This is a genomic window from Paenibacillus faecalis (assembly GCF_900289175.1).
Lineage (GTDB): Bacteria > Bacillota > Bacilli > Paenibacillales > Paenibacillaceae > Paenibacillus_AQ > Paenibacillus_AQ faecalis.
The window spans coordinates 2,190,140-2,420,825 of sequence record NZ_LT985747.1 but is presented as its reverse complement, the minus strand read 5'-3'; the positions used below and the strand labels follow the sequence as shown (position 1 = coordinate 2,420,825).

General features: G+C 43.3%; 220 protein-coding genes and 5 pseudogenes (1 of these 225 only partly in view). 134 read left to right on the top strand and 91 right to left on the bottom strand.

Annotation, left to right across the window (positions count from 1 at the left end; genetic code table 11):
• From mutS to glnA, 13 genes are all read left to right on the top strand, one after another.
• Positions 1–1,040, top strand: the end of a protein-coding gene (gene mutS / locus C8268_RS11570; RefSeq protein ID WP_106767798.1) for a DNA mismatch repair protein MutS. It extends 1,702 nt beyond the left edge of the window; only the last 1,040 of its 2,742 coding nucleotides appear in the window; the start codon falls outside the window, past its left edge; the stop codon is at positions 1,038–1,040.
• A gap of 68 nt (positions 1,041–1,108) precedes the next feature.
• Positions 1,109–3,133, top strand: coding sequence for a DNA mismatch repair endonuclease MutL (gene mutL / locus C8268_RS11565; protein ID WP_106767797.1), 2,025 nt, complete (start codon positions 1,109–1,111; stop codon positions 3,131–3,133).
• An 18-nt stretch (positions 3,134–3,151) separates the two neighbouring features.
• Complete coding sequence (locus C8268_RS11560) at positions 3,152–3,937, top strand: class I SAM-dependent methyltransferase (protein WP_106767796.1); 786 nt, start codon at positions 3,152–3,154, stop codon at positions 3,935–3,937.
• The gene (gene miaA / locus C8268_RS11555; protein ID WP_106767795.1) at positions 3,921–4,901 is read left to right on the top strand and encodes a tRNA (adenosine(37)-N6)-dimethylallyltransferase MiaA; all 981 of its coding nucleotides are present in this window, start codon (positions 3,921–3,923) and stop codon (positions 4,899–4,901) included. The genes C8268_RS11560 and miaA overlap by 17 nt, the downstream gene beginning before the upstream one ends.
• Before the next feature lie 19 nt (positions 4,902–4,920).
• Entirely contained in the window at positions 4,921–5,163 is a 243-nt protein-coding gene (hfq, locus tag C8268_RS11550) for an RNA chaperone Hfq (protein ID WP_106767794.1), read from the top strand.
• A gap of 145 nt (positions 5,164–5,308) precedes the next feature.
• A complete protein-coding gene (locus C8268_RS11545; RefSeq protein ID WP_106767793.1) occupies positions 5,309–7,945 on the top strand; it encodes a transglycosylase domain-containing protein in 2,637 nt (878 codons plus the stop codon).
• A 120-nt stretch (positions 7,946–8,065) separates the two neighbouring features.
• The gene (locus C8268_RS11540) at positions 8,066–8,623 is read left to right on the top strand and encodes a ribonuclease FAU-1 family protein (protein WP_106767792.1); all 558 of its coding nucleotides are present in this window, start codon (positions 8,066–8,068) and stop codon (positions 8,621–8,623) included.
• The gene (locus tag C8268_RS11535; RefSeq protein WP_106767791.1) at positions 8,623–9,279 is read left to right on the top strand and encodes a YdcF family protein; all 657 of its coding nucleotides are present in this window, start codon (positions 8,623–8,625) and stop codon (positions 9,277–9,279) included. The genes C8268_RS11540 and C8268_RS11535 overlap by 1 nt, the downstream gene beginning before the upstream one ends.
• A 79-nt stretch (positions 9,280–9,358) precedes the next feature.
• Complete coding sequence (locus tag C8268_RS11530; protein WP_106767790.1) at positions 9,359–10,339, top strand: AAA family ATPase; 981 nt, start codon at positions 9,359–9,361, stop codon at positions 10,337–10,339.
• 82 nt (positions 10,340–10,421) lie between these two features.
• Positions 10,422–11,708 carry a GTPase HflX gene (hflX, locus tag C8268_RS11525; protein ID WP_106767789.1) on the top strand — a complete coding sequence of 429 codons (1,287 nt, stop codon included), beginning with the start codon at positions 10,422–10,424 and terminating at the stop codon, positions 11,706–11,708.
• 40 nt (positions 11,709–11,748) lie between these two features.
• Positions 11,749–13,002 (top strand): methionine gamma-lyase family protein, encoded by a 1,254-nt coding sequence (locus tag C8268_RS11520; RefSeq protein WP_106767788.1) that lies wholly within the window; start codon positions 11,749–11,751, stop codon positions 13,000–13,002.
• Between the two features lie 81 nt (positions 13,003–13,083).
• Positions 13,084–13,494 (top strand): MerR family transcriptional regulator, encoded by a 411-nt coding sequence (locus tag C8268_RS11515; RefSeq protein ID WP_106767787.1) that lies wholly within the window; start codon positions 13,084–13,086, stop codon positions 13,492–13,494.
• A gap of 126 nt (positions 13,495–13,620) precedes the next feature.
• On the top strand, positions 13,621–14,949 hold the full coding sequence (gene glnA, locus C8268_RS11510; RefSeq protein WP_106767786.1) for a type I glutamate--ammonia ligase: 1,329 nt from the start codon (positions 13,621–13,623) through the stop codon (positions 14,947–14,949).
• A gap of 279 nt (positions 14,950–15,228) precedes the next feature.
• Here the strand turns inward: glnA and C8268_RS11505 are convergent, their stop codons facing one another.
• On the bottom strand, positions 15,229–16,047 hold the full coding sequence (locus C8268_RS11505; protein ID WP_106767785.1) for a bacterial surface protein: 819 nt from the start codon (positions 16,045–16,047) through the stop codon (positions 15,229–15,231).
• Positions 16,048–16,760: 713 nt separating this feature from the next.
• Positions 16,761–17,099 carry a hypothetical protein gene (locus C8268_RS11495; RefSeq protein ID WP_106767784.1) on the bottom strand — a complete coding sequence of 113 codons (339 nt, stop codon included), beginning with the start codon at positions 17,097–17,099 and terminating at the stop codon, positions 16,761–16,763.
• Positions 17,100–17,337: 238 nt separating this feature from the next.
• On the opposite strand from C8268_RS11495, the gene C8268_RS11490 reads away from it, so the two are divergent.
• The 3 genes from C8268_RS11490 (at position 17,338) to C8268_RS11480 (ending at position 19,275) form a co-directional block, all read left to right on the top strand.
• On the top strand, positions 17,338–17,973 hold the full coding sequence (locus C8268_RS11490) for a hypothetical protein (RefSeq protein WP_106767783.1): 636 nt from the start codon (positions 17,338–17,340) through the stop codon (positions 17,971–17,973).
• Positions 17,974–18,489: 516 nt separating this feature from the next.
• On the top strand, positions 18,490–18,693 hold the full coding sequence (locus tag C8268_RS11485) for a hypothetical protein (protein WP_199794841.1): 204 nt from the start codon (positions 18,490–18,492) through the stop codon (positions 18,691–18,693).
• Between the two features lie 294 nt (positions 18,694–18,987).
• Positions 18,988–19,275, top strand: coding sequence for a hypothetical protein (locus tag C8268_RS11480; RefSeq protein WP_337441792.1), 288 nt, complete (start codon positions 18,988–18,990; stop codon positions 19,273–19,275).
• A 275-nt stretch (positions 19,276–19,550) separates the two neighbouring features.
• Here the strand turns inward: C8268_RS11480 and C8268_RS11475 are convergent, their stop codons facing one another.
• Entirely contained in the window at positions 19,551–20,258 is a 708-nt protein-coding gene (locus C8268_RS11475) for a class I SAM-dependent methyltransferase (RefSeq protein WP_106767782.1), read from the bottom strand.
• Positions 20,259–20,405: 147 nt separating this feature from the next.
• Here C8268_RS11475 and C8268_RS22710 point away from each other — a divergent pair, with 147 nt between their 5' ends.
• Positions 20,406–20,582: a hypothetical protein gene (locus tag C8268_RS22710; protein ID WP_158702724.1), complete on the top strand. Its 177-nt coding sequence runs from the start codon at positions 20,406–20,408 to the stop codon at positions 20,580–20,582.
• Positions 20,583–20,948: 366 nt separating this feature from the next.
• On the opposite strand, the gene C8268_RS11465 is transcribed toward C8268_RS22710, so the two are convergent.
• Positions 20,949–21,131, bottom strand: a complete 183-nt coding sequence (locus C8268_RS11465) for a hypothetical protein (RefSeq protein ID WP_106767780.1) — start codon at positions 21,129–21,131, stop codon at positions 20,949–20,951.
• Positions 21,132–21,407: 276 nt separating this feature from the next.
• Positions 21,408–22,034 (bottom strand): transcriptional repressor LexA, encoded by a 627-nt coding sequence (lexA, locus tag C8268_RS11460; RefSeq protein WP_106767779.1) that lies wholly within the window; start codon positions 22,032–22,034, stop codon positions 21,408–21,410.
• A 169-nt stretch (positions 22,035–22,203) separates the two neighbouring features.
• On the opposite strand from lexA, the gene C8268_RS11455 reads away from it, so the two are divergent.
• The 27 genes from C8268_RS11455 (at position 22,204) to C8268_RS11330 (ending at position 48,367) form a co-directional block, all read left to right on the top strand.
• A complete protein-coding gene (locus C8268_RS11455) occupies positions 22,204–22,575 on the top strand; it encodes a LysM peptidoglycan-binding domain-containing protein (RefSeq protein ID WP_234032762.1) in 372 nt (123 codons plus the stop codon).
• A gap of 254 nt (positions 22,576–22,829) precedes the next feature.
• Positions 22,830–23,030: a DUF896 domain-containing protein gene (locus tag C8268_RS11450; protein ID WP_106767777.1), complete on the top strand. Its 201-nt coding sequence runs from the start codon at positions 22,830–22,832 to the stop codon at positions 23,028–23,030.
• 77 nt (positions 23,031–23,107) lie between these two features.
• Positions 23,108–23,632, top strand: coding sequence for a hypothetical protein (locus C8268_RS11445; protein WP_106767776.1), 525 nt, complete (start codon positions 23,108–23,110; stop codon positions 23,630–23,632).
• 48 nt (positions 23,633–23,680) lie between these two features.
• Positions 23,681–24,475 carry an HAD family hydrolase gene (locus C8268_RS11440; RefSeq protein ID WP_106767775.1) on the top strand — a complete coding sequence of 265 codons (795 nt, stop codon included), beginning with the start codon at positions 23,681–23,683 and terminating at the stop codon, positions 24,473–24,475.
• A gap of 229 nt (positions 24,476–24,704) precedes the next feature.
• Positions 24,705–25,115, top strand: a complete 411-nt coding sequence (locus tag C8268_RS11435; RefSeq protein ID WP_420094244.1) for a FixH family protein — start codon at positions 24,705–24,707, stop codon at positions 25,113–25,115.
• A 561-nt stretch (positions 25,116–25,676) separates the two neighbouring features.
• The gene (gene metH / locus C8268_RS11430) at positions 25,677–29,117 is read left to right on the top strand and encodes a methionine synthase (RefSeq protein ID WP_106767773.1); all 3,441 of its coding nucleotides are present in this window, start codon (positions 25,677–25,679) and stop codon (positions 29,115–29,117) included.
• A gap of 93 nt (positions 29,118–29,210) precedes the next feature.
• On the top strand, positions 29,211–30,134 hold the full coding sequence (gene rnz, locus C8268_RS11425; RefSeq protein WP_106767772.1) for a ribonuclease Z: 924 nt from the start codon (positions 29,211–29,213) through the stop codon (positions 30,132–30,134).
• 43 nt (positions 30,135–30,177) lie between these two features.
• Positions 30,178–30,330, top strand: coding sequence for a hypothetical protein (locus C8268_RS22705; RefSeq protein WP_158702723.1), 153 nt, complete (start codon positions 30,178–30,180; stop codon positions 30,328–30,330).
• A 152-nt stretch (positions 30,331–30,482) separates the two neighbouring features.
• A complete protein-coding gene (locus C8268_RS11420; RefSeq protein WP_106767771.1) occupies positions 30,483–31,277 on the top strand; it encodes a TIGR01457 family HAD-type hydrolase in 795 nt (264 codons plus the stop codon).
• A 45-nt stretch (positions 31,278–31,322) separates the two neighbouring features.
• Positions 31,323–32,141, top strand: coding sequence for a DNA-formamidopyrimidine glycosylase (gene mutM / locus C8268_RS11415; RefSeq protein ID WP_106767770.1), 819 nt, complete (start codon positions 31,323–31,325; stop codon positions 32,139–32,141).
• Entirely contained in the window at positions 32,131–32,979 is an 849-nt protein-coding gene (locus C8268_RS11410; RefSeq protein ID WP_106767769.1) for a deoxyribonuclease IV, read from the top strand. Before mutM ends, C8268_RS11410 begins: the two co-directional genes overlap by 11 nt.
• Before the next feature lie 18 nt (positions 32,980–32,997).
• Positions 32,998–33,336: a cyclic-phosphate processing receiver domain-containing protein gene (locus C8268_RS11405; RefSeq protein WP_106767768.1), complete on the top strand. Its 339-nt coding sequence runs from the start codon at positions 32,998–33,000 to the stop codon at positions 33,334–33,336.
• The gene (locus C8268_RS11400) at positions 33,333–33,677 is read left to right on the top strand and encodes a thioredoxin family protein (protein WP_106767767.1); all 345 of its coding nucleotides are present in this window, start codon (positions 33,333–33,335) and stop codon (positions 33,675–33,677) included. Before C8268_RS11405 ends, C8268_RS11400 begins: the two co-directional genes overlap by 4 nt.
• Entirely contained in the window at positions 33,677–34,450 is a 774-nt protein-coding gene (locus C8268_RS11395) for an ABC transporter ATP-binding protein (RefSeq protein ID WP_106769924.1), read from the top strand. Before C8268_RS11400 ends, C8268_RS11395 begins: the two co-directional genes overlap by 1 nt.
• Positions 34,451–34,455: 5 nt before the next feature.
• Positions 34,456–35,517 carry a 23S rRNA (cytidine(2498)-2'-O)-methyltransferase RlmM gene (locus C8268_RS11390; RefSeq protein WP_106767766.1) on the top strand — a complete coding sequence of 354 codons (1,062 nt, stop codon included), beginning with the start codon at positions 34,456–34,458 and terminating at the stop codon, positions 35,515–35,517.
• Positions 35,518–35,693: 176 nt separating this feature from the next.
• Positions 35,694–37,157, top strand: a complete 1,464-nt coding sequence (locus C8268_RS11385) for a serine/threonine protein kinase (RefSeq protein ID WP_106767765.1) — start codon at positions 35,694–35,696, stop codon at positions 37,155–37,157.
• A gap of 29 nt (positions 37,158–37,186) precedes the next feature.
• Positions 37,187–38,266 carry an SAF domain-containing protein gene (locus tag C8268_RS11380; RefSeq protein WP_106767764.1) on the top strand — a complete coding sequence of 360 codons (1,080 nt, stop codon included), beginning with the start codon at positions 37,187–37,189 and terminating at the stop codon, positions 38,264–38,266.
• Between the two features lie 23 nt (positions 38,267–38,289).
• Positions 38,290–38,997 carry a hypothetical protein gene (locus C8268_RS11375; protein WP_106767763.1) on the top strand — a complete coding sequence of 236 codons (708 nt, stop codon included), beginning with the start codon at positions 38,290–38,292 and terminating at the stop codon, positions 38,995–38,997.
• Positions 38,994–39,830, top strand: coding sequence for a CpaE/TadZ family protein (locus C8268_RS11370; protein ID WP_106767762.1), 837 nt, complete (start codon positions 38,994–38,996; stop codon positions 39,828–39,830). The genes C8268_RS11375 and C8268_RS11370 overlap by 4 nt, the downstream gene beginning before the upstream one ends.
• On the top strand, positions 39,831–41,657 hold the full coding sequence (locus C8268_RS11365; protein WP_106767761.1) for an ATPase, T2SS/T4P/T4SS family: 1,827 nt from the start codon (positions 39,831–39,833) through the stop codon (positions 41,655–41,657). It abuts the gene before it with no gap.
• The gene (locus tag C8268_RS11360) at positions 41,654–43,723 is read left to right on the top strand and encodes a hypothetical protein (protein WP_106767760.1); all 2,070 of its coding nucleotides are present in this window, start codon (positions 41,654–41,656) and stop codon (positions 43,721–43,723) included. Before C8268_RS11365 ends, C8268_RS11360 begins: the two co-directional genes overlap by 4 nt.
• Before the next feature lie 40 nt (positions 43,724–43,763).
• Complete coding sequence (locus tag C8268_RS11355; RefSeq protein ID WP_106767759.1) at positions 43,764–44,222, top strand: ABC transporter permease; 459 nt, start codon at positions 43,764–43,766, stop codon at positions 44,220–44,222.
• A gap of 27 nt (positions 44,223–44,249) precedes the next feature.
• On the top strand, positions 44,250–44,645 hold the full coding sequence (locus C8268_RS11350; RefSeq protein WP_106767758.1) for a hypothetical protein: 396 nt from the start codon (positions 44,250–44,252) through the stop codon (positions 44,643–44,645).
• A 3-nt stretch (positions 44,646–44,648) separates the two neighbouring features.
• On the top strand, positions 44,649–45,203 hold the full coding sequence (locus tag C8268_RS11345; RefSeq protein ID WP_106767757.1) for a hypothetical protein: 555 nt from the start codon (positions 44,649–44,651) through the stop codon (positions 45,201–45,203).
• Complete coding sequence (locus C8268_RS11340) at positions 45,190–46,185, top strand: hypothetical protein (RefSeq protein WP_106767756.1); 996 nt, start codon at positions 45,190–45,192, stop codon at positions 46,183–46,185. Before C8268_RS11345 ends, C8268_RS11340 begins: the two co-directional genes overlap by 14 nt.
• 273 nt (positions 46,186–46,458) lie before the next feature.
• Positions 46,459–47,496, top strand: a complete 1,038-nt coding sequence (locus tag C8268_RS11335; protein WP_106767755.1) for a ThiF family adenylyltransferase — start codon at positions 46,459–46,461, stop codon at positions 47,494–47,496.
• Positions 47,497–47,638: 142 nt separating this feature from the next.
• On the top strand, positions 47,639–48,367 hold the full coding sequence (locus C8268_RS11330; RefSeq protein WP_106767754.1) for a response regulator transcription factor: 729 nt from the start codon (positions 47,639–47,641) through the stop codon (positions 48,365–48,367).
• A 77-nt stretch (positions 48,368–48,444) separates the two neighbouring features.
• Here the strand turns inward: C8268_RS11330 and C8268_RS11325 are convergent, their stop codons facing one another.
• Together C8268_RS11325 and C8268_RS11320 are read right to left on the bottom strand one after the other, a co-directional pair.
• Entirely contained in the window at positions 48,445–48,957 is a 513-nt protein-coding gene (locus C8268_RS11325) for a C40 family peptidase (protein ID WP_106767753.1), read from the bottom strand.
• Positions 48,958–49,148: 191 nt separating this feature from the next.
• The gene (locus tag C8268_RS11320) at positions 49,149–49,793 is read right to left on the bottom strand and encodes a thiamine diphosphokinase (RefSeq protein WP_106767752.1); all 645 of its coding nucleotides are present in this window, start codon (positions 49,791–49,793) and stop codon (positions 49,149–49,151) included.
• A gap of 141 nt (positions 49,794–49,934) precedes the next feature.
• On the opposite strand from C8268_RS11320, the gene C8268_RS11315 reads away from it, so the two are divergent.
• Both C8268_RS11315 and C8268_RS11310 read left to right on the top strand, forming a co-directional pair.
• Positions 49,935–50,594 carry a trimeric intracellular cation channel family protein gene (locus tag C8268_RS11315; protein WP_106769923.1) on the top strand — a complete coding sequence of 220 codons (660 nt, stop codon included), beginning with the start codon at positions 49,935–49,937 and terminating at the stop codon, positions 50,592–50,594.
• 39 nt (positions 50,595–50,633) lie between these two features.
• Positions 50,634–51,098 (top strand): low molecular weight protein-tyrosine-phosphatase, encoded by a 465-nt coding sequence (locus tag C8268_RS11310; protein WP_106767751.1) that lies wholly within the window; start codon positions 50,634–50,636, stop codon positions 51,096–51,098.
• Positions 51,099–51,247: 149 nt separating this feature from the next.
• On the opposite strand, the gene C8268_RS11305 is transcribed toward C8268_RS11310, so the two are convergent.
• Positions 51,248–51,979, bottom strand: a complete 732-nt coding sequence (locus tag C8268_RS11305; RefSeq protein WP_106767750.1) for an alpha/beta hydrolase — start codon at positions 51,977–51,979, stop codon at positions 51,248–51,250.
• 257 nt (positions 51,980–52,236) lie between these two features.
• Here C8268_RS11305 and pdhA point away from each other — a divergent pair, with 257 nt between their 5' ends.
• From pdhA to C8268_RS11265, 8 genes are all read left to right on the top strand, one after another.
• Positions 52,237–53,304 carry a pyruvate dehydrogenase (acetyl-transferring) E1 component subunit alpha gene (pdhA, locus tag C8268_RS11300; protein WP_106767749.1) on the top strand — a complete coding sequence of 356 codons (1,068 nt, stop codon included), beginning with the start codon at positions 52,237–52,239 and terminating at the stop codon, positions 53,302–53,304.
• Between the two features lie 136 nt (positions 53,305–53,440).
• Positions 53,441–54,418: an alpha-ketoacid dehydrogenase subunit beta gene (locus tag C8268_RS11295; protein WP_106767748.1), complete on the top strand. Its 978-nt coding sequence runs from the start codon at positions 53,441–53,443 to the stop codon at positions 54,416–54,418.
• Between the two features lie 30 nt (positions 54,419–54,448).
• Entirely contained in the window at positions 54,449–55,762 is a 1,314-nt protein-coding gene (locus tag C8268_RS11290) for a dihydrolipoamide acetyltransferase family protein (RefSeq protein ID WP_106767747.1), read from the top strand.
• Positions 55,763–55,765: 3 nt separating this feature from the next.
• On the top strand, positions 55,766–57,187 hold the full coding sequence (gene lpdA / locus C8268_RS11285; RefSeq protein ID WP_106767746.1) for a dihydrolipoyl dehydrogenase: 1,422 nt from the start codon (positions 55,766–55,768) through the stop codon (positions 57,185–57,187).
• 188 nt (positions 57,188–57,375) lie between these two features.
• Positions 57,376–58,170 carry a thymidylate synthase gene (thyA, locus tag C8268_RS11280; protein WP_106767745.1) on the top strand — a complete coding sequence of 265 codons (795 nt, stop codon included), beginning with the start codon at positions 57,376–57,378 and terminating at the stop codon, positions 58,168–58,170.
• A 77-nt stretch (positions 58,171–58,247) separates the two neighbouring features.
• Positions 58,248–58,739 (top strand): dihydrofolate reductase, encoded by a 492-nt coding sequence (locus C8268_RS11275; protein WP_106767744.1) that lies wholly within the window; start codon positions 58,248–58,250, stop codon positions 58,737–58,739.
• Positions 58,740–59,039: 300 nt separating this feature from the next.
• On the top strand, positions 59,040–60,527 hold the full coding sequence (locus tag C8268_RS11270) for a glutamate synthase subunit beta (protein WP_106767743.1): 1,488 nt from the start codon (positions 59,040–59,042) through the stop codon (positions 60,525–60,527).
• 136 nt (positions 60,528–60,663) lie between these two features.
• Entirely contained in the window at positions 60,664–62,976 is a 2,313-nt protein-coding gene (locus C8268_RS11265) for a type IA DNA topoisomerase (protein WP_106767742.1), read from the top strand.
• A gap of 133 nt (positions 62,977–63,109) precedes the next feature.
• Here C8268_RS11265 and C8268_RS11260 read toward each other — a convergent pair whose 3' ends face one another.
• Both C8268_RS11260 and C8268_RS11255 read right to left on the bottom strand, forming a co-directional pair.
• Positions 63,110–63,856 carry an HAD family hydrolase gene (locus C8268_RS11260; RefSeq protein ID WP_106767741.1) on the bottom strand — a complete coding sequence of 249 codons (747 nt, stop codon included), beginning with the start codon at positions 63,854–63,856 and terminating at the stop codon, positions 63,110–63,112.
• A gap of 88 nt (positions 63,857–63,944) precedes the next feature.
• Positions 63,945–64,865 carry an ArsR/SmtB family transcription factor gene (locus C8268_RS11255; RefSeq protein WP_106767740.1) on the bottom strand — a complete coding sequence of 307 codons (921 nt, stop codon included), beginning with the start codon at positions 64,863–64,865 and terminating at the stop codon, positions 63,945–63,947.
• Between the two features lie 112 nt (positions 64,866–64,977).
• Between C8268_RS11255 and C8268_RS11250 the strand changes: the two genes are divergently transcribed.
• The 6 genes from C8268_RS11250 to C8268_RS11225 all read left to right on the top strand — a co-directional run bounded on the left by C8268_RS11250 (position 64,978) and on the right by C8268_RS11225 (position 71,068).
• Positions 64,978–66,153, top strand: coding sequence for an MFS transporter (locus tag C8268_RS11250; protein ID WP_106767739.1), 1,176 nt, complete (start codon positions 64,978–64,980; stop codon positions 66,151–66,153).
• A gap of 101 nt (positions 66,154–66,254) precedes the next feature.
• Positions 66,255–66,974, top strand: a complete 720-nt coding sequence (locus C8268_RS11245) for a phosphonate ABC transporter ATP-binding protein (protein WP_106767738.1) — start codon at positions 66,255–66,257, stop codon at positions 66,972–66,974.
• Positions 66,975–67,036: 62 nt separating this feature from the next.
• Positions 67,037–68,344, top strand: coding sequence for a hypothetical protein (locus C8268_RS11240; RefSeq protein WP_234032759.1), 1,308 nt, complete (start codon positions 67,037–67,039; stop codon positions 68,342–68,344).
• 2 nt (positions 68,345–68,346) lie between these two features.
• Positions 68,347–69,045, top strand: coding sequence for a response regulator transcription factor (locus C8268_RS11235; RefSeq protein WP_106767737.1), 699 nt, complete (start codon positions 68,347–68,349; stop codon positions 69,043–69,045).
• Positions 69,042–70,511 (top strand): sensor histidine kinase, encoded by a 1,470-nt coding sequence (locus C8268_RS11230; protein WP_106767736.1) that lies wholly within the window; start codon positions 69,042–69,044, stop codon positions 70,509–70,511. The genes C8268_RS11235 and C8268_RS11230 overlap by 4 nt, the downstream gene beginning before the upstream one ends.
• Before the next feature lie 26 nt (positions 70,512–70,537).
• Positions 70,538–71,068, top strand: coding sequence for a GNAT family N-acetyltransferase (locus C8268_RS11225; protein ID WP_106767735.1), 531 nt, complete (start codon positions 70,538–70,540; stop codon positions 71,066–71,068).
• A gap of 215 nt (positions 71,069–71,283) precedes the next feature.
• Here C8268_RS11225 and C8268_RS11220 read toward each other — a convergent pair whose 3' ends face one another.
• Positions 71,284–72,498, bottom strand: coding sequence for a glucose-1-phosphate adenylyltransferase (locus tag C8268_RS11220; RefSeq protein ID WP_106767734.1), 1,215 nt, complete (start codon positions 72,496–72,498; stop codon positions 71,284–71,286).
• A gap of 185 nt (positions 72,499–72,683) precedes the next feature.
• Between C8268_RS11220 and glgB the strand changes: the two genes are divergently transcribed.
• Together glgB and glgA are read left to right on the top strand one after the other, a co-directional pair.
• Positions 72,684–74,618 carry a 1,4-alpha-glucan branching protein GlgB gene (glgB, locus tag C8268_RS11215; RefSeq protein ID WP_106767733.1) on the top strand — a complete coding sequence of 645 codons (1,935 nt, stop codon included), beginning with the start codon at positions 72,684–72,686 and terminating at the stop codon, positions 74,616–74,618.
• The gene (glgA, locus tag C8268_RS11210) at positions 74,618–76,048 is read left to right on the top strand and encodes a glycogen synthase GlgA (protein WP_106767732.1); all 1,431 of its coding nucleotides are present in this window, start codon (positions 74,618–74,620) and stop codon (positions 76,046–76,048) included. Before glgB ends, glgA begins: the two co-directional genes overlap by 1 nt.
• A 193-nt stretch (positions 76,049–76,241) precedes the next feature.
• On the opposite strand, the gene C8268_RS11205 is transcribed toward glgA, so the two are convergent.
• A complete protein-coding gene (locus C8268_RS11205) occupies positions 76,242–77,987 on the bottom strand; it encodes an alpha-glycosidase (protein WP_106767731.1) in 1,746 nt (581 codons plus the stop codon).
• A 215-nt stretch (positions 77,988–78,202) separates the two neighbouring features.
• Between C8268_RS11205 and C8268_RS11200 the strand changes: the two genes are divergently transcribed.
• The 3 genes from C8268_RS11200 to C8268_RS11190 all read left to right on the top strand — a co-directional run bounded on the left by C8268_RS11200 (position 78,203) and on the right by C8268_RS11190 (position 81,209).
• Positions 78,203–79,645, top strand: a complete 1,443-nt coding sequence (locus tag C8268_RS11200; protein ID WP_106767730.1) for an ABC transporter substrate-binding protein/permease — start codon at positions 78,203–78,205, stop codon at positions 79,643–79,645.
• Positions 79,632–80,354 carry an amino acid ABC transporter ATP-binding protein gene (locus tag C8268_RS11195; RefSeq protein ID WP_106767729.1) on the top strand — a complete coding sequence of 241 codons (723 nt, stop codon included), beginning with the start codon at positions 79,632–79,634 and terminating at the stop codon, positions 80,352–80,354. The genes C8268_RS11200 and C8268_RS11195 overlap by 14 nt, the downstream gene beginning before the upstream one ends.
• 156 nt (positions 80,355–80,510) lie before the next feature.
• Positions 80,511–81,209 carry a 3D domain-containing protein gene (locus C8268_RS11190; protein WP_106767728.1) on the top strand — a complete coding sequence of 233 codons (699 nt, stop codon included), beginning with the start codon at positions 80,511–80,513 and terminating at the stop codon, positions 81,207–81,209.
• 78 nt (positions 81,210–81,287) lie between these two features.
• Here C8268_RS11190 and C8268_RS11185 read toward each other — a convergent pair whose 3' ends face one another.
• A complete protein-coding gene (locus tag C8268_RS11185; protein ID WP_106767727.1) occupies positions 81,288–82,139 on the bottom strand; it encodes a polysaccharide deacetylase family protein in 852 nt (283 codons plus the stop codon).
• Between the two features lie 156 nt (positions 82,140–82,295).
• Here C8268_RS11185 and C8268_RS11180 point away from each other — a divergent pair, with 156 nt between their 5' ends.
• From C8268_RS11180 to C8268_RS11120, 13 genes are all read left to right on the top strand, one after another.
• On the top strand, positions 82,296–83,321 hold the full coding sequence (locus C8268_RS11180) for an NADH:flavin oxidoreductase/NADH oxidase (protein WP_106767726.1): 1,026 nt from the start codon (positions 82,296–82,298) through the stop codon (positions 83,319–83,321).
• Positions 83,322–83,519: 198 nt separating this feature from the next.
• Entirely contained in the window at positions 83,520–84,215 is a 696-nt protein-coding gene (locus C8268_RS11175; RefSeq protein WP_106767725.1) for a dihydroorotate dehydrogenase electron transfer subunit, read from the top strand.
• The gene (locus C8268_RS11170; RefSeq protein WP_106767724.1) at positions 84,208–85,140 is read left to right on the top strand and encodes a dihydroorotate dehydrogenase; all 933 of its coding nucleotides are present in this window, start codon (positions 84,208–84,210) and stop codon (positions 85,138–85,140) included. The genes C8268_RS11175 and C8268_RS11170 overlap by 8 nt, the downstream gene beginning before the upstream one ends.
• A gap of 213 nt (positions 85,141–85,353) precedes the next feature.
• Positions 85,354–86,055: a GntR family transcriptional regulator gene (locus C8268_RS11165; protein WP_106767723.1), complete on the top strand. Its 702-nt coding sequence runs from the start codon at positions 85,354–85,356 to the stop codon at positions 86,053–86,055.
• 96 nt (positions 86,056–86,151) lie between these two features.
• Positions 86,152–87,141: an ADP-ribosylglycohydrolase family protein gene (locus tag C8268_RS11160; RefSeq protein ID WP_106767722.1), complete on the top strand. Its 990-nt coding sequence runs from the start codon at positions 86,152–86,154 to the stop codon at positions 87,139–87,141.
• A gap of 34 nt (positions 87,142–87,175) precedes the next feature.
• Positions 87,176–88,555: a purine-cytosine permease family protein gene (locus tag C8268_RS11155; protein WP_106767721.1), complete on the top strand. Its 1,380-nt coding sequence runs from the start codon at positions 87,176–87,178 to the stop codon at positions 88,553–88,555.
• Entirely contained in the window at positions 88,552–89,460 is a 909-nt protein-coding gene (locus C8268_RS11150) for a PfkB family carbohydrate kinase (RefSeq protein WP_106767720.1), read from the top strand. The genes C8268_RS11155 and C8268_RS11150 overlap by 4 nt, the downstream gene beginning before the upstream one ends.
• A gap of 271 nt (positions 89,461–89,731) precedes the next feature.
• The gene (lpdD, locus tag C8268_RS11145; RefSeq protein WP_106767719.1) at positions 89,732–90,088 is read left to right on the top strand and encodes a prenylated flavin chaperone LpdD; all 357 of its coding nucleotides are present in this window, start codon (positions 89,732–89,734) and stop codon (positions 90,086–90,088) included.
• 105 nt (positions 90,089–90,193) lie between these two features.
• The gene (locus C8268_RS11140; RefSeq protein WP_106767718.1) at positions 90,194–90,868 is read left to right on the top strand and encodes a PspA/IM30 family protein; all 675 of its coding nucleotides are present in this window, start codon (positions 90,194–90,196) and stop codon (positions 90,866–90,868) included.
• 121 nt (positions 90,869–90,989) lie between these two features.
• Positions 90,990–91,394 (top strand): DUF350 domain-containing protein, encoded by a 405-nt coding sequence (locus C8268_RS11135; RefSeq protein WP_106767717.1) that lies wholly within the window; start codon positions 90,990–90,992, stop codon positions 91,392–91,394.
• A gap of 31 nt (positions 91,395–91,425) precedes the next feature.
• Positions 91,426–91,932 carry a DUF4178 domain-containing protein gene (locus C8268_RS11130; protein ID WP_106767716.1) on the top strand — a complete coding sequence of 169 codons (507 nt, stop codon included), beginning with the start codon at positions 91,426–91,428 and terminating at the stop codon, positions 91,930–91,932.
• A 10-nt stretch (positions 91,933–91,942) separates the two neighbouring features.
• The gene (locus C8268_RS11125) at positions 91,943–92,689 is read left to right on the top strand and encodes a DUF4247 domain-containing protein (RefSeq protein WP_106767715.1); all 747 of its coding nucleotides are present in this window, start codon (positions 91,943–91,945) and stop codon (positions 92,687–92,689) included.
• A gap of 139 nt (positions 92,690–92,828) precedes the next feature.
• Complete coding sequence (locus tag C8268_RS11120; RefSeq protein WP_106767714.1) at positions 92,829–94,118, top strand: molybdopterin molybdotransferase MoeA; 1,290 nt, start codon at positions 92,829–92,831, stop codon at positions 94,116–94,118.
• Positions 94,119–94,239: 121 nt separating this feature from the next.
• Here the strand turns inward: C8268_RS11120 and xerS are convergent, their stop codons facing one another.
• Positions 94,240–95,322 carry a tyrosine recombinase XerS gene (gene xerS, locus C8268_RS11115; RefSeq protein ID WP_106767713.1) on the bottom strand — a complete coding sequence of 361 codons (1,083 nt, stop codon included), beginning with the start codon at positions 95,320–95,322 and terminating at the stop codon, positions 94,240–94,242.
• Between the two features lie 200 nt (positions 95,323–95,522).
• On the opposite strand from xerS, the gene C8268_RS11110 reads away from it, so the two are divergent.
• From C8268_RS11110 to C8268_RS11085, 6 genes are all read left to right on the top strand, one after another.
• Complete coding sequence (locus tag C8268_RS11110) at positions 95,523–96,041, top strand: GNAT family N-acetyltransferase (RefSeq protein ID WP_106767712.1); 519 nt, start codon at positions 95,523–95,525, stop codon at positions 96,039–96,041.
• Positions 96,042–96,688: 647 nt separating this feature from the next.
• Positions 96,689–98,005 carry an ABC transporter substrate-binding protein gene (locus C8268_RS11105; RefSeq protein ID WP_106767711.1) on the top strand — a complete coding sequence of 439 codons (1,317 nt, stop codon included), beginning with the start codon at positions 96,689–96,691 and terminating at the stop codon, positions 98,003–98,005.
• Positions 98,006–98,120: 115 nt separating this feature from the next.
• Positions 98,121–98,978 carry a carbohydrate ABC transporter permease gene (locus C8268_RS11100; protein WP_106767710.1) on the top strand — a complete coding sequence of 286 codons (858 nt, stop codon included), beginning with the start codon at positions 98,121–98,123 and terminating at the stop codon, positions 98,976–98,978.
• Positions 98,979–99,001: 23 nt separating this feature from the next.
• The gene (locus C8268_RS11095) at positions 99,002–99,877 is read left to right on the top strand and encodes a carbohydrate ABC transporter permease (RefSeq protein WP_106767709.1); all 876 of its coding nucleotides are present in this window, start codon (positions 99,002–99,004) and stop codon (positions 99,875–99,877) included.
• 942 nt (positions 99,878–100,819) lie between these two features.
• On the top strand, positions 100,820–101,998 hold the full coding sequence (locus tag C8268_RS11090; protein ID WP_106767708.1) for a GNAT family N-acetyltransferase: 1,179 nt from the start codon (positions 100,820–100,822) through the stop codon (positions 101,996–101,998).
• A 162-nt stretch (positions 101,999–102,160) separates the two neighbouring features.
• The gene (locus C8268_RS11085) at positions 102,161–102,400 is read left to right on the top strand and encodes a hypothetical protein (protein WP_106767707.1); all 240 of its coding nucleotides are present in this window, start codon (positions 102,161–102,163) and stop codon (positions 102,398–102,400) included.
• Between the two features lie 204 nt (positions 102,401–102,604).
• On the opposite strand, the gene C8268_RS11080 is transcribed toward C8268_RS11085, so the two are convergent.
• Positions 102,605–103,366 (bottom strand): HAD-IIB family hydrolase, encoded by a 762-nt coding sequence (locus C8268_RS11080; protein WP_106767706.1) that lies wholly within the window; start codon positions 103,364–103,366, stop codon positions 102,605–102,607.
• A 91-nt stretch (positions 103,367–103,457) separates the two neighbouring features.
• Between C8268_RS11080 and C8268_RS11075 the strand changes: the two genes are divergently transcribed.
• From C8268_RS11075 to C8268_RS11065, 3 genes are all read left to right on the top strand, one after another.
• Positions 103,458–104,150 carry a Crp/Fnr family transcriptional regulator gene (locus tag C8268_RS11075; RefSeq protein ID WP_106767705.1) on the top strand — a complete coding sequence of 231 codons (693 nt, stop codon included), beginning with the start codon at positions 103,458–103,460 and terminating at the stop codon, positions 104,148–104,150.
• A 287-nt stretch (positions 104,151–104,437) separates the two neighbouring features.
• Positions 104,438–105,355, top strand: a complete 918-nt coding sequence (locus tag C8268_RS11070) for a tyrosine-type recombinase/integrase (RefSeq protein ID WP_106767704.1) — start codon at positions 104,438–104,440, stop codon at positions 105,353–105,355.
• A gap of 148 nt (positions 105,356–105,503) precedes the next feature.
• A complete protein-coding gene (locus C8268_RS11065) occupies positions 105,504–106,610 on the top strand; it encodes a DUF3900 domain-containing protein (RefSeq protein ID WP_106767703.1) in 1,107 nt (368 codons plus the stop codon).
• 119 nt (positions 106,611–106,729) lie between these two features.
• On the opposite strand, the gene C8268_RS11060 is transcribed toward C8268_RS11065, so the two are convergent.
• Together C8268_RS11060 and tlp are read right to left on the bottom strand one after the other, a co-directional pair.
• Positions 106,730–107,659 (bottom strand): L-lactate dehydrogenase, encoded by a 930-nt coding sequence (locus C8268_RS11060; protein ID WP_106767702.1) that lies wholly within the window; start codon positions 107,657–107,659, stop codon positions 106,730–106,732.
• A gap of 271 nt (positions 107,660–107,930) precedes the next feature.
• Entirely contained in the window at positions 107,931–108,158 is a 228-nt protein-coding gene (gene tlp, locus C8268_RS11055) for a small acid-soluble spore protein Tlp (protein ID WP_106767701.1), read from the bottom strand.
• 180 nt (positions 108,159–108,338) lie between these two features.
• On the opposite strand from tlp, the gene C8268_RS11050 reads away from it, so the two are divergent.
• The 3 genes from C8268_RS11050 (at position 108,339) to C8268_RS11040 (ending at position 110,653) form a co-directional block, all read left to right on the top strand.
• On the top strand, positions 108,339–109,628 hold the full coding sequence (locus C8268_RS11050; RefSeq protein ID WP_106767700.1) for a WD40/YVTN/BNR-like repeat-containing protein: 1,290 nt from the start codon (positions 108,339–108,341) through the stop codon (positions 109,626–109,628).
• A 198-nt stretch (positions 109,629–109,826) separates the two neighbouring features.
• Positions 109,827–110,015 carry a hypothetical protein gene (locus C8268_RS11045; protein WP_199794840.1) on the top strand — a complete coding sequence of 63 codons (189 nt, stop codon included), beginning with the start codon at positions 109,827–109,829 and terminating at the stop codon, positions 110,013–110,015.
• Between the two features lie 227 nt (positions 110,016–110,242).
• Positions 110,243–110,653: a DUF2500 domain-containing protein gene (locus tag C8268_RS11040; RefSeq protein WP_106767699.1), complete on the top strand. Its 411-nt coding sequence runs from the start codon at positions 110,243–110,245 to the stop codon at positions 110,651–110,653.
• 142 nt (positions 110,654–110,795) lie between these two features.
• On the opposite strand, the gene C8268_RS11035 is transcribed toward C8268_RS11040, so the two are convergent.
• The 3 genes from C8268_RS11035 to C8268_RS11025 form a co-directional block, all read right to left on the bottom strand.
• Positions 110,796–112,160, bottom strand: a complete 1,365-nt coding sequence (locus C8268_RS11035) for an ABC transporter substrate-binding protein (protein WP_106767698.1) — start codon at positions 112,158–112,160, stop codon at positions 110,796–110,798.
• Positions 112,161–112,262: 102 nt separating this feature from the next.
• Positions 112,263–113,087, bottom strand: coding sequence for a carbohydrate ABC transporter permease (locus tag C8268_RS11030; RefSeq protein WP_106767697.1), 825 nt, complete (start codon positions 113,085–113,087; stop codon positions 112,263–112,265).
• On the bottom strand, positions 113,084–114,004 hold the full coding sequence (locus C8268_RS11025) for a carbohydrate ABC transporter permease (protein ID WP_234032972.1): 921 nt from the start codon (positions 114,002–114,004) through the stop codon (positions 113,084–113,086). The genes C8268_RS11030 and C8268_RS11025 overlap by 4 nt, the downstream gene beginning before the upstream one ends.
• A 243-nt stretch (positions 114,005–114,247) precedes the next feature.
• Here C8268_RS11025 and C8268_RS11020 point away from each other — a divergent pair, with 243 nt between their 5' ends.
• Both C8268_RS11020 and gerQ read left to right on the top strand, forming a co-directional pair.
• Positions 114,248–114,670, top strand: a complete 423-nt coding sequence (locus C8268_RS11020) for a cell wall hydrolase (RefSeq protein WP_106767695.1) — start codon at positions 114,248–114,250, stop codon at positions 114,668–114,670.
• Between the two features lie 30 nt (positions 114,671–114,700).
• Entirely contained in the window at positions 114,701–115,156 is a 456-nt protein-coding gene (gene gerQ, locus C8268_RS11015; RefSeq protein ID WP_106767694.1) for a spore coat protein GerQ, read from the top strand.
• Positions 115,157–115,238: 82 nt separating this feature from the next.
• Here the strand turns inward: gerQ and C8268_RS11010 are convergent, their stop codons facing one another.
• The gene (locus C8268_RS11010; protein WP_199794838.1) at positions 115,239–117,095 is read right to left on the bottom strand and encodes an alkaline phosphatase; all 1,857 of its coding nucleotides are present in this window, start codon (positions 117,093–117,095) and stop codon (positions 115,239–115,241) included.
• A 340-nt stretch (positions 117,096–117,435) separates the two neighbouring features.
• Between C8268_RS11010 and C8268_RS11005 the strand changes: the two genes are divergently transcribed.
• The gene (locus C8268_RS11005; protein WP_106767693.1) at positions 117,436–118,752 is read left to right on the top strand and encodes a hemolysin family protein; all 1,317 of its coding nucleotides are present in this window, start codon (positions 117,436–117,438) and stop codon (positions 118,750–118,752) included.
• Positions 118,753–118,934: 182 nt separating this feature from the next.
• Positions 118,935–119,417, top strand: a complete 483-nt coding sequence (locus C8268_RS11000; protein WP_106767692.1) for a hypothetical protein — start codon at positions 118,935–118,937, stop codon at positions 119,415–119,417.
• 49 nt (positions 119,418–119,466) lie between these two features.
• On the opposite strand, the gene C8268_RS10995 is transcribed toward C8268_RS11000, so the two are convergent.
• The 3 genes from C8268_RS10995 to C8268_RS10980 form a co-directional block, all read right to left on the bottom strand.
• Positions 119,467–120,285: a DUF4367 domain-containing protein gene (locus C8268_RS10995; protein ID WP_106767691.1), complete on the bottom strand. Its 819-nt coding sequence runs from the start codon at positions 120,283–120,285 to the stop codon at positions 119,467–119,469.
• The gene (locus C8268_RS10990; RefSeq protein WP_106767690.1) at positions 120,266–120,853 is read right to left on the bottom strand and encodes an RNA polymerase sigma factor; all 588 of its coding nucleotides are present in this window, start codon (positions 120,851–120,853) and stop codon (positions 120,266–120,268) included. Before C8268_RS10990 ends, C8268_RS10995 begins: the two co-directional genes overlap by 20 nt.
• Positions 120,854–121,248: 395 nt before the next feature.
• A complete protein-coding gene (locus C8268_RS10980; protein WP_106767689.1) occupies positions 121,249–122,481 on the bottom strand; it encodes an aminopeptidase in 1,233 nt (410 codons plus the stop codon).
• A gap of 153 nt (positions 122,482–122,634) precedes the next feature.
• Here C8268_RS10980 and C8268_RS10975 point away from each other — a divergent pair, with 153 nt between their 5' ends.
• On the top strand, positions 122,635–122,907 hold the full coding sequence (locus C8268_RS10975) for a hypothetical protein (protein WP_106767688.1): 273 nt from the start codon (positions 122,635–122,637) through the stop codon (positions 122,905–122,907).
• Positions 122,908–123,026: 119 nt separating this feature from the next.
• Here C8268_RS10975 and C8268_RS10970 read toward each other — a convergent pair whose 3' ends face one another.
• A complete protein-coding gene (locus C8268_RS10970; RefSeq protein WP_106767687.1) occupies positions 123,027–124,391 on the bottom strand; it encodes a TrkH family potassium uptake protein in 1,365 nt (454 codons plus the stop codon).
• A gap of 70 nt (positions 124,392–124,461) precedes the next feature.
• Between C8268_RS10970 and C8268_RS10965 the strand changes: the two genes are divergently transcribed.
• A complete protein-coding gene (locus C8268_RS10965) occupies positions 124,462–125,391 on the top strand; it encodes a DMT family transporter (RefSeq protein WP_106767686.1) in 930 nt (309 codons plus the stop codon).
• A gap of 136 nt (positions 125,392–125,527) precedes the next feature.
• Here C8268_RS10965 and C8268_RS10960 read toward each other — a convergent pair whose 3' ends face one another.
• Positions 125,528–126,451, bottom strand: coding sequence for an NAD-dependent epimerase/dehydratase family protein (locus tag C8268_RS10960; RefSeq protein WP_106767685.1), 924 nt, complete (start codon positions 126,449–126,451; stop codon positions 125,528–125,530).
• Between the two features lie 198 nt (positions 126,452–126,649).
• Between C8268_RS10960 and C8268_RS10955 the strand changes: the two genes are divergently transcribed.
• The 9 genes from C8268_RS10955 to C8268_RS10915 all read left to right on the top strand — a co-directional run bounded on the left by C8268_RS10955 (position 126,650) and on the right by C8268_RS10915 (position 135,829).
• The gene (locus C8268_RS10955) at positions 126,650–128,575 is read left to right on the top strand and encodes an LTA synthase family protein (protein WP_106767684.1); all 1,926 of its coding nucleotides are present in this window, start codon (positions 126,650–126,652) and stop codon (positions 128,573–128,575) included.
• 173 nt (positions 128,576–128,748) lie between these two features.
• On the top strand, positions 128,749–129,744 hold the full coding sequence (gene bioB, locus C8268_RS10950) for a biotin synthase BioB (RefSeq protein ID WP_106767683.1): 996 nt from the start codon (positions 128,749–128,751) through the stop codon (positions 129,742–129,744).
• Positions 129,745–129,975: 231 nt separating this feature from the next.
• Positions 129,976–130,347 carry a rhodanese-like domain-containing protein gene (locus C8268_RS10945; RefSeq protein ID WP_234032757.1) on the top strand — a complete coding sequence of 124 codons (372 nt, stop codon included), beginning with the start codon at positions 129,976–129,978 and terminating at the stop codon, positions 130,345–130,347.
• Between the two features lie 155 nt (positions 130,348–130,502).
• Positions 130,503–131,747: a DHH family phosphoesterase gene (locus C8268_RS10940; RefSeq protein WP_106767682.1), complete on the top strand. Its 1,245-nt coding sequence runs from the start codon at positions 130,503–130,505 to the stop codon at positions 131,745–131,747.
• Positions 131,748–131,878: 131 nt separating this feature from the next.
• Positions 131,879–133,090 carry a cell wall-binding repeat-containing protein gene (locus C8268_RS10935; protein WP_106767681.1) on the top strand — a complete coding sequence of 404 codons (1,212 nt, stop codon included), beginning with the start codon at positions 131,879–131,881 and terminating at the stop codon, positions 133,088–133,090.
• Between the two features lie 79 nt (positions 133,091–133,169).
• Positions 133,170–133,415: a hypothetical protein gene (locus tag C8268_RS10930; RefSeq protein WP_106767680.1), complete on the top strand. Its 246-nt coding sequence runs from the start codon at positions 133,170–133,172 to the stop codon at positions 133,413–133,415.
• Positions 133,416–133,514: 99 nt separating this feature from the next.
• A complete protein-coding gene (locus tag C8268_RS10925; protein WP_106767679.1) occupies positions 133,515–134,225 on the top strand; it encodes a response regulator transcription factor in 711 nt (236 codons plus the stop codon).
• Entirely contained in the window at positions 134,215–135,642 is a 1,428-nt protein-coding gene (locus C8268_RS10920) for a sensor histidine kinase (protein WP_106767678.1), read from the top strand. The genes C8268_RS10925 and C8268_RS10920 overlap by 11 nt, the downstream gene beginning before the upstream one ends.
• A complete protein-coding gene (locus tag C8268_RS10915; protein ID WP_106767677.1) occupies positions 135,626–135,829 on the top strand; it encodes a hypothetical protein in 204 nt (67 codons plus the stop codon). Before C8268_RS10920 ends, C8268_RS10915 begins: the two co-directional genes overlap by 17 nt.
• 55 nt (positions 135,830–135,884) lie before the next feature.
• On the opposite strand, the gene qoxD is transcribed toward C8268_RS10915, so the two are convergent.
• The 4 genes from qoxD to qoxA form a co-directional block, all read right to left on the bottom strand.
• Positions 135,885–136,172 (bottom strand): cytochrome aa3 quinol oxidase subunit IV, encoded by a 288-nt coding sequence (gene qoxD, locus C8268_RS10910; RefSeq protein WP_106767676.1) that lies wholly within the window; start codon positions 136,170–136,172, stop codon positions 135,885–135,887.
• A 1-nt stretch (position 136,173) separates the two neighbouring features.
• A complete protein-coding gene (gene qoxC / locus C8268_RS10905) occupies positions 136,174–136,770 on the bottom strand; it encodes a cytochrome aa3 quinol oxidase subunit III (RefSeq protein WP_106767675.1) in 597 nt (198 codons plus the stop codon).
• A complete protein-coding gene (gene qoxB / locus C8268_RS10900; protein WP_106767674.1) occupies positions 136,767–138,710 on the bottom strand; it encodes a cytochrome aa3 quinol oxidase subunit I in 1,944 nt (647 codons plus the stop codon). Before qoxB ends, qoxC begins: the two co-directional genes overlap by 4 nt.
• A gap of 70 nt (positions 138,711–138,780) precedes the next feature.
• Entirely contained in the window at positions 138,781–139,767 is a 987-nt protein-coding gene (gene qoxA / locus C8268_RS10895) for a cytochrome aa3 quinol oxidase subunit II (RefSeq protein ID WP_106767673.1), read from the bottom strand.
• Between the two features lie 524 nt (positions 139,768–140,291).
• Here qoxA and C8268_RS10890 point away from each other — a divergent pair.
• From C8268_RS10890 to cls, 3 genes are all read left to right on the top strand, one after another.
• Complete coding sequence (locus C8268_RS10890) at positions 140,292–140,864, top strand: GNAT family N-acetyltransferase (RefSeq protein WP_106767672.1); 573 nt, start codon at positions 140,292–140,294, stop codon at positions 140,862–140,864.
• A gap of 113 nt (positions 140,865–140,977) precedes the next feature.
• A complete protein-coding gene (locus tag C8268_RS10885) occupies positions 140,978–142,567 on the top strand; it encodes an alkaline phosphatase family protein (protein WP_106769917.1) in 1,590 nt (529 codons plus the stop codon).
• 351 nt (positions 142,568–142,918) lie between these two features.
• The gene (gene cls / locus C8268_RS10880) at positions 142,919–144,367 is read left to right on the top strand and encodes a cardiolipin synthase (RefSeq protein ID WP_106767671.1); all 1,449 of its coding nucleotides are present in this window, start codon (positions 142,919–142,921) and stop codon (positions 144,365–144,367) included.
• 85 nt (positions 144,368–144,452) lie between these two features.
• Here cls and C8268_RS10875 read toward each other — a convergent pair whose 3' ends face one another.
• Complete coding sequence (locus tag C8268_RS10875; protein WP_106767670.1) at positions 144,453–145,220, bottom strand: AraC family transcriptional regulator; 768 nt, start codon at positions 145,218–145,220, stop codon at positions 144,453–144,455.
• 248 nt (positions 145,221–145,468) lie between these two features.
• Between C8268_RS10875 and C8268_RS10870 the strand changes: the two genes are divergently transcribed.
• Positions 145,469–146,677 (top strand): NupC/NupG family nucleoside CNT transporter, encoded by a 1,209-nt coding sequence (locus tag C8268_RS10870; protein ID WP_106769916.1) that lies wholly within the window; start codon positions 145,469–145,471, stop codon positions 146,675–146,677.
• Positions 146,678–146,714: 37 nt separating this feature from the next.
• Positions 146,715–147,620, top strand: a complete 906-nt coding sequence (locus C8268_RS10865; RefSeq protein ID WP_106767669.1) for a nucleoside hydrolase — start codon at positions 146,715–146,717, stop codon at positions 147,618–147,620.
• A gap of 49 nt (positions 147,621–147,669) precedes the next feature.
• Here the strand turns inward: C8268_RS10865 and C8268_RS10860 are convergent, their stop codons facing one another.
• The 3 genes from C8268_RS10860 to C8268_RS10850 are packed head-to-tail and all read right to left on the bottom strand — an operon-like array spanning position 147,670 to position 151,455.
• Positions 147,670–148,827: a Ger(x)C family spore germination protein gene (locus C8268_RS10860; protein WP_106767668.1), complete on the bottom strand. Its 1,158-nt coding sequence runs from the start codon at positions 148,825–148,827 to the stop codon at positions 147,670–147,672.
• A 1-nt stretch (position 148,828) separates the two neighbouring features.
• Positions 148,829–150,364, bottom strand: coding sequence for a spore germination protein (locus C8268_RS10855; RefSeq protein ID WP_234032755.1), 1,536 nt, complete (start codon positions 150,362–150,364; stop codon positions 148,829–148,831).
• Between the two features lie 5 nt (positions 150,365–150,369).
• A complete protein-coding gene (locus C8268_RS10850; RefSeq protein ID WP_106767667.1) occupies positions 150,370–151,455 on the bottom strand; it encodes a GerAB/ArcD/ProY family transporter in 1,086 nt (361 codons plus the stop codon).
• A 450-nt stretch (positions 151,456–151,905) separates the two neighbouring features.
• Here C8268_RS10850 and C8268_RS10845 point away from each other — a divergent pair, with 450 nt between their 5' ends.
• The 8 genes from C8268_RS10845 to C8268_RS10805 all read left to right on the top strand — a co-directional run bounded on the left by C8268_RS10845 (position 151,906) and on the right by C8268_RS10805 (position 160,816).
• A complete protein-coding gene (locus tag C8268_RS10845; RefSeq protein WP_420094243.1) occupies positions 151,906–152,514 on the top strand; it encodes a short chain dehydrogenase in 609 nt (202 codons plus the stop codon).
• Between the two features lie 371 nt (positions 152,515–152,885).
• Positions 152,886–154,166, top strand: coding sequence for a radical SAM/SPASM domain-containing protein (locus C8268_RS10840; RefSeq protein WP_106767666.1), 1,281 nt, complete (start codon positions 152,886–152,888; stop codon positions 154,164–154,166).
• A 120-nt stretch (positions 154,167–154,286) separates the two neighbouring features.
• Positions 154,287–155,120: a S8/S53 family peptidase gene (locus tag C8268_RS10835; protein WP_106767665.1), complete on the top strand. Its 834-nt coding sequence runs from the start codon at positions 154,287–154,289 to the stop codon at positions 155,118–155,120.
• A 17-nt stretch (positions 155,121–155,137) separates the two neighbouring features.
• Positions 155,138–156,871: an ABC transporter ATP-binding protein gene (locus C8268_RS10830; RefSeq protein WP_106767664.1), complete on the top strand. Its 1,734-nt coding sequence runs from the start codon at positions 155,138–155,140 to the stop codon at positions 156,869–156,871.
• Between the two features lie 333 nt (positions 156,872–157,204).
• On the top strand, positions 157,205–158,110 hold the full coding sequence (locus C8268_RS10820) for an ATP-binding cassette domain-containing protein (protein WP_158702722.1): 906 nt from the start codon (positions 157,205–157,207) through the stop codon (positions 158,108–158,110).
• Complete coding sequence (locus C8268_RS10815; protein ID WP_106767661.1) at positions 158,064–159,170, top strand: hypothetical protein; 1,107 nt, start codon at positions 158,064–158,066, stop codon at positions 159,168–159,170. Before C8268_RS10820 ends, C8268_RS10815 begins: the two co-directional genes overlap by 47 nt.
• Positions 159,160–159,795, top strand: coding sequence for a hypothetical protein (locus C8268_RS10810; protein WP_106767660.1), 636 nt, complete (start codon positions 159,160–159,162; stop codon positions 159,793–159,795). Before C8268_RS10815 ends, C8268_RS10810 begins: the two co-directional genes overlap by 11 nt.
• A 16-nt stretch (positions 159,796–159,811) precedes the next feature.
• On the top strand, positions 159,812–160,816 hold the full coding sequence (locus C8268_RS10805; protein WP_158702721.1) for a radical SAM/SPASM domain-containing protein: 1,005 nt from the start codon (positions 159,812–159,814) through the stop codon (positions 160,814–160,816).
• Between the two features lie 124 nt (positions 160,817–160,940).
• Here the strand turns inward: C8268_RS10805 and C8268_RS10800 are convergent.
• From C8268_RS10800 to C8268_RS10780, 4 genes and pseudogenes are all read right to left on the bottom strand, one after another.
• Positions 160,941–161,177, bottom strand: a pseudogene (locus C8268_RS10800) (polysaccharide biosynthesis protein); the annotation flags it as partial.
• Positions 161,178–161,443: 266 nt separating this feature from the next.
• A pseudogene (locus tag C8268_RS10790) lies at positions 161,444–161,656 on the bottom strand (GNAT family N-acetyltransferase); the annotation flags it as partial.
• Positions 161,657–161,700: 44 nt separating this feature from the next.
• Positions 161,701–163,131, bottom strand: a complete 1,431-nt coding sequence (locus tag C8268_RS10785) for a sensor histidine kinase (protein ID WP_106767656.1) — start codon at positions 163,129–163,131, stop codon at positions 161,701–161,703.
• Complete coding sequence (locus tag C8268_RS10780; protein WP_106767655.1) at positions 163,121–163,849, bottom strand: response regulator transcription factor; 729 nt, start codon at positions 163,847–163,849, stop codon at positions 163,121–163,123. The genes C8268_RS10785 and C8268_RS10780 overlap by 11 nt, the downstream gene beginning before the upstream one ends.
• A 157-nt stretch (positions 163,850–164,006) precedes the next feature.
• Between C8268_RS10780 and C8268_RS10775 the strand changes: the two genes are divergently transcribed.
• Both C8268_RS10775 and C8268_RS10770 read left to right on the top strand, forming a co-directional pair.
• Complete coding sequence (locus tag C8268_RS10775) at positions 164,007–166,310, top strand: alpha/beta hydrolase family protein (protein WP_106767654.1); 2,304 nt, start codon at positions 164,007–164,009, stop codon at positions 166,308–166,310.
• Between the two features lie 39 nt (positions 166,311–166,349).
• Entirely contained in the window at positions 166,350–168,398 is a 2,049-nt protein-coding gene (locus tag C8268_RS10770) for a serine hydrolase domain-containing protein (RefSeq protein WP_106767653.1), read from the top strand.
• Positions 168,399–168,720: 322 nt separating this feature from the next.
• Here the strand turns inward: C8268_RS10770 and C8268_RS22700 are convergent, their stop codons facing one another.
• The 7 genes and pseudogenes from C8268_RS22700 to C8268_RS10740 all read right to left on the bottom strand — a co-directional run bounded on the left by C8268_RS22700 (position 168,721) and on the right by C8268_RS10740 (position 172,735).
• A complete protein-coding gene (locus C8268_RS22700; protein ID WP_158702720.1) occupies positions 168,721–168,873 on the bottom strand; it encodes a hypothetical protein in 153 nt (50 codons plus the stop codon).
• A gap of 70 nt (positions 168,874–168,943) precedes the next feature.
• Positions 168,944–169,054 carry a LuxR C-terminal-related transcriptional regulator gene (locus C8268_RS23535; RefSeq protein ID WP_420094277.1) on the bottom strand — a complete coding sequence of 37 codons (111 nt, stop codon included), beginning with the start codon at positions 169,052–169,054 and terminating at the stop codon, positions 168,944–168,946.
• Between the two features lie 115 nt (positions 169,055–169,169).
• Entirely contained in the window at positions 169,170–169,490 is a 321-nt protein-coding gene (locus C8268_RS10760) for a response regulator transcription factor (RefSeq protein ID WP_106767651.1), read from the bottom strand.
• A gap of 194 nt (positions 169,491–169,684) precedes the next feature.
• Positions 169,685–170,005 (bottom strand): annotated as a pseudogene (locus tag C8268_RS10755) (Tn3 family transposase); the annotation flags it as partial.
• Between the two features lie 261 nt (positions 170,006–170,266).
• Positions 170,267–170,407, bottom strand: coding sequence for a hypothetical protein (locus tag C8268_RS22695; RefSeq protein ID WP_158702719.1), 141 nt, complete (start codon positions 170,405–170,407; stop codon positions 170,267–170,269).
• A gap of 103 nt (positions 170,408–170,510) precedes the next feature.
• The gene (locus C8268_RS10745; RefSeq protein ID WP_106769913.1) at positions 170,511–171,746 is read right to left on the bottom strand and encodes an acyl-CoA thioesterase/bile acid-CoA:amino acid N-acyltransferase family protein; all 1,236 of its coding nucleotides are present in this window, start codon (positions 171,744–171,746) and stop codon (positions 170,511–170,513) included.
• Positions 171,728–172,735 (bottom strand): MerR family transcriptional regulator, encoded by a 1,008-nt coding sequence (locus C8268_RS10740; protein ID WP_234032753.1) that lies wholly within the window; start codon positions 172,733–172,735, stop codon positions 171,728–171,730. Before C8268_RS10740 ends, C8268_RS10745 begins: the two co-directional genes overlap by 19 nt.
• Before the next feature lie 379 nt (positions 172,736–173,114).
• On the opposite strand from C8268_RS10740, the pseudogene C8268_RS23435 reads away from it, so the two are divergent.
• Positions 173,115–173,237, top strand: a pseudogene (locus tag C8268_RS23435) (group II intron maturase-specific domain-containing protein); the annotation flags it as partial.
• Between the two features lie 1,098 nt (positions 173,238–174,335).
• Here the strand turns inward: C8268_RS23435 and C8268_RS22690 are convergent.
• From C8268_RS22690 to C8268_RS10705, 5 genes are all read right to left on the bottom strand, one after another.
• Positions 174,336–174,659, bottom strand: a complete 324-nt coding sequence (locus C8268_RS22690; protein ID WP_337441813.1) for a DUF6843 domain-containing protein — start codon at positions 174,657–174,659, stop codon at positions 174,336–174,338.
• Positions 174,660–175,355: 696 nt separating this feature from the next.
• Complete coding sequence (locus tag C8268_RS10720) at positions 175,356–175,559, bottom strand: DUF6366 family protein (RefSeq protein WP_106767648.1); 204 nt, start codon at positions 175,557–175,559, stop codon at positions 175,356–175,358.
• 183 nt (positions 175,560–175,742) lie between these two features.
• Entirely contained in the window at positions 175,743–176,738 is a 996-nt protein-coding gene (locus C8268_RS10715) for a hypothetical protein (RefSeq protein WP_234032752.1), read from the bottom strand.
• Between the two features lie 67 nt (positions 176,739–176,805).
• Positions 176,806–177,156 (bottom strand): sigma factor-like helix-turn-helix DNA-binding protein, encoded by a 351-nt coding sequence (locus tag C8268_RS10710; protein ID WP_234032750.1) that lies wholly within the window; start codon positions 177,154–177,156, stop codon positions 176,806–176,808.
• A 319-nt stretch (positions 177,157–177,475) separates the two neighbouring features.
• Positions 177,476–177,856 (bottom strand): aminoglycoside phosphotransferase/kinase family protein, encoded by a 381-nt coding sequence (locus C8268_RS10705; RefSeq protein ID WP_106767647.1) that lies wholly within the window; start codon positions 177,854–177,856, stop codon positions 177,476–177,478.
• A gap of 369 nt (positions 177,857–178,225) precedes the next feature.
• Here C8268_RS10705 and C8268_RS10700 point away from each other — a divergent pair, with 369 nt between their 5' ends.
• Genes C8268_RS10700 through C8268_RS10680 form a run of 5 tightly spaced genes read left to right on the top strand, consistent with a single transcriptional unit; the run spans position 178,226 to position 180,540 of the window.
• The gene (locus tag C8268_RS10700; RefSeq protein ID WP_106767646.1) at positions 178,226–178,468 is read left to right on the top strand and encodes a spore gernimation protein GerQ; all 243 of its coding nucleotides are present in this window, start codon (positions 178,226–178,228) and stop codon (positions 178,466–178,468) included.
• A 12-nt stretch (positions 178,469–178,480) separates the two neighbouring features.
• A complete protein-coding gene (locus C8268_RS10695; protein ID WP_106767645.1) occupies positions 178,481–178,867 on the top strand; it encodes a spore coat protein in 387 nt (128 codons plus the stop codon).
• Entirely contained in the window at positions 178,864–180,000 is a 1,137-nt protein-coding gene (locus C8268_RS10690; protein ID WP_106767644.1) for a zinc-dependent alcohol dehydrogenase, read from the top strand. Before C8268_RS10695 ends, C8268_RS10690 begins: the two co-directional genes overlap by 4 nt.
• A gap of 32 nt (positions 180,001–180,032) precedes the next feature.
• Positions 180,033–180,233: a hypothetical protein gene (locus C8268_RS10685; protein ID WP_106767643.1), complete on the top strand. Its 201-nt coding sequence runs from the start codon at positions 180,033–180,035 to the stop codon at positions 180,231–180,233.
• A gap of 10 nt (positions 180,234–180,243) precedes the next feature.
• Positions 180,244–180,540 carry a spore coat protein gene (locus C8268_RS10680; protein WP_106767642.1) on the top strand — a complete coding sequence of 99 codons (297 nt, stop codon included), beginning with the start codon at positions 180,244–180,246 and terminating at the stop codon, positions 180,538–180,540.
• A gap of 146 nt (positions 180,541–180,686) precedes the next feature.
• Here the strand turns inward: C8268_RS10680 and C8268_RS10675 are convergent, their stop codons facing one another.
• The 13 genes from C8268_RS10675 to C8268_RS10610 form a co-directional block, all read right to left on the bottom strand.
• The gene (locus tag C8268_RS10675) at positions 180,687–183,503 is read right to left on the bottom strand and encodes an S-layer homology domain-containing protein (protein ID WP_158702717.1); all 2,817 of its coding nucleotides are present in this window, start codon (positions 183,501–183,503) and stop codon (positions 180,687–180,689) included.
• 224 nt (positions 183,504–183,727) lie between these two features.
• Positions 183,728–183,814, bottom strand: coding sequence for a stalk domain-containing protein (locus C8268_RS10670; protein ID WP_234032971.1), 87 nt, complete (start codon positions 183,812–183,814; stop codon positions 183,728–183,730).
• A 640-nt stretch (positions 183,815–184,454) separates the two neighbouring features.
• Complete coding sequence (locus C8268_RS10665) at positions 184,455–184,652, bottom strand: hypothetical protein (RefSeq protein WP_199794837.1); 198 nt, start codon at positions 184,650–184,652, stop codon at positions 184,455–184,457.
• 217 nt (positions 184,653–184,869) lie between these two features.
• Positions 184,870–186,615, bottom strand: a complete 1,746-nt coding sequence (locus C8268_RS10660) for a DUF885 domain-containing protein (protein WP_106767640.1) — start codon at positions 186,613–186,615, stop codon at positions 184,870–184,872.
• A gap of 76 nt (positions 186,616–186,691) precedes the next feature.
• A complete protein-coding gene (locus tag C8268_RS23330; RefSeq protein WP_272939328.1) occupies positions 186,692–186,817 on the bottom strand; it encodes a hypothetical protein in 126 nt (41 codons plus the stop codon).
• A gap of 469 nt (positions 186,818–187,286) precedes the next feature.
• On the bottom strand, positions 187,287–187,991 hold the full coding sequence (locus C8268_RS10655; RefSeq protein ID WP_106767639.1) for a ferredoxin reductase domain-containing protein: 705 nt from the start codon (positions 187,989–187,991) through the stop codon (positions 187,287–187,289).
• Positions 187,992–188,441: 450 nt separating this feature from the next.
• A complete protein-coding gene (locus tag C8268_RS10650) occupies positions 188,442–188,666 on the bottom strand; it encodes a hypothetical protein (RefSeq protein WP_106767638.1) in 225 nt (74 codons plus the stop codon).
• Positions 188,667–189,959: 1,293 nt separating this feature from the next.
• Positions 189,960–190,499: an SMI1/KNR4 family protein gene (locus C8268_RS10640; RefSeq protein ID WP_106767637.1), complete on the bottom strand. Its 540-nt coding sequence runs from the start codon at positions 190,497–190,499 to the stop codon at positions 189,960–189,962.
• Positions 190,500–190,754: 255 nt separating this feature from the next.
• A complete protein-coding gene (locus C8268_RS10635) occupies positions 190,755–191,063 on the bottom strand; it encodes a hypothetical protein (protein WP_106767636.1) in 309 nt (102 codons plus the stop codon).
• Positions 191,064–191,315: 252 nt separating this feature from the next.
• Entirely contained in the window at positions 191,316–192,194 is an 879-nt protein-coding gene (locus tag C8268_RS10630; RefSeq protein ID WP_106767635.1) for an ADP-ribosylglycohydrolase family protein, read from the bottom strand.
• Positions 192,194–192,724: a hypothetical protein gene (locus C8268_RS10625; RefSeq protein WP_106767634.1), complete on the bottom strand. Its 531-nt coding sequence runs from the start codon at positions 192,722–192,724 to the stop codon at positions 192,194–192,196. Before C8268_RS10625 ends, C8268_RS10630 begins: the two co-directional genes overlap by 1 nt.
• Positions 192,725–192,809: 85 nt before the next feature.
• Positions 192,810–193,694 (bottom strand): YwqG family protein, encoded by an 885-nt coding sequence (locus tag C8268_RS10620; RefSeq protein WP_234032748.1) that lies wholly within the window; start codon positions 193,692–193,694, stop codon positions 192,810–192,812.
• A 430-nt stretch (positions 193,695–194,124) separates the two neighbouring features.
• Positions 194,125–194,415 carry a hypothetical protein gene (locus C8268_RS10610; RefSeq protein ID WP_106767633.1) on the bottom strand — a complete coding sequence of 97 codons (291 nt, stop codon included), beginning with the start codon at positions 194,413–194,415 and terminating at the stop codon, positions 194,125–194,127.
• A 125-nt stretch (positions 194,416–194,540) separates the two neighbouring features.
• Here C8268_RS10610 and C8268_RS10605 point away from each other — a divergent pair, with 125 nt between their 5' ends.
• Positions 194,541–195,125, top strand: coding sequence for a YjgB family protein (locus tag C8268_RS10605; RefSeq protein ID WP_106767632.1), 585 nt, complete (start codon positions 194,541–194,543; stop codon positions 195,123–195,125).
• A 950-nt stretch (positions 195,126–196,075) separates the two neighbouring features.
• Here the strand turns inward: C8268_RS10605 and C8268_RS10590 are convergent.
• Complete coding sequence (locus C8268_RS10590; protein ID WP_106767631.1) at positions 196,076–196,954, bottom strand: LysR family transcriptional regulator; 879 nt, start codon at positions 196,952–196,954, stop codon at positions 196,076–196,078.
• A gap of 123 nt (positions 196,955–197,077) precedes the next feature.
• On the opposite strand from C8268_RS10590, the gene C8268_RS10585 reads away from it, so the two are divergent.
• Positions 197,078–198,364 carry an NCS2 family permease gene (locus tag C8268_RS10585; RefSeq protein WP_106767630.1) on the top strand — a complete coding sequence of 429 codons (1,287 nt, stop codon included), beginning with the start codon at positions 197,078–197,080 and terminating at the stop codon, positions 198,362–198,364.
• A 39-nt stretch (positions 198,365–198,403) separates the two neighbouring features.
• Positions 198,404–198,928, top strand: a complete 525-nt coding sequence (gene hpt / locus C8268_RS10580) for a hypoxanthine phosphoribosyltransferase (protein ID WP_106767629.1) — start codon at positions 198,404–198,406, stop codon at positions 198,926–198,928.
• A 332-nt stretch (positions 198,929–199,260) separates the two neighbouring features.
• Here the strand turns inward: hpt and C8268_RS10575 are convergent, their stop codons facing one another.
• The 10 genes and pseudogenes from C8268_RS10575 to C8268_RS10530 form a co-directional block, all read right to left on the bottom strand.
• Positions 199,261–199,596 (bottom strand): DUF1048 domain-containing protein, encoded by a 336-nt coding sequence (locus C8268_RS10575; RefSeq protein WP_106767628.1) that lies wholly within the window; start codon positions 199,594–199,596, stop codon positions 199,261–199,263.
• 10 nt (positions 199,597–199,606) lie between these two features.
• Positions 199,607–199,954: a DUF1048 domain-containing protein gene (locus tag C8268_RS10570; protein ID WP_106767627.1), complete on the bottom strand. Its 348-nt coding sequence runs from the start codon at positions 199,952–199,954 to the stop codon at positions 199,607–199,609.
• Positions 199,951–200,259 carry a PadR family transcriptional regulator gene (locus tag C8268_RS10565; RefSeq protein ID WP_272939346.1) on the bottom strand — a complete coding sequence of 103 codons (309 nt, stop codon included), beginning with the start codon at positions 200,257–200,259 and terminating at the stop codon, positions 199,951–199,953. Before C8268_RS10565 ends, C8268_RS10570 begins: the two co-directional genes overlap by 4 nt.
• A 383-nt stretch (positions 200,260–200,642) precedes the next feature.
• Positions 200,643–201,401, bottom strand: coding sequence for an ABC transporter permease subunit (locus C8268_RS10560; protein WP_106767625.1), 759 nt, complete (start codon positions 201,399–201,401; stop codon positions 200,643–200,645).
• On the bottom strand, positions 201,398–202,147 hold the full coding sequence (locus C8268_RS10555) for an ABC transporter permease (protein WP_106767624.1): 750 nt from the start codon (positions 202,145–202,147) through the stop codon (positions 201,398–201,400). The genes C8268_RS10560 and C8268_RS10555 overlap by 4 nt, the downstream gene beginning before the upstream one ends.
• Positions 202,144–202,857: an ABC transporter ATP-binding protein gene (locus C8268_RS10550; RefSeq protein WP_106767623.1), complete on the bottom strand. Its 714-nt coding sequence runs from the start codon at positions 202,855–202,857 to the stop codon at positions 202,144–202,146. Before C8268_RS10550 ends, C8268_RS10555 begins: the two co-directional genes overlap by 4 nt.
• 92 nt (positions 202,858–202,949) lie before the next feature.
• A complete protein-coding gene (locus C8268_RS10545; protein ID WP_106767622.1) occupies positions 202,950–203,957 on the bottom strand; it encodes a sensor histidine kinase in 1,008 nt (335 codons plus the stop codon).
• Positions 203,954–204,634, bottom strand: coding sequence for a response regulator transcription factor (locus C8268_RS10540; RefSeq protein ID WP_106767621.1), 681 nt, complete (start codon positions 204,632–204,634; stop codon positions 203,954–203,956). The genes C8268_RS10545 and C8268_RS10540 overlap by 4 nt, the downstream gene beginning before the upstream one ends.
• 180 nt (positions 204,635–204,814) lie before the next feature.
• Positions 204,815–205,756 (bottom strand): BadF/BadG/BcrA/BcrD ATPase family protein, encoded by a 942-nt coding sequence (locus tag C8268_RS10535; protein ID WP_106767620.1) that lies wholly within the window; start codon positions 205,754–205,756, stop codon positions 204,815–204,817.
• Between the two features lie 100 nt (positions 205,757–205,856).
• Positions 205,857–206,591 (bottom strand): annotated as a pseudogene (locus tag C8268_RS10530) (nucleoside hydrolase); the annotation flags it as partial.
• Positions 206,592–207,123: 532 nt separating this feature from the next.
• Here C8268_RS10530 and C8268_RS10525 point away from each other — a divergent pair.
• On the top strand, positions 207,124–207,906 hold the full coding sequence (locus C8268_RS10525; protein ID WP_234032970.1) for a polysaccharide deacetylase family protein: 783 nt from the start codon (positions 207,124–207,126) through the stop codon (positions 207,904–207,906).
• Positions 207,907–208,461: 555 nt separating this feature from the next.
• Entirely contained in the window at positions 208,462–208,671 is a 210-nt protein-coding gene (locus C8268_RS10520) for a hypothetical protein (RefSeq protein ID WP_106767617.1), read from the top strand.
• 123 nt (positions 208,672–208,794) lie between these two features.
• Here the strand turns inward: C8268_RS10520 and C8268_RS10515 are convergent, their stop codons facing one another.
• The 4 genes from C8268_RS10515 to C8268_RS10495 all read right to left on the bottom strand — a co-directional run bounded on the left by C8268_RS10515 (position 208,795) and on the right by C8268_RS10495 (position 213,837).
• Positions 208,795–209,724: a DMT family transporter gene (locus tag C8268_RS10515; protein WP_106767616.1), complete on the bottom strand. Its 930-nt coding sequence runs from the start codon at positions 209,722–209,724 to the stop codon at positions 208,795–208,797.
• Positions 209,725–209,758: 34 nt separating this feature from the next.
• Positions 209,759–211,171, bottom strand: coding sequence for an NAD(P)-binding domain-containing protein (locus tag C8268_RS10510; RefSeq protein WP_106767615.1), 1,413 nt, complete (start codon positions 211,169–211,171; stop codon positions 209,759–209,761).
• A 430-nt stretch (positions 211,172–211,601) separates the two neighbouring features.
• A complete protein-coding gene (locus C8268_RS10505; protein ID WP_106767614.1) occupies positions 211,602–212,762 on the bottom strand; it encodes an outer membrane protein assembly factor BamB family protein in 1,161 nt (386 codons plus the stop codon).
• 535 nt (positions 212,763–213,297) lie between these two features.
• Complete coding sequence (locus tag C8268_RS10495; protein ID WP_106767612.1) at positions 213,298–213,837, bottom strand: histidine phosphatase family protein; 540 nt, start codon at positions 213,835–213,837, stop codon at positions 213,298–213,300.
• Between the two features lie 798 nt (positions 213,838–214,635).
• Here C8268_RS10495 and C8268_RS10485 point away from each other — a divergent pair.
• A complete protein-coding gene (locus tag C8268_RS10485) occupies positions 214,636–215,226 on the top strand; it encodes a YjgB family protein (RefSeq protein WP_106767610.1) in 591 nt (196 codons plus the stop codon).
• A 270-nt stretch (positions 215,227–215,496) separates the two neighbouring features.
• Here the strand turns inward: C8268_RS10485 and C8268_RS23530 are convergent, their stop codons facing one another.
• Complete coding sequence (locus C8268_RS23530) at positions 215,497–215,778, bottom strand: GNAT family N-acetyltransferase (RefSeq protein WP_420094276.1); 282 nt, start codon at positions 215,776–215,778, stop codon at positions 215,497–215,499.
• 244 nt (positions 215,779–216,022) lie between these two features.
• On the opposite strand from C8268_RS23530, the gene C8268_RS10475 reads away from it, so the two are divergent.
• Positions 216,023–216,202 carry a hypothetical protein gene (locus tag C8268_RS10475; protein WP_106767608.1) on the top strand — a complete coding sequence of 60 codons (180 nt, stop codon included), beginning with the start codon at positions 216,023–216,025 and terminating at the stop codon, positions 216,200–216,202.
• Positions 216,203–216,510: 308 nt separating this feature from the next.
• Positions 216,511–216,759 (top strand): hypothetical protein, encoded by a 249-nt coding sequence (locus C8268_RS10470; protein ID WP_106767607.1) that lies wholly within the window; start codon positions 216,511–216,513, stop codon positions 216,757–216,759.
• A gap of 62 nt (positions 216,760–216,821) precedes the next feature.
• Here the strand turns inward: C8268_RS10470 and C8268_RS10465 are convergent, their stop codons facing one another.
• The 12 genes from C8268_RS10465 to C8268_RS10410 all read right to left on the bottom strand — a co-directional run bounded on the left by C8268_RS10465 (position 216,822) and on the right by C8268_RS10410 (position 230,522).
• A complete protein-coding gene (locus tag C8268_RS10465; protein ID WP_106767606.1) occupies positions 216,822–217,409 on the bottom strand; it encodes an AAA family ATPase in 588 nt (195 codons plus the stop codon).
• Positions 217,410–217,891: 482 nt separating this feature from the next.
• Positions 217,892–218,569: a bifunctional 2-keto-4-hydroxyglutarate aldolase/2-keto-3-deoxy-6-phosphogluconate aldolase gene (locus C8268_RS10460; RefSeq protein WP_106767605.1), complete on the bottom strand. Its 678-nt coding sequence runs from the start codon at positions 218,567–218,569 to the stop codon at positions 217,892–217,894.
• Positions 218,570–218,607: 38 nt separating this feature from the next.
• The gene (ptsP, locus tag C8268_RS10455; protein ID WP_106767604.1) at positions 218,608–220,350 is read right to left on the bottom strand and encodes a phosphoenolpyruvate--protein phosphotransferase; all 1,743 of its coding nucleotides are present in this window, start codon (positions 220,348–220,350) and stop codon (positions 218,608–218,610) included.
• Entirely contained in the window at positions 220,350–220,619 is a 270-nt protein-coding gene (locus C8268_RS10450; protein WP_106767603.1) for an HPr family phosphocarrier protein, read from the bottom strand. Before C8268_RS10450 ends, ptsP begins: the two co-directional genes overlap by 1 nt.
• 61 nt (positions 220,620–220,680) lie before the next feature.
• Positions 220,681–221,415, bottom strand: coding sequence for an SIS domain-containing protein (locus C8268_RS10445; RefSeq protein ID WP_106767602.1), 735 nt, complete (start codon positions 221,413–221,415; stop codon positions 220,681–220,683).
• 7 nt (positions 221,416–221,422) lie between these two features.
• On the bottom strand, positions 221,423–222,169 hold the full coding sequence (locus C8268_RS10440) for a creatininase family protein (RefSeq protein ID WP_106767601.1): 747 nt from the start codon (positions 222,167–222,169) through the stop codon (positions 221,423–221,425).
• 13 nt (positions 222,170–222,182) lie between these two features.
• A complete protein-coding gene (locus C8268_RS10435) occupies positions 222,183–223,175 on the bottom strand; it encodes a phosphotriesterase family protein (RefSeq protein ID WP_106767600.1) in 993 nt (330 codons plus the stop codon).
• Positions 223,176–223,248: 73 nt separating this feature from the next.
• Positions 223,249–224,544 (bottom strand): PTS ascorbate transporter subunit IIC, encoded by a 1,296-nt coding sequence (locus tag C8268_RS10430; protein ID WP_106767599.1) that lies wholly within the window; start codon positions 224,542–224,544, stop codon positions 223,249–223,251.
• A 26-nt stretch (positions 224,545–224,570) separates the two neighbouring features.
• A complete protein-coding gene (locus C8268_RS10425; RefSeq protein ID WP_106767598.1) occupies positions 224,571–224,834 on the bottom strand; it encodes a PTS sugar transporter subunit IIB in 264 nt (87 codons plus the stop codon).
• Positions 224,835–224,874: 40 nt separating this feature from the next.
• Positions 224,875–225,315, bottom strand: a complete 441-nt coding sequence (locus tag C8268_RS10420; protein WP_106767597.1) for a PTS sugar transporter subunit IIA — start codon at positions 225,313–225,315, stop codon at positions 224,875–224,877.
• 34 nt (positions 225,316–225,349) lie between these two features.
• Complete coding sequence (locus C8268_RS10415) at positions 225,350–227,443, bottom strand: BglG family transcription antiterminator (protein WP_106767596.1); 2,094 nt, start codon at positions 227,441–227,443, stop codon at positions 225,350–225,352.
• A 559-nt stretch (positions 227,444–228,002) separates the two neighbouring features.
• Positions 228,003–230,522 carry a DUF4097 family beta strand repeat-containing protein gene (locus C8268_RS10410; RefSeq protein ID WP_106767595.1) on the bottom strand — a complete coding sequence of 840 codons (2,520 nt, stop codon included), beginning with the start codon at positions 230,520–230,522 and terminating at the stop codon, positions 228,003–228,005.
• Between the last annotated feature and the right edge of the window lie 164 nt (positions 230,523–230,686).

Genomic DNA, 230,686 nt, shown 5'->3' with positions numbered 1-230,686 from the left:
GTGAAGAATATGATTTGATCATTGAGAACGGGCGTCACCCGGTAGTTGAAGCGGTGATGAAGGATACCTCTTTTATAGCTAATGGAACAGAGCTCAGAAAGGACGGCTCCTCAATCCTGCTGATTACAGGGCCGAATATGGCTGGTAAAAGCACATACATGCGCCAAGTTGCACTCGTGTCCATTATGGCGCAGATCGGTTGTTTTGTGCCGGCGGATAAAGCGGTTCTTCCGCTGGTGGATCGTGTTTTCACCCGTATCGGTGCTGCTGACGATTTGATCGGCGGGCAGAGTACCTTTATGGTGGAAATGGCGGATATCCAGGTGATGACCGAGAAGGCTACACCGCGAAGCCTGATTATTATAGACGAGCTGGGTCGCGGGACCTCGACAAGTGAAGGGATGGCGATCGCGCAAGCAGTTATCGAATATGTTCATGATCATATTGGATGTAAAGCGCTCGTCTCTACGCATTTTCACGAGCTTGCCCATCTTCAGGACAGCCTCTCAGGCCTTCGGAACTTTTCGATGGCGGTTCAGGAGAGCGGAGATCAAGTTCATTTCCTGCGAAAACTCATTCCTGGTGCAGCGGACAGCAGCTATGGCATTTACTGTGCCCGTTTGGCGGGACTGCCCGGCAGCATTATCGATAGGGCATACGGTCTTCTGCAAGGATTGGAGCAGGCTTCTACGGCTGCGGTAACAGGGGAGGGCAGTATGACATCTGATGCGCTTACTGCCTGCGCTTCTGAGGATAGCGTTTCTGAACAACATGGGGGAGAATATGAAACGGATCGTACATTAGACATAGTAAGTGACGATGATACCGTTGTACAGCTATCTATTTTTGGTGATGAAGAGCCGGAAAGGGTTCAAACCAAAAAATCGCCGCCCCCACATGTGGCAGATGCCTCTACGATGGCGGACCCTGATATCATGCGAATTATCGAGGCTGTCAAAACGGCGGATGTGATGAACATGACGCCGCTTGAGGCGATCCAGCTGTTGAATGAGCTGAAGATGAAGGCAACTCTTTTGTGAAATCTTTTAAGGATGCTGGGAAATAGATGATCAATATAGCTGATCAATGATGTTAGGAGGTAGGAACGATGGCCAAAATACACATATTGGACGAGCATATCGCCAACCAAATCGCTGCTGGTGAAGTGGTGGAGCGGCCTGCCTCCGTCGTGAAAGAGCTGGTCGAAAATGCGATTGATGCCGGCAGCACCAAAATCGACGTGGCTGTGGAGGAAGGCGGTTTGCAGAGCATTCGGGTCACCGATAATGGGAGCGGCATCGACCCGGAAGATTGTGAGACGGCTTTTTACCGGCATGCGACCAGCAAAATCTCCCAAGGTCGTGATCTGTTCCAAATTACGAGCCTGGGGTTTAGAGGAGAGGCGCTTCCTTCGATTGCAGCCGTATCCAAAGTTCGGCTTGTGACCTCTAATACTCAAGATGGCCGGGGATATTTGATGGAAATTGAGGGCGGTCACTTGAAAGCCAAGGAGGAGACGGCAGCGCCTCAAGGAACTGATTTTGTAGTTAAAGAATTGTTTTATAATACACCGGCAAGGCTGAAATATATGAAAACAATCCAGACAGAGCTAGGCCATATTTCCGATTATATGTACCGCCTTGCACTGTCCCGGCCCGATATCGCCTTTACAGTGCGTCATAATGGAAATACGCTGCTTCAGACACTTGGCAACGGAGATCTTCTTCAAGTGATTGCAGCTGTATACGGTACCCAGGCTGCCAAAGCGATGATGCCGATCAACGCTGAAAATATGGATTACACGATTTCAGGGTTTGTTAGCCGACCCGACTGGACGAGAGCGAACCGGAATGCGATGTCGCTGATCGTCAACGGACGATATATTCGGAATTACGGGCTGAGTCAATCCGTCCTGCGAGGGTATCATACATTGCTGCCGATCAATCGGTTTCCATTGACGATGTTGAAGATTGAGATGCATCCGTCACTGGTGGATGTGAACGTTCACCCGTCGAAGCTGGAGGTTCGCTTCAGTAAGGAACCGGAGCTGTTTGCTTTTGTTGAAGAAGAAATTCGCAAGGTTTTAAGCCAGGAGGTGCTTATTCCTCGCCCGGTTAAACAGAGTCTTGGTAAGGATGGACATTCATTCATACAGGAGCAGTTTCATTTTACGAAGAACTCTTCGGAGGGAGGTCAGCGAGACTTAATCTCTTCCTCTAAGGATCGACCTGACAGCAGCAAGGGCCAATCATCTGCATTTGAGAGAAGGTCTGACACCGAAAGAAAGGCTGCTGATTTTGATAACAGCAATGATGGTGGACTCAAAGGCAAGGATGCTGCAGAGTGGGCTGCGCATTCTGGAAACAGAGGGGCATACGGGCAGTCTAATTCGGCAGGCGGGGCACCGACTTCTCACGCTTCGCAAACGAGAGAAACCGCTGCAGGGACTTATCGGCCTAATCTTCGTGGAGAGGGAAGACCGATGCAGAACAGCATGGAGAAAGTCGGGGACTGGCTGAAGGCTGCTGGAGGAGATGCTCCGGAAATCCCGCCGTTTCCAGAGCTGTCTTTAATCGGGCAGCATCATGGCACATATTTGATTGCCCAGAATGATACCGGACTGTATCTGATCGATCAGCATGCGGCTCATGAACGTGTCAACTATGAATACTACTATGAAAAATTCGGTAAACCGGCGGATGCATCACAAGAGTTGCTAATTCCTATTACATTGGAGTTCACACCGTCTGAAGCGGAAAAAGTGAAGGAACGCCTGCATTGGTTCGAACAGGTGGGGGTGTATCTGGAGCATTTTGGCGGACAGACGTTTCTCGTCCGTTCTCATCCATTCTGGTTTCCAAAAGGTACGGAGAAGGAATTGCTTGAAGAAATGGCGGAATGGGTATTAAGTGAACGAAATATCGACTTGGCGAAACTGAGGGAGACGTCTTCCATACTATGTTCCTGCAAAGCTTCCATTAAAGCGAATCAGAAGCTGACAGAGCAAGAGGCCGAAACCTTGCTTCAGCGGTTGGCCGCCTGTCGCCAGCCTTATACGTGCCCGCACGGACGGCCCATTGTGGTTTCTTTCTCGACCTATGATCTTGAAAAGATGTTCAAACGCGTGATGTAACCGAAAAAGGAGGAATTTATGATCATTACGACAGGAGAGGCGGAAGCTCCGACTCTCGTAGAGCGAGCGAGATCGTTAGCTCAAGAGACAGGCTGCCGTTATGTGGCACGCGAAGGCCGATCGCTTAAACGGCTTGCTCAAATGACCGGGGCTGAACATGTTCTGGTCGTATTGGAAGGGCGTGTTCGTTTGGGAGGGCCCGGGCGCTCTGTTATGGAATTCCACCCCAGCATGGGGTTTATCCGGTTAAAGCGTGTTCTTAACGGGAACTCTGATCCTATGCTTGAAGCGGCGCGGATGGAGGAGGGAGACTCCGTTCTTGATTGTACGGCAGGTCTGGGCGCGGATTCCTTGGTCTTTTCCGTTAAAGGAGGAAAGAGCGGGAGTATAACAGCGCTTGAGAGCTCTTTTCCCCTTTATGTGTTTCTGAAAGAGGGCCTTCGGACTTATGAAAGCAATATGCAAGTTTGTAATGATGCCATGCGAAGAATCGATGTAAAACACGCTCATCATCGGGATTATTTAAAAACATTGCCGGACAAAAGCGTAGATATTGTATATTTTGACCCGATGTTTCGGGAACCTATGAATGAATCAGCTTCAATCAACCCGCTCAGGTCGTATGCCAACAATGAAGCGCTGGATGAACAGAGCGTGCGTGAGGCGGTCCGGGTCGCTCGCAAAACCGTTGTGCTGAAAGAAAAGCGAGGAAGCAGAGAGTTTTCGCGCCTTGGTTTTACTGTGCCCGAGCGGAGTCAGTCGAAAATTGCGTACGGAGTGATATCCATTGACAGAAAAGCCTAAACCTAATCTTCTAGTACTGGTCGGTCCAACCGCTGTAGGCAAGACGAAGATGAGCATCAAGCTTGCCAAAGCGTTTGGTTGCGAGATTATCTCGGGTGACTCCATGCAGGTATACCGGGGAATGGATATCGGGACAGCGAAAATTTCTACAGATGAGATGGAGGGGGTTCCACATCATCTGATCGATATTCACGATCCTGATTATCCTTATTCTGTTGCCGAATTCCAGGAGCAAAGCGAGCGTTTGATCCGGGAGATTACCGAGCGTGGAAATCTTCCGTTTATTGTGGGAGGAACAGGACTCTATATCGAATCCGTTTGTTACGGTTTTCAATTCAGTAAAGCAAGCGTAGATGAGGAGTTTAGACAATCTCATTTTAAGTTTGCAGAAGAACATGGAGCCCAGGCGGTTCATCAAAAGTTGGCTGAAGTTGATCCGAAAAGTGCTGAACGTCTCCATCCCAACGATCTTCGCCGTGTGATCCGCGCATTGGAAGTGTTTCACTTGACCGGAGTCCGTCTGTCCGACCAGTTAGCGCTGCAAAAAAAGGAATCTCCCTACCATCTTTGCCTGGTCGGTTTGACAATGGACAGGCAAATGCTATATAAACGTATTGAAGAGCGCATCGATATAATGCTCGGCCAAGGGCTGGTTAAAGAAGTTTCCGGGCTACTGGCCAAAGGATACGCCCCCGAGCTTGTATCCATGCAGGGACTGGGGTATAAAGAGATCGTATCCTATCTTCAAGGTGAATACAGCTATGAGGAAGCCGTGCAGCTGTTAAAGCGCGATACCCGAAGATTCGCCAAACGACAGTTATCCTGGTTTCGCCGAATGAAGGACATCGAGTGGGTGGATGTCACCGATTCTGAAAATTTTCCTGCGAATTACGAAAAGATCCATGGTATAATAGCAGGAAAGTTTCTATCGAATCTTGAATATACTTCAAAACAATCTAATTGAACCATTGGGGGTACGGCTAATGAACAAGTCCATAAACATCCAAGATACGTTCTTGAACCAATTGCGCAAAGAGAACATTCCTGCCACAGTATATCTTACAAACGGCTTTCAGATACGTGGAACGATAAAAGCTTTTGATAACTTTACTATTGTCATTGATAGTGAAGGACGCCAACAAATGGTGTATAAGCATGCGATTTCCACGTTCATGCCGCAGCGCAATGTTTCCTTGATGCAGGACAACAACAACGATACACTATAGTGGAAATTATTAACGGAATTGATTATTGTGAAACTTTTTTGTTTATCATTCGTTTAATTGTATAGGAGTGCAAGAGAGCAACCTGAGAAGGTTGTTCTTTTCATTCGGGAAGAGATCGATTAAAAAGGGAGTCAGGAGGGGAACTATGGCTGGAAAAGATCAAAATCAAATGTCCAGGGTGAAGAAAAACAAAGAGGCCCCTAAAACAACAAAGAAGTCTTCGAAAAAGAAAAAAGGCAACCGAGGGAAGAAAATCGGATGGGCATTGTTTTTCACTACGGTTATCGCCATCTTTTGTGCCTTGGCCGGCTATTTGTTCATCATGATCAGCGGTGAAAAAATACTGGAAGAGAATAAAGACAAGCTTACAGCCTATGGAACGTCCAAAGTCTATGACCGCAACGGAGTGCTTATGGGGGAGCTTTCTATTCAGAAAAGCGAACCTGTTAAAATCGAGGATATACCCGAACAATTGAAAAATGCTTTTATTGCAACAGAGGATAAACGATTTTATGAACACAGCGGAATTGACATCTGGGCGATCGGGCGTGCTGCCGTAAAAGATATTATGGCTCGCTCCCTAGTGGAAGGCGGAAGTACCATTACGCAGCAGCTTGCCAAAAATATATTCCTGACTCGGGACAAGACGTTTTTCCGTAAAGCGACGGAAATGTCGATTGCATTGGCCCTGGAACGGAACTATACCAAAGATGAGATTTTGGAAATGTATTTAAACCGGATTAACTTCGGAGGACCTTATTACGGAATCAAGGCGGCCTCTGAACGATATTTCGGAAAAAGTGATCTGAACGATTTGGAACTGTGGGAGATGGCAACCCTGGCGGCGATGCCAAAGGGACCAACGAAATATAATCCGCTGAGAAATCCTGATCTGAGCAAGGAGCGTCGCGGAGTTGTGCTCACGCTGATGGAGGAACAGGGATATATTACAGCGGAAGAAGCGGAAGAAGCGAAGAAGGTAGACTATAACTACAAGCCTCCTGTCAAGGAGGAGAAATATACTGCTTTTATCGACTATGTCATGCAGGAAGCTGAAGAGAAATGGGGACTTACTGCGGATGATTTGAATGTCGGTGGTTACCATATTTATACAACGATGGATGCAAATGCTCAGCAAGCGCTGGAAGCTGAGTTCAACAATCCTGAAAACTTTGAAAAAGGTAAGGATGGTCAGCTGGCTCAGGGATCGATGGTCATTATGAATCAGCATACCGGGGCCATTGTAGCTTTAACGGGTGGACGCGATTATCAGCGCGGTGGCTATAACCGTTCGATCGACAGCCGCCGTTCTCCGGGGTCGGTTTTAAAACCGATTGCTGTATATGCTCCAGCACTGGAAACTGGGGAATACTCAAAGAACTCTCAGCTTAGCAATAAGAAACAATGTTTCGGCAACGGTACGTACTGTCCTACCAACCTTAACGGCAGATACTCAAATACGATAAGCATGTCTGATGCCATTCAGTATTCAACGAATATTCCGGCCGTTTGGACGCTCGATCAGATCGGGGTTAAAGCCGGGTATGAATTTACGGAAAAACTGGGCATCAAGATGAATGAAAAGGATATGAACCTGTCTCTGGGGCTGGGGGGCATGACAGATGGAACGAATACATTTGAAATCGCCCGGGCTTTCACTGCATTTGCCAATGGCGGAGAACTGGTTGAACCATATGCCATTAAGCAAATTAAAAACAGCGATGGCAAGGTTGTTCACGAGAATAAAGGCGGGAACAAAAAACGTGTCATGAAATCAGAGACAGCTTCACAGATGACCGATATGATGCTGCGTGTTACTGAGGGCGGTACAGGGCGTAATGCTCAGATCAGCCGTTCGGTAGCTGGTAAAACCGGTACGACCCAGAGCGGTATTGCAGGTGTAAGCGGCGTGCGTGATGCTTGGTTTGCTGGTTACACGCCAGAGCTTACCGCAGCGATATGGCTCGGCTTTGACGATCCGGGGAAAAGCGGCATGATGAAGCAAGGAAGTGCGAAGGCAGCGTCTATATGGGCCAATGTTATGGAAAAAGCGGTTCAGGGATATGAGCCGAAACAGTTCCCTACAACGAAAGCTCCCGAACCCGTCGAGAAAGAGCCGCCGAAGGTAGAGCTTGAGGCGGTACGAAATCTGACAGGTTCCTACGATGCACAGAATCAGACGGTAAATCTGAACTGGAGTCCGGTTGACGGAAATGGCATTGAGTATCGGGTGTATAGAAAGGAATCATCTGAAGCAGAGTACAGACGTATCATGGATGCGCTAGGTACAACCTCGGCCGATGATATGAGTGCCATGGAAGGCTTGACGTACAGTTACTATGTGACAGCGTATGACCCGGCGCAAGGGATAGAATCCGAGCCTTCGAACATATTGCAAGTCGTTACTGCCGGAGTAGCTCCGCCGGAAGAACCGGAGGAGCTGCCAGATGAAACGAACGAACCTGTTCCTCCGGAAGAAGGAACGGATACTGAAACGAATCCGGAGCAAGAGCCTGATCACAATCAAGGAACGGATCAGGGGCACGGCCAGGGAGATCCAGGCCAGGGCCAAGGAAACGGCAATGGTCAAGGCAATGGTCAAGGCAATGGTAACCAAGGTCAAGGTGGCGACAATACCGGTTCCGGAGAAGGAACAACTCCTCCGACTACGGGTGGAGAATCAGATGTTTCTGGCGATGGGTCATCCACACAGGAAACGACTACACCTGAAGCCGGAGAGAGCACTCCTCCTGCCTCTAATGACATACAGGGGAATGAATAACCGATTCGCAATTGCTTTTGGAACACACCGGAGCCTCCGCATAAAAGCGGAGGCTCCATTTTTTGAGTGTGAAACTTAAATGTGGTAAGCTGAGGTTACGATATGGGGAGGAAAGGTTCCATGAAACGTAAATTCGGAGACCGGGCGAATTGGCGCCGCATCACCCGCAGGCATTTCACTTCCCGTTATGTGGAATGTGATCAGTTCACGGGATATCTTACTTTATATACGATATACGGCTTGAAAGAACCGCTGTGGAAAACCTACGGAGAACATACATATCGCATTGCAGATAAAGGGTATTCGTGGTTGCAATATTTTCCTAAAGACAGCCATTTTATTGTTACAGCCATGTTCGATGACAAGCGTCAAATCGTACAATGGTATATTGATATCTGCAAGAAGCAGGGGGTCACCGACCAGGGCGTTCCATGGTTTGATGATTTATATTTGGATGTTGTGGTAAATAAGAACGGTGAAGTTTTTTTGCTGGATGAGGATGAATTGGAAGATGCGCTTTCGCGAAATGATATTACCCGTGATGATTATCGGCAGGCCAAGGTGACAGCTCGCAAAATATTGCGCGCCATTGACGCACATGAATTTCCTTACTTTATGATGTCGCTTGAGCATCGTGACCGTTTATTTCATAACGGAGAATTTAGGAGGAACAAATAATGCGCGAGCCTATGTTCACCAAAATAAAGAGCTCAAGCCGTTCCCAAGGCCGATCTTGGCGAAAACGGATACTATATGGATTGCTTGCTCTGTTTTTGCTGGGGCTCGTTTGGGTTGCTTATGTGTATTTTCAAATTAATAGAGCCGAAAGCACGGTGACAGTGAAAGCAGATGTCGGCATCATACTAGGCGCCTCTATGTGGGGGGACCAGCCTAGTCCCGGACTTAGGGAAAGATTGGAGCATGGACTGACCCTATATGAAGAAGGATTTTATGATTCCATCATCGTCACAGGGGGGCTGGATGCACCGGGGCTAAAATATACGGAAGCTGAAGGAATGCGAAATTATCTTGTTGAAGCAGGCGTTCAGGAAGATGATATTTTTCTTGAAAATGAAGCGACAAGCACATATGAAAATCTGTTGTTCAGTCAACGCATCATGAAAGAGCACGGGTGGTCTTCCGCGATTATTGTCACTCATGATTATCATGGCACGAGATCGCTGGAAGTCGCGGAAACGCTGAATTATGATAATCCGGAAATGGCATTGACGACTTCTACTGTCCTGCCTATGGCCAAGCATAAAGGTCGTGAGATTCTGGCTTACACCAAGTGGACATTTGACCGAATTCTCATTCAATTCGGATGGAAGTGATGAAACTTCTAATAACCTGCTTTTAAATAGAATACATTGGAATAGATATTGAGCCCTTTGGATAAAGAGGTGAGGAGCTATGAACGGACGTGTAACGGCCAGTGAAAGCCGTTCTGAAAGGCGGCCATCCAGACAGATCAATGTCGTGCTCCGCAGCGCCAGTCCTCCACTGGTCAGCACTGCGGTTCCCGAGCGCGACCCGGTCCCATCGCCGAGTCCATTGCCGCAGCACGGTCTATTCCAGGAAATTCAAAAAGAGCTTGATCAACTGGTGGGGCTTGACCAGATTAAAGAGCTGGTTTACGAAATTTACGCTTTGCTTCAAGTGGCCCAGATGCGTTCTGAGATCGGCTTATTAAGCGGCGGTCATGTGTTTCATATGATTTTTAAAGGAAACCCAGGTACAGGAAAAACGACGGTTGCACGAATTATCGCCAAGCTGTTTCAAAAAATGGGCGTTCTGAACAAAGGTCATCTGATTGAAGTTGAGCGTGCGGATCTTGTGGGCGAATATATTGGACACACAGCACAGAAAACAAGAGATTTGGTGAAGAAGGCCATCGGCGGTATTTTATTCATCGATGAAGCATACAGCCTGGCCCGGGGCGGGGAAAAAGATTTCGGCAAGGAAGCGATCGATACGCTTGTTAAGGCGATGGAGGACCACAAGAACCAGTTCATTCTGATTTTGGCGGGTTATTCGGATGAAATTGATTTTTTTATGTGCAGTAACCCTGGACTTCATTCGCGATTCCCGATCCAGATGGATTTCCCGGATTATAATATGGACCAGTTAATTCAAATTTCCGAACTGATGGCCAAGGAAAGGGATTATATTCTTATGCCGCAGTCTATGATGAAACTGAGGGAGCATCTTCAGGTGGAGAAAGAGAGTCAACTTCATGCTTTTAGCAATGCCCGATATGTTCGAAATCTGATTGAAAAATCGATCCGGAATCAGGCAGTGCGCTTGCTCAATCAATATGTTGCCGGAAATCCGAGCAAGCTTGAGTTGATGACGCTTCGTCCGGAGGATTTTAAACTGGTAGGTAAACAATAGCTTTTTAGAGCTGGGAATAATATGCCTAATAGTGATGGCTAGATGTAACCAATAAGAAACCGGAATTAAAGGAGCAATGATTATGGCAAATAACATACACGAGACGAGGACCGAGGTGCCGGACAAAGCTGTATTGGTCAGTCTTGTCACCGATCAGGTGAAGCGGTCTGACATGACCCCCGAGCACTCACTTCAGGAGCTTGTTCAGCTCGCGGAAACCGCCGGTGTGCAGGTGCTTGAGGTAGTGACTCAAAACCGTGAAACACCGGATTCCAAATGGTTTATTGGGAGAGGAAAAGTGGAAGAACTCCGGATGTTAATTGATGGTCTTGAAGCCAATACGGCCATTTTTGACCAGGAGCTGTCTGGAGCACAGGTGCGCAATCTTGAAGAGGCTTTAGATGTGAAAATTATTGACAGGACACAATTGATTTTAGATATATTCGCTCAGCGTGCCAAGACGCGTGAAGGTATTATCCAGGTGGAGCTTGCACAGCACAGTTATTTGCTGCCGCGTTTGTCCGGTCACGGTAAAAATCTGTCACGGCTTGGAGGTGGTATAGGGACGAGAGGTCCCGGCGAAAGCAAGCTAGAGACCGACCGCCGGCATATCAGAGGCCGGATCAGTGACTTGAAGCGTCAGCTAGAGGAAATTACGAAGCATCGTGCTCTTTATCGCGAACGTCGCAAAAAGACCGGAACGGTTCAAGTTGCTCTGGTTGGTTATACGAATGCAGGAAAATCTACCCTTTTGAACAAACTGACAGCAGCCGATGTTTACATTGAAAATCAATTGTTTGCAACGCTTGATCCGACATCCCGCGTGCTAGAGCTGCCAAGTGGCAAAGGGGTGGTGTTAACCGACACGGTTGGATTTATTCAAAATCTACCGCACGACCTCGTTGCTGCGTTTCGGGCAACATTGGAAGAAGTGAATGAAGCTGATCTGATTTTGCATGTTGTTGACGCTTCGTCAGCGATGCGTGAGGAACAGATAGCGGTCGTTCAATCCATTTTGGAAGAGCTGGGAGCGGCGGATAAGCCGCAGCTCGTTCTGTTTAACAAAAAAGACCTCTGTAGCCCGGAGCAGCTTGAGATGCTTCCTTCCGGGGAAGGCTTTCTGAAAATAAGCGCTTATGATGAGGCCGATATGGATGCTGTTCGGCACGCCATTCAGGATCATCTATCCGGAGGGGAACTGAAATTTCGCATTCCGGCGGATCGTGGGGATGTCAGCTCTGTTGTATTCCGGATTGGGGATGTGATTGAACAGACGATTAAAGAGGATGACATTATATATAAAGTCCGGATCAACAAAGCTGATTATGAAAAGATGGGCTATATGCTCACGAGCTATATCGAACACTAGATACAATTATGAAAGATGACAGAGGAGAGACCAGGACGTTATGGCAACTTTTTCGCAAGACATCTTAGAGTTAAGTGTAAAGGCAGAAAAGAAGGTAGAAGAAAAAATACGAGAGATCGACCGCATTGTTGATTACAATCAATGGAAGGTCATTGAAGCGTTTCAGCGCAGTAAAGTCAGTGATTTTCATTTTGCAGGTTCAACAGGTTATGGCTACAATGACCGCGGCCGGGAAGTACTGGATGAAGTATATGCAGACGTATTCGGGGCCGAATCGGCCCTGGTGCGTCCTCATTTTGCGTCCGGGACGCATACGATATCGACCGCTTTGTTTGGGGTTTTGCGGCCGGGAGATGAGCTGTTATACATAACGGGTCGTCCATATGACACGCTCCATCAAGTTATTGGAGAAGAGGGCGATGGAGCGGGCTCACTGAAGGATTTTGGCATTCGCTATGGAGAAGTGGATCTGCTTGAGGATGGAAAAGTGGACTGGGAAGGTGTTGCTAAAGCGATCACCCCGGCAACAAAGGTGATTGGCATCCAGCGCTCACGCGGTTATGATTGGCGTTCCTCCTTCACGGTAGAAGAAATCGGATTGATGGTGGAGAAGGTTAAAGCGATTAAGCCGGATGTCATCGTGTTTGTAGATAACTGTTACGGAGAGTTCTCAGAAGAGCATGAGCCGACAGAGTTTGGTGTCGATCTGATGGCAGGCTCACTAATTAAAAATCCGGGAGGTGGAATAGCGGAAACCGGAGGTTATATTTGCGGTAAAGAGATATATGTAGATCAAGCTGCAAACAGGCTGACAGCTCCCGGCATCGGCCGCGAAGTAGGTGCAATGCTTGGAACGACACGCGGGATGTATCAGGGATTGTTTCTTGCGCCGAATACCGTTGGACAAGCGTTAAAAGGGAGTGTTTTTGCATCTGCTATTTTTGAAGAGGTAGGTTTCGTGACCAAGCCGGCCTGGAATGAGAAGCGAACCGACTTGATTCAGGCGATTTCTTTCTCTGGTCCGGAACATTTAATCGCTTTTGTTCAGGGGATTCAGCGGGCATCTGCAGTCGACAGTCATGTAGTGCCTGAGCCTTGGGAGATGCCTGGTTATGAGCACCCCGTTATTATGGCGGCCGGAACGTTCATTCAAGGTGGCAGTCTGGAACTGTCAGCCGATGCGCCGATTCGTGAGCCTTATATTGGTTATATGCAAGGCGGTTTAACTTATTCCCATGTCAAGTATGGAGTGCTTATGGCATTGCAATCCATGAAAGAACGGAACTTGTTGTAAGATATTCTGACATGGGATTGACACGGTAAAGCAGGAAATATACAATGTAACAGAAAAGATCACTTGGAAGGTTGATGAGTCATGGGTGATGAAATCCGGAGGAATATGGCTTTATTCCCCATTGGAATAGTCATGAAGCTCACCGATTTGTCCGCCAGGCAAATACGTTATTACGAGCAGCATAGTTTGATCGTACCTGCCCGAACGTCAGGCAACCAGCGCCTATTTTCTTTTAATGATGTGGAACGACTGCTTGAGATTAAAGCATTGATTGAGAAGGGCGTTAATATTGCAGGGATTAAGCAGGTGATGAACCCGGTAACGAAGGAATCGGAAGAGGCAACCGTCATTACACCGGATACTGAGAGCAGACGTAAAGAAATGTCGGAATCGCAGCTCCGGCGTTTATTAAAACAAGAGTTGCTTGTGGGGAACAGACCGGGACAAGTGTCGTTGATTCAAGGAGAACTATCCCGATTTTTTAAACAATAAGATCGTGTTTATTTCAGTGCATACTTGACTCCATATTTCTCGAAGAAACGCTGACGTCATAAACGCGAAGGCGTTTCTTCTTGATAAAATATAAATATATACAGGCTAGTGAGGGAGAGGATTAAATTGAGTTATTCTAAAGAAGATATTCTGCGCATTGCCAAAGAGGAAAACGTTAGGTTTATCCGACTGCAGTTTACCGACTTGCTGGGAACGATAAAGAACGTAGAGATTCCCGTAAGTCAGCTGCCGAAAGCTTTGGATAACAAAATGATGTTTGACGGTTCTTCTATTGAAGGCTATGTACGGATCGAAGAGTCCGATATGTATCTTTATCCGGATCTCGAAACCTGGGTTATTTTCCCTTGGGTTTCTCAAGATCGTGTAGCGCGTCTCATCTGTGACATTTACACGACGGACGGTCATCCGTTCGCAGGCGATCCACGCGGGATATTGAAGAGAAGTTTGAAAGAAGCGGCAGAAATGGGTTTTACAGCGATGAATGTAGGACCGGAGCCGGAGTTTTTCCTGTTCAAGACAGATGAAAAAGGCAATCCGACCATGGAGCTGAATGACCAGGGCGGTTATTTTGATCTTGCTCCTACGGACCTTGGTGAGAACTGCCGCCGCGATATCGTGCTTACTTTGGAAGAGATGGGATTTGAAATTGAAGCGTCCCACCATGAAGTAGCTCCAGGACAGCACGAGATCGATTTCAAATATGCGAATGCTGTGAAAGCAGCGGACCAAATCCAAACCTTCAAGCTTGTTGTTAAAACCATTGCACGTCAGCACGGTTTGATCGCTACATTTATGCCTAAACCGCTGTTTGGCGTAAACGGTTCAGGGATGCACTGTAATATGTCGCTCTTTAATGGCAAGGAAAATATGTTTGTTGATGAAAATGATGAGCTGGGCCTTAGCGAAAATGCGCGTCATTTCATGGCTGGGCAGCTGAAGCATGCACGGGCTTTTGCAGCGATTACGAATCCTACCGTAAACTCGTATAAGCGTCTTGTTCCGGGCTATGAAGCTCCATGTTATGTCGCTTGGTCTGCAAGCAACCGAAGTCCGATGATTCGTATCCCGGCTTCTCGCGGTCTAAGCACTCGTGTTGAAGTTCGTAACCCGGACCCGGCTGCGAACCCTTATCTGGCCTTGGCTGTCATGCTTAAAGCAGGACTGGACGGAATTAAGCGTAAACTGCCACTGCCAGCTCCGATCGATCGCAACATCTATGTGATGTCGGATGAAGAGCGAATTGAAGAAGGGATTCCGAGTTTGCCTGCCAATCTGAAGGAAGCCGTGAATGAACTGCTTCGCGATGAAGTCATCTGTGATGCACTGGGCGATCATGCACTGGCCCACTTTTTCGAGCTGAAAGAGATCGAATGGGATATGTACCGCACACAAGTTCATCAATGGGAACGTGACCAATACCTCACGATGTATTAATACCTGAAACCCTTGGCGCTCTAGGCGCTGGGGGTTTTTGTTTTTTTGGGTGAAATGAAGCGGGGGTGTCGGGAGAGTGTGGCACTCACAAAACACCCACATTTTATTCGAAAATTTTTTTGAAATGATTCTCGAATTCATCCATATTGTTCAAGTGTTACTAACTAGGTCCACGGAGAAATGATATGATGAATAAGTTTGGTGTTGATGCACTTGTTTCATCCATTGCAACGCTAGCGAAGGTATATGTGCTGGTAGGTCTGTTTGCTGTTTTATTTTTCACAGTGAGTACTCGTTCACTTCAAAAGTAAGGATATTATTAAAGATTACATAATCAGTTCGTCTCTTGAATGGTCCTTTATTATTGTTGTGCTTATTGATTGCGAATTTTGATGGACCTATTCCTACATCCTTATTATCATACCAATCTATAAAACTATTTACCTCATCCATGGAAAGGTCATATTCTTTTTCTAGACCTGTGATATATGTAATCACAAGTATTGCTCGATCACCGGAAGGTTGCGGCACTGGATCAACAGGTGGCTGTTCAGGTTTTTCTATTGGAGCTGTTGGCACTTCAGTTTCGTAATCAACTAATTTTCCATCAACGTCTATTGCATCTAATCGATAGTCATAGACTACAACATTTGGGGATGGTTCTTCTGTCCAAATTACTATTTCATGTAAGCCAACATCAAGTCCTGTTTTTTCATAGCTAAGAATATTATGTTTCCACCCAGTTTCATTACGAGCAGAGAAATATTCTGTCACTCCATCAATACTAACTCCGACTTTACTCGTATAAGAGTTTGAAGAATTAATTATTAATCGAATTTTTGTTCCTTCAAACTTAAATTTAATTTCACTTTTTTTCTTATGTTTTGCACCAAGAACAGTTCTGTTGTAATCAGTCCCTGAATTATCTATTGGTACCCATTGATCAAGTGAATAAACCAGTTCAGGTGCTGTGTCATCAAATCTTATCCAACCTTCCTCGGGAAGTGGGAGGCTTTTTCCTATAGAAGTAGCAAAGACACTCTGGTTAAAACTAAAAAATAATAAAAAAGCTAGTAAAGTAGGTATTACTTTTTTCATATTTAGTACATCCTTTCTGTCTAAGAGATAGTTGATAATTCCGTATGTATCCATTTTCTTATTATTTATTGCAGTTTATAGCTCTTTAGATATAATCCCATCCCCTTTTTTCATATAAGTTGATACCTATATTACAATATATCGGATGAATTACTGTATATATGAGCTCCTGAACCTTGCTATTACAGTACAAACAAAAGCTCTTGCCTTCAGAGGGAGGTATGATGATTAAGCTTTCAAGAAAAATTTGTTTTATAGTGGTTGCAGTGCTACCAGATCGTGAACGTAAGCTGCTGCGGATACTCGTCAACTACCCTAAACACCGGCGGAAGATTCCATCATTTATCTAATTGAGCAAATGACAGGTCGGTCACGAGCTGAGATTATTCAAGGATTGAAGAGTTTGGAGATAGAGGGGTACAATCCTCTGGCAAAATGAGTCCGATGTGCAAAGCATTGTCGTCATGAAAAACGGTGAGGATGTACCAAAACCAAAGGAGCAACAGGATGGATTTTTAGATTATTGGATTTTATATTGGAAAATAAACCCGCCAATTCTAAGGCGGTTAATCGATAATCGCAAAAGCATCAATGGAGCACTTATTTATTCAATCTGTGTAAGTCTCAGGAATACCTCTTAGTATTTCACCGTTATTATACTTGATTGTAATCTGCTTGTTTTCTGTATAGTTTTATTTCTTTTATTTAATATTTTAATCTTGTACTTTCTTCATTGTATAACCTTTCAGGCTGCTCAAATCGGACTTGGTATTACCGATTGAACCACCTGTAATGGTAGGTTCTGATCTATGTAGTAGCTCTTTAAGCCTGGCGCTGTTTTCTTGAACAATTTCAAGTATAGAACCGATTGTAAAAAATATTGATCCCGAAATGATACCGCCGATCCACCAAGTCAGAGCAATCATCCATCGAAAGCCTTCTTCGATTTTGAGTAACTTAGCTACTTCGCTTTCTTGTAGACCGAAAACAATACCTAGAATTATACCCCCACCAAATATAATGCCCCCAACTAATTTCATAAACTGCGACAAAACTATCCCCCCCATATCTAAAGTATTACAGACAGTTTATCAAAAATGGGAATATTTAACTATACGTAATAACGGTCAATGTGTATTCCCCTTGATATAAGAAAAGAAACTCGACTCAGAATGGGCGTGTTGATTGTTACCACAAATGTATTTAATTGATGGAATTAAAATATCCATAGACCGTATATTCCTAGTAATGGTACGATAATAGTAATTATTTTCCGTTAGGGGGATTCGAGTGTTTTATTTTATAATGACTCTTTGGTTATTTTCCCTTGCAGGGGCAATTATCATGTTTGTTTTATGGGCAATTGCTAAAGTTTCTAAAAAAGGTTCAAGTCATAAAGCTAAGATTGCATCTTTTTTGTTTTTATTATCAATAGTGTTTTTGATAGCTGGGATAGCAATAGATGCCAACGAAACTAAGGCAATAACGAATACAGTTACCATGAATGAAGAGAAAGATGACAGCATGATAATAGATGCGAATAAATTTAGCAAGATATCACCCGATGAACTTGTTTCCATAATGGGTGAACCAGAATTAATTGAAGATGCCAACTTTAAATTATCAGAAACAAGGTCCTATAAAACAAAATACTATTCGTATGAGAATAACACTTATGAATTCATGATAATCGATAATGAGGTTGTTCGTTTTACTTATTATGGTGGGAAGTTTGAAGAAGGCAATGAAGAGGAAGTATTCAAAAAGTTCAATATTAGTACAGGTCCAAATTTAAAGAAAGTCGCTGAAACACCTGCCGCACTAAGGTTTCAAATGGTTAATGATAAGATTGCTGATTTTTGGATAACGTACACAGACGACATCAGCATATATAAAATAACTTATAATATGAACTACTTTTCATAACACTGGTAGATCACTATTAGTGGACATTGAACAAACAAGGGAAGGGTTATTTCGAAGATTCTGCTCCCCATATGCCCACAATTACTGTTGCATCTAATACAGATTTAAAAATGTATATAAGCTTATAACAAAGAGAGTTGACCATACTCTCAAAGCAGGAGATAAGGTGATAGTATGGACTACTGGACAATACGAGGAAGTAATCCAATTCAAGGAGAAGCTACGAAAATTGAAGTTATAGAGTAATTATTATGTGTGAGCATCTTGGCCAAGTAGCTAAGGTGCTTTTTGTATAACAGGATACCGCCATGTATAGTCAAGATTGAGTTGTCTATCATCTTCCTCTGATGTTTCTGTCTGGAATGCCTTGTAATATCTCGTTATACAGTAAGCGAATCATAACAGGGCCTTTTGAGCGTACCGTCGTTAGTTCCCCGTTCTTTTTACTATTGATAAAAGAACGAGTGTTCGCATATAATACAAACGAACGTTCCTATATTTATGGAGGTGAACATAATGCATAAATACATCGGGAAAATCATCGAAATCATTTACGAAGATCGTAAAGGAAAAATAACACAAAGAAAAATCGAAGTACTTGGAGTAAAAAATGGGCGAGTAAAGGCAAAGTGTCTAAAATCGAACGCACTACGAATATTTAATGAAGAGAATATTTTGTCCTGGAGATTGTCTAAGGGAAGTGGTGTGGATGCTTCCTGATCATGAGCGAAGTGATTATGCGTTTTGGTCAACTATCTTATGCATACGCAAAATGCCGGAGATGTGGTTGATAGAGCTGTGAAGCGTGTGCTCAAAATCTCAGATTACCGAGGGATTGAAGAGTTTGGCGATGAAGGGTTTTATCTTTTGTTGAGCAAGATAGCCCTTTAGATTATGGGATGTTATATTAAGGTAAATGATTAAAAAGCTCGTAGATTGCTCCACCAACGAACAAAGTTGAAGAAGAATTTAGAAATTAAAGTCTGACCCTAAATTTTATAAGGAGAAATCAAAATGAAATACCATTTATTAGAGTCACACTGTATTTTCCCAACACCGGATATTATAAAAATCGCTAATTTTTACAAACACAAAATGGGATTTAAAGCTGTTCAATATATGGACGCGAATGAACCTCATATTTGTTTGTATCGAGATAAAACAGAAATTATTTTAACGAAAACCAACGGACAAAAAGTAATTCCGAATAGGGAATTATATGGCTATGGATATGATGCTTACTTATCACAAAAAACCAAGAAGAACTTCAAGAAGAGTTCCTCAACTCTAATGTTAAAATAGTCCGTTCATTAGATAATACGGATTACAATAATAAAGAATTTGTAGTTGAAGACATAGATGGAAGATGGCTAGCCTTTGGTATAAAAATAGTTAATTCATATGCTTAAAGTAATGGTGGCGATTGTTGAATAAAAGGGAGAGATAATATGCTTTCTCAAGACCAAAATTGAAAGAGATAAATTAAAGAATATAACATATTAGTCATATAATTTGTCCTTTCACTTCAACAACGACACTGTTAGTTCTGTGAAAATGGCGACACAAAATTGCGTTACCTACATGATTTTATCAATATTAATCTTGATAGCTTTTGTCGCAATAAAACATTTTATATATTTATCTAACGGTCTACTGCCACCAAAATCATCTTCATATAGGCCATTGACTATAAATCCTGCGTCAAACTGTCCTTGAATTTGGTCCTCTAATGTATGTCCAAATTCAATTGTTTTATTTGATTTCATAAATTCTTCAATCTCTTTTTCTGTCAGGTTATCCATGGATGATGACGGAATAGAGTTTTTAACCACTAAGTTTCCCTTCATATCTTCTTCATCATCAAAAATAAATAGGAGTGGGTTTGTAAAGCCAGAAATAAGAACTCCTTTATCTTTTAACACTCGTGATATTTCTTTCCATACAGGACGAACATCTTTTACAAAAAGATTTGAAACAGGATTTATAACCATATCAAATTCTCCATCTGCAAAATTAGAGAGATCAGACATATCACCTTGAACCGTTGTTAAATTCAATTCATCTCGTTTTGCGACAAATGCATCCTGTTCCAATTGTTTTTTGGAAATGTCGGTAACAGTAACATCAGCTCCTGCCGCTGCTAATATTGGACCTTGTTGACCTCCGCCAGAAGCTAAGCATAAGATTTTTATACCTACCAATGACTCTGGAAACCAACTTCTCGGTACAGGTTTTCCTGACGTTACGGTAATCTCCCAATCGCCTGATTTACTTTTTTCAATAATTTCCGTAGAAACAGCCTTTTACAGGCTCCTTGGCCAAAGAGGTGTAGGTGCTTTTTTCCGCCCCTCCTTAGAGCATACGAGACTTTGATGCCTGTCACGTTCCTGTGGTACTCAAAATATATTTAAAGTTAAAATAAGGAGATCGTCATGTATTTAATTTCGTTTATTATATTGGTCATTTCAGGCTTCGTGTCATTAATTCATATTTTGTTTGGCATCAAAGATCAGGGTGAAGGTATCAAATTATTTGTAAATATAGCAGAAATGTTATTCTGGGCTTCACTGCTTTTTCTTATCGTAAAAGGAGTCAAGAAAAAAGATTAGTCTGAACGCTGAATCACTTCCTTTAAATCAGGCCCTACATTTCCACTTGTTCTGATGCTTCTGTACAACCAACTTACCCAGCCGATCCCGAGGGACCATTGATTTCCTGCACTTCATACTCGCTGACCACACTTTTTTGCCACCCTTCCTTAGCGCAGACGAAACTTCGATGCCTGTCACGTTCCTGTGGTTCTTAAAATATGGCTCTGTTAAAATTTGATGTTGATAATTTGCGAAAAATAAAAGGAAACCCATTATAATAAGGTTTCCTCTATTCCTGTCCTACTAACGCACTTGATTGTGGAGGTTTACAAAAACTTCCGACACACACTCCTCTATGCATTAGTTTGCTATATACCATAATTTTTAGAATTGGATATTTTGAAAAAGTGAAATGGTGATTATTAGTGTCGATAAGGAACCAGCAGACATTAAAGTGATTATTTTCCGTCCGTCCTTCTCTTTTGAAGATTTTACAAGCTCTCTGGTCGCCGCAATCCAAATAACAATGGAAACTATAGCTACGAAGGTAATAACATCTGTAGGCATATTTGACACCTCCTTTATTTATATTTTATATAAAATTTTAACATGTATTCATTCGTTATAACATCAGTTATACTAATTTCTATATCCTTATATATACGAATTAAAAAAATTAAAGTTTCATAATTTCTCCTTTAGTTCCATGCAATGTAATAAAGTATCGACTTTTGTTTTTCCTTCTCCCTAAGAGTACTTTCCTGCAAACTACCAGATAAAAAAAGGTTACCTCTTGTTCAATAAATACAAGACGATAACCTTTATTCTGAGACGAGACAATTCTTAATGAATATCTCTAAATACACCAATGACTTTCCCCAGTATGGTGACATGGTTTAAACGAAGAGGTTCATACATCGGGTTCTCTGGCTGGAGGCGGATGTGATCTTTCTCTTTATAAAAAGTTTTAACAGTGGCTTCATCTTCTTCTGTCATAGCTACGACGATGTCACCGTTGTCTGCGGTTTGCTGCTGACGCACAATTACGTAGTCCCCATTATAAATTCCTGCTTCAACCATACTGTCCCCTATAACAGTTAGCATAAAGACTTTGCTGTCCCCTACAAAATGCTGCGGGAGCGGGAAATAGTCTTCGATATTCTCAGTAGCTGTGATCGGAACACCGGCAGTAACTTTTCCAACGACAGGAACTCTCGAAATGGTATGTGTAAATAAATTGCTGTTCTCCGATTCTTCTTGTCCGAGAAGCTCGATCGCTCTCGGCTTCGTAGGGTCACGACGAATGAGGCCTTTCTTTTCCAAACGATCCAGATGACCATGTACTGTTGAGCTGGAAGCCAGTCCGACAGCTTCACCGATTTCTCGCACAGAAGGCGGGTAGCCCTTGCTTCGAACTTCATTGCGGATAAATTCCAAAATCGCCTGCTGGCGGCTGGATATCTTCGACATTCCGTATCAACCCCATTTAATAACTTTTGGAAAAATTATAACATAGAACCTCCGTTCGCACAAACATAAGTTCTAAACATCACGAACAACCGTTCGCAAAAACTATTGAAACAAACAAATGTTCGTGTTATATTATTTTCGTAACAGAACACTTGTTTGGGAGATGGTGATGATGTTGAGATATACTACATACCGCAGTATTTACGAAGAACCGCTTCAAGAAGAGACACACAACCAAGTTTCTTTATGGCATCGTATAATAGATGGAATTCAGACACGAGCAGGTAAATCTCTGCTTATTTTGATGATTGTTGTTTTGGGATGCACAGGTGCTTTTTCAGTTTTTGCAGGTGAAGTGGAAGAACCTAGGGCAGAGAAGAACGTTATTATTCAGCCTGGTGATTCGCTTTGGAGCATTGCAGTTGCCCACAAGCCAGAGAAGATGGACACTAGGGTATATATCAGTTCGATCAGGGAAGCTAATGAGCTGAAGGGATTGGACATTCAGGCCGGAGATGTACTGTCACTCCCTCTTTGGTAAGAACAGTAAGCACTTCTTTCGGGAATTTATTATCTTTTAAATTAATGATATAATATGAAGAATCGTATGAACGAGCTTAGTTTAGGAGAGAACTTTTTGACAAGTTCCTTTGAAAATATAAGGAAGTATAAATTTCATATTGTATACTTGGCTTATATTCTCGAGAAACGCCGCGCCTTTTTTTAAATCGGTGCCGATGGCGTTTCTTCTTGCGTGACTAAGTTAGTAGTGAATTTTTTATTGGAGGCGAAGTAATGGATATTGATGCTTTGGTAGAACGCATAAACGTTCTGGCTAGAAAGAACAAAAATGAAGGGTTAACGAAGGAGGAACTGAAAGAGCGCTCCGAGCTTCGTAAAGCCTATCTTAATAATTTCCGTAAAAATTTCCGGCAGCAATTGGATTCAATTGAATGGGTTGATGATGACCAGAACGGTACAGGTTTGAAACATTAGGCATTGCCCATTTACACATTTGCTTACCGGATAAGTGATCTTATAAAAATTGAAGTTCAGCGAAGAGGGGGAGACTCATGTCTCGTTCATGGGAAAGAAAAGTCAGCAAGAATATGTCCCAGCTTAACAAACAGCGTAAGAAGCAGGGACAGCCGGTGCTTGGAACAGGCACTACACCAACCAGTGATGGAGATGTGTTCAAGGGCCGTAAATACGTACTGCCATTTGTCCTGATTGCACTAGGCGCGCTTTATGCAATGCTTGGGGTCTTGACTCCAGGAGTGACCGAGGGCAGTCAGACCATAACCTGGTTTGGAGTTGGCTTATATATTTTGCTAGCTTTAATGATCTTTTTGCGCAAGCCTTATTTGAAAGTGGGACGCAGCACGGTATCGACGATGAAATATAATCGTGAACGAAATCTGATGGCATCGGAAATTTCGAAAATTAGAATTTTGAAAGGTTCTGTAGTGATCGAAAATAAAGGGCGTGGCGGAAACTGGGTGTTTTCACGACTGATTAACCGTTATGATACCGATGCTATGGGGGAAAGACTTGAGCAATTTGCAAAGGTCAATCAAATTCCTGTAGAGCGCGAATAATAGATATGCCGGCTTTTTTATCCGGCTTACAGAGAGGGAGATGGAGAGATGTCTGTATCTGCGGTGTTGTTTGACCTTGATGATACTTTATTATGGGACGAAAGAAGTGTAGAGGAAGCATTCGAAGTGACCTGTCAGGCTGCAGCTGAAATCGCCGGCATTGATGCCGTTGCCTTGCAATCAGCTGTAAGACGTGAAGCGCGAGCACTGTATGAGTCCTACGACACATTTGCATTTACACAAATGATCGGGATCAACCCTTTCGAAGGCCTGTGGGCGAATTTTACAGCAGGCGATCAGCCGGAGTTTCGACGTCTTCAGGAGCTTGCGCCCGTTTATCGTAAAGAATCGTGGCGCAAAGGGCTGAACTCTCTTGAAGTGGAGAATGATGAACTGGCAGAAGAACTGGCAGAACGCTTTGCTGCTGAACGAAGAACGCGTCCGTATGTGTATGATGAAACATTCGATGTGTTGAAAGAGCTAAAAGGTCGTGTAAAGCTGCTGCTACTGACGAATGGTTCTCCTGATCTGCAGCAGGAAAAATTGGACGGAGTTCCGGAGCTGATTCCTTTTTTTGATCATATCGTTATATCGGGCAGCTTTGGAAAGGGTAAGCCGGATGCCTCTATTTTTACCCATGCTCTTGGCTTGCTTGATATTCAGCCCCAACATGCTGTAATGGTGGGAGATAAGTTAACTACAGACATTAAGGGAGGCAATGCGGCGGGGCTGACAACCGTGTGGATCAACCGGACGGACCGTCCTAAAGATTCTACCATTGTGCCGGATTACGAAATTCAAAACTTGACACAGCTTCATGATATCTTGTCTTCATTATCATGAAGGTTAGATTATGGTGTATCATTTATAAATAATTTATTATTGAAGAAATGTTCCTCATCTTTCACAAGAGATGCTGGGACGTTTCTTTTTTTTGTGTGAGAAATGTCACAGAATTGTAAGCGGATGCATATTTCACTCCGCAGTAAAAGATGTATAATATTGGTTGGTTACAGAAATAGGAAAAAAATCATAAAAGCTGTTTTATCTGATTTTTAAAAGTAGGTGGATAATGTTGAAAAAGAAAAGTTATGCGTTGATTTCTGTAATGGTCATGATGGCCATCGCCCTGGCGGCATGCGGCGACAGTAAAGATGATTCGAAACATCAAAACTCGATGGAAGGTCCACTTACTGTCGAACTGTCGCTAAATGCTGAAACGGCTGCGATAGGTGAGAAGGTTATCATTCAGGCGAAGGTTACCCATTCCGGTGAACCTGTCGAAGACGCGGACAGTGTTGAGTTTGAAATCATAAGCGAAGATGGAGGTATGAAGGAAAAGGTGCCGGTACAGCATAGTGAAGATGGAAATTACGAGCTGGAGAAGACGTTTACCGAGCCAGGAATGTATCGGATTATTTCCCATGTCACTGCCCGTGAACAGCACTCCATGCCATCCAAAGAACTTAAAATTACCAAATAGGATTTTAGGTATATCCGCGGGCAGGTAGTGTATATTGAATGAAAAACAGCAGCGTTAGTCATCCATTGATGGCTCAAGCTGCTGTTTTTATATGCAGGCTTGTTCAACACAGCTTCTTAATCTCATAAAAAATGAACCCTGGTCTATTGGATGACTTAAGGCTTTGAGCTAGCGCGTTAGTTGGAAGAGTTGTCTGAACGTATTTTTGACTCCCGGCATTGTATCTATAATAGAGATCTTATTCGAAGTATGCGGCATGGAGCCTGTGCTTAGCAAAATCATTTATCAATTTAGGCAGTCCTCATCTCTGTATACTCAAGACCGAACATTATCCGTTTTAAAAATTCTTTCGTTCGTATTATGAATAATGCTGTCTGACAGCCATTAATCCGTTTTTTCCAACGTGATTAATTGGTATAATAGGCTAGTTAATCCGGTTTGTACTGAGAAAAAGCTTGAAAAAAGCTCAAAACGACGCATATTTTCCCGGATTTCATTCTTTTCCTTTGAAAAATATTCTGGTACACTAAGATTTAACGTTTTGCGGGGGAGGGGTATAGATTGAGTAAACCTAGTTTACAGGAAGCAATGAAAGAACGAATATTAATCCTTGATGGTGCTATGGGTACTATGATACAGCAGCAGAACCTCTCGCCGCAGGATTTCGGTGGAGAAGAATTGGATGGCTGTAACGAAATGCTGGTCTTGAAGCGTCCAGATGTCATTCAATTTATACACGAACAATATTTGGAGGCAGGGGCAGATCTGATTGAAACCAATACGTTTGGTGCGGCATCCGTCGTGTTGGCTGAATACGATATACCTCAGCTCGCCAGGGAGATTAATTTGGAGGCAGCTCGTCTGGCTGTTGCCGCTGCTGTTAAATATTCAACTCCAGAAAAGCCGCGCTATGCTATAGGAGCCATGGGGCCTACGACTAAAACGCTTTCGGTTACCGGTGGAGTTACGTTCCAGGAACTGATTGAAAGCTATGAGGAACAGGCGATCGCTTTAATCGAAGGCGGAGTGGATGCACTGCTTCTTGAAACGTCCCAGGATACACTCAATGTAAAGGCCGGGACAATTGGTATACGTCAAGCTTTTGATCAAACCGGTATCAAACTGCCCATTATGATTTCAGGTACGATTGAGCCGATGGGTACGACGTTGGCAGGGCAGAATATAGAAGCTTTTTACATATCTTTGGAGCATATTGAACCGATATCGATCGGTTTGAACTGTGCTACTGGTCCGGAATTTATGAGGGATCATATCCGTTCCTTGTCAGATATGTCTAAAGCGGCAGTAAGCTGCTACCCGAATGCAGGTCTGCCTGACGAGAATGGACATTATCATGAATCGCCGGGTTCGCTTGCCCAAAAGATGGGTGCTTTTGCTGAAAAAGGATGGCTGAACATTGCCGGAGGCTGCTGCGGAACTACTCCGGACCATATTCGTGCTTTAGCTGATGTGATGAGTCAATATCCGCCGCGTAAGCTGGGTGGCTCTCATCTTCCGGCGTTATCGGGTATTGAGCCTGTCTATATTGAGCAGGAGAACCGTCCTTATATGGTTGGAGAACGAACCAACGTCCTAGGTTCCCGTAAATTCAAACGCCTTATTGTGGAAGGCAAATACGAAGAAGCATCCGAAATTGCACGTGCTCAAGTAAAAAACGGAGCGCATGTCATCGATATTTGCGTTCAGGACCCGGATCGCGACGAAAAGGAAGATATGATCCGATTTTTGGAGCTTGTCGTTAAAAAGGTGAAGGTGCCGTTAATGATTGACACTACCGATTCTGAAGTCATTGATTTGGCACTTCGATATTCACAAGGAAAAGCGATCATCAATTCTATTAATCTTGAAGATGGTGAGGAGAAATTTGAAAAAGTAGCTCCGCTGATTCATAAATATGGGGCCGCTGTCGTTGTTGGCACGATTGATGAGAGCGGTCAGGCGATTCATCGAAAGGACAAACTTCAGGTTGCGCGCCGTTCGTATGAGCTGCTCGTTAATAAATATGGTATCAAGTCGGAGGATATTATTTTTGATACATTGGTATTTCCGGTCGGTACCGGTGATGAGCAGTATATCGGATCAGCGCAGGAAACGATTGAAGGCATACGTTTGATCAAAGAAGCTATGCCGGAGTGTCATACGATACTTGGAGTCAGCAACGTTTCATTCGGGCTTCCTGAAGCGGGCAGAGAAGTGCTGAATTCGGTATTTTTGTATGAATGCACAAAAGCAGGTCTTGATTATGCTATTGTAAACACAGAGAAACTGGAGCGTTACGCATCGATCCCGGAGGAAGAGCGCCGCCTGGCTGAAGATTTGATCTACCGAACAAGTGAATCGACCCTTGCTGCTTTCGTAGCAGCGTTTCGAAACAAGAAGGTCGAGAAAAAGGAAGTAAAATCAAATTTAAGTTTGGAAGAACGACTCGCTTCCTATGTTGTGGAAGGTTCCAAGGAAGGTCTCATTCCGGACCTGGATGAGGCATTGAAAAAATACAGTGCACTTGAGATCATTAACGGGCCGCTGATGGATGGAATGTCAGAGGTGGGCCGGCTGTTCAATAACAATGAGTTGATTGTGGCAGAGGTTCTTCAGAGTGCGGAAGTGATGAAGGCTTCGGTTGCCCATCTTGAGCAATTCATGGAGAAGAATGAAACTTCGGTTAAAGGAAAAATTATTCTTGCGACCGTAAAAGGCGATGTTCATGATATCGGCAAAAACCTTGTTGAAATCATCCTGGCGAACAATGGTTATGACATCGTCAATTTGGGTATAAAAGTACCACCGGAGCAAATCATCGAGGCATATCGGCGCGAAAAGCCGGATGCCATCGGTTTATCCGGTCTTCTGGTGAAATCCGCTCAACAGATGGTTTCTACAGCGCAGGATCTGAAAACAGCCGGCATCAATGTGCCGATCATGGTTGGCGGTGCGGCATTGACCCGAAAATTTACGAGAACGCGCATCCGGCCAGAATATGATGGCATGGTATTGTATGCCAAAGATGCCATGGACGGTTTGGAGCTTGCCAACAAGCTCAGTGATCCGGTTCAGCGAAAGGAAATTGAGGATCAAATTAGAGGGGAACAAGAAGCAGAATTTTCGGCGGCTAAGGTTGAAAGACGCTTGCCGGAGCAGACAAGGGTGAAACGATCTAAAGTTTCTTCCGAAACACCTGTTTATGACCCGCCGGATTTCGAGCGTCACATCATTCGAAATTATCCGATCGCTCATATTCTTCCATACATTAATATGCAGATGCTGCTTGGACACCATCTGGGATTGCGAGGTTCTGTTGAGCAGCTTTTGCAAAACCAGGACCCCAAAGCTGTTTCCCTAAAAGAAACGGTAGATGGTATACTACAAGAAGCTGTGGATAATGGTATTATACAAGCACATGCTATGTATCGTTTCTTTCCTGCGCAAGCGGAAGGAAATGATATTCTAATTTATGATCCGGGGGACAAGACAACGGTTCTTCATCGTTTCAGCTTCCCGAGACAGCAGGTTGAGCCTTATCTCTGCTTGTCTGACTTCTTAAGGTCGGTTGAAAGTGGAGCCATGGATTATGTCGGCTTCCTCGTCGTGACGGCTGGACATGGTGTGAGCAAGCTTTCCACAGAATGGAAAGAAAATGGGGACTACCTTCGTTCCCACGCACTGCAAGCTGTAGCGCTTGAGACGGCTGAGGCGCTTGCCGAGCGTGTTCATCAAATAATGCGGGATTCGTGGGGATTTCCGGACCCTGCTGACATGACAATGAAGAAAAGGTTCGGGGCAAGATACCAGGGAATTCGCGTATCTTTCGGTTATCCGGCTTGCCCGGATCTGGAGGATCAGGCGCCTTTGTTCAAGTTGATGAAACCGGAAGACATGGGGGTTCATCTAACTGAGGGCTTTATGATGGAGCCTGAAGCTTCTGTTTCAGCCATGGTATTCAGCCACCCGGAAGCAAAGTATTTTAACGTGGACAAAGCATAATCCACAATTTGGATACGGGTGTAGACTTACTGGAAATCCTCCGATATTTTCGGGGGATTTCTCGGTTTACACGCCTGGAAGGGGAGAAGAGGCATGGAACTCTATTTTTTAGGAACAAACGCAGGGGTTCCGACACAGCAACGGAATGTAACTTCTATTGCTTTAAGATTGCTGGAGGAAAGGCGCAGCATGTGGTTGTTTGATTGTGGAGAAGGCACGCAGCACCAGATACTCCGATCCCCGCTAAAAATGACCAGGCTTGAGAAAATATTTATTACCCATCTTCATGGTGATCATATTTTCGGATTGCCAGGTTTGTTGTCCAGTCGCGGTGCTCAGGGAGCTACCTCACCCATTACCATTTATGGGCCGAAGGGGATCAAAACGTATATTGAGACATCGCTGGACATCAGTCAATCACGGGTGAATTATCAAATAGAAGTAATAGAACATAATGGAGGGTTGGTGTTTGAGGATGATGGGTTCCGCGTGGAAGCAGCGCTGCTTGAGCACCGGGCCGAAAGCTACGGGTACCGCGTTGTAGAGAAGGATCGGCCAGGGAATTTAAACCTGGAGCGACTCACGGCATATGGTTTAAAACCGGGGCCGCTTTACGGACGGCTTAAACGAGGAGAAAGCGTGCAGGCACCGGATGGTCAACTCGTCCACGCGGCTGATGTCATTCTCGCACCCAAAAAAGGAAGGGTTGTAACGATTCTTGGGGATACCCGCTCATGTGCGAACATTGTTCCCCTTGCGAAAGATTCGGATATTTTGGTGCATGAGGCGACCTTCATGGATGATCTTCGGGATACCGCGCATGAGTACTATCACAGCACAGCTTTACAAGCTGCAGCAGCGGCAGCCGAGGCTGGGGTCAAGGAATTGATACTGACGCATTTTAGCTCGCGCTACAAGGATATCGAGCATTTGCAGCCCCTGCTTGAAGAGGCGCAGCGTGTATTTCCAAATACCAGATTAGCTGAGGATTTCGGGCTTTATCCTGTTTTGAGATAAGGAAATAAACTGAATTATTTTCCGGGAAAGCGCAGGAAATGACATGCCTTCTTCACAAAATAAACTCCAAGGACAATGTTCGATTCGATTCGACCAGCAGCGGGACATCTTGGTCCGGCTGTATGGTCATGTAATGGCGCTATGCGTCGCTTATGTGGTTGCAGGGCTGGAGTTCATCTTTTACAATGAGATTTAAGATGAAGAAGTCATTGGGATGAACACCGATAAATGGGCAATATTTATAAAGAGTTGCTTAAGACTTATTTTTTACATATCATTCCAATGCACTTGGTTAATCACGTTAATCGTAAACATTATAAACAATGACTAACAAGGAAGTGTGTTATCGTGGAACAAGTGAAAGGATTGCTAATAGATCTTGATGGAACGTTGTATCATGGAAAGAATATGATTGATGGTGCGGATGCTTTGATTCGGCAGCTTCGTGAGCAAAAGATTCCTTACCTGTTTGTAACCAACAATTCGTCCCGTACACCGGAGCAGGTAGCCGAGCATCTCATTGGGATGGGAATCCCGGCATCACCGGAGGATGTATGTACTTCATCCTTGGCTGCTGCAAGTTATATTGCGCATGAATCACCCGGTGCAAAAGTGGCGATTCTGGGAGAGGAAGGACTCAGACAAGCGCTGATTGAATCGGGCCTTACAATAACGGATAGTGAGCAGCCTCAGTACGTAGTTCAAGGAATAGATCGTTCGTTTTGCTATGCATCTTTGGCCAATGCCCTTCGATGGATTCAGGGAGGAGCCGCTTTCGTGCTTACCAATCCGGATCTTTTGCTGCCATCCGATACGGGATTGACACCGGGGGCAGGTTCCTTGGGTGCTGCGATTGAAGCCGCTTCTGGAGTGAAGCCTGTTGTTATCGGAAAGCCTTCGTCCATTCTGATGAAATATGCGACTGATCGACTGGGACTGTCCCCGTCGGAAACCGCTGTGGTCGGTGATAATATGAGAACCGATATAGCTGCTGGTGTCAATGCCGGCTGCAGAACCGTACTTGTTCTGACCGGGATCACGACGAAAGACAATATGGAAGCACAAATGGAAGCTGCCGGTTGCCGTCCAAGTTATATATGTCAGGACTTGTATGAAGCAGCGAAGCTGCTGTGCAACGAATGAAATAAACATGCAATTATGATGTGTGCATAAAGGAGTAGATCAATCATGCCGGAACTTCCGGAGATGGAAAACTATCGGAAAATGCTCACCGCAAACATTCTGAATATTCCGATCAGCAATGTCATTATAAACCGGGAAAAATCAATCAATATGCCGCCAGCGGATTTTACAGCCGGTATTCTCGACTCTAAAGTGATCTTTATAGAGAGAAGAGGAAAGTATCTCATTTTTCATTTAAATAATGGACGCCGCTTACTTTTACATCTTATGCTGGGCGGGCTTATTCATTTAACCCGAGGGGATGAAGAACGTCCATCGCGAACAACTCAGATTGAAATTTCCTTTGGTGATCAGGTTTTGTATTTTATCGGGCTCCGGTTAGGGTATCTTCACCAGCTGTCAGCCAAAGAAACGGAAGAGGCTTTAAGTCAGCTAGGACCAGAGCTGCTTGACCGTAGAATGACGAAGGAACGTTTTGTTGACCTTATGAAAAAACGGCGGGGATCTTTAAAGAGTTTGCTTGTTAACCAGCATGCAGTGGCGGGGATCGGCAATTGTTATGCAGACGAAATCGCTTTTCATGCAAGGATTCATCCGGCCGCGAAGGTTCAAAGCTTGAGTGAAGAGCAGTTGGGACAGCTTTATGAGAGTGTTCATCATGTTCTAAAAGAAGCTACCGAAGGCGGCGGGTATATGGAGATGCCTTTTACGAAAGACGATACTTTAACAGGCCAATACAATGATCAGTGCAAAGTATATGATCGTGAAGAAGAGGCTTGTGTTCGCTGTGGTACAGCGATTGTCAGAACGGAAATAGCGGGACGGAAGGCGTTTTTCTGTCCAAATTGCCAGCATGAAGAATAACCCGAGGATCGGCAGTCATGTCAGCACACGCGACGGTTTTTCAGGGGCTGCCCGTCATACGGTCAAGCTCGGTGGCAGGGCTTTTCAATATTTTCCGAAAAACCCCCGCAGTTTGCACATAAAAACTCCGGATTTCAAAGATGCGTTGTCCTGTGCAGAATATTGTCGTGAACATGGTATCGTTTCTGTAGCCCATACCCCTTATCCGACGAATATGGCTGTTGGACTAAGCAGAGGAGAGGAGCATTACCGGCTTACGGTTGAGTCTTTAATCAACGATTTAATCATTGCGGAAGCTTGCGGATCTGTTGGCATTGTCGTTCATTTTGGGCATCTGAAAGGTGACAATGCCCTGCAAGGCTACCAGCATATCATTCGCTGCATGAATGATGTGCTTTCTGCGTGGTCGGGGAAAGCCAAGCTACTCATTGAAAACCTGGCTGGGGATCATGGAGATATGGGCATGACATTGGAGGAATCCGTCAAGGTTAGAGAGCTGGCGAATGAACCTGAAAAAATCGGTTTTTGCATGGATACTTGTCACTTGTTCGCAGCTGGACAGTGGAACATCAACGATACAGAGCGTCTTCTGCGCAGAGGGACCGAGCTCGGATACTGGGATGAACTTTTGGCCGTACATCTCAATGATTCCAAATACGGAGCAGGCTCGAGGAAAGATCGGCATGCCCGCGTCGGACATGGCATGATCGGCAAAGAAGCGCTTCAGCAGCTGGTGCGCTCATCTGAGCTGGCCGGCAAAGCGTTTATTTTGGAAAGTGAAAAGGGAGAGGACGGAACACATCGCGACGATATTGCGGAAGTGCTGTCCTGGATTTGAACAAGGAGAGGGTAGAACATGATTCATCTGTATCTGGATGATTGGCGTGCCTGCCCCAAGGGCTTTGCTCTGGCGCGCAACGGAGAAGAGTGCCTCATGATGCTGCGGGAATGTGAAGTGGATATTTTGTCGCTTGATTTTGAACTCGGACCAGATCAGATGACAGGTGGAGACGTCGTCGCTGCAATGGTTGCCGAAAAACTCTATCCGCGTCAAATTTATTTGCACACTTCAAGTTCTTGGGGAAGAAGAAAAATGTTCGAAATGTTATACACCAATATGCCAGCGGATGTTGTTGTCCATAACGGGCCTATGCCTGAAGAAGTTTTGCAGAAAGTAGCCAAATCGTCCACATGATTTCTGTTACGGAACGTGAACTGATGGAGCGTCTTGCATGGCAGAAACGTTTGGTTCAGCGGGATACGCAAACTTCTCCGGTCATCGTATTTTTTCACACACCGTTATGCGGCACTTGTGCAGCAGCCCGTAAGATGCTGGATGTTGCGGAGAAGCTTCTGCCCGAAGGGATGATTTTGGAAGCTGACGTTAATTTTATGCCCGAAATTGTGCAGCAGTACCAAATACGAAGTGTTCCTGCTTTGCTTGCGGTTGCAGGGACACCTGATGATTCTCCTCAAGTGCTTTACCGGATGGGGTCTGTACAAGATATCTTGAGCTTTGCAAGGGGCGTGATATGATGATTTCGCTGCAAAATGTATCTCTCCGAAGAGGAGACAATGACATTCTGAGAAACGTTTCCCTTGAAATGAAGTCAGGGGAGAATTGGGTTATTCTTGGACGAAACGGCTCTGGCAAAACAACGTTGCTGGAGATGATGATGGGATATTTGTTTCCGAGCAGCGGCCGAGTGCAGGTGCTTGGTAACGTTTATGGACGTTGCGATGTCCGGGAAGTGCGGAAGGAAATCGGCTATATTAGCCAATCTTTAATGGAAAAGCTGGCACTGGGTGATTCGGTGTGGGAGGTCGTAGCTACAGGGGCATTCGCTTTTTTACGATTTTATCAGAGGGTTCCGGAGGACGTTAAGGAAAAAGCGCATGCGATCCTTGATGATATGAATTTTAGTCATTTGGCGGAGCACCCGCTCGGGACTTTATCCCAAGGAGAACGTAAAAAGGTGATGCTGGCACGCTCTCTGATGGCTGATCCGAAATTACTTATTTTAGATGAGCCTTGCGCAGGATTGGATTTATATGAACGGGAAAAAATGCTGTTGGAAATCGATCGGTTAAGGCAGCGGGACGTAGCGGTTGTTTATGTCACCCATCATATTGAGGAAATCATGCCTCTTTTTACTCATGTGGCGCTGATTAAAGATGGTCAATTGGCTGGAGCCGGACGCAAAGAAGAAGTATTGAATAAAGAACTTATTAAACGGACTTATGATATTCATGTCGATCTGGAATGGGATAGAGAACGTCCCTGGATCAAAGTTATTTCTGGAGGGTAACCCACTTGGATGAGCAGCACGTAATGAATGAGCAATTGGAAAAACAGAACTCAGCAAAGTTCATATGTACAGCAAACCATGGCTTTGCGCCTTATGCGCAGGAAGAACTTCGCCGTCTGTTCGGAAGTGTAAAGAGCACGATGCTTCTTCCGGGGGAAGTTTTTGTTGTAACGCTGGCGACAACGGTACAAGAGACTGTGGAATGCATTAATGAAAAGGCCCCTATTTTCTTAAGGCATATCTTTCCGGTTCTGATGGAAATTCCGGGGGATGATGCGGGACAGGCCATCCGTCAAGCTGTAACTTATTTGCTGAAGAGAGAAGAGCTTGAAGGAAGCCGGGTGTCGGTTCAGGTTAGAAAAGTTGAGGGCAGCAGCTGGACGGAAAGTCTCGGTCTGTTGCGTGATCAGCTGCAAGAGAAACTGACACCATTAGAGGCGGATTTCACGGTACAGAATCCGGAGTGGATTATTTCTTTATTTGCGGCAAAAAAGACCTGGTACTTGGGCATATCGCGGCCTGAGCAAAACTTATCGGACTGGAATGGCGGCGCTGTACGGTTTCAGCGCGAAGAAGGCCAGATTTCACGCGCTAAATTCAAACTGCTGGAAGCGGAGAAACAATTCGATATCCCTTTCGATACGTTTCGCAATGCGCTTGATATTGGTGCCGCACCCGGGGGCTGGAGCAGTTTTTTGCTGGAAAGAGGACTTCAGGTTACTGCCGTAGATCCGGCGAAGATGCACGATTCTTTACGTAACCATCCTAATCTCCGAATTGTGCAAAAGAATGCCTCTGAGGTGAAATTTAAGGACGCTCAGTTCGATTTACTCGTCTGCGATATGAGCTGGAGCCCAAAGCAAATGGCTAAACTTGTAACGAATTTGCTTTACAGTCTTGCTCCGGGAGGAACAGCGGTGATCACGGTGAAACTTCTGACGAAAAAGCCGATGGCTCTCGTTCATGAGATTATCGATATTTTTGAACAAAGCCGTATGCAGATTCAGGGCGCAAAACAGCTGTTTCATAACCGGGATGAAATCACTTTATATATGATCAAGTATTAAAAAATAATAAATCTCTTTACAAATGGTTCATTTATGTTCTATAATGGTTCCAAAATTAACCAACGTAAAAGCAGGGAAAGCATCCCGCTCGATCAGCACGGTTTACCGTGACGGTCAGGCGGGATGCTTTCTTTTTTATTTTATTAAAGCGTGCGAAAAGAGGGGGGAAGTAGACAGTGAATCAACCTTCAAGAATGGAGTGCGGAATGGTACTTGAAGGGCGTTACCGGATTAAGCAAAAGCTTGGGGAGGGCGGCATGAGCTGCGTTTATTTAGCTGAAGACTTGAAGCTTCCCGGAAAGGAATGGGCGGTTAAAGAATCGATCACCCAGCCAGGTATGGTTGAAACGGTACAGGCGGAGGCCAAGCTTCTAACGAAATTAAGCCATGCTCGCCTGCCGCGGATCGTCGATTTTTTTGAGCCGGATGATGCCGGTTATACCTACATGGTGATGGACTATATTCACGGCGTCACTCTTGAGAAATATTTTCGAGATAACCGGGGGCATTTCTCTTCGGAATTCATCCATCAGCTTGCATTTCAGCTGCTTGAAGTGCTTGGTTATCTTCATAACCACCAGCCTCCCGTTGTGTTCCGGGACCTAAAACCATCCAACATTATGCTGACGGAGGAGATGGAGGTCAGGCTTATTGATTTCGGGATTGCCCGCAGCTATAAGCAGGAACGGGATGAAGACACCGTAAAACTGGGAACGATCGGGTTTGCGGCACCGGAGCAATACGGCGGGGGTCAAAGCGATGCAAGATCGGATCTTTATGGATTGGGGGCGCTTCTGCTTTATTTAACGACAGGAGGGAAATACAGTGAATGGTTTCCTGGTGTTGAACAGCGTATTGAAAAAAGTGTTCCAAGAGGGCTGGTAACCGTTATGCGCAAGCTTCTTCAGTATGAACCAGGCTTGCGATATCAGTCGGCTGAAGAGGTGGTTCGGGCGCTTGAGACAAGTTCTGCGGAAACCCGGAAGGGAACAACCTCAAAGGTTAAAGGAGGGGGAACGCTTGTCACCGCTGTTTTGGGTGCAACACCGGGGGTAGGGGTCACGCATACCTGTATTGCTATCGGCCATTTTCTGGCCCGAAGGTATGGTAAAGTCGCCCTTGTTGAAATGGGGGCGGGAAGGTCAGCCTTTACACGTATCCAAGAGATAGCCGAAGGCTCACCGCCGGGCTCCGTCCGGAGGTTCGAAGTTAACGGTATAGATTTTTGGCGTCATACATCCCGAGAAGAAGTTATTTCTGTGCTGACGGGTGGTTATGATGCGGTGGTGCTGGATCTGGGAGCATTTCGTGATCATGAGCGGTTGGAAGAATTTTTTCGGGCGGATCTTCCCATCATTATCGGTTCAGGTGCGGAGTGGCGCCTTCATGACGTCATCCATTTAGCACGAATGCTGGGACGACATGAACAGCCCAAACGGGTTTATGCTTTGCCGCTTGCTTCCCCAAGCGCTGTTCAGCAGCTTCGCAAATCATTGGGAGGAAACAAAGTAACAGCCTTACCGTTTCACAGCGATCCGTTTGAAAGGTCTTTGGCAACAGAAGAGGCGCTAGGAATTATTTATGAACAATTCTTGCCGCAAAAACAGCGCAGGAGAAGATTCCGTTTTGCATGGGGCTAGTTCCCGTACTTTGAAAGGAGAATGAGCTGATGCCAATCATTACTCGGCGCAGTAAAAAGATGCTGTATGCCGGACTTGTCGGAGCAGGGTGCATGGGAATTGTTCTGGCAGGCGGGTTTTATTATATCCAAAGTGACAATGCGAACCGTCATGCGGATGAAACGAAGCGATATCAACAAAGAATTAACGAGCTTGAAACAGCGCAGATCGGAGATATGAAATCGATGAAATCTGCCTGGGTACCGCTTAGGGATATACCGGCTGGGCATTTTATTGACAGCCAAGATCTACAAGAAGTTCGTTTGCCACTGGAGGCTTCCCCTGATAACCTTCCGGCTCGAAAGGAAGATGTTATGGGGAAGGGAGCAAAAATTGAACTGCGGAAGGGGACGCCGATTACACTTGGGATGCTGTTTGAGGAAGAGGCCACACCACGGGATTTAAGAAATCGGGAAATGAAATCGGTATGGCTGCCCAGCAACCTGAAGCAAGATGATGTGGTGGATATACGGATACAATTTCCGACCGGGCAGGACTATATCGTTTTATCCAAAAAACGGATTGATAAGCTGGCGTCCCCCGCTTTTTGGACAACGCTGAATGAACAGGAAATTTTACTGTATTCCAGTGCTATGGTCGATGCCTACATCCATCAAGCTTCAATCTATGCGCTCACCTATGTTGAGCCAGAGCTGCAGGAAAAGGCGATTCCAAATTATCCGCCAAATGAGGAAGTTATCCGATTAATCAAAAATGATCCGAATATTGTGCGGAGGGCGGAACAACAGCTTGAATCATCTATTCGCAAGGCACTGGACCGGGATCTGGGCAAAGTGAAAGCCGGTGGGCAGCAGTTCGCCGGACAATACGGAAGCTCAAATGGACAAGGCGCGCAAGACTTCAATACATGGACTACGGGAAATCCCGCTGAGGATCACGCCGATGACTCCTCAGCATCATCGCCTAACACAGCGAGCGTAGAAACCTATGACGGTGAACGAAACAATCGTTTAGAGGAAGCGCAGAGCATATTGGAAGGACATGGTCAAGCTGATGGAAATCCCCAACGTAATGAGGAAGAGATGGAAGCTGTATTTACCGAGCCGTAATTTGAAATATGGGAGTGTGAACATTGAGAATATGGGTTTTTGCGGGCATTTGTGATAAGAGCGACCTGCTAATGTATCTTTGCAAAATATTAGCGCACAGCGGTAATCGGGTGCTTCTACTGGATGCGGCGCAGGAAGGAAAATACGCCCATTGCATCGGGAGATTGGACCCGAGTATGTCGGTGACGGAGTTTTCAGGATTTGATGTCGCATGCGGATTTGAGAACTTTTCAGCGCTGGAGAGATATCTAAACGATTCGGGAGAACCGGAATACGATTATTTGGTCATTGATGTAGAAAAAGAATCGTTTTTGACTCAGGACGTTTGGGAGCTTGCGAATGCGAAAGTGTGGGTGAGCAGTTTTGAGATAGCCGGTTTGATGAAAGGGGCCAAATGGCTTGAGGAGCTTTCCATGAAGTATAAAGAGCAAGGCGCTCCTGAATTCCAGCGCGTGTATCTGAACGTTGTTGAGGATCTGACAGACGATGCGTATATCGAAAGCTACCTTAGTAAAGCACAGATTCAATGGATGGATGAACCGATCAGAATTCCTTGGGATGAATTTGCTTTTGCGTTAAAGGTAGAAAATGAGCATACCGGCCGGCTTCGGATCAAGCCTTTGTCAAGGAGATATAAGCGTGCATTGATGGAGTTGATGCATCGTCTTACCGAGCTGGAGCAGCGTCAAATTCGCCGGGCATTTCGTCTGGCAGAAAGGAGACAGGCATGAAAACAATCGCTTTATGGAGCCCGCTGCCAAGCGGAAGCGGGGCAACTGCATTAGCGGCAAGCTTGCCGCTTGTACTGGCTACAGAATTTAAAGCAAAGACGTTATTGCTGCACGGTGGAGCGGCATGGGAACGGGTCGAGCAGGCTTTTTCATTGCCGAAAGAACCGCTGGACCATTCCATAACCACCTTCCAGGATCATGGAATGAGTGCAGTGGAGCGTTTGGCGGCAAGCGGCAGGCTGATGCCGGAAAACATACGTGATTACACAACCTCTTTGCTGTCTGAACGATTGGACCTTCTTGTTGCTGGACGGGAACATAAGCTGGCGTCAGATGACACATATGGGCATCTTATGAGCCAGGTATTGGAAACCGCCGCTCGGGGGTATGACGTAATTGTCGCGGATGCGGGAAATGGGCTACCGGGTGTGGTGGACAGACAAATTTTGAAGGCCGCAGATCTTATATTCATCGGCTTAAATCAAAATGTAAGATCGTTGGAGATGTTTTTTGAGAACGAACGGATGCAGGAGGTGTGCCGGGGAAAAGCTGTCGGTTTTGTGATCGGAAGATATGACAGGCATAGTCATTGTACGATTCAAAATATGAAACGACGATTTGGAGTGAAGGGCATTTTTGAAGGTATCCCTTACTGCTCCCAGTTCACAGATGCCTGGAATATGCGGTCGGTTCAGGCTTACATTCAAAGAGGAAGAGGCGGGGTCGGGCGCAAGAGGGAAAGCCCCTTTTACAAAGCTCTTCGCAGAACAGCGTTTGCTGCGGCAGAGCAACTGGGACTGCCGTCTTCGGGTTACGCAGAAAGGGGGGCTTAGATGCTCTTGGGATCGCTCGTGAATTTGATTCTGATCGGTTTGATCTTTCTTTTGGTTTCGCTGTTTCTGTATACTCGCTGGATGAGTAAGGCGAAGATCAAAGTTCAGCCGCAGCCCGGTCCAGAGCAATTTTCATTGCAGGCGATGACGGAGTTTGTGAAGGAAACGCTTCATCAGATGACGCATAGTCAGCTTTTGGATCTGGGGCTTCATGAAGAGGAGTACCGAAGACGTCTAAGCAAGAGAAGCGAGCTGAGACGAGCGCTGAAGGGCTGTGTATCGGGCAGTGTACTGGATAAACAGTATGTTAAGGAGTTCATGAAAGAACTGCTAATCAAAAGTTTAAAGCTTAATGAAACCAATATAAATATCGCCATACCGTTTGAGAAGCATGATGACTTAACGCCTCAGGATCAATTCGAAATCATATTGTATTTGTACAAACAGGAATATCAGGATAAAGCGTTATCCAAGCTGATCATGAATTATGATTTAGCCAGGCCGAGGGTTCTCCCGGGCTATGGTGAAGATGCTGTTTATGCTGTAACGGCTGAAGATATTGCATATATCTATGCCAATGAAATACGATCATTGATGCTTCCCGAGAAGCTGGACATCGTTGTACAGCGAATTTATCAGCAATATAAAGGCTTTTCCGTAATTGATGAGATCAGGGACCAGCGTATTGACGGTGTCAGTGGAGGGGTCAGCGGGGTGCTGGGCGATTCGCTTTCGATGAAATTTCATTCAGGGATGCAGCCGTCAGGCTGGGTTGATGGTGTGAATCCGGCCTCCGAATGCGAGAGCGTATGGTTGTTCTTTCGGGGGATTTCCATTCACTTGGGATTTTTGTCCTTTGGCAGTGTACGAGAGTTAAAGCGGGTATGTCAAAACATTTATAAATACAACCATCCCGGCCAGCTGTCAGAGGCCAGCGGTTTTAAAGTGAACGAGATGAAAGATGGTTCCCGTGTCGTTGTCGTGCGTCCTCCGTTTTCCGAATCATGGGCCTTTTTTGTGCGCAAATTTGATGTGGACAGCGTTACGCTGGAGCAGCTTGTTAAAGGCAAAGGTGCCGAAATTCCGATTGGTCTGCTTCAATTTCTTATGAAAGGCAGTCGGATTACCGCAATTACCGGTGCTCAGGGCTCGGGAAAAACAACGCTGCTGATGGCTATGGTCAGACATATTTACGCTTCTTATACACTGCGTGTACAAGAGATGGCTTTTGAGCTTCATCTTCGAAAAATATACAGCAGGCGCAATATATTAAGTTTTCGAGAAACAGAGCATATCAGCGGTCAAGAAGGCCTTGATCTTCAAAAGAAAACAGATGGCACGGTGAACATCCTCGGGGAGGTTGCAACCGATGAAGTAGCCTCATGGATGATTCAGATGTCACAGGTTGCAAGCTTGTTTACCGTCTTTACACATCATGCCAAAACTTTTAAAGACTTGGTTTACTCCCTTCGGAATTCTCTGCTTAAAAGCGGCATGTTTCGTCAGGAGGACATTGCGGAGCAGCAGGTGGTCAGTGTTATTAACTTTGATGTCCATCTGAAGCGCGACGCATTCGGCAATCGTTTTATTGAGCGTATAACAGAGTGTATTCCTTGCGATGAAGAGCCGTTTCCGAGTTGGGAGGATCAGGGGAAGCTGCATACATTTTATGTTTCGAAAAATGTGGTTGAATACCGTGACGGAGAGTATGTAGCTGCAGCACCTTTATCCGAGCGCAGCGTGAGAGAGATGGAGGAGCAGATGCAGCCTCAAGATGTCGAAGCCTTTAGGAGCTTTATCCAGTCCGTCTGGGGAGGGAAGCCGTGACCACAATAGACATTCTTGTTTATGTGCTAGTCATTTCTTTGCTGTTGTTTGTCATTTTATATGGCACCGTTATTTTCATTCAAAAAAGAAACAGTGAATTGGAAGGCTTGACTGCCAATCATGGCGCCGGCATGTTTCGGCAACTGCGGGATATGCAACGTCAATGGTTTCAGACCGCTTATATTTATGCACTTAAGCTGCCTTTATTAGCTCGATATGTGAAGCGGATGAGAAAAAGAATATCCATTATCCATCCTTACGATGAAATTTCTCTTCGCTATGAATGTATGAAAATAACGTTTGCGGTCTTGTTATCAGCAGGCTTGACCTGTGTCCTTCTGATTTGGATGAATCCCGGTATCGGTTTTATATTGATTTCTGTGCTGGCGGCGATTGTAATACATGATTTGATTATTGATGTGTTTATGAACAAGCTTGAGCGGAAAATTTTGATTCAATCGGTCGAGCTGTTTTCTAATGTCAGGCATCATTACCAACAGCATGGCATGGTAGAGGAATCGATTTACGAAGCGGCCGATACGGCAGGTCATGAGATTTCAATCCATGCTGCTCGGATATACAATGCGCTGATTTCTCAGGATGCCGATGAACAATTGGAACGTTATTATGAGATGGCGCCGAATCGGTATTTGAAAGCTTTTGCGGGCATATCGCATCTCGTTATGGAATTTGGTGATCATGCCAAAAAGAAAAGTTCGATTTTTCTTCAAGGCTTAAGCGGGTTAACGAAAGAGATTCAGCTCGAAATTCTGCGCAGAGATAAGCTTGATTATTTATTGAAAGGGCTGAATATCATTGCGCTGATTCCAGTGTTTTTCACCAAGCCGATTGAAAACTGGGCACGATCCAGCTTTCCGGCCATGGACGAATTTTATATGAGTAAGCTGGGCCTCATTACGAAGTTGTCTATTTATGTGATCATTATTGTTGCTTATTCTCTTTTGCAAAAGCTTCACCAAAACAATGAGACGGATTATCGTGCAGGGTTTGAAAAAGCTTCCTGGGAGGAAAAGCTCTGCAAGCTCAAGCCATTTAGGATGTGGATCAATGTGCTTGTACCCATTCCGGGAACTCCGAAACATGAATGGAGAGTTCGACTGTTGAAGGAGAGCAATACGCGTCTTCGCTTGCAATGGTTTTATGCTCGTAGATTTGTTTTAAGTATGGCGGCGTTTTGTATTGTTCTTACGACCTCCGTATATCTTCACTACAATACCAAGCAGCAGCTTCTTCATGCTCCGGTGTCACAGATTTCTTTGTTTGGAAAGATGAACCCTGAACAGGAGAAGGAAGCTTACCAGATGGCTGCATCAGATCGGGCGATCATGGATTATTTGAACCGATCTGATGAAGTTTCATTGGATCAGACGAAGGAAGCAGTGAAAGAAACGGGCGGCAAAGATTTGACACCAGAGCAGATCTCTGTCATCGCAGAGCGTGTGTTCAGCAAATTGGAGCGTTATAACTATGAATATTTAAAATGGTGGGAAGTATTGCTCGCTTTTGGCGCTGCCGTGATTGCTTATTATTTTCCGCTTTGGACTCTCATGTTCCACCGAAAGATGAGGGGACTTGAAATGAAGCATGAAGTATACCAATTTCAAACGGTTATTTCTATTCTGAGGGGAATGGATCGGATTTCAGTTGAAGGGATTTTGGAATGGCTGAATCGGTTTGCGGTTTTGTTTAAGGTTCCTATTCAGAAAAGTTTGCTCCATTACGAGCATGGTGCGGAGCTTGCGCTTCAAGAATTAAGGAATGATATATGGTTTCCGGATTTTCAACGTCTCGTGGACAAGCTGATGCTAGCTGTTGATAAAGTGCCGATCCAAGATGTTTTTGATGATCTGGAAGGTGAAATGGCGTTTGTGTTCGAGCAGAGGAAACAGGAATATGAACGAATGATCGATACGAAGGCGGCTTGGGGGCGAATGATCGGGTTTGCGCCGATGTACGGACTTATTTTTATGTATCTTGTCATTCCGCTTATCGGGATGAGTTTTACGCAGATGAATGTTTATTATGAACAAATTCAAAAATTGTAAAATAAAACATCTCGTATGAGAGATAGGGAGGAAATCTATTATGAACAACGCTTCAACGGCATTGAAGGTAGCCGCAGGGATATTTTTAACCATCGCTTTGATTACAATTGTAGTTATTTTATTTATTTCGGCCCAGGAAGCAACCAAAACAGCTCAAAACAATTTTTCGGACATTCAGACTGAACTGTCTCAAGCAGCTTTTACCGTATATGATGGTACGACGATCAGCGGATCACAGGTGACGAATGCGCTTAGAAAATACAATGATAAAGACCAGTTTGGCATATTGGTCAAGACGGGTAAAAATCCGAGTGGACAATGGTATGGCAATGCATTGAACGAAGATGGTTCTGTAAAACACACGGACTCTCGGCAAGGTTCAATCGCACAAACATTAAATGAAAAAAGCCCGGAGTACGTGAACCCAAGTGGGAAGTTTAAGGCAACGGTCGTAAAAGACGACTCCAATGTCATTAGAGGAATCATTTTTGTTCAATAAAGTTTCGATGTCAAGGGAGCTGATTGTTTGAGAGAACAGACCGTAACGATGATTGAATTGGCTGCGGCTTTAGCTTTGTTTATGGGAGCAGGCTGGTTTTCTTTTCAAATGCAATCGGAGATTGATAGCGCTCTTGAATCAGCGAATGTCATGACGCAGGAACAGAGTCCAGCTATGACAACGATAAATATGCGCAGCAGTAGTGATGAACTTACATTCTCAGGCAGTGAGGTGTTATTTATGCTAAGGGAGGTGCAGCAGGGTATGTACGAGATGTCTGTGGACGGTGTTCTGCTTCCTCGGGGAACGCTTGTCGATAATGTTAATCTATCGATGATTGAGGCAGGAGCCAGGTATAAGGCTCGATATACCTACAGCACTTCCGGGGCTTTGGCCAGCATTCAGTATTACAAGGTGAGGTAAACAATGTCAAACTCGGTCTCCAAATGGTTTGCAGCTTTTTTAGCTGTCTTGTTATTGTATATGGTTCCGGCTGCAGAAAGTGCCAGAAGACAGGATGATCTGTCAAGGATCGTCGTTTATCAATCCGTTACTAAATTTGTGGACAGTGTGCGTACGAAAGGATACGTATCGCCTCAGATGTACCAGGATTTTACCCGTGAGCTGGATGCAACAGGTAATTTGTACGAAATTACGATGGAGCATCAGCATAAGAAATATCATCCCGAGTATATGGATCCGGCTGACCCGCAGACATTTCAAAATCAGTTTTCTGTTGTCTACGATGCTTACTATGAGGATGAGATTTTAAAGCAATTGTTCCCCGATACGGGGCTGCCTCTGGATCATGACGATCGAAAATATAAGCTAACGGCCGGGGACTTTTTTCAGGTGGGGGTAAGAAGCTTGAACCGTACGCCATCTTTGGTGCTGTTCGATGCTTTGACAGGATCAAATTCAGGGGATAGATCGGCCATTTCTTTTCCGTATGGAGGGATGGTATTGAATGAGGATTACTGATTGGGCTATTTTGTTTACAGCTCTCTTCTTTCCATTCTTTATACTGCTTGCAATACACGCAGGCAATATTACGGATGCTGCATTTGTGGAAACAAAGTATACAGCGGGATTGCGTACGGCGCTACAGGATGGTGCGGAGATGCTGAATATAAATGAGAGTCAGGCATACGAGGCAGGGTATGGATCAATGAAGAGGTTTCGTGCGGATAAAGAAAGGGCATTGGAAGCTTTCTCCAGAACCATCTATATGAATATGGGCATCTCGGAGGATATTCAAGCTCAAGCGGCGCTTTGGTGGTATATACCGGCTTTGGCTGTTGTGGATTATGACGGGTATTATATTTATGCCATGCAATCCTATATAAATGCGGACGGAGAGGAGGTTATCCGTCATACCTGGAGTCCGAAAATTCCGTACGCCTATAATGATGATGAAGGGAACAGTATTCATTTTACATTAGACAATGAGGTCGAAGCGTACAACAGATCCACTGGTCTTTGGTATTCCGGATTGCAGACTGAACTTGAAGGCAAGACGGGAATCGAGCTGCTGGACAAGCCTGGAACCTTTGAAGAAGTAAGACGAATATCGATCGTTCATGCAATACAGGATGATTTGGCTTATTACATAGGGCGTCACAATGAGTTGGCTTTAAGAAACGGTATATCGTATACTTTCTCTCTGCCTGTTATCGAGCAAGAAGAATGGGTGAATACCGTCAATGATATCGGCATGATGGCTTTTGTCCAAGGCATCCCTATTGGTGATCGATATTATAACAATTATGCCTTCGGTGGAGGGAGGCTTGTCAAGAATCCCGTATACTTTGGCGGTGTAGATTCAAACACAGGTTTAAAATACTATTACAGAGATACATGTTCATTCCCGTATGATAAACAAGAAGCTTTTAGCACTCGTAAAGAAGCCGCTGCTGCAGGTTACAGGGAGAAAAGCTGTATGAATTCAGGAATGATAGACTAGTACAGATTGTATTCAAAAATGTTGATATGGCTAAAGACATGGCGCATGTTTAGACTATATTGAATTGTAAGTGATAAAAAGTGGCGGTACAGACGAATCATTGTTTCTGTATCGCTATTTTCTGTTTTGGTTTAGCTTAGTGTGACCCCAAGAAAGTATCAATTTTATATTGTATACTGGGTTTATATTTTCGAAGGACGCTTTTTCCTTGTATACAGGACGCAGATGTTGTTTATTGAAATGCTGGCAGGTTGAGAAAAAAGAGGTGTAAGTGTGAAAGAACATAACCGGAAAAGCCGTTATTCCAGGCAAGAACGTTTTTCTCCTTTTGGAACGGATGGGCAACGCAAGCTTGGGGGCAGTCATGTGATTGTTGTGGGAGCTGGGGCACTTGGTAGTGCTATTGCTGAAACATTGGTACGCGCTGGTGTCGGCTGGGTTACAATTGCCGATCGGGATTATGTGGAATGGAGCAATTTACAACGGCAGCAGCTTTATACGGAAGAGGATGCGATGAAGCATCTTCCTAAAGCGGAAGCAGCAAGGTCAAGGTTAGCAGCTGTGAATTCCGAGGTGAAAATCGATGCCTATGTGATGGATGTACGTGCGCAAGAGCTGGAAGAGCTGGCTCGTGATTGCGATCTGATGATGGATGCTGCCGATAACTTTGATACCCGGCTTATTATGAACGATATTTCCCAGAAGTTGAAGGTGCCATGGATATACGGCGGGTGCGTGGGAAGCTCGGGCATGACCTATACTTTTATCCCGGGGCATACGCCTTGCCTGCATTGTCTGCTGGGAACAGTACCCTTAGGCGTAGATACGTGTGATACATCAGGCATTCTCCCGCCAGCGGTGCAAATGGTCGCCGCCCATCAAAGCATGGAGGCCATGAAGCTTCTGGCCGGTCAAAGAGATAACCTTCGCTCGACGCTGCTCTCCTTTGATCTGTGGCGGAATGAATGCTACGAAATGAAGCTGGATCACGCCAAGAAGGATGATTGTCCTTCCTGCGGCGTACAAGCGGTTTATCCTTTTTTATGGTCTGCTAATCGTACAAAAAGTGAAGTGTTGTGTGGACGCGATACTGTGCAGATCAGACCGGCACGAAAAATGAACCTTGATCTTAAGCAGCTGGCTCATCGTTTGAATGGATTATCGGAGGGACAAATATCGGTGAATCCATTTATAGTTATACTTCAACTGAAACTGCACCGCATAGTATTTTTTGCTGACGGAAGAGTTCTTGTTCATGGTACATCCGATACGATGGAGGCGAGGAGCCTGTATTATCAATACATGGGTTAAACATCAATACTTTGTACTAAAGGTCATCCATTTCCTTTACTTCAGGAATGGATGTTTTATTTTTGTGGAAGCTTAAAGGACAGATGTGTTAGAGCTTATATAAAAATTGCTTACCTTAGCAATAAAAAGAGGGGGACCCCCTTTGAACGGACAGATTTTGCTGGCGATGAATGGTGCAGAGACAGCGCGCAGGATGATGGGCAGGCTTCAATCTGCGGGATATTCTGTTTATTTGGCAGACCATCTTTCCGAGGCGCTGCTTCTTTTGGAACAGGTGGAATTTGATTTGCTGATGGTGGATAGTCATTTATCAGGCATGCAAGAGTTTGATTTTGTACACAGAATGCAAAAAGGAAGGCATCGGATGCCGATCATTGTCATTGGACATAGTGGCTCCAATGAAGCCGCTGCAGCTTTGGAAGCCGGGGCGAATGATTATATTTCAGGTCATGTAGACGATCGGGAATTGCTTGCCAGAGTCAGCAATCTACTAAACTTGTTTCATATCAGCACTCAAAAAAGAAACGAGAAGATCAAGATTGGAGATTTACAGATTGATCCTCTTTCCAGGCAGGTAAGCCGGGGAGGGACAGAAATCGATCTTACTCAGCGAGAATATGATTTGCTTATCTATTTGACTGAAAGAGTGAACGAGGTCTGTACAAGGGAAGAGATATTAAGTCATGTCTGGGATTGTGATTTCAATACAGGTACCAATGTAGTGGATGTGTACATTCTTCATTTGCGTGAAAAGTTAGACAAAGGACGAAAGTGGAAGCTGATTCGAACGATCAGGGGAGCGGGCTATATGCTGGCAGCACCAGATAACGAACATGATAGCGAATTGTCTTCATTGGAAGATGCTCCATAAACAAGCATGAAATAGGCCATCCAGGGGCTTGGTCATTCCCGAGGGTGGCCTATACGTCTATCTTGTATTATAAATGATCACAGTACGCGGCGTGCTTTAAGGTATGTCTCTTTCCAAGTACCGGAATTAAGGTTGGAAATCGTTACACCCGGTTTGCCATAAGTGTGTAGAATTTTGCCATCACCGGCGTAGACAGCAACGTGAGTTACATTTTTACCGTTGGCACGGCTGCCGCTTGAAAAAAACACAAGATCGCCGGGTTTCAGGTTCGCTTTGGAAACTGCAACCCCTTGCGTTGCTTGTTCAGCCGCTGTTCGAGGCAGATTCACTCCGAATTGCTTGAAAATGTGCTTTGTAAAAGAGGAGCAGTCAAATACTTCCGTAGTATTGGTAGACGCTCCAAATTGATAGGGTGTACCCATATATTTTTTACCATAGTTCACGACTTGTTGGCCTTTTGTTTGGGAGTAGGAACTGGAAGCTGCAGCTTCTGCTTGAGATGCCGGAGAAACGGCCAAAAGCGTTCCCATTCCCATGGTTGCACTGATGCTGACGATGACTGCTTTTTTGATCCAGGCTTGTCTATTCATGATGTTATACCCCCAAAAAATTGTTATTGGTTTATCTCTGGACTGAGTATAACAAATTTAAAGCCTTCCAAAATTTCGGATAAACGCGCGAAAGCTTTGGGGGACAAGGGGGCTATTCAGATTATTAAAATAATATTAAAAGTTACAAAAAATTAATAACTTAGGATAGATTGATGACAAAAAAGTTAGACTTAATCATCTTTACTCTGTATGATTAGGAGCAGTCCGCCTTCTATTTTAACGGTTCCTGTGCTGCCTGCAAGGCGATTGCTTATTCCGAGGGATTGTCCGATTTTTAAGGTCGCATTGTGCAGCGGATATTGGAAGCCCTCCAGGTTAATTCCTGTTACCTCGGGAGTAAGAGGTAGAAGGGATACATAAGTAAAACCGCGATCTTCCACATTGCAGGTTGAGCCTGTCAGTGTAACGTGATTATGTTCATCCAGCATGGAGCACTGAACATGATGCTGGACTCCGCGAAGCAGCATGTGAATATTGGCGAGGGTATGATCGATCCGCGTGCCAGTACCTCCCAACAGCATAATTTCTGCTGGAGCAAGCTCCAGAGCCACATCAAATGCCAATTCGGTGTCCGTTAAATTTTTATCAATCGGGTCGCACTGAATCACTTTCCCACTCATGGATGTGACGGTATGAAGCTGATCACTTGAAATGGAGTCGAAGTCACCTACGGAAATATGTGGTTTTATACCATTCTCTATAAGAAAAAGAGCACCCCGGTCTGCTCCGATAATATAATCATCATTCTGGATCACTTCTAGTAACTGTGTAGAAAGATTACCGCCGGTAAAGATCAAAACTCGTTTTGATCCCATAACATCCCCATCCTTTAGCATGAATTGTCATTTTATATCAGTATAGAACAGTTTTTGTGCTTGCACAATTTCATGGCCCGTGGCTAAAATGGGAAAGGTGTATTAGCATCATGTTGAAAAGCGGGGTATAGACACTTGGACATGCATATGATTGATTTTTTTAGCATTATAGGTACGGTAGCTTTTGCGATGTCCGGGGCTTTTGTCGCTATGGAAGAGGAGTATGACATTCTTGGAATTGTGGTGCTTGGTTTAGCCACCGCATTTGGGGGAGGCATTATCCGCAACGTCCTGATCGGAGTACCGGTTACAACCCTTTGGGAACAAGGTGACTTGATCCTTCTCGCGATTGTCTCTGTATTCATCGCTTTTGTTCTGCCGATGGCGTGGATAAAACATTGGAAACGGACCGAAGCGCTGTTTGATGCGATAGGCTTGTCGGCATTTGCGGTGCAGGGCGGAATTTATGCTGCCCAATTGAATCATCCTCTAATTGCCGTTATAGTGGCAGCTGTGCTAACAGGCATAGGTGGCGGAATTATCCGTGATCTGCTTGCAGGGCGCAAGCCGCTTGTGCTTCGTGATGAAATATATGCGGTATGGGCGATGGCAGCAGGCGCTGCGATTGGACTAGGTATAACTGAACTGACATGGCAACTGCTGACGTTGTTCGTTCTGGTTGTTCTGTTTAGAATGTTGTCGGTGCACTATAAATGGCGTCTTCCAAGACGTCCTTTAAAATCATCTTCAACGGTTCCGTCAGATCAGAAAGTCATTAAAGTTCAAAAGATGAAATTATAACGACTATGAATGATATCAAGAAGGGATGACGACACACCAATGATTTCGGTCTTATTCGTTTGCTTGGGAAATATTTGCCGCTCTCCAATGGCAGAAGCTGTTTTAAGACATAAAATTGCACAAAAAGGATTGAATGAAAAAATAACGGTGGATTCAGCCGGGACGGGTGACTGGCATATTGGAAAGGCTCCGCATGAAGGAACTCGAAAGCTTCTGGATGACTGGGGCATCAGCTATGAAGGAATGCTAGCAAGACAGGTAGAAAACCGTGACTTTACAGACTTTGATTATATAGTAGCTATGGATAATTCCAATGTGGCCAATCTTCGCAAGCTGCCCGGTGGTCAAGATGCAAATATTTTGAAATTTATGGATCTTCTGCCGAGCGAAAAGTTGCGTGAAGTACCAGATCCTTATTTTACGGGAAATTTCGAAGAGGTATACCGATTAATCGATGCAGGTTGTGAGGTATTGCTGGACAGAATCATTGAAGAAAAGCTATAATTGAATTGATGGGCGGAGACTGCTTTCCGCTCTTCGTTTCAACAGTATGTGAAAGCGCGTACAAGGCTCGCTGGTAATTTAAAAAGATGAACAAAGCACATTCTATAAAAAATGCGCGATTGTTCATCTTTTTTTGCAAATGTATCATGTTATGGGTTTAAGAAATACATAAGGGCCGCAGGAAGCTCTTTTTGCCAGAAGCCCCACAGATGGCGTCCGTCTTTTTCTTCGTAATGGACGGTTGCGTCTCGCTCTTCAAGAAGTTTCTTGGTTGAGCGATTAAGCTCTACAAAATTATATACGCCTGTGTCGGTTGTATAATTGTCCTCCTGCAATCCGACAATCATAAAGATATTCATCCAGGACAAATCCGTTTCCAGTGCAATGATATGTTGGGATTCTTCGTAGAAGGCACCGGACAAGCTGATGATTCGAGTGAACAGCTCGGGATAACGCAGAGCCAGATGGACTGAGACCGTGCCGCCGAGTGAATCTCCGGCCAGAATACGCTGGGACGAATCTTGCCGGACAGGATACTTGTTCTCAATATAGGGAACTATTTCTTCGGCAAAGCAGGCAATGTACGCTTCAAAACGGCTGCCAAACGGAGCATATTCTTCTGTACGGACTTTTGTATTCACTTCGACGCCAACGATGATAAATGGCTCGACGCCTTCTTCCAATATTAAATGGTTAGCCGTAGTGGCAATTCGTCCGAAGTTGAAAAATTCTTCACCATCCTGACAGTAAACAACAGGGTAGCTTAGAATTTCGTTATATCCGGGAGGGAGGTAGATGCGCAAAGTGCGATTTTCTTGTAAATGCTGACTTCGTATTTCTTTCTTAACGATCGTTCTTTTTAACAAACGGTTATCTGTCATCATTCGTCACCCTTTTGATGGTTAGTTTTTGTAAAGCCGTAAACAATAAGATAAGATTAACCTGTTACCTAAAAAAATACAGCAGTTCTGCATGTTTTGTCATCCTGTTATATTACTATCTAACATCTGTTATATATACAAAAACAAAGAAAAATGAAATTTAATCAGGTTTTCCTTTGACTAATGCAATAGAACAGGTGTATAATAATTCTATAACAGCGGAGCTTGATATTCAAATATTTATTGAGGTGAAGAAAATGACCAAGGTTCCTTACGAAGTATATACCGAGGAAGTGGAAACTCTATCCGTACTTTCCCCGGACGGCGAAATCGTTAATAAAGATCTAATGCCGAAACTGACAGATGATCAATTGAAAGAAATTATGTATCGCATGGTATTTACACGTACCTGGGACGATCGTGCCGTTAACCTCGGCCGCCAAGGACGTCTCGGTTTTTATGCGCCGGTATCTGGTCAAGAAGCGACGATGGTCGGCAGCGAATTTGCACTCGAGAAAGAGGATTTTATCTGCCCTGGCTACCGTGATATGCCTCAAATCGTTTGGCATGGTCTTCCTCTTTATCAGGCGTTCTTGTATTCCCGCGGCCATCAACACGGTGGACAGATTCCAGAGGGTGTAAATGTGTTGATGCCACAAATTATCATCGGTGCTCAAATCCTGCATGCGATGGGTATTGCAATGGGTTACAAATTGAAACAGCAAAAGCAAGTTGTTATTACTTACACAGGTGACGGTGGATCGTCCGAAGGTGATTTTTATGAAGGTTTGAACTTTGCTGGCGTATACAAGCTGCCTGTTATATTCTTTGTACAAAACAATGGTTATGCTATTACAACTCCGTTCTCGAAGCAGACCGCAGCTCTTTCCATTGCCCACAAGGCTATTGCAGCTGGAATCAAAGGCGTGAAAGTTGACGGAATGGACGTTCTGGCTGTTATCAAAGCGGTTCAGGATGCTGCTGAGCGCGGACGTAATGGAGAAGGTGCAACGCTGATTGAAGCGGTAACATACCGTTTCCGTCCACACTCCTTGTCTGACGATGCTACGAAATACCGTTCCAAAGAGGAAGAAGGTCAGTGGGGCGATAAAGATCCGATTGCCCGTTTAGCGAAATATCTTGAGAAAAAAGGTCTTTGGACAGAGGAAGATACTGCTCGCGTGAAAGATGAAGCGAAAGCTAAAGTTAACGAGCAAATCAAGAAAGCTGAACAAACTGAAAAAATGACCGTTCCGGGTCTGATTGACAGCATGTTCGAGCAAACGCCTAAACATCTTGAGGAGCAAAAAGCCGATTTTAAATAAAAATCGGTTCCTTATATCACAGTTTGTTTGACTGATTATCTATGGGGCTTCGATAGATTGAGGCAACTTAATATAAATGAAACGGTATAACTGCTAAGCATATGTGATCTGTAATGTCTAAGGAGGAAATAAAGCAATGGCACAAATGAACATGAAAGAAGCGATTCGCGACGCCATGCGCGTTGAGTTGAAGCGTGACCCGAACGTTGTCATCTTCGGTGAAGACGTAGGTAATGTCGGCGGTGTCTTCCGTGCAACTGAAGGCCTGCAAAAAGAGTTTGGTGAAGAGCGTGTATTTGATACGCCGCTTGCTGAATCTGCGATTGGCGGATTGGCTGTAGGTCTTGGGATTCAAGGATTCCGCCCGGTCGCTGAAATTCAATTTGTCGGATTTATTTTTGAAGCGATGGACCAAATTGTTGTTCAGGCTGCGCGTATGCGTTATCGCTCTGGCGGACGCTACAATTCCCCGATCGTTTTCCGTACTCCTTTTGGCGGCGGTGTAAAAGCGGCTGAGCTGCATACGGACTCACTGGAAGGTTTGATTGCTCAAAGCCCGGGTATTAAAGTCGTAGTCCCATCAAATCCATACGATGCCAAAGGGTTGCTCATTTCTGCAATCCGCGATAACGATCCGGTCTTCTTTATGGAACACTTGAACCTGTACCACGCTTTCCGTGCAGAAGTGCCTGAAGGCGAGTACACGGTAGAGATTGGTAAGGCGAACGTGGTACGTGAAGGTGCTGATGTTACTATAATCGCTTACGGTCTGATGGTTCATACGGCAACGAAAGCGGCAGATGAACTTGAGAAAAAAGGGATTAAAGCGGAAGTTATCGACCTTCGTACAGTAGCACCAATCGATATTGACACAATCGTTGAATCGGTTAAGAAGACGAATCGCGCGATTGTAGTTCAAGAAGCTCAGAAGTCTTCTGGGGTAGCAGCTGAAGTTATTGCACAGATTAATGAGAAGGCCATCTTACATCTGGAAGCACCTGTGCTCCGTGTAACGGCTCCTGATACGGTTTATGCTTTTGCACAGATCGAAGATACTTGGCTGCCAACACCTGCTCGTATCGTTGATGCAGTTCATAAAGTGATGGAATTTTAATTGCAGTAATTCAATAGGGAGGTTTTACAGTTGGCAAAATTTGAATATCGTTTCCCAGAGCTGGGCGAAGGTTTGCATGAAGGTGAAATCATCAAAATGCATATCAAACCGGGCGATAAAGTAACAGATGACGACATTATCATGGAAGTGCAAAACGACAAGGCTGTCGTAGAAGTTCCTTGTCCCGTGAATGGTACGGTTCAAGAGGTTTTTGCCAAAGACGGCCAAGTATGCCGCGTAGGTGAAGTCGTTGCAATCATCGATGCAGAAGGCGACATCCCTGAGCAGGACGTACCTGCAGAAGAACAGTCCGCTCAAGAAGCTGATACAGCTAAAGGCAGCGCGGACACTCAATCTTCTCCTGCAGCTAATGCTCCTGCTGATGCTAAAGAGGGAGAAGCAGGCGGCGCTACAGCACCGGCAGCACCTAGCAAAGAGGTTCTTGCTACACCAAGCGTTCGCAAATATGCACGTGAATTGGGCATCGACATTACCCAAGTTCAAGGCAGCGGAAATAACGGCAAGATCACTCGTGAAGATGTAGAAGCCTTCAAGAACGGCGGAGGTCAAGCGGCAGCACCTTCAGCTGAAGAATCTGCAGCAGCTCCAAAAGCAGCAGCATCGGCAGCAGTTGATCCGCGTGCTGAAGAGGAACGTGTACCGTTCAGAGGTATCCGTAAGGCGATTTCCAATGCGATGGTTAAATCGGCTTATACCGCTCCGCACGTTACGATCATGGACGAAGTAGACGTGACTGAACTGGTGGCATTCCGTAACCGGATGAAACCAATCGCTGAAAAGAAAGGTACGAAAGTAACTTATCTGCCATTCATCGTTAAAGCACTTGTTGCGGCTAGCCGTCAATTCCCTGCTTTGAATGCAATGATCGATGAAGAAGCCAATGAAATTGTTTACAAAAAGTACTATAATATCGGTATTGCCACAGATACAGACAACGGTTTGATTGTACCTGTTATCAAAGATGCGGATCGCAAGAGCATTTGGATGATTGCTGATAGCATTCGTGACCTTGCTTCACGCGGACGTGAAGGCAAATTGGCTCCGGATGAAATGAGAGGCAGCACTATTTCCATCACAAACATCGGTTCTGCTGGCGGTATGTTCTTTACTCCAATCATCAACTTCCCTGAAGTTGCGATCTTGGGTACAGGCCGTATTTCCGAAAAACCGGTCGTGAAAAACGGAGAAATCGTAGCTGCACCGGTAATGGCATTGTCCTTGAGCTTCGACCACCGCATTATTGATGGCGCAGTGGCACAAAACTTTATGAACTACATTAAAGAGCTGCTTTCTAACCCTGAGCTGCTCGTTATGGAGGTGTAAGATATGGTAGTAGGAGATGCTTCTATTGATATCGACACATTAGTCATTGGTGCGGGTCCTGGTGGATACGTGGCGGCCATTCGTGCCGCCCAGCTGGGCCAAAAGGTTCTGATTGTAGACAAGTCTGAACTCGGCGGCGTTTGTTTGAACCGCGGATGTATTCCATCCAAGGCGCTGATCTCGGCTGCTCATTCTTTTGAGTCTGCAAAAAGTGCGAGCTCTTTTGGTGTAAATGTAGGCGAAGTTACCGTTGATTTTGCCAAAACTCAAGAGTTCAAGAACGGTGTTGTTAAAAAATTGACTGGCGGCGTTGGCGCATTGCTGAAAGGCAATAAAGTTGAAATTTTCAACGGCGAATGCATGTTCATCAACGAGAATGAAGCTCGTGTATTTAACGAGCATGAGTCCCCTCGTTACCGTTTCAAGAACTGCATCATCGCAACGGGTTCCCGTCCGATTGAATTGAAAGCTTTCCCGTTTGGCGGACGTATTCTGTCCTCCACAGAAGCTTTGGAGCTTGAAGAACTGCCTAAGAGCCTCGTTGTAATCGGTGGCGGTTATATCGGTGCTGAGCTTGGTCAAATGTTCTCGAAATTCGGAACAAAAGTGACGATTATCGAAGGTATGGATTCCATCCTGAATGGTTTCGATCCGGATATGACCAAGCTGGTTGCGAAAAACATGAAGCAAACCGGTGTTGAAATCGTAACGAACGCGAAAGCGGAAAGCGCAACTCAAACGGATAAAGACGTTACTGTGAAGTACACTGTTAACGGTGAGAGCAAAGAAATCACTGCTGACTACCTGCTTGTTACAGTTGGCCGTCGTCCGAACACCGATGGCGAGCTTGGTCTGGACTTGATCAACATTGAGATGACCGACCGCGGTCTGATTAAAGTTGACCATCAAGGACGTACAAACCATCCGCATATCTTTGCGATTGGGGATATCGTTCCTGGTCCTGCACTTGCTCACAAAGCATCTTACGAAGGTAAAGTTGCTGCAGAAGCGATTTCCGGTCTTCCTTCCGTAGTTGATTATAAAGTGGTTCCTGCGGTTGCCTTTACAGATCCGGAGTGCTCCAGTGTCGGTATGACTGAGGCTCAAGCGAAAGAGCAAGGTTACAAGGCGAAGTCTGCTAAGTTCCCATTCGCTGGAAACGGACGTGCCCTGTCCCTGAACAATCCAGACGGTTTCGTGAAAATCGTAGCTGATGAAGAAACAGGTCTTGTTTTGGGCGCTCATATTGCCGGTCTTGAAGCTTCCAACTTGATTGCAGAGCTTGGTCTTGCTATTGAAATGGGTGCAACGCTTGAAGATATCGCATTGACAATTCATGCTCACCCAACGCTTGGTGAAATCGTGGCTGAAGGTGCAGAGCTTGTTCTCGGTCACCCAATCCATGTTATGGCACCGCGTAAATAACGTATGATTCCATGCTGACCTGTAAGGTCATCGTAGAGGCTGCTTCTCCTGATCTGTTAAGATCGGAGGTGCGGCCTCTTTTATTGTGGGTATCATTTTTGATGTCACTTTTTTTCAATGCTTGGGCTTTTCGGGTATGGTAAACTTATAGCTGATAAAAACAGAAACAGTGAAGGTAGGGTGTTTGCGTGAAAAATTACTTGGAACTTCTGCAAGATATTTTGGATCATGGTGTTGAAAAGGAAGACAGAACCGGTACTGGAACAACATCCGTGTTCGGGCGTCAGCTTCGCTTTGATCTTTCTAAAGGATTTCCGCTTATGACAACGAAACGAATCCATCTCAAGTCGGTTATCCATGAGCTTCTATGGTTTTTAAGCGGTGAAACGAACATTCGCTATTTAAAAGAGAATGGTGTACGAATCTGGGATGAGTGGGCGGATGAAAATGGAGACCTGGGCCCGGTATACGGTTCGCAGTGGCGTTCATGGGAAGCGCCGGACGGTCGCCGGATTGACCAGATTGCCAAGGTGATTGAATCGATTAAGAACAATCCGGACTCGCGTCGTCATCTTGTGAGTGCATGGAATGTGGCAGAGATTGACGAGATGAAGCTGCCGCCATGTCATTTTGTGTTCCAATTTTATGTGGCCGATGGCAAGTTGTCCTGCATGCTTACGATGCGCTCTGTTGACTCATTTCTCGGTTTGCCGTTCAATATTGCCAGCTATGCTCTGTTAACGCATATGGTAGCCCAGCAGTGCAATCTTGCACCAGGCGAGTTCATCTGGTCCGGGGGAGATGTACATATTTACTCGAACCATATGGAACAAGTGAAATTGCAGCTTAGTCGTGAGCCGTACCCTCTGCCGACACTTGTCATTAAGAGAAAGCCGGACAGTATTTTTGATTATACGTTTGAGGATTTTGAGTTTAAAGATTATCAGCACCATCCAACCATTAAGGCTACGGTTGCAGTCTAAGGCTGTGATTAAGGAGAACTAAGCGATTCATGGTAGATGTATAAGAAAAAAGAACGTGCAGAAAGGGGGATTTAAGGATGAGTATTTCAATGATATGGGCCATGGGGAAAAATCAGGTCATCGGACATCGAGGAACCATGCCGTGGCGCTTGCCGCGGGACATGGCGTTTTTTAAGGAACAGACATTAAACAAAACCGTATTCATGGGTCGCAAGACATGGGAGTCCCTTGGGGGAAAACCGCTGCCGCACCGTCAAAATGTCATACTTACTCGTGACCAGCAGTTTAGATTGAAGCCTGAAGAAGGCATCGTGGTCCATGACATAAATGAAGGGCTCAAGTACGCTCAAGAGGGTGAGCTGATGATCATTGGAGGCTCGCAGATTTATGAGCAGATGCTGCCTTTGGCGGACAAGCTTTATGTCACCTTTATCGATCACGAGTTTGAAGGCGATACGTTTTTTCCAGAAGTGAAATGGGATGAATGGAAGTCCGTTCAGGAAATACCGGGTATTACGGATGATAAAAATCCTTACTCTTATCGCTTTGTTATTTACGAACGAAAGTAATGAGCTTTCGGATAACCCATCCTTCAAGTGTAGAATAGTACAAATGATTATGCACATAATCCATTTAACAAAAGAAAAGGCAGATGCTACGATAATTTCACATTGAAAATGAAAAAGAACATGAAAGCATTGCAGGAATGCGTGATAAAAGATTTTCTTAACCTGAATAAAAAATTTAAATCAGGTTTTAGATCCAATTCCAAGCCTTGTTTTATCAGAAAATGGGTGAATTGTGTTATGATGAAAAGTACAATTTTACTTGCTGCTTAGCTTGAATCGAACGGATGGGGGAAAGCGCAGATGTCAACACCAACAGGATTTATGGAATATAAGCGTCAGCTGCCGTCAAATCGGGAACCGGCTGAACGTGTTCAGGACTGGGAAGAGTTTCATAAGCATTTGGCAGAGGAAGAGCTCCGGACGCAGGGAGCACGTTGTATGGACTGCGGAACACCCTACTGTCATACCGGTATAGATATGAATGGAGGTACTTTGGGCTGTCCGGTACACAATCTGATTCCGGAATGGAACGAGCTTGTATATCGGGGGCTTTGGAAAGAAGCGCTGGAGCGTCTGCATAAAACGAACAACTTCCCCGAGTTTACGGGGCGTGTATGTCCAGCGCCGTGTGAAGGCTCTTGCACGGTTGGCCTTATCGATCAACCGGTGGCGATCAAGAGTATTGAACAGGCGATAATCGACAAAGGCTTTGAAGAAGGCTGGGTCACTGCTGAGCCGCCCAGGAAACGAACAGGTCGCCGGGTTGCCGTTGTAGGCTCTGGCCCTGCCGGACTTGCTGCCGCAGCGCAGCTGAACAAAGCAGGTCATCATGTTACCGTGTATGAGCGTGCTGACCGGGTTGGCGGTTTGCTAACGTATGGAATCCCCACAATGAAGCTGGATAAGGCGGTAGTCCAGCGCCGTGTTGATCTGCTGGCAGCTGAAGGTGTCGAGTTTATCGTCAATACCGAGATTGGCAAGGATATTCCGGCCAAGCAAGTGGTTGATCATTACGATGCTGTAGTTTTGTGTGGAGGATCTACAAAACCGCGCGAGTTTAACATCGAGGGCAGCGCTCTGAAGGGAATTCATTACGCGATGGATTACTTGAACGGAACGATCAAGAGCTATCTTGACTCCGGTCTTCAAGACAACCAGTACATCTCTGCTTACAATAAAGATGTTATAGTGATTGGCGGCGGGGATACGGGCTCGGACTGTGTGGCAACCGCACTGCGTCATGGATGCAGCAGCGTTACGCAATTTGGTACGCACAAAAAAGCACCGCCCGAGCGTGATTCGATGGCTAACCCATGGCCCCAGTTCCCGAACGTATATACTTTGGATTATGCCCATGAAGAGGCTAAAGCGCTGTTTGGACAGGACCCTCGGGAATATTCCATCATGACGACAAGGTTTGTCGGCGATGAACAAGGGAATTTGAAAGAGCTGCACACGATACAGATTGAGCGGATTGTAGATGAAACAGGCCGTAAAGTGTATCAGCCGATACCGGGTACTGAGCGAATTTTTCCAGCGCAGATTGCCTTGATAGCCATCGGCTTTGACGGGCCTGAGCAGACTCTACTGAAGCAGCTTGGTCTTGAAAGCGATCGTTTTGGCAACGTCAAAGCGCCCTATGGCAAATACAGAACGAATGCAGATAAAGTGTTTGCCGCCGGGGATATGCGCCGGGGCCAAAGCCTGGTCGTATGGGCCATTCATGAAGGACGGGAAGCGGCAAGAGAAGTTGATAAGTACCTGATGGGCTCGACCGTTTTAGTTTAAACGATGCTTATCCTATGTTATAATTAGATATCATTGTTTATGGGGACTTCGCCTAAGCGGAGTCCTTTTTGGAGTCTATACGAAGAAACATTTTAAGTTTTCTTCCTGGACGTATCGGAAAGAGGGGAGAGGTTACGTGAAGACGCTGGTCATTGCTGAAAAACCGGATATGGGGCGAAACATCGCCGCGGTGATCGAACCTCGGGCCAAGAACAATCGGTCTTATATAGAAGGCGAGCGGTATATTATAACGTGGGCAATCGGTCATCTGGTCAGCCTCGCTGAACCGGATGCTTACGACCCGAAGTACAAGCGCTGGAATATTCGGGATCTGCCTATCATTCCGGAGCAATTCCGGATTGTGCCGAATCCGAAAACGAAAGATCAGCTTAAGGTGATAGGCGATCTTGCCAAGCGCTGTGATCAAATTGTTAATGCCTGTGATGCGGGAAGAGAAGGACAGTATATTTTTGCCTTAATCCAGCAGCAGCTTCGGCTTCGTCAGCCGGTGAAACGGTTGTGGATCTCAGATTTGACAGCCGAGAGTATCAGGCAGGGGTTCGCCCAGCTGAAGGATGGCTCGGAGTTTGAAGCGTTAACATTTGCGGCCAGAGCCCGCAGTGAAGCAGACTGGCTGATCGGTATGAATGCATCGAGAGCCTTTACAACCCGTCATCAGACGCTATTGTCTGTTGGTCGTGTTCAAACACCTGTACTTGCACTGATCTATGACAGACAAAAGGAAATCGAGGCATTTCAGTCGCAAACCTTTTACGATGTTAAAGCGACTTTCCGCCAGGAAACGCTTGAATACGTTGGAACCTGGCAGGGCGAACGTTTGACGTCGAAGGAGAAAGCGGACAACATTGCAGGCAAGGTTCAGGGGAAGAGCGGAACGATCGCCAAGTATGAAGTCAAGGAGACCAAAGAATATCCGTTCAAGCTTTATGATCTGACGCTGCTTCAACGTGAAGCCAACGCAAAGTACGGTTATTCTGCCAAAAAAACGCTCGATATCGCTCAAGGTTTATATGAACGTCACAAGGTTATTTCTTACCCGCGGACGAATTCCAACTATGTAAACGAGCAGAATATTGAAGGGATGCATAAGGCTCTGAACATGCTGAAATCAACGTCCTACGGTCCAATGGTTCAAGGTGCGGACCCGAGCCGTGTTCATAAAAACAATAAGTCTGTATGCAATCCGGCGCGTGTTGAAGATCACCATGCTATTTTGCCGACATTAAAACGTCCCGGAACGCTTAGCAAGGAAGAACAGCATATCTATGATCTGATCATTATACGTTTTCTGTCCCATTTTTATCCGCCAGCTTTGTACAAGCAGCATACCGTGCTTACAAAGGTTGAGGAGGAGACGTTCAAGACCCAAATTAAAGAACTTTTGTCGCTTGGCTGGAAAGTGTTGATTCAGCAGGACAAGGATAAAGCCAAGGAGCGCAAATCCTCCAGATCGAAAAAAGGCAAGGAAGAAGACGAGGATGATTCCCAGGAGTGGAATGATCGATCATTCGATATTCAAACGGACAAGCCGGTCATATGTTCAACGAGCGAAGTAAAAGAGAAGGCGACCCAGCCGCCTAAGAGTTATACGGAAGGGACGCTGCTAAAAGCGATGGAAAGTGCCGGCAAGACGATCGAGGATGAAGAGCTGCGGGATGCAATGAAGGATAGCGGACTTGGAACGCCGGCTACACGCGCGGCAACGATCGAGCGATTGAAAAAGGTCGGGTATATTACGATGCAGGGCAAGAGAATTACTGTCACGCAAAAAGGAAGAACAGCGATCGAGCTGATTCGTCATGCAGGCGTTGAACTGCTGGCTTCTCCCGAAATGACGGGACAGTGGGAACGGCGATTGCATCAAATTTCAAAGGGAGAAGCTTCTGCTGAAGTTTTTATGAAAAATGTGGAGAAGTTCACCGTCTCCATTATTGATAAAGTATTGACTCAGCGCCCGGCTCCTCCGTCGATGTTCGGAGAGAGTGAGGAAAGCAAGAGCAAGGGAGGCCGCACTGCCGGGCGCAATAAGGCCGCTTCTCGAAGCAGTAAATCAGCCTCCTCAGTAGTCAAGAGTACGGAAGAAGCACGTTCTAGCAGAGACTCCACAGCAGGCCAGGCTTCGACCTCAGGCGAACGCATTTCTTTGGGCGCTTGCCCGAAAGCAGGGTGCGGCGGTCAAATTATTGAAGGTCGAAAAGGCTATGGATGCTCGCATTTCAAGAGCGGATGTACATTCGTCATCTGGAAGGAATTTGCGGGTAAAAACATCTCTCATACGATGCTGAAGTCTCTCCTGACAACGGGGAAAACTCGGCTGTTGACGTTTAAAGACAATGGAGGAGCGTCATTTAAAGCCCGAATTGTGCTCCGTGAGTCTGGCAACGGTCAATTGAGCGTTCAGCGGGAAAAGAGCAGTCAGGCAACCTGATGCTATGCTTCCATGAACAAGGGGATTGTTCGCGAAAACCATGTGGCTTTCGATGGCTGCTGGCAGTGCATTTTTCATGTGAAAAAGGGGCTTCCTCTTCTGCAAAAAGTTCAGAGGAAGCCCATTGATTGTTTTATGGAGTGATGACGGCATTCCCGGCTATAATGTCCGGAACTTCAGTTAATGCCGATACGGTATACAGTACATTATGCGGCTCTTGCTTTAATTCCACGAGGTTGTAATGCCATTCGCGCTGCTGCTTGATATAGATGCTGTTGATTCCTGCTTTAAGAGCAGGAACAACATCTGTTCTTAAGGAGTTGCCGATCATCCAGGTCAATGAACGATCGAAGCGACCGGCAGACAGAATTTCTTCCAGAGCTTGCACATTTTTATGCTGTCGGATGTAGATTCTGTCTTCAAAGTAATCGGCCAGCTTCATTTGTTCAATCTTCCGCTTTTGAATACGCGTTTCACCGCCTGTGTACAAATAAAGATGATGTCCTTCATTCTGCAGTGTATTCAAGGTCTCGACCATGCCGGGATAAGGTTCAACCTCGTGGTCATAAACACTTAATCCGAGCTTGAACAGCTCTTCTTCCTCATGGTGCGAAGGTGTTTTATGATGCAGATTACAGAAGAAACGATAGGTTTCGATTAAAGACTTTGGAAAGTTTATACTTGCAAACCCGGCTTTGTTTACTCCGGCGACATCAACTTCCATCTGCTTTTTGCGAACCTGCTCAGTCGTTACGCCATATTCCTGAAACCAGCTTGTCATTAGCTCAAAAAACTCGCCAAGAATCAGATCGAAATATTTATTGCAGTGAATCAAGGTGTCATCCATATCAAATATAATATGCTGTAAATCTTTGTTCATGGTTTTCACTCCTATATCCAATTGCTTCTTTTTATAGAATCTCTCTAATTAGCTTCCTTATAACCAGCCAAGAAAAGTTTACACATGTTCAAGATAACCCGAGATATGATTCAAAAAACATTTGCAGTTCCGATGCCCCATCGGGACGAAGACTGAAGCGCTCCATATGATCACCTGCATTCACGTGCGAACGAAGCAGCCCAGCAGCTCTCAATATAATCAGATGATGCATCAACTTGTCGTATGGCTGTCTCAAACTGGCAGCCATATCGTTGACTGTTTTCGGTTCGGTCGCCAAATATCTGAGCAATTTCAGACGTTCGGGATCAGCGAGCGCCTCTGTCATCCGGAGCAGTACGATCGGCGGGTCATCCTCATTTTCTTCGGGAATGTCCACCGGGTACTGAATGAGAAGAACATTGTCATAGAAGCAGTATGTATTGATCGGTCGGAAATGAACGCCGGGAAAGAGCAGTATGGAATCTACAGGTATATCATCCAGGACCACGCCGCCAGTGGCATATTCAATAAGTCCTTCAGGCTCCATTTTGAGCAGGAGAACTGACTTTTCTCTTGCATCTTCGTGAATTAACGGTTTGATTTCGGGTTCAATTTTTGAAAAATAATGTTCGTACCACAAACGCAGCAGCGGCGGATAATCGGTCTGGATACGTATAAGGTGCTCCAAGGGGAGAGATGGCATGTATGCCAGCAGCTTTGCATGTAATGAATCCGGTGCGCAATTAGAGACCCAGTCCACAAACGACATTGCCTCGGTATCTTTTTCACGCAAGATGGCCAAAGCATAAAGCACATCATAATCTAAAAAAGGCCAGTCCCAGGCCTTGCCAAGCTCGGTACGGACTGTTTGAGGGAGACGGGTATCCATATCCGTAATGAAATGTGACCCGATATCCAGATTGTCGGTCCATTTTCTTGTTACATAAACCATAAAGCTGCTCAGCAGTTCGAATACAACGGATGCATCCAAGCTTACTTTGTACTTCATGAAACCAGTACCCTCCCGAAATAATGACATTGTGTTTATTATGGCTTGTATGGATGAAGGTTGTCCACTATAATGTTCCTTTGGTTATTAATAAGAGGGGGATTAGACAATCGTGTCAGACACAGCTCAAGCCCGTCAAGGGAGAATTCATTATTTTATTTTAATTGCGGTCATTATAGCTGCAGGACTCAGCCAAGGTATGTTGCTGCCTGTACTGGCCATATTTTTGGAAGAAATGGGGGTTTCCTCGTCAGTCAACGGATTGAACGCAGCTGCTTTATACGCCGGCTCCTTCGCCATGACGCTGGTAGCAGAGAGAGTGCTGGGATGGGCAGGATTTAAAAAGCTTATCGTTGCAGGCCTGGTTCTGGTTATGCTCTCTTTAGTGGCCTTCCCGTTATTTCCAAGCGTAGCACTTTGGTTCGTGCTCCGGGTCTTGGTTGGGATCGGGGACAGTGCACTTCATTACGCCGCACAATTATGGGTGCTGATGATGTCCACACCGGAGAATCGCGGACGCAGCATATCGTTTTATGGTATGTCTTATGGCATCGGCTTTAGTTTGGGACCGCTCGGCATCAGTTTATTAAGACACGGGGATGCAGTACCCTTTCTTATACTTGCCGTATTATTTTTGCTCGTACTGCTTATCGTTATTTTCAAGCTTCCTGATGTGAAGCCGGAGCGCCATTCGTCCGCTGAAGCGGTCATACCTGGCCGTTACAAGCGAAGCTATCAGCTGGCATGGTATGCACTTATCCCTGCCTTTTTATACGGGTATATGGAAGCCGGGATTAACAGCAACTTTCCGATATATGGTATGCGCGGCGGGTTTTCCATTGAGCAGATTTCATCCTTGCTGCCGTTTATCGGTATCGGAGGGCTTATACTGCAGCTTCCGCTCGGCATTTGGAGTGACCGCTTTGGCCGCAAAAGGGTACTCATGATCGCCGGTATTCTTGGTGGAGCTTGCTTTATGCTCGTTCCTGCTGCCGGGACAAGCTACTGGTCTGTACTGATTCTTCTTACACTTGCTGGAGGTCTTGTCGGATCATTCTTCTCACTTGGGCTTGCATATGCAGCGGACATCCTTCCGAAAGCTTTATTGCCAGCTGCGAACGTAGTTGCCTCCTTCCATTTTAATATTGGTAGTATTGCAGGGCCGAATGTCGGCGGCTTACTGATCGGAACAGGTTGGAATGCAGGTATGTTTATTACTTTGGGCGGGTTATATATTTTATTTGCATGTACAAGTGTGTTTTTCAAACATAAGAAGTCAGTTCAATAAGGGGAAATTTGTCCAATGAGAACATTTGTTCTCATGGAAATTGCTTTCGCTTTCTTCTAAACTAGAGATATAGGATGATACTCGACGGGAGAGACGAAAGCATGATAAAAATAGAACGCCTGGTGAAGAAACTAAATACCGAGAAAAAACCGGTATTGGATGATATTAGCTTTCAAATGGAAAAGGGGGAAATGATCGGGCTCATCGGAAGCAGCGGAAGCGGTAAAAGCTTGTTGATGAGCTGTTTGGCTCTTCGCGAAAAATGGGACGGCGGACGTTTCTTGATCGATGGTGAAGATATGCTAAAGCCTGGGGGGAAGAGAAAAGTTCGCCGCGAATGGGCTTATCTTGAACAAAATCCGGCACTGAATGTGAATCGAACGGCGCTTAAAAACGTATTGATCGGTCAATCCAGTCAAACCCCGCTGTGGCGTATGGTTACCGGTATGGTGCGTTCCGATGATTACATGGGGGCTATGGATACAATTGAGCACCTCGGATTGCTGGATAAAGCGCATAAGAAGGCAGGGGAGCTGAGCGGGGGAGAACGTCAGCGGATTGCGATCGCTAGAGCGCTGGTCCATGGCGCCAAGGTTATACTTGCCGATGAGCCGGTGACAGGTCTTGATCCGAAGTCTGCCGAACATGTGCTTCAAACTTTGAAAAATCTTTGTGATGAAGAACGGTTGACTGTTATTGCAGTTATCCCGCTTGAGCTTGCAGAGCGGTATTGTTCTCGCATTATTGGACTGGCAGGCGGTCAAATTGTTGTTGATGTGACCGGACGGCGACTGACGTACGGAGAAAAGAGCAGAATATAACAGAGGTATACCAGCCTTGAAACGAAAAGCAAGGCGACTCATATTAGAAAGAGTTGATGCTGTTGAAATCTGGATTGATGAAGGCAGCTGTATCCGGACTGCTGTTATTGCTACTTTCTGGATGCAGCTTTATTAGTGACCCCGTGTCGCTCATGACTCCACCGGACCTTCCAGCCGATAAAGCTACGCTTATGGGGGCGATTAAGGCTCAGTTGCCTGAAAATAGCAATATTATTCGGCCGAGAAGCGATTCAGGTCCCAGTTCAATTCGGGTAGAGGACCTAAATAATGACGGCGTTATGGAGGCCGTTGTTTTCTATAAAACACCGAATGAGGAAGTGCAAATCCATGGTATGCTTTTGCAGCAGCAGGGCAACACATGGATCAAGAAGCTCGATTTTGACGGTGAAGGCACTGTGCTGGAATCATTTGATCTGACTGACATTACAAATGACGGTATGGTTGACATTGTTGCCGGTTTCTCCCGCGGGGAGGAAAATTTGCAAAACGGGCTGGTTGTCTATACTTTTTCCGGTGATTCTCTGGAGAAGGTTCTTCAGCTTCCCTATACCCATTTTGAATTGACGGATTTGAACGGGGATGACATTCAGGAATTGACGATTGTTTCATTACAAAAGTACGAATTGTCATTTATTACAACGTTCCAATTTGATAAAAATGCGAATCAATTTATCGAGTTGGCCAAGCTGGATTTGGGGCAAAATGTTGAGAAATATTACAATATTGTCTCAGGACAAGTGGCTAAGGGAAAAGAAGGTATTATATTAGACACTTCCATTGTATCCAATTCCTCCACATCGAAGCTGATCGTCATGGAGGACGGTGTTCTGGTAGACGTCCTGAAAGAAGACGGCGCTTTTAAAATGCTTCCTGTTGACAGTCAGGATATCGACGGGGATGGTATTCTCGAGATCGGACTGATCAAAACGCCAATCGGCTGGGAGGATAAGCCGCCTAATGAGATTCCATATTTTCAGTCCTATTATCAATGGGACGGAAAAACACATATGGCCAGCGAAAAAGAAGGCTTGAAATTCGTAACGCAGAGGTATCAGGACAGTGAAAATCAATTCTATTTGACTTTCCCTTCGGAGTGGCATAACAAGGTAACCGTTCATCCAGACTCAGATAAAAACCGATATTTGAATTTTGTGAGGACAGATACCGGGGATACGGTTGCTGAGGTCAAGTTTTTCTCGCTTCCAGAGTGGGAAGATGCGAAAGATGAATGGAACGTGCTCGTTCGCAAAAAAGACCAGGTGATCGGGTATAAAGGGGAGTTTAAGCTGACCAGAAACGATAAAAAGAACAACAGCGATGTTGCTCCTATTGAAAGAAAGGGGAAATAGCATTGAGTAAAGTACTCATATTAGAAGATGAAGAATCTATTCGCAGTTTTATCGTAATCAACTTGAAACGAAACGGTTTTGACGTGCTGGAAGCAGCTGACGGAAACGAAGCGCTTCATCTGCTCCAATCCGTGCCTGACATTGATATTGCACTGCTGGATGTAATGGTTCCGGGGATCGATGGCTTTGAGGTATGCCGACGTATTCGGGAGACGAATGAACGAATCGGCATTATTTTTCTGACGGCAAAAGTACAGGAACAGGATAAAGTATATGCGTTGTCCGTTGGAGCTGACGATCATGTCAGCAAGCCTTTCAGCCCGACAGAGCTGATTGCCAGACTCCAATCGTTGCTACGGCGTGTGAATGTGCAGCGTGCGGGTGCAGCGAAGGTTACGTTTCAATCGGGTCCTTTTACACTGGATTTGATATCGAAGCTGTTCAAAAAGAATGGCAAGCCCATTGAACTTACACCGACAGAGTTCTCTCTGATTCAGTTCTTTCTGGAAAAGGAGAACACACCGCTTAGTCGGGATGTTCTGCTTGATCATGTGTGGGGCAAGGAATATATGGGCGATCCCAAAATCGTTGATGTAAACATTCGTCGTCTTCGCCAAAAAATTGAAACCAATCCTTCCGAGCCTGAATTCCTGCAAACGGTATGGGGTCACGGCTATAAATGGAAGGGTCAGGGCCAATGATCAAAAAAGGAATCCGGCGGCAGATCGTTTTACACTACTTTCTTGTGGTGTTTATGGCTCTGCTGCTGGTCGAGATTATATTTTTAGTTGCAATGCGAACGTATTATTATGACAGTGTATACAGCCATATCGACTCTCATATCAAGGTTGCCAACGAGTATTATCAGAAATACCGCCTAAGCGATGATAATACAGCTCAGCTTACCGAGATCATGTCCTATTTCGAATTGACGGGCACGGAGCTTCAGCTGTTAACTCCATCGGGTCAGGTGTTGATCAGCTCGAACAATTTTGATACGGATACGGTCATTAAAACGAGTGATGTTACTCAAGCGCTTGCTGGAGAAACGAGCCGCTGGGTCGGCAAGCAACAGGGGACCGGGCAAATGATTATGGCTGTTTCAAGCGCATTGCAAAATAGCGGGGAGAACCAATTTGTTCTCCGTTACACGACATCTCTTGACAAGATCAATGAAAAGCTGCTGAATCTAACCCTCGTCTCGATTTTGATCGGCACATCCGTGCTGGCTACGGTGCTTGCTTTCAGCATCGGTCTGGCGAACTCGATCGTAAAGCCTCTGAACAATATTCGAGCGGTATCGGCTCAGATGGCAAAAGGTCGATTTGATGTACGGATCAAAGGAAATTACAAATACGAGCTTGGGGAGCTGGCAGCGACACTAAACTTTATGGCGCAGGAGATTATCCGCAGTAACCAGGTTAAAGATGATTTTATTTCCTCCATTTCACATGAGCTTCGAACTCCATTAACGAGCATTAAAGGCTGGAGCGAGACTTTAATCTCAGGGGGGTATGATCCGGAGGAGACGAAAGTCGGCATGCAGATTATTACGAATGAAACCGAGCGTCTGATCGGACTGGTTGAGGAGATTCTCGACTTTTCCAAACTGCAGCAAAATGAAATGAAGCTGGTTATGGGCATTGTTAGTTTGCGAGAGCTGCTGCAAGAAATTATGCTTAATCTGTGGGCGAAAGCGGAGAAAAAAGGAGTATCCATCAAGCTTGAGTCTGAAGAAAAGCCGATTATATATGGGGATGCCAACCGTTTGAAGCAGATCTTTTTGAATTTGGTGGACAATGCCATCAAGTTTTCCCATGAGAATGGAGTGATCGTTCTCTCGATTGAAATGGAAGAAAAGTTCGTTACTGTCGTTGTTCAAGACTTTGGGATCGGCATAAGCGAAGAGCATATACAGCGAGTGAAAGACCGATTTTTCCAAGTAAACCATGTGAATGGGGGCACAGGACTGGGTCTTGCCATTTCACAGCAGCTCGTTGAGCTGCATCATGGGTCGATGGACATGGAAAGTGAGCTCGGAAAGGGAACGACCGTCAAAGTGCGATTACCGCTGCCTGAAGGGAAAATACCGATAGCAGGCGGATTTTCTGAGGGCGAAGAGGAACCGATGGCGTTGCCGCAAGGTCCTTCGGATAACGATTCATGACGTTTTTATAAAGGGGAGTGGCCTAGGTGGCATTTCAGGTTCTGGAACGCTTTGAAACGGGGCAAGGTCACTTTGTTCTCGGTCTTGCCGGGCAAGAGCATAGGGAAGAGTTGTTGTTTATCCTACGGCAAACGGCAGAACGGATGGTTGAGGAAGGTTTAAATCAATGGACGCCATCTTTGTTTACGCCATCTTTATTGGACGAATATTTGGCAGAGAGAGAAGTGTTCCTGCTTCGATCAGGTGATGAGCCTGCCGGCATGTTTACACTCCAAGACAGCGATCCTTCTTACTGGAAGGAGAGAAATGATATTCGGTTTGCCTATCTGCATCGGCTTGCCGTGCTTCCTGCGTATCGTGGTTTTGATTTGGGTACCAGAATGATCCGTTTTGGAGAAAAGCGTGCAATGCGTCAAGGGAAGCTGGGACTTCGCCTTGATTGCGTCTCTCACCTTGATGGATTAAACCAATATTATCGGCGTCAAGGCTATCGGTTTGTGGCCAAACAAGACATGGGTATACGTGAAGTCCATTTATATGAAAAGACGTTTAGATGAAAGCAAGTGGTAACTTATACACTGTATTTCAAATCGGCATCTCACCAGATCTAAGATCTGGTGGGATGCCTTTTTTTGTTAGCAAACTGCTTCCGACTCTTATTCTGAGTCGTTTAACGCAAAAAAAGAAATCGCCCTCTTTATAAGGGCAATTTCTTCATTGGATACTTTTTTAATGTGAAGCACTGTTTGTCTTATAAAACAGTTTTAAAAAGTCAGGACGAGGAAACATTGGCGCGCAGACGGCCTTTTTCATAAACGTCCTGCAGCAGGCGGGAAGGCTGTGTACGGACCGTTGGCTTAGGCATGACGATTTCGTGCGGGCCAACGACGACAACCTTGCCAGGGGCTCCTTTCACAATAGCACCGTCCTTAATCATAGCACCTTCGCCAATGATGGCATGCTCAACATGCGCCCCTTTGCCGATTTTAACATTCGGCATGACGACACTGTCTTTGATCGTTGAAAATTTTCCGATTTCTGCACCGCAGAAAATGACTGAACGTTTTGCTTTACCTTCAAAAGTGCATGTGTCATGGATTAGACAGTCATTATTCTCTAGCGAAGGCGTGCATCGCCCCGTCAATTTTGGATGGATAGGGCGGGTATACATCGGCCAATTTTGTTGTTCGAGTATTAGCTCCGACTGGTCTAAAACGTCCATATGTGCTTCCCAAAGGCTTTCTACTGTACCGACATCACGCCAATATCCTTGAAAACGGAATGCGTGCAGAAATTCATTACCGGACAGCATTTTAGGGATAACATCCTTTCCGAAATCATGGCTTGAATTCGGGTCTTCGGCATCCTCTAACAGGTGTTGCTTTAAATATTCCCAGCGGAATAAGTATATTCCCATCGAAGCCAGATTACTCTCTGGCTGTTCAGGTTTTTCAGCAAATTCAATAATTTTGAGATTATCATCTACACTCATGACGCCGAAGCGACTTGCTTCTTCCCAGGGCACTTCCATGACGGAAATGGTGGCGGCAGCATCTTGGCTAATATGTGCATCCAGCATTTCCCTGTAATTCATATGATATATATGGTCACCAGATAAAACGAGTACATGTTCCGGGTTTTGACGATCAATGTACTCCATATTTTTAAAGATTGCATCCGCCGTCCCCAAGTATTCGTTTTGATTGGTATTATATGATGGTAGTAAAGCAATGCCGTTATTTTCTGAAACGGTAAGTCCCCATGGATCTCCCTCACCGATGTGCTTATGAAGTGACTCTGCTTCATATTGAGTCAGTACCCCTACAGTATCGATTCCCGAATTGACACAATTACTGAGAGGAAAGTCAATAATACGATAATGACCGCCAAAGGGAACGGCGGGTTTTGCCAGCTTGGATGTTAAGGGAGCTAATCTTTTCCCTTCTCCTCCGGCCAGCAACATTGCAATGCATTCTTTTCTCTTCATTACGTTTCCCTCCCAATTATTTTTAACGTAGTACATACATAAACTGTTATTCCAGGGTTTGAAACGATTATATTGAAATGTCTTTTTGAAAATTACATTTTTATTTTTTCAATCATCATTTTTATTTTCAAGATGGTAAGAATGGGGTAATAACCTCTATTGTATATTTAAAGCAGGTGATAATTATGACAGGTCAACCGTTTTGGGAAGGAAACATAAGTCCGGAAAATGTGTACTTATTTCATGAAGGAAGCTTGTATCACAGCTACCGCTTCATGGGAGCTCATCTTGCCAAGGAGAACGGCGAACATGGCGTACGCTTCACCGTGTGGGCCCCTAACGCAAGGCATGTGGGCCTTGCTGGGGATTGGAACGGTTGGGATGGCTCAAGTGATTCATTATATAAGATACCCGACTCCGGCATTTGGACTCGTTTTTTTCCCGGTATTTCAGCTGGAACTTTATACAAATACCACATAACAGGACCTTATGGTGAAACTTTCCTGAAAGCAGATCCATATGCTTTTCAAGCGGAGGTTAGACCGGCTACCGCTTCTGTTGTAACGGATTTATCCGGTTACCAGTGGAACGACAATGCCTGGAGACGAAAAGTAAAGGCAAGGGCTCCTTATCAAAAGCCAATGAACATTTACGAAATGCATTTTGGCACATGGCGACAAAAGGAGGACGGCTCCTTTTACACGTATAGGGAAATGGCGGATCTGCTTATCCCATATTTGCTCAAAATGAGTTATACACATGTTGAATTTATGCCGCTTGCTGAGCATCCTTATGATTTGTCTTGGGGCTATCAAGGAACAGGTTATTATGCCTTGACCAGCCGATATGGCTCACCTCATGACTTCATGTATTTAGTGGATCGGCTTCATCAGTCCGGCATCGGCGTTTTGCTTGATTGGGTGCCTGCTCATTTTGCCAAAGATGCGCATGGTCTTAGGCAGTTTGATGGTACAGCGCTGTATGAATATGGCGATTTGCAAAAGGCGGAAAGGCCGGGCTGGGGAACACTGTCTTTCGATTATTCCAAACCTGAGGTCCGTTCATTCCTCATCTCGAATGCCATCTTCTGGATGGATATGTATCATATCGACGGATTGCGGGTGGACGCGGTAACAAGCATGATTCGGCTTGATTTTGAAAAGACTGAAGATCAGTATAGCCGTAATGAGCAGGGAGGGCTTGAAAACCTGGAAGCTATATCTTTTATACAGGAGTTAAATAAAGCAGTATTTAAATATTATCCGAATGCGCTCATGATGGCCGAAGAATCCAGTGCCTGGCCGGGGGTTACAGACCCGGTTCATAAGGGTGGACTTGGGTTTAATTACAAGTGGAATATGGGCTGGATGAATGACACGCTTTCCTACATAGAAGAAGATTTCGAGGGACGTCCTTCAAAGCATCATTTGTTGACGTTTCCGATCTGTTATGCGTTTTCTGAAAACTTTACACTTCCGTTATCCCATGATGAAGTGGTACATGGAAAGAAGTCATTATTGAGTAAAATGCCGGGCAGTTATGAGCAAAAATTCGCAGGCTTACGCGTATTGCTTGGATACCTGATGACACAGCCGGGAAAGAAGCTTTTGTTCATGGGTGGAGAGTTTGGCCAGTTCATTGAATGGAAGGATGAGGAACAGCTGGATTGGCTACTGCTGGAATATGAGGCTCATCGAGAAATGCTTAAATACACAGAAGCTCTAAACGCGATGTATGCCGAGCAGAAGGCATTGTGGGAACTGGATCACAGCCTGGAAGGCTTTCAATGGATTTGTGCCCATGATGAGAAGCAAAGTGTAGCATCGTATATGCGTAAGGGGAAAAAGCCTCTGGATACGCTCATTGTTGTGATTAACTTTCAACTCAGGCATCATGAGCGGTATCGAATCGGGATGCCAAGACCAGGCTTGTATGAGGAAATTTTCAATTCGGACCGTGCTGAATTTGGTGGAGAAGGAAGAACAAATAATGGAGATTTGAAGACAGAAAAGAAGCCTTGGCATGATCAGCTTCAAAGCCTTGAAATCATTGTGCCACCGCTAAGTATGGTCATCCTGAAGAAGAAACGAAGAAAGAGCAGAAAGGAGAATAGTGAGTGATGAAATTGTTATTCACTACTGCGGAATGTGTTCCGTTTGTAAAAACAGGCGGATTAGCGGATGTCATCGGCGCTTTGCCCAAAGCACTGCAGCGTGCAGGAGCGGATGTTCGGGTGGTGCTCCCGAAGTATAAAGGGATTTCAGAACCGTTCCGTGATCGAATGGAGCATATTGGAGAAACCCGTGTGCAGGTCGGATGGAGACAGCAGTATTGCGGGGTTCAAAAACTGGTGGACAATGGGGTTACCGTATATTTTATCGATAACGAGTATTATTTTGGCAGGGATGAGATATATGGATATATGGACGACGGAGAACGATTTTCGTTTCTGAATCGAGCCGTGCTGGATGTGCTCCCGCTGATTGATTTTCAACCCGATATTATCCATTGCCATGACTGGCATACGGGCATGATTCCGCTGCTTCTCGAAGGAAATTATCGCCACGAGCCTTTTTATAGCGGCATTCGTACCGTTTTTACGATCCATAACCTGCTGTATCAAGGCGTATTTCCGTATGAAGTTCTTGTGGATGTGCTCGGTCTTCACAGCCGTTATTTTACGCCGCAAGGTGTTGAATACTATGGCAATGTAAACTTTCTCAAAGCAGGTATTGTGTATGCCGATCATGTGACCACAGTGAGTCCAACGTATGCACGTGAAATTCAGACCTCTTATTACGGCTATGGATTAGATGGTCTGCTGTCCTCCTTGGGAGATCGGTTAAGCGGTATTGTGAACGGAATCGATACGAAAAGCTATAATCCGGCCACTGACAAGCATATCGCTGCCAAATACCGTAGTAATTTAAGCAAAAAGCAATTGAATAAAACAGAGCTTCAGCGTGAATTGAATCTGCCTACAGCTCCAGATGTGCCGATGATCGCCATGGTTACGCGTCTTGTAGACTCTAAAGGGCTGGATTTGGTGATTCGTGTTCTGGATGAGCTGCTTTATTATACCGATATGCAGTTTGTCATTCTTGGAACAGGAGACCCTTCGTATGAGCATTGGTTTAAGGAAGCAGCTGTTCGCTATCCGAGCAAAATGTCATCCCAAATTTGGTTTAATGAGCCGCTCTCGCGTCGATTGTATGCGGCCAGTGATATGTTTCTGATGCCGTCGAAATTTGAACCTTGCGGGATTAGTCAGCTCATCGCTCTGCGTTATGGCAGCGTTCCGATTGTAAGGGAAACAGGGGGGCTGAATGATACCGTCCATTCGTATAACGAATTTACGGGAGAGGGGAACGGTTTTACTTTTGCAAATTATAATGCTCATGACATGATGAACACAATCAAACGTGCTTTGTCATTTTACACTCAGCCGGAGCATTGGCGACAAGTGACGAAGAACGCATTATCTGGTGAATACAGCTGGCAGCGCTCCGCTCAGAAATATATGGACGTATACAGCAAATTGATTGATTAGTCATTTCGGTTCATTTGCGAGTGATTTAAGGGAAATAGAAGATGTGAAAAATGGTTGAGTCATTTGAAAGGATCGTACAAAATAGACAAGAGGCTGCTCAGATATATGGCTTTTGAGCGCCCCTTGTGTTTTTGTATGCTGCGGGATTAACGAAGCAGAAGTATGCTTTGTTTCTTGCAAAAAAACGGATTTTTCATTTTATTTTGCGGTACAATATTCGGTAACCATACGGGTTAAGGCTGATGTTTATTTTTCCATGATTCGGTTTAACTGTTTCTAGAGTCAAAGCATCGACCCAATCGAAGGAGTTAAGCGGGTATGATAAGGTTCTGCGCTTATTCGTATTATTCATCCAGATGATAAAGTGATCTTTTGCATCAGCTCTTTCATACACTATGCAAGGATCATATGCATCCGCCTTCAAAAACCGAAAACGTCCCTCTCGCAGTGCCTTATGCTTACGCCTTAAAGCGATCATTAATTTGTAGAAGTCCAACAGTTCACGATCCTGTTTCTCAGGTTCCCATTCCATACACTTTCGACAATCCGGATCTTCATAGCCTGTGAGACCAATTTCATCACCGTAGAATATGCAAGGCGTCCCGATAAAGGTGAAAAGAAACACGGCCGCAAGTTTCATCCTTCGGCGATCTTCGTCCATAATGGTGAGAAGACGTGGTGTATCATGACTGCACAGCATATTAAACAAGACTTCGTTAACCTGTCGTGGATATCTCATAAGCAATGATCCGATATGACTGGCAAAGGTCTTCCCGTCCATACCTTCGTTAAAAAAGCCCAGCACCTTGTCTGTAAAAGGGTAATTCATAACCGAATCAAATTGATCTCCCATTAGCCAGGCTAGGGAATCGGACCAGATTTCACCAACGATGAAGGCTTCGGGATTGGCGTTTTTAACTACCTTGCGAAAATCTCTCCAAAAATGATGGTCAATTTCATTAGCAACGTCTAAACGCCATCCATCCAATTTGACCTCTTCGATCCAGTATTTAGCTACATCGAGTAAATATTGCTTGACCTCCGGATTCGATGTGTTCAGCTTCGGCATATTGGAAAAAAATCCGAATGTATCGTATGTTGGTATATCGCCCTTCACTGTGCATGGGTATTCGCGTATATGAAACCAATCGGCATAGCGTGAATGTTTACCATTTTTCAGCACGTCTTGGAATGGAGGGAATTGTTCACTGCAATGATTAAACACAGCGTCCAGCACTACACGCAACCCTTTTGAATGACAGGTTTCTACTACTTTTTTGAGCAAATCATTGTCGCCGAAATGAGGGTCAACTTGCTTATAATCGACGATATCGTATTTATGGTTGGAAGGTGAGGTGAAAAGCGGCGTAAAATAGATGGCATTGATCCCTAGATCAACCAGATAATCCAGATGGTTTAAAACGCCCTGAAGATCACCGCCAAAGAAGTTATTTATCGAAGGCTGACCTCCCCAAGGCTCTGTTCGCTTCGGATCATTATTTAAATCCCCGTTAGCAAAACGATCGGGCATAATTTGATAGAATACAGCCTCCTTAGCCCATTGCGGCACTTTAAAAACATCTATTTCATGGATGTAAGGAAACTCGAAATATCCGCCAGGCGGATAAGGATAATTCCTTCCTACGCCGCTATCAATCATATAAACAACTTCATCTCCAGAATGAATTCGAAAACCGTAAGTTAAACGCTTGTACATTGGACGCACAGAGCATTCCCAATAATCATACATATCGGTTGAGGCTGCTTTATCCATCGTTATTTCAAAGTAAGTGCGGTCCCAGTCATATTTATCTCCCGTCATGGCGACAACCTTAGTAACATCATCTCTTTTAGTGCGGACACGCAGGTGGATCGTGGATGGATCGTAGGCATATGCCCATTTGTCCCTCGGGACGTGATAGATTGCTTCCAGCAGCATGGCTGCACCTCCTGCTTTGATCTCGTAGCTATTTAATAACCAGCTGCCGCTATTTATGAATCATAGTAAAGATAAACAAGGCTTTTCAGTTTGGTCTTTTTTCAAAAGATATTGGGTATCTATTGGTAAAAAACCATTGCATAATAATTCATTCTGATTTATAATAACTCAATCATTAACATTAGTTCAGGCGGATAAGGGGAGAGTCATCAGTCATGAGAAAGAAAATAACGGCTTGGATACTTCTCTGCATGGTTGTACTGTTGTCTTTTGGCAGTATCGCTAGTGCAGAAGGTGAGAAAAAGACGATTGTGCTCGGTACGAGCGCTGATTATATGCCGTATGAATTTCATAAGACAATTGATGGAGAGGACACGATTGTCGGATTTGATATTGAAATTGCAAAAGAGATTGCCAAAGATATGGGCGCGGAGCTTGTCATCAAGGATACATCTTTTGATGCACTGCTTCCGGAATTAACGAGCGGTCGGATTGATTTTGTAATCTCAGGGATGAATCCTACGGAAGAACGAAGAAAAAGTATTGATTTTTCCATACCGTATTATGAAGCGGAGCAGTCTGTTATCGCTCGGAAGGAAGATGAAAGCAAATATAATACAGTCGAAAGTTTGGAAGGTGCGCGGATCGCTGTTCAGAAGTCGTCCATTCAGGAGCGGATTGCCAAAGGTATTCCGAATGCAGAAGTCGTTTCACTGGATAAAACACCTGACTTATTGCTTCAATTGGAAACAGGCCGGGTAGATATTGTCCTTGCAGAGTATCCGATAGCGAAAGCCTACATGAACGAAGAAACAATGGTCATCACGGATGCGAAGCCGACAAGTGAAAACGGTGAATATGCTGTCGGTGTGAGAAAGGGAAACGAAGAGCTTCTAAGCAGTATTAACGCCACGCTTGAGCGTCTTCTCAAAGAAGGGGAAATCGAAAAATTTATTGATGAAGCTGGCGATCTTGCGGCAGGCCGGGAAAAAGAACAACTGAATACGTTTGAATTTTTCTGGAAATATCGTGATTATTACGTAAAAGGGGTTCAATATACTTTACTTATATCCGCACTCGGCGTAGTGTTTGGTTTCATTCTTGGTTTGTTTCTCTCGCTGATGCGAATGTCAGGAGTTCATCTACTGAAATTTATCGCCACGGCTTATATTGAAGTGATGCGGGGCACGCCGATGCTTGTTCAGTTGTTTATTATTCATTACAGCTTGCCTATATTCGATATTAAATTTTCCCCGATTCAATCCGGTATTTTGACGCTGTCTCTCAACAGTGCTGCTTACTTGGCTGAAATTTTCCGTGCAGGTATTCAAGGCGTTGACAGGGGCCAGCTTGAAGCGGCAAGATCACTTGGGATGACGAAGAAGAAAGCGATGCGACATATTATTTTGCCACAAGCTTTTAAAGGGGTATTGCCTGCGATTGGTAATGAATTTGTCGTTGTTATTAAAGAATCCTCTATCGTTTCAATGATCGGCGTAATGGACATTATGTATCAGGCGCAAATTTTGCGCGGCAGCACGTATGCACCGTTAAATCCGCTTCTTGTTGCAGCTATCATTTACTTTATATTGACATTCGTTTTGTCGAAGTTGCTGGGTGTCTGGGAAAGGAAGTTGAGCGCAAGTGATAACCGTTAAGGATCTTCATAAATCGTTTGGTAAATTGGAAATTTTAAAAGGAATCAACGTTGAAATTGCTAAAGGCGAAGTGGTCGTTGTTATTGGACCAAGCGGCTCGGGTAAAAGTACATTTTTACGCTGCTTGAATCTGTTGGAGCAGCCAACGAGCGGCGAAATATACTTTCAAGGTGCTAATATTACCGAGAAGAATCATAACATCAATGCTACCCGTGAAAAAATGGGAATGGTGTTTCAGCAATTTAATTTATTCCCTCATAAAAGCGTTCTGGATAACATTACGCTTGCTCCAATGCAGGTTAAAGGGATTTCCGCTTCTGAAGCGCAGAAGAGCGCAGAGGAGCTTCTGAAGTCGGTTGGGCTGTTGGATAAGAAGGATGCGTACCCTTCCCAGCTTTCCGGCGGGCAAAAGCAGCGGATTGCCATCGCGCGTGCATTGGCAATGCAGCCTCATGTCATGCTTTTTGACGAGCCAACGTCGGCTCTTGACCCGGAAATGGTAGGCGAGGTGCTAGAAGTTATGAAGAAGCTTGCACTTGGCGGCATGACGATGGTTATTGTAACCCATGAGATGGGGTTTGCGCGTGAGGTTGGTGACCGTATTCTCTTTATGGATGGCGGACAAATCGTTGAGGATGGAACCCCCGACAACATCTTTACTCATCCACAGCATCCGCGAACAAAAGAATTTTTAAGCAAAGTTTTGTAACCTTTTTTTAACTTGAATGAGTGCGTGTAACAGCAGCTCTGGTGCTTTTTTAGGCGCTTTAGAGCTGCTTTTTTAATTGTATTCCAGTAATTTCATAAAGAAAAGGTTACAAAGTTGTGATATATTCGTAATCGTTAAGTAAGGGAGGCATATAAAATGATGACGAATATGAAATGTTGGTTTAAAAATAGCAATAAAAATGGTAGAAAACAGAATGCTAAGACTGTGAAGATGGTGACATCTGCAGCATTGGTACTTGGATTGACGTTTGGCGTATCGCAGGCACCTGCGGATGCAGCTTCGACTCATATCGCTAAAGAAGGAGATACATTTTATTTTCTGTCCAAACAGTATGGCGTCGATTTAAACAAGCTGATGCAGTCCAACCCGAACATTGAAGCGACAAATATTTATGCGGGCTTGAAGATCAAAATTCCGTCTGCATCGACTGTCAAAGCTGCAAGTGGCATGGTACCAAGTTTGAATGTAAATCCAAGCGCTAAAGTAGTGGAAGCATGGGGGAAAACATATAACTACACTAAAACTGCAACGATGAAAGCAACGGCTTATTCATCTGCTGCTAGTGAAAATGGCGGCTGGGGAGCAGTAGACTATTTCGGCAACCCGTTGGAGCTGGGCACGATTGCGGTAGATCCGGATGTAATTCCGCTTGGAACGAAGGTGCTTGTTACTGGACATTCGCATCCGGGATTGCCTGATCAGGCGTTTGTTGCCGAAGCAAGAGATATTGGCGGGGCAATCAAGGGAAATCGTATCGATATTTTTATTCCAGGATCACAACAATCAGTTAGTGAATTCGGTATTCAAGATGTGAAATTATACTTTTTAGAATAGAGATCGGCAACTAAAATAGACGGTGGCTAGCTGAGAAATCAGTATGACCCACCGTCTTTATTCTTATCTTAAAGTCGTTTATAGACCTTCGGTAACACCGAGCATTTCGGGCAGGGTGACGAATGAATAGCCTTTTTTCTTTAATTCTGCAATCACTTCCGGCAGAGCTTCAATAGTTCCAGTCAGATCAGAGCCAACTCCGCCTCCCGCATGCTGGAGGACGATCGCTCCAGGACCTACAGCAGATAGTATATTGTTTTTCACTTCTTCTTTATTTAAACCTTTCCAATCCAGTGAATCTACGTTCCAGTTGACGACCTTATAATTGTTCTTGCGCGCCCAGCGAAGCTGTTCTTCATTGATCTCTCCATATGGAGGACGAATGAGACGGGGCTTGATCCCAGTGATTCGCTGCAGAATTTGGTTAGTACGCTCGATTTGATTTTGGAATTGAGGCAATGTAAGCTTGGGGAATTCTGCATGATTGTATGAATGGTTGCCAATGGCATGTCCTTCTCGCTTCATACGGGCAACGAGCTTGGGATGTTTTTCTGCTCTGTTGCCGATTACAAAAAAAGTTGCCTTCACTCCCTCTTGTTTGAGCACATCTAAAACTTGTGGAGTAAATCTCGGGTCAGGTACATCATCAAAGGTCAGAGCTACCTGCTTTACCCTTGGTCCCCTGCTTTTGAACGTATTTGGATACCTCTTCATCAACTGGCTGAGGGAAAGGGAATCCTTTGAGCTTGAACGTTTTTTTCTTTTGGCATCTTCCTGGCTCGTTGTGCCTGACATGACGGAGGAATGACTTGGGTCCTCCAGCGAGGTATCTGTAATATTTATAGTGCTGTTTGTCGCTGCTGCGGTTTCCATGCACGGGAGCAATAGCACAATTATGAACAGAAGCCAAATACGGGAGCGGTTTAGCATGATTTCAAGCCTCCTTTATCTAATTGTTTGTATTCCCGTATGTAACCTAAAATATCCTGAATTGATGGATCATTGCGATTTTTGGTTTTACTACAGAAAAGTGTATAATAGCCATTGGGTAGGTAAGATCATTTAAGTACGGAAGGGATGAGATCGTTGGCTGATTTGTTTACTCCTTACAACTTTAAAAATCTGACGCTAAAAAACCGGATTGTGATGCCTCCGATGTGTCAATATTCCGTTCAGGCAGAGGATGGTATCCCGAACGATTGGCATTATGTCCATTATGTTAGCCGGGCTGTTGGCGGCACGGGTCTGATCATTGTAGAAATGACGGGTGTTCATCCGGATGGTCGTATTTCGAATCAAGATACGGGGATATGGAGCGATGAACATATCCCGGCTTATCGGAAAATTGTCGACAGTGTTCATGCTTATGGTACAAAGATAGGCATTCAGCTCGGGCATGCAGGGCGCAAAGCTCAGGATGCGGAACCTCCGGTAGCACCTTCCGCAATCGCTTTCAGCTCCCGTTATTCCATGCCGAAAGCCCTCACGACCGAAGAGATTGAAGAGCTCATTCAGGCGTATAAAGAGGGGGCGCGCCGTGCAGTGGAAGCTGGTTTCGATACGGTAGAAGTCCATGGAGCACATGGTTATTTGATTCATCAATTTCATTCACCTCTTACAAATCAGCGTGATGATGAATACGGACAGGATCTAGCTCTGTTCGGTGAGCGGGTAGTAAAAGCTGTGAAAGAAGTGCTGCCTGAGGGAATGCCTCTGTTGATGCGTGTGTCTGCTAAGGAATATGTGGACGGGGGATATGATGTAGAATATTGTGCCAAGATTAGTCAGCGGTATAAAGATGCTGGTGTCGATATCTTCCATATTACTTCAGGAGGCGAGGGGCCGATTGGTCCAGACGGCGGTCCTAAGGCTGAGCCAGGTTATCAAGTGGAGCTGGCCAAGGAATTCAAGCGACTTTTGCAAGTTCCCGTTATTGCTGTTGGCCTTTTGGATGACTATAACGTCGCTCAAGATGTTATTTTGTCTGGAAAAGCAGACCTTGTTGCCGTTGGAAGAGGAATGCTGCACGATCCGTATTGGGCTTTGCATGCAGCTGAGGCATTGGAGGGGAACCAAAAGGTTCCTAAACAGTACGAGCGTGGTTTTAAGTAATGTTGAGATAAGACATATATATGAGAAGGAGTCCCGGGATTTTTCCGGGACTTTTTATATGAGCAGGTATTTTTCTTGATTTCGCTAAATGGAGGAATTTAATCGTTTGTATGTTCATCAATTGTGAATTGTATCACTGACGCCCGAACGTTTTCCATGCAAAGTAATTGGGATTAGATATGCGCAGGAGGTCTTACGATGGGGACAGTGATTTCGAACAAGAAAGTAGCAGACGGGATCGGCCTGCTGGTGATTGAGAGCAGTCGGGGAGGAAATCCCGGACAATTTTATATGCTGCGTGCCTGGGACAACTATCCGCTTCTCTCGCGGCCAATCAGTATCTTTGATAACGATGAGAACACCATTTCGTTCTTGTATCAGGTTGTAGGTGAGGGAACACGGCGCTTTCAGGAGCTTAGAGCAGGGGACAAGCTTCATATGGAGGGTCCTTTTGGTAATGGATTTCCGGGGGTAGAAGGCTCGTTAGCGCTGGTTGGAGGCGGGATAGGTATTGCTCCGCTATTTTATATGGCAAAAGCCGTCCCGAATGCAGATGTTTATCTTGGCTTCAGCCAGCAGCCGTATTTAACCGATGCATTTCTTGAAGTAAGCAGATCTCTACATGTTGAAGTGGGCGGTACGATCCTGAGCAGTATCGACTTTACTGAATACGATAAAGTGATGGTGTGCGGCCCTCACGGGATGTTAAAGGCAGCTTCGGACAAGCACAAAGAGCATGGAAGACCTCACCATGTATTTGTTTCACTGGAGAACCGTATGGCATGCGGAGTCGGTGCATGTCTTGTATGTAGTGTGAAGTGCAGGGACGGCCGCAAGAAAGCTTGTACAGACGGTCCTGTATTTCCTGTGGAGGAGGTTGTTTTCAATGACTGATTTGAGCTGTGTTATCGCAGGAGTTCCATTCAAAAATCCGGTTATGATGGCTTCAGGCACATTTGGATTTGGGCGTGAGTATTCAGCATTTTATCCGATCGATGAATTAGGAGGCATTTGCGGTAAAGGCCTCACCCTTCACCCGAAGGAGGGGAATCCAGGAATCCGTATGTGGGAAACAGCTTCAGGGATGATGAATAGTGTAGGTTTGGAAAACCCCGGGGTTCACGCTTTTTTGGAGCAGGAATGTCCGTACTGGGAAACACTTGACACCGTTCGTATTGCCAATCTGGGTGGTGGATGTCTTGAAGATTACACGGAAGGCGCTCGGCTGATTGAGGAGAACGAGAATAAAAGACGTAAAGAGGGACGCTCTGCGGTGGACATGATTGAGCTGAATATTTCTTGTCCTAATGTAAAGGAAGGCGGCATGGCATTCGGAATACAGACAGAAGAAGCGCGTAAGGTCGTTCGTGCTGTCCGGCGTGAAGTGAGCATGCCGCTGATCGTAAAACTTTCTCCGGGGGCGGAGAAGCTGACCGAGATGGCTTACATGTGTGAGCAGGAAGGGGCAGATGCCGTTTCATTAATCAATACGATATCTGCGATGAAGATCGATGTTAGATCTAGAAAGAGCGTGTTCCGTCACGGTTATGCGGGCTTGTCTGGACCTGCGATAAAGCCGATCGCACTGCGTATGGTCCATCAGGTATCCCATGCGGTAAATATACCGGTCATTGGCGTTGGCGGAATATCTTCAGGGGAAGATATCATGGAGTTTATAATGGCTGGCGCGTCGGCTGTTCAAGTCGGTACTGCTGGCTTTGCCGATCTTCGGGCAGGCGTCAGGCTGATCCGTGAACTGGAAACGCTGATGATCGAGGAAAAAATATCACATTTGGATGAGGTTCGAGGAATCGTATAAAACATACAATCGGGAAAGGAGTTACGCCAGTAACAAGGGCTCCTCTGCTTAATGGCAGGGGAGCCCTAAATCCATCGATAAGAAACCTCTTGTCAACATTCGTTCGGTATGCTATAGTTGAATCAACTCATACGTATGAGTGGACAACTTAATAGAAAATGAAAAGGCTTACGAAACATCATCAAGAATCATTTTCAAGAGAAGGAGGTTGTGATGCTCAATAAGCATGATAGTGTTCCTCTGTATGTCCAGTTACAGAATATCATTAGGGATCAAATTTTAAGCGGGAAATACAAGGAAGGCGAGATCATCCCTTCAGAGACGGAAATGATGAAGACCTATGATGTGACGAGGACGACGATACGAAAAGCGATTGCCACTCTTGTGGATGAGGGACTTCTAATTAAACATCACGGTAAGGGTACCATGGTGTGTCTGCGGCAGGTGAAGCAGAATATATGGAACTTTAGCGGCTTTACTGATTTTGTACGCAAAAAAAACGAAGTTCCCATGTCACGCGTGTTAACGAAGGAAGTACTGACCCTTGATCATGCACAGTACTTAAAACTCGTCAGACTCCGGGGAACGATGAGGGAGACGCGTACCAACTGGATGACGCTGGATACGTCATATATTCCGCTGAAACTGTTTCCTAACATTGAACAATTCGATTTTGCAGAACAATCGCTTTACCAAATCATGAATCGGGAATACGATATATATCCTCAAAACGCGACGCTGGGTATTGTTCCGATTCTGAGTAATAAGGAGATCCAGCAGCTGTTCGATTGCGAGGAAAACATTCCGCTCATCACGGCAAAAGGAAGCGTTTTCGATGAGAGCGGCAGAGAGATTGAGAAAGTAGAGGTCGTTTACGGACCTAACGTGGAGTTTAAGATCGCTACGCATATTTAAAATGAGATGGAGCGATCTTTTTTTACAACATAACTCATACGTACAACCGTATGACTGTACAACTATATAAAAAATAAACAAAGGTAGGAGCTCGACATGAAGAATAAAATATTGGGCGCTCTGTACGGTATGGCTATTGGAGATTCCATGGGGATGCCGCCGGAGCTGTGGGGAAGAAACAGAGTTAAAAATGTTTTCGGAACGATCACGGATTTTCTGGACGGTCCTGAGGAGAATGAGGTAGCTCGAAATTTCAAGCGTGGACAATATACGGATGATACTTCGCAAGCGCTGCTTATTCTGGATGCATTGATCGAAAATGATTTTGTACCGGATACTCAAATCATCGGTAGATATTTGCTTGAATGGGCTGATAAGCTCAATGCATTTGATAACAACATTCTCGGACCAAGCTCAAAAGCAGCTTTGTTAGCAATAAAAGAAGGAAAAGATACGACCGAATTTACTTCAAGAGCCGAGACGAATGGAGCTGCTATGCGGATTGCTCCGATCGGTTGCCTGTTTACAGCGAAATCACGAGGTCAATTGCCGGAATACGTATTTCAAATTAGTCAAGTTACCCACTCAACAGATGTAGCCGTTGGGGGGGCAGCGATGATCGCGGCAGCGGTGAGTTCAGCGATGGAAGATCGGTCTTGGGATGACATCATGCAGGATGCTGTGGATGCTTACGATGTTGCCAAAGGTTTGGGAGCAGAGACGTACAGTGCCTCTTTGTCCGCCCGATTGAAGCTGGCGCTTACGATTGCAGAGAAGTATGAGAACGATGAGGAACCATTTTTACAGAACATCTACGATGTAGTCGGGAGCGGGGTTATGACCAGCGAATCTGTACCAGCGGCACTGGCCATTGCCTACTATGCCAAGGAACCTGAGCGCTGCAGCCTGCTATGCGCCAATTTAGGGGGCGATACCGATACGATTGGAGCCATGGCAACAGCCATATGTGGGGCAAAATCGGGAGCTGAGGCGATCAACGGAGATTGGAAGCGCTTAATAGATGAAGCAAATGATGTCAACTTGGAACATTATGCAGATCAAATTATGGCTTTTAGAAAGAAATGATCGTGAACACACTATATCACAGGGGGAATAACGCATGTCCAGCACTGAAAACAATCTGGTTGTCCCACGCGAGGAAAGAATCGGACGTCCGAAAGAGCTGTTTTTTATTTGGTTCGCTAGTAATATTGGCATTCTCGGCGTGGTGTATGGAGCCCTTATTGTCGGATACCAACTGAGTTTCATCCAGTCGGTCCTTGCGGCTATTGTCGGAGCTTTGTCCTTTTCATTAGTTGCATATTTAAGTCTTTCAGGTCTCAAAGCAGGGAGCACTACTTTCGTATTGTCGAGGGCCGTTTTTGGAGTCAAAGGGAATTACATTCCGAATTTACTCGGGTGGCTTAGCCTCGTCGGCTGGCTTGCAGTGAACGTGGTGACAGGTACGTTGACCTTGATGTCGTTATTTGGAATGCTTGGATTATCTCAATCCCATGTTCTAACGATCATATCTTTGGCCTTGTTCGCTTCTCTTATTCTTGTTTCCACCTTGTTCAAACAAGATATGCTTGTAAAAATACAAACCTTTTTCACTTATGTATTCGGCGCGCTCACTCTCTTGGTTTTATTGATCCTGATCCCCAAAACGGATTGGACAGCTCTATTGAGCATGAGCGACGGAGACTGGCTTGGCGGTTTCCTCCCGGCCATCTCATTGATCATTGCAGGAACCGGGGTCAGCTGGTCCATTGCTGCCGCTGATTACAGCGCTTATCAGAATCCGGATAATTCTTCGAAAAAAGTGTTTGCCAGCGTGACGGTGGGGGCATTTATCCCTTTATTTATACTGATGGGGGTCGGTATTCTGATTAGCACCTCTATCCCGGATCTGGCGTCCGCTTCCAATCCTATCGATGTGATCGGACAAGCGCTTCCAAGCTGGATGACCCTGCTGTACTTTATAACGGCGCTTGGCGGTCTCATCCCGCAATGTATTATTAGCTTGAAGTCGGCACGAGTCAATATGGAGACGTTGAATATTCGGGTCAGTGAGCGAACAGCGATTATCATTCATGCGGTGATCATGATTATGATTCCGGTATATGTCTTGTTTATCTCTGAGGATTTTTTGTGGAACTTTCAACTGTTCCTTAGCTTGTTAGGTATTGGTTTGGCCGCTTGGGCGTCCGTGTTCATGATCGATTATATGCTTCTGCGCAAACACGCGGGTTATGATGAGAGCCTGCTCACATCTGAACATGGCAGAGCGTTTAATGGCAGAGGTATTCTCAGTTGGCTGGCAGGTACGATTACAGGTTTTCTATTTACCAACTCGCCATTTTTCAATGGACCTTTTGCTAAAGGAATATTCCAAGATAGCAGCCTTGGTGTAATGATGGCTTTTGCGGTGAGTGCGATCGTGATGGCACTGCTTATATGGCTCGGGAATAACAAGCAGCAAGGAGGAACGACGAAGTGAACAAACATCTTGTGCAACATTCGGGAGATACAGGAAACGTTCTTGTTATTGGCGCGGCTGTTGTCGATGTCATCATTCAACTGGATCAGCTTCCTAAAACGGCTGAAGATGTAGTAGCGGAACATAAGGAGACGATTGTTGGCGGTTGTGCATACAATGTGGCCAATATTTTGAGACAGCTTCATGTCAATTATGGTTTGTTCGCGCCTGTCGGCAAAGGGAATTATGCTAACCGGATCAAAGGGCAATTGCTACAGGATGGAGTAGAGCTTCTCCTCGAAGATGCATCGGCAGATAACGGTTGGAATCTCTCGATCGTAGAAAAAGGCGGGGAGCGAACGTTTATTACGATTCCCGGCATTGAAACGCGGTGGGAGGAACGATGGTTTTCACATATTGACCTAGGCGCATATGATTATATTTATGTAAGCGGTTATGAATTGGAAGGTCCATCCGGAAAAGTGATCGTTGATGCGCTAGGCAAGCGAAAGCAGACCGGGAAAATTGTGTTTGATGCAGGTCCTAGAATTGAATTCCTTGACAAGGAAATCTTGGAAAGAATACTCGGGATGGGTACAATCGTCCATGCTAATAAATCGGAAATGTTGGCGTTAATGGGAGAAACGGATGTGGAGCTTGCCGCTCGAAAGCTTACACGTCTGACTCAAGAGCCTGTCGTGGTTACTTTGGGTGGAGAGGGTACTTTATACTGTACTTTAGAAGAATCGGGCATTGTTGCAACGGAGCCGGTTGAGGTCGTTGATACCATCGGGGCCGGGGATGCACATACAGGGGCTTTAATAGCTGGCTTGGCGAGAGGATATTCGATCCGGCAAGCTTGCGAGCTCGGGAATGTCATTGCAGGTATTGTGGTGCAACAGCAGGGAGGCAATCTTCAGCTCTAAACGGATAACTATACCATCTGCATGAAATTATAATCTGGACTATGCTAATATTTGCGTAGTCCAGGTTTTGTTTGTGTTCAGTGAAAAAAAGAACACTCACTGATTCCTGATAAATTTATAGTCAATTTGCTTTTGTGTTGTTGCAGCAAGTCGTTTTGGAATTTCCAGTAGATTGGGGCGCAGTTTGTTTTTAGTACATCATTATTTTCTGTCTTCTATGATATATTTACAGTTGAGGTATTTTAGAGCCTTAAAACAAGGATGTGAGTGTATGAGCAGATCATTTAGAGATGCTTTGTCAATAGAGGAAATTGAAATCGGACGGGATATCACCATTGTGATCAAAGGCGGTGACGCCCATATCGGTGCGGTTTCAACAGCTTATGTAGCTAATAAGAATCCTGTAGTTATCGAAGTGGAAACCACGTCGGTTCCCGGACATAAAGAGTATCTTTTATCCGAAAACTTTGCCCGCCGAAGCGCCATGAAGCTGCTGCGGACGGTAACGGTTATTGTTGGCATTCATTTTGACAATCTGAATAAGAATGAAATCGATGTCATCGTACAGACTGTAGAAAGCATGTTTGAGAATTATTTGGCAGGAAAGATCAGTGGTAACAACGAATAGGCGGAATATTTAATCAACAAATTTTTAAAAAAGTGAAACGTTATCCCCCTTGTGACGTAAATAAGGAGCATAGACAATTAATTTGTTATTGGGAGGCACGAAACGATGTCCATATTCAAAAGATTACGTGATTTAACCATGTCCAATATTAATGCCATTATTGACAAAGCGGAAGATCCGATTAAAATGACAGACCAATACATTCGGGATATGACGGAAGATCTCGAGGATGCGGAAAAAGCAGTAGCTTCTCAAATCGCTATTGAAAAACGGTTTAAAGCACTGTATGAAGAACAAGAGGCGCTGGTTGAAAAACGTAGTCAGCAAGCTCATACAGCTGCACAAGCACAAAATATCGATCTGGCGCGCCGGGCGCTGGAAGAGAAGAAAGCAGCGGAAGCGAAGCGGGATGAATACAAAGCCAACTATGAGCAGAACAAGCTTGCGGCTGATAATCTTCGCAGCAAGCTTGAAGAAATGCGCAAGCAGCTTGCGGCAATGAAAAATAAACGTGAAACCTTGGTAGCCCGTTACAATGCGGCAAAAGCACAAACCGAGATTAACAAGGCGATGAATGGATTCAGCTCGGATACCGCATCTGCAGGTCTGAAACGCATGGAAGAGAAAATGCTCCAGATGGAAGCACGCGCAGAAGCAAGCAATGAATTGAACACCAAGGAAAAGTCGCTGGATGAAGAGTTTGAAAGCCTTGGCAAGGATCAGGCTGTTGAAGATGAGCTTGCAGCTTTGATGAAGCAGTATGAGAACAAGGAACAATAATATCGGGTGATTCAATTCGTAAGACTAAAGAGTTAGAAACGGCGAAGGGGGAATAGCGCTTGCAGTGCGGATTTCTCCTTCGCTTTTACATGATCAGTATGTTAAATGTGGAGGCTGGGGAATGAATTTTGATGTGATTTTAGGAATGCTGGTCTGGACTGGGGTTGGTGCACTGCTTCTGTTTGTGCTGATGTTCGTGGATTCACTTTTTACGAAGTATAATGATTTGGAAGAAGTGAAAGCAGGCAATATGGCAGTGACCACACGGCTGATCATGAAGCTGTTAGCACAGGGTTATATTTTGTCTGTGTCGATCGGCACTTCTGCTCATTTGCTGGAAGCTGTAGTCGTGTCTGTTGTGTCTTTTGTGATTTTGCTCGTTTTGGAATCGCTTGCCGAGTGGGTGCTCAGACTACTCTGCGGCATCAACCTGGATAAAGGGACGCAGGATGGAAAAACCGGTTATGGATTATTTGCAGGGACACTCCATATAGTAGGAGCACTGATTATCACGGCTTTACTTTAATCTTGCATAACCGCGATAGGAGATTGGAAGAATGAGTGTATGGAAAAGAATCGGAAACTTATTTGCAAAACCAGAGCCTCCAAAGGCAGAAAAGAGTATGCTTCAGCTCTCTCCCGGCGATATATGCGAAGTTTCGCTTGTCACTTATGAAGTAACAGGTCGTGTACACAATCGCGCTCGGAACGCGGTTGTACTCACACTGCAAGACGGAAACACGATCGCATATCTTCATATCGAAGAGCGTGAAACGCTGCAGTATGCTTTATATCAGCCGATCGATGGAAGGCTCGATGCTCCGGACGAGGTGCCTACCATTATTGAACTGGATGATGGGGTGTATCATCTGGAAGAGGAATATGGCGGCCATGTATCGGTTATTGGACGCACGCCATTCTCACAAAGTGGAGAACAGCATGTATGGCAGTATCAGTCGGACGATTACCGACTGGTTAGAATCGAGTGGCAGAACGGGCGATTTATGCTCTATGAAGGAGAGAAAGTGATTCCGGGAGATGTAAAAGTCATCCGGGCTACTTAGGAGTGGTATGATGAAACGGCGCTCTTTTTTATCTTTAAAGATTATTTTAGTGATCAGCTTATTCGCTTCCCTATTAAGCGGTTGTGGAGCACCATCTGAAGTCCAGGCTTCGTATCCGCTGGAATCGGTAAATGGGGAAGGGAATGCAACATCTTATGTCTATCGTGCAGCTGGTAAAAGTGTACCGGTTGTCGCGGCGGAGTTATCCGAAGAAAATACTCCTGATGAGATGTCACCTGAAAGCACTGAACGGATGTTTCTTGTATACGGCAATGAATACTATCATCTGCAACAGGACCCGGAGAAGCCGGAAGATACCCTCATTGAGATCAGCTCCAAAGAGTATGTTCAGCGCAATTACGATTCCAGCTTTCTTCAAGGTTATCTGACTGCTGTTCTGATCAGCGATTTGTTTGATTCTTTAGGCAGATCCGGCGGGGGGTACAGGGGATATACCAGCAAGGATGTTTATAAACCTAAGGAAGGTAATTACCGGAAACCTACGGATAAAGACAAGAAGGTTGCACCTCCGCTCACTGTAGATCGCAGCGGAAAGATATCCAGACGCGGTCAAGGAAGCACAGGTTCAGATGGGAATATTTTTAAAAAGGAACCATCGAAAAAACAAAGCCGCGGTACGATCAAACGTGGTGAAAGCGGAGGGGATGGCGGATTATTTGAACCTCCGAAAAAATCATATAAAAAACCGAAGACCCGATCCGGCTCAGGCAGAATCGGAAGGCGGGGACGAAGGTAAATGAGAAGACGTGTGGTGGTCAGGCCTCCATGCGTCTTTTTCATGTATAGCTCGCTTTAAATTTGCCATCGGTATTTATACAAGTTATAACTGATTATAGATACTTGATGCTCTATTTTGGAAAGAGGGGGATGATTGAATGAACAGTAAGGGTGCTGCCGATCAAGAGTTGACCACAGGCAAATTTCAGAGAAGAGCGATTCAGGTGGAGGAGGCCCAATCGATCATTCAACAGTATGTGAAGCCGGGAAGCACGGAAGTGATTGATCTTGAACAGGCAGATGGTCGCGTTTTGGCGGCTGATCTTTTCGCTCCGCATCCTTATCCTGCTTTCCGGCGGTCGAGGATGGACGGGTACGCCATTGTTTCTTCAGATACGGTTGGCTGTAGCCATGGACAATCTGTATGGTTTAAGGTGATTGATAATATACCGTGCGGTACGGTTTCAGATCAGCTGATCACTTCGGGTACGGCTGCCCGAATCATGACGGGGGCTCAAGTTCCAGAAGGAGCAGATGCTGTCGTTATGCTGGAGATGACAGAGGATCATTTTGAAGATGGTGTGCACTGGATTTGTGTTAAAAAGGTGATTGAAGCTGAGTTGAACATCACTCCTTTAGGGTACGAGCTTCATACAGGAGATTTGATCCTTGAGCATGGAACTCGAATGGGACCTGGCGAAATATCGGTATTGGCAACTTTCGGTGTACATAACATAGAAGTTTATAAGAGGCCGGTGGTTGGAATTTTTTCAACAGGGTCAGAACTGCTCGATATACGAGAACCTCTTCAGCCCGGGAAAATTCGCAACAGCAACACCTATATGCTGGCCTCATTATTACAGGAAGCAGGGGCGGAAGCCGTTATTTTAAATGCTATTCCCGATGATCTTGCGCTTGCTTGGCAAAAGGTTGAAGAAGCACTGGATCGTTGTGATATCGTTGTTTCAACTGGCGGCGTCTCGGTAGGAGACCATGATATTATGGGAGATCTTGTTCGTTCCGGTTGGGTAAAGATGCTGTTTAACAAGGTAAGCATGAGACCGGGCAGCGTGACAACAGCCGCTGTTAAAAACGAAAAGCTGCTGTTTGCTTTATCCGGCAACCCTGGCGCATGCTTTGTAGGGTTTTTGTTATTTGTAAGGCCAACCTTGCGTCAAATGTTTGGGATGAAGGAGCCATATCTGAAGGAATGGATCGCTGAGCTCGGGATGGATGATCATAAAGTGGATCATTTTACCCGTTATATTAGGGGGACATTGGAAGTGATCGATGGAAAAGTGATGGTGAGGCCCGCTTTTTTGGATCACTCCGGTGTGATGATTACGATCAAGGACAGTTCATGTCTGATTGTAATTCCTCCGGAGCTGAGAGGTGCCAGGGCGGGACAAAAGGTTAAGGTGCTTCTATTGCCGGGGACGTTGTCATGACGACGATGATGCGTTAAGTACAAATTAAACAGGAACACGAACGGCTGAAATGTAGCAATCCGGTTCCTGTTTACAGGATGTCTATAGCAGGAGTTAAGTTAATAGATTAGATGAAGCCGGTTTAATCGTCTAAACGGCGTTCAATCGCTTCAGACATCGTCTTGTCGGTAAGATGGGCGTACACTTCTGTCGTTTCCGTTGAAGCATGGCCAAGCTGTTCTTTGGTTTTGTAAATATCGTTTTGGAGATAATAGTCTGTAGCAAAAGAGTGACGCAGCTTGTGCACGGTAAGGTATGGCTTGCCAAATCGTTTGGCGTATTTAATGATCATGGCTTGAATAGCCCGCTTGGTCATCCGTCCGCCTTCGTTCTGGCCGTTACGAAGCGCAACGAACAGCGCCTTTTCTTTTTTGGGGACTTTGTACCTGGACTGTCTTAGCGCTAAATATTGCTCTAAATCATCCTTAGCTTGAGCACGGAAGTAAACAGGTGTTTTAAATGTCTCATCGTTGTTTCCTTTACGGAATACTTGAAGCATTTTATTGTTGAGATCCAGGTCATTGATATTTAAATTTACGACTTCGGATACCCGGAGCCCGGAATTCAGGATGAGACTGGCAATGCAAGCATCACGTTCTTTATTGAGCGAATGAGCATAAAGAGCCTGCTTGTTGTTGGCGACGTCTTTTGCGTATCCTTCATGGATGTAGCCGATAAAATGAAGCAGCTCCTCATCCTCCAATATTTTTCCCTTAAGCTTGGCGGCGGTATCTTTTGGCTTATGTATCCTTTTATTTTCCACTTTAGCCATAATGTTTCGCTTTAGGAGCGGATAAAAGTCTTCATCCTCAGCAATCTGACTTAAATAATGAAATAAGGAGCGGAGGGAAGAGAGCTTGCGTGACACGGTGATCCGGGAGTTCGCCCCTTCCTTTCTTGTCGTTAAATACAGCCGATACCCGGTGATGCTTTCCATCCGGAGCGTTTCAAGCTCCAGAAGGGTGACTTCTGAATTGGCGCTCGCCTTGGACAAACCTTCTCCCCGAAGCCAGCTGAAGAAAGTTTCATAATCCCTTACATACTCCAGCAGGGTAGATGGTGAAAGATCCGGCAGCTTATAATCAATAAACTGCTGTACGAACCAAGGCATGGAAGGTACTTTTTCATCGAGTTTTGTGCGGTCAATCGTTTTTTGTATGTTCAAAATCGGTCACCTCTTAATCATGTTACGTCTAAGAAGAGTCAATATCGGGGTATAAACGATGAGTGCTTTTTCTTATGGTATCTCTTTATTGTATCATAACGTTTTGTTGTGTTCATAACTTACTTAGGGTTTTGCTTGGTTCTGTTTCACCAGGAGGAATAAAGAAGTTTAAATATATTGGTGTTTTGGAGGAGGCAGTTATGTCTACACATTTTAATCAAGTCAATGCTATGGGAATCAACCTAGTCCCTGCCAAACAGAAAGCCGTGATCGAACATTTGATGCAGTTTTATTTGTACGATTTTACGCAGTTTCTGGATATTGATGTAAGTTATGAGGGAAGGTTTGCCCCGTATCCAGGCTTGGACGATTATTGGACACTTCGCGATACCTGTTATCCTTATTTAATGACATACAGCAGCAAGCCGGCAGGTTTTGCGCTTGTCGAGCGTATGAATAACTCGGAAGAAGCCGATTATTATATGTGCGAGTTTTTTGTTATGAAAAAGTATCGCCGAAGTGGCCTAGGAACATGGGCTTCTCATCAACTGTTTGACCGGCTGAGAGGTCGCTGGAAAGTAACGGAGATCAGCACCAACATCCCGGCTCAAGCCTTTTGGCGGAAGACGATCGGTGATTACACAGGCCATCGTTATGAAGAACGTGTCGATCCCAAGCACGGGAATATATCGCAATATTTTCAAAGCGACATAAATTAATGAGATTAACTATTAATTATATAAATTAAACTTAAGAAGAAGAAAATGCGAAGTTTTGTCTGTCGTTTGTTGAAAGTATTTTTAAGCATACTTATTTGCACTAAAAGCAGCATTGATTAAACTAAAGCATATGATCGAAATGAATAGGTTATGACCCATGTAGGTATACAACATATATATTATGTAAACCTATAATATAGTAATCTTTACTTTAATAAACTTGCTCAAATACCGAATTGCATAGAATCTCATTTAAGGCAAGATGATTTATATAGCCTTTATCTAAGTTGAAAATATGCCCGAAATAAGCCATCGAAGGAAGAAAAACATCTTCTTAAGATGGCTTTTTGTTGCGATGGTGATTTTGTTATAAAAAATCATCATATGAAAAATTCATAATAGTAGAGTGAATGAATCATTTACCTATTTACTTTACCTCTATCAAGTGAAAGCACAGCCCTTTTGAAAAACAATGAAATCTAAGGAAAATAAATATAAAATTTACATAATATAAAGTTGGAAGGCTATATTTTTCTCCCCCATTTAGAGGAATATCCCCCTTTGAATACAGGCGAAGTTGACATAAACTTTGGTTAGACAGCTAGAACAATACTCACTGTAAAATAATTTTGAGGGGGATTTTAGAAATGAAAAGGTCTTCATTACTACTTTTGAGTGTAATGTTGCTTGTCAGCATGTTCCTTGCAGCCTGCGGCGGTAACAATCCTGCAGCTGATGGGGATAATCCGGAGACGGATACTCCTAAACAGGAGGCAAAAGATGTATCACTTCGCGTATTCTCGACATTCGGTGGTACCGATGCCGCACGTGAAGCATTCCAAGCACTCTTGGATGACTTTGAGAAAAAGCATCCGAACGTGAAAATTGAAAACGATGTTATGTCTGCAAATGATGACGGTTTCAGAACAAAAGTCAATACAGACATGAACAGCGGCAATGAGCCGGACTTGCTATTCTACTTTATCGGTGCTGACGCTGAAGGGTTTGTAAACGCAGGAAAAGTTGTTCCTTTAAATGAAATTCTGGATGCTGATCCGGAATGGAAGAACGGATTTATTCCGAATGCTCTTGAAATGGCAAAACAAGATGATGGTAACATTTATGCAGTTCCTTTAACAGGGTTTTATGAAGGTTTGTTCGTAAACAAGAAGATCTTTGAAGAGCATGGCCTAGAGCTTCCAACAGATTGGGACAAACTGACAACCGCAGTTAAAACACTCTCTGAAAAAGGCGTTATTCCGATCTCTGCACCATTCGATCAGTCTCACTACCTGATTGAACATGCGATTTTGGCTGCTGCTGGTCCTGAAGGTCAAGACAAAGGATTGATTGATGGAATCGATCCGAACTGGGAAAAAGGTTATGCTGCAATGAAAGAGCTTTATGATCTCGGGGCATTTCCTAAGGATGCCGCTACGATCGACTTGGGTATGGCAGGTAACTACTACAGTGAAGGTCTTGCTGCAATGCTGATTGAAGGATCATGGGCGATCGGCGGTTGGAGCGATGATGTTAAAGAAAACTCCACTGTAGTTCCATTCCCGGCTATCCCTGGCGGAGCAGGTGGTGGTAATGATGTTGTAGGTGGCTTCGGTACTGGCTTCTATGTATCCAAGGCGACATATGACAACCCGGATAAAAAAGATATGACCATTGAATTGATGAAACATCTGACATCACCAGATAGTATTCAAAAAATAGCTACAGCAAATGGCGGAACACCGGCAGCCGATGTTGAAATAGAAGGCTTGCCGCAGGTAGGTCTTGATGGCTTCGCAATGATACAAAATGCGGATTCGATCAGCACAACAATCGATAGTAAAGTTGCTCAAGAAACTTTCTCCACTCTTCGTGCTAACGTACAACCGGTTGTGACAGGAAAGAAAACCCCTGCACAAGCACTTGAAGAAGCGAAGAAAATCGAGGATGCCAATAAAAAATAGGTTTCATTAAGAATACGGTTACCTATATGTTGCGCCGCCCCTTTTACTTGACCAAGGGCGGCGCAACCATTTAAACAGATAGTGAAGAAAAATAAAACATCAAAGGTGATAAATTATGAAGGGTGATCGCAAGTATATTTTGATGTTTTTATTACCAGCAGCGGTAATGATGACGATTTTTTTGTACTATCCTTTTTTTAAAAGCCTCTATCTAAGTTTTTTTAGAACGACCGGATTTTTCGATAAGAAATTTGTTGGCTGGGATAACTACCAACGGTTGTTCACGGATGAGCTATTAGGAGCGGCAACATTAAACACGCTTGAGATTATGATTTATGTCATCGTGTTCCAGGTCGGTATTGCCTTGTTACTCGCTGTGTTGGTTGATAATATATCAAGATTAAAAGGATTTTTTCGTACTGTATTTTTCTTTCCGGTCGTTATCTCCGGAACAGCCATTTCCTTGTTGTTCGTACTGATCTATAACTATAATTTCGGGCTTTTGAACAATATCCTGGCCAACTTTGGCATTGAAAAAATTCTTTGGCTCGATGAGAGCAATGCTCTTAAAGCGGTAGCTATTCCAACGGTTTGGCATTACGTAGGTTTTTACTTTGTATTGTTCTTGACGGCTATGTCTAAGATTCCTGCAGATTTTTATGAAGCTGCTAAACTTGAAGGGATTACAGGGTTTAAGAAAACGACCAAACTTACGATTCCATTAATTATGGGTGACATTAAAGTCGTTATGACACTTGCAATTACCGGGGTACTTAAGATCTTTGATTTTGTCTGGGTTATTACTTCAGGACAGAATGGAACAGAAGTGTTAGGTACCTATATGTATAAAAAAGCGATGGTGGATCAGAACTTCGGTTACGGCTCAACGGTTGCGATTTATATGGTCGTGTTTGGAGTAGTGCTTGCTCTGCTCGCCAACCGTTTGTTAAAAAGTGATGATATTACATACTAAGCTGTTATTAGGGGTGTGCTATTATGCAGCAAGTCGTTAAAAATCAGCAACAGGTTGTACGGCCAAAAAAAACCAGGAAATTTAGCATAGGCAGCGCCTTAATGTATGTTATTTTGACAGCCTGGGCCTTGACAACAATATATCCAATGTTCTGGATTGTGAATAACTCTTTCAAATTATCCAGGGATGTTATGAATGACTCGTTTAGTATTGCTTGGAATCCGACGTTTTTTAACTATGAAAATGCATTTGATCGCATCAATATCGGACGAAGCTATTTAAACAGTTTGATCATGTCTGGTTCAACGGTACTGTTGGTGCTTTTAATGGGTGGATTGGCCGCATTTGTATTGGCTAGATTCAATTTTAGAGGGAAGAAAGCGATCTTTTCGATTCTCTATGCTACACTTTTGATACCTGCATTTGCAACGGTTGTTCCCGTGTATGAGCTCTTGATTCAAACGAAGCTGGTAAACACGTATCCTGGATTGTCCTTGCCACAAACTGCCGGTAACTTGACCTTTGCTATATTGGTTTTGGCTGGGTATATGGCAACGATTCCGAAGGATTTGGAAGAAGCAGCTTTTATCGACGGTTGTAACAGATGGCAAATGTTTACGAAGCTGTTTGTACCGATTTCGAGACCGGCATTCTCGTCAGTGACGATCTTTGTTTTTCTGTGGTCGTATAACGACCTGTTCTCCGCATTGATTTTTGTTAACAAAGAGAATGTTCGACCGATTGTAGCTTTATTGAATGAGATCAGTTCCCAGTATGGAACGGATTTTGGACTGATGGCTTCAGCGGTATCGATTACGGTGATTCCAGTATTGGTTGTTTACTTGTTTATCTCGAAGTATATTGAAAAAGGATTGACTGAGGGAGCTGTTAAAGGCTGATCATGGCCCGACCACAGCCGTGCAGCCCTAAAAGCAAGTCAAAGGAACGGTTGTACCGATCCTTCGACTTGCTTTTTTGTTCGTAAAATATATAGATCCGATCTGCAAGGAAACAATATTGAAGAGGTTAAGATCGATTACCCACCCACACTCTCTCTTTTCTATAAAGATAGGAACTAATGATTCTATCATTGGAGACGAGCGATACATGTTTGTCTGTTATGGAACTTCGGGACACGAGAAATACGGCTTTATGTTTCTGGATAAAGGTCAGATCGAATCAGGAGAAGCTGAATTCAAACCACTAATAGAAACAATAGGGCAATAATGGTGAGTAATCGTATAAGTAACTTTCTGCTTGAATAGCTGCTAAAACAAGTCAAAGGTACGGATTTACCGAGCCTCTGACTTGCTTTTTTGAATAACGGCTTAGATTTCTTCGTGAAAACGTAAGTATTATTGTCTGCAAATACAGCAAATCCGGTCGATTCATATGATAATTTCAATATATGAAAAATTCATAATAGTAAAACAATCATATTATACCTTCCTAGCTCATTTTCTATTTAAATTACTATCTTCGTATTGATCACTAAAACGAAAAGGGGTATTATTGTAATCCGTTAATTCAAGCTAGTACAGACCGAATTAAAAAATAAAATGCTAGACATTCCGAAAATTAGATGGTATAATTTCCCTAATTGACAAGGAAGGAGGGGATTAGGATATGACTGGATATGAATATAAGAACGTAAGTAGAAAAAAGTTATCCTTCGCTGCCCCTCTTTCAATCGGACGCTAGTAAGTTAGTATTATTCCGCATGAATTTGAGCCTAGGCATCGATGCCTGGGCTTTTTTGTGCCTGTTTTTGGACATAGCCCGGCGATGAATCATGCCCTGGGCTCTTTTTTGTAACTGGATATATAAAAGGAGATGGATCGATGTATTTATTGTCAACTGAACGGTATGAAACGGTGCAATCATTGTTTGAAGAGCTTATGTATGATTTAAGATTAGTATCAATATTCAAGCGTACAATCCCTGGTGAAATTTATGTGGATTGTACGGAGCAGCCGAGTACAGTTTTTGTCTGGGATCGTGGTCGGTCGCTGTATGCCGCCGGTTGTAATGTTGATTTTTATAAGCAAGTGAATGTGTATTTAAGAACTCAAGCGTTTCCCGGAATGGTTGAATCCAATTCAGAGATGCTCGACTATTATATTCGATATCCTCAATCATCAATTTGTATAGACGGGCTAAAGCAGCATTTGATTGATGGTCTTCATGCATCTGTTGTGAAGCGAAGATATTATATGTTTGATCTATCAGTAGATGAAAGACCAATTGAACTGCCCGAAGGATATCAATTGCATGAAGTGAATCTGGAATTGCTTATAAGAACAGATCTTAAAAATCTAGATTTTATACTGGATGAGATTCATTCCAATCATATGACAGCTGACAACTTTAATGAGCGAGGCTTCGGATACTGCATATTAACGAACGATAACGAAATCGTAAGCTGGTGTTTAACGGATTACGTCATCGGGAACAAATGTGAATTTGGGATCGAGACCGATGAGGATCATCAACAAAAGGGGCTGGCAACAGCTGTTGCTGCTGCATGTGTTCAGTTAGCACGTTCTAAAGGGATCAAGTGTATTGGCTGGGATTGCTTTGACATCAATATCGGGTCTTGGAAGACGGCGGAGAAGGTCGGGTTTAAGCTATTCAAGACGTATGAACCATGGTTTGGTTGGTTTAACCGTTTCGATAATGCTCTTGTTCAGGCTTATGAATGTTATCAAAATGAAGATTTCAGCGGTGCTGTGTATTTTTATGAAATGGTGTTTGACCGGTTATCTAAGGGAGAGGAAGACCTTGAGATCCGCCTGAGCCGGATTATGAATCCAGACAATCAATATTGGTTTTATTATAATGCTGTAAGATGTTATGCGCATTTGAACAAAGAAGGGGAAGTATCCGATAAATTGATGAAGTCGATATCTATGGGGCTCAATGATCCATCAATGATTACAGAGGAGACCGTTTTTGATCAATATAAAACAATGAACTGGTATGAGCAGTTATTGAAAAAGGTAGAAGTGAATGCATGTTAATTAATGTGATGAAGTGTTTTTTGAGACAACCTAGAAAGATAGTTAACTAAAAATATATTATGTAAACAATATTGGTTTAAAATGCACACCATAGTCATGGCATATAGGTTAAACATCATGAAAACACTGACCAAGAACTAGTTGAAGTCTAGGAGGGGTTGAATGAATCAATTAGACACTTTCATCAATGAAGTAAAATACAATAGCCTGGAAGTAGTTAATATAGGATGTAGCGATAGTTATCATTTTTTGAATTCAATCCTGGCGGATAAAAAATATGTTTTCATTGGGGAAAGTAGTCATTGTGTTAAAGAGTTTAGTATTGCGAAAATAAATCTGGTTCAATTTCTTCATCAAAGGCGTATGAAGAGGCAGGATAGGGATGTCATTCACTCCCGCTGAACAATATGATGGAATCCTCTTTTTTCAAACAGTGAACCCTATACTTTTCAATCCCGAGGATTCCTTGGTAAACAATATTTAAATAACACGAAGCAGATTTTTAAAGCGAAAAAAATGTTAACTTAAAAAATATTATGTAAACCATAAGTTTTTCGTAAAGCCATTGGACCTCCAATGGCTTTTTCTAATAGGCAAAGAGAGTTGCTAAATCAAGCTGAAGGGTTGATTACAGAATGCCAACAATCTCTGTGCGATATGCTGATCATCAGGCTGAAGTTGTTCTGTTGCATAACCTTTAAGTTCTTCATGCATTCCAATCATAATGGAAGTGTGAGCATGCTGAAACATGGATATATCATTCGCATCATTTCCGAAAGCAATATAAGATTGTTCTTTTAAACCTAATCTCATGAGTCCATCCCATTTATCAATACCTTGGGGGCTTATATCGAAGATTCCTTCATCACCATGCTTATGTATAACAAGGGGTAGAGCCGAAAGTGATTCTAGTACCAGACGGTGATCAGAAACGTCAAACAGAACCATTTTTATTATTTTATGAAGTGATTCTAAGGGAACCTGATGAGCCCGCTTCTCTGGATCAACATTACGTCTTATAGGATGATCTTCACGTCCGGTATAGGAATAGTCCCAATCACTATCGATTAAATATTGCAGATTATAGTTATGGATTATAGTAAGGAGATCATTTCGAATGTCTTCTTCAAAATGAACAGTAGAGATGATATTCTTTTCTTTAGCGACCATAGTACCGTTGCCACCGACCATGGGGTACCCATGCATATGTTCAGGTAAGATAGGCAGCAGGTCTCGAATGGGACGGGCCGAAGCAAAAATAATTTCGTGGCCTTGATGCGTCAGCTCATCGAGCGCATTGATTATGATGGGGCTTAGTGGCTTTCCTTGAAAACATATAGTACCGTCTAAATCGAATACAAATATCAAGTGCTCACATCCTTGTTTACTTTTAGATTTTATCTTAATGATCTGCTGATATTAATGGAAGGACATATGTCCTGAAAGGATAGATGATTTGATGAAAATAATCCATGACCCCCAACTTCTGCAATCCAAACTCAATCAATTTGAAATCGATCAAATCTTCCATGAATCGGATGAGGTCCCTTATGAACTTCGAAGCTATGAACCAGGGGAGCTTGTCTTAAAAGAGGGCGAGCAGATGGATGCCCTTTTGCTTCTAGTCGAAGGCAGAGTAAAGATTACATCCAGTGTACAGACCGGAAAGGTACTGCTGCTTCGTTTTTGCGAGCCTCTTGCTATTATGGGTGATATTGAGCTAATTCAAAAAGTGGTTGTTCAGTCCCAAGTGGAAGCTGTTCAAAAGACACTGTGCATTGGGATTCCATTTGAATACATATACGAGTATGCGATCCATGAGCCTAAGTTTTTGATGTCGCTCCTAACCCACGTCACCTATAAACTGCAGACATGTACAACGGCCTCTCGCGTCAATTTGTTAGCTTCTGTCGAGAATCGGTTTGCAAGCTATTTAATGACAACCATCCATGAGAAAAATGAATTTGGAAAAGAAATTCGCTCGACCAACACACAAGAAATTGCAGATTTGATCGGTACAACATCCAGACACCTAAATCGTGTTATTTTAAAACTGACTGAACAAGGAGTGATAGCTAGGGAGAAGGATACCATACATATTCTAGATAAAAAAGCGCTGCAAGAACTCTCAAACGGAATTCGATATGAATGAGTACAGTTAGAAGAGTGGAAGCAGCAAAATTTTGTTAAAAAACCGTGAATCCACGGCTTTTTTTAATAGAAAACAGTATTTAAGCAAAATTATATGTAATTATATACATAAAAACATGCCTAAAAATATGCGTATAACATAAATTATACGCATATTTTGATTTAAAGCATTTTTATAATTGTTGATAGGGAGTAAACTGTAATAAGTCATGGTGTTTATACCAATGTAGTCGACAAAATTCACTGAAAACTGTGTTAAAATGAAAGATCAGCATAAGGAGGATCACTATGCTTGATATAAAAGAGTATTATGAGGAGTCATTAGACGCTTTTATGATTTGGATGAAGGATGCCGGATATACTTTTTACACACAGAAATCATATATGAGCGATGTTTATGAGTTTCTGAATTCATTAAATGGAAAATCATTGGATCAAGTAAAGAAACTTCATGTTATGTCTTATTTATCTTCTGTTCGGGAACGTGGAGTTAGCGATACAACTCGAAATCGAAAACATGCAGCGGTTAATTGTTTTTTTAAAGCATTGATCGATCTGGAACTGGTTGCACATAATCCTGCAATCGGAGTGAAAAAATCAAAAACAGAGAGTAACAAAGCTCCTTCTTACTTGAATGAGGATGAGCTCATCCGCTTTTTCGAAGCGGTGCAAGGTAAATACCGAACACGAAACATTGCGATTTTTCTTTTGATGGCTTACATGGGACTGCGAATCGGTGAGGTTCATGCGCTGAACATATCCGATTATAATGCCCAGCACCGTATGCTGAATGTATTCGGAAAAGGGCGGAAATGGCGGTCGCTTCCTGTTCCTGAATCGGTAGGCCAAGTTTTGGAGCAGGCCATATCTTTAAGAATAAAGCCGTGGCGGGCAACTGAGGATGCAATGTTTACTTCGCAAAAAGGCAGGCGTCTATCTATTCGGTGTATCCAGCAAATCGCTTCGGAAACGTTTGATCGTTTTCAGGCAGATGTGCCAGCACATCAAAAACTGTCATATTCGAGCCATAAGCTAAGACATTCATTCGCTACCATGCTGCTTCGTAAAGGTGCGGATCTGAGAACGGTGCAGGAGTTGCTCGGCCACTCCTCGATACAGACGACAACCATTTATACCCATGTAAGCAATCGTGAAAAGGAAGAAGCTATCGCTCGATTGGATATTCAAGTTCCGACCGAACTATAAACAAGATTATTAAGTTACATATTAAATATTATGTAAACTATAACTTTGTAATCCTCTTCCAATCATACGGAGAGCGCCGCGAGAAACATTTTAACTTATTAATAATTAACATCATTAAATACATATTGTCATCATAAAGGAGTTACTCATGAAATTTAATGTTCAATTTTTATCCTTCTTTGTTATTCGAGTAGAAGGGAAGGAAAGTCAGCTTCATAAATCATATCAGCACTACCAAACGCTTGATGATTATGAATATGAAGATAGTGAGATCAAAAAATTTTTGGACGGGGAGTTTACACGAATCAGCAAAAGGAAAGTAGAGAAAAATCCAAACAAGGAACAGGCGCCGACGAAAATCGGACGTTTTATCGTAGAGCCTGGGTATGAGCTGGACAGTAACCCGAACTTTAATATGTTTGCCCGGCTGCGGGGAGCGGATGATAAAGAGTCTTTCAAGAACGCTTGTGATGATCTGGTTCGTAGCTACCTCGATACTAGCTCGGTACGGGGAGGGGCGCTCATTATATCTCAAGCGGTCCTGTCTACTCATTCCGATGAGCCGTTCATATTTGTGATGAAATGCGATTTTGAACAGAAAATTGTCCGAATTTCGGATGAAAAAAGTTTAATCAGCGAAGTTGAAATGGCAATCAGTGCACGGAACATCAAATCGATACTATATCCCCATATGCTTGAAGAAGGAATGATGGATGAATGGGAGCTAAAAATTCACCAATCTTCTCATGCCCGTTATTTCGAGGATTTTTTGAAGTTTGTTTCTTATGAACAATCCATTCCGGAAATTGTGAATGATCAAATGATGGAGTATGTTCAAACGTATGTTGAAAGCAAATGGCCTGATGAAACGAATGAAGAGCGTCAGCAGGAAGAGAAAGAACTGGAATTATGGGCGGCCAGTGAAAAACGAAACATTCAGGAAAAATGGGAGCCGGCAGAAGTAGTAGAGGCTGCAAGCCGGATCGTAGAGATCAAGCCGGAAATTGAGCTGAAGTTCAAAATTGGTGATGTTCATATTAAAGGATTGCTTGCTGATTTCGGAGAGAGCATTCATATTGCAAAGCTAAACGGTCGATATGCCGTTGTCATTGAAGGAGACCATTTCATCTTTGATAAGGGTGTTTCTCCAATTGAACTGCTTCAGCCGGAATCATTCCAGGATGTAGCAGAAAAGCTTATCAACAAAGAAGAATATATGGCAGACATCCCGTATCTTTCGGATGAACAGGATTAGCCAGGAATAGACGAACAAGCGAAAAAGACGAAACGATTACGGACAAATAAGAGTGGTCTACTTGCAGAAAAATTGGACGTCCCGCCAGAACTCAAATCTGGCGGGACGTTCTTTACGCTTTAAAAGCCGATGTTCGCGATTTCGGATTTCAATTTTTCTGCTGATTTATGGAACATAACCGTTTCCTCCTCATTCAGAGGCAGGTCGAGCACTTCTCGTATACCAGTCCGGTCTACAACGCAAGGCACACCCAGATATACATCGGAGACGCCGTTGTAGTTCTGAAGTAAGGTAGAGACATTAAGCACAGCACTTTCGTTTTGTAAAATGGCTGTTACAATTCGATCAAGTGCAAGGGCGATCGCATAGAAAGTAGCTCCTTTAGCGTTGATAATCTCGTAAGCAGCGTTTTTAGTGCTTTCAAAAATCTGCTGCTTGTCCTCTTCATCGACTTCCAGATTAATGCCTGCCACATTGGCGAGACTCCATACCGGCACTTCAGAATCACCGTGTTCGCCAATGATATGAGCGTGTATACTCCGTGGATCAATATGCTTATGCTTGCCGAGAAGATAGCGGTAGCGCGCACTGTCCAGCAGTGTGCCAGAACCTATAACGCGATTCGCCGGGAAACCGCTCTCCTTAAGTGTAACGTACGATAGTATATCAACCGGATTGGTGGCAATCAGCAGAATACCGTTTTTATTGTACTTCGTAATCTTTTGTACGATTTCTTTGAAAACCGCAGCGTTTTTCTTTAAAAGATCGATTCGGGTTTCTCCCGGTTTTTGAGATGCCCCTGCTGTTACGATGATGATATCGGCGCCTTCACAATCCGGGTAATCTCCAGCCCAAACCTTCACGCCTCCTACAAAAGGAAGCCCGTGATTCATATCCAGCGCTTCACCTACCGCTTTATCGTGATTGATATCAATTAGTACGATCTCTGCTACTCGTTTGCGGAGCAGCAGGGTGTAGGCGGTTGTTGTACCAACCGCGCCTGTCCCGATGATAACGGCGCGGCTTGGTCGATATATTGTCGAATTCATACAATCATCCCCTTCTACTCATGATTTGCATACGCTGGAAATAAACGCATGATATATAATTACCCATTATAGGGGGAAAGCAAAAAAATAGGTATTCTTGACATGAATCGAAAAATGTTATAATGCAACCCGTTTGATCACAATCAGCCTCTGAAAATGTGTCAACATATTTACATGATATGTACAAGTTCGAAGCTAATGAAGCTGCATTTTAAACAGGAAGCTCACTTGAGCCTCCTGTTTTTTATATGGATCAAGCAGGGGACATTTATTATTGTTCACGTTGATGCTGCGCCTCGTCTTTGATCTCTTCACGAAATCCAGAAATGCTTCTCTTGCGCCGCTCATTTTTTTCCAGAATCTGTTCTTTCTCCGATTCAGAAATTTCATCACCAAACTCGTTCAGATAATCCTTGGCTTCCCGAAAATTCTCGATAGTGTCCTGAACTGCATCCTGCAGACGATCGACATTATTTTCACGGTTATCCGGCTTTGGCATGATCTCACCTCCTTTTTTCATTAAAGCTTAGCTCTTTATGTTACATGTGAAGTTTTCCATGGAAGGGGGTTCCTTATACATGAAGAAAAAGAAGCTTCCTGTTTTCATATGGGGATTATGATATAATTGACCGAAAAAGCGACATGAAACACAACTGGGCGATACGAAGGAGGAAGCTGCTTGATATTACGCAATCATTCGTACTGTCGAAGCATAATATTGCTAGTTACATTTATTTTTTTGCTGACAGCTTGTACATCAACAACTACGAACACAACTTCTCAACAAGATCCTACCGCCAATGAGCAAGAAACTGAGTCGGTCGAAGATGGTCAAACTTTAACAGTCGTTACACCCGAAACAGCTGATAAAGCACCTGAGGAAAAAAGTAAATATCAAATACAGACAAGACTGACCGATTTTCACATGCTTAGCGAATCCGAAGGAATCGCATGGGGGGTTACGAAGGGCGCTTTGCGACTATACCTTACCGAAGATTTTGGAGAGACCTGGGTTGATATTTCACCTTCATCTAATATTCAATTCAAGGATAAACTTGTATATGGCCATGATATTGTGTTTACGGATAAAGATCATGGCTGGATTGTCCGTAACGGAGGCAGCGAGGGAACCATGCTTATGAATACCAGTGACGGGGGAAAAGAGTGGAAATTATCTTCTTTGCCTGATGCGGAAGAAATAACTGGCCTATCCTTTACTTCTTCCATGAATGGCTGGGTAATGGCTTCGGCGGAAGCTACTTCCAGCTGGGAGGAAAAAAATTTGTTCCGAACAAATGATCAGGGCGAGCACTGGACCCGTGTGATGGAAAACTCAAACTATGCTGCTATAAGCGAACCTGGCACGGTTATACCTCGAACGGGGTTGATCAGAGAGATGACATTCGCCAATTCTTATACCGGATTTGCTACCGTAAAAGAAACCAAGGGCTCCAAGCTGTATATATCGAGAGATGGCGGTTTAAGCTGGAGTGCTTCAAAGGATATTTTTCAGGATGATCAATCGAAATTGTGCGAATCCTACATACCCGGAGTTCCTCAATTTCTTGGCAGCGCGAATGATGTTTGGGTTTCTATAACCTGCTTGAACGATGGCGATCCTGAATTCGGAGGATATTTCTCAACGGATAGCGGCTTGTCTTGGGAATTTGTTTCTTTTCCGTTGAATCCGAAAAGCATGCAGGGTACTATAAGTCCGGTCTTTAGACGTCAACATGAAGGCTGGAGTGTCATCAATGGTATCGTTTATCGTTCAAAGGACATGGGGGAGACGTGGACTCCATATCCAAGGGACCCGGAACTGGCCAAACATCTCGCAGAATATCCGATCATCTCTAAAATGGAGTTTGCTTCTTCTGATGTCGGATGGATGCTTGTTGAAACCGTGGATGAGAAGCGCTCCCGGCTTCTTCTCAGCATGGATGGCGGGGCAACCTGGAGAATTAGATAATATCGTGGCATGAGACTTTGTCGCTGCAAGTATGATCAGCAGTTGGCAAAGTCTTTGTTTATCTGCAAAGCATTTAAGTTTAAATGTTCAAATTTTTAAAATGTTCAATCATTTGTGAAAATAATCACAATATAAGGTGTTGAATCATGTTAATATGAAAGTGTAAAGAAGAGGAAATAACAAATAGGAGTGATTGAGATGAAAATGGAAACAGATATGATGACGGCTAACTTGCTCCGCTTATGTTATAACTGTAATGATGCCCATCTGTGTCAAACTGAAGAACAATGCAAAGCTTGCTGGGCAGATATGGGACTGCTTCCGATTGAAGATGAAGATGAAGGACAGCGTGAAACTAAAGCTTTTCTGCAAATGGTTCATGAGTAAGTTGCTGTTTAACCGAATATCGAAGAAAAAGAATAGACATTTCACCTAAAGCTGATGTTTTGTAGAAATACAAGCATCGGCTTTTTGTTTTGTTTCCCCTCTTGTCCAACAGCATACGAGTTATTTTTTCTGAAAACGGGGTTAAAGTTGTCTGATCTCCCGCATATGATCTAACAAGGACAAAGGATTTAGACGGAAAGATGCTTTAAGGTGAAAGGGTGAGCTGTATGGGATCGGAATCATATTGGATGTTCGATTTTTTCGGCAGTGTTATGCCTGTGTTTTTTGTGGTTATGCTTGGAATCATATTGCTTACAGCAGGCAAGGGCATTATGCAATGGAACCGAAATAACAAGCAGCCGCTACTAACCGTGGATTCGCGAATCGTCAGCAAGCGAAGCGAGGTTACACATAGCCGTCATTCAGATGATGGTCTGTCCAGCCGCTCCAAGACTTCTTATTATTTGACCTTTGAGGTAGAGAGCGGGGACCGGATGGAGTTTTTAGTCAGCGGGGAAGAGTTCGGCGTCTGTGCTGAAGGAGATAAGGGGAAATTGACTTTTCAGGGAACACGATATTACAAATTCGAGCGCTTTCCAAAATATCAGCGGGAGTCTGCACAGAAAATAGGTATCTGAAAATTGGATTATTGATGGCGAATGATACGCAAAATGATATTACGAAGCAATAAATTAATCCTATAAATAATTAATATAATTAACTAAATGAAAGGGAGACCCGCTTACATTCGGCAGGGTCTCCCTTGTCACTAAAAACAAGTTATTTCACGGTTTTATTGTACATTTCGATTTTGGAGGTGATTTCCTCCGCGGCTTTATCCAATGCTTCCTGCGGCGATTTCTGACCGTTCAACACTTCCTCAATGGCTGTTTCTGTAATTTGTCTAGCCTCAGGGAATACACCCATTACAGCCCCTTGCGTTGCCAAATTTGGCTCTGTCTGATGTAGCTGGTCAATTGCGGTTTGAAACTGAGAATACTTCTCCAGATTCTCCTTCACAACAGGTTCGTCGTATGCTTTGGTCGTTACCGGAAAATATCCTGTATTCACATGCCAGTAAGCTTGGGTTTTTGGGTCGGCAAGGTACTTCATAAACTCCCAAGCCGCTTTTTGTTCGGCTTCGGGCTTGTTGTCAAGCAGCCACAAGCTTGCTCCCCCGATGACGACACCGCCTTTTCCGGCGTTTGAAGGTTTAGGCAAAAAGGCCGTTCCAACTTCGAATTTGCCTTCAGAAGCGCTGACGATGCCGCGCAGGGAAGCGGTGGAGTCCAGCATCATGGCAACTTGTCCGGCGGCAAATGCTTTTTTCGTGTCATCGGTTTTACGTCCAAGGTTCAGAAGGGATTTATCGTCAAGCATTCCTTTCCACCATTCGAGCGTTTCCACACCGGCTTTGCTGTTTACTTGTGAGGCTGTTGCAAGCGAATGACGTCCGTTTCCGTTGTTCAGCAGTTCAGCGCCCTGGTTGGCGAAAAATTGTTCCATAAACCATCCGTAGATCGCGAAGGAGGCTCCGGTCATTCCATCTTTGGTCAACTGCTTGGCGGCCTCAGCTACTTCCTCGTATGTTTTTGGAGGATTTTCCGGGTCCAGTCCGGCTGCTTCAAAAGCGTCTTTATTGTAATACAAAATCGGATTGGAGGAATTGAACGGCATGGAATACAGTTTGTCATCGAACGTGTAGTAATTTTTAATATTCGGCTCCAGACTGGAAATGTCATATTGCTCCGCATCGATAAAGTCTTGAACAGGCTTGATGGCTTTCGAATCCATCATGAACCGGCTGCCGATTTCATACACCTGAATCATGGTCGGGCTGTTGTCCGAGCCAAGAGAAGCTTTCAGCTTGTTTAAGCTCTCATCGTATGTTCCCTGATACACGCCCTCAACCTGAATGTCGGGATTTGCAGCATTAAAGTCTGAGATCAGTTTGTCCACTACTTTCCCGACATCCCCGCTCATGGAATGCCACCATACCACTTTAACCGGTTCGTTGGCATCTCCGCTAGCGGTATCAGCTGTTTCCGAGGATTTCGGTGAACTGCTGTTTCCGCATGCCGTGCTTACGATCATCAGGCAAGCCAGCAATGCAAGAGTGAAGGTCTTTTTTCCAAAACGTTTCATGATCGATTATCTCTCCCTTATGAAAATATTAGTGTATATCAACATTGCACAGCCCAGAGTTAAGCCACGCAAAACTGATCGTCTCACCATTGAACCAGCGATTTACCCTTTCAGTGCTCCTGCCGTAATTCCGCGAACGAGCGGTTTAAGCCCTAAGGCAAGCAGCAGAAGGGAAGGAAGCAGCAATGTAAGAACCCCGGCAAGAATCAGGTTCCACGAGTTCATTTCCTCGAATTGAAGCATGGATACACCGATCTGAACCGTTCGCATTTCTTCACGGTTGGTTGTTAGCAGCGGCCATAGATACATGTTCCAGTTGTTTAGGAAGGAGTAGACACCAAGCGTGGTGATCGCGGGCATGGATAATGGCGTAACCAGCTTGAAGAACATGCGCATATGTCCGCAGCCGTCTACTTTTGCCGCTTCAAACAGTTCTTTAGGCAGTTGCAAAAAATACTGTCTCAGCAAAAAAGTTCCGAATGCAGAAGCGAGAAAGGGAACGATTAGCCCTTGGTAAGTATCCAGCCAATTCAAATTTTTCACCGTAAGATAATTCGGAATCATAATAACTTCCCAAGGAACCATCATCGTGGCAAGAAACAGGCTGAATAACAGTGTTTTTCCTGGGAACTTGAGAAATGCAAACGCGTATGCCGCAAGACTCGCCGTGATGATCTGTCCCGCCATAATCGCACAGGATACGATCAAGCTGTTTCCAATAAACCGCAAAACCGGAATCGTATGTGCCACCTTGATGAAATTGGATATATTCAACGCATCCGGCAGTAAAGGCGGCGGATACACTGCTGATTCCGCTTCACTCATCATGGAGGTTGACAGAGTATAGAGCAGTGGAAACGCAACGACAAACGCGCAGAGCAGAAGGACCAGATAGATCAAGCTTTTTGGCATAAGACGCATGCTCATTGGTAATGCACCTTCTTTTCAACGAATTTGAACTGGACGAAAGTCAGGAGCAGGATAATCGCAAACAGGATCAGCGCTTGAGCACTTCCAATCCCGAACCGGAAGTTAATAAATGCATCCTGATAGATGTTGTACACCAGTACATTGGTGCTGTTCATCGGGCCGCCCTTTGTCAGAATGTTAATCTGTCCAAAGGCCTGAAACGAACCAATAATAGATACGACCAGCGTAAAGAACAGTGTAGGGGAGATGAGGGGCAGTGTAATCTTGAAAAATGTTCGCAGCGGACCCGAGCCATCTATTTTGGAACTGTCATAAATATCGTCCGGGACGCCCTGCATTCCACCCAGCATCAAAATATAGTTGAAGCCAAGATTCAACCAAACGGTCATAATAGCGATCGATAGCATTGCCCATTTTGGATCGGTCAACCATTGAATCGGTTCGCTTCCGATGAGCTGCAGGAAATAATTCAGAACTCCGAGGGTCGGATGATATAGAATCATCCAGATCATTGAACCGGTACCGACAGATACAGCCATCGGCAGGGAGAAGATGAACCGGAACATTTTCATGCCTTTTAGTTTATTGTGAGTTAGGGCTGCAAGGAGAAGAGCGGCAGCGATTCCGGTAGGTACGGTCAATACGATAAATAGAAGTGTATTGGCAAAGCTTTTGTAGAACATATCGGATGATAATGTCTGTTTGAAGTTGTCCAGTCCGACGAATTCAGCGACCTGCCCTTGAGGATCGGTAAGAAACAGGCTAAGGTAGACTGATTTTAGTAAGGGATAGAACAAAAAGATACAAAACAGCAGGACAGATGGTGCAAGCAACACATATGCCAGCAACATTTCTTTACGGCGGATCTTTTTGAGCGATGTACGCTTTACCCTAACGCCCAGTTCCTTCTCCATAGCTGTGGAGGATGCCAAAGAGTTTCTCGGAGGAGTGAGCGTATATTGTTTGTCCATGGATTTGACTTACCTCACTTTCATATGTTTGGCTTTACCAATGAGTATAGAGCCGGGATATTAATTCTGATGAAGTGTTATGTAAGCTGAATGTAATTTAAGCAAAACCTTCTAAATGTGTTGTCACCACAATAGGCGAATGCACATATGATACAAAGTGAAAACAAGGAAGTGAGGAGGAGGACTGTGGCCGTAATTAAGGCGACTTCATCAGATGTCGATTTATTGGCAAGACTCATTCGTGCCGAGGCGGAAAGTGAAGGGGATCAGGGAATGCTCATGGTCGGGAATGTAGGAGTAAACCGGATTCTGGCAAACTGTTTGGACTTCATTGGGATTCGGACGATGAGTGACATGGTGTTCCAAAGCCCGGGCGGCTTTGAAGCGACGCAGAAGAGTTATTTTTACCAGAGGGCTCGGGATAGTGAAAGAAGGCTGGCCCAAAGGGCCATTAACGGGGAACGGATCTGGCCTGCAACGAATGCTTTATGGTTTTTCAGACCGGTAGAAGAATGTCCACCGACCTGGTATGATCAGCAAAATACCGGGCGCTATAAGGCACACTGTTTCTTCAGCCCTACTTTCGAAGATTGTCCGAATGTATATTAGTGTGTTGTACACGTTAAGGAGGTAATACTTATGTTTAATCATGGAAATGCACCGATGAACTTTATCGGTAACGGATACCCAGGCATTCAGCAAGGATGTCAGCCTTCATTAAATCGAAGCATGGGTCCATACAAGGGGAATCTGCCTCCGCAGGTGCCAAGTGGTTCCCCAATGACAGCGACCGGTACAGTTGTTCCAGCCCCTCAATTCGAGCAGTCGTATGTCGAAAATATACTCCGTCTGAATCTCGGCAAACGTGCCTCATTCTTCATGACCTACGAGAACAATTCCGAATGGAATGCCAAAGTGTTTACTGGAATTCTGGAAGCAGCAGGCCGGGATCACATTATAATTAGTGAGCCTCAAACAGGGCGTAGAATCGTTCTTCTTATGGTGAACCTTGACTATGTAGTGTTTGATGAGCCGTTAACTTATCAATATCCTGGAGTAGTTGGAAACCCGCCGCCAAGCAGAAAACAATCGTAAATCAGCATTGTGCACAAAATAAGGCAGTCCCCAAAAGGTCGAATTACCAGACCGGGGACTGCCTTTATTTATAGAGAAAACGTTATTTTTTGGCCTTCTCTTTAACCGGGTTCAGCTGCAAAGCCGTCATAATATTGCGGAATACCTCCGTGTTATCCATATATCCGTTAAAAAGGGACGCTCCAGGTCCCGATGCGTTGATCGGCACATCATCAAATGTGTGAACTTCCTGCGCTTCATGATGAGGCAAGTTTCCTTTATAATGCACCCCGTTTGGGTCTTTGTCGGGGTTGGCGATGTACCATGATTTATCGGTTACACTTGGATCTTGTATTGTAGGACTGATCGGCTTCGGATTGGCCATGTAGTCTTCATTATGGTCTGGGTGGTTCCCCCAGCCAATAGCCAGTTTCCAATCGGAATCCGGATGGTCCGGAAATCCGTCGCCATCGGCATCCTGGTATGTAGGGAATTTGGAGTCGGAATAAGTGCCGACCAGTTCGCGCAGCTCATCCCCTTTTTTGCCTTCAGCATCTTTCACCGAAAATGTACCGTTTAAAGTCATGGAATGCCCATGATCCGCTGTTACAATCACAAGAGTATCGGGGTGTTTTTCTGCATATTCCTTAACAAGTCCTACGGTCTGATCGAACTCGATTGTATCCCAAATGACCCGCTCCATGTCCATCGTATGAGCCTGCTTATCAATCGAAGCACTTTCAACCATTAGGAAAAAGCCATTTTTATTCTGATCAAGCACATCCAGTGCTTTAGCGGTCATCTCCATCAGGGTAGGCTGGTCAGTATACGCACCCACGATATCGGAGTTGTTCGGCTGTGTATACTCGCGGTCGAAATATACATTCATATTGCCTGGCCGGAACAGACCAAGGAGTTTTTCGTCGGCCGAAGCCTGAGTTAGCTCTTTCGCATTCGTGACATAAGAATATCCTTCCTTTTTATACGCATCGATAAGGTTGGCTTGATCTTTCCGCTTACCGCCTTCAGAAGCTGGCAGGAACCATTCTCTGCCGCCTCCAAGCAGTACATCCGGACGATGAAGCGGGTCGAGGTACGATTTGGCGATAAACTCGGATTCATATCGAGAACGGGTATGTACAGCCATAGCAGCTGGTGTGGCATCGGTAATATCCGCTGTCGTTACAAGACCTGTAGACATGCCGCGCGTACGTTTCAGCAGCTCGATGATATTTTCAACCTTCGGATCATCAAGCGGATCATCTGTATTGTCAGGATAAACGCCCTCTGCATTCACTGCTGTTTTATGCCCGGTAGCATAGGCTGAGGCGCTATTGGCAGAGTCTGTAACGATCGAATCCATCCCTGAGGTGGTCACCATCCCCATGGATTCCATGTCCTCCATTTCCAGCCAGCCTTTATATTTGCCTTCATCTATTCCTTTGGAAACTACTCGTGCAGCGGTTCTTATGTTGGAGCTCATTCCGTCGCCGATCATAAGAACGACATTTTTCGCTTTTTTACCATTGCCAATCGCTTGATAGACCTCATAATTCACCGTTTTCGTAAACGTTTCTTTCTTATTATTTACAGAGACATGAATGGAAATGTGTTCTGGTTTATTAAATGATACATCGCGAATGGTGTATTCCGTGCTGGTGGGTGTGGTGTGTGTAATAACAGGTTTTTTGCCAAAATACTGCGCAGCATCTTTGCCATTGATCCGTACCTGCAGCTGTTCCTGTCCTTCCAAACCCGTCGCTTCGACTCTAAAATCCAGTTTTTGACCAGCGAGAATCGCTGCTCGATCAATAGGCAGAATCGTTATTACCGGTGCAGCCGAAGCCTGCTGATTTACGCTTGTTCCTTCTGCAGCAGCGGTATATGAAGCTGCTTCTCCGAATGCAACCGCCAGTGTAAGTAGGATTGCAGTCATACGTGTGGTCCGATTGATTTTCACAAGAGTTCCTCCTCAATAAGAATTCTACCAATCTAATATTAGGAGGTGATTATTAAGAGAGCATCAAATCGGTGTAAATGAGTGTTAAATGATGATAAATAAAAAACAGCTTGTAACAACGGTCTTTTATGTCATAACAGAGCGATTGACTGTGTATCGTATAACTATATAATTAATGATATAAGTTGTTTACGCTTTAATCAGACAAGGAGATGAGTCTATTGGGAAGTTGACGCGTTATCCAATTACGTTGTTATGCGTTAGAGCTCCACACATTTTTAATAACCGAAGGAGGTGATCCTATCTGTCGTAGCGGTTTGTACGGCGGATAGGAGACTGATTGAGTGATCCTTTGCCGAGTTGGTTAGGAATATCTTTGGTATTGTTATTCGTATTTTTAAACGGTTTTTTTGTATCGGCTGAACTGGCTTTCGTAAAGGTCAAAAGCAGCCGAGTTGATGCGCTTGCAGAGAAAGGGAAAAAGAACGCAATTATAGCACAGCGGATTCTGCGTAACCTAGATCCATATTTGACCGCTTGCCAGCTTGGTGTAACGATATCTTCGATTATGCTTGGCTGGATTGCAGAACGTTCGATTGCGTTCATGATTGCTCCGTGGTTCCAGACATTTGGACTTGGAGACACATGGATACATGTCGTGTCTATTGTGATTGCATTGTCACTTATCGTAGTGATGCATATCGTATTAGGCGAATTAGCACCAAAGACGGTTGCTGTGCGTAAAGCCGAAACAATCGTTATGTTATCGGTCAGACCATTGGATTTATTCTACAAGATAACCTATCCTGTTATTTGGTTAGTGAATAGTTTATCAAGCGGTCTTCTTCGTTTATTCAAGATGAAGCCTGCCGTAGAGCGGGGAACGCCTCATACAGAGGAGGAGCTTCTTGATCTGATGAAGGAGAGCAGCGAGGTTGGGCTGATCAATGATACGGAGCTGACCTTGGTCGATAACATTTTTGAATTTGCGGATACGACAGCTAGAGAAATCATGATTCCTCGAACGGATATGATCTGCTTATATACCAATCTGTCCATGGAGGAAAATTTAAAGATAGCCGATGAGGGAATGCGTACCCGATACCCGATCTGTGATGAGGATAAAGACCATATTATCGGATTCATCCATATCAAGGATTTGATGCGGGGATATGTACGGGACCAGCTTTCACTAATTCGACCGATCATTGCGGTTCCTGAATCGATGAAGATTAGCGAGCTGCTAAAACGAATGCAGCGGAGCAAGACTCAAATTGCTATTCTTATTGATGAATACGGCGGCACATCTGGTCTTGTCACGCTGGAGGACATCATGGAGGAAATCGTAGGTGAAATCCAGGATGAGTTCGATGAGGAACGCCAAGGAATTGAGATGGTATCCGAGGATGAATATTCTATCGACGGATTGATGTTAATTGATGAAATTAATGACCAGTTCGGTCTAGACTTAGATACAGAAGATTATGACACACTTGGCGGATGGTTATCCTCCAGGCTGGAGGCGATCATTCCGGAGAAAGGTCAGTCTTATGCTTACGGCGAATATGTATTCGTTGTTGATCAAATGGAAAATAAAAGAATTTCTCGTATTACACTGCTAAAACAGCAAGTGGTACAGGCGGAAGCCGGCGCATAAATTTATGCTGCTGGTCGCAACATAACCGAGGCTTGTCTCTATTAAAACGGTACAGGATTTGTTTTTCCTGTGCCGCTTTTTGAATTCTAGTTTAAAAAATGAAAAAAATGACATCCATTCTATAAAGTCATATGTTAATATATGGATGCATCTCATTAATTTTTGAAAGAAAAGGTGATGTTATGTCCAAGTTGAAAAAGCGAACAAGAGTTTTGACAGCGTTTACATTTGCGCTACTAATGAGTTTTGTGGTTGCAAGCGGGGTATCCGCTGACGCACCTGCAGAGAAAGAACCTCGAGCACTGACGCCTCCGCCTCCAGCTGAGATGAGCATCATGTCCTTGAACCCGTCAAATGTATATTTAACAGATGCTTCAACTTCAATTCGTAAAAGCGGGTCAAATATACAAATATCGTCAAATACATATGCATCTCGAGTCGTCGATTCCATTGGTGCGAACATCTACCTTCAGCGTTGGACAGGCTCCGTGTGGGTGGATGTTGAAAGCAGCTTTAATAAAAACACAAATTCCAGCAGTTATTATGGCACTAAAACTTGGCAAGGTGTAAGTGGCTATTATTATCGTGGTAAAACGGTACATTGGGTTAAAGAAGGTACTAAATATGAAGAAGTCGTTACACATTCCAGCACGATATTAATGTAATGGTTATAAGACAACAAAAGGGCGTAACCGTATGGTTACGCTCTTCATATTAAGGTAAACTATTGGCCATCTTTAAAAGATCTTCCTTACTAAGCTCACCTACAATTCGAATCACCACATTGTTGTAATTGAATTGTATGGAACTTGCGTTTCCTTCGATATATATAGCTTCGATACCTGACTCGAGTATAAGGGTTTCTGCAGTTACTGAGCCCAAAGAGCTGACTGAAGTCTGACCGACGGCCAAATTGTAGAACGAAATATTCAGAAATGCTCCATCTTCCGAAATATATTGTACAGACATATCATCGATCGGAGCTTCTTCATTCATCGGTGCTGCGAGTACATCATAAAATTGATAGCCTGGAGGAATATACTGAAATTCTGGGTAAGGAAACGTTAGTCTGGCTTTCACTTCTTCGAGACTTAAATCATGATCTTCCGATGAGCTGCTCCATAGAAGTTCTTCTGAAAGATTGTTGTCCATTTCCGGGCCGATTCCTTCTGGCGGAGGGCTTGTCTTCGGTACTGTATTCGTTGCAATCTCGTCTTTACCGGTAATGACCATTACGATGCCGTTACCCCAATCTTTCAGCTGCTGGTATATAGGCGACACGGCTTGAGAGATTGTTGGCGGAGAGAAAAAAATGGCGCCTGTTGCTATAGACGCAGCAACGATTCCAGTCAGTTGAAATCTGCGTCGGCGCCGGGATTGCCTGCGGCTTCGTTCCAGCTGCTCTTTAACCTGTAGCCAGGATTGTCGTTTCGTATTCTGATCGGGAACGGGAGGAGAGGCTTTAGCTGCCGCGCGTTCGAATGCTTCATCAAAGGCTTCGTCAAACCAAGGATCATATTTTTCGTTTTTCATCCAAAACACCCCACTCCCTATACAGCATTTTTTTAACGGATTCTCTGGCACGGAAGAGTCGCTGCTTGACGATGTCTTCCCGAGTATCCAGCAGCTTGGCGATCTCTTTATAACTTAGGCCGTGCTTCCAACGATACTCGATGAGCAGGCGATATTCAGGCTTCAATTGCTCCATATAGCCCTTGATCGATTCTTCCATCATCTTGGATTCGACTTGATGTTCTACATTGGTGGAAGTAGCGACCAATTCCTCTTCACCTATAAAAACACGATCAACATCCACTTGGTTACGGTATTTTTTATTTTTTCTTAAATAATTCATTGTTGTATTTTTAGAGACTACTCGCAACCAGGCCTTTAGTTTATTTTCGTTTTCAAAAACGGGTTTTTTAGAAATGACTTTAATAAATGACTCTTGAATAATATCCTCAGCAGCAGCATGGTCACGGACCACATACATAATTTGCCCGTAAACCAGATCATAAAATTCGTAGTAGACCTCTTCCTGGAGAGGCTCGCTTATGCTGTTAAAATCTGCTGTGAGGAGTAATTGCAGTCGGTTAGACACGAGTTAATCTCCTCTCTGGTGTATCCCATCCTCTTGCTAATCCTCTCATTATTTTACATCATTTTGTAATGAAAAGCTTTGTTTTTCCTGTTTTATTCTCTCTAACTATTAAATCCTTCATTATCCTATACCTTCATCAGCGTATGCAAAACGATGAGGGATATAACCTTAGTTCATTCATTCCATAAAGCTTGAAAAAGCTCTCGATAAGTTAGGGGGGATTAGGGAGAGGTTGAGCAGATGATTTTTAGCTTAAGCAGGCCTAAGCAGGGAGGGGATTCTATTTATTACAATCGGATATAGAAAATGTGATGCTGGAGATGATGATGTATGCAGACAAAACAGCAGCCGTCACTCCGAAGAGATGAGGCTGCTGTTTATCGTTAACATTTCACTTAAAACGCCCAGTTTCCGTTGCGGAATACAGGCTCTTCTGTTCCATCTTCAGTAATACCGTTGATGTCCATATTTTCAGATCCAATCATGAAATCAACGTGAGTTACGCTCGTATTCAGTCCGTGCTTCACGAGCTCATCCTGAGTCATTTCTTTCCCGCCCTCCAAACAGAACGCATACGCGCTTCCGATTGCCAGATGGTTGGACGCATTCTCATCAAACAAAGTGTTGTAATACAGGATGTTTGATTCTGAAATCGGGGACTGATGTGGTACAAGTGCGACTTCGCCAAGATAGCGTGCACCTTCGTCCATATTGAGCAGGCGCTCCAGTGTTTCGTAACCTTGTTCAGCCGTAAAGCTGACAACACGTCCGTTCTCGAAGGTAAGTGAGAAGTTATCGATGATGTTGCCTGCATAGCTTAACGGCTTCGTGCTTCGAACCGTTCCGTTAACACCTGTCTTCAGCGGTGCTGTAAACACTTCCTCGGTCGGCATGTTTGCAACAAAGGAATGGCCCTTTTCGTTAATGCTGTCTCCTTGGGCCCAAATATGACCTTTTGGCAGTTCGATGGTCAGGTCAGTACCTGGAGCTATGTAATGCAGAGCTTTATATTTCTTCGCGTTCAGAACTGCAGATTTAGCTTCAAGGACGTCCAAATGTTGTTTCCATGCTTCTACTGGATCATCCTGGTCTATCCGAACTGTATGGAAGATTGCCTCCCACAGTTTATCCATCTGTTCAGCTTCAGGCACATCCGGGAACACCTTTGCCGCCCAGGCAGGTGAAGGTACGGCAATGAGACACCAGCTGAATTTGTCAGCTTGCTGATAGGCACGATACTGTTTCATTGCCTCTCCGCGAGTCTTGTAGAAGTTGGCGATTCTTTCCGCATCGATACCGTTCAGAAGATCCGGATTCTCAGCAAGTACATGGAGAATTGCGGCACCGTTCTCAACGAGCTCCACCATTTCTCCGGCATACCATTTTGGTTTTTCTGTAAACACGTCATCTGAAGCTTTCTCATATTGAAGCCGGGTTAATGCTTCATCATTCCAGAAAACTTTGACCAGTCGAGCCCCCGCTTCATAAGCCTTCTCGGCAATCAAGCGGATAAATTCAGCCGATTCCACAGGTGCATGGACAACCAAAGTTTGTCCTTTCTGTATGTTGACCCCTACTTTCACAGCCAATTCTGCATACTTATCCAAAGATAGTTTAAAGTCGGACATTGAGGTATCCTCCAATTACATTTTTTTAAAAGCAATAATCACATTATACTAAATTGCTACTCAGATGAAAAACGTTAATCGAATAACCTAAAAAGTGATATACTGAGTTTTATGAGCAACATTGTCTTAAGCAAAGTGGAGGAGAGTGAAACGATGTCGCAGATTACGATCGAGCGAGCAGGTATGCATCGTGATGAGGAAGATCATTTTATAGGATACGCGGTGTTTTCCATACAAGGACATACTTCCGCTTATGAGATTACCTTTATGAGCAAGAACGGGAAAGATTGGGATTATAGTTTGAATTATGCCGAAGAATCCGGTCAGGAAGAGGAGTTTCTTCAGGCTGATGAGCTGATTGAGGAAGATGACGAATTGTTCGATGATCTACTCGATGCGGCTATTGAAGCAGGAGGATTCGCATAAGCTGCAAGTAAATGACTGATTGCAAAATGATAAAAAAACATGACACAAAAACCGTCCGTCTCCCGGCAGGAGCGGACGGTTTTGTTCGGATACAAGTGCTGAATGTAATACAGCAGGTTTTATCCAATAATGATTTTACCTTCCGGGTGACGGTACAAGTCTTTGTAGCGTCTGCGGTTCAAAGCATATGCAAGCGTAAGCGGCCCTAAACGGCCGAGAAACATCAGCAGTGCTATCGATATTTTACCGATTCCGGTCAGTTCGGTTGTCAGTCCCATCGATAACCCCACTGTACCGAAAGCAGAGACGGCTTCAAACAATATCGCCAGAAAATCGCTGGAAGCCTCCGTCGCAGACAAGAACATGGAAAACCCGACTACAAGCAGCAGGGAAAGAATGGTCAATGTCACAGCGCGGTAAACGATGGCTTGCGAGATACGGTTGCGAAACAACACCACATCACGCTTACCTTGTATCATCGTAATAACAGAGCCGATCAGTACGGCAAAGGTCGTTACTTTAATACCTCCGCCGGTAGAACCTGGAGCGGCACCGATAAACATCAGCATAATCATGAAAAATTGGGATGATTGCTGTAATCCGCCTATATCAATCGTACTGATACCACCAGAGCGTGTTGTAACGGATTGAAAGAAGGAAGCCATAATCTTCTGCGGAAAGGAGAGTGGCCCGAGTGTTGCCGGATTACTGAATTCTAAAACAAATAGCATGAGTGCACCGATAAAGATCAGCAGTGACGTTACAGTAAGAACAACTTTGGAATGGAGAGAAAGCTTCCGACACCTCGGATATTCCATAACATCAAACATGACGATAAATCCGATGCCGCCTAGAAAAATAAGCATCATATTAATGATGTTGATTATCGGATCGGTGCCATAGACCGCAAATCCCGCGAAGGGGCCATGAATGCTGCCGAGCAGATCAAATCCCGCGTTATTAAAGATGGAAACACTTTGGAATATGCCAAGATATAACGCATCGCTGAGCGGCATTTCAGCCCAAAAACGCAATGTAAGCAGCAATGCGCCTACGCCTTCAATGGTGAATGAGTAGACGAGAACGCGGCGGATCAGATCAACAATCCCCTGAATCTGATATTGTCCCATGGCTTCTTGTAGAATCATACGTTCCCTTAAAGATATCCGGCGGTTTAACATCAATGCGATCCATGTTGCCGATGTCATAAATCCGAGACCACCGAGCTGAACGAGTATCAGCATGACGATCTCTCCAAACACGGACCAATGCGTAGCCGTGTCTACAACGGTTAGACCTGTAACACTGATGGCCGATACAGCTGTGAAAAATGCATCAATCAGCGGTGTCGGCATGCCGCTCTCTGTTGAAATCGGCAGCTTGAGCAGAAAGGTGCCGAAGAGCGTGATCGTCATAAAGCCAATGGCTAAAAATTTAGGGGGGCTCATTTTTGTGCGTTGGTACTTCGACGTCTTTATAGCCATTCAATGATTCTCCTTACGAAATAATAAACCATTCTCTAATAATACACGAAAGGTGAGATATTTAACCATTATGAATCGAGAAAAACCGCCAATTCCCGCAGCTGTTCTGCTTTTTGTCGGAATTACTGCGATTTCATTTTCATCCATCTTTGTAAAATGGTCGAATGCGCCTGTATCCATTCAAGCGATGTACAGGTTGGTGTTCACCGTATTACTCATGCTGCCTTTTGGCGTAAAATATATTCCCTATGTTCGAAAAGTGGGAAGAACCGATTTTTTGAAGCTTATAGCTTCTGGTATGATGCTGGCCGCTCATTTTTTACTGTGGATGGGATCACTGCAGTGGACCAGTGTGGCAAGCTCGACCATGATATTGGCGCTTCAGCCGGTGTTTGTGATGATCGGAGCGTATATTTTCTTTAAAGAAAGAACATCGGCCTCGGCATTATACGGAATGGGGATCGCTTTTGTCGGCGTATTTGTGTTGATTGGAAATAGCGGGGTAAGCGGAACCGGTAACCACTTGAAAGGAGATTTGATGTCCTTATTAGGAACCGCTGCGATTGCTGTACATATGCTTTTGGGGCAAATGCTGCTTAAACGAATGCCTTCATTTCTTTATAGCTGGTTTGTTTTTGTGTTCGCTGCGCTGCTGCTAGCTGGCTACAACGTCGTTTCAAATATCCCGATGACAGGCTATTCAGCCAATGATTGGGGAATATTTCTCCTGCTTGCCATCGTGCCTACGGTATTCGGTCAGCTATTGTTTAATTGGCTCATGCGTTACTTATCCGCTTCAACGGTGTCGATGAGTGTACTTGGAGAGCCGGTTGGAGCAAGCCTGCTTGCATTTCTCCTGCTCCATGAATCTATAAATGGTCTTCAAGCCATCGGCGGTGCGTTTGTCATGTTTGGACTGATCCTGTTCCTGAACGTAAAATCATCTTCAAAGACGCAAGACCAGGTTCCAACGGATCTGCAAACAGAAAGCCTTGGATGAGGCGTCCGAATCATAAAGAGTTCAATCAGAGAACGGCTTAAGAATTTCTATCGTTTTCAGGAGGATGTATAAACATAAAAAAAGCGCCCAATCGATTGATGGATCGACAGGTGCTTTTTTTGAAAAATGCAAGAAGTTACGTAGAGGAGAGAATGGCCCAATGCCTTGAAGTCTCCAGGAAGCCTTGTTCTATCGTATATTCAGGTTTCCAGTTTAATAATGAGCGGGCTTTGCTGTTATCAAGACAGATACGGAGAACATCACCCGGTTTGGGGGGAAGATAGTTTATGTGGATGGCGTCAGGATATTGTACACGCGCCATATCGATCAGCTGGTTAACGCTGACCATCTGTCCTGTGCTAACATGCAGCGTATCACTGTGGGCAAGCTTAGAGGCGGCCAGAGTGGCTTCGACAACGTCATTTATATAAATAAAGTCCCTTGTCTGCGTACCATCACCGTAAATGTTCAAAGGAACCCCGCAGCTCACATGCTTGCCTATGGCGGCAATGATGCTGCCTTCGCTACCTGTTGTTTGTCCGGGACCATATACATTCGCATAACGAAGAATTGTATATTCCAGCCCATAAAACTGTTGATGCAAGCGAATGTATTGTTCGGCAACAAGTTTGGATAAAGCGAAAAAAGAAGTCGGACATACTGAATCGTTCTCTGTGAGTACATTTTGTTCTGAATTTCCATATACTTGAGAAGTGGACGCAAAAATGATTTTTCGAACTTTGGCTGTTCGGCATGCTTCCAGCATATTGAGTGTACCCGCTATATTTGCATATGCATCGGATGTTGGTGTTTGTATTGACTGCTCCACATCACTCTGTGCTGCTAAATGAAAAACAGTATCCGGTTTAAGCAGCTTCACGTATGTTGCTGCCTGCTCACTGCCCACATCCGTAACATGCAGTACCGCCTCAGAATGGAGGCGGCCTGGATCACCGGTCGTCAGGTTATCGATAACATGTACTTCATAGCCTTGTGAAACCAGGCGGTTAACGAGATGTGAGCCCATAAAACCCGCTCCGCCGGTTACTACCATTTTCATGCTTTGAACCCTCCAGCCTTTGATTGGGATGCTCTATCGTACGTGAAACGGAAGAGGAGTGCATGAGTCAATTGACCAGCATTTATAAGCTTTGGGCGAGCCTCTATCTCTGGCCCAATAGATTGAGGCTTGTATACCTGTTATAATAGGGAACGATTCTAAACAATCATTTTTCAAATTGAGATAGGGAGATCGATCATGGAAAGAACGTGGAAACAACGAGCGGGATTGTTCAGCGGTATTTTTCTGCTCCTGTTGTTAAAATTAATGTTATTAAGATTGTTCTTATTTAACGAAGTCATGTGGGGGAAAATTCCGGCAGATGCTTTCTCTCTGCTTGTATTGATGAGCTTGCTGGAACTTTTAATTCCGCTGAAAGGAAGACATGTCGCTTACTGGATATTTAACCTGGTGGTGTCTCTCATCTTGTTTGCATCTGCGATCTATAATGTGTATTTTGGTTCTATTCCGACCTATACCGCGTTGTCCGGCCTTGGACAAGTTCACCAGGTTCGTTCCAGCGTAACGTCGCTTCTTGAACCGGAGCATTTTATTTTCTTTGTGGATGTGCTGGTCATGGCGTTGATATGGATCGTAAACCGGGTTCGTGAACGCAAAGACGGGTTCAAAGGCTTCACTACCATTTCACAGACCTCTTATCGAAGCTCGAAAAGGGTTTCCGGATGGAAGATCGGTATGGCCGGGCTGTTGATTCTTGGAGTCGTTGTATCCGGGTTCTCGATCCGTAAAGCATGGGGCATTGAGAATGAGCTCGTTCAGGCGGAACATATGGGTTTTATGAACTATCAGGTCGCTGCTGTTGTCAAAAGCGGTCAGGAGAACCGGGCACTTGCTGAAGGCAACATCGAGGATACGATCCAGGAAATTAATCAGCTACAGGAAAGCTATCCTTACCAGAGCAAGCAGCGTGTAGGGAAGGAGCCGGAATATTTCGGAATAGGCAAGGGCAAAAATTTGATCGTTGTTCAAATGGAATCCTTGCAAAACTTCCCGATACATCAATCGTTAAACAATCAGGTCATTACACCTGTCATGAACCAGCTTGCTGATGAAGGCTTCTACTTCCCGAATGTATTCCAGCAGATTGGCCAAGGCAATACATCGGACGCCGAGTTTATATCGAACACCTCGATTTATCCTTTAGGGTCGGTTGCGATGTCAACCGGTTTTGGCAGCCGTGTGCTTCCGAGTTTGCCGCGCTTGCTTGAAGAGCAAGGGTATGTATCCAGTACGTTTCACGTCAATGATGTCACCTTCTGGGATCGAAATAAAATGTATCCAGCCCTTGGCTTTCATCATTTTTATGATAAACCATATTTTAAGAACGATCAGTTCAACAGCTTTGGTCCTTCCGATGAAGAATTGTATCGTGTAGGCATTGAAAAAATGAGTGGGGCGAAAAAAGACAACAGACCGTTCTACGCACAGTTTGTTACAGTATCAAGTCACTCTCCATTCACAGTACCGGAGCATTTCTCGAAGATTGAAATTCCCGCCGAATTGGAAGGAAGCCAGCTCGGCAATTATCTCGATTCTGTCAATTATGCGGATTACGCATTGGGGCAATTGATCGAATCTTTGAAGCAAAATGGGATGTGGGAAGATACCGTTCTGGTCATATATGGGGATCATTTCGGAATTAACAACAACGATACCGACCCTGATCTGATCACATCTACACTGGGCGTTCCATATCATGAAAGAATCAGCCGGTTTAATGTACCTTTTATCATTCATGTGCCAGGGATGGAAGAAGGGAAGACGATCGAACAGGTCGGAGGCCAAATCGACATGCTGCCGACCATTGCGAACATTATGGGGATATCAATGAAAGATGAGCAGTTTACCGCCATGGGTCAGGATCTGCTTAATATTGACAGGAACGTCATCGGCATGAGGTATTATTTGCCGACAGGTTCGTTTTTCAATAATGAGATTATGTTTATCCCGGGTAACGGGTTTGAGGATGGAACAGCGGTTTCGTTAAAAACGCTGGAACCTGTTACGGATATTTCCCTTTACCGGGATGATTATGAGTATATTCTGCAGCTTATGAAGCTGTCGGATGAATACGTGAAGCTGCTGCCTAAGAGAGCGCCTTAAAAGATGAAATACGAACTCAGGCCATTTCCGGATGGAATTATTCCGGGGTGGCCTTTTCTTTTTTTATCAGACTTAGGATTGAAAAACGAGTTCATTTCGTTTATTGTAGCCTTATTGTTAACCTAATATAGTTTATATATGGTTGACAATATACAGGTGAAGGAGAGTTGAATATGGTTACAAAAACAGGTGATGAATGGGCACTACTCGCTGAAAGGGTCATCGATGGACACCAAGTTACAGTTGAAGAAGCTCTGTCAATCGTTCGGAGCAACGATGAACAGCTGCTTACTCTGCTTCACGCGTCGTTTATGATCAGGAGCCGCTATTTTGGCAGGAAGGTTAAGCTTAATATGATTATTAATGCCAAATCAGGCCTGTGTCCGGAGGACTGCGGCTACTGTTCTCAATCCATTGTTTCAGAAGCACCGATCGAGAAATACGCCTGGTTAACAAAGGAGAAAATTATAGAAGGAGCCTATGAGGCAATCCGAAGAAAAGCGGGTACCTATTGTATTGTTGCATCCGGACGACGCCCTACAGACCGGGAGATCGAGCATGTGGCAGATGCGGTTCAAGAAATCAGACAGAAAACGGATCTGAAAATATGCTGCTGTCTTGGCTTTTTGAAGGAATCGCAGGCAAAAAAGCTGGCAGAAGCAGGTGTTCATCGATATAATCATAATTTGAATACGTCGAAAGAAAATTATGGACAAATCACGACAACACATACGTATGAAGACCGGGTCAAAACGATTGAGCAGGTTAAACATTCAGGAATTTCACCATGCTCTGGTGTTATATTCGGCATGGGGGAAAGTGATGAAGAAGCGGTGGATATGGCGTTAGCATTAAGACAATTGGATGCGGATTCAATACCGTGCAACTTCTTGAATGCGATCGATGGTACGCCGCTTGAAGGACGAAAAGAGCTTACCCCTGTCAAATGTCTGAAGCTGCTCGCGATGATGCGTTTTGTAAATCCGACCAAGGAAATTCGGGTTTCTGGCGGCAGAGAGGTGAATTTGCGCTCGCTTCAGCCGATGGCTTTATATGCGGCAAATTCGATTTTTGTTGGTGACTACTTAACAACGGCTGGACAGGAGCAGCAGCGGGACTGGCAAATGATCGAAGATCTTGGATTTGAGATTGAGAAATGTGCTCTTTAATTTTGGTTTTTCATGCACGTTGCGATCCAGTTTGGACCTCCTGATCAGGAGGTCTGTTTGCGTAAGACTATATATGTGTTATTTAGCAGCTTGACAAAAGTTTTGATGCACTCTAAAATCATACCCATAGGGGTAATAAGTACTCTTGCTTACATACGAATCACACTACTCACATCAATCATAAAAACAAAAACCAGAAAATATAGGAATATCTTGGGGGAGGGATCGGTTTTGTTATTCGTATATATGATCGCAGCTATGCTGCTGGTGTATGCTTATCGCCGGTCGGTACCAGTGCACGGATTGAAACTGGTGAAATGCAGTGAGCTTGCTCAGGCCAAGAAGGAACGTCCTCAACTAAAGGTGCTGGATGTTCGGGATGTTTCTGAATATACGGCCAATCATTTGGAAGAATCGGTCAACATTTCACTTGGCAGGCTGTCTTTTGTGTGGGATAAAGAATTAAGTCCGGAAGACGAGGTCATCATCGTTACTCCCAAGTGGTCGGAAGGGCTGCTCGCTGCGCGCAAACTTAAGAAAAATGGCTTCAAATCATTATCTTACTTAACGGATGATTGCCACGCTTGTATGTCAAACCGGTGAGCAGCTCTATAAAGTTTTAGAATTATAAATCAGGAACAGCATGGGCTGTTCCTTTTTTGTGCGTATATACGTCATTTCATCCGATGACTAAAGTGGAAAATATAAGGGAAAAGTAGACGTTGAATATCATATTTCCATAAGGAGCTGTTTATTCAATGTATTACTTATATACCCATAATGATCTTGATGGAGTGAGCTGTGGCATCCTCGCAAAATGTGCTTTCGGAGACAGGATTGATGTTCGCTACCTTTCCCTCAATGGGCTAAATCATCAGGTAGGCAAATATTTGGATCGCGCAGTCATTCAAAACAATCCTGATGATCTATTGTTCATAACCGATCTAACGGTAAACAGCGAGCTAGAGGAGCGTCTGGATCAATATGTCAGGGCTGGCGGTCAAGTCCGGCTTATCGATCACCATAAAACCGCAGAATACTTCAACGCGTATCCTTGGGCTCAGGTCATTCTTCATCATGAAGATGGTAGACTTGCCTCGGCTACATCGTTGTTTTATGAGTATTTGACTCATCATGAATTCCTTTCACGTACCGAATCATTGGACCAGTTCGTCGAATTGGTTCGCCTTTATGATACCTGGCAGTGGGAAGCTGAGAACAAGCTTGCAGCCAAGCGATTGAATGATCTGTTCTTCATGCTGTCGATCGATGAGTTTGAAGTGAAAATGGTGGAGCGGTTGCAAAATGAGCCGAGTTTTACCTTTAATGATTTTGAAGAGAAAATTCTAGATATGGAAGACCATAAAATTGAACGTTACATTCGCCGCAAAAAAAGGGAGCTGATCCAAGCCTTTATCGGCAGTGAATGTGTCGGCATCGTGCATGCCGAATCCTATCATTCTGAACTTGCCAGTGAACTTGGGACAATCTATCCGCATCTCGATTACATAGCGATCTTAAATATGGGCGGGCGAAAAATGAGCCTTCGAACGAATCACGATCATATCGATGTATCGTCCGTCGCTATGCGTTATGGCGGGGGAGGACATGCGAAAGCTTCCGGATGTACGATGAGTGACGTTGTATTTCGTTTGTTTGTAGAGGAGACGTTTGATCTTGAGCCAATACGAGGCGATGCCGAACGCAATCGGTTTAATGTTAAAGGCACAGAAACCGGCGTTTTGTACGAAAGTTCAGGAGAAGATATGATTTATGTTTATTTATCTGAGCCGGGAAAATGGTCGCTTGAATGGAACGGCGAGCTGCTACCTTTTCAATTTTCAACCTTTGCGGATGCCGAACGCCATATCAAGCGCAATTATGGAGCAGCTCTGGCTAGAGATGAGGCTTTCGTCAAAATGATGACTGAATATATGTATCAAATACGGATGGGAACACCGCTTTTAAATTCCGATGGATTAGGACGGGAAACTTCCAGCTGAAGGTATGAAACAAATGACAATTTTCAAAACTTTCACACTTCCCACACAAATTCCACATATTTATTGGGTAATTTGGTAACAGTCCACAAATATAGGACGAGATATAGGAGAAGATCTGGAGGGATAATTTTATGAAAAAAGTGTTGACTACCGGTATAACAGCCCTGCTTGCATTCGGCGTACTTGCAGGATGTCAGAATAATGAAAACGCTAGTTCGCCTGCGCCGACCGAACCTTCTAATGGAAGCTCGCCGGCGACGCAGACAGAAGCAGGTGTGCCATGGGTTGGAACGAAGAACACGACTCGTATTAATACATCTGATCCAGTAGAAGCGGCGGTACTCACTTCCAAGATGCTCTGGACATCAACCAATGACAACAATAAGGCCGGTAGCGTTGTGCTGGTCGATTCGGAAAATTGGCAGATTGCTGCAGCCAGTGCAGATTTGATTCACCATCCGAGCAACGGACCGATTTTGTTTGTAAATAAGGATGGAATTCCGGAAGCTACGTATAATGAGCTGAAACGATTGAACCCAAAAGGTCCGGAAAGTAACGATGGAGTTCAGGTTATTATTGTTGGCGATGTTGCCGGGAAAGTAGAAGAACAGCTAAAAGAGTTGAACTATAAAGTAGACAAGATTGAAGGCAAGGAGCCAGCTGCCGTTGCACAAGCGATAGATGCTTATTACGCCAAGGTATCAGGAAGTCAGCCGGAATCTGTCATTATCGGCTCAATGGACAGCCCTGAATTTACATTGCCGGCGGTGAACTGGATTGCCCATATGCCGGAACCGCTTCTTTACGTAAGCAAGGATGAGATTCCGGAAGCAACGATCAATGCTTTGAATACACGAGAAGGCAAAGCAAATATTTATTTGATCGGTCCTGAATCGGTAGTATCCGCTAAGGTGGAAGAAGAACTAAAGAAATATGGAAAAGTGACGAGAATTTCAGGTGAAGATCCATATGAAAATGCTGTTAATTTTGCGAAATTTAAAGATCCGGAAACCGAATTTGGCTGGGGAATTACCAGTCCCGGACATAACTTCTCGTTCTTGCCAACCGATTCTACCATGCTGACGATTGCGGCAGCCCCGTTCTCCCACCTGGGCAAGCACGCGCCGCTTCTGTTCACGGACAAGGACGGCATGCCGGAGTCTGTCATGCAATATGTAATGTCCGTTCAACCTAAATTTAAGACGAGCCCAACAGAGGGACCGTATAATCACGCCTGGATTACAGGAGATGTAAATTCGATTTCTGAAAAAGGACAGAGTGAAATCGACGATATGCTTGAGATTGTTCCAGCTTCTGGCGGAGACGCTCACAGCGGTCACTAATTCACAGCAGTGTCACAGCCTCTACACAAAAAACACATGATTTCTCGCTATGATAGGTTCAAGAGGAGGCGAATTCAACATGAAGAACAAATTTCTCGCTGGAATAGGAGTTGCAGTACTTATGCTAGGCCTCGGTACGGCTGTATACGCAGATGCAAATAATTGGTCCTTTCGCGACATGCTGCCGTTTATGAAGCAAATGCATCCGGAAGCTTCCGAACAGCAGCTTTATAACATGTATGAGAGCTGTCACGGCAAAGACGGAGCGATGACACGTAACGGCGGCCCAATGATGTGGAACACAAACTCATTGCAGGACTCCTAAGATATGGATGAGCTAAACCCAGTCTGACACGTATGTGTTCTTGGCTGGGTTTTGTTCTATAATGATAGGAATGAGATGAAAAAAGCAGGTGAAGCATGTATGAAAATTCAGGTTCTTGTCGTCGACGATGAGTGGAATATGCGTAATTTATTGCGGATTTATTTAATGAAAGAAGGCTTTGAGGTGAGGGAGGCGGCAACGGGCTCTGAGGCGCTGTCTTTGATCAAACAGCATGCATTTGATGTTATCCTTCTGGATGTGATGATGCCGGACATGGATGGATGGCAGGTGTGCAAGAAGGTTCGGGACGAGAGCCAGGTTCCTATTCTGATGTTAACTGCACGTTCAGAGACGAAGGACAAAGTACGTGGCTTAGGGATCGGTGCTGATGATTACTTGACCAAACCGTTTGAAGCAGAAGAGCTTATTGCAAGGGTGTACTCCTTGGTACGCCGGTACGCGATGTCGAAGATCAGCTCGCCCCCGGAAGTAAAACTACATTATCCCGAACTGTCAATTCATCCTGAGGGGCGTGAGGTTTTAATTCATAATCATCCCGTTGATTTTACGCAAAAAGAGTTTGATCTGCTGCTAATGCTGGCTCAAAACACGCATCGTGCCTTTTCAAGAGAAGAGCTTGTTGAACGCCTTTGGGAACATGATTATCACGGGGAATCCAGAGTGATTGATACCCATGTGAAAAACATCCGTGAAAAGGTACATAAGGCTGGCCTAAGTTATAATCCGATTCAAACCGTATGGGGGATCGGTTATAAATTTTACCTTGCTGGTGAACATCATGATTCATAACCGGATTGGAACAAAGCTAGGTTTATGGATGATATCATTATTTTTAATCGTTCTTGTGTTTCTAGGGGTGACGATAGATCGTATGTTCACCAATTTTCATTACTCTGAAATGAGGAACAATTATTATGAAATGACAGCACACTTTGTTACGATGGCTTCATCAAAGGAGCTGGCAGCTGAGCAATCGCTGGATGCTTTTGCAGATTTCTCTGAAGTGAGCATGTTTTTTATTAGCAGTCAAGGAGAAGTGACGGCACATTCAGGTTCACATGATCCTACCGATCATTCCTTCATTCGCGAGAAGGATGTTGAGCAAATATTTTCCGGTCAAAGTGTTAGTTTCACGCATACAGATCCGGACGGCAATCGATATCTTGTAACCGGCATGGCTATTCCACGGGAGGATTCGAAGGGTGTAAGTGATTCGGCTTTATATGTGCTTGCATCCACTCAGCATGCGGATGAGTCTATTGCGAGTATACGGCGTTTGCTTATTCTTTCTGGGTTCGGTGCATTCCTGCTTGCACTCGGTTTCGTTTGGATAGCAGCTCAGGTACTATCCCGGCCACTGCTCCAGATGCAAAGGGCAACCCGTAAGATTGCTGCAGGAAATTTGCAGACGCGACTTCCTATCAGGAGCAATGATGAAATCGGATCGTTAGCTGGGGCTATTAATGATCTCGCTAAAGATTTACAGCGCTATCAGGATACGAGGCAGGAGTTTTTTGCGAATATATCTCATGAGCTTCGCACACCAATCACCTATTTGGAAGGCTATGCGAAGGTAGTAAAGGAGAAATTATATACTTCCGAGGAAGAGAAGGATAAATATCTTGACATTATTCAAGAGGAAGCCGTTCGTTTGCAGCGGCTCGTTAACGACTTGTTCGAGCTTGCAAAGATGGAAGAAGGGAAGATCAGCCTGACGCTAGAGTGGATAGATCTAACTGAGATTGTCCGCAGCGCTGTTCGTAAAATGGAATGGAGAGTGAAAGAAAAAGGTTTAAAACTGCTTGCTAATTATGATTCGAACGCCCCTCTCATTCAAGGAGATGGTCTTCGCATGGAGCAAATTATAATCAACATGCTGGATAATGCCGTACGTTATACTGAATCAGGCAAGATTACAATCACCCTTCGCAGCGATCATAAACAAGTCAAAGTGACGATTGAAGATACAGGTATAGGCATACCTGAAGAAGAGATTCCCTATTTGTTTGAACGTTTCTACCGGGTCGAGAAGTCCCGATCCCGCCAGCACGGGGGGACGGGTCTAGGATTGGCTATTGCCAAAAAGCTGATTGATCTTCAGGGCGGTGAAATTCGTGTAAGCAGCACAGTTGGTGTTGGTACGAGATTCGATATTTGTTTTCCTGTTCGGGAAAGTATGGGGGAAGATCATGATGAAAAAGATTGAGTGGGTGCTTGCAGCCGGATTCATGATGATTGGTTTCATATGTTTAATCGTCTCGGCAACATCATTTCCAGAAGGAACATTTCAGTACCCTGGATGGAGATGGCTTCGCATTAGTATCATGTTTGGATTGTTTTTACTGGTGAGTGGGAGTATATATGCACTGATCAAATGGCTTCGTAAGCGATAAGTATAAAAAAACAGCCTTCCTTGTTTTCGCAAGGAAGGCTGTTTAATTTTTCGTATTATGCGTACCAGCCCCATACAAAGATGAAGAGAGATCCGAGGATCGTAACTAATGCAACGAACAGGGCATAGGCAATATTGATATAAAGAGATTTTTTCTCGTCCGTTTCCCCGATGTGCATGAATAAAACGAGCTGGAGGGATGATTGGATCACAGCGGTGACTACCAATATTCCCATTTTTGCCGCAGACGGTATATCCATAAGCACAACTAATGCAAGGGCTGTAAGGACGAGAGAGGAAACATAACCTACAACATGCTTCACGGGAAATAGCTGTTTCATCATGTCACATCAGTCCTTTCAGGTAAACAAAACTGAAGATAAAGATCCACACTACATCTAGGAAGTGCCAGTACAGTGAGAAGATAAACGACTTGTTCGCTGTACGATGGTTCAGGCCATGTTTTCTCAACTGGATTAAAATAGCTATTCCCCACAAGAGACCGAAGGTGACGTGTGCACCGTGAGTCCCTAGAAGCAAGAACAAGCTGGATAGGAAAGCACTTGTCGAAAGTGTAGCCCCTTCATGAACGTAAGTGAAGAACTCATAAATTTCAACACCGAGGAACGCGGCGCCGAGCAACAGAGTGATGATCAAAAAGATCATCATCTGTTTTTTCAGGCCCAGACGCATGCTGTGAACCGCGAGTCCAATCGTAAAGCTTGATGTCAGCAAGAGAAAGGTTTCAACCAGAACTGGCCCAATCTCAAATATTTCAGCACCGCTCGGACCATTTGCATAACGATTGACCAAAATGAAGTAGGTGGTAAACAGGGTTGCGAACAGTGCGATTTCAGCTCCGAGAAACAACCAGAAACCAAATACTTTATAGCGGTTTTCATCAGTCCCGTATTCAAGCGGCTGAGTGGCATCTATTTTCATACCGTATCACCCCGCAGTTTCTTTTCTGTTTCAACAACTTCTTCTACCGGTATATAGTAACCCTCGTCCCGGTCAAAGGACATCGCAGCCATCACGAGCAGTATGGCGACACCCGATATTATGGCTGGTACCCACCAGCTGAATACCAGGAAGAAACCAAAGAAGAAGAAGATCACACCGAGAATGAACGGTTTTCCATCATTGCTTGGCATATGAATTTTCGTGATTTTTTCATCTGTAAGCGGAACATTATCCTTCTTGGCGAACCAGAATGCATCACGTCTTGTAACCTTTGGTATAACAGCAAAATTATACACTGGAACAGGACTGTGTGTAGACCATTCCAACGAACGGGCATTCCATGGATCTCCTGTTTTGTCCCGTGGTTGGTAACGTGTACTCCAGTAGATGTTGTACACCAGAATAATAAAGCCGATAGTCAAGCCGATCGCACCGATCATGGAGAGCATATTAAGCGGTCCAAAACCTGTCTCCGCTGAGTACGTGTACATCCGGCGTGTCATCCCTTTCAATCCCAGGAAGAACATCGGGAAGAAGGTTACGTTAAATGAAATGGCAATAAACCAGAATGCAGTTTTACCAATTCGCTCGTTCAAACGGAAGCCGAATATTTTAGGGAACCAGAAATGGAAACCTGCAAGTACGGCAAACACGGTACCCGGTATGAGTGTGTAGTGGAAGTGTGCGACCAGGAACATCGTGTTGTGATACTGATAGTCGGCGCTGGCCATCGCCAGCATGACACCTGTTACCCCGCCGATCGTAAAGACCGGAATAAAGGCCAGGGAGTAAAGCATCGGGGTCGTAAATTCAATTCGACCTCGGTGCATCGTGAATAGCCAGTTGAATATCTTGACCCCGGTCGGAACGGCTATGGCCATCGTGGTGATGGAGAAGAAACCGTTAACCGCTGCGCCTTGACCCATGGTATAGAAATGGTGAGCCCAGACAAGGAACGACAGGGCAGAAATGACAGCCATACTGGCAACCATCGATGTATATCCGTAAAGATTTTTTCGCGAAAATGTTGAAATAACTTCACTGAAAATACCGAAGGCCGGCAGAATAACAATATATACTTCAGGGTGACCCCATACCCAGAACAAGTTGGCCCACAGCATATCCATACCGCCGTTCGCCATCGTGAAGAACTGGGAACCGAAAAGTCGGTCGAACATCATCAATAGCAGTGCAATCGTCAATACCGGGAAAGCAAAGATGATGATGACGCATGTAATGAGAACGGCCCAGGTGAACATTGGCATCTTCATCAAGGTCATGCCTGGTGCACGCATTTTAAGAATCGTAACAATAAAGTTGATACCCGTCATCAGCGTCCCGAACCCTGATATTTGCAGGGCGAGGGAGTAATAGTTCATCCCAACGGTTGGGCTGAACTCATTGCTTGCCAGAGGGAAGTAGGCGGTCCAGCCTGCGTCTGGCGATCCTCCGATAACGAAGGAGATGTTAAAGAGCATAGCTCCGAAAAAGAACAACCAGAAACTGATTGCATTCAGGCGCGGAAACGCTACGTCACGCGCACCGATCTGAAGCGGAATGACTACGTTCATCAGACCGAAGATAAATGGCATCGCCATAAAGAGAATCATGATAACGCCGTGTGTTGTAAACACTTCGTTATAATGCTGCGCTGTCAAGAATTTCATTTCAGGCGCTGCCGTTTGAGCACGCATCATCACTGCATCCACACCGCCGCGGAACAGCATGAGCAAGGCAGCTATGATATACATGACACCTATTTTTTTATGATCCACTGTAGTGAGCCATTCCCGCCACAGATAACCCCATTTTTTAAAGTAGGTTAAACCTACAACGATTCCGAGCGAGACGAGTACGATACTCACCATGGCACCGTAGATCAGTGGATCTCCGGTAACGAAAAATTCGTCCCATTTCATAAGGGCTTAACTCCTTTCTCGATGTCCGAAATACATTTCATTTAGAAGGAGGATATGATCCTCTGTAACACTAATGTCCTTCATGCTCGGTTGATTTTTCATCAGCCGGGAATTCTGGAAGAGGTTTGTCAGGATCAACATTCGTTTCACTGTCAAACTCGCTTTCCTCTGTTGTTGCCGGATCAGGATGCTTCGTCTTGTTTTCCTGATGATCGGCATTTCCATGAGCATTGTGCTCCGCAGGTGGAGGGCTGAAAGTCAAGTGGGTGTTCGAGAAGGACATTCTGCCAACATGATCTGTTTCAAGAAGCTTGTCGAAATCAGCTTCAGTGAGTTCAGGAGCAGTTGTCTTCACGTCATTTACCCATTGATCAAACTCAGCAGGAGTCATAGCCAACGTTTCGAACTCCATATGCGCAAATCCTTCACCGCTAAAGTTTGAGTTTTTACCCATGTAGGACCCAGGAACATCAGCAACCAGATTGATTTTCGTAATCATGTCTGACATACCATATTTTTGTCCTGCCAATTGAGGAATCCATAAACTAGTGATTGGTCCGAAAGAGTATATACGGAACTCGATCGGGCGATTTGTTGGAATGTTAACGTAGTTAACCGTCTCAACACCTTCCTCCGGATAACTAAAGTGCCATTTCCAGTTTGATGAAGCGGCGTAGATCACTAGAGGTTTTTGGTCCTCATAACCTTTTGGAACGTTTTCAACAGCAACCGTGGATTTCACAGTAACTACTGATAAAATGGCTACAATAATAACAGGAATCGAAATCCAGGTTATCTCAAGCCACTTGCTGCCCTCATCATGTGGCGGTACATAACCTTCGTTTGATTTCTTAGCACGGTATTTCACCAGCATAAAGATAAACAAGGTGTAAACGACGGCTAAGACTCCAAGCATCATAAATATGGAAAATATGATGGTCTCAGACAGGGTTCTAGCAGCCGGCCCCTTTGGATCTAACACCGTTAGCGAGCTGCATCCCGATAAGAGCAAAGTCAAGCTCAGGAACAATGCAAATAACGGCCCTCTTTTTTTCATGTTGTACCCCTTTCCTTCCTACTCGTTCTTCAAGCGTTATTCATTCCTATTGCTATAGTAAGAAGTCCGTTTGTACAATGCAAAATGAATTAAATTGCTCTAATAACATATAATGGTTGAATCATGACAAAGTACGTAACATTGTGTGTTCAAATTGTTACATTTTAGGTGGAGTGTGAGGCAGATCATTGTAATTACGCGGTTTGTAGCCTGTTCATAGATTGTTCAAATATTTGTTATAGTTACTAAATTCGTCACAATTTTAAGGGTGGAAAAATGCTTTTTGTCCTTGCGCCACAAGGGTTTGAGGGGTATATGTAATTGTAGGAACTTAAGCCAATGTTTGGCGAGGTGAAGAAATTGCGGTTTTTTTGCCCTAGCTTTGTCGATTAGTCTATTTCATTGTAATCTATTAAATTACAAAAATCACCATCAATATCTTTGTATTTTGGTAGATCGCTAGGGAAGATGTTGGTATAATTTACTAACCTATTAAAGATATATTATGTAGGGGTGCATAGTTTATGAAGGATTTGATGTTGTTTGAGTTTCCCGACAGCTTTCAAACGGATCGGTTATATATACGTTCTGCTTTATGGGGAGATGGTGCAGCTATGAATGAAGCGATCAGGGAGAGTGCGGAGGACTTACGAAGATGGCTTCCTTTTGCCAATCGTATTCCTTCCATAGAAGAGTCGGAAGCTTTTGTTCGTAAATCCAGGCTGAATTTTCAGGAACGAAGTGATCTGGTGATGCTTATTTTTGATAAAGAGACGGGCTCTTTAGTAGGCTGTACGGGTTTACATCGGATTGATTGGGAAGCGCGCCGGTTTGAGATTGGGTATTGGATTCGCAGCTCTTGCGCTGGTAAAGGATTAATGACAGAAGCTGTGAACGGCATTACGGAGTATGCAATTTCTCAGCTGGAGGCCAATCGGGTTGAAATTCGGATGGATTGTAAAAATACTCGCAGCCGTCGTGTTGCTGAGCGTGCAGGCTTTACTCTTGAGGGGATTCACCGAAATTGGAATCGAAATGACAGCGGTGAGCTTATGGATCTGATGGTATTTGCCAAGGTGCGAGGACACGATTACTAATCTATAAGAGCCAGCCGATCATCGTCGTGAGCGATGAGTAAAAAGTTAGCAAATGACGTACTCTAACGTTGTGAACTTTTGACTCTTCGTGATTAGGCGGGTGAATGGATGTCATGTTTAAACAAGCATGTTTTATAGTGCTCTTACTTCTAGTCATTATTGCACTTATTGGGTGCCAGAAACAGGAGACGAAATCGAAGGAGCAGGATCTGCTACAGGTGAAGTCGCTCCGTGGAAAAGAAAAGAAAAAAGTCATACTTCTATTGGCTGATTCTTTAATGCCTCAGGCGATTGATAAAGGGATTGAGCAAAATGAGCTTCCTTCCCTAAAATTCCTTATTGATCATGGGCAGTATTACAAGGACGTTGTAACCTCTTTTCCAACGATGTCTTTAACGATCGACAGCTCTTTACTAACCGGTTCTTATCCGGATGGTCATCGCGTACCGGGACTTGTATGGTATTCATCGGATGAGAAGAAAGTGATCAATTACGGAACCGGACCGATGGAAGTATTGAAACACGGATTGGATCCGGTTATGGTTGATGCCTTGGTTAACTTGAACGGTAAACACTTAAATCCTCATCTGCCTACTATATATGAAGATTTGGCTCAGAGGGGACTGAAATCCGGTTCTATTAACGGGCTTATCTATCGCGGGCCGATTGATCATACACTCTCAATTCCATTCTGGATTCAGATACCTACGAGTTTGCCCAAGGAAATTCAAGTGAAAGGCCCGGATTATATGGCGCTTGGTTCCTTGACGAACCCGCTTGAAGACATTAAAAATCTGCCTGATGGCATGACCAAACGTATGGGGTTCAACAATTCATATTCCATCGAAACGGTGAAATATTTAATTCAGGAAAATAAGTTGCCTGACTTTACATATGTATACTTGCCTGATTTGGATCAGCAGCTTCATAAAAAGGGACCGTCCGATATAAGCGGCGTCAAGGAATTGGATCAGCAGCTTCATTCTTTGTTGCAAGCATTTGGCTCACCGGAAAAAGCTTTAAGCAAGGTGGTTTTTATGATCGTCGGAGATAGCGGGATGACTCAGATTCGGCCTGCTGATGAAGATCCGGAGATTGATTTGCCTGCCCTTTTGAAGGATTATCGTGTGCTGAAGCCAGGTGAAGAGGTGACGGATAAAACCGAGATTGTCCTTGCTGTAAATGAAACGATGGCTTATGTATACAAGCTGAATTCGGAGCAGTCGTTAAGAAGTTTGGCTGAACTTATGGTCACTGACCCGCGTATTGATGTGGTTTCATGGAAAGAACATGATTGGATTCACGTGCTCCAAGGAAAAACATCCAAAGAAGTCCGGTTTAAAGCAAATGGCCCGCTCTATGATCCTTACAAGCAAAAATGGACAGTCAAGCAAAATTCAGATGTATTGGATCTGACAATCGATTCTGCCAAGAAGTCCATAAACTATGGAAAATATCCTGATGTACTGCGCCGCTTGTCTGGCGCTTTAAATTCTCATTCCGGGCCATTTTTAGTCGTCACTGCTAAGCCGGGATATGAACTAGCAGATCGAAGCTCTCCGACACATAAAGGCGGGGGAGGGCATGGATCTCTAAGTTATGACGAGTCGCTGGTTCCTCTTATCCTATGCGGAACCGATCAGAAACCTCCATCCTTGAGGATCGTTGATTTAAAGTCTTTTCTACTTGAATTATTTTCCTGAAATATAGACTCTGCATCGCTTTTAATGCGGGCATGAGTCTTTTTAAATGCATCTATAAGCTTCTTTTTAAAGGAATGTTTACGAAAAGGAGCTAATAAGCCAAAATGGATGGAGATACACCTGCGTTGGACAGTTCAATAAAATGACGCCAATTGATGAATTGATGTAGTTCAGGAGGTAATCAAGTTGTTATGGGGAGTCAACAAGATGAGGTTTTAAAGCAGGCAAGAATTAAGAAGCGCCCCCCATCTGGACAGCCCTTTCATCCTATGCTATGCTGTGTAGTCTATAATCGACCATCCTAAAGAGCGATAAGAAGATACGTAAAGACATATTTGAAGGAAGATTGATATGAACATTACATCCTGGCTGTTGGGTCTCATTATATTTTTGAATATTGTATTTGCGTTTGTCGTTATTTTTCAGGAAAGAAGAGATGTCGGTGCGACATGGGCGTGGCTGCTCGTATTGCTGTTGATTCCGATCGCCGGTTTCATATTGTACTTATTCTTTGCTCAGAACTTTAGACGCAAGAAGCTGTTTTTTTGGGATGATATTAAAAAAAGAGGACTGGATCAAGGGTTGAAATCCCAAGTTTCTCAGTTTCGATCGCAGCGATTCCAGTTTCGAAATTACTCTTCGGCTCGGTATAAAGATTTGGTTACGATGAACCTGTTATATAATCAAGCGGTGTTGAGCGAGGATAATCAGGTCAAGATTTTTACAGATGGCAGAGAAAAATTCGATGCTTTGTTTAACGATATTGAGCAGGCGACCGATTTTATTCATCTTCAATATTACATCATTCAGAAGGATAAGCTTGGCAAACAGCTGATGGAGCTTCTGACAAAGAAGGCGAAAGAAGGCGTTGAAGTCCGTGTTTTGTATGATGAACTGGGCTCCAGAAGGATGAATAAAAAGTTTCTAAAAGATCTTCGCGCCGCTGGTGGACAAGTTGAAGCTTTCTTTCCATCAAAATTTCGTCTGATCAATATTCGTCTGAATTACCGAAATCACCGCAAGCTCGTTATTATCGATGGGAAAATCGGTTACGTGGGCGGTTTTAACGTGGGAGATGAATATCTCGGACTTGACCCTAAATTTGGTTACTGGCGGGATACACATCTTAGAATTGAGGGAACAGCCGTATATTCCATACAGACCAGGTTCATTCTGGACTGGAATCAGGCTTCGCATATTCATGACATTGCTTACTTTCCGAGTCTTTTTCCCCATATAGAAGCCAAAGGTAATGTCGGCATTCAGATTGTTTCCAGCGGACCCGAATCGGAATTCGAACATATCAAAAACGGGTATTTAAAAATGATCACTTCAGCCCGTTCATCGATCTATATACAAACACCGTATTTTATTCCGGATGCGAGTGTGCTTGATGCTTTACGAGTAGCTTCTTTGTCCGGGGTTGAAGTTAACATCATGATTCCAGATAAGCCGGATCATATGTTTGTATATTGGGCTTCACTATCTTATATTGGAGAGCTGTTAAAGGTCGGCGCAAACGTCTATTTGTACAGTAACGGTTTTATCCATGCGAAAACATTAGTGGTTGATGAAGAAATCGCTTCTGTAGGTACAGCGAATATTGATTTTCGCAGCTTTAAGCTTAACTTTGAAGTGAATGCTTTTATTTACGATGAACGAATTGCCCAGCAGTTACGTCAGGAATTCAAGAAAGATGTTAGTGTATCCACGCTGCTAACGATGGAGAAATATATGAAGCGCTCACGCTGGATCAAAATAAAGGAATCGATATCTCGTCTGCTGTCACCAATTCTATAAAGCGATTCAATGGGGCAGCTTATTCATAAGTACGGGTTGAATCTGAAACGTCAGGGAGCTATATCCCTGGCGTTTTTTCAATTTGTCAGTTATTTTTAGCATTTTCAGCGTGTAACGCTCTGAACATCCTGGGTGTCATGCCGATTTCACGTTTGAACATACTCGAGAATTGGGAGTCGTTGACGAACCCGGACTCAAGCGCAATATCTGAAACGAGCATCAGCGGCTCATTTAATAAGCAATCTTTCGCGTAGTTCAGCCGTTTCTGGTAAAGATATTGGAGCGGGGCAATCCCGTATTTTTCTTTGAACAAATGCCGAAATCGATCATAACTGTATCCTGCTATGTCCGCCAAGGTTTCGATCGAGAGCTTTTGGCGGAAATATTCATCCATATAATTACGAACGTACTGCATGCGATCTTCTGTCTGGTAGGGGGCTTTTTTTGTTCCAATTAATCGTTGTAAATGAATCGCAAGTTCACCTACGAGCAGGTTGAGCATCTCGGCAAAATGGTCCTGCCTTTGCATAAACTCATCCTTCATTCGATGTACGATATGTTGAATGGTTCGGTCTGTATTATCGTCAAAAATACCGTTCAAGTTTGCAATACCAGGATAATCACAATGAAACCCGATGAATAACACATCAGCATCAGTATGATGTATCTCATCATGTTCCACATCAGGAGAGATCAAGGCAAATTGATCTTTACTGAATATGTATTCGATAGAATCGACCGTTGTTTTTCCGTTGGCATAGTAATACACAAGCTCATAGCAATCATGTGTATGGGGTGGGATATACTGTCCCTGTGAACGTTTTGAAAAGAAAAGAAAATCCAATTGATTCATAATTCTCCAACCTCCTGAACAATTTTAGCCGAATCATATAAAAAGGTGACCGGATTAAGATAAAAAGAAAGGACATTCCATGTTAGTATGATATCACCGATTAGCCAAATCATAAAATAATTGACGTCAAAATGAAAGCGCTATGAATCAAATGTTAAATAGACATGTATTTGGCTTAAATGCGGTGGGAAAGAATGAAGATCATCACCTAAAAAGCAGCTAAATTGAGGCAGGGAGTGTCATTTATGGTGAATTTTCTGTGGGGGCTTATCGGACTTGTTGTCTTAGGGGGACTAGCTTGGCTGATTTCGACAGATAGAAAATCAATTAGCTATCGTACAGTTATCAGTGCTCTTGCTCTTCAAATTCTCTTTGGTTTTATCGTACTGAAGTGGGATTTTGGACAGGGCATGTTTAAGAAGCTATCTAATTTTGTGGAAACGATCATTGGCGCATCGCAAGCAGGGATCGAGTTCTTATTCGGCGGCCTTATTGCAGATAATGGATTCGTATTTGCACTGCAGGTGCTTCCGATCATTATTTTCTTTTCTTCTCTTATTTCTGTTTTATATCATCTCGGAATCATGCAATGGGTCATTAGGCTTATTGGAGGCGTATTAACGAAACTACTGAGAACAAGTAAGCTTGAATCGACTGCAGCAGCGGCAAATATCTTCCTTGGATCTTTTGAATCAGCGCTTGTTATTAAGCCTTATGTTGAGAGATTAACAAAATCAGAGCTGTTTTCGGTCATGGTTTGTGGAATGGCAACAGTAGCCGGTTCCGTATTTGCCGGTTATGCAGCACTGGGAATTCCGGTAGAATATCTGCTTGCCGCAGCGCTTATGGCCGCGCCTTCCGGATTGCTGTTTGCCAAAATCATTGTTCCTGAGGTAAAAAGCACAGAGGTTCAGCAATTGGAAATCAAAAATGAGCGCGTATCAAAAAATATTTTTGATGCCGCTGCCATCGGTGCCAGTGACGGCATGCGCCTGGCTCTAACGATTGCCGCCATGCTTATTGCATTCACTTCTTTAATTGCATTAATCAATGTCATCATCGCACCTGTTGGAAGCCTTTTCGGAAATCCAAACCTTACGCTTGAAACGATCTTTGGTTATTTGTTTGCACCATTAGCTTTTGTCATTGGTATTCCGATAGATGAAATCATCGGTGGCGGCTATTTTATCGGAATTAAATTTTCTGTTAATGAATTTGTGGCATTCACCGAATTTTCAAAGCATCTCCATGAGTATTCTGACAAATCGATTGCGGTTATCAGCTTTGCTCTTTGTGGGTTTGCGAACATCGCAGGCATTGCCGGAGCTATCGGAGGTCTTGGAGGCATCGCGCCAAAACGCCGGACAGAAATTACCCAACTGGGTGTTCGCGCATTGGTTGCAGCTACATTAGCCAACCTTGCAAGTGCAGCGATTGCCGGAATGTTTATTCAATAAAATATATTCTAAAATCAGTAAAAGGTAGGGAACGTTCATGACAAACCGAATTATAATTGACACCGATATTGGCAGTGACATCGATGATGCCATGGCGCTAGCTCTCGCCATGCGTTCCAAAGAGCTGGTCATTGAAGGCATTACAACGGTTTACGGCGATGTGGATCTTCGCGCCAAGCTTGCTAAAAAACTGCTGCAGCTCGGTGGGCGAGATGATGTTAAAGTTTTTGCCGGAATCAATCAGCCGTTATTGCATAACCGGGATATTTGGATGGCCGGTCATGAAGGTGAAGGTGTATTAACGGATTATGAACATATCAAATATGAACATGATCATGCTGTAGATTTTATGGTGAAGACGATTATGGATCATCCCGGTGAGATCACGTTAATTCCTATTGGTCCGTTAACCAATATCGCAGCAGCGATAATTCGTGAGCCAAAGATTGTTGAACATGTGAAAGAGATTATTTTGATGGGCGGGGTGACTCGTCTTGGTCATAATGCTCTTGAGCTTCCGAAGGACGAGCATAATATTCGATGTGACCCTGAGGCGGCAGCGCTCGTATTTCGAAGTGGCGCTCCCATTGTGATGGTTGGGCTGGATGTCACATATCAAGTAACCTTAAGCAAAGATGACAGGAATCGGCTGGAGGCTTCCCAAGATCCTCTTAACTTGGCACTGGTTAAGCAGCTTGATCGCTGGTTTGATTTCATCAATGAAGATACTACGAAAATGCATGATCCGTTAACCGTTTCACTAATGATTGATCGAAGCATGGTCAAGACGGAAAAGATGTCTGTCTATGTTGATTACGATCATCGTCAAATGACCGGCCAAACGGTTGCATTACCTGATCAAAACGGGAATGTGGAAGTTTGTCTTGAGGTAGACAGTCAACAGTTCTCTACGATATTATTCGATCGCTTATTATCAAACTAGACAATGATCCAAGAAGCCGAGACTTGAAATACAAGGTCTGGCTTCTTTTTTATTTATTTTTTTGTAATTTCATCATACTTATATGTTTGATGTTGACTTTTACAGTGACGAGATCCAGTGAACGTTCACTCAGCAGGTGTTCACTTGTATGCTTCATTTTTTTCCAGATTCCCGTTTCTTTTTTGAATAAAAGATACTCTAAGTTATACACATCGGAATGGATGTTCAAACCATTGCGATAAGTGTCTAATATTTCACGTTTTACTATTTCAGCTGCTTCCTTTTCTAATTCTGTCTTTGTCAATTCTGTAAGGACTTCGGTAACAATACCATCTAATTCGATTTGAATATGGTATTTGGGTTCTCCGTGAATTATGTTTAATGATTTATGAATCTTTGGCTTTACAAGTGCCATTGAAGCGACATCAATCCCTTCCTTTTTTATATGTATTGGAGATCGCCATGTTTCTTCCTGCATCCAACGCAGTCCGGTTAGTTCTTCATTCGTTAGATATCCATTGTATTTATGATTCGACATGACATGTGCGCCTTCAATAATTAACTTTGGATCTTGTTCCATATTCATTTTCCAAGCGGATGAATCGATGGCGACATTGGGCAGCAAAGTTGTCGTAGCGGGTTCCGTTAATCCCAGAAGAAATTTAATGTATTGAATCGGAGTGATATCGGATTTTTGTTTATACTCTTGCAATGGTTCATGTAATATCGTTTTTAAGGGTGAGGTATTGTAAAACGGCTTTGTTGTCATCAGCTTTTCAATAGATTCTTTCGTACCGAAAACCCATGGAGTCAATCGAATCTCATAATAACGGTGGATTGTGTCGATGTTATTCATAACATCCGTCTTCAGAAATTTTTCGCTCATGATAATAGATGAGATATGGCTCAAAACTGTTCGTTCTTGCACGGATTCGGCGATGTTGCTTATTGCCTGATTCAACGTTTTCCCTGTAGATTTTCCTGTCCATACTTGTGGAGGGCTTTTCGATTTTCCTGATTCAGTTTTCGCTATATTTGTGAAATCAAGCATCTGGATATATAAGATGTACTGATCGTCTACATAATCTATACCTATCGCGGTTACATAGTTGATATCTTCGATTTCCTTATTATCCCAACAACCGCAAAGCAAGCTAAAAATCAATAATATGGCGACTCTTTTTATGATGTTTCGGTATGCTTTCATATTACCCGGATTCACCTTCTTTGGATGTATTGTCTATGGTGTGAAGAATCTCAGGTCTTTTCTTTTTAAAAGCCCAAGGTTTGGTAAAAAAGGCGGACAATAGATCTCTCCAGGTTAATGGAGAATAGGGGGCAAGATAATGAAGGCCGAAAGACTCCAGGACAGATAGATAAGCGATGATGCTCATCATCCCGATAAAAAAGCCCAACATGCCGAAAATGGACGACAACAGAAGTACATACAATCGAATGATGCCGACCGTTCCATTCAATGTCTGGTTTACCAACGTAAATTTCCCAATGGCTGTTATAGCTATAACGACAACGATCGTGGGGGAGGTAAGACCGGCGCGGATTGCTGCATCGCCAATGATCAATCCACCAAGTACGGCGATCGTTTGACCGACGGCTTTGGGCAGGCGAACTCCTGCTTCTCTAAATAGTTCAAACATGCCGAGCACTAGAAAAATTTCAATAGGTGTTGAAAAAGGAAGGCCGTATCTTGAATTGGATATGGTTGCAAGCAGAGGGAAGGGAAGCTGGTCCAAATTGTAGGCTACTAAGGCAATCCAAAATCCTGGCAAAAATATCGTTACAAACAAACCAATCAGTCGAAGTGAACGCTGGAAGATGCTAACATAGTAAGGATTATAAGAGTCTTCAGGCGTTTTTATTAACTCTAGCATATTGCAAGGTGCGATTAATCCCATTGGAGACCCATCGACTAGTATAATAAATCGTCCAAGCAGCAGGCATTCACTCGCATAATCAGGTCTGCCGGTATAGTCCAACAGAGGAAAAACAGATAATGTAGAATCCGATATCCCTTCTTCCAGCTGTCCAGAGGTTACCAGAGCATCCACTTTAATATTTTTTAATCGTTTCCTGGCTTCTTCAATGACTTCCGGACGCGCAATATCTTTAATATACAGTAAAGCGACTTGGGTCTGGCTTCGCACGCCGATGGTAAATTGTTCATTATGCAAAGAGGAGGTACGCAGTCTTTTACGAACTAACGCTACATTGGTACTTAAATCTTCAGTAAAACCGTCTCTGGCTCCTTTAATGGATATTTCCGTATTCGATTCTTGCGGGAGCCTTTTCGGTACTTGGCCAATGTTTAAAGAATAAAAGCATTTTTGCTCTGAAAAAAACGCAATTAAATTTCCGGAGAATAAAAGCGTCTCCACTTCCGAATGCTGTACCGGCTTCCATTTCATCGATTTAGCGAGCTCCCGAGCGAATTGTTCCCAATTTGAGAAATTCTCCAGCATCCCTTCCAAATGAGGCAGAACATGCTGAGTCATTAACGTTTTATTAATCATTCCTTCACAATGCAGTAAAAGTGTTGGAATGGCTGACTCCTCTTTGGAAGGAAATTCAGTGATCGTCACATCGGAAGATTCCGCAAAAAGAGCACGTAAAGATTGCTCATTTATCGTTTCGGCAGAGGAGTTCTTTTTCTCAGCTGCTGGATCGGCTGTTGGTTTTTGTTTATTTTTTCTTCGAAACATTTGATTTCGAGGTTTGTAATTCATCCTGATCACCTTTTTCTTGTCTTGACCTTGATGGTAGTAAATAGTGCGATCATCAAAGTGAGAGTTGATAAAAAAACAAGTGAAATTATGGAGTATTTCCCTAAAGTATATTGTTCAATCTCTTTATCAATCCTCGGGATTAAAGATATGCCGGTTAAAAGAGCACCTAGTATGAATAAAAAAAGAAGGCGCCACTTCGGTTTTTTTATGGGGATGCCATTCGAGATAATGAGTAAAAAGAGGGAGATCCGTATTAGTGAACCGGACATCCACTGGTACAAAGCTAAAAAATCGACATGAGTGACATATTTGGTTATCGTGACGAGCATCCATTGTTCAAAGGCAGGATACCGTAATTGTGTCGCCATCGTTGCTCCAAAACTGCTTATAGCTCCCATGAGAGGTCCAATGGTAAGTCCGCCCAGAAGGACAGACAACATAACAACGGATAGATAATTTAGTTTGCGAGATACGTATTGTTGAATAAAGATCAATACAATCAGTTCCATGAAACCCCCGGATGCAACGATCACACTGTTTAATGTAGGCCTGTAACCTTCAACGAATAAAGGAGTTAACAAGGAATAATCTTTGTATTGCATATTGGCTATAGCTACAAAATGACCCAGTATCCACACAAAAGGAAGCAGGACACCGGAGATGATCGCAATAGATCGTATCCCATTATTGGCAATATAAACGCACAAGAGAATAATGCTGATCGAGATCGCTATTTTAGGCGTTTGTGGCAAATAGGATACGTTAAGCCATGTTGTCGTCTCCCTTAATATGATCATGGCCATAATGAAAAAGTAAACAACAGTAATTATGGTGAAAATCCACGTTAATGTCGATCCAAAACGCTGTTTGAACCATGTGAAAATAGGTTCTTGATTGGTTCGCTTCATTATAAAATAAATAATGTACACCCAGGCTATTTGGATAACGATTGTCACGAGTACACCAAACCAGGCATCACGACCAGCGCTTTGCAGCAATGCAGGAATCATAATGACATGATTGGTAATTCCCAGAGCTAAAAGCATTATAAAGTAAATATTTAAAGTGGAAATTTGTTTGATATTGGTCATTTTGATATCTCCTGGTGCTGATTTGGTATTGAAAGTATTCTCCATTTACTGTTTTTTATGTATAAAGGTGTGAAAGTAGGGGGCTGCGCCTGAAGATGAGAATAACTTGAGTACACATTTTTTTTGAACGAGAATTGAGAGAAGTACAAGCGAAATTCATGACCCGTAGTAGGCCACCGTATATATAATTGGCGGCCTACTATTGGTTTGGAAAGGAAACATGGGCATGGTAATGATTTACATATGTTCGTTCGGAATATTGATATATTAATTGCGCAATTAAATAATACGTAATTTCGTATAATTTGGAGGTGTCATTTATCTGTAGGATGAGCATTGGCATATTCCAATCTTTTTCAATTTATCATTTAGATAGATAGGAGGTACGTTATGGATGAGACAATTCTAATGCGGACATCCTTAAAAGAGGGGAATCCATAGAGAGAAAGGATGTTGAAATTGAAAGTAATTATTGTTGGGGCAAGTGGTACGATTGGACAGGCAATTGCTAAAGAGTTCGAAAAAAATCATGAAGTTATTAGGGCTGGACGAAATGGCTTAGATGTAACAGTTGATATTACTTCTGCTCAGAGTATTAAAAAAATGTACGAACAGATTGGAAAAGTTGATGCTGTAATTAGTGCAACCGGTGGGGCGCATTTCGCGCCTGTTTCGGAACTAACACCAGAATTAAATGAAATAGGAATCGAAAGTAAACTTAAAGGCCAAATTAATTTGGTACTTCTAGGAATGGACTATGTAAATGACGGAGGAAGCTTTACTTTAACAACTGGTATTATGATGGATGATCCCATTCCACAGGGCGCTTCCGCTGCCATGGCAAATGGTGGTGTCAAAGCTTTCGTAAAATCAGCAGCGATTGAAATGCCGAGGGGAATTCGGATAAACAGTGTTAGCCCTAATGTATTACAGGAATCATGGGAAACATACGGAGATTTTTTCCAAGGATTTGTGGCAGTTCCTGCCAGCCGTGTAGCACTTGCTTATAAAAAAAGCGTCAATGGGGCTCAAACCGGACAAAACTACGAAGTCTATTAATTTATAGATAGCGGCCGGGTATATAATTATGAAGTCTTATTTGTAGGTCTCATGGAAAAATTGTTGGGATTTGAGGGAAATAACATTCAGCAATTAAAAAACTTCCTATAGAGATATCCAAGCCACTCTAGAACTAGAAGTGGCTTTTTGATGTAGCTAAGCAACTTCTTATCAAGATATGAGAGAAACGGGCTAGGCCTTCCTTTCTTCTCATCGTTCACATATTGTCCATTGGTCATAAAGGGGGAAAAGGATTATTATGGAATCAATCAGTTGGGGTAATTTACATAAAAATGATTATTTTTGTATTTGTTTTAAAAAAAAGCTTAAGGAATTTTGAATATTAAAATTTCTTAAAAGGAGGAAACAGTATGTATAGATACTCCATTGAAACTAGAGTCTTAGAAAATAATCATGAAGTTATCTTGGGAAATAGAAGAAATGGTGAATGGATTAAAACAACCAAAGAAATTTTAGAGTTTATCGATGAGTATATGAAATGTTCTGCTCAAGAGCTTAATGATTTTTTTGAAAGTTTTTCTGAAGAGGACAAAATATACTTGCTTTCATTAATTGAGATTTTGAAAAAAATAGACATAATTGTTGCTATTGATGATCTTCGAGACTATAGGGTTGACATTGATGATGTACTTATTACTCTTACAGAAAGATGTAATCTTACTTGCAAACATTGCTCTATGAATGCGACTAGTATTAAAAATGACGACAAACTAAGTTATGAAGATATTATTCGAATTATTGATCAATTGAAAGAGTTAGAAGTAAAGAAGGTCATATTGACAGGTGGCGAACCAATGGTTAGAAATGACTTCTTCAAAATTATTAAATACATAAAAGAGAATACCCAGCTAAGTATTGGAGTAATGACTAATGCGACATTAATAAATAAAGATAATATTGACGAACTTGTCAAGTATTCAGATTCTTTAGATATTAGCATTGATGGTGTTGATGAAGAGACTTGTTCAGTGATCAGAGGAAAAGGCGTGTTTAACAGGGTTATTTCAGTTGTGAAAATGTTAAAGAATAGGGGGTATGAAAATATAGCCTTATCCATGGTAGAAACACCGAATAATTCTAGATTTGTGAAAAAATTTTATGAATTATGTAAAGAACTTGCCATCATTCCTGCAGTGAGGAAATTTGAATATATAGGAAGAGCAGTTGAAAATAAAGAATTTCTTAATAAAGTTTACTCAGAGGACGTAACTCTGACTTTAAGGAGCGGAGAGTTTGAGAACGATAATGATGGTGAAAAGCAATTGAGTAAACACAATATGCCAAGAATTAAAATGGGGCGCTGCGGAGCTCTCAGGAAAAGTCTTAGCATTAATCACAATGGAACGATTCTCCCATGTAGTTTGCTTAATAAAGAAGAAGATAGTCTAGGGAATGTTCTTGATACGGAACTGCGAAATTTATTCGTTACCCAAAACCTTACTGATCTAGGATCCTATAAGAAATTAGATAGACTTGAAGCTTTACCGAACCAGGAATGTTCTACATGCAACGTGCGGTACTTTTGTCTAACATGTCCTCATATTACAGAATTGGTTTCTGATGGGCTAGAAACAAAAAACAGTATATGTAATGGGAGAAAGGACTATCTTGAGGAACTTGTTTGGGGGTGAGTAATTATTAATAATGAAGCTAAAATAATAATTATTGATAGTGGAGTTTCTCCTCAAGTTGAAACCCGAAATCAAAAATGCTACAAAATATGTGACGGAGAACTTATTCAATCAGAACCTATGGACAACAATGGGCACGGAAGTTATGTAAATCAGCTTATTCAAAATGTTTCTGAAAGCAAATGCAGTATTACTAATTATTGTTTTCTTAATAAAGAGTTGCGAGGAAAATCTCGAGATTTATTAATTATGTTAGAAAATATACCTCTAGACACAGACATTATTAACCTGAGTCTATCTACATCTATGATAGATTATGCGGAAGATTTAGAACGTGTATGCAAAAAGTTAGTCCAGAAGAATATTACAATTATTGCTTCAATAAGCAATAAGACCGAACCAAGTTATCCTGCTGATTTTCCGTGTGTCTTAGGAATTAAAGGTTATTTCTTAAACAACAGTAAAAAAATAAGATATGAAATTAATAAAAAGATGAACATTATCGCTGATAAATCACCAGTAGTCGTTAGAGATATTGATGGAAAATTCAATTTCTTTGGAGGAAATAGTAAGTCGACAGCTTATGTTTCTGGAGTTTTGGCCCAAAAAATTAGAAAAGAAGGATTCAGCCTAAACGGTTATTTGGCGGAAATTGGGGAAGTAAATGAGGAAGATTTGTACGATATTTATAGTTTTGAGTATGGCCCCCGTGCTAAAGACTATGATGCATTTAAACTAAAAATGATCGAACTCATTTTAGAGGATACATTTGAAATGAAATATAAGGATTATGAAAACCTTAGAATTGAAAACGTTTTTACTAATGGAAGCAAGACACTGACAAAATTGCTCCATTCCTTAATGGCAGAATTTAATTTTGATATGGACAAAAAACTTATTAGAATAATTGATTTCAAAAACGCATACTCCATTTACGATGCATTCAATTTATAGGGACGAGAGGACAGGCAATGGACAAAATTGAAAAGATCCAATGGGTGTATAGAAATGTAGCTGGTATAAAAAAGTATCTTGTTATGATAATTGGTCTTTCTATTTTAGTTTCTTTTCTTGAAATAATGTCACCCATGGCTATTTCATTTATAATTGATAAGGGGATCATAGGCAAAAATTTGAAAATACTAGTAGTATTAATTGTGTTGTATTTCACAATCTCTTTATGTAATTACTTATTTAGTTGGATGATTAGGAGAGTTGAAATTTCACTTGGCAATAAAGTTTTTGAAACATATAGTAAAAAGGTTTTTGTTAATCTTTTCCAAAAAGAAGGTGTATATTATACCAAATATTCAGTAGGAGACTTACTTACTGTATTTTTTCAAGATGTTTTTAGTATTAAGTCATTCTTTACTCAGTCGGCATCTATGTTTTTTCTAAATATATTGGTTTTTTTGTTTGTGTTAATAAAAGTTTTTTCTATTAACGTTTTTATAGGTTGTATTATTACGATTAATTCCGTTTTAGTTTTATTTTATCAATTAAATACTCAGAAGCGAGCAGAAAGCTTATTTATTAAATCAAAACAAAGTTATATTAAATATAATGATTCCTTACAAAATGTACTATCCAATTTGATGAATGTAATGAGCTTGGGAATAAATCGACAACTCAAAAAAACTAACAGTAAATTACTGCATAATGTTATTAATGATGAAAAAAATATTGCTCAATTATATAATTCAAACACTTTAATTGTTCAGATACTAGCTAATTTTCCAATAGTTATTATTTACGGCTATGGAGGCTACTTAGTAAGCCGAGGTTCCCTAACTATAGGAGTTATTACTTCCTTGATTATGTATTATCAAAATCTATTTTCTCCTTTAATGAAAGCAATAAATACAAGAAATATACTTCAAGAAGGCTTTCTTTCAATTGAAAGAGTAAGAGACTTCCTGACTGATTCCAATAGAGAAATAGTAGAGCAAAATAAGAAGTTACCTTTTTTTCAAGAAGGAAACACCATTACACTGAATAATATTTCATTTGGTTATTATAGTGATAAAAAAGTAATTGATAATGTTTCCCTTACATTTAATAAAGGCGATATAAATTTTATAGTTGGGAAAAGCGGATCCGGAAAATCAAGTTTATTGAAATTGATTTATAGATTGTGGGAGCCCGATTCTGGAACAATAAAAATCAACAATATTGATATTAGAGATTCAGAAATTGAAAATTATAGAGATAATATTTCCTTTATTACTCAGAATATTCATATGTTTAACGACACAATAAAAAATAATATTTTATTAGATAAAGATATAAGTGAAGAAAATCTCCAAGAAATACTTAAAATAGTTGAATTGGAGGATGTTATTGCTGCATTACCTGAAGGAATTAACTCGATAATAGGGGTTGAAGGAAATAATTTGTCTGGAGGACAACTGCAAAGAATTGCAATTGCTCGGGAGCTTATGTCTAATAAACCGATTTTATTGTTAGATGAGTTCACTAATTCATTAGATAAAATTCTTGAAAATAGAATCATAAAAAATATTATCCAATATTGCAAGAATAAAACCATTATCATAGTGACTCATCACATGGATATGACAATTTTAGGGGATAAGATATTTGTTTTAAATGATGGGAAAATAATCGAATCTGATTCTCCAAAAAATCTCCTAAAGTTGGATGGTGAATTCGTTAAATTAATGATGGCTGCTAAAAGCACTTCATAATAAGATCTTGTCGCATCATTAAGCTGTTGGTATCTACTATTCTAAAAGGAGAGTGTCATTAATAATGACCCAAAAAGAAACGAAACTGAGAAAAATTACTGAAAAGCCTGAATTATTGGACGTTGAAGGGCAAGGTTGCTGGAGTGATTGTTATATTGGGGGTCGATGGGTAAATCAATCCTCAGTAGGAACAAAAGGTTGTAATTACACTGGACCTCATTATACGGCATATAACAGCGTTTTCTCTTAGAGTTTAATTGAAACACATTATTTAGTTTGAATTTGATACCAGCAGCCTAATGATGTGAAAAGATTATGAAAGGGAGTATGGGAATGCAAATTGAATTACATAACATCAATAAAACCTATAAAAAAGGTAACCAGGTACTATCAAACATAAATTTATCTTTAAATAGTGGTGTGACTGGGCTTTTAGGCCCCAACGGGGCTGGTAAAACCACGTTAATGAGAATTATGACTACAATTATTAAAGAAACATCAGGATCTATAACTTTCGATGGGAAAAAGCTAACCCAAGATACGTTAGCAGAATTCAGAGGGAAAATTGGTTATATGCCTCAAGAATTTGGTTTTTATCCTAATTTCACCGTTTTTGACATGATCGACTACTACTATTCGCTAAATGGATCAAGAGAAAATACTAAACAAAAGATATTGAAATATCTGGAACTTACTAATCTTCAAAAATATTCGAAAAGAAAGATGAAAAACTTATCTGGAGGAATGAAAAGAAGAGTTGGTTTAATACAAGCGATGATTAAAGAACCTGATTTATTAATTATTGATGAACCAACGGCCGGTTTAGATACGGAAGAAAGAAGAAATATCCGGCAATTGTTAATGCACTATGGTAAAGAGCATAATGTATTACTTTCAACTCATTTAATTGAGGATATTGAAAATACATGTGGCAATATCATCTTGCTTGAAGAAGGAACAATTAAATATAACGGATCCATTCAACAAATGATCCAAGCTGCCCAGAATCACATTTATACAACTAGCTATTATGAAGATAATGAAATTTCTGAGATAAATGATTCCCAAATTATTAACAAAACAATTCATGATGGAAAAACATTTATTAGGTTCTTCTCCAAGGATGAATTGAATTTCCCTAAAACACAACCAAACTTAGAAGATGCTTATTTTTATATGAAGGGGTGCAAGTATGCCGATACTGAACATAATAAAATTGGAGATAAAAGGAATACTTAAAAGTTATCTTTTTTTTATAGCCATCTTGATTATATCTATTGCAACTTATATTCAAGTTTCACCATATTTAAACTATAATCCCAAACTTTCGGAAAATGAGTATAATAGTCTATATCAAAAGTACGGCGAAAAAAGTTCAGATGAAATTCCCGTTAATAATGAGGATCTAAATACACCTCTTACAAGTGAACAAGAACGAATCTACTATGCTAAAAGTGATCTCATATTTTATTTATCCAAGTTGGTGGAAAAAAATCAAATTTCAAAGGATAACTTTCAAAGCATAACTAATGAACTTAAACAAGAATCGCTGAGCATAACTGAAATCGATACTATAGTAGGAAAGAACACTGGAATGCAAGATTTATTTAGTTTTTTTTATTTGAATAAACATAATGCGAATAAAGGTTATGAAGAGTACAATCACTATGCTACTCTTAAAATTCAGGATAAAGGATTTCCCTTTTTTTTCGGAATGAAGTATCAAGAATTTTTATTGTTATATATGGTTTTCTTCCTAATCGTATACATTCCTATAAACTTATTTTTCTTTGTCAAAAAAGAAAATCTAGAAATTTTGCGCTATAGAGTTAAAGGATCTCTGAGCCCAATTATAGAGAAGGCCTTGTCTTTATTGATCTCGTTAACTCTGATCATAATAATTAATAATTTATTTTATAGCTGCTTGTTTATTATTAAAGGATTAAGTAATTTTTCTGACTTGTTCTATTTTTGGCTGAATAGTTTGATTATTCTTGTACCTTTATGCTTTATATGTAGCTTGTCTTTGTTTATATGTACCTTGTTTAGAAATAGTATAGTTATTTTCCCGGTTCTTATTGGAGCTTTGTTGTATAGTAACTTTCCAGTAACTAAAGATGATGGAACTATTGTTTGGGTAATCAAACCGGCAACCATTTTGATTAGATATGCAAATGGATTTTGGGAAAATAAGCAGCCAGATTTTTTATATATAAATAGTATTGCGCTTATTATTCTTTCTATAATTCTAGTTTATGCGGGTAGTTCTTTAATCCGGAGGAGAACAAATGCTTTTTAAACGAATCTATTATGAATTAAAAATTCAAGCTGATTTAACTTATTTATTTTGTTTTTGTTTATTACTATTGATTTCATTGTTTACTCATTTAGGGACAATGAAAGAAGCAACGGGATTTATGGAAAGTTACATGGCCTTGGCGTCCATCATATTGTTTAGCAATGTATTTTTTTCTAGGCAACGACATAATGTGGTGGAGATTGAAAACCAATATGAGTATACCCTTTATGGAAAAGTTTTTAGAAGTGGGTTTGGTGTATTGGTTTTATTTATATTGATTGTTATTTTGACGTACTTTATTTTTGCTTTTCAAATTTCTTTTAGGGAATCTTCTTTATATTTATATATTTTGAATATGTACAGCATCATTATATTTTTTGGGGCATTCACTATATTTATATTTTCAATTACTAAAAATGTAGCGACTGCGTTGACCTTATCTATTATTCTTTGGTTTTTTAATTCTTCAGTAAATTCATTAATTCCTAAGGAATATAAAATTTTTAATGCTTATATTGGGGACCACTGGATAAAAGTAAAAATATTGTATCTTTTATGTGGCGTTACACTTTTAATCATCAGTCAATTTATCTATACCAAAAGATTTAGATACCAATCGAAATAGAAAAGGTGTGATGATGATGTATACAATTTGGTTTACTTTAGATTGCAATTTACAGTGCTCTTATTGTTATGAAAATGAAAAAAGTGGTAATTCATCAATTACATACGAAAGACTTGATGAAGTATTTAATTTTATTCTTCACAATCAATTAGGAAAGAATCAAAATTTCATTGTTCAGATTCACGGGGGAGAGCCAATGATGGAATTTGATAAGATAAAGTTTCTCATCGATAAATTAAAAAATACTTTTGGAGACAAAGTTTACTTTAGAATGACAACGAATGCGACAATGCTTCATTCATCCAAAATAGATTATATTTGTAGTAATATTAATGAGTTATTAATTAGTATTGATGGTATAGAGGAGGCACATAACCTAAATCGCTTTTATAAATCAGGGCAAGGATCATTTAAGTTAGTATTTAAAAATACAAGGGAAGTACTCGAAAGAAAAAAAGATGCAATTGCACGTATGACAATTTGTAAAAATACAATTCACTTGTTCAGTGAAAATATCATATTTCTTGCTAATTTAAAATTCAAACGAATCTGTTATCAGTTAAATATGAATGAGGAATGGGAAGCAGGTGATATTGACTTATTTTACAAGCAGATAGAAAAAGTCGAGTACATAATAAAAGATACTTCTTTGCTTGATAATGTTAAAATTCAAAATTTTGAAAATCCACTAAAGAAAACAAAGTTAAATTGCGATGGAGGAACAAAAAGTTTTACTATCATGCCCGATGGAAGAATATATCCTTGTTCAATGGTTGTTGAAAGTCAACAGTATCTAATAGGAAATATATCTGATGGAATCGACTCAAAAAAGGTAGAAGAGTTAGAGTGTAAAAGTAATGAAGTTACTTCATCTTGTCTTGACTGTACTCATACTTCAATATGCAACGGAAACAGATGTAAGATTATAAATGAAATCTATACAGGAAACGCGATGTTGGCATGGGATTATTTTTGTGTTTCTCAAAATCTAAACCATAGAATATCGAAATTATTTTCTTAAAGATACACCTTGTAAATTAACGAAGAAAAAAGTGTTTTATTGAATTTTAATAATAGTTACACAAAACTCGTATTTTGTACACATGTTATGAATGTTATTTAACTCCTTTGTATTACTGATTTCACATCGAAGTCAGCAAGGCTTGAACAGCGTCTTCCAAAGTAATAAAGAAACGTGTCATTCCAGGATCGGTTACACTGAGATCTCTTCCCTCTTTTAGTTGCTGTTTGAATAAAGGTACTACGCTTCCAGTGGTTTCGAGAACATTGCCGCTTCTAAAACATGCAAACTTTGTAGCTGATCTTCCATTAGCGTATATACTCAGCTTCTCTCCGATTGCTTTCGTCATACCGTAGGTATTTCCTGATAACGTGTTCGAGCAGCAAGTCGATTATCAGCTTCTGATTTTTCTTAACGTTGAATTTCGACATCGCCTGCGAAGGCAAATCAATGGTAACGAATTGCTGCACCGGATGATCCTGCTGATCCAACAATTGTTTCGTTTCATGATTGGGTCTGGTATCGTAGAGAATTTATCACCGGCTCTTAAGTAGCGTTTTTTTGCCGCCTTAGAGCCAGTAGCATGAGTACTTTCTGGGGTCCCGCCATTGGCGGGACCCCTCTAGCAATATTGTTATCTCTATCAACTGCAATAAAACGGCATTCATCTTCTTCCAATTGTTCTTCCACCCATTCTCTCATTTTATCAGTTGAACGAGGAAAATGAAGCGAGTCTATATTTCGTAGAATTTCGTCATCTAATAAATCAAAAATAACAATATCTTCAGGTTGAATCGCTCGTAGTGTAAGATTTTTTCCTGTCCAATAAGTAACTGCCATTTTAACTTTTCCTACATTATTTGTATTTCGGTAGTTGATAATAATTAGTTTAAATAAACAGCGTCTGCGGCGGACGCTTTTGGCAGCGTCAGCTCAAACCGTGTCCAGCCCCCCTCCGAGCACAAGCGAAGGTGTCCGCCGTGCTTCTCCACGATGTGCATCGCGATCGTCAAGCCAAGGCCCGTACCGCCGTCGCTTTTCCTGGCGGCGTCTCCGCGGACGAAGGCGTCGAATACGCGGTCCCGTAAATGGTCAGGGATGCCGACGCCATTGTCCGCCACTTCGATACGGACCTCCTGGTCTCCGTCCTCTAGCGTTAGCCGTACCTGCGTCCCCGACGAGTTATATTTCAGCGCGTTTGCGAGCAGGTTGGAGACGGCGCGGTACAGCAGTTTCCCATTAAACAAAACGAGGACGTCGTGCGCCGGAATTTCGCATTCAAACACAAATCCCCGCTCTTCGAACAGGTCGTAATATTCGACCGCCATCTCCCGCACGAATTCGGCAAGATCACTTGCCTTCTTGATGATCGGATATTCCGGGCTCTCTAGCTTGGACAACTCGAACACATCGTCGATCAACTCGGCCACCAGCTTTGTTTTGTCATGGATCAGGTTGATCGTTCGCTGTTTTTTCGCCTCATCCTCGATCATGCCGAGCTGCAGCGCATTGGCGTAACCTTGTATCGTTGTAATCGGCGTCTTCAAGTCATGCGAAATGTGTACGAGCATCCGCTGCTTGCTTTCCTCAAGCCGGTGTTTTTCCGTTTCCATCTTTTCTAATTTTTCTGCCATCGCATTAAAGCTCTCCTGAATTTGCGCCAGCTCGTAATTCGCCTCGAGTCGAAGCCTTTCGTAATAACGACCGCCTGCAATGCTGCGGATGCCATCAGCAATTTCTCCGAGCGGGTTCGTCAATCGGCTCGCGGTCAGCCTGCTGTAAACGTAAACATTGATTCCGAACAGTACAAGGAACAGCAGTCCCGTCTCTGCCAAGACGCCCCAGAAAATCGATTGGTTTTCCGGTGTCCCCCCGTCGAGAGTGATGACCTCTTTCACATTTTTTTTTGGCAACCTGACCAAACAGTATCGATCTTGTCCGTCGTTGGTGTGAAACGGGGCGATGGACGTATAAAACGGGTTTTCTTCTACATCGTAAAATAACGCGTTAAGCTCTCGTTCCGTATACGCAGCCGGGCCATCCCGCTTGGTGCCCTTCACTTCGACCACCATCAGCCGCTCGTCGAGAATTTCCACCCAGCCATGCAGGGCCTCAATCGCCTCCGATGGGATATTGGCCACATTCGGCTTGATGATTTCGCTTGCTTTCAGCAAGGACATCTCTTGCGCCGGCAGCCGATCGTTCGTCCGATCGACGAAAAAAAGCAGCAGAAAAAACACGCTCGCGCCAACCGTCAGCGAAAACAAGATGTAGTTCCGAAGCAACATGCCGGACAGCTTCGATTTACGGCGCATGGAGCTCATCCTTTTTGGCAAACCGGTATCCAAGGCCCCGCACCGTTCTCACATAAAACGGCTCGCGCGGCGAATCCTCGATTTTATCACGCAACCGGCTAATTTGCACCATAATCGTATTGTCGTCGGCGATGTAGGGGTCGGACCAAACGTTTTCGAAAATTTGTTTTTTCGTATAAATGCGGCCCGGTTTGCTCATGAACAGCTTGAGCAGCTTATATTCGATCGCGCTGAGCACTATCGGCTCCCCTCGTTTGTACAAGAGGCACGCTTCGTGGTCCAGCGTCAGATCGCCGAGCCGCGTTTCGGCCGAATCAGCGCCCGGTTCCATCCGCGACGACGCGAGGTCGTTAAACTCGTACGTTCTGCGCAGCTGCGCTTGAATGCGCGCCACGACCTCCAGCGGGCTGAACGGCTTCGTGATGAAATCGTCGGCGCCAAGCCCAAGCCCGGCGATTTTGTCCGTCTCCTGATTTTTCGCCGACACGACGATCACCGGGACCTTCGAGTGCCTTCGTATCCACTGCAGCAGTTGAAAGCCGTCGAGATTCGGCATCATAATATCGATTACAGCCAAATCAACCGAATGCCGCGAGAACAGCTCAACCGCCGCTTGGCCGTCGTGCGCCTCGAGCACGTCAAATTCTTTTTCCAGAAACAGTTTAAGCAAACCGACAATATCCGGTTCGTCGTCGACAAGCAAAATCGTTTTGCGCATCGTCCCACCTCCTCGTCATTCGTATTGTTCGCGCCACACGAGCGAATTCCTGCGTTGTAAGGTTATTTTAAGAAAACTGAAAGTCGGGGGAAAGAAACGGACCCTATAATGGGCAATGTCTGATGAGACACAATTTTTGACGAAAAGAGGTTGTCATATGGCACAAACAGAGTTGACCCCAAAGAAACCGTCCACAAAACGGTTCGCCCGCCTTCTGGCCCCGTTCAAGCGGATTGCTCCGCTCACATCGGGCTGGAAAGGGGCTTTCATCGCGCTAGTCGCCGCGGCCGGTTGCATTTATCTCGTTCAGGCCTACCATCTGATCGGGTCGCGCGGCGCACTGGATTATGTTACGGGAACCGCCATATCCCTGCTGGCAATCGTCCTGATCGCCGGCATCGCCGCTGGGCTGCTGCATTGGGCAAAACGAATGCCTTCGCGTTACGTTTGGCTGGCGCTTGTTTCGTTCTGCCTGCTGTTCATCAGCTTTATCGGCCCGATGCAGCTTATGTTTATCATCACACTGTCGGTTATTGCTGCCGTTTCTTTGCTAGGCGCGCTTATCGCCCGGTGGATGAACGGAGCGTACCGGGAGGCAAAGAAGTTTTCGAAAGTGACGGCCAGCGTTTTAGCGGTTTTCACGTTCGGATTTGTTGTTGCCGGCGGGTATTGGCTGCTGGACAACGGCAACGCGGATTTGGTCAAGCCGTTCCGGCTGCAGGCGCTAAAGCCAGTGGAACGCTACAAGACAACGATGGCAAATCCGACAGAGCCGGGACCGTATAAAGTGAAAACGTTAACGTACGGAAGCGCAAACAGCTACCGCAAACAGTTTAATGCGGAAGGCTCGCTTGTGACGAAGCCGGTGGACGGATCCGCTTTTGTCGCGAAATGGTCGTCGCTCCGTACGAATACGTTTGGCTTTGGGCCAGAAGCGATGCCGCTGAACGGGTTGGTTTGGTATCCCGACGGAGCAGGTTCGTTTCCGATCGTCGTTGCCGTACACGGCAACCATCTCGCAACCGAATATTCGGATCCTGGTTATGAATATCTTGGCCGGTTGCTGGCCAGCCGCGGATACATTTTTGTATCGATCGACGAAAATTTCCTCAATACGTCGCCGTATGATGACTTGTTTATAATCAATGTGCTGGAAAAGGAAAATCCGGCGCGCGGTTGGCTCATCCTTGAGCATTTGAAGGCATGGAAAAAATGGAACGCTACGATGGGCAACCCGTTTTACGGCAAAGCGGACTTGAGCCGGGTCGCGCTCATCGGACATTCACGCGGCGGCGAAGCGATATCGGTGGCGGCGGCGTACAACAAGCTGCAGGCTTACCCCGAAGACGGCAACATCAAATTCGACTATAATTTCGGCATCCGTTCCGTCATTTCGCTTGCCGGCACGGATGGGTATTACAAGCCGACTGGGAAACCGACAGTGCTGAACGATTTGAACTATTTGGCCCTGCAAGGCTCGCACGACATGGATGTCATCTCGTTCGACGGGGCCAGCCAATACAGCCGGATCGGTTTTTCGGACGGCGATTATTTTAAAGCGGCCGTATATATATACGGGGCGAACCACGGACAATTCAACACGGTTTGGGGGCGGTACGACGGCGCCGGACTCGGCAACAGGCTGTATAACACGGCCCAGCTCATTCCGCAGGAGGATCAGCTGCAAGCAGCCAAAGTGCTTGTTTCGTCGTTCCTCGATTCGACTTTAAAGGGGAAACGCGAATACCGCGCCGTATTCCAGGACCTCGGCTATGCCCGGGATTGGCTGCCGGATACGATGTTCATCGGCGATTATATGGACTCGCATACGAAGGTGATCAGCAGCTTTGACGAAGATATAGACTTGAACACAACGACGTTGGTTGGCGGACGGCTTTCCGGGGAACATCTGACAGAGTGGAAGGAAGGCAAGGTCGAGATGAAATATGCGACGGTCCAATACAGCGCCGTTCGTCTCGGCTGGGATCGCGAAGCGAAACCCGGCGTTCCGGCTTACAGGGTATCATTGCCGGATGGCGGCGTTGGGATCGGCACGCAGACAAACAGCTCAATCGTGTTTTCGATGGCCGACAAGGATGATAAAAAGGAATCAGCTGACGCAAAGGACGCACTCGTCGACTTGACCGTGCGGGCCGTTGACGCAAACGGCAACATCGCGGCGCTGCCGTTAAGCTCTGTCGCGAGCTTGCTGCCGATGTTCGAAAGCAATATCGTCAAATGGCCATTCAGTTGGTCGCTGCCGACGAAAGAACCTGTATTCCAAAACTTCACCTTCCGGCTCGCCGACTTCCAAAAAGCGAACCCAAAATTTCAGCCGGAGCGGCTAAGCGAAATCAGCTTTATATTCGACAAAACGGAAAAAGGAATGGTTCTGATCCGCGACATCGGCATCCGCAGCGAATCCGCGGCAAACGACTCCCAAACCGGGTCGGCATATTAAACCCGGAACGGATAGGAGGACGAAAGGAGAAACTTGTACATGATAACAACACCAGTTTGGAAAAAAACTATGCTTTCGGCTTTGGCAGCCGTTACGGTCGCTTGCGCCGCCGTGCCTGCGGCATTCGCAGACGGAGCGCCTCAGGAGAAGGCGGCGCCGCTAGAAAGTGCGGCCGTGCTGGACGGGAAGGACATCGAAGTGTTTGCGGACGCGTTTTTCAAACGCCCCGATATTCAGGCATTGGGGGTGTCAGGAGCGCTGTTCGTCGTCGTCAAGGACGGCAAAGTGCTGTTGCAGAAAGGCTTCGGATACGCCAACGTCGAGGCCAAGAAACCGGTAGACCCGGACAAAACGGTATTTCGCATCGCCTCCGTCTCCAAAGTATTTGCGGCCACGGCGGTGATGCAGCTTGTCGAGCAAGGCAAAATCGATCTGAAGCAAGACGTCCAGCAGTACATGGGCGACGTCAAGTTGAAAAACAAAACCAGCACGCCGCTGACGATGGAGCATCTTCTCACGCATACGACCGGCTTCGACGTCGTAGACCCGCCGCCGGGCGACATGATCACGGGAGACATGACCGCCGTTACGACGCTCAAAGATTACATCGTCAGGACAATGCCGACGATCGTGCACAAACCGGGCGAGGTGTACAAATACGATAATTTCGCCTCGATGCTGCAAGGCTACATTGTCGAGCAAGTGTCGGGCAAGCCGTTTCACCAATATGTGAACGACCATATTTTCAAGCCGCTCGGTATGAACGATAGCCATTTTGTTTTGCCGACGGACATTCAATCGAGTCTCGCCACCGGGTACAACGAAAGAAATCAACCGATTCCGCCGTACAATACGATCCCGACCGATATGCCCCAGGGCAGCATGGTGACGACGGGAAGCGACATGGCCAAGTTCATGCTTGCGCAACTAAATGGAGGAAAGCTCGGCGAGGCGCGCATTCTCCGCGAAGAAACCGTCAAAGACATGCAAAGCGTGCATAAGGCGATTCATCCGCAGGTGCCGACGATGACGTACGGGTTCGAGTTCGCTCTTCACCACAAATTCAATAACCAGTACGTAATTGGAAAAGGGGGCAGCATTCCCGGATTCAACTCGTGGATGTGGCTGCTTCCTGAGCAGAACGTAGGCGGCTTTATCGTGTACAACAGTAGCTCCGATTTACGGAATCGCCTGTTCGAGGAGTTTATGGACCGGTATTATCCGACCGAACGGCAGAAGACGTACTTACAGCCTGCGAAAAGCCAGTTGGCTCGGTTTGAAGGCACATACCGGGATTTGCGGATCAGCTACTTGACGACGCGTATTACGGCGCAGGAGGGTACACTCGTGTTGGAAGACTTGATGGGCAAGCATACGCTCAAACAGGTCGATCCTCTGCTCTTTGAGGATGAGCAAGGAAGTCCCGTAGCGTTTCAAGAGAACAAGGACGGGACGATCAGGTTCTTATTTTCCAAAACGAACCCGGCGGCGTGGTCGGAGAAGCTGCCTGTACCCGCGCGGTTCGCTGATGTCGGCAAGGACCATCCATATGCCGAATATATTGACGGTTTGCACTTGCTCGACGTCGTTCAAGCTGGGCAGGACGGCGCGTTCCGGCCGGACGAGCCGATCACGCGCGCCGAATTCGCAGTCTGGCTCGTCAACTGGCTGGGAGCTACCCCTGCGAAGGGACCATCCGCGTTCAAGGACACCGCGGACCTTCCGGAAGCAGGCAAAATCACAACGGCGTTTGATATGGGGGTTGTCACAGGCACGGAAAAAGGCTTGTTCGAACCGGACCGTCCGATGACGCGCCAGGAAGCGGCCGTTATGGCTTCGCGGCTCTCGCTGCTACTTGGCCATCCGCCTAAAGAAGCGAAGCTGACCGGCGAAACCGATAATTGGGCGGCGGACGCTGTGCGTAATATCGTCGGAAACGGGTTCTACGGTCCGGAAGTGACACCGTCCGTGGACGACACCGTCGATTACCGGTCCAAGCAGGTCATGACGCGCAAGGAAGCGGCGGCGGTGCTGTACCGCCTAGGAACGGCAAGCTTACCGCTGCCGGGTTCCACTTCCAATGAGTAGGAGAACTAGAATTCCGGTGAAGGAAAACAGCCGTCTCCTCTAGCAAAACGAGAAGCTGCTTGAGTAGAACACGTAGCTAATGCATACTGAGTCAATGAAATATGGAGCAGGTTGGGGAGAAGGATCCAGCCCGCTCTTTTGCTTTGAAACCATTTCTATATCACGGACGGATACGCATTGTCCTAAACTAAGGTCAGGGCACCCGGCGTACATGCTCGAACACGCTCACTTGCGCCGGAATCACATTCAACTCCTGAGGCACTTCCGTTCTCAACGATTACAGCGACCCAAAGCACTCCGAACAGGAGCTTCCTTCTTCGTCTCAAGCGTATAGGTGACGGTTTCCACAGGCAGGCCAGTCAACTTCGTCTTCCGCTCGCATTTCACTCTCTTCCGTCACTAGATGACCACGGTTTCGATCGTCGGCTCGGCTTGCTTCGGGTTCGCTTCCGCTTCGATTTTTTCGGAAACCCATAATTAGTCCCCCCTACCACTCACTCGTTGCCGCAAACCCAACACACTTACATTCTTCCAAGTATGCCAAGCTAGTACCCTCTCGCGACGGCTCCGACACGAGACTTTACGCCGAGTTTCTGATGGATAGAAGTAAAATGATGCTCAACCATCCACTGGCTGATGGAAAGCTCTTGGGCAATTTCCTAATTCATTTTTTCCTCGGAGATTCGCGCCAGTACTTCTAGTTCGGTCGGCGTAAGTTGGTCCTGCCTCGCAGCAGTGAACATAAGTTCCGAAATGAGTACATGCCCCTCCCTATCCGCCGCTTAACAAACCGTTTTCATAGCCTTTGGCCACCGCGCCAACCCTTGTCTTCACGCCCAGCTTCTGAATGATCGATGCGATATGATACTCTACCGTCCGCTTGCTTATCGCAAGCACGTCGGCAATTTCCTGATTCGTATTTTCCTTAGCCATCAATACCAGCACCTCCCGTTCCGTTGGGGTCAACTGATCCTGCTTGTTCTGACGGATTACCTTCTCGGCGACGAGCACATGACCCATCATGCTTTGGCGAATCGCTCCAATGATTTGCGGGTAAGTCGACTGCTTCGACAAATAAGCATGAACGCCCAATTCATAAGCCTTCTGATAAAACTCGTCGTATCAGCTGTTTGAGGAATATGACCTCGCTCAATCTGGTCAAACTTCGCTAAATAGGGGTCCCGCCAACATTTTAACGAAAATATACGCTAAGCCTTCGGATGTGACCGACTTAGCGTTTTTTCTTACTCTAAGCCCAATAGTCCGGGCATAGCCGGACCAACCGTTCATTCAACTTCCTGTTGTTTCAGCGGTCGTAATGAATTGAGAGACGTATTCTGCCTAAAATTGAATTTGTATTCCACCTAAGAAATTGATATGCTCCCATCCAAGCGGAGAAATGTGGTTTAGTAGTTCTTCCTGAAGCTTTCTATGTTTTTTCGGTGTTCTATCGCTTACTGGAGATAGACTGTATTCCAAACGCTAATTGCATTGATGATAATGTTCAATGCACTTGCCCGTTGGAGTTGGTCTTGTAGCGCACGTTCTCGCAGTTCTGCTCTGGCCAATGCATTCATGGCTGGCGAAGTACTTACCATTTTCGCGACAGACGAAGTTTATGAGACCATTTATGATTTTGGAGGGTTTCCGCCGGAATTATATGCGGTGAAATATCAGGCGAAATGTCCCTACTCAATCTGCGCATATATTTCCTTCCACACATCTTCTTCGGCCGCATTCCGTTCAAACGTACTGCAAACTTGGGAAGTAGAATCCACCCTCCAAAAGCGAGGTGACCACATCATTCCGCGTGATAGGCCCCTTATAATCCAGTCATTCACTCGTGAACGTTAAATAAATCCCAATATCTAACTTCCCGATGCGGAAATCGCTTCTTCCCGCAGCAATCGTTCGATCACGGCATTGGCAGAACAGCACATCCCATAATCATCCGCATTGACAATGAGCAGCTTCTCCTCGGATGCATATCCCATTTTCCCCTGCTGCATCGCAGCCATCTCCTCGCCGTGCTAATGCATTCGCGAATCCCTATAGGCTCAATTTATGCGGAGAGAACCACGCTATGCTGAGCCGGGAAATAAACGTACTTTTCTATACCTTATCCCTCAGAAATTCCTGAACCCTCTCCCACGTTTTCCGTCTAGCCGCTTCAATCTCTTCTTTCACCAATCCATGGTCACTTACTATGATCGGCAAATACGGAAGCGTAAAATCATGTCCCGCTTCATGCAGAATTACAGTTTCTAAATTCTGCTTCGAGGAAACATGGGCTGCAATGGTTTCTACCATCTGAACTGATGGCCAGACCGTATCTTTTTCGCCTGCTGCAACGAAAATAGGTGCTCTTATGTTCTCTACAGGAATTCTGGCCTGCTTCCATGTATCTTCAGAAGCTTGTTTCAAAGCCTCGCAATGAAGATCATAGAGATTCGCTGCATAGAGTGGTTGATTCGTCTCAGGATAAGGGAGGAAAGGAACAGGCGTGCCTTGGAAGCTCCATGAAGAGGCGTCCCTCCCTTCCTCCATGGAAAATCCCGAAAATATGTGCGAGCTGGGTGATAGTGCAACCAGTGCTTGCAGAGGGACGTCTTCTAATTTTGAAGCAAGAAGCAGCGCCAATTCTGCTCCTTTGGAATACCCGATTAGTCCAATGCGTTTGCCGTCAACCATGGAATGATTAGCCAGCCATTTAACAGCATCAAGACACGGCTCCAACGGTATGTCCGCTAATTGTGTAGGCAGCGAATTTGATCCGTCCCAATCAAAATAAGCGACAGCCAATGCCGCATAACCTTGAGCGGCCAGATACCTGGCCGCTTGCTCTGACCAGTGAAAACCTCCTGCAGATCCTCCCAGTAAGAGAACGGCCGGGAGAGTAGCTTCTATATTTAAAGGGGTAAAGAATTTGCCTTCAAAAGTTTCTCGTACCTCTATCTGGGTCGTTGCCGCTTGATAGAAGTCGAATGTGATGTCTGTTTCTTGCATGACTTGATTATTCAGAAGGAAACAAAAAGAGACTGTTTGCTGGTGTCTATCATCCAAAAAATGCGGCGGGTAAGATGGCTCGGAAAGTTCCATTCCATAGACAAGCCCATAAGAGTCTACACCTTGAAAAGATCCTTCACAAGGCTCCTGAGTCGCTATATTAACGTATCCATTCACATCGGCTTGCCAAGTTGCCCATGACCTCCAGACGCGATCTGCGTGATCTTGTGTCATCGCTTCAATTCGAATTTGCTGATCAGGTTCTAATTCATGAATCTCTATGGAGAAGGAATCTCCTAGTACTAGATTTGTCTTGGGACATACTACTTTAGGTTTTCGCATGTTGGTCCTCCTTTGTTACTGATCCCAAATTTGTTCTGTTCAAGCATCCAATAGTACCCGTCATAGATATGATCCCAAGCCTCCTGATATTTTCTCGATGCGGGATTGAATTCTGATAACAACGAATAGAATTGCTTTGCCCGTTGCGAAGTGAAATATTGAATGACGGGATAGATGTTCGCTGCAAAATCGGCGGAATATTCCGTCTGCATCATATCGGCAAATATGCGCAGACAAGCGATAACCAAGTCTTGCATTTGCCGGGCTGTGTATGGGATATTCGATTCTATACAATGCATGACGTCCAGCAAAATCCTGTTTAACGCCTGGTCATAGTAATCACCTTTCACTTTTGAGTTAAGCCTCTCCCCAGTAAAAGATCTTACGTGCTGCTGAAAATCCGCAGCGAAGCCGGGGGAATCCCATAGTTCCTTCAGCTTGTTCCAAACGACAGCTTGCTCGGCCGAGATGTTTTCCAACGATCCAATGGACTGCCGGATGTTCGAGAATAGAAGCTGAAACCAGTCCGTAGGAACAGCCTGCTCGTCCAGCTTCCCGCGAACCTTCTGTATCAACTGCGCTTGACGCGTCTCTGCGCTTTGCTTCATGACGTCCACAATATTTTGCATAAACGAGAGCGATTCTTCCGAATCTTTAATCTGCAAAGCCTTCTCCAGCGTTTGTTCCATCCTCTCATATAGATTTTTCTGATGTCTGACGGCTTCCAACTGCAGTTGAATAGCTTGGTGTACGGATATCTCCCCCTCTTGCAGCTTAGCAATATCCGGCAATGAGAAGCCGAGTGAGCGCAATGTCGTAATCATATTCAGTTGCCAGATTTCTTTGGAAGAGTATAGACGATAGCCGCTTTCTGTAACCGAGACAGGTTGTACCAGTCCGATGTCACTGTAATGGCGCACTGATTTAATGGTAGTACCTGCCATTTTTGCAGCTTTACCGATCGAATAATGCGTTTGTACGAACCTCACCTCCCTTCTTTTACATCATATTCTCTCCTGTAACAGGAGAGTCAACTGCATTTTTTGAATATATAACAAAAGACAGACAACCGTTTCCCGTTAGCTTAATGAAATTACATGGAAACATAGTTAGATACTTATCTAATCGGTAATCGGCTCATGTTCTTGTCCATTACGGCAATCGGTACAAGTTCTTGTCCTTGGCTCGGGACAAGAACTTGTACCGATAAAACAAAAAAGCCGCTAAAATAGCGACTTTGAATGGGACTATGTTCTTGTCCCTCGACATGAGGTAATTATTTTGTACCCTTTGCCGTAACTTCCCCTTTTCCCTCTTAGATTTCTTCCATCATCGTTTTAATAATAATAAAAACCCATTGGAATTAAGATGACCAACTCCCGTAGAGGTGCTTGGGAATCGTCCCGAAACACAAATAACGCCCTTCCGAATTCCTTTTGGGAAGCGAAAGAGCTGAAAAGTTTACGATCTCGTTATCTGGAGCTTTGTTAACCTTTTGGAACCGCCTAGTGCGGACCCGCATGCTAGGTGGTGTAAGAGGACGGGGGTTAGCCGCCCCCTCCTACTCGATTTATTTTTTTAGAGATTACTCTGCCCAAATTGTTCCCTTATAAATGCATTCCACATCGTTGCCCTTCTTAGAAGATGCAACTAAGTCTAATTCCGCTAGTTTATATCCAGCCCATTTGTGAGTAACTACCATCCTTGTAATATTTGACTAATGTCTTATCTTCCCAATCAGCAGCTAAAGCTTGAGATGCAAAGGTGAATACAAAGACTAACGAAAGTGATAAAAGGATTCCAGATACTTTTTTAAACATTAAAACACCAACCTCTCAGTATTTAAATTACAATTATAAATATACCACTATATTATAATAATTAGTAAATATCGTTATTTAAGTGAGGTAGCTCCAAGAATTATGTGTAAAGCGAACCTGAGCAAATGCAGCGAGAGCCGAGAAGCCATCCTCTTTGACCGGCACCCGTGTCCTCGCTTATAACCTTTTACAGCTCTTCACCTTTGAATGAGATTGATGTAATGGAGGTACTGTTCACCTTAACATCTTCGACTTTAGCTTCAGGGCTGTACCCCTGCAATGCTTGCTCCTCAGTGCTCACTCTGATGGGTAACACGAGGACCCGCCAACTACTTCAGTCCAGTCGTTAACACGCGCTTGTAACCTCGTTCAGGAGGCGAACGCCTGATAGCAGCTACAATTACTTTTTTGTGTTCTAGCACGACCCAGGCCTCAATATTGGCCGTGAAATGCTGCTTCCGCTCGTGGTCGGCGCAAAACCGTCCGATCGCCGGCTCTGAGTTTCTCATAATGGTGCTTACCATTCAACCACTCTCACTTTAAAGGCTTCACCGTGCAGTACACAACCCGACCATTTGCCCACGTCGAAACATGGACTACGAGCCACCACACACTTCAGCGCCCCAGAAGTACAACAATTCCCCTTCCAGCACATTACACTGCTCTCACTCTACTCCACTAAAATTAGACATTCTTCAAATCGGCAATAGGACCATGTTCTTGTCCTTGACTTGGGACAAGAACTTGTACCGATAAAACAAAAAAGCCGCTAAAATAGCGACTTCACCATTTCTGGATAGATATTTTCGTAGTCTTTCATTAAACTTATATCACCAATAAAAAAGGATTCTACAGTAGGGAGAGCTTCGATAGTTTGCTCTACACCATTACTTACGGAAACCCCTCCGGTGCTGTTTCCAATATTTCCGCTATGAACTTCTTCAAAAAGATCAAGTTCTTTAATCCTGTGTCCTTCATCATCCACATAAAAGAACTTATCGACACTTGTACCATAGGCATAATCTTTGTTGGATACCTTAAGAATGCCGTCTTTTCCAATTGGGAAAGTATATATTCCATCTTCCTTTTTAATTTCTGGATGTTTTGACTAGTCATATATAATATAAATCCACCCAGTATACCCCTCTGGATAGAGTGACTTCAAATACTAATCCTGCTTGCAGCAGGAAAAAACACGGAAGTGCCTTAAATGGCTATTAGTTATTCGGTTCGGATTGTTACATTTTTCTCGTAAGACTGGTTCGACTCGCCATTATTGATTCCAGGCAATGATATTTACAGAGAAGAAATTATCGAAACATTATCTAATTAAAGCAATATTATTATACCGATTTCTTTTCCTGATGTATTTACATCGGGCGCAGAAGGAAAACCAAGCCTTTTCCAAGTTGGTTCGATATCAATTTTGGTATTATTAATGCCTGTCATAACTAATCCATCCTTTTATTCCGGGTATTAAATCTATTCCCATTATCTAAGAACTTTTAACTAAATTAATCCAATAACTGTATTACCCAGTTTATCTATATAGACATCTTTATATCGCATCTATTGTAAAAAAGCCAACAGCTTGTTCACTTAGAACAGACTATTGGCTTTTTATTATAAGTATGAAAATACGTGAGACTTAATCGGAACGTGTCCATTACGGCAATCGACCAAGTTCTTGTCCCCTAACCCCATGCCACCTATATTATCTGATTTGTGTCAAAATTCTACAATGTGGTCTTTTGTGCATTTTTAATGACACAATTTTATCTACAGACATTTATCTCCACAGAAGTAGACCAACAATAATAACAATGATTAATACTAAAGTGCCTTTCCAACCTAAATTACCTACTAAATCGACTAAACTACCATACTGAGCCCTATCAATTCCGTCTTTCATATGACCAAATGGATTATTTTTCAATTCTTCTTGTCTTAGTCTTTCTCTTGTTCTTTCAGGAGTATCATAATCATTGTTCATTATTTACCCCCTATGTAAAGAATTTTAATTATATTTCCAATTCCAGTATATTGATGAAGTAATATAATTATAACATGACCAGCTTTAGGATTCCAATTCTTGCTAGGTATTCTATGCATAAAGGGCAGAAGTCGTCGCTTCTGCCCTAAGATGTTTGCCCCTGCCACCTATTATATCTATGTTTTACTTCAACTCCGTCACGTTGCCGTCAATGCTGATGCTTTTGATGTCCACATCCTCCAGAAAAACGAGGTTATTCTTGCTGTCCAGATTATACAGCCACTGAAATCCGTTCTTTGTGGTACTTGTCGAGCTTGCATGAAGTGTCAGTTCTGATCCGTCCGCGGCAATAACCTTAACCTCCGGCGTATACTCCGGCAGTTTATCCAGCTCATCGTTGGTACGGTTGCCTTCGATAGCTACACCGATGGAAGAAACATTAATAGTGCTGAGAGACAGTGCCTCCTCACCCTTATTGATCGTCAGATTCAGACTCTGCTCTCTCTGCTTCCCGGGAGAAATGGTGAATTGTACATCCCAAGGGCCTTCAACGACTTGGGTGTTGTCCACTGACGTGATTCGGTCGGCTGTGATTCGTGCCTTTAGCCCATCGAGGTCATTCATCGCATCCATCTCAAATACGCCGACAAGTTTTTTGTTATCGTCAAGAAGCTGCTGCCCCACCATATAATTCACATCATGTTCCGTTTTTAGCTCAAGTCCGGGTATCGATGCACCCGCTGGGAATGGCGTGCCATCCTCTTTCATGAAGCTGACCACCAAATAACCGCTGTTGCCGACATAAACGCCTTCTTCTACATTCATGGTTACCCCAGACGCGGTATCTGTCCCTTGTATGGGTGATCGTTCGTCTTCCGCGATGGATGCGGATTGACCGAAGAACTGCTTTAAGCTATCCATGTATTGGCTCGCAAAAGCGGTCGTGCTAAGTATCATAATCATCGCGGCAGCGATAATGACACTGGCTTTATATTTTTTCGCTTTCCTGTTGTTAAACATCATCGTTTCCTCCTCTTGAATACGGTTCATCGCTCGATTCTTGATGCGTTCCATACTGATTTGTTGTGTCAATTCGCGTTCCTCTTCCTCCGTAAGGAGTAGATTCTCCAGTTCCTGATTGTCGATATTGGCCATGATATCTACAATTCGCCGCTTCACTTACATCCATCCCCTTTCGCTATCGATTCAAAGCTTCACTCCTATAGACACGGTCCTTATAGAAATCCTACGGATTCTCGGTTTCATAATGAATGCGCAGTTTGTCCTTTGCCCGGCGGATCCGGGCCGTGACGGCTTTCTCCTGCATATTCAGCCTTCTTGCAATGTCTCGGACTTTCTCTAAATAGAAGTACCTGCGGATGAAGATTTCACGATCCGGTTCCCTCATATCCTGGACCATGCCGCTAATTGCTTCCTTCTCCTGCCGCAGAATAGCCAATGCCTCTGCAGAAGGACAAGAAACTGCATCATCTTCCAATTCCGATTCAATGACCTGCTGTCTTTTTCGCAAAAGATTCATAGTATGATTGCGCGCGGCTATGGCCAGATAAGGCTTGAGGCTATCTCCGCGCAACATGATTTTGGGCCCGTCTGTTCACAGCTTGACCAGTACGTCCCCGGTGATTTCCTCCACATCGTAGGAATTAAACCGTCCACCAGCCACCTTAGCGGCCACCGCGGCTATGTAGCTACTATATAAGACACCTTTAATTCCGGAAACCCTACATGTAGTCAAATAAAAATTTACAAAAGCCGTTATCGGAACCCGATAACGGCTTTAGCTGGGGCGATGCCTCCCTGATTTGCTTATTTTTTACCCTTGTTTTCAATCTATTAACGATAATAATCCATAAAAAGATACGGTAAGCAATGATAAACCACACGATCATTGGAATTTATAGATGAATACTATGATAAATACTTTTAAATTCTTCAACAAAATCAATCGGTAGCATAGGGTCATCCGAAGCGGCTACTCGTTGAAGCTCCTTTAACCAGTTCATCGATTCTTCATTTAAGTTTGCCACATCGTTAGCTTGATGAAAATAAACATACAGCAATATGTAACGAATTTTAATAGAATCTTGTAAATATTCTATTTCTTCTACTTGGATTGTATTTTCCTTTAGATATCCTTTTATAAAATGGCGGAAAAACACTCTATAATATTCCGTTTTATTATCAAATTCCTTAAACGGATAAAAAAGTGCATAGCACAATGTAATCCCAATATCGTTTATGAAATACGTATAATTGCAATCATCGAAATCAAACAAATAAATGTCTCCGTTATGCAGATAAGAGAAGTAAGTTTTGTTAATCTCTATTTTATAATTGAAATCATGACATCATCACGCAGGTATTTCTCCGCCTTAAATTGAACTTCGTCCTCCCAAGCTTGGCGTTTGAACGCCGGACTACTCCATTCATAACCCTTTTCGGTAAGGATCTCTTCAGTAAATCAACGGGCTCTTTTTAATTTTATGATACATTCATTACTCGATTATTGGAAACGGTTAATCATATACCATTAAGTCTCAAAACGGGAATGTTTGTTCTTGTTAAAAGTAACATTTTCATTTTAGTATAAGTTCCGATGCGTTGGAAAATCTAACGTTGATAAAAAAGGAGGTGATCATCTCTGAATGAATAATCCAACGCTAGGGCCGCACGAATCATTGGAACTGCATGAAGCGTTAAACTTTAAGACGCTCTGCCTCGCTAAGTCAAAACTTATGCAAGGCCTGGTCTTTGACCAAGAGTTAAAAGCTTTAATGCAGAAAGACGTAACTCAATCCATACAACAGATCGCCGAGCTGCAAGCAATCTACGCAAACGCTCCTTTCCAAGCGCCTGTTCCGAATAGTCCGACACCTATAACACATTAAGGGGAATTTAAAATGAACACCGATTATTTAGATCCGATTAATTCATTAAATATGCCGGAAATGGCAGATATGACTTTTGCCATGGACTTCCTCCTTCGTGCCAAGGAGGGTGTGCGTAATTTGGCCATCGCCCTGACGGAGACAGCTTCACCGGACGTAAGAGCCCTCCTGCACAATCATCTTAAGCAGGGGATTACAATGCACCAAGAAATCACGGAGCTCATGATTCGCAAAAAATGGTTCCATCCTTACGAGCTGAACGAACAGTACCAACTCGACCAGCTTTCGGCCAAAAATACGGTGATGATCGGGCAGATGAATTTGTTCCCGGATGATACATCGCGTAAAGGGATGTTTGATCGGACCCCAGATGAACATATTGGAGGACACAAAGCATGAAGGCGGTAACGTATCAAGGGATTAAAAATGTCGTGGTCAAAGAGGTGCCGGATCCAAAGATTGAAAAACCGGACGATATGATCGTGAAGATCACCAGTACCGCCATTTGCGGTTCCGACCTACACCTGATTCACGGGATGATCCCTAACCTTCAGGAGAACTATGTTATCGGGCACGAACCCATGGGGATCGTTGAAGAAGTAGGCCCCGGCGTGACAAAGGTAAAGAAAGGCGACCGTGTGATCATCCCGTTCAACATCGCATGCGGAGAGTGTTTTTTTTGCAAAAACCAACTGGAAAGTCAATGTGACAATTCAAACGAAAACGGAGATATGGGCGCCTATTTCGGTTACTCCGGAACGACCGGCGGATACCCTGGCGGGCAAGCCGAGTATTTACGGGTTCCGTTCGCAAATTTTACCCACTTCAAGATTCCCGAAAACTGTGAACAACCAGACGAAAATCTAAGCTTAATTGCCGATGCGATGACAACGGCTTTCTGGAGCGTAGATAACGCCGGCGTAAAGAATGGAGATACGGTTATCGTGCTCGGATGCGGTCCGGTCGGACTTCTCGCCCAAAAGTTTTGCTGGCTGAAAGGAGCAAAACGGGTCATAGCCGTCGACTATGTCGATTACCGCTTACAGCATGCGAAGCGAACGAACCATGTGGAGATCGTAAACTTCGAACAAGATAAGAACATCGGCAATAATCTCAAGGAAATGACCAAAGGCGGCGCCGATGTGGTCATTGATGCGGTAGGAATGGACGGCAAGATGAGCGATCTTGAATTTCTAGCCAGTGGCTTGAAACTGCAAGGCGGCACGATGAGTGCATTTATCATTGCATCTCAGGCTGTGCGCAAGGGTGGGACCATCCAAGTCACTGGGGTATACGGCGGACGCTATAACGGATTCCCGCTCGGTGACATCATGCAGCGAAATGTGAATATCCGTTCCGGACAAGCCCCGGTTATTCACTATATGCCGTATATGTATGAGTTGGTTACTTCCGGAAAAGTGAACCCTGGAGACATCATTACGCACGTCATTCCGCTCAGCGAGGCCAAGCGGGGCTATGAAGTGTTCGATACGAAAACGGACAATTGCATTAAAGTTGTCTTAAAACCTTGAATATGGATAGACATACGGGAGGAAAATAAAAAATGAATTCCAATTACGCTTTACATGAGATGTTGGAGGTTCATGAAATGGCTGCATTCAAGACGGTTTGCATGACCAAATCCCAGACCATGCAAGTTCTGGTAACCGATCCTGAACTCAAGCAAATTTTGCAACAAGATGTGCAATTATCACAACAGCAGCTTCAAGAACTTAGTGGAGTGCTGTCTAAAGTGACCCTATAGGAGATAAAACATGAATCCAATAATAGAACACATAACAGGGCTTCATATACTGACCGATGAAGTGATCGCAATGGACTTTTTGATGAACGCCAAGAGTGCAGTTAGAAACTACGCTATGGCCGTGACTGAATGTGCCACCCCAGAACTCAAGCAAATTTTGATGAAACAGCTCGACGAAGCTATAGACTCCCATGAAAAGATAACAAACTATTTGATGCAGCGGGGCCTATACCATCCCTACCATATTCCAGAGCAAATTCAGCTTGATCTAAAAAACATTCAGACCGCTATGAACATTCTTTCCTGACACCGTATCCGTCCCGGCAAAATGCCTAAAACCACAACGGTTCACAGTCTGGAGGTAATTTCAATGATGTTCGAACTTTCCTTCCCATCTAGAATAAAAAAGGCAGCCGGTATGATGGATCGGCTGCCTTAACCTTTGTTGAAATATTACTTTATCTTTTTGATCAAATTATAGATTAGTTGTGCTGCTTCTTCTCGACTCAAGGAACGTTTTGGCATGAATTTGTTTCCAGGATACCCTTTCATCACGGACTCTTGGGTAACAAGTGCCACACTCTCTTTTGCCCAGCTTGCAATGTTTTCTTGATCTTCATATTGAACTTCAGATGACAGTGAAGATCCGTTTTTGACCAACACGTTTGAAAGCATGCTTGCAGCTTGTTCTCTTGAAATAACTAAATTTGGACGATAGGTATTATCATTAAAACCTTTAGCGATATCATTACTTATTGCAGAGTTAAGCTCTGATGCATACCAGGCTTGTGGGTCAATATCTTTAAAAGTACCAGCATACGGAGATGATAACGTGTATCCCAGGGCACGGTTTAAGAAGATTGCAAATTCTGCTCTGGTTACTTTTTTCTTAATCCCGAATGTTCCATCGGGGTAACCTTTAACAATTCCTTTTGATGCTAGATAAAGAATGGCTTCCTTTGCATAGCTTTTATCGATATCCGAAAAGCTTGTTGTACCTTCTTCAGGAATAATTTCAGCGTCATTGTCACCAATGCTTCCTGGAACTGTTACCGTATTGTTATCTGCCCCATCAGTTCCTGGTGTTGTTGGAGTCGTCGGTGTTGTGCCACCTCCACTACCAGTTCCAGGATCTGGTGTTGGTGTGTTTCCTCCCCCGGTACCAGGTTCAGTCGGTGTTGTACCACCGCCAGTACCTGGATCGACAATAGTCCCTGGAACCGTCGCCCCACTACCATCAGCAGGTGTGTGCACACTGATTTCTTCTTTGGCTACAACAGTTTCTGTTCCCTCAGCATTCTTCACAGCAGCAACGATAGCATAGTTGTATTTCCGGTTAGGATCTACATCTGTCTCAGCAAAATTCAGCTTGCCATTGACTGGGGAAACAATTACATCGTTATGACTCTCGCCCGTAGCAGAGTTAACGTATGATTTACGATAGGTTCCATCACCTACAGGCGTATACTTGGTTTGTGGATTACGCTCGACATACATCACAGCACCATCGATAACTTTGAAGTCGAAAGTGATGGTTCCTTTCTTCGGCTGTGCTGGGGTAATAACGATGTTTTGTGGAGCCGATGGTGTCTTTACACTGATGATGTTGGATTCTATAGTACCACTTTCATTGCCAGCCACTACCTTAAAGGTATGACTTTCTTCCGGACCCACATTTCCAACGGTTAGTGTGTTTAACGTACCTGACCATACTTTATTTGTTTCATCCTGATATACATCATAATATGTAGCGCCTGTGACTTGATTCCAGCTCAGGTCGACTGTGTCGTGATAGATCCGATCGGCTTTCAGCTCAAAAGTACCACTCGGTACTTCGCCTGGAATAGGCTCCTTCGGAACCGTTACCTCTTTCATAGCTTCTTTACCATTCACTCCATTTTTAAGGGCTGCTACTCTATAGGTGAAAGTCGACCCATAAAAATCCATATCCACTGTATCTACCCACCAGGTGCCTTTTGGAATACCGATAGTTCGCCCATTTCGGGTAATCTCGTATTCATCCGCACCTTCAACTGCATCCCATTCTAAGCGAACTTTATTATATTCTAGATTTGTCACTCGGAAATTTGTAGGGTATGGAAGTTGTGTAATTAGAGTAGTCGTATTAGTTTCAGTTTGATTACTATATGTGTGATCAACCAATGCGATTAGAGTGTAATTATAAGTTTCACCTTCCTGTAAACCTGTGTCAATGAATGTAGTTAGAGGACCCTCATAAATGATTTTTTTTCCACGCTTCAAAAAGTACTCTACCGCATTCGTATTCTCAATAGGATCCCATGATAAATGAACTGAAGTTGATTGAGGTATGGCTACGAAGTTAGTTGGTGCTGGTAATCTTTTTGTTACCCCCGTGATTCTGCCGGGCTCTCCCTCCACCGTAATATTTGAGGAATTATTCCTCCCGTACACATAAAAGAAATAAGGTTGACCCGGGTTCAGATTTTCTAACGTGAAAGTGGTGTTTGGTCCTTGATACACCAAGTCATTTTTTTCTTGAACGAGGTATGTATTTGCTCCCTCAACGGGATCCCAGGAAAGTGTGATTGAATTTGAAGTTGATTCAACCTTCAAGTTGGTTGGAGCTGGTAGTTTATCAGGATCCTTTGTATTTACTGTATTAAGCTGTTTGCCGCTTGTTCCATGTTCATTGACAGACCAGATTTCTACAGCATAACGCGTTTTTGGTGTTAAGCCCGTGTATTTGTAAGAAAGATCATTCCCTCTATAAACTTCCTGGTCGTTTACGGCAACCACGTAACTCGTAGCCCTTTCTGCAGGTTCCCATCTAACAGTAAGCGAAGTTTCATCTGTAGTGACTCTAAAATTCATTGGATTTGAAGGTGTCAACATCTCTTTGGTTTTCACAGTCAATATTGATTGTTCGCTTGGTGTACCGACGTGATCATTAGCCCAAACTGCGATCTCATACTCCGTATTCGGAAAGGCACTCTTGTAAATGAAGCTTGGTTCTGGACCGTTATAAACGATATTCTCGTCTAAGGTCATCGTATAACTCTGTGCACCTTCTACTGCATCCCAAGTAGCACTAATCTGATGCTCTGTCGTCGTTGCTTTTAAGTTACCTGGTTTCGAAAAGAGCACCTCTTCAGCAGCTATAGCATTTTGGCTATCCTCGGAGACCGACAACGGTATACTATTTGTAACCGTATCCGTGTTGTCAGTAGCGGAAGCCCTCCCTTCCCCGAATGGTAAACTTGCTAGTAGGAGACTGGCTGATAGAAACAATGATACCCTCCTACTCCTTTTCGCTTTCCTCATTTCTTGTTCTCCTTTTTCTAGATTCGCATTTTAAGGTTTTGCGTAAACCTTACCTCTGAACTTCTGTTTAGAAGTTCACATAAAACGAGAGTTCAACCTCTCTCTTTATGTCAATCCCTAAATTCAGAATTTGAAAAGATTCATAAAGCGGCCGTGTGTCCAGTCGTCATGTCCACCCTATGATCTTTACTTTAGATCCCAACCTGTGCTATTTTTCCTTTCTTGGAGTAGGACACTTTTGCCCCTAAGGCTTCCGAAAGGAAGCGAAATGGAACCATCATCCTAGAACGGCTCTGCATCCGGAAATTTCATCTTCTTCGTATTCAGTAAAACTTCCGCCGTTGCTTTTTCACTTGCTACTACAGCAGATCCTGTTCCATCATGCTAGCAGCCAATATTCTTTTTTAATGATATTAAAGCTAATTTCTTTATTTTCTCTTTCTCCCTCGACTGATGTATGTACTTGTTTCCCATGGGAATTTAGCTGTTTTCTACTTTTTATAGGTCTTATAGACCCTAAATACCAATTAAACTTACCAATAATAAGAATATATTACCACTTTGTACTTATTTTTTATAGGTATATTCTCCCATACATTATAAAAAGTAAATCTTGCCAGTAAATTGATCCTTGATATTGGTACCATTAAAACTCAATAAATGCTTTACGGAAGTCACCAATACTAGAGGACCTGTTCATTTTAATCTAATAGTGAAAAGAGCGAGCAGGGTTGGTTAACCATTCCTACTCGCTCTTTTCTCTTAAACTTTTCCCTATATGGATTGATTCAACTCTTTAAGGCCCTGTCCTGATCTACCGAATACTTACAATTAATTGCATGGTAGCCGGAGTAATGGTTAAGTTGTCAATGCTCATATGGATATCATCATGGATTTTAGGTTCTTCAGACTTTAAACTTACACGATCCGCTGCACTGATCTTGACTGGAATGTTGAATGCTGCATGGCATCTGCACAATCCTCATCATGCCTTAGAATGACCTTTGCTATGTTGTACATTTGCAATTCCAATGGCTTAATCAATTTGATGAATGCTTCATGGTTTCCTCTCTTGGCGAGCTTAACCTCTAATTCCTGTTCTGTCTCCGGTGCCAAAGAATAACCTCCCTTCACATCGAACTTTCTTATAAAATCAATCTTACTAATTAGATATCCATGACTTCTAAAAGGTTACAATCTGTATGAATTATAACGAGCAATATAAAAAAACTCCCGCAAGTTCTTGGAACTTACGGGAGATGGTAGCTTAATTAATGCTATAGATTTCGCTTCCTACCAGCGTGCGTTTAACCATACCGGGGCCTGCTCTCCTTTATTTGACGGATTGGATGTATTGATCCATTTGCTCCTCCAGTATATGGAATGGCATATTACCGTTTCGAAGAAGAACGGAATGAAATGCCTTGATATCGAAGTGGTCCCCGAGTTCGCTATTCGCCTTCTCTCGAAGGGATTGGAATTGATCATATCCGATGGTATAGCTGGTTGATTGTCCAGGGAAAGCAATGGCGCTGTCAATCCACGCATTCATTTCCGTTCCAATCATGCTTACCAGGTACGCATTAGCTTGTTCTCTTGTCCATCTCAGCTCATGTATCCCCGTATCTAACACTGTGCCTATGGAATTACCCAGCAAACGGAGTAGTACCGTGTCCCGATCAAGCAAGCCCTTCTCCGCACATAAGCTTTCCATATAAACCGCCCATCCCTCTACGTATCCAGGTGTCATCATTATTTTGCGGATGAATGGAATGGTTGGTTGATCATATTGAATCGAAAATTGAAAGTGATGTCCTGGGATACCCTCATGCAACGCTAGCATTTTAACCATTTCTTCGGAGGTAGGGTTTTCGAGCGGAATGACAAATCTCCCGCTCCTATCACCATCTATAGATAAGGGGATGTACATTCCACCTGCCGAAGCGAAAAGAGCCGAATAGTCCCGCACGTCCACCGGATGATCCGGGATAAGCTCCTCTTCAAACCAATCGGACAAGTAGGGCGTAGCATCTGATAGACTGCTATCTAATGCTTGCAGCAATTCATCTTCGGTTAGGAATTTGGTTGCAGATGTACTCTGTGCTTGACCCGAAGCCCTGCTTCTTAGCTCTTTCATGATCTCTTCTACCTTGAGTTTAGCGATCTCATGAATTTCCTGAGGACTGAGGTCCGTACCCGTAGTAAGTTTGAGCTTTGCAGAATAATAATCGCTGCCACTCGGCTGATTCCAGATTCCTTGGCTCACGGATGCTTGCTTCATAAGATCGTTCTCGATTACATCGGCAAGCCTGCCGTAAGAAGCCAGTACATGATCGGTTATAGTTTGCGCTAATGCTTTTTTCAGCTTCTCCTCTTCGGAGGGATCGAGTTTTAACTTGGTTAATTTCTCTTCATATAAACTGTACAGAATCGTTTCTTCCGGTTTCGTATTCCGCAAATTGCTGTAACTCGTGAGCATTTCCTTAAGAAATTCAGAAGCAGGGATCATACCTTTCTCTCGTCTGTCTTGAATTCTATCTATGACATGCGCGACTTTATCCGAAAACCCGTTCAGTGCAACGATATAATTTTCTGCATCTGCCTGGTTGCGAATCGGATAGTTGTTCGCGAAATACGGTGGGAAAATGGATAGGGAAAGGTAGTCATTCGTGTCCAAATCCCTATATTTATATACTTGCTGCGAAGCGCTTAGGTCCCATTTGAGGATATCGTAGGTGAGTTTGTCTTCCGGGGAAAGTTTGGCAGCATCATAGTCATTCAATTTTCTGAGAAAACCATTTCTCTTTTCGTTTAATTGTTCGTAATCGGCATCCGACAGGTCCGTAAGCTTAGTGGGGTCCCATCGGATTCCCTCCACATTTTTCATGTCAAAATAAAGCTGTTTCTCAGGGTCATCCTTAAGCGTATCAAATGCCATCTTCTGAATCAATGCGTCGAAGCTCTCTGACTGATGTTGGGTCTGCCATAACAAACCTCCTACAATCAGCAAGATAAGTAATCCTGCTGCCAATAAAATAGTCAATCTGGTGTTCTTAAACATCTGTCTTACAAGGTTCATGCACTAATCTCCCCTCTATCCTTTGATTTCCCTTTGAAAAACTCCTAGTTTGTTCTGAGCATGTAGCCCAAACCTCTTACGCTTTGGATTGATCCGCAAGCCATGAAGACAGCTTCTTCCGAAGATAACGGACATAGAGCTCAACGATGCCAATTCCCGCTTCTGGAATATCCAAAATAATTAAATCGAACTCGCCGTACAATGCTTAATGCAAGCCCTCTTCTCCGTTATGACACTCCGTAAGCTTATGCCCTTCATCTTGCATAACTCTTGCAATATCCCAATATCGTCCTCAACGATCTACAGTTTTATAAGTTCCTCCATGGATGCACAAATATGGGATAGTGTAACATATTTTAATAGGTTTGTTAGTCCATTGCTGATAAGATTCCCACTTACTCTTACCGGTCTAGTTATCTTATGCTTAGCCAGGAACTACGGCTATATGGAGTTTTTTTGATACGACTAGACAATGCCAAAAAGTTAGATGTATCCAAATAGAAAAGAAATATGCTTAGGGTATATACATCCAAAAGCCATATTTCTCAGTAGTTTTATATTATTTTAAACTCTTTTATTAGAACATTATGCATATTTAGTTCTCAATCTTAATCACTTTATATCGATCAATAAATCCACTCTGCTGCTTCGAAACAACTTAAATTGACAAATCAAAATGATAAAAACTCATGTAGTTGTTGTTCACGCTTGTCGAGCATAATCTGTTCCGGCTTGATGCCCTGCTCACGCAGTACTTCAATGTTCTGAACGAGGAATTCGTCGCTGCCGACAACATAGAAAAGTCCATCCTTGTCTTTAGCAAGATTTTTCACTTCTTCATAGTAGTCTTTACGATTATCGACGAACTGTGATGTGAACTTCTTTTCAGGAACCGATTGGAAAATATCAGTAAATAAGAAATCTCTTGATGAATCAATGTTCAGGGAATGAATTTGATTGACGCTATCAGCACGTTCGAAATAATCAAGAACAAGCGGTCTGAAAGTTGCCAGACCGACACCTGATGACAGCAGATAAACATTTTTGTCTTCTCTTTTGAGCGGTACATTCGAATGAGTTTTAAATATGGCAACCTCATTGCCGACTTTAAGATTTCTTAAAATCGTTTTAAACTCAGAGCATTGCTCTCTGATGCGTGTTGTGATACCGATTGATTTTTCGTGCGGTAAAGTAGAGATTGACATGTGGCGAATCAGGCCACGGTTTGGTTTATCTCCGGCATTAAAACCTTCCAGTGCGAAGTGGGTGTGGGAACCTTCTTCCCATGTAAAGTCTTTCGGACAGTCGAGCAGGTACGTTTTAACCTCCGGTGTTTCTTCAATAATCTTATTTATTTTAGTCCAGTATATTTGCATTATATATCCTCCGTACTCAATTATATGTATCGTTTTTAATATACAATAAATGATAACAATTCTCAATTAAAAGGATTGATTATTTCAGATAATTTATGTAACTTAAATTACTACTCGTTCTTTATTAACTCATCATTTTGAGAATGTTAGCTTAATAATTTAAGTGTAAATAATTAAAAACTCATCTAATCGGTAATCGGACTAGGATCTTGTCCCCCGACAGAATTCGAGTTGTGTTTCTTAGTGAAAATTAAATTGATCGATTTACGAGATGTCTCACATTTCGTTAATCGTGATAATACAAAAAGAGTCTCACTGGCTCCTTTTGTTCTACGAACATTAAAAAATCCCCGTTTGGGGATTATAATAATTTTTTGCGGTCTTCAATACCTTGGTTATAAATGTTCAATATTGTAGCAAGATCAATTGTTGTGATCTCTATCTTTTCAACTATTTATTCTTCTGCTGTGCAACTCGCATACCGCCGATAATAAGCATGATAACCCCAATTACTGCTAGAATAATCCGAACTAACAATGGACTCAATGAAAACACAGTTTCACCTTGCCAGTGCAATCCGAACAACCCTTCATTCAGCCCCACCATTGCCATTAATGGCTTAAGAAACAAACTCAGTGCTAATAATACTATTCCCCAAATAATATTGCTATTCATTGATTCAAAACCTCTTTTCCAATTAAGATTAATGAAGAATGTAACAGGGAGTATGTTCTTATCCCTCAACAATACAAAATATATTTATAGTTCTTTATTCGATTCAAACCTTCCAGCCCATATTGAGTTAAAAAAACAAATTCATTTATTTAACAATGAATTACCAGAGAAATTCAAGAATACAAAAGATTTTGCTCAAGATTTTAATACGGCGAATTAAGAGCTCAATATAACTCCCCTCCAATTGAAAGTAAATCCAACCAATTTGGAGGGTCTTACTTTATTTTGATGTAACGATGTGAATTTTACTACAAACACGTGTATTTCTTCTAACGACTCGCGAATATCTTATTATCTTCATAATAGCTTATCGATTCCACCTCTACCGTCAAATCTTCCATTCCAGGTGTATGGGGACGTCCCGTATTCACGATGTCCCATCGACTTAAGGCTCTGTAAGGAGCTGCCGCGATGCGGTTAGTCGGTGCGGATGTGTCCCGCTGATTCTACTTCCCCGTTGCTGAAATACCTCTCCGATTTCACTTCGGACTCCTGCCGGACCGAGGGACGAATGCCCGAAGCGTGAATATAATGTTATCGACGCCTCTGTCTTCCTCGAAATACTACTCTAAAGGCTTACTAGCATTAATTAATTCATTCTGATTGTCTAGAAATTCTAATGTTTTTTGGATGTCGTAGTGATTTAAAGACTTTACAATTACTAAGTGATGAAGGTTGATTCCTGGTGGATCTGAGACTTGTTCAAAAAAATAGTTCCTTGACCTATCCGGGGTAGTGACTAAACACCAACGCTTACTATTGTCAGTAAAAGAAATTGTAACTTCTATTAATTCGAAAGCATTGGTATCATCATATTGCCAATTCATCATTATTGGTATTTGGCATCAAAACAATGCTTTGAGATCCAAACTTTCTTACCGTGATTTCCGGTAATACGATATTTATCATCATCATAATACGAAAACTTCATAAACCTTGCCCCTAGTAAGGGCATGACCGTAATTACCGATGCTATTACAAGTAACAAAATAATTGTTCATTAGATCACTTCCGCTCTTCAAACTAGCTCTTATAGAAATTTCCGATAACGTTCAGAATTTACGACGTCTCACTCCCTTAAAGGCCGTAAGCTTGGCCGCGACGCGGTTAGGGAGTGCAGATGTGTCCGGCACACTTCATCGATTCATCTTACCCGTACCGAGGAACGTTAGCGAAGACGCGTAAATCTGTTGTTATATGATGGTGCTCTGAAATCTACACTAAAACTAGTATTTATCCCAATCCTAGTTCCATAGAAATCACATTATCGTCATATATGGTTCTAATAACTTCCTCTCTATTGTTTATCAAAACCTTTAACCACTCATTGAAATTGTCCATCATTCCATACAATTTGGGGTTGTGACTATCGAAATAAGCAACTTTGTATTCTTCATCAATCATCTGGTTCACAATGAAACACCATGCATTTCCATTATGATCTAGAGAAAACGGGATCAAATTGTCTACGTTCACAGATCCGCCCTCTTTAATATTAATCATTTCTTGAGTCTCAACGATAGTCATTCTTTGTAAAGAAAGTCTCTGCATCGGCATGATTTGTTTGTTTCCATCTCCTACTGCACTTACTTCTTGAATCATGTATAGAAATGCACCATTGCTAAAATGTGATACAAAATCGCAATATGATTTTGGTAGTTTGCAATTCAAACCATTTTCTGTTTTTTCTATATCTTCTTTCAATGCTACTTCATATGTTTCATGGCTCTCTTTTTCTTTAACAAGGGAATTTATGAGGTATTGTCCATTCATTCTAGAACTCTCCTTTTCTCATTTTGACTTCGCACTTTCATATAACGTTCTTGTGTTTACGACGTCCCACCACTTTAAGCGAACGAATGTAAGCGGCCGCGATGCGGTTAGGTAGTGCGGATGTGTCCCGGCAAATTACTACTCTAGCTCCATCTTCCGGGACCGAGGCAGCTTGACTGCCGATGCGTGAAAACTTTGTTATATGGAGTTGCTGACATCTTCGAATTACTGCAAATATTCTTATTGTTATTGTTTTCATTGGTTTATTAATTGATTAATTCTTTCTATAATTCTTTGCATTCCTTCATATAATTCAGTTACTGATCTGTATTTTTGTATAAACACTGGATTGTCCCACTTATAATCTTTAACTATACAAATCATAAATACCCCATTAAGTGTAAAAGCTTTCCCATACCAACCTACATCTAATAAATAGCCATTCGGATACTCTACTTGTACCATGTCTTCATTTAGCCATTTAAGGTCAGACAAATCATCTGGATTTAAATTATATGGGTTGTAAGTAACAACTCCTGGTTGAAAATTATAATTTTCAACCATATGTGGAAACTCCTACAGATTAAATTTAGTTTTTAGTCCATTACAGCAATTTCTTATAACGTCTTATCTACGAACTTCGTAAATAACCCCATATGTAGAATATTCGCGAAATTATTGAACTTCAGCTAAATAAATTACTAGTAGTCAAGCTGTTCTAGAGTTATAGGATTTGGTAAGTTTTTTTTCTTTTTGCCCATATGTACTTTCTCTCCTTAAGTCAGCTGTATGGGGATGCTCCTCAACTGTTCTTCATCATGAAGTCTTCATTACATATAGCTTCGAAATCGTACGGTCCAGTCTTTCTTTAATGAGAATCGCATTTGCATATTGAGCTGGAATACGGACATAGCCATAATAAATACCTGCCAACCCTCCGGCAATGGCACCGATTGTATCAGAGTCACCACCTAGATTTGCCGCCTTCTGCACGACTTCTTCAAAATTGGATGTATGAAGCAAAATATATAGGACCCATCGGAAAGTATATACGATAAACCCACTTGGCGGACAATCCGGCAGCGCTTCTAAATTTTCTTCGTATTCACTTCCTGCCACTTCAGCCTTAATAGACGTACCTAAATCTTCCCCCTGCAGCAGACGGTGAGCGATTCGGTTGTACATGACGCAGACTTCGGCACACCTGGGATCATAATGCGTCATTCGAGACTGCATGATCGTCACTCGATCGATATCAGCTAGTTCTTTATAAGCTAGCGCTACAGGCAGGCACCGCATGAGCGAGCCATTTCCTCCGCTCTGCCCCATGTCCATGTGAGCAACAAAAGCTGATTCTAACCAGTCACCTTCAAATTGTTCAAAAACACGACGAATAATGTTTCCTATATCTTTTGGTCGCGATTGGTACCATTCCATAAAAAATAGCCCGATCGCTTCCATAGGCTCTTCCGCATTCTCAAGTATCCCATCAGCTACGGCAAGCGTCATCATCGTGTCGTCGGTTACTTCTCCCGGTTCCAGGTTCCATACCCCACCGCCGATGATTTCCGTCAAACAACCATACTTCTCCTTAATCTCCCGCTCCGACATAAACTCAGTTGTTCCGCCAAGAGCGTCTCCTACAGCCACACCGTACATTCCACCCTTGATGCGGTCCATTAATCTATTGTCCATTACAATCCCTCATTCTGTTCATACTGACTTCCCATAACTTCAGCAGGGGTAAGAAGTACCCACTGATTAATTTCATCGTATCCAGATACTTCGGCGATCACACGATAGCGCGGGTACAACCATTCAGCAGGGGTTATCGTTTTCAGAGCGGAAGTGTCCGTTATACCTACGGCCTGAGGTTCCTGTAAGTTAATCAAGGTACCTTGCGGAAAAAAAGCTTCTATATACCCTTCCACTCGAGTCCCGACAGGGAACAGACTTTTGGTTCGATACCAGTATTCCATACCGAGTTTAAGCTGCTCGTGCCAGAGTTGCTCGAATTCCGCCTGACTAATTTCCTTGTAATAGGATTCCTGCGGATTTAGTGGATGTTCTACCAGCATGTAATGATCGTGATCATGCTTTCGATTCGATGTAATACAGATACCGTCATCATGATAAACCATCTGTCTGTATACCACACCGTTGTTATCAATTTCAAAATACCAGGTTCCCATTCCCGGCTCCTGTATATCTTTTAAATATTTCAAAACGGTCACTCCAATCAACTTAGAAGTACTTGATGTCATATTCTTCTGTTGTTATAGATATTTCCTTGTCATCGACTTCTCTGGCTCAGCTCGAATAAAGGGAGCAATACGTGTTGGCGAAGTTCCCTGCGAGCAGATCTTCTCTTCGAATATAAAACTGCAATTCTCCAGCATCCCACCAACAGAATCCTACATCCTGATCGGAATCTAGCGCAAGCAACAATAGCGTATTCTGCACTTCCTGTTTCGCTCTATCCAAATCACCTTTGAAATGATCTGCGATTTGCTCCAATGCTAAATCCGTTGAATGGCTATACTTTTTGCCGGTCAACAGATGTAGAGCTGCTTCATATTCACAATCTCCATGCTGGGTAGATGGATAACCGAACATTACTGCCAGATCACTTGAGCTCTCATCATTTAACTCAAAACATAACTCTTCATACAGATCATAATCATGCTCATCGTCTTCCACCTTATCGTAATCCACATAACCATAATTGGGAAGCTCCATCGTTGATCTAGCGCTTACCTGGTATCCAGTAAATTTAACCTCAAGGGCAGTCACTTCAGGTGAAGCGTAACGTTTTGCTTCATGGAGCTTGTCTTCGGATAGATACAGCACCTTGTGCTCGATTCCATATGCAGGTTCATCTATTCCTACAAAAAAGTACAGCATGCCTTTTACAGATATCAGCGCTGCTGCATCATAAGGTGCCACTTCACTTAAACACAGCTGTGCCAAGAACGTCATTGGAGTACCCGCAGAATTCACCGGCCATTCCACGTTAGCGGGCAGATCCGGATCGCCTCCTATACGGGATGGGCATATATCGTTGTATGTCTCGATCTGTTTCTTAGAGAAGCGAATGGCTTGACGCAAAGACTCTTTAAAATAATCCATCGCATGTTCGAATTGATAATCGTGAACGATCCGCGCGAGTTTATTTTGATTATTTTCACTTAGCAAGCCTAACACCTTCCTTTATCATTGTAACTATACTGCTCGTTAGGTTAAATAAAGCCAACCGATCACTTTGACCGGCAGCTCTTGTCTTTTATTGAACTATCGCTGTCCCGTTAGTGTAAAACAACCTTATTTCCTTACCTTTAAAGAATGACCTAGAAACCAGCTATATAATTTCGGATTATCGTATGTTTCTGTCCAGGAGTCGTGATTCGACTCAGGATAAATTGTGAAAGAGACATCTCCACCGTTCTCGTGAAGTGCGTCTACCATTTTTTTTGATTCAGCGGAGGTAAAATTGGTTAAATTCACAAAGTTCATAAAATTATACTACTCAAGAAAATATTCGAGAAACGATTGAACTATCCTGCCTGTCAGCTTAATGAATTAGAAACTTATCTAATTGGCAGTTAGTCGATTTCTCGCGCTAACATCATTTTTCTGGAGGGCTTCGAACATATGCACTACTGATTTCTCCAGATCCCCTTCTACATTCACATTTTTCAATGTTATCAATATCCAGTTTCTCTTTTTTTGGATTTCCCGTTTTAGTTTCAGGATCATCAGTAGTTACGTCAGAGTCCGGCTCTTGCTTTTGATTTGAATTATGATTTGGTGCTGTTTCTTGGTCCCCAGGTAGTACCTGCTCATTGTTAATACCAGCACTAGAACAAGCGCTCAATACTAGAGCGATTGTAATAAATGCTTTTATTTTGTTTGTCATAAAAAACACCTCTAGTTATATTGTAAACGTCGCTCTCTAATCCCGGTCCTATAATGTAATGAACGTATGCATGTTTAGAAAAAATCATGTGTGGTATATACATGCTACAAAGGAGAGGATACATCATGACAATTTCAAAAACACTCTTGCTGGCAACCTCCATGGCCGCTGTCGTTGGGTTGGGTTCCATCGGCGCGGAGCAAGCGGTCCTGCCTAACCATCAGGCTGAAGCCGCGTCTGTAAGCACAAGTGATGATGCGGTTCCAACCCCCTTAAAAACGCTGAACAGCTTTTATAAGCCGGCCCTGAAAGGTCAATTTCCGGGTGCAGTGAGCGGGCTCACGGTTGGTGAAAGCACCAGGCAGGATGTCATCCAAAAGATCGGTGAGCCTACGGAGCCCGGTAAAAATGCAAGCTCGTTCGATGTTTACGGTGCCAATATGGGAAGTCCCGGTTATGCCTTCTTATATAAGTCAAACAAAATCCAAGAAATGCGCTACTTCGGCACGAATGTAGAGCGTCATACCAATATCGGAGGCATTACGATAGAAATGGTCAAGCAGAACTGGTACGCTCCCAGCTCCGTGAACAGGATCAAAAACGGTGATAAAACACAAACTAAGCTAACCTATAACCGCGGTGATTACAAAATCGAGTTTATCTTTAACAGCAATACCGATTTGGATCATATTAACCTGTTAAAAAAATAATAATTGGTTTTCCTGCATGGCGTAATAGCGAGAATAATAATCGGCATGTATATGAAAATCAAGCAATTTATGATAGAAGTTGATGACATAAAAAAGCCGCTGTTACGCGGCTTTTTTAGCTTATGTGTTTTGTCTACTCATTTTGACTGCGCTCTATCGAATAATGTACCATTCACCTTTTTCCTGCGATAATTCACGAAAAAAATACTTACAACGACTAATAACAGCCCTACGACAAGGCGGTAAGTTAGCGGTTCATCTAAAAACACCGTACTGTTGATGTGCCGCACCAGCTTCAGAAGGTCCTTGTTCTTCGTCCCACTCTCCTCGAGCGCGTTTAAGATGCGTCCGTCTGCCCAGTATAGGTGTCCATCATGCGTTTAATCGTCTTTATTTCGGTTTCCTCTTTTTCGTCCCATCGACTGGATTAACTGGGGCAGGTTCCAGGATCAATAGGGATTTCAAAATGATTTAAAGCAGGATTCGGAACAGCCTCAGATCAGGTCACTTAACCTGTTAAACATCGCGATAGGTCGCCGCTCATGTAAGCGGCGGCCTATCTGCACTTCAAAAGCTTGCGTTTAAGGTTGTATCTGCCAGGGCGCAGGCACGTTACTCGGTTCCCAACCCGCTAAGGGTGTGGGCCTGGATTCATTTTGTACACTTTGCCGTTATAGGATATGAGCCCATTGACCGTATAAGCTGTATTTGGTCCCCCATGGCGTTGCACTTGGACGACACCGTCACGGCATTGCTATTGCCTTTATGCGAGACTTTACCTAAAATCATAGCAGGTCCTTCCAAAAACTGCGATGTGAAACGAGTGACTTCTGAAGACATGTGTGCCGTTGGTTTTATGTATGCGGGATGGGTGTAACTAAAGCATTTTACAGAATAAAGGCATTTACTTGCAATCATGCCAGGGAGCACGGGTCTCTTCTGCTAGGCGGCTATTCATTTGATAGCTTATAGTATTCCTTCGTGAGTTCGATCAGGTTTTTGGCTGGTGTAGAGAGATAATGATTTTCTAGCCAAATGACTCCTGCAGACGATATCAGATCAGCTTTATTTATTGGAAATGAGAAGAGTACCTTGTCCTTATAGACGTCTAGAACTGATTGGGGAACGATTGTTCCGCCAACTCCCCCATTAACTAATTCCATCAATGTATGCATGTCGGAGCACTCAAACATTTTGTTAAGTTGGAGATTTTGTCTTGCAAAAGCCTCAAGAATAGTACTATAGATACCTAATCCTTCAGTACTTGGAATAATAAGAGGGATACGGGAAATCTCCTCTAACGAAATAGGCTGTATTTCCTTATTGGATACGAAGAAAAATGGCTCGTTAACCAGATGGTGATAAGTCAGTCCGCGCTGTTCTAGCGGCAGGCGTACAAATGCCATTTCAATGGCCCTTGTTTTAATCATCTCTGTTAAATATAAGGAGTCATTCTGAACAATTTTCAAAGAAACTAGTGGATACATCCGGTGGAAGGATTGAACAATGTCGGAGAATCCTGAAAGGGATATCGTATTGATACCCAGTGCCAGGACACCTCTTTTTCCTTCCTCGATTTCCTGTATTTCATTTTTCATTTCTTCTACACTGTCCAAAAGCTGTAAAGCCTTTTGATAAAGTACAACTCCTTTATCTGTTAGTTCCATGCTTTTTCCGCTTCGTTCGAACAATCGAACACCTAGTTCATTCTCTAATTGTTTTAACTGCATGCTTAGAGGCGGCTGAGACATATGCAGACGTACGGCAGCAGCTGTAATATTCTTCTCCTCGGCTATGGCTATAAAATACCGCAATTGTTTTATGTCCATTTGTTTCTCCTATACAAAAAATATATAGATGCTATTCAAATTATATATTTTTCGAATAGTTAAGTCCATGTTATGATTTACTTCCGATTCATTTGATATTCACCGTAAGGAAGGTTGATTAACGTGGAGCGTTTATTCAAATTTAATAAATACAATACAACGATTGGAAGAGAGATTTCTGCTGGTTTAATTTCCTTTATAACTGTGGCCTATATTATTATTGTCAATGCCACGATTTTGGCTGTAGCAGGTATCCCGATGGAGGCAGGTATAATTGCAACCATATTAAGTAGTTTTATTGGATGCTTGATGATGGGAATCTGGGGCAATACCCCTTTTATCATTATTCCTGGTATGGGTCTTAATGCGATGTTTACCTACACCATTGTTCAATCTGGGGGCTTTACCTGGCAGGAAGCGTTGACAGTGGTCCTGGTTTCTGGTTTGATTTTTGTAGTGGTAGCCTTTACACCATTAGCGAAGGTAATTACTACTGCAATTCCTGCTTCCTTGAAAGAAGCCATTACCATAGGGATTGGAATTTTGTTGATCCTAATTGGTTTTGAGAATGCTGGCATCATCATTAGCGGTGAGCATACACTTCTTGCCATTGGGGATTTAAGCTGCCCGACGATAATCGTCACCTTTATCGGTTTGATTATTACAATCGTTCTATATATCAAGAATGTACCAGGCAATCTATTACTAAGTATCATCATCACTTCATTTCTATCGTTTTGGCTTGGAGGAGCTTCTTTAGAGGGAGCCTCTTTATCCATGCCCTCTTTTGATGAATACCTTCTTGTGTTTGGTCAAATATCTTGGGATCAAGCAGGGAATATTATTTTCTGGATAACCTCCCTCACCTTTGCGATGGTCATTATATTTGAAAATATCGGGCTGATTCATGGACATAGCAACATGATAAACCGCCCTGAAAGCAGTAAGAAGTCACTTCAAGCTACGGCTGTTTCAGTTCTTTCTTCTGGAATATTCGGTACAAGTCCCACTGTAGCATCCGTTGAAGCAGCTGCCGGGATTACAGCCGGCGGAAGAACCGGGTTAACGAGTATTGTGACTGGCTTTATGTTTCTTGCTTCCATACTGTTTATTCCCGTAATCAAGATCGTTCCGGCTAGTGCAGTCTCGCCAATTCTCATATTAGTAGGGCTTCTTATGCTGCAAAATATTGTGAGCATATCCATGAAAGATCTAACAGAGAGCATTCCAGCACTTTTAATTATTGTATTAATCCCATTAACTTATAGCATTGCGGATGGAATGGCAGTCGGTTTTATTCTATATCCGCTGATTAAGCTACTTATGGGGAAAGGGAAAGAGGTTCACCCTGCCCTTTACATCATTGCCATACTTTTTATTAGTAATTTTGCTACTCAATTTGTCTTTTAGCGGTTTCAATGAATCAGGATAGGGATGGTGGAATAAGTGATGAAACAAAATATACTGTTTGAAAAAGAAGATATTGACGTTAAGGTCAGAGAACTGGCTGGTATGATCTCTCAAGACTACCGAGGCGATGATAATAATCTCCTGATTATTTCGTTATTAAGGGGGAGTTTTATTTTCACAGCTGACCTTGTTCGTTATATAACGGTCCCTGTTAGGGTAGAATTTATGGAAACATCAAGCTATGGCTTTGAAAAAGCTAGTACGGGGAAGGTCAACATTTCATCTAATCTCGCACTGGATCTATCAGAATATGATGTCCTGATCGTGGATGACATCTTGGATTCAGGTCACACGATGAAAACGGTGTTTGAGTATCTTAAAGAGAAAAAGCCCAAAAGCTTAAAATCCTGTACACTACTCGATAAACCCTCACGCAGACAAGCAGATATCGATGTAGATTATAAAGGGTTTGTCATCGAAGACAGATTCATAGCAGGTTATGGGCTAAATTATGGGCATCATTATCGCAATACACCCTATATCTTTGAAGTGATAGACAATTAATATTAACAGCAAAGGGGCGGACGATCTGGGGCATCGACTCGGTGGGGACCCCTTTAATGACGGCTGTTTCTCCACATACTCCACGGTGGATGGAACAGCTTTTTTTGCTCTGCAAGGTGCCGTTCAGAACTATTCTACCTTTATGAAGAATGGCTACTCGGTCGGCAGCTGCTCGGCTTCCTCTAAATATTGCGGTGGTCAGGAGAATCGTCGTGCTGCCATCCGCCAGCTCCTTGACGATCCTCCACACCTCAATGCGTATTTCTGGTCGAGTCCGGTCAGCATTTCATCTACTGCGGCGTTCGGTCGGACTAATTAGCAGACCACTTACTTTAATCGCTTTTTCCATCCCGATCCCATCTAACAGATTCAGATTCTTGAAAGATGTCATCGTAAGTTTTTGTATCTTGGATTAGATCATCGCAGAAAGCCGCTACGTCTCTGCCCGTCACTTCAAGCACACCTTTTCCCGAGGCAGCGCCTTCTTCGAATAGATCGACAATGCCCGAGAGCAATCCCATCCCATCGTTTAGTTCCACTGGACCAACCTTGAAGATATATTTTTGGATCTCATTATAGACAATTTGATAATCCTGCGGGAGCGATTTGACACGCGCCATGTGTGCTCGCCACTCTTTTTTAGCTTCAAACATCTCTCGTATTCTCATGTTTACCCTCCTATTCACTTAGTTTTTTAGCGATATTATGGTTAAGCTGATCGCGCCACTTGTCGCGATAAGACTTAGCCCCTGCTTCACTGGCCAGCGCAGAGCAGAAGCTTCGGATATCGTCACTGAGCACGTCCTGAACACGTTGACCATCTGCCGCCGTTTCTTCGAACAGGCTAATCACACCTTCAAAAATTGGCATAAGGTTTCGACCGGTGAAATCGGAGTGCTGCCAAAGATAGGCATTCACTTTTTCCCATGCCGCTTGATAATCAGCCGGCAGTTTTTTGACTCGCAATTCAAAAGCTTTGAACTCTTTTGTCATGTCATTGCCAGTGATTTTCTCCCAAAAATTCATTGCTTTCTCTCCTTTAACTCGTTAATTTTGGATGATACGAACTCCCATTTTTCCCAGAACCTTTGCAGCTCTTCGTACCCCGCTTCATTGAGCGCAAAAAACTTGCGCGGCGGCCCCATGTCTGAGGGCTTTTTGGTGACTTGTACGAGCTTGTTTTTTTCAAGCCGGACCAAGATGGTATACACCGTTCCCTCCACAACATCTGTGAAGCCGAGAGCGTTCAGCTGCCGTGTGATTTCGTAACCGTAGGTTTCGTTACGGCTTATAATTTCAAGGACGCAGCCCTCAAGCACCCCTTTGAGTATTTCCGTTAGGTTTTCCAAGTATAATCACCCTTCACTATTCTGTATGACTGGTATCAAGTGATACTTACTACTGCTATAAAGTAACACTCAGTAGCTAAGTTGTCAATAATGTTTGCTCTCACATGATTTTTTATTTGCATGTCCGGCAGCTTATGACGACAAGCCCTTCTGGCTAACGCTATATCTGGAATTCAGCCTCAAGCAAAAAAAACCGCATAAAATGCGGCTTTATAATGATTGGAATCTTATTCCATTCAGAAAGATAATGCCTGATTTGAAAAGTCTTTCGCTTGTTTCTTGAATTCTATAACGATAAGGTTGTCATGCTCCTTCATGTGTCTCCTCCTTCTCAATTGTGATTTATTTTGAATTTAACATTTTTCTTAGGCATCCCGTCTACGGTAAAACACAATAGCTACTGTGAAAAAGAACATTGTCCATAACATAGAAATACCTGTCCCTTGCAATGGGCTAAGGACATTTATTTCATCAGATGAAGTCGGCATAAACATATAGTACCCGGCTGTATCCGGAAAATAATTTCTAATACCAGGTAGATAATCTCTCCATAATGGACTGACAATGAAATAATAACCAAGCAGTATCACTAAAGCAGGAGTGGTTCGTCTTAATAAAGCGCCAATAGCTGTACTGAGAAGTGTGGTTAATGTTAGATAGCCTGTTGCTCCCAGTAATGTCCTAAGCATTGTGTCTATTTGGATCACGACTGTTGTGTCTCTCATCATAATGAAAGTATATAGGACACCTGATGCAGCTATAATAAACGCCGCAGGAACGGTGATCATCACCAAAGCCAAAAGCTTTGTACATAATTGAAACCCACGCCAAGGTATCGTGGTTAAAGTAGTTCGAATCTGCCCGCCAGTATACTCCGAGCAAGTAGCTAAGATACCAAGAATAATGAACCCTGCTTGAAGATAGCCCATTGAAGCCAGTCCTATATTCAGTATACTTTGCATTCCGGATGCCTCTTGAAGACCCGCAGAAGTAAACGCAGCGGCTAAAACTAAATTAAGAATGAATGCACCAATAAGAGTGTGCCATATCAAGGGTAGTGTAACTAATTTACCCAGTTCAGCACGAAGGATATAGGTTAGCTTTTTACTAGAAGAGACACTCATACCGCAACGTCCCTCCTATGAAAAATAATAATGGCCACAATGAAAAATACGGCTACCCACACAGTCATGATTAAACCGCCTCTGAACGGGGTGTGGAATCTGTCGCTCATCAACATAAACATATCAAGGCCAGCCCGATCCGGTAAGTAAAACGCCAACTTTGTCACCTTAGAAAGCAGGACACTAAATGATACAACGGATGAATTAATGATGAGCACAGCAAGCGGGATTATGCCATTTTTAGTTATAACAGTCATCCCAAACGCTATAAGAGCAGTGAATGTCCAGTAGTAAACTGCGCCGATAAGTCTAGATGCTTCGAATGCAGGGACGTATTGGCCAAGAATAAGATTGGTTGCTGAAACCGTTGTTATAATAGCAACAATACTAAGCAGTATGCTAATTACGGCTACAGCGCCTGCTTTTGCCAGCAAAAAATGAAGCCTTGATGGGACAACAGTTAAGCTTGTTGTAATCTGTTGTCCTCCGCCAGTTTCACTACTCTCTGTCAAATACTCACTGCTGACAGCAAGCACACCAAGGATAATGACACCTTGTACTCCAAGACCTAATCCAATATAGCCAACTTCCGATAGCCGTGTGCTGACTCCAGCTATAATCTCCTCTTTTTCTACGATACTGTCCAAGGCAGCAATGACCGCTGGGGCAAATGCTCCAATGAGAAAGGCAAGCCAGATGCCTGGCAGGGAGAACAATTTAGATAGTTCCGCGTTGAATGCTCTCATCTAGCATCACCTGCTTGTTCAGATGTTAGGGCAAAATAGGCTTCTTCTAGCGTGGCATGCTTACCTATGACTTCTTCCAATGCTCCATCAGCAACGATTTTTCCACGCTTAATAATCACCACATCATCCACAGTTTCTGCAAGCTCCCCCATGAGATGACTGGATAGTAACACCGTGTTTCCAGACTCAGCCCGTTTACGTAAAAAAGTCCGGATAAAGCGAATTCCTTCTGGATCGAGCCCGTTTACGGGTTCATCTAATATCAATATTTTTGGATCACCAAGTAGTGCAGCTGCCATTCCAAGTCTCTTTCCCATACCAAGGGAGTAACTCCCAACTCTTTTATCAGCTGCATTAGTAAGTCCTACTATATCCAGAACGTCCTCGACACGTGAGCGAGGCAATCTTGCGGCACAAGCAATCCAGTTTAGGTGTGCCCGCCCTGTTCGCATACGGTGAGCTCCAGATCCATCAAGTGCAGCCCCTACGGTTGCTAGAGGATTATGTAATTCTGCGAATGGCTTCCCATTAATGAGTGCACTTCCTGAGGTGGCACGATCTAATCCAAGCAGGATGCGAAGTGTTGAACTTTTACCTGCCCCGTTTGGACCTAAAAAACCAGTTACTCTACCTGGTCTAGCTTTAAAGCTTATGCCTGATAAGATTTTTTGAGTTCCGCGATGTTTGACTAGGTTATTAATGGTAAGCAACCATAACACTTCCTTTCTGTTATGGTTCTTATTATAAAGAAGCAAAGTTACATCTCGGTTATCATGCTGTTTACTTCTGGGTTAACTTTAGGTTAAGCTCTACCAATAACTATGCTTGTACCATGTTCATTGGATGTAAAGTCAGCTTTCAGCTTCATTTTGTTCAGCATATAATTTGAGGTTGATAAACCAATCCCCGCTCCACCCTCATAGGAAGATTGATCCATACCTGGACCTCTGTCTACAATGATGATCTTTTCTTTTTCTACATCCACCACAATGTTTGCATATTTCCCCTCCGCTGCATGGCGAAGAATATTCTGAAATAAATTATCCAGAACCCGTGTCATCCATTTAGGATCTGCTTCCCAATAAAAAGTCTCCTCTGTCGGTAACTCAACATCGAGCTGAATTTCTTTTTCTTCAAATGCAGGATACCACGCTGCAACAGATGCTCTTACTAAACGTCCAATATCGGTTGAATCGGGCGCAAAAGGATGTTTCCCTGATGTAAGCAATGTATAAGAAAATAAATCATCCATTAGATCTCCGACTCTCGTAATCGTGTGATTCATCTCTGTTAACGAATTTTGGCCTTCTAAACTCATGGATTCCTTATTTAATCTGGTGATATGTCCTCTCAAAATGGTAAGCGGCGTTCGTAGGTCGTGAGACAAATTCGCAATGAGTCGATGTCGTAATAATTCCTCTTCATATTCTCGCTTGCGACTGTCTTCAAGTTGCTGAATCATCCAATTAAAAGAACTTCCTAGCTGGTCTATTTCATCCATACGATCCATCTGAACAGATATGGGTTTAGGCAATGAGTTATTTTGTGCTGAGAATGACATGACTTCCTGTAAGCAGATGAGACGTTTACGAAGTCTGAAGAAGAACAGCCAAGACATTACAACAAATGCGACCATAATAAAACCAAATAAAAGTAAGATAAAGTAAAATAGATTTAACCTATTCAAATCATCTTCGTTGATAGAAAACTTAATGGACGCAGAGAAGAAAATAAGCACAATTGGAGGAAAAAAGATAAATAGAAAATGTCCTTTTAGAAAATGACGAAATAATGATCTAGTCTGTTTCATAGTTTCACCCGATAGCCTATTCCCTTCAACGTTTCAATAATCTCTGGGGAATCTGGATTACGTTCCAACTTTTGACGCAGCCTGCGGATATGCACCATTAATGTTTTATCACCCGTTATATAAGCTTCTTCCCAAATTGCTTCATAAATTTGTTCTTTTGGTAATACTTGATTAGGGTGGCGTAAGAAGTACATTAAAATTTGATGTTGCTTCCCGGTCAATATAATCTCTTCTCCGGTGTGTTTGTTGAGTACCATTTGTCCTTCTGGATCTACTTCAATATGATGTCCTAGTGAAATGCGTTCGGAATGTGTTCTTTCACCACTTCGACGGATTAACACTTCTAATCTGGCAACTAATTCATCTGTATGGAATGGTTTCGTTAAATAGTCATCAGCAAATTGTAAACCATCTACCTTATCATCTATCGATGTTCGAGCAGATAACAGCAAAATAGGTACAGCAGGAGCTGCCTTTTTTAATCGTTTTCCCACCGTAAAACCGTCTAAACCGGGTAACATGATATCTAAAATAACGATTTCATGCTGATCTACTTCTTGTTCAGCTCCTTCACCAGAAAGCAGCCACTGAACTGAAAATCCTCGCTGTTCCAACTCTTCTTTTACCCAACTGCCGATTTTTTCATTATCTTCAATATATAATACGGATCTTTTCAAGTAACATCCCTCTCTCTAAATGAGATCACTATTAGAAAGCTTAACACAATCAAATTAGAAAGTTTCCAGTTAATACAATTTTATCGTTCTTCTCTTATAAAACAACAAAATTAAAAAAACCGCTAATAGCGACTTTCAAAAGGGGCCAAGTTATTGCCCAAAGCATCATACTATCTAAATTCAAAGTTTACTTGTACGGATGCCCAGCGCCTTATAGGCTAGAAGAATGGCGCTGACTACAGGCTGGTACTTCGTTTCAACTACGCGATATTGTTTACTTTCATTTGCCATTAGCAACTCTGTCAGCTTACCCCTCATATAGGGGCTGCAGATGACGCTGCCGATCAGAGCGACCTCAATGTTTTGTTGAGTAAAATTGGTTCCTACAAGCTCAATACCCAATCGGAGCTGCTCTGCAGCGCGGTTGCATACACGTTTTGCAACACTGCTACCCAGTTCTGCGGCTCTTGTTACTTGTGGAGCGAACTGCCCGAACCGTTGATCGCGCTTCATCTTATCGGGATGGAAGCCTTGCCTGGCAAGTTCCTGCAATTGCTCCAAGCTGCTCGCTTGCCAATATTGAAGCATTTCCGTGATCAGCGTCTTGTTTGAATCATCTTGATGGCCTGCAAGCACTTCATACACAGCATCATAGGCGAGGTGACGTGCGGCGCTATATGCGTATTGATGATAATCTAAGTTCCGAATGCGCTTGCCATGTTCATTGATGCCCATGATCATGGTACCCGTTCCGGCGATAGCAATAATACCTGGCCTATTTTGAAGTGCTCCGGCGTGAGCAATGTCCGAGTTATTCAAGTGTAGCTTTGTACAATCGAGTCCCGGCAAGTCAGTGAAAGGTGTAATCCATGCATCATCAGCTTCTGATTCGTAGCCTGCAATTCCAGCAACAAGCATGACCACATCAGTTGAAACTCGTCCTGCCTTCGCAAGTGCATCCTCAATCGTAGCTTTTACATGATCAGACGCTTTCTCGTCCTTATACTTGGAAGCGCAGCCTCCCTTTGCATAAGCAAGCTCGTTCCCCTGTAGATCACATACCATGACTCTTGTATTCGTTCCACCTCCATCAATGCCTATTACAACATTACGTTCTATCATATATGCACCTCCTATCAATCTTGTTTCAATTGAATTCTAAAGGCCCCTGCATTGATAAAGTAGATGCCAAGATTTGATAGAAACGTTCCGCATCTACTTCTCAGGAAATTTCCACGTTTCCATTCTGTGATGCTCTAAACGAAGTACCTCCCATGAACGTCTTCTCATTGGTTTCAACTCGGACATAACCTTGTTCGAATTGACAAACATCGGGATGAAATATGCAAATTGCCGCCAACGGGTCATGCAGTGTCAACTTATTCGAACTTTCAAGCCACGCATCTCCAAAATCAAATACCGCTTTCATCAAATCGGAATCCGAACGAAGAAATTCTCTGGCTTTAACTGCTTCAATCGTTAACCTGTCCGTAATCTCAAGTGTAATAGCCCGGTGAATCGCAACATTGGAGGAAAAAACGATTTTGGATGCGAGCGGATCAGCCCATGAGTTCCAATTGTAGTAGGCTTCAGGCAATTGCTCTCGGCCATAATATCCATTCATCACATAGAGTCCTTTTAACAGGGACAGGGCATCGGGATATGTATTAAACAGGGTTGCAATATTGGTCATGGTTCCAATTCCGAGTAACACGATTTCATGTGGATTAGTTTTAATCATCTCATACATAAATGCAGGAGCATCCGATTGTTCATAGACGTCGTGTTCCCAGTTTGCCACTGCTGCCGCACCGTCCGGGGTCGGATATACAGGGACAGGCTGTAAAGTTGTATCCAATCCAGCTACAATCGGAATATCCCTCTTGACGGTTTTACAAATCGAATTTGCCACTGCCGCCCGCTTCTCCGATTCTCCACACACCGTTGTAATGCCAACTAAATTACACTGTAATCTATTGCATCAAAAACAATCTTTTTAAACACAAACATAGAACCCTAGAAGGGTTCTATGTTCCTCTCTAACTATTATCGGTTTAAATCGGTCTACAGTTGCCAGTCCGAGCGTTAAAATTCAAATAATGAACCAGAATCGAGCATGTTCTTGTTTTCCACTCTGGGACATCATCTTTATCTCCGAAAAAACACATTGAAAATGATAATAACCCAAAGCTAATTTTTTCAACAAACAGTAAAGCTCTCCGATGTCGAGTTGTGTGCACAGTTAAGTTAATTTCTATTCCATGGATCATCACACTGTGGGGATCATCCCCATCAAAAGGAATAGCCCCCCGTGGAATTGCTGAATATCTGGTATGTTGTGGACTTCTATTAAAAGCCGCCAATTTAGCGACTTTCAATGGGACCATGTTTTTGTTTCGACATTGTCTGGCTGTCCCTAGTTTATTTTTGTTCTGAAATACACAAGATAATGCACAAGATATATTTGGAGGTTGAGTAAATTGCACATTATGCACATTTTTCTTTTGTTAATTAGTATGTTAATAAGCGGATGGGAACAAGAAGCGAATCCTCTTCTCCAATCACAAATCGAGAAAAAACAATCAGCACCAGAAACTCAATTGATCTCACGACTCGACACAGAATCTATTCCGATCTTGATGTACCATTCGATTAGCATCAATCAATCTAATACGCTTTCTGTGCCCCCAAAGGTATTTTATAAACAAATGGAACATTTAAAGAATGCCGGATATAATACCATCACGTTCAAGGAATTAATGAGTTGGAAGACGAGCCAACGGCTCCCAGATAAACCGATTTTGATTACTTTTGATGATGGCTATTTAGATAATTATACAGTCGCTTATCCAATCTTAAAAAAGCTTCAAATGAAAGCAACAATATTCGCTACCAGCGATTTTATTGGTTCACCGAATCACTTGAATTGGAATCAAGCCCAGGAAATGGAACAATCTGGTCTCATTGAAATTGGTGTGCATACCCGGCATCATGTAGATTTGACAAAAAGCAACCAGTTACAACTTGAGGACGAAATTTTGGGAGCTAAACAAAGGTTGGAGAAGGGATTAGGGCATCCCATAATTGCTTTTGCTTATCCTTCCGGTGAATTCAATCAGAATGTAATACAGGTCGTTAAGCGTGCTGGATTTGAATTTGCCGTAACGACAAAACCTGGTTACGCTGAGAAAAAGCAGGGATATTTAACTCTCCATCGCATTCGAATACCTGGAGATCAGTCAATGGCTACTTTTATTCGAAAGTTCCCTTGATATTGGATTCTAATTATCCATTGTTTCCTACTGGTTTCAGTATTGCTTAATGTTGCCGATGTTTATCCTTACCTTCCCCTTACCCAAAAAATATCAATTTCCCCCAAAACTGTCCCCATTTTCAATAAAATTGTAATAACAATCGCAAAATGCAACTTCTTTTAGACATAATGCGTTCATATTGTTAAGAAGTCAAAAACAAAAAATCAAAAAAATCTTAATACGCACAGGCATTAAAAAACGAAATAATCCTATCGCAAAAAAAGGTAATTCCTTCAACTCATGTACTCCAAGAATAGAGCGTTGAAGGTTAATTAGCAACAGTTGACTTCTATTGTTCAGATAACATCCAAACTACTGAAGGGTGAGCGAACATAACAACTTCAGCGAAACCTCCTTATATTTTTCAGGCAGGAGGCAAGAAAGCTTCGATAGCGTTCCATTCTTCATCCTTTAATCGTATCGTCGTCTCATATCTGTAACCCGTCAGAACACATTTATGCCGCCTAATTTAGATCATTAAATGTTATTTGCAAAAGAAGGTGAAAAATAGCTATGTTTAAAAAAGATAGGAACGTAACAGGTATTGTATTGGCCCTAATTTATTGTGTTGTCCTTTTTGAGATTTTAATTGATGCCCCCCCTGGTGAAGCTCCAAATAATCCGCCTTGGGCATACGCAATGATTCCACTTGGAGCTGTTGTAATTACCTCTCTCTTTGATTATGTGATCAAGTTCGATTTCTTCAAAAAAAAGAAAAAGTGAGGGGAGTGTTATAAATGACAAAATTAAAATAGCTAACACACCTTGTCAAATGATAATGATAGAAGTTGATGATATAAAACAAAAAAGCCGCGTAGCAGCGGCTTTTAAGCATATATGTTCTTGTCATCCCACATCTTCCGTATTACATTTTGCCTCCGATCTATTGAATAATGAAGCATTCACCTTTTTTCCGCGATAATTCACGAAATAAATACTTAGACCTACTAATAACAGTCCTACGACAAGGCGGTAAGTTAGCGGTTCATCTAAAAATACCGTACCGATGAATACGGAAATGATCGGTACAAGAAACGTGAATGTGCCGACTTTGCTCGCCTCTCCCGCATTAATAAGTTTATAGTAAATGATATATGCAAGTGGAATGCCAAAAGTGGAGCCGTATCCGAGTCCCAAAAGGTATTTGCTATTCCATTCAATAGCTGACCAGTTTTCAACAATTGTTCCCATACCCATTAGAATAACTCCACCAATAATAAACTGCAAAGACACCATCCAGAAAGCATCTACTTCGCTGCTCACCTTCTTCACATAAACCACACCAAGGGCCCAGCTCAATGCCATAAGCAACCCTAAGACAACACCAATGACCGATACATGAACGGTTAATCCGTCCACACTGACAACTACAATTCCAAGGAATCCGGTAATCAAACCTATGATTTTCAAGGGCGACATGTGCTCTCCAAGCCAAATCCAAGCAAACAATCCAAGTAGAACGGGCTGAAAATAGACAAGCACGGAAAACAATCCTCCTGGCAAATATATGAGTCCTATTGTCTGTAACCCAAAAAAGAGAATCGTATTAAATAGTGCTGAAATACAATATTTCGCCCAATTCTGACGCCATTTGATCCTGTTCCTCATTTTATATATGAGAGCAGCAAGTATAAGGCCTCCTATCAATGCACGCATACCTGCAAATAATAACGGGGGCGTATAAGGCACAGCCATTTTATAGATCGGCCAACTTCCACCCCAAATAAAGACTAATAGTAGTAGAGCAGACGTCGATTTTGTAAAGACCTTCCCCAATTGTCTATCTTCCCTTCAATAGTTGAATAGTAAACTAAGCCTTTGTCCATTCTCCAACAAATTCAGCTTCTTTATAAGAATAGTAATTTTTCAGAATCTCCTCACGATGATCAGAGAACAGCTGGTCTGCTACAGATGAAACGAGTCTAGGTATCCCATATCTCATTCCCGGAAGCGAAGAGGCTGAGATACCACAGCTAACTATAGCTGAATAGTTAAAAGCAAAAAGCCCGTATAGAAGCTTTGATTCCTTTTTGTCCCGGCATGTGAAAGTAAAGCCAGGGCCGAGGTAAGGATACGCATCAAGCTTATGGTTGGCAATCTCAGCAGGTGCATGATAATAGTCGTCCCAACGTGCAATATGGGGTTCGAAAAGCTTTAGCTCTGGACGTAAAGAATGATCAGTCACAAGACCAGTGGAAATGATGAGAAAGTCAAAAGTGAAATTACCTTGTGGAGTAGTGACAATAGCCTTCTCAGCTTCATGCTGTACGTCAAGCCATGGTGCACCTAAGTGGAGTGTAAAACCGGGATGTGAGGCTGCACGTTCAAATGTGTCATTTGTAGGAGGTTGATGTTTAAAGTAATGGTCTATCACGGAATATTTATCAGCATCAGATAGAACATGAAAACGTTCAATTAGACCTAACACCCTCATTTGTCGAAGTGGGTTAATACGTGGCATCTCTGTGCGGCGAACAAACACATCAGCCGAACCGACGCCTTCAGATAATGCAAAGTTGGCATTGTCAAAAGCTGAGGCCCCACCGCCTAAAATGGCCACCTTCTTGCCTTTTAGGGCCTTAAAGTCAATGTCTTCTGAGGTGTGTGCATAGAGGTGACGAGGTAATGTTTCGGAAATCATAGATGGTACGTGCCATTCCCCTCCGCCTTGAATACCAGTAGCTAAGATAACCTTGCGGGCCAGCAATGTATCAGAAGATGCTCCCGCTCCTTCAATATGCAGTCGATAAATATCTTCTCCTGCAGGCTCAATAAGCTTCACCTTTACCTCATTAACAACAGGTAAATTAAGAACCTTTCGATACCAACGTAAATAATTCATCCAATCGTTCCGTGGAATCTTATCGATGTCCTCCCAACTTTGTGCCCCAAATTGTGCTTCCCACCAAGAGCGAAAAGTCAGAGAAGGCACTCCAAGATCAATGGATATCAAATGTTTAGCCGTACGTAATGTCATCATACGAGCGTATGTTACCCATGGCCCTTCATAACCTTCAACATTTTCATCGATGATAAGGATATTAGATATTCTTTCACGCAAAAGCCCAAAGCCCACACCTAAGCCACACTGGCCGCCTCCTACAATCACTGCATCGTAGACATGCCCCTCAGGATGGTGGGCCTGGCATACCCAGTCCTCTTCGCCAAATGTAAGATAAGAAAGATCCCTCTTTACTTGTTCATTTAAAGCTTCTAAACTCATCATTTTTCATTCCTTTCGATATATGAATGTGGCTTTTTCTTGCACCGTTTTATGAGCAGCATTGATCGATTACAACATTTCATTAAGACTTTCTGAAATTATCGACATTGCCTCACCTCCTTATTTTTACAATTAATATACAATACCCCCCTATAGTATGTAAAGGGTTATCATAAAAAAAGTTTTGAAAATGCTGCTACAGCTCCTTGTGGTATCGCGCTTAGTTCAGCCCAAACCAAGCTCACTATTGACTATGGAGCAGGTAATGCTCGCGCTTCTCTGGGGCGACGCGTACATGCCGCATCGCTTGCCTCAGCATAAGGCTCTTGATTAGACATTCATCAACTCGGCAATAGGACCATATTCCCATAAAACAAAAAAGCCGCTAATTTAGCGGCTTTGAATAGGGCTATGTTCTGTCCTTCGACATTTATATATTATTTAAATTGTACTTGCTGATGCTTTTTCCGTAACTGTCGATAATATATAACTCGGTTTTGTTATGGAGAAACTCATAGTCACTGTTATTATCATATTCATCTTTAGTGAATGACTCAATTACGTTCAAATTCTTTGAATCCATTATTATTATTTCGTGTTTTTTTCCCTTATTAATCGTAAACATGAAGCTCTGCTGATCCTTCGCTATATACATCAATCCCCAAAAACGATTATAGCTGGTACCTATAGGTTTGTAAGATTTGCTGGCAATCAGCTTGCCATCTGAAGCATACAGCTTCAAGGTATTGTTTTTACCATCGATAAACAGAAAGCGATCCTGAAGTGTGTGCACTTCTGTCCTACCGTTTACATATGGAAGTTTTTTTGTCCATTTTAACTTCCCTGAAGGTTGATAAGCTTTGAGCGTTAACGTATTCTTAACAACGTTTTGAGCAATCAATGTGCCATCCTTCAGTACATTTACAGGGATGAATGAATTCCCGTCTGTTATTGTTCTGATTTTTTTACCTGTGGCGAGGCTCATTATGTATGTATTCGGGTCATCATTATAGGTTTTGGCAAACACATAATCCCCTTCTATATCGACGATCGAATACGGCACCGTGTATTTTTTCGTTCTATGGCCAGTGGAGTCATAATAGTATAGGGTGGATTTATTATCCTTGGAATGTGAGACGACATACAGGCTGCCATTTTCCCCCGGATATATATCATCATAATAATAAACTTCCTCTACAAAAGGTAGAGTACTCGTCCATAACTTCTTGCCTGTGGCAAGATGCATAGCGCTGATCTGGTTGTTTTTTTCTACCATAAATATGTAGCCATCCTCTGAGGGAAAGAAGCTAGAATCTTGCGGGATGGACCATCTGATTTGACCCGTTGTGGGATCCATGTTTTCAAGATAGACTTTGTTGGCAGCGGTTTTCAGACCAATCATGCTCTGATTCCCTTGGGAATCCACCACTATTCCCCAAGTCGGGCTAGAAGGATGGATCCATTTTCCATTGGATACATCAACCACCCACTCGGGCTGTGGAAGCTCTTTGGCGTGCACTGGAGTGCCAAAGGCAAACAACAGAATGAAGAGACTGGCTATAAGCATACTTTTAGCAAATTTCCATTTCAAAGATGAACAACTCCTTCATGTTAGGTCTAATATACTATAACACATCATGATAATTTGGACCTATTAAATATCATGATGGTACTGTTCATGTTCATCTCGTTCCAGTGGAGAGCGTAACAGCCAGCAACAGCACGCTCGTATCTGAGTAGCCCAGAACCCATTTGGGCTGAATATAGTCCTATTCGATTCGATCCACAATTTCGATCAACAGCTCTTCACCCCATGGCGGGAAGACCAGACCAACCTCCTCGTTCTTCAGTAGGGAGTTGAGTTCCGCAGCTTATGGTGGCCGGTGCCGACTTTACTTTCTTTTGAGTCCATATTGTCTCCCCGCAAACCACCGGGTAGCCCTTCTCTATCAAACGGCCGATCGCCTGCTTTACCATTTCGTGTAAAGGCTCCTTTACGCCCGATGAAGGTGCAGTGACGCCAATAGTCGTCCCTTCATGCAAAAAAGGATAGCGAATCATTTGCAGTTTTCTCCTCGTAACATGTAGGCAGTCTAATATTTCAATTTACTGGTGGTAGTCCTGGTTTATACCCATGAATGTTCTATTAACCCACCGTCTTGATTCACTTTCAATAAATATATATCTGGGTTCTTTATGTTTTTCCAATCCTCAAATCCGAAGTCGCTCTGATAGTTCTTGATGATCAAGGAGAGTAGTGCCCCGTGAGTAACCAATATAAAATTAGACTCCGGTCTTTCTTGTAATTCATTAATTAACCCGATAACCCTGTGAGTTGCTTCATTTGATGATTCCCCGCCTGCTAATTTTAAATCTAGGTTTTCGTATGTTTCTTCTAACTTCTGCATCCAATCATCAAGATTTACCGTACTTAAAATTCTTTCTTTTAAACGTTTGTCTATTAAGATCTCTTTATGAGTTCTAACTGAATAAGGCTTTATGGTTTCCAAGGCCCGTAAGAACGGACTAGAGTAAATAACGTCGATGTTTTTATCAATGAAGTACTCTGCAATATGTTCAGCATCTTCTTGGCCTTCCTGTGTTAAGGGGGCTTTGGGCTCCTGGCCTGTAGCTTTACAGTGTCTGACAAGATAAATATGCTTCATCAGATATCATCCTTCACGTGGTTTATTGTCAATTGGGCATAAGGCTCCTGTATTTAGTAACTCGACCCGTAAAGAATAGTACAAGGAACTCAAGAAAAGGTAACCTCTGATTTGAAGCCCATCTTTCAGCTAAAACAGCCATCATCGCCACTTCACACAAGCTGCTACACATCATCTTTAGGATTTGGCGATCGCGGATTTTTTTCACGCTGATTTTTAATTGAATATAGGAAATATTTTACCAAAAAAAACATATGACTACATCAGTATATGCACGTGGTAATTTTGAAACGGAGTCGTTAATAATATAATAACCAATTGATCAATGTCCTGAATTTAATTCTATAGTTCCCGTGTAAAATAGACTAACGGCTTTTGTTTTGTTTCTTTTAAGCCTATTATTCGCATTAGTATGGTCAGAAGGTTCTACCCAACTAAAACCATCACCTTCGTATCTTGGAAATGCATGCATGTCCAAGACTTTGAGAAATGACTTTTGAAGTCCTCATGCTGGCGCTTGATCACGCGCGCTTCAATATGAGTGAAATCGATAGCGATCGTGTCGTCCGTGATGATGGCCAGCAATTCGAACGGTTTCTGGATATAGATAATCATCAAATCGGTAATCGGAACATGTTAATGTCATACCCCCGAGCCCTTTTTATATCAAAAAATTCATATCCTTTTATGTTTTCGTGCCCCTTGCTCTCTAGCCTGGTTCTATTAATGTAATGAACGCATGCAATGTTTAGGAAAAACCATATGTGGTAAATACATGCCACAAGGAGAGGATCAATTATGACAATAAAAATGGCAAAAACACTCTTGCTGGCGACCTCCATGGCCGCCGTCATCGGATCGGGCTCCATCGGAGCGGAGCAAGCGATCCTGCCTAGCCACCAGGCGGAAGCCGCGTCTGTAAGCAGAAGTGAACATGCGGCTCCAACCCCCTTACAAACGCTGAACAGCTTTTATAAGCCAGCCCTGAAAGGCCAATTTCCGGGCGCAGTGAGCGGGCTCACGGTTGGTAAAAGTACCAAGCAGGATGTCATCCAAAAGATCGGTGAGCCTACGAAGCCGGGTAAACATGCAAGCTCGTTCGATGTTTACGGTGCGAATATGGGCAGTCCCGGTTATGCTTTCTTATATAAGTCAAACAAAATCCAAGAAATGCGCTACTTCGGCACCAACGTGGAGCGTCAAACCAATATCGGAGGCATTACGATAGAAATGGTCAAGCAGAACTGGTACGCTCCCAGCTCCGTGAGCAAGATCAAAAATGGTAAAAAAACACAAACCAAGCTAACCTATAACCGCGGTGATTACAAAATCGAGTTTATCTTTAACAGCAGCACGGATTTGGATCATATCAACCTGTTGAAAAAATAATAAACGGTTTTCCTGCATGGCGTAATAGCCTCAGGGTCATAATCCGGATGCTTACGAAAACCAAGCAATGTCAAGACACACAGCCGAAATGGGTCTGCTTTATTAGCCGCTAACAAAAAAGCAGAGGGCAACTCCTTTTAAGAGTGCCCTCTGCCTTTTGTGCTATTTGCCTGAGATGCTACCAATCGTATTGGCAGTGTTTACTTTGGTTTTTGTCCATCACTTAAAATGTACAATAAAAAAGATAGGAAAAGTGTATGGCGATCATCATCAAAGCCTCTTGCTAAATAAAAAACATTCCAATTCAACTTCCTTGCTTCTGATATTTAATTTTACTGTTTTCCGTTCGACCATTTCAAAACCACGATGTAAATAAAACTGATAAGTCGAACCACTATCCGTATAAAGATAGATCAGTTTCCCTTCCTCTTTCCTTTCTAACTCATGTAACAACAGTGTTCCAATTCCCTTTCCTTTAATGTTTGGATCAACTGCGAAAAAGTTAATCTCACCATCCGTTTTCTGTCTTTTCTTTTCACCAGCAACTTCAATAATTCATTACGCACACTCGTTTCTTCCTTTTCTACAGTGTAGAGACTGAATGTTCGTATTTCAAGTAAATAGAAAAGAGCGCCCCGCCTGCAATGGATAGGTCTTTAACCCCAAAGACGTTCCAAATAATCATCTTGAGCCGAACATCCAGGTTCAAGGAGGTATTGAACAAAATAAAAAGTTCTGTTATTATTTACTAGTGTCCCGATGTAATTCTATCTATATTTGGCAAGGAGTGATTAAGTTGAAAAAAATAGGTAGATTCACAACTGCTTTATTAATAGCAGGCGTTTTTATTATTGGATCTAATAACGCTGCAGAAGCTTCCGGTTGGAAAGATGGAGAAACTGGATTCCAGGCGGGCTGTGCGTTATCAGAGTGGCTTGGTTGGTTTAAATGCCATCCCTCACAGGTGCCTTGGTAACTAATGCAACATGTTGAACAACATGTGCATATGCAAAAAAAGCGACCTACCCACAATATAATCTGTGGACGGGTCGCTTTTGTTTTGATCTATTAATTTACCGCAAGGGTATACTTTTTCAATTCCTAATCATAATCAAACCGTAGTTGTACATAATTCCGATACTTTTCCATCCAAATAAACACACATTACACTTACGGGGACCTCCAGCCTTATTTTTCTTCATATTATTAATTTCATATTGAAGAATTTCTCTTTAATTATAATAATATGAGAATAGAACTTGTGAAGACAGGGTGATGTTAAAAATGAGTTTCGAATACTATATAGCAGCAGATCGTCCGATTCCCGAGATCAAACTTAGTGGACAAGAGGTTTTAACTGTAGGTGATATGATTCGTATGAATGTTCCGGATGGCCCGATTCCTTGGAGAGAAATGGATGAAAATGCAAAAGTTCTTTATGGTGATCCAGCAACCTCTAATCGTTTTCACATAGAAAGTGCTTCATATATAACAATTATAATGTTGGGATATTTTTTTGTCAGTTTCTATTGAAAAATATGGCATGTTTCATTACTGATGTGTTTAAATGCTAGGTTTGGGGAAGCGAAAATTCCTCATTTCTTCGATTCCCGCAAACCGGTTGTACTATTACAGCGGATGCTCGACCGGATGTATTCGGCTCGGTCTTCGATGCTGCAACGCGGAAGCTCGACTAATTCGTATCCAAGCTCGGTGTAAACGGCCGCCATCGTGTCAAAGGTTCGGCAAGCTGTCTTTAGATCCTGTTTTCGTTCGGTATCCTGACGATAAATCTCCGGCCAGGGCGGGGCGATAAAAACACGTTTATTGTAGCGAAATAATTCGCCAGCGCGCTGGATATGAGCCGGAACATCCAACCCCTCCAGTCGAAGGTACCCAATGACATCAGGCACAGCTCGATCAAACAGCACGGGGCCGGTATTTCCTTGCTTCAGTTCTTGTCGGTATGAACGCATTTCCCAAGATAGCATGAGCTCTGCGAAGAGTATTCTGTCTTTCCAAGGTAGAGCAGCACCGCCAATCATCGTCTGCTCCTGGATGATACTTCGTCCCGCTTCGATCGACCGCATGAAACCTTGTCGTTCGAGATAATCGAGGAGCGTACTCTTCCCTGAGCCAGGACCACCTGTAATGACAAAAAAATGTTGTCCTTCTAACTGCATAAAAACCTCCTTAGATAGAGCTTTGACAGGCGAGTTCGGCCCGTCCGTGGTTTCGTTAAACGGGAATAAATAGAGTAGGTGCGCTCAACTTTCAAGCATAGCGAGGGAATAGGCATCGGATGTGGTGACAGATGAGGATTGCAGCGGCGTAGTTGTAGGCACATGCAATCTATAAGAGGTGAACTACGGAGTGATTAAATTCTATGGAGCATTATATCATACAGTCGAAAAACATGCTTCAAGCGTTCAGCAGGTAATGGCTCCCCGGGCGGCAGCGGATCGATCATGCGCATATGCTTCTTGCCCCGGCATCGGCTCTTGATTAGACATTCATTTGTAACGATAAAACAAAAAAGCCGCTAAAATAGCGACTTTCAGGGGGGCCTCATGTTCTTGTCCCTCGACAAGGGGGATGTTTTGCCTCCTTCAAACAATACAATTTCTATTTATTTCCAGAAATTACAAACCAACGAAGAGGGCATTTAATATCCCTTCTGTGTGCCAATCGCTTGATGATACGCTTCCACATAACGTTTGGCCTGTTCCCGCACACGTGACATATCTCCGGATGCGACAGCCTCCATCGTCAAATCCGAACCGATGCTTACTGCAAAGGCACCTGCTCGAATCCAGTCACCGAGATTTTGTACATTTACACCACCCGACGGCAAAATATTGGCTTGGGGAAGCGGCCCTTTAATCGTCTTAATGATAGATGGATCGTATAGATTGCCAGGGAACAATTTGACGATATCGGCACCAAGCTCCAAAGCTTGCTGTATCTCTGTAATGGTCATTACACCAGGGAGAATAGGCACACGATACAGATTGCACATTTTTACAGTCTCTGTGTTCAAAGAAGGTGCTACGATGTACTGGGAACCCGCTAAAATACAAGCCCGAGCAGTCGGAGCATCCAGTACTGTGCCTGATCCAATAACTGCAAATGGCATCTTCGATTGCGGATCACTCGAATAGCGGGCTGTTAAATGCTTAATGGCTTGAAGCGCATTGGGTACGGTCATCGTAATCTCGATGATTTTAATGCCTCCGGCAATAGCTTCCTCGGCCATCTTGACCACCTCATCAGATGAATCCGCACGTAATACCGCAACAAGCCCCTGTTCTTTTATTTGCTGTATTAATTGAATTTTCTTCATTGGTGATCACTCCACAAGTTCATTCTAGTCTTGGTCCTTTATTCATTCGGTTGTAATTCTTTCATGTATCGAACCAATTCCCGTCTTACTTCTTCCGTCGTGTCCAACAGGAGCAAGCGATCCGTTAATTTACGGCAATCACGGCTATCTAGATTCGATATCACTTGTTTTATCTTCACGATAGAACTTGAATTCATACTCCATTCGTCAAGTCCAAGCCCAATTAACAGCGGAGCAGCAAGTGGGTCCCCAGCCATCCCTCCGCACATCCCCACCCATTTTCCATGGCTGTGTGCCGCTTTAATTACCCGCTGGATTAATTGCAGCACCGCAGGATGAAAGTAATCGTATAAGTATGCTACCTTTTCATTCATTCGATCTACGGCTAGTGTATATTGGACAAGATCATTTGTACCGATGCTGAAGAAATCGACCTCTTTGACGAATGCGTTGGCCAAAAGTGCAGCGGAAGGAATCTCAACCATTATTCCCATTTCTATCGAGTTCGACACCGGAAATCCTTCCTGTATCAGTTGGGTGCGCGTTTTCTCACATGTAGCCTTTGCATCTCGCCATTCTTCCAAGCTAGATATCATCGGGAACATTATTTTGATATTGCCATAATGGCTTGCGCGTAATATAGCTCGCAACTGGGTTACCAGGAGCTCCTTGCGATCAAGACCGATCCGGATAGCACGATAACCAAGGAATGGATTCGCTTCTTTTGGTAAAGGCAGGTAAGGAAGTTCTTTGTCTCCACCAATATCCAAGGTACGTATGATGACGGGGCGACCATTCATGCTTTCAGCGACCTCACGATAGGCGATGAATTGTTCTTCCTCATTCGGTGCATGACTCGTATTCATGTACAGAAACTCTGTACGATACAAGCCAACCCCCTCTGCATTCCGATCTACTGCCGCAGCTGCTTCCTGAACCGTTCCAATATTTGCAGCCATTTCAACGCGAATCCCATCCTTCGTTTCAGCTGGCCGTGATCGGAATTTCTCAAGCAACTCTAGCTCCAGCTGCTCACTTTGCTGACGGAGTTGGTAGGTTTCGATCGTCTTCGGATCAGGCATACGAATACAGATGCCCTGGCTGCCATCTATGATTAATAGCTCGCCGTCAGCAATCTCACGAACAGCGTCACCAACTCCGACAACAGCCGAGATGCCAAGTGAACGGGACATAATCGAAGTGTGTGAAGTCTTCCCTCCCACACGAGTAAGCAGCCCCAGTACATATTGTTTGTTGAGCTGGACCGTATCGGATGGAGCAAGGTCATCAGCGACGATGATTACTTCTTCTCGAATATCCGATAAGCTGATCCGTTCTTCTCCCTGCAAGTGTGAGAGCAAACGCTTGCCAAGATCTCGAATATCAGCGGCTCTTTCTCGCATATATTCATTACTCAGTTTCTCGAATTTTCCGGCGATAAGCTCCGTGACCACACGAACTGCATGATCCGCGCTATGTCTTTCTTCTCGTATCCGCTTCTCGATCTGCGGGTAGTAAGCGGGATCCTCCAACATCTTTGCTTGTCCGCTGAGGATGCCCGCTTGTTTCTCACCAAGCGACAGCTTTGCTTGTTCAGTCAGATTCATTAACTCCGTAGCACTCAATTCCTTCGCATTCCCTAGACGGGCTAGTTCAGCCTCAACTTCCTCTTCATTTATATGCTCGCGGGTAGTAAGCGCCGGATTGTTGTTTATAACGAATGCTTTCGCAATGCGAATGCCTGGTGAAACCCCGATGCCTTGAATATGTTGTTCTGCCATCATACTTCACCGAACAGGCTTTCGATCATCTGCGTCAAGCTAACTATCGCTTCTTGCTCATCCGGACCGTCCGCTTCGATTGTAATCTGATCTCCCTTAGCAAGCCCTAAAGTCATTAGCCCCAGCATACTTTTCGCATCTGCTTCATCACCGTTTGCATTCTTTACTTTAATCGTCGCTGCGAAGCCAGTTGCTTTGTCGGTGAAAAGCTGGGCAGGACGAACATGGAAACCTTGTTCATTCAATATGGTCAATCGTTTAGTCACCATTGTAACTTCCTCCTATCCGTAGATCATAAGTTCATTCAAGACGGCGATTCACATCAGCCGCTTAGGCAAGAAGCGGTATTCTTCCCTGGTAACGTTTAATTAGTGCCTCGTTGTGCTCGTCAGCGCCGTCGATATTTCCGCTTAAAAATACAGGAGGTTCAGAACCTTGTTCGATCATCATCGAAATGGCTTGAGCAAAAAGAGCATTCATAATAGCTGCGCCGATAACCGTCGACGTGGGTGTAAAGGGAACAGGCAAGTCAGGATGAGAGAGAACCGCGTCTCCTTTTACCGAATAATTGTTAATGACCACATCGACGGAATTGTATAAATGCTTGCCGCTGACATGCCTAGACGGCTGGCTTTGCGAATATTCTAACGAAGTGACGCCAATCGTAAATGCACCTTTTTGTTTGGCAATGAGTGCGACATCAACGGGAACCGGATTTCGACCAGAAGTGGAGAGCACAATCATGATTTCACCAGGTCGAATATCCTGATCGTTCATAAATGATTCTGCCAGTCCATTCTGACGCTCTAACTCCGACGAACGGACCGCACCTTCATGGAGCATTAAGGGCTCGACGAATATAGGGCGGATCGGAACGAGGCCCCCAGCCCGGTAGAACACTTCCTCCGTCAGAATATGGGAGTGACCGCAGCCGAATAGATGAATGATTCCACCGTTCATTATTGTTTCTGCTACTTTCTCAGCAGCCTTCGTTATCGCTTCCGATTCCCTTTCCTCGATGTGATCTAGCCTGTGACGGATATGCTGAAAATAAGAATGAAGCATCTGGGGTTCACTGCTCCTTTCCGGTTGTTAGCCGCGTCTTTGCTGCTTGTATCATGGTCGTCATCGTTTGAAGCGTGGCTTCAATAATGTGTTCGCCCTTCTCCTTGGTCGCTAATGTTGCATCTCCTAGCACCGCCGTCGAGGTGAACTCTTCCCATGGGGTCGGAGTGCAATCTGCTTCGATGCTGATCGTCGGAATATCGTTTACCGCACGTGACATATCTACATATTCTTCAGCCAAATAGAGCATATAGGATGTTTCGAGCTCGCAAGCGTGAAAGTAGGAAGCATGGGAAGAAGGGGTTTCCCTTACTTTTTGAATGGCTTCCTTCGATCCAGGATAAAAGAAATAATAAACCTTCAATTCCGGAACATCCCTGTAAAGAAGTCGAGCTGCTTCCTTTAATGCAACCGCATTGCCAAGATGACCATTAAGCATGACATAGATTGGGAAGCCCTGACGAAAGAGGCTCTCGCCAATGTCGTACAGCATTTGGATTAAAGCTTCATTAGAGACGTTTATGCTCCCGGGGAAATGTTGCAGGCTCCACACTTGTCCAAAGGGAAGCGTTGGCAGAACAAAGCTGTTGGTTCGTTCCGCCAGCTTGTGGGCAATCCGCTCAGCCAGCAAATTGTCGGTTCCCAAGGGGAGATGAGGGCCATGCGCTTCAACTGCGCCAATAGGCAGAATCGCACATAATGCCTGCTCAATTTTAGCAGCGACGTCGCATGCATTTTCGTCTTGAAATTTCATCTTCCGTACTCCTTTACTTTTTGAAGGCGAAGCAGTTCGCCGGGTTCGTCACAAAAAACTTTTCCACGAGCTTCTGTCCGTCAAATCCTTCCTTGTCCGCCTCATCTACAAATCGGGGAACCCACTTCGCAATAATATACTCAAGCCCAAGACCGTAATCGTAATGCTTATAGTACGTTTTGCGAGCTGTATCTCCGCTTATTAATATTTGATCCTCATAACCTTTGCGAACAAGGTCGAGAATCAAAGCAATTCTTGTGCTCTCAGGTGCGTATTTGATTTTGGCGATTCCGTCAAATGATAAGAAGGCGCCTGTCTTGGCGATCTGCTCGTGATAGTAAGGATCCGGATTTCGGTCCATGTGGCCAAGGCTCAAAAAGCTTAGGTCAATGTTCTCGCTTTTGAGCAGTTCAATTTGTTCGATCGCCATTGTACCGGCTTCCGTATGAGAATGAATCGGCGCCTTCGTTTCATGGTGAGCACGGGCAACCGCACGCAGCGTTTTTTCCTCTAGCGGTGAAATTCGATTGTAGCCCGTACCGAATTTCACCTGTCCGGCCTTGTAGGGAGTTCCTTCAAGGCCTTCTTCAACTTCACGAATCACAAAATCCGTTAGTTCATTGATGCTCTTTGCCTCGATCCATTCATAGTAAGTTTTATAATCACCGATGATCGGCTTCAACTCCTCTTTTACGGCTGCGTCCCATAAGAAGCTTTTGTTGAAACCCGCTGTGCCAATGATGCGAATCCCCGTTTCCTGCATAATTTGATGTACGGCTGGCACATCGCGGCCATAATCGATCGCTGTTGCGTCCACGATGGCTTGCCCGCCGTGGTGTTTGAAATCGAGCACATCGAGCTTCGATTTCTCTGGATCGTCGAGGAGAAGATCATCCGCACCGCGTTCAGCCCAGTAGGCAGGTCGGCACACGATATGCTCGTGAGAATAAGTAAATCCAAGTTGCTCTGTTGAAATATCTGCATCAAGTGTTCGGATGAAGCTCATCGAAATGTCCTCCTAAATCGTTTATTGCTGATTCCAGTTGTTCGGACCGTATTCGTGCTTCTCACAGCATCACTTAGAACAGCAATTGCGAGAGAAAACGGATAATTGGGCCGAGAATGAACATGTCGGAGTCTGCCGCCCACATCGCTGTATCCGGTATGGTTGATGCGATCAAGAAACGGACCATAATAAACTGTCCCCAAGCAACGACCGTTGCGGTAATAAATCCGCCCATCAACGCTCCTCGCACACCGCCCGTGGCATTTCCGAACACACCCGCCGTTGCTCCGTGAAAGAACAGCACAATCATCGTCGGTACGAAAATGTAAGCAACCGTGCTGCCTAGAACAATCAGCCAAATCAATGCGCCTGCAAAGGCCCCGATGAATCCCAAGATTACGGCATTCGGAGCATAAGGATACACAACAGGAGAGTCAAGCGCAGGCTTTGCCCCGGGAACGATTTTGGTAGCGATACCGTTAAAGGCTGGTACTAACTCCCCGATGAACATTCGTACCCCCATCAATACGATGGCAATTCCCCCTGCGAATGTTAAGGACTGGATGATGGAGTAAATTATAAAGTTCTGATCTCCTGCCTTGGCAATTAACTCCTCAGCACCAGGCGTTCCCTTCATCACAATCACGATAGCGCCGACTAGAAACAGCAATCCCATACTAAGTGCCGTGATCACGTTGGAATCGCGGAGAAACTCAAGCCCTTTTGGAACTTTAATTTTTTCGGAATCGTTATTTTTGTTACCGAGCCATTTACCACACAACGCACCGAGAAGAGCGACCGAGGCGGAAGTATGCCCCAACGCAATGTTGTCATTCCCAGTAACTTTACGCATGAATGGCTGTGTCACGGCTGGTTGGAAGGTCCAGTACAGACCAAGAATGACAGACAGGAAGAGAACGAGCTTCCAGATCGGAACATTTCCTGCTGTATGAACGACAATACCCGCAAATACGGTAGCGGTCCAAAACATCATGTGTCCGGTTAAATAGATGTATTTGAATTTCGTAAACCGGGCCAACAATACGTTGATCAGGAAACCGACCAACATGGCTAGAGTCACTGCACTGCCATATTTTGCATTAAACGACTCTTGACCCATAAATTGTCCTAGAGATTGGCCGCTTAGTCCAAATACTTCCTTCCACATCGGTTCGAACACATTCAGCGCATTTACGATCACTCCAGAACCTGCTCCAATAATCAGGAAACCAATTGTCGCTTTAAACGTCCCGCTGATAACCTGACTAGTGGATTTCTTTTGCAGTAAAAGTCCAGCCAGAACGATAAATCCGAGCAGAATGGCAGGTGTGCCAAAAATATTGGTAGCGATCCAGAAAATAACGTCCATTGGGAATCTCCTCCTCAGAAATGGGTTTACAATGCAGCGCTCAGACTTTCTTTAATTTCATTCAAGTCAAAATAATTGTTCACGATTATAATTTTGGCTGAATGCCCTTGCAGACTTTGAGCCAGTTCATTGCTCGTAATAATGAAATCGGTCGGTGTAGCTGAAGCGGTTGAAACGTCTGTATGCTCCACATCAGCTTGCACTCCCATTTCTTTTAATACGTTTTCTACGTTCATTCTCAAGATCAAGCTTGTTCCTTGTCCTAATCCACACACACATAAGATTTTCATGGGGATTACCTCCTCTAATAAGTGTTTGTAAACTTTGTAATTACACCGTTTTGCCGAGCAATGCCTCAATATCTTCACCTGTGCTTGCTGCCCTGATCGCCTCGATGTTTGCCGGATCATTTAGCAGTGACGTTAGCTTGCGAAGTAATTTGATGTGATCTGAGCTTGATGAGGATCCAAGTGCAAATACGAGTTCGACTGGATCATTCGCAGGGTGACCAAATCGGACCGGTCGTTTTAGCCGTACTAGCGATACCGATGCCTCGCTTACCCCATTTTCAGCCTTCGCATGAGGCAACGCGATATGGGGAGCCAGAACGAAATAGGGCCCCTTCTCTCGATATGAGGCAAGCATCGCATCAATGTAGCTGCTGTCTGCTGCACCACTGTCAACAAGTAACTGACCGGCTGCACGAATGGCTTCCTCCGCATCATTCGCTTCGTAATCTAGCGATATTAGGTCTTTACTCAAAAAAAGCATGTTAATTTCCTCCTTGTTTTGCTATGATGTCCTGTTAAGGCTGAGAATATTTGTGAATCCTTCGAACGATTTCGGACTTGTCTACAGTAAAAGTCAGCTCGGCTCGGTTTTTTTCCTCCAGGAGCATCGCTGTTAATTGAGATAACGCTTTCAAGTGGGTTTCACCATCAGCGCTTGCCATAACGAGTAACAAGTGAACCTGATGTTTTGGATCTTTGCCAAATGCGATTCCTTGCTGAATCGACAGCAATGCCATCGCCGTGCGAATGGCTCCATCTTCTGGTCTTGCGTGTGCTATGGCCACTCCGGGAGCAATGACGATATAAGGTCCGTGCTCGACAACTTTGTCGATCATCGCCTGAATATAGCGATCAGAGATACTTCCGTCCTCTAATAGCTGTTGCGATGCTATTCGGATAGCAGCCTTCCAATCGGACACTTCTTCTAGCATGGTGATGCGGGATGAAGGAAGCAAATCCTCAAGTGTTGGGCTGAGTTCTTTCGGTGCTTGACTGCGGGTAGCTATCAAGTAGCGCTTAAGCTCCTCATGTAGTGCCGATTCATTTGAGATAGCTGCATGTTTCTTCACAAGCTCGACAATTGCTTGCGCTGAAGGACAAAATGCTGCGATGCTTTCACCGTTTAGATATGGACTAAGTTGATTAAGCAAATGTGCCTTCTCTGCGTCGTTTAATATGGCATTCACCGTAAAGACAGGAACTCTACTGTCTGATAGCGGCACTGTCGAAAAGATAAAATCAACTCGACCATTATACTTTTCATATTCACGCAACGAGAGAATCACAGTAAAATCAATAACCGGGAACAATTGCTCCAACTGGATTTTCAACATCCGAGAAGCGGAGACTCCATTTACGCAAACGATGGCGGCTGTTTTACGCTTCATAGGCTCGACCTGCTCTCTTCTTAGCCATCCTCCGAAGTGCATCGACAAGTAAGCGATTTCGTTTTTATCAATCGGTTTGTTTAACAATTCCTCCAAGGGACGCGCCGATTTTTGGGTCAGTTCAAATACTTCTCGATATTTATCCAAGAAGGTGTCGACTAAAGGATTTTCAATCGCAAGTCCATATTTAATTCGGTAATACGCCGATTTCACATGAAGAAACAACTGCTTTTCCAGAGCTTGACGATCTTGAAAAAATACGCAACCAAGTCGTTCGAATGTATCGATCATCTGACTCGTCGCTTGATGGAGCTTTTTCGTTTCTAAATCATTTGACTCTGCATCCAGTTTGTTGACCTTCGCAGCTAGTATGTGAACGGTGATATAACAAACCTCATCCTCTGGAAATGTTTTTTTGTATAATTTTCCAAGCTCGTGTGAAATGTGCTCGGCCGCTTTGAATTGAGGCGTTTCTTTTAAAGCGGTTTTCTCCTCTTGGTCCATTACGATCGTTTTTCCTTGAATAATACGGTTGGAATAAAGCATCAATCGTGCGGCAAGATGAACAACGGTTTCGTCCGTCAGTTCCATGCCAATCGCTTTTTCCCCATCAGTGATAATGTCGTAAATAGAAGAAAGTTTATCGATTTGAAAGGCTGGGAACTGGGCTTTGTAAAGATTAACGTTAATCAAACCCTGAATCTGAGAGACAAATTCTTTCCAACTGATACCAGCAAGCAATTCAGATAAAAAATGAGAAAGAGCCATCCTTTGGTCCTTCTCAGTTCCTTGCACCATGTACCCTTGTTTGCGATAAAATGTGACCTTCAATCCGAATAATTTGAGTTCCTGTTGAAGATGTTTTAATTCTGAATGTGCAGTTCCACGACTTACTTGAAGTAAAGTCTCCATATCCCGCAAGAACATCGGTTTCGTCCTATTGATCAGATGAAGGCCTAACCATGCTTTCCTCTCATTCCGTGATAGGTAGTATTGGGAAAGCTGGACGCCTTTCGCTTTTATCGGGAGCTCGGAACGTGACTCCTTGGGAAGAAGAAAGCCGGTTCCACGAACGTAATCGACAGGTGCTAAATGATTGGCGAGAAGCCAGTCGTTAATTTTTTTCATATCATAATAGACGGTGCGCTTTGAGACATGAAAGGTGTCCATCAACTCTTGGACCTGAACGTAATCTTCCGTTTTCTGCAAATAAGCGAGCATCGAAGTACTTCGTTCATCCAGTATAGTTCGTCACCCCTTGCCCTAGGATTTTGCCTCCTCGCAGTCATTATACTTAACGGGACAGATAAAGAGACAGCTCAATTATTCCCCCATATATTTTGCAAAATTATAAGGATCGTTATTCATTGAAAGACATGAAAGAAACTTTTTGTTTGATCGTGAGCTAATTGGATATGGTATCAATAACTAAGCCTGAACTCTCTTCGGAGAACTTTCGCGCTCACCCGTATAGATCCGAACAAGCTGAATTATAAGAAAACACAACAATCGGCTACTCCCCAATGATTAGGTGAGAGCCGATTGTTGTATGCTGAAAATTATATATTCAAACTGCTTGAAATGCAGTTGCCCATAAGCTCCATCTTGATCTAGTAATGCCTAGGTGAGTTCCCTGTTCCGCAATATCGTCCTCCGTCCTATCTGGTGTAGCTTTAATCAGCATTTTCAAGTTTCAATGCTGTCCATGAATGTTCCACGCTAATAAAAGATTAGGTCATCCCAAAAGTAAGTATACTTTAGAAGGGATGACCCAAAAAAATTATATGTGAAGCCCTGAATTTTTTATAATATAAATAATATTAGATCGTTCTATAGAGTCAATATCAATAGGAGGTAGTAAAATACTATCACCTAGAAGGGTTAACGAAGGTGTTTTTGCGTTAGCTGAATTGGCAGCCTTTACAATAAGTGCGCTTCCCCCGACATAAGCTCCATCCACGATTTCATCCATTAACTGGCTGTCTGTAAGAATAACTTTATCAGAAGTTACATTTCCTGTTGATTCAATGTTTATATTTCCACGTGATACAGAAATAGATTCACTTACATCTAAAATTTCATCCATTAATTCACCTTTTGTTATTAGAACCTCGCTTCGTTGAGACCCCTTTTTGTTGAAATTTCCTGTATCATTTATATAAACATTAATAATACTTCCTATACCATTAGCTGCATCTATGATCTCATCAACTAATTCACCACCAGTAATTTCAAGTTTATTTCCAGAAACTTTAGCAGATGAGGTCATGGTAAGTTCCATGACTGTTTTGGTAAAATCATCTTCAATATCTATAGTTTCATCAATAAGTTCACCTTCGGTAATTTTTAATTCTTCACCATCTATATTACTCGTATTGTTCAGATTTATTTTTATTTTAGAATCATTAGAAATTTCACTATCCATTACCTCGTCAATTAATTCACCTTCTTCAATAAACAACTGTTTTCCATAGAAATTTGAAGAATCATTAAAATTGATTTGAATATTTGTAGTGTAAAATCCCTCACCATCTAAGGTTTCATCAATTAACTCACCTTCATAAACAGATAATATGGGACTAGTAACATTTGAAGTCCTTAATAAATCAACATTTATAGTTGAATTATAAATATTTTCCATATCGAGTATTTCATCAATAATTTCACCCTCTTCTACTTCTACCTTAATCAGTGCATCAACGTTTCCAGTATCAAGAAATTTCACTTCAATTTCGCTAGATTCAATGTCTTCAGAGTCAATTAATTCATCGATTAATTCACCATCAATAATGGTAACTGATTCAGATAATACGTTAGAAGATTTATCAATATTCAGATTTATTTTACTATTTGAGATGACTCTACCATCTATAATTTCATTAATTAATTGCCCTTTATATACTCTAAGTATTCCCATATTTGTGCCTGATTTTGATTTGATGTTAGCGCTATTTGTAATACTAACATTAATCTCTTCAGCGTTAATGGTTGTGGAATCTGAATCAGAAGGTATGTTTATAACGCTTTCAATCAAACTTCCACCACCAATATGTAATGTGGAGTCATGATTAGCTAAAGTAACATTTGCTGAATTATTGATATTTACGTTTACAGTACTTTTAGAAGCAATAGTCCCAATGATTAAATCTTTAATTAAAGCTGGCTCTATCGAATAAGTATCTTCAAGAATATTATTACTTTCATCGTAGTTTTTTTCTCCTACAATAAGAGTATTTAAAAGTTCTACATTGGCGCTATTATCAATATTTATAGTAACTGAGGCGCCTTCCCCTATATTTCTGATTAAACTAGGGATAAGTGAACTTGAGTCTGTATCAAAATGGAAATTATCAATTGTTGAATTTTTATAGTCCGAAATAGAAAGTACTATGTTTGAATATGGTTCTATATCAATTGGTGATGATGAAGTAAATGGAGTTTTTTCACCACCATCTATTTGTATATAAATACCCTCATACATATTACTCATTGAACTAGGTCTAAGGGTGAAGGAGGAGGAAGGGATAGGTAGTTCTTTATCATAGGTTATGTTTCCAGTTCCAGTTTCTTTAAGAATTAAGTTCCCAACTCTTTCTACATTTATATCACCGGACCCATCATCAATAAAGACTTTTTGTGTAACATCTTTAACGTTTATATAACCAGCATCATCTGTAATATCAACATCACCATTCACTCTGCTGACAAGAACATCGCCGGATCTGTCTACTATTTTTATGGAACTATTAATATTTGTTAAGTCAATATTACCAGAGCCATCCTCTATTTCTAATACTTGATCCGAGCTTGGAGCATCCAAAAGGTTCATATTATTGACTGTTATATCCCCTGATTTGTCTTTTATTGATAAATTACCTGTATTTTCAATATAAATGTCTTTTTCATTATCAGTAATCGATATTTCTCCAGAAAGATCATATAGTTCGAGGCTGCTTTCTTCATCAATGATTTCGATATTTAAGTTAGGCGGCAAAGTAATTAATAAATCTATTAATTCATTTTTTCCAACCTTTGGATTTATTGATAAATATGCTATATCCATATCTTGAGTTAAGCTAAAGTCCATGTTATCAAGATTATTTATCGTTGTTAAGTTAGCATCTATAGATGTGGCATTAGGAGTACCTCGAATCGTAAGTTTGTTGATTGAAGAATGAATAACTAATTTTGTTATATTGTTTTGTGATATAGGCAATTGTTTGGCATTGGCAAGAGCTGGAGTTATAAAGGTAGAAGTAAAAAATAAGATAATAAGAAGTGAAGATAATAATCTTTTCATAAAAACCCCTCCTGGTAACATTTAGTAGATTTTTTTAATATAATTATATAATGAAATGTAAGGGGAAATGTTATAAAATTGTTAATTTTGTGAAAAACATTTCTTGACGATTACTATAAAACAAAAAGCCGCTATTATAGCGACTTTCATTGGGACAATGTTCT

Excerpts from the sequence above, each read along its gene's own strand:
- mutL (WP_106767797.1), top strand. The coding sequence starts at position 1,109 with ATGGCCAAAATACACATATTGGACGAGCATATCGCCAACCAAATCGCT.
- C8268_RS11560 (WP_106767796.1), top strand. The coding sequence starts at position 3,152 with ATGATCATTACGACAGGAGAGGCGGAAGCTCCGACTCTCGTAGAGCGA.
- hfq (WP_106767794.1), top strand. The coding sequence starts at position 4,921 with ATGAACAAGTCCATAAACATCCAAGATACGTTCTTGAACCAATTGCGC.
- C8268_RS11545 (WP_106767793.1), top strand. The coding sequence starts at position 5,309 with ATGGCTGGAAAAGATCAAAATCAAATGTCCAGGGTGAAGAAAAACAAA.
- C8268_RS11540 (WP_106767792.1), top strand. The coding sequence starts at position 8,066 with ATGAAACGTAAATTCGGAGACCGGGCGAATTGGCGCCGCATCACCCGC.
- C8268_RS11535 (WP_106767791.1), top strand. The coding sequence starts at position 8,623 with ATGCGCGAGCCTATGTTCACCAAAATAAAGAGCTCAAGCCGTTCCCAA.
- C8268_RS11530 (WP_106767790.1), top strand. The coding sequence starts at position 9,359 with ATGAACGGACGTGTAACGGCCAGTGAAAGCCGTTCTGAAAGGCGGCCA.
- hflX (WP_106767789.1), top strand. The coding sequence starts at position 10,422 with ATGGCAAATAACATACACGAGACGAGGACCGAGGTGCCGGACAAAGCT.
- C8268_RS11520 (WP_106767788.1), top strand. The coding sequence starts at position 11,749 with ATGGCAACTTTTTCGCAAGACATCTTAGAGTTAAGTGTAAAGGCAGAA.
- C8268_RS11515 (WP_106767787.1), top strand. The coding sequence starts at position 13,084 with ATGGGTGATGAAATCCGGAGGAATATGGCTTTATTCCCCATTGGAATA.
- C8268_RS11505 (WP_106767785.1), bottom strand. The coding sequence starts at position 16,047 with ATGAAAAAAGTAATACCTACTTTACTAGCTTTTTTATTATTTTTTAGT.
- C8268_RS11485 (WP_199794841.1), top strand. The coding sequence starts at position 18,490 with ATGCATAAATACATCGGGAAAATCATCGAAATCATTTACGAAGATCGT.
- C8268_RS11480 (WP_337441792.1), top strand. The coding sequence starts at position 18,988 with ATGAAATACCATTTATTAGAGTCACACTGTATTTTCCCAACACCGGAT.
- C8268_RS22710 (WP_158702724.1), top strand. The coding sequence starts at position 20,406 with ATGTATTTAATTTCGTTTATTATATTGGTCATTTCAGGCTTCGTGTCA.
- C8268_RS11465 (WP_106767780.1), bottom strand. The coding sequence starts at position 21,131 with ATGCCTACAGATGTTATTACCTTCGTAGCTATAGTTTCCATTGTTATT.
- lexA (WP_106767779.1), bottom strand. The coding sequence starts at position 22,034 with ATGTCGAAGATATCCAGCCGCCAGCAGGCGATTTTGGAATTTATCCGC.
- C8268_RS11455 (WP_234032762.1), top strand. The coding sequence starts at position 22,204 with ATGATGTTGAGATATACTACATACCGCAGTATTTACGAAGAACCGCTT.
- C8268_RS11450 (WP_106767777.1), top strand. The coding sequence starts at position 22,830 with ATGGATATTGATGCTTTGGTAGAACGCATAAACGTTCTGGCTAGAAAG.
- C8268_RS11445 (WP_106767776.1), top strand. The coding sequence starts at position 23,108 with ATGTCTCGTTCATGGGAAAGAAAAGTCAGCAAGAATATGTCCCAGCTT.
- C8268_RS11440 (WP_106767775.1), top strand. The coding sequence starts at position 23,681 with ATGTCTGTATCTGCGGTGTTGTTTGACCTTGATGATACTTTATTATGG.
- C8268_RS11435 (WP_420094244.1), top strand. The coding sequence starts at position 24,705 with ATGTTGAAAAAGAAAAGTTATGCGTTGATTTCTGTAATGGTCATGATG.
- rnz (WP_106767772.1), top strand. The coding sequence starts at position 29,211 with ATGGAACTCTATTTTTTAGGAACAAACGCAGGGGTTCCGACACAGCAA.
- C8268_RS22705 (WP_158702723.1), top strand. The coding sequence starts at position 30,178 with ATGCCTTCTTCACAAAATAAACTCCAAGGACAATGTTCGATTCGATTC.
- mutM (WP_106767770.1), top strand. The coding sequence starts at position 31,323 with ATGCCGGAACTTCCGGAGATGGAAAACTATCGGAAAATGCTCACCGCA.
- C8268_RS11410 (WP_106767769.1), top strand. The coding sequence starts at position 32,131 with ATGAAGAATAACCCGAGGATCGGCAGTCATGTCAGCACACGCGACGGT.
- C8268_RS11405 (WP_106767768.1), top strand. The coding sequence starts at position 32,998 with ATGATTCATCTGTATCTGGATGATTGGCGTGCCTGCCCCAAGGGCTTT.
- C8268_RS11400 (WP_106767767.1), top strand. The coding sequence starts at position 33,333 with ATGATTTCTGTTACGGAACGTGAACTGATGGAGCGTCTTGCATGGCAG.
- C8268_RS11395 (WP_106769924.1), top strand. The coding sequence starts at position 33,677 with ATGATTTCGCTGCAAAATGTATCTCTCCGAAGAGGAGACAATGACATT.
- C8268_RS11380 (WP_106767764.1), top strand. The coding sequence starts at position 37,187 with ATGCCAATCATTACTCGGCGCAGTAAAAAGATGCTGTATGCCGGACTT.
- C8268_RS11370 (WP_106767762.1), top strand. The coding sequence starts at position 38,994 with ATGAAAACAATCGCTTTATGGAGCCCGCTGCCAAGCGGAAGCGGGGCA.
- C8268_RS11365 (WP_106767761.1), top strand. The coding sequence starts at position 39,831 with ATGCTCTTGGGATCGCTCGTGAATTTGATTCTGATCGGTTTGATCTTT.
- C8268_RS11355 (WP_106767759.1), top strand. The coding sequence starts at position 43,764 with ATGAACAACGCTTCAACGGCATTGAAGGTAGCCGCAGGGATATTTTTA.
- C8268_RS11345 (WP_106767757.1), top strand. The coding sequence starts at position 44,649 with ATGTCAAACTCGGTCTCCAAATGGTTTGCAGCTTTTTTAGCTGTCTTG.
- C8268_RS11340 (WP_106767756.1), top strand. The coding sequence starts at position 45,190 with ATGAGGATTACTGATTGGGCTATTTTGTTTACAGCTCTCTTCTTTCCA.
- C8268_RS11325 (WP_106767753.1), bottom strand. The coding sequence starts at position 48,957 with ATGAATAGACAAGCCTGGATCAAAAAAGCAGTCATCGTCAGCATCAGT.
- C8268_RS11320 (WP_106767752.1), bottom strand. The coding sequence starts at position 49,793 with ATGGGATCAAAACGAGTTTTGATCTTTACCGGCGGTAATCTTTCTACA.
- C8268_RS11315 (WP_106769923.1), top strand. The coding sequence starts at position 49,935 with ATGCATATGATTGATTTTTTTAGCATTATAGGTACGGTAGCTTTTGCG.
- C8268_RS11310 (WP_106767751.1), top strand. The coding sequence starts at position 50,634 with ATGATTTCGGTCTTATTCGTTTGCTTGGGAAATATTTGCCGCTCTCCA.
- C8268_RS11305 (WP_106767750.1), bottom strand. The coding sequence starts at position 51,979 with ATGACAGATAACCGTTTGTTAAAAAGAACGATCGTTAAGAAAGAAATA.
- pdhA (WP_106767749.1), top strand. The coding sequence starts at position 52,237 with ATGACCAAGGTTCCTTACGAAGTATATACCGAGGAAGTGGAAACTCTA.
- C8268_RS11295 (WP_106767748.1), top strand. The coding sequence starts at position 53,441 with ATGGCACAAATGAACATGAAAGAAGCGATTCGCGACGCCATGCGCGTT.
- lpdA (WP_106767746.1), top strand. The coding sequence starts at position 55,766 with ATGGTAGTAGGAGATGCTTCTATTGATATCGACACATTAGTCATTGGT.
- C8268_RS11275 (WP_106767744.1), top strand. The coding sequence starts at position 58,248 with ATGAGTATTTCAATGATATGGGCCATGGGGAAAAATCAGGTCATCGGA.
- C8268_RS11270 (WP_106767743.1), top strand. The coding sequence starts at position 59,040 with ATGTCAACACCAACAGGATTTATGGAATATAAGCGTCAGCTGCCGTCA.
- C8268_RS11260 (WP_106767741.1), bottom strand. The coding sequence starts at position 63,856 with ATGAACAAAGATTTACAGCATATTATATTTGATATGGATGACACCTTG.
- C8268_RS11255 (WP_106767740.1), bottom strand. The coding sequence starts at position 64,865 with ATGAAGTACAAAGTAAGCTTGGATGCATCCGTTGTATTCGAACTGCTG.
- C8268_RS11245 (WP_106767738.1), top strand. The coding sequence starts at position 66,255 with ATGATAAAAATAGAACGCCTGGTGAAGAAACTAAATACCGAGAAAAAA.
- C8268_RS11230 (WP_106767736.1), top strand. The coding sequence starts at position 69,042 with ATGATCAAAAAAGGAATCCGGCGGCAGATCGTTTTACACTACTTTCTT.
- C8268_RS11220 (WP_106767734.1), bottom strand. The coding sequence starts at position 72,498 with ATGAAGAGAAAAGAATGCATTGCAATGTTGCTGGCCGGAGGAGAAGGG.
- glgB (WP_106767733.1), top strand. The coding sequence starts at position 72,684 with ATGACAGGTCAACCGTTTTGGGAAGGAAACATAAGTCCGGAAAATGTG.
- glgA (WP_106767732.1), top strand. The coding sequence starts at position 74,618 with ATGAAATTGTTATTCACTACTGCGGAATGTGTTCCGTTTGTAAAAACA.
- C8268_RS11205 (WP_106767731.1), bottom strand. The coding sequence starts at position 77,987 with ATGCTGCTGGAAGCAATCTATCACGTCCCGAGGGACAAATGGGCATAT.
- C8268_RS11200 (WP_106767730.1), top strand. The coding sequence starts at position 78,203 with ATGAGAAAGAAAATAACGGCTTGGATACTTCTCTGCATGGTTGTACTG.
- C8268_RS11190 (WP_106767728.1), top strand. The coding sequence starts at position 80,511 with ATGATGACGAATATGAAATGTTGGTTTAAAAATAGCAATAAAAATGGT.
- C8268_RS11185 (WP_106767727.1), bottom strand. The coding sequence starts at position 82,139 with ATGCTAAACCGCTCCCGTATTTGGCTTCTGTTCATAATTGTGCTATTG.
- C8268_RS11175 (WP_106767725.1), top strand. The coding sequence starts at position 83,520 with ATGGGGACAGTGATTTCGAACAAGAAAGTAGCAGACGGGATCGGCCTG.
- C8268_RS11170 (WP_106767724.1), top strand. The coding sequence starts at position 84,208 with ATGACTGATTTGAGCTGTGTTATCGCAGGAGTTCCATTCAAAAATCCG.
- C8268_RS11165 (WP_106767723.1), top strand. The coding sequence starts at position 85,354 with ATGCTCAATAAGCATGATAGTGTTCCTCTGTATGTCCAGTTACAGAAT.
- C8268_RS11160 (WP_106767722.1), top strand. The coding sequence starts at position 86,152 with ATGAAGAATAAAATATTGGGCGCTCTGTACGGTATGGCTATTGGAGAT.
- C8268_RS11155 (WP_106767721.1), top strand. The coding sequence starts at position 87,176 with ATGTCCAGCACTGAAAACAATCTGGTTGTCCCACGCGAGGAAAGAATC.
- lpdD (WP_106767719.1), top strand. The coding sequence starts at position 89,732 with ATGAGCAGATCATTTAGAGATGCTTTGTCAATAGAGGAAATTGAAATC.
- C8268_RS11140 (WP_106767718.1), top strand. The coding sequence starts at position 90,194 with ATGTCCATATTCAAAAGATTACGTGATTTAACCATGTCCAATATTAAT.
- C8268_RS11135 (WP_106767717.1), top strand. The coding sequence starts at position 90,990 with ATGAATTTTGATGTGATTTTAGGAATGCTGGTCTGGACTGGGGTTGGT.
- C8268_RS11130 (WP_106767716.1), top strand. The coding sequence starts at position 91,426 with ATGAGTGTATGGAAAAGAATCGGAAACTTATTTGCAAAACCAGAGCCT.
- C8268_RS11125 (WP_106767715.1), top strand. The coding sequence starts at position 91,943 with ATGAAACGGCGCTCTTTTTTATCTTTAAAGATTATTTTAGTGATCAGC.
- C8268_RS11120 (WP_106767714.1), top strand. The coding sequence starts at position 92,829 with ATGAACAGTAAGGGTGCTGCCGATCAAGAGTTGACCACAGGCAAATTT.
- C8268_RS11110 (WP_106767712.1), top strand. The coding sequence starts at position 95,523 with ATGTCTACACATTTTAATCAAGTCAATGCTATGGGAATCAACCTAGTC.
- C8268_RS11105 (WP_106767711.1), top strand. The coding sequence starts at position 96,689 with ATGAAAAGGTCTTCATTACTACTTTTGAGTGTAATGTTGCTTGTCAGC.
- C8268_RS11100 (WP_106767710.1), top strand. The coding sequence starts at position 98,121 with ATGAAGGGTGATCGCAAGTATATTTTGATGTTTTTATTACCAGCAGCG.
- C8268_RS11095 (WP_106767709.1), top strand. The coding sequence starts at position 99,002 with ATGCAGCAAGTCGTTAAAAATCAGCAACAGGTTGTACGGCCAAAAAAA.
- C8268_RS11090 (WP_106767708.1), top strand. The coding sequence starts at position 100,820 with ATGTATTTATTGTCAACTGAACGGTATGAAACGGTGCAATCATTGTTT.
- C8268_RS11085 (WP_106767707.1), top strand. The coding sequence starts at position 102,161 with ATGAATCAATTAGACACTTTCATCAATGAAGTAAAATACAATAGCCTG.
- C8268_RS11075 (WP_106767705.1), top strand. The coding sequence starts at position 103,458 with ATGAAAATAATCCATGACCCCCAACTTCTGCAATCCAAACTCAATCAA.
- C8268_RS11070 (WP_106767704.1), top strand. The coding sequence starts at position 104,438 with ATGCTTGATATAAAAGAGTATTATGAGGAGTCATTAGACGCTTTTATG.
- C8268_RS11065 (WP_106767703.1), top strand. The coding sequence starts at position 105,504 with ATGAAATTTAATGTTCAATTTTTATCCTTCTTTGTTATTCGAGTAGAA.
- C8268_RS11060 (WP_106767702.1), bottom strand. The coding sequence starts at position 107,659 with ATGAATTCGACAATATATCGACCAAGCCGCGCCGTTATCATCGGGACA.
- tlp (WP_106767701.1), bottom strand. The coding sequence starts at position 108,158 with ATGCCAAAGCCGGATAACCGTGAAAATAATGTCGATCGTCTGCAGGAT.
- C8268_RS11045 (WP_199794840.1), top strand. The coding sequence starts at position 109,827 with ATGAAAATGGAAACAGATATGATGACGGCTAACTTGCTCCGCTTATGT.
- C8268_RS11040 (WP_106767699.1), top strand. The coding sequence starts at position 110,243 with ATGGGATCGGAATCATATTGGATGTTCGATTTTTTCGGCAGTGTTATG.
- C8268_RS11035 (WP_106767698.1), bottom strand. The coding sequence starts at position 112,160 with ATGAAACGTTTTGGAAAAAAGACCTTCACTCTTGCATTGCTGGCTTGC.
- C8268_RS11030 (WP_106767697.1), bottom strand. The coding sequence starts at position 113,087 with ATGAGCATGCGTCTTATGCCAAAAAGCTTGATCTATCTGGTCCTTCTG.
- C8268_RS11025 (WP_234032972.1), bottom strand. The coding sequence starts at position 114,004 with ATGGAGAAGGAACTGGGCGTTAGGGTAAAGCGTACATCGCTCAAAAAG.
- gerQ (WP_106767694.1), top strand. The coding sequence starts at position 114,701 with ATGTTTAATCATGGAAATGCACCGATGAACTTTATCGGTAACGGATAC.
- C8268_RS11000 (WP_106767692.1), top strand. The coding sequence starts at position 118,935 with ATGTCCAAGTTGAAAAAGCGAACAAGAGTTTTGACAGCGTTTACATTT.
- C8268_RS10995 (WP_106767691.1), bottom strand. The coding sequence starts at position 120,285 with ATGAAAAACGAAAAATATGATCCTTGGTTTGACGAAGCCTTTGATGAA.
- C8268_RS10980 (WP_106767689.1), bottom strand. The coding sequence starts at position 122,481 with ATGTCCGACTTTAAACTATCTTTGGATAAGTATGCAGAATTGGCTGTG.
- C8268_RS10975 (WP_106767688.1), top strand. The coding sequence starts at position 122,635 with ATGTCGCAGATTACGATCGAGCGAGCAGGTATGCATCGTGATGAGGAA.
- C8268_RS10970 (WP_106767687.1), bottom strand. The coding sequence starts at position 124,391 with ATGGCTATAAAGACGTCGAAGTACCAACGCACAAAAATGAGCCCCCCT.
- C8268_RS10965 (WP_106767686.1), top strand. The coding sequence starts at position 124,462 with ATGAATCGAGAAAAACCGCCAATTCCCGCAGCTGTTCTGCTTTTTGTC.
- C8268_RS10960 (WP_106767685.1), bottom strand. The coding sequence starts at position 126,451 with ATGAAAATGGTAGTAACCGGCGGAGCGGGTTTTATGGGCTCACATCTC.
- C8268_RS10955 (WP_106767684.1), top strand. The coding sequence starts at position 126,650 with ATGGAAAGAACGTGGAAACAACGAGCGGGATTGTTCAGCGGTATTTTT.
- bioB (WP_106767683.1), top strand. The coding sequence starts at position 128,749 with ATGGTTACAAAAACAGGTGATGAATGGGCACTACTCGCTGAAAGGGTC.
- C8268_RS10940 (WP_106767682.1), top strand. The coding sequence starts at position 130,503 with ATGTATTACTTATATACCCATAATGATCTTGATGGAGTGAGCTGTGGC.
- C8268_RS10935 (WP_106767681.1), top strand. The coding sequence starts at position 131,879 with ATGAAAAAAGTGTTGACTACCGGTATAACAGCCCTGCTTGCATTCGGC.
- C8268_RS10930 (WP_106767680.1), top strand. The coding sequence starts at position 133,170 with ATGAAGAACAAATTTCTCGCTGGAATAGGAGTTGCAGTACTTATGCTA.
- C8268_RS10925 (WP_106767679.1), top strand. The coding sequence starts at position 133,515 with ATGAAAATTCAGGTTCTTGTCGTCGACGATGAGTGGAATATGCGTAAT.
- C8268_RS10920 (WP_106767678.1), top strand. The coding sequence starts at position 134,215 with ATGATTCATAACCGGATTGGAACAAAGCTAGGTTTATGGATGATATCA.
- C8268_RS10915 (WP_106767677.1), top strand. The coding sequence starts at position 135,626 with ATGATGAAAAAGATTGAGTGGGTGCTTGCAGCCGGATTCATGATGATT.
- qoxD (WP_106767676.1), bottom strand. The coding sequence starts at position 136,172 with ATGATGAAACAGCTATTTCCCGTGAAGCATGTTGTAGGTTATGTTTCC.
- qoxC (WP_106767675.1), bottom strand. The coding sequence starts at position 136,770 with ATGAAAATAGATGCCACTCAGCCGCTTGAATACGGGACTGATGAAAAC.
- qoxB (WP_106767674.1), bottom strand. The coding sequence starts at position 138,710 with ATGAAATGGGACGAATTTTTCGTTACCGGAGATCCACTGATCTACGGT.
- qoxA (WP_106767673.1), bottom strand. The coding sequence starts at position 139,767 with ATGAAAAAAAGAGGGCCGTTATTTGCATTGTTCCTGAGCTTGACTTTG.
- C8268_RS10890 (WP_106767672.1), top strand. The coding sequence starts at position 140,292 with ATGAAGGATTTGATGTTGTTTGAGTTTCCCGACAGCTTTCAAACGGAT.
- C8268_RS10885 (WP_106769917.1), top strand. The coding sequence starts at position 140,978 with ATGTTTAAACAAGCATGTTTTATAGTGCTCTTACTTCTAGTCATTATT.
- cls (WP_106767671.1), top strand. The coding sequence starts at position 142,919 with ATGAACATTACATCCTGGCTGTTGGGTCTCATTATATTTTTGAATATT.
- C8268_RS10875 (WP_106767670.1), bottom strand. The coding sequence starts at position 145,220 with ATGAATCAATTGGATTTTCTTTTCTTTTCAAAACGTTCACAGGGACAG.
- C8268_RS10865 (WP_106767669.1), top strand. The coding sequence starts at position 146,715 with ATGACAAACCGAATTATAATTGACACCGATATTGGCAGTGACATCGAT.
- C8268_RS10860 (WP_106767668.1), bottom strand. The coding sequence starts at position 148,827 with ATGAAAGCATACCGAAACATCATAAAAAGAGTCGCCATATTATTGATT.
- C8268_RS10855 (WP_234032755.1), bottom strand. The coding sequence starts at position 150,364 with ATGAATTACAAACCTCGAAATCAAATGTTTCGAAGAAAAAATAAACAA.
- C8268_RS10850 (WP_106767667.1), bottom strand. The coding sequence starts at position 151,455 with ATGACCAATATCAAACAAATTTCCACTTTAAATATTTACTTTATAATG.
- C8268_RS10845 (WP_420094243.1), top strand. The coding sequence starts at position 151,906 with ATGTTGAAATTGAAAGTAATTATTGTTGGGGCAAGTGGTACGATTGGA.
- C8268_RS10840 (WP_106767666.1), top strand. The coding sequence starts at position 152,886 with ATGTATAGATACTCCATTGAAACTAGAGTCTTAGAAAATAATCATGAA.
- C8268_RS10835 (WP_106767665.1), top strand. The coding sequence starts at position 154,287 with ATGGACAACAATGGGCACGGAAGTTATGTAAATCAGCTTATTCAAAAT.
- C8268_RS10830 (WP_106767664.1), top strand. The coding sequence starts at position 155,138 with ATGGACAAAATTGAAAAGATCCAATGGGTGTATAGAAATGTAGCTGGT.
- C8268_RS10820 (WP_158702722.1), top strand. The coding sequence starts at position 157,205 with ATGCAAATTGAATTACATAACATCAATAAAACCTATAAAAAAGGTAAC.
- C8268_RS10815 (WP_106767661.1), top strand. The coding sequence starts at position 158,064 with ATGCCGATACTGAACATAATAAAATTGGAGATAAAAGGAATACTTAAA.
- C8268_RS10810 (WP_106767660.1), top strand. The coding sequence starts at position 159,160 with ATGCTTTTTAAACGAATCTATTATGAATTAAAAATTCAAGCTGATTTA.
- C8268_RS10805 (WP_158702721.1), top strand. The coding sequence starts at position 159,812 with ATGTATACAATTTGGTTTACTTTAGATTGCAATTTACAGTGCTCTTAT.
- C8268_RS10785 (WP_106767656.1), bottom strand. The coding sequence starts at position 163,131 with ATGCGCCGTAAATCGAAGCTGTCCGGCATGTTGCTTCGGAACTACATC.
- C8268_RS10780 (WP_106767655.1), bottom strand. The coding sequence starts at position 163,849 with ATGCGCAAAACGATTTTGCTTGTCGACGACGAACCGGATATTGTCGGT.
- C8268_RS10775 (WP_106767654.1), top strand. The coding sequence starts at position 164,007 with ATGGCACAAACAGAGTTGACCCCAAAGAAACCGTCCACAAAACGGTTC.
- C8268_RS10770 (WP_106767653.1), top strand. The coding sequence starts at position 166,350 with ATGATAACAACACCAGTTTGGAAAAAAACTATGCTTTCGGCTTTGGCA.
- C8268_RS22700 (WP_158702720.1), bottom strand. The coding sequence starts at position 168,873 with ATGGGTTTCCGAAAAAATCGAAGCGGAAGCGAACCCGAAGCAAGCCGA.
- C8268_RS22695 (WP_158702719.1), bottom strand. The coding sequence starts at position 170,407 with ATGCAGCAGGGGAAAATGGGATATGCATCCGAGGAGAAGCTGCTCATT.
- C8268_RS10745 (WP_106769913.1), bottom strand. The coding sequence starts at position 171,746 with ATGCGAAAACCTAAAGTAGTATGTCCCAAGACAAATCTAGTACTAGGA.
- C8268_RS10720 (WP_106767648.1), bottom strand. The coding sequence starts at position 175,559 with ATGAACAATGATTATGATACTCCTGAAAGAACAAGAGAAAGACTAAGA.
- C8268_RS10710 (WP_234032750.1), bottom strand. The coding sequence starts at position 177,156 with ATGTTGCGCGGAGATAGCCTCAAGCCTTATCTGGCCATAGCCGCGCGC.
- C8268_RS10700 (WP_106767646.1), top strand. The coding sequence starts at position 178,226 with ATGAATAATCCAACGCTAGGGCCGCACGAATCATTGGAACTGCATGAA.
- C8268_RS10695 (WP_106767645.1), top strand. The coding sequence starts at position 178,481 with ATGAACACCGATTATTTAGATCCGATTAATTCATTAAATATGCCGGAA.
- C8268_RS10690 (WP_106767644.1), top strand. The coding sequence starts at position 178,864 with ATGAAGGCGGTAACGTATCAAGGGATTAAAAATGTCGTGGTCAAAGAG.
- C8268_RS10685 (WP_106767643.1), top strand. The coding sequence starts at position 180,033 with ATGAATTCCAATTACGCTTTACATGAGATGTTGGAGGTTCATGAAATG.
- C8268_RS10680 (WP_106767642.1), top strand. The coding sequence starts at position 180,244 with ATGAATCCAATAATAGAACACATAACAGGGCTTCATATACTGACCGAT.
- C8268_RS10670 (WP_234032971.1), bottom strand. The coding sequence starts at position 183,814 with ATGGTTCCATTTCGCTTCCTTTCGGAAGCCTTAGGGGCAAAAGTGTCC.
- C8268_RS10660 (WP_106767640.1), bottom strand. The coding sequence starts at position 186,615 with ATGAACCTTGTAAGACAGATGTTTAAGAACACCAGATTGACTATTTTA.
- C8268_RS10655 (WP_106767639.1), bottom strand. The coding sequence starts at position 187,991 with ATGCAAATATACTGGACTAAAATAAATAAGATTATTGAAGAAACACCG.
- C8268_RS10650 (WP_106767638.1), bottom strand. The coding sequence starts at position 188,666 with ATGAATAGCAATATTATTTGGGGAATAGTATTATTAGCACTGAGTTTG.
- C8268_RS10640 (WP_106767637.1), bottom strand. The coding sequence starts at position 190,499 with ATGAATGGACAATACCTCATAAATTCCCTTGTTAAAGAAAAAGAGAGC.
- C8268_RS10635 (WP_106767636.1), bottom strand. The coding sequence starts at position 191,063 with ATGGTTGAAAATTATAATTTTCAACCAGGAGTTGTTACTTACAACCCA.
- C8268_RS10630 (WP_106767635.1), bottom strand. The coding sequence starts at position 192,194 with ATGGACAATAGATTAATGGACCGCATCAAGGGTGGAATGTACGGTGTG.
- C8268_RS10610 (WP_106767633.1), bottom strand. The coding sequence starts at position 194,415 with ATGACAAACAAAATAAAAGCATTTATTACAATCGCTCTAGTATTGAGC.
- C8268_RS10605 (WP_106767632.1), top strand. The coding sequence starts at position 194,541 with ATGACAATTTCAAAAACACTCTTGCTGGCAACCTCCATGGCCGCTGTC.
- C8268_RS10590 (WP_106767631.1), bottom strand. The coding sequence starts at position 196,954 with ATGGACATAAAACAATTGCGGTATTTTATAGCCATAGCCGAGGAGAAG.
- hpt (WP_106767629.1), top strand. The coding sequence starts at position 198,404 with ATGAAACAAAATATACTGTTTGAAAAAGAAGATATTGACGTTAAGGTC.
- C8268_RS10575 (WP_106767628.1), bottom strand. The coding sequence starts at position 199,596 with ATGAGAATACGAGAGATGTTTGAAGCTAAAAAAGAGTGGCGAGCACAC.
- C8268_RS10570 (WP_106767627.1), bottom strand. The coding sequence starts at position 199,954 with ATGAATTTTTGGGAGAAAATCACTGGCAATGACATGACAAAAGAGTTC.
- C8268_RS10560 (WP_106767625.1), bottom strand. The coding sequence starts at position 201,401 with ATGAGTGTCTCTTCTAGTAAAAAGCTAACCTATATCCTTCGTGCTGAA.
- C8268_RS10555 (WP_106767624.1), bottom strand. The coding sequence starts at position 202,147 with ATGAGAGCATTCAACGCGGAACTATCTAAATTGTTCTCCCTGCCAGGC.
- C8268_RS10545 (WP_106767622.1), bottom strand. The coding sequence starts at position 203,957 with ATGAAACAGACTAGATCATTATTTCGTCATTTTCTAAAAGGACATTTT.
- C8268_RS10535 (WP_106767620.1), bottom strand. The coding sequence starts at position 205,756 with ATGATAGAACGTAATGTTGTAATAGGCATTGATGGAGGTGGAACGAAT.
- C8268_RS10525 (WP_234032970.1), top strand. The coding sequence starts at position 207,124 with ATGCACATTTTTCTTTTGTTAATTAGTATGTTAATAAGCGGATGGGAA.
- C8268_RS10520 (WP_106767617.1), top strand. The coding sequence starts at position 208,462 with ATGTTTAAAAAAGATAGGAACGTAACAGGTATTGTATTGGCCCTAATT.
- C8268_RS10510 (WP_106767615.1), bottom strand. The coding sequence starts at position 211,171 with ATGAGTTTAGAAGCTTTAAATGAACAAGTAAAGAGGGATCTTTCTTAT.
- C8268_RS10495 (WP_106767612.1), bottom strand. The coding sequence starts at position 213,837 with ATGAAGCATATTTATCTTGTCAGACACTGTAAAGCTACAGGCCAGGAG.
- C8268_RS10485 (WP_106767610.1), top strand. The coding sequence starts at position 214,636 with ATGACAATAAAAATGGCAAAAACACTCTTGCTGGCGACCTCCATGGCC.
- C8268_RS10470 (WP_106767607.1), top strand. The coding sequence starts at position 216,511 with ATGAGTTTCGAATACTATATAGCAGCAGATCGTCCGATTCCCGAGATC.
- C8268_RS10465 (WP_106767606.1), bottom strand. The coding sequence starts at position 217,409 with ATGCAGTTAGAAGGACAACATTTTTTTGTCATTACAGGTGGTCCTGGC.
- C8268_RS10460 (WP_106767605.1), bottom strand. The coding sequence starts at position 218,569 with ATGAAGAAAATTCAATTAATACAGCAAATAAAAGAACAGGGGCTTGTT.
- ptsP (WP_106767604.1), bottom strand. The coding sequence starts at position 220,350 with ATGGCAGAACAACATATTCAAGGCATCGGGGTTTCACCAGGCATTCGC.
- C8268_RS10450 (WP_106767603.1), bottom strand. The coding sequence starts at position 220,619 with ATGGTGACTAAACGATTGACCATATTGAATGAACAAGGTTTCCATGTT.
- C8268_RS10445 (WP_106767602.1), bottom strand. The coding sequence starts at position 221,415 with ATGCTTCATTCTTATTTTCAGCATATCCGTCACAGGCTAGATCACATC.
- C8268_RS10440 (WP_106767601.1), bottom strand. The coding sequence starts at position 222,169 with ATGAAATTTCAAGACGAAAATGCATGCGACGTCGCTGCTAAAATTGAG.
- C8268_RS10435 (WP_106767600.1), bottom strand. The coding sequence starts at position 223,175 with ATGAGCTTCATCCGAACACTTGATGCAGATATTTCAACAGAGCAACTT.
- C8268_RS10430 (WP_106767599.1), bottom strand. The coding sequence starts at position 224,544 with ATGGACGTTATTTTCTGGATCGCTACCAATATTTTTGGCACACCTGCC.
- C8268_RS10425 (WP_106767598.1), bottom strand. The coding sequence starts at position 224,834 with ATGAAAATCTTATGTGTGTGTGGATTAGGACAAGGAACAAGCTTGATC.
- C8268_RS10420 (WP_106767597.1), bottom strand. The coding sequence starts at position 225,315 with ATGCTTTTTTTGAGTAAAGACCTAATATCGCTAGATTACGAAGCGAAT.
- C8268_RS10415 (WP_106767596.1), bottom strand. The coding sequence starts at position 227,443 with ATGCTCGCTTATTTGCAGAAAACGGAAGATTACGTTCAGGTCCAAGAG.
- C8268_RS10410 (WP_106767595.1), bottom strand. The coding sequence starts at position 230,522 with ATGAAAAGATTATTATCTTCACTTCTTATTATCTTATTTTTTACTTCT.